Origin of the sequence: Nocardiopsis sp. CA-288880, from assembly GCF_050955985.1 — a bacterium.
In the GTDB taxonomy this organism is placed as follows: domain Bacteria; phylum Actinomycetota; class Actinomycetes; order Streptosporangiales; family Streptosporangiaceae; genus Nocardiopsis; species Nocardiopsis tropica.
In genome coordinates this window covers 7,010,839-7,236,566 of sequence record NZ_CP192105.1, presented here as the reverse complement: position 1 = coordinate 7,236,566, position 225,728 = coordinate 7,010,839, and the positions used below count along the sequence as shown (strand labels likewise).

Sequence of the window (225,728 nt, the reverse complement as noted above, 5' to 3'; positions counted from 1 at the left end):
CCGTCATGGTGGCCCAGGTCCTCAGGTCGGCCGGCCAGGACCTCACCCGCCAGTCGCTCGTCGACGCGATGGAGGCCCAGGAGTGGCAGGGGCCGGGCCTCCTGCCCTTCTCCTCCAGCGGCGGCGACCACGGCGGACACCAGGGCGTGTACGTCGTCCAGTACCGGGCAGGGGGCACCATCGAGATGGTCCAGGGCCCCCGCGTGACCGACCGTGAGGGCGGCGACATCGAGGAGACCGACTTCGAGCGGCTGCCCCCGGAGGAGCTGGACTTCCACGACTGACCGGGGCCGGACCGGTAGGACGGGGCGGCGGCCCGGAGGGAATCCCTCCGGGCCGCCGCCTGCGTGCTCTCCGCCGTCCGGGCCGCGGGGCCCGGCCCGGGTCAGGACCCGTGCGGGCAGGAGTCCCGGTAGTCGGAGAAGTCCGTGCCGAACCCGGTGTCGGGCGCCGGGCACAGGAACTGCTCGTACCGCTCGTCCTCGTCCACGAACCGCTTCAGCCAGGAGATGCTGTACTTCGCGATCGCGGTGTTGGACGTGTTGGGCGCGAAGTGGGAGGCGCCCCGCAGCTCCAGGTAGGCCCTGTCCAGGTTGCCGGGCAGGCTCTCGTAGAACGGGATGGAGTGGGTCCGCACCGAAGCGACGCTGTCGTTCTCGGCGCCGATGACCAGCGTCGGGACCTCCATGTCGGACCAGCTCTTCTGGGTGTGCCAGGGCGTCAGCGGGATCGCCGCACGCAGTTCGGGCCGGTCGTCGGCGACCGCGAGCGTGCCGCCGCCGCCCATGGAGTGGCCCATCACCGCCAGGCGGTCGCCGTCCACGCGGTCGGCCACGTCGCTGTCCTCGACCAGGTAGTCCAGGGCCGCGTCCAGCTGGCGGCCCCGGCTGTCGGGCTGGTCGTAGCGGGTCGTGGTGTCGATCGTGAACACCACGAACCCCTGGGAGGCGATCCGGTGCCCGTACCAGGACATCGAGGACTGCCCGGCGGTGTAGCCCGGGGCGATGACCACGCCGCCGAACGTGCCCTCGCTGGTGTCGGTCGGGTAGTAGATCGTGCCGCCGCCGAAACCGCTCACCAGGGAGGACACGGTGTCGGTGTCGGTGTCGAAGTGGCCCCGGACGGCGGTGACGCTCTGCTCGGTGGGGTCCGGGCCGCGCTCGTACTCGCTGGCGGCCTGGGCGGGGGAGGCGAGACCGCCGGAGAGGCCCGCGACCAGGGCGAGGGCCATCGCCGACCGGGCGGCGAACCGGGCCGTCCGGGAGCGCGGACGGCCGGAGTCCTCCCGGAGTTCGGGGGAGGGGGGATTCATTGTCAGCACGTCGTTTTCCTTTTCTCGTACAGCGGGAATCCGTGGGTCCTGGGGTGGACGCGGACCGGAGAACCATCAGGAAAGGAGATGTGCTCGGACGGGGGTCCGGGCAGCTCACACCGTGCCCTTTGCGAATCCCGATAAGGGGGTCGGGAAATCGAATGGGACCTGGTTCCGGGGAAATGTTTCTCCGTTAATTCACTATGAAGTCGATGGTGTGAACGTGCATCCGTTGGATCACCAGTGCCGGGATAGGGGCAGGTCGGGCTGGGCGGTACCCGGTTCCGGGACGCGCACGGCCGCCGCCGGGGGCGGTTCCCGGTGTTTTGCACGACCGTGTCCCGGGCAGGGCGGTGGGCACCGAGAACCAACGAGGATCGGGGAGTGAGGACAGTGCCTGGTGCGAAGGAACTCCCGGCGACCCTGAAGCGGTCGCCGAAGAAGGCCCAGGACACCTGGATCAAGGCGCACGACTCCGCGGTGGAGGAGTACGGCGAGGGGGAGCGCGCCCACCGGGTGGCGATCGCGGCGCTCAAGCACAAGTTCGAGAAGCAGGGCGACCACTGGGTGCCCAAGCAGCGGTCGGGACCCTCCGACGCACAGGCCGCCAACCCGAAGGCCGGGCGCAACAGGGGCGGCAAGGACCTGCCCACCGCTGGCGGGGTGGACGCCAACGCCACGAAGGACCACCTCTACGGCCGGGCCAAGGAGCTGGGCATCCAGGGCCGCTCGTCCATGACCAAGCCCCAGCTCGTCGAGGCGCTCCGCAAGGAGAGCAACAGGCGGACCTCGGGCTCCGGGAAGAGCGGGTCCTCGAAGTCCCGCCGCTCCTCCTGACACACCGCACCACCCGCACCGCGGGCGGGCGGCCGTGCGCGCCGCGCGCCCGCGGGCCACACCTGGAGGCGAGATGGCCCAGAACGTCGCCGACCACCTGCTGCGCCGCCTGTCCGACTGGGGCGTCACCGAGATCTTCGGTTATCCCGGTGACGGCATCAACGGACTCGTGGCGGAGATGGGGCGCACGGAGGGGGCGCCGCGGTTCGTCCAGAGCCGGCACGAGGAGATGTCCGCCTTCGAGGCGGTGGGCTACGCCAAGTTCGGCGGCAGGTTCGGGGTCTGCCTGGCGACCGGGGGACCGGGGGCGGTCCACCTGCTCAACGGGCTCTACGACGCCAAGCTCGACCACGTGCCCGTCGTGGCGATCGTGGGGCAGACGGCGCGCAGCGCGATCGGCGGCAGCTACCAGCAGGAGGTGGACCTCCACAGCCTGTTCAAGGACGTCGCCGGGGCCTACGTCCAGACGGTGACGGTGCCCGAGCAGCTGCCCAACGTGCTGGACCGCGCGATCCGCACCGCGCTCGCGGAGAGGGCCCCCACGGCCGTCATCGTCCCCGCCGACGTGCAGGAGGCGGACTACTCCCCGCCCGGTCACGAGTTCAAGGAAGTGCCCTCCAGCCGGCCCGACCCGGACGCCGGGCTGGGCACGGTGCTGCCGCCCGAGTCCGAGATGGACCGCGCGGCCGAGGTCATCGAGGCCGGTGAGCGCGTGGCCCTCCTGGTGGGCCAGGGCGCCCGCGGCGCCGTCGACGAGGTCCTGCACCTGGCGGACCTCACCGGGGCGGGGATCGCCAAGGCCCTCCTGGGCAAGGACGTGCTGGACGACACGCTGCCCTTCGTCACGGGGTCCATCGGGCTCCTGGGCACCCGGCCGTCGTGGGAGCTGATGCGCGACTGCGACACCCTGGTCATCATCGGGTCCAACCTGCCCTACACCCAGTTCCTGCCGCCCTTCGGGCGGCGCGCGGTCCAGATCGACATCGATCCGAAGTTCATCGGCATGCGCTACCCGACCGAGGTCAACCTGGTGGGCGACGCCGCCGCCACCCTGCGCGCGCTGAGCGACCGGCTCTCCCCCGACGCCGGGCGCGACCGCGCGCGGAGCCGGTGGCGGGAGACCGTGGAGGACAACGTCGCCCGGTGGTGGCGTGTCCTGGACGGCCAGGCGCGGCTGGAGGCAGACCCGGTCAACCCGATGCTGGTCTTCCACGAACTCTCCCCGCTGCTGCCCGACAACGCCGTGGTGACCGCGGACTCCGGGTCCGCGACCAACTGGTACGCGCGCTTCGTCCGCCTGCGGCACGGTATGCGCGGCTCCCTCTCGGGGACGCTCGCCACCATGGGCTGCGCGGTGCCCTACGCGATCGGGGCCAAGTTCGCCGCCCCGGACCGGCCCGCCGTCGCCCTGGTCGGGGACGGGGCCATGCAGATGAACGGGCTCATGGAACTGCTCACCGCACGCCGGTACCAGCACCTGTGGGAGGACCCCCGCCTGGTGGTCTGCGTGCTCCACAACAACGACCTCAACCAGGTCACCTGGGAGCTGCGGGCCATGGGGGGATCGCCCAGGACGCCCTTCTCCCAGGACCTGCCGGACATGTCCTACGCGGACTTCGCCGAGTCCGTCGGGATGACCGGTATCAGCGTCGACCGGCCGGACCAGGTGGCGCCGGCCTGGCGCCGGGCGCTCGCCGCCGACGGTCCGGTGCTGATCGACGTCCGCTGCGACGGCAACGTCCCGCCCATCCCGCCCGAGGTGGAGTGGGACCAGCTCGTCGACACCGCGAGGGCCCTCGTGTCGGGTGACCCGGACGCGGCGGACGTCGTGCGCCGGGGGCTCGCCGCCAAGGCGCGGGAGTTCCTGCCGGGCCGCGGCTGAACGGGGGCCGCGGCGCGGCCGGGCCGGGGGCCCGGCGCACGGAAGGGGGCGGGGACCGCACGGTCCCCGCCCCCGCGTCCGTCGGGCCCGGGCTCAGCCCGCCTGGATCTCCCCTCCCGTGGGCGCCAGGGTCTCGCCCGAGTAGTACGACGACAGGCGGTCGCTGGCGAAGAACACGTACGACGGGGCGATCTCGTCGGGTTCGGCGGCCCGCCCCATCGGCGCCTGCTCACCGAACCCCTCGGCGCCCTTCTTCCCGAGCGTGGCGGGGATGAGCGGCGTCCAGACGGGGCCGGGAGCGACGCAGTTCACCCGGATGCCGCGGTCGCGGAGCACCTGCGAGAGCGACAGCGACAGGTTCATCACCGCGGACTTGCTCGCCGCGTAGTCGATGAGCGAGTCGTTGCCGCGCAGACCGTTGATCGACCCGGTGATGATGATCGAACCGCCGTCGGGGATGTGCTCCAGCGCCTCGCGGACGGTCCAGAACACCCCCATCACGTTGACGTCGAACGTGCGGCGCAGCTGCTCCGTGGTCAGGTCGGTGAACTGCTCGACCGGCGACTGGGTGGCGGCGTGCTCCACGAGGACGTCGATCCCGCCGAGCTCCTCGACCGCGCGGCCGACCAGGTGGGAGCAGAACGACTCGTCGGCCAGGTCGCCGCGGATCCCCACGGCCTTGCGGCCCTGTTCCTGGACCAGGCCCACGGTGTGCTGGGCTTCGGCGTCCTCACTGAGGTAGCCGAAGACGACGTCGGCCCCCTCCTTGGCGAACGCCACGGCCACGGCACGGCCGATCCCGGAGTCGCCTCCCGTGATCAGGGCGCGCTTGCCCTCCAGCAGACCGCGCCCCTCGTAGTCCCTCATCTCGTCCCTGGGCTGCGGGTCCATCGGCTCGGTACGCCCCGGGTACGGCTGGCTCTGCGCGGGAGGTGGGGTCTCGGACATGGGCTTCTCCTCTCTCTGGCGCCTCGCGTGGGGCTCCCCCTACCCGGCTCCGCGCCCCTCCAACGCGCAACCCGGGCCCCGGTCCGGGCCCCCGCGGACACGTCCGCACGGGACGGTGAACTCCCCTCCAAAAGCGGGGCAACCATGTTTGGAGGTGGAGCGGCTCGGTCACCGTGAGTGGAGAAACCCCTTATGTCAGCACCTGAGGTCTCACCAACGGAGGACTTCCATGGACGACGCACGCACCGAGAAGGACCGTCAGCTCGATTCGGTGAGGACCGATTCCGCGCAACCGCTGACCACGGAGACCGGCGTGCGGGTGGGCGACACGGACAACTCGCTCAGGGCCGGCGCACGCGGCCCCACGCTCCTGGAGGACTTCCACGCCCGCGAGAAGATCACCCACTTCGACCACGAGCGCATCCCCGAACGCGTCGTCCACGCGCGCGGGGCTGGGGCCTACGGCCGCTTCCAGCCCTACGAGGGGCTCTCCGACCTCACCGCGGCCCACTTCCTGAGCGGCCCGGAGGTGACCACACCGGTCTTCGTGCGCTTCTCCACGGTCGCCGGGTCGCGGGGCTCGGCCGACACGGTGCGGGACGTGCGCGGGTTCGCCGTGAAGTTCTACACCGAGCAGGGGAACTACGACCTCGTCGGCAACAACATGCCGGTCTTCTTCATCCAGGACGGCATCAAGTTCCCCGACTTCGTCCACGCGGTCAAGCCCGAACCCCACAACGAGATCCCGCAGGCGCAGTCCGCGCACGACACCCTGTGGGACTTCGTCGGCCTGCAGCCCGAGACCACCCACATGATGATGTGGCTGATGTCGGACCGGGCGATCCCGCGCAGCTACCGGACCATGCAGGGGTTCGGCGTGCACACCTTCCGGTTCGTCAGCGCCGAGGGGAAGGGCACCTTCGTCAAGTTCCACTGGAAGCCGCTGCTCGGCACGCACTCCCTCGTCTGGGACGAGGCGCAGCGCATCCAGGGCAAGGACCCCGACTTCAACCGGCGCGACCTGTGGGAGGCCATCGAGCGCGGCCAGTACCCCGAGTGGGAGCTGGGCGTGCAGCTCGTGGCGGAGGAGGACGAGCACGCCTTCGACTTCGACCTGCTGGACGCCACCAAGATCATCCCGGAGGAGGAGGTGCCGGTCCGGCCCATCGGGAAGATGGTCCTGGACCGCAACCCGGACAACTTCTTCGCCGAGACCGAGCAGGTCGCCTTCCACACGGCCAACGTGGTGCCGGGGATCGACTTCACCAACGACCCGCTGCTCCAGGCCCGCAACTTCTCCTACCTCGACACCCAGCTGCTGCGCCTGGGCGGCTCCAACTTCCAGCAGATCCCCGTCAACCGGCCGGTGGCGCCGGTGAGCAACAACCAGCGCGACGGCTTCGCGCAGCACCGGGTGCACCGGGGGCAGACCTCCTACTACCCGAACTCGCTGGGGGGCGGCTGCCCCGCGCTGGCCGACGAGGGCGTCTACCGCCACTACGCCGAGAAGGTCGAGGGCGGGAAGATCCAGGTGCGGAGCGAGAGCTTCGCCGACCACTACTCCCAGGCGACGCTGTTCTACAACAGCCTCGCCGACTGGGAGCGCGAGCACCTGGTCGCGGGGTTCCGCTTCGAGCTGGGCAAGTGCGAGGAGCTCGCGGTGCGCCAGCGCGTGGTCGCCAACCTCAACCACGTCGACCACGAGCTGTCGGCCCGTGTGGCCGAGGGGATCGGGGTGGAGCCCCCCGAGACGGAGGGGACGCCCAACCACGGCCGCTCCTCACCGGCCGTCAGCATGGCCAACACCGCCTTCGGCTCGCTGACGGGCCGCCAGATCGCGGTACTCGTCGCCGACGGCGTGGACGCCGCCGCCGTCCACGCGTTCCGGGACGGCCTCGTCTCCGAGGGCGCCGTGGTGGAGCTCCTCGCCGCGACGGACGGCGCGGTGCGCGCCGGCGCCGGGGACCCCGTCACCGTGGACCGCGCCTACACGACCGTGTCCTCGGTCCTGTACGACGCGGTCGTGGTGCCGGGCGGGCCCTCCTCCGCCGAGTCCCTGGCGCAGGACGGCGTGGCCGTCCACTTCGTCCTGGAGGCGTACAAGCACCACAAGGCGGTGGCGGCGGTGGGCGAGGGCACGCGTCTCCTCGCGTCCCTGCCGGTCCCGGACGGGACCTTCGCACCCGCCGGGGGCACGCGCACCGAGCTGGGGGTCGTCGTGTCGGAGGCGGCGGGCGACGACTGCGTCGCGGAGTTCGCGCGGCTGGTCGGGGGACACCGGGTCTGGGACCGGCCGACCGCGACGGTGCCGGCCTGACGAGGGGAGGGACGACGACACCATGAAGGTGGGCTTCAAGCTGTTCGCCGAGGGCTTCGGCCCCCGCGAGATCGTGGAGCAGGCGGTCCGCGCGGAACAGGCCGGTTTCGACTTCGTCGAGGTCAGCGACCACTTCCACCCGTGGCTGTACAGCCACGGCCACTCGGGTTTCGTGTGGTCGATGCTGGCCGCCATCGCCGAGCGGACCGAGACCATCGGCCTGGCCACCGGGGTCACCTGCCCGATCCTGCGGGTGCACCCGGCGATCGTCGCGCAGGCCGCCGCCACCACCGCCCTGCTGTCCGGGGGGCGGTTCAGCCTCGGGCTGGGCTCGGGGGAGCGCCTCAACGAGCACGTCGTCGGCCGGGGCTGGCCCAACGTCGCCACGCGCCACCGGATGCTGCGCGAGGCGATCGACATCATCCGCCTGCTCTGGTCCGGCGGCTACCACTCCTACGAGGGGAAGCACCTGGTCCTGGAGGACGCCCGCGTGTTCGACCTCCCCGACGAGCCGCCGCCGATCATCGTGGCGGCCGGGGGCGGGCAGGCCGCCCTGCTCGCCTCGGAGCTCGGCGACGGGCTGTTCTGCACCGAGCCGGACAAGGCGCTCACCCGGGCGTACGGCGAGAGCGGCGGCGTCGGCCCGCGCTACGGCGAGGTGCCGCTGTCCTGGGCCGCCGACGAGGGCGAGGCGCTGGACTCGGCGCGCGAGGTCTTCCGCTTCGGCCTGCTGGGGTGGAAGGTGCAGGCCGAGCTGCCCAACCCGGTGAACTTCGAGGCGGCCACCGCCCTGATCGACCGGGAGGCGATGCGCGACGCGTTCGGCTACGGGCCGGACCCGGAGCGCCACCTGGAGGCCGTGCGCCAGTTCACCGAGGCCGGTTTCGACCACCTGTGCCTGGTCAACGCGGGGCCGGACACGGAGGGGTTCTTCACCTTCTTCGAGGAGGAGCTGGCCGGGCCGATCCGGCGGATGGGCGGTCGGTCCGGCCCGGCGGCGTGAGCCGCGCGGCCGGGATCCGGCGGCCCCGGGGGTGCGGGCCTCCCCGGGGCCGCCGCCGTGCGTCCCGCGTCGGCCCGCTCCGGGGGCGGGGCCGACGCCCCGCGCCCGGAAGGCGCCCGGCCGCGCACGAGGGGCCGGAGGGCGCCGCGCCTACCCGCGCAGGCCCCGCCACCAGAGGAGGAGCCGGTCGAGCAGGTCGCCCTCCTGTCCGTCCTCCTCCCCGGCGGACGACCGCCGGCCGTCCCGGTGCTGGGACGCCGCCTCGTCCCCGGCGGCCGGATCCGGGGCGGAGGGCTCGCCCGGGACGAAGACGACGGGCAGCTCGCGCAGTCCGCGCAGGAACGGCGAGGGCGTCCAGCGCAACTCCTCGGGGTCGACCGCCAGGCGCATGCCCGTCAGCCTCTCGTGCAGGATGGTGACGGCCGTCGCCGCGATCATCTTGGCCATCTCGCGCGCCGGGCAGGCGTGCGCCCCCGCGCCGAACATCAGGTGCGCGCGGCTGCCGCTCGCCACCCCCGTGCCGTCGTCCTCGCCCCGCCGTACCGCGGGGTCGCGGTGGGCGGCGTCGAACCCGATCAGCAGGGCGTCGCCCGCCCGGACCTCGGCGTTGCCGATGCGCATGTCCTGGAGGGCGAAGCGGGCGGGGAGGATCTGGAAGGGCGTGTCCGTCCACATGACGTGGTCCAGCAGTTCCTGGACCGGCAGCCTGGCATCGGTGTACGCCCCGCGGATGCGGTCCTCCGTGAGCAGTGTGCGCAGCGTGTTGCCGATGAGGTGCGTCGTGGGCTGGTGGCTGGCGTTGTTGATGAGGGCCGCCTGGTGGGCGACCTCGTGCCCGCTCAGACCCGAGGGGTGCTCCAGGATCCACGACACCAGGTCCGGTCCGGGGTGCTCGCGCTTGCGGTCGACCAGTCCGGAGAAGTACTGGTGGACGCGGCCGATGGCGTCCTCGCCCCGCTTGGCGTCCTCGTCGAAGATGAGGGCGGTGAGGTCGCCGAGCATGTGCCCGTAGCTGTCGGAGAGCCCGTACAGCCGGTTGATCACCAGCACGGGCAGCGGGTTGGCGTACTGGGCGACGAGATCGGCTCTGCCCTCGGCCACGAAGGCGTCGATCAGCTCCTCGCAGAGCTGCCGGACCATGCGCGAGGTGGCGGCCATGTCCACCCTGGCCAGGGCTTCCACGACGGCTCCGCGGAGCCGCGTGTGCTCGGCCCCGTCGGCGTAGAGGACGTTGGGGCGCCAGGACAGGGCGGGCCGGGCCGAGGCGAGGTCGACGCGGCCCTCGGCCACCTCGCGCCACCGGCGGGTGTCCCGGGAGAACATGTGCGGATTCTGGAGGACGGTGAGGTTCTCGTGGTAGCCGAGGAGGAGCCAGGCCCGTACCCCGGTCTCCAGTTCGACGGGTGCGACGGGGCCGTGCCGTTCGCGCAGCGCGGCCCAGAGCGCGTCGCGCCCGGTGTCGGGCGTGGTTCCGTACAGGCGGGTGATATCGGCCGGGCACCCCCGGGGGGGCATGGAGCCGGGGGCTCCGGGCGGGGCGGTTTCGTCGCCGGGTCGGGTGGTCGTCATCGGGGTCGCGGTACCCGGGGGTCACGGGAGCCGCTTCCCTCCCTTCGAGGAGACGTTGCGTTTCTTTGGTGTCGGGGGAGGGGGAGCGGGGACGGTCTCGGCCGCAGGCGGGAAGGGCGGGCCGTGGCCGGGTTCCGGGACCGCATTCCCCGGAGGATTGGCGACCGGGGGCTGAGATCCTGGTCGTGGCATTCTAGGAGGGTAATAGATCTGTTTTCAACACCCTCGGAAAAATGCGCGGATCAGGACTTTCGGCACCAGGATAAAACGGCCAGAGAGAACAAATGTATTTTATATGCCGTTAATGCGTTTTCGGTGGCACACGGGGGGTTTGTGGCCGTGGGCGGGCCGGTCCGCGGCCCCATCCTTCCACGGGGCCCGGACAGTTCCGGGCGCCCGCCGGGGTACCCGGGAAAGGTCGTCCGAGGGGCTGTCGGAACACCCCGATTTGTCACTGTCGTTCCGTAGTGTTCTCCATGTGAGCGATCGATGGAGTACCGACGACGTATGGGCTCTGGCTCCGGACCCCTCCTCCCAGAAGGCCGCGATCAAGGTGGCCAAGGGCGGGTCCTGGCCGGAGCGCGGAGTGGTCGCCGCCCCCTCCGGCGGCGCCTCCGCCGTGTGGGGCGAGTGCAAGGGCAGCGGTTCCAAGCCCTACCTCGCCGCCGTCCACCTGGACGGCGACGGCGGCCCCGCCTTCAAGTGCAGCTGTCCCAGCCGCAAGATCCCCTGCAAGCACGTCCTGGCCCTGCTCGCGCTGTGGGCCCAGGACGACGTGGCGGTCCGGGCCGAGAAACCCGAATGGGTGGGCTCCTGGCTCAACGGCCGCGCGGCCCGCCGGGCCCGGGCCGAGAACGGGGCCCCCGCGGCGCCCGCCGACCCCGCCAAGGCGGCGCAGACCCTCCAGAAGCGGGAGGAGGCCGTCGGAGCAGGACTGGAGGAACTCCGGACCTGGCTGTACGACCAGGTCGACGCGGGCCTGGCCGAGGTGCCCAAGCAGGGCTACGACCACTGGGACCGCATGGCCAGGCGCCTCACGGACGCCAAGGCGCGCGGAGCCTCCACCCTCGTCTCCCAGCTGCCCTCCGCCGCCAGGGGGGACCACTGGCCCGAGCGCGTGCTCGAACAGCTCGGCCTGCTCCACCTGCTGGTCGTCGGCCACCGGGCCGGGGACGCCCTCGGGGAGCGCACCCGCGGGGCGGTCCGCGCCCGGGTCGGGATCACCACCCGCGCCGAGGACGTCCTCGCGGGCGGCGAGCGGGTCCGCGACACGTGGCGGGTCCTGGGATGGCGCGACGTCGCCACCCCCGAGAACGACATGCGCGCACGCCGGGTGTGGCTGCGGGGAGCCGAGACCGGGCGCACCGCCCTGTCCCTGACCTTCGGCCGCGCCGGGGAGGCGCCCGCCACCGCCTTCCGGGTCGGCACCGAGGTCGCCGCCGAGTTCGCGTTCTACCCCGACGGCCACCGCGTCGTCCCCCTGGGCGACGGTGACACCGGCCCGGCGCCGGAACCCGGGGGCGGCACCGTCGCCGAGGCCCTCGACGCCTTCGCCGCGGTCCTGGCCGAGGACCCCTGGCAGGACGCCTGGCCGGTCGTGCTCGACCGGGCCGCCCCCGCCCTCCCGACCGGTGGCGGCGACCGGTGGCACCTCGCCGACCCGACCGGCGCAGCCCTCCCCCTCGCCTCCCCCGACCCCTGGCGCCTCCTCGCGGTCACCGGCGGCCATCCGGCCACCGTCGCCGCCGAGTGGTCGCCCTCCCACGGGCTCACACCCCTCACCGTGTGGGACCGGAACGGAAAGGCGGTCTCCCTGTGACCGGCACGACCGAACCCCTCGACCCCCTGGCCCCCCTCACCGCCGTCGACTCCTGGGACCGCCTGGTCTCCGCGGCGCTCGTGGGCACCTCCCGCCGGGCCGTGCCCGACACCCCCGACCTGCCCTCCACCCCCGCCGCCGAGGGCGCCGAGACCCTCCTGGACAGGGCCGCCCTGGCCGCCGTCCGCCGCGCCGCCGGGTACACCCCCGCCGAGGCGGCGCCCGTCGCGCCCGACGCCCCCGACGAACGCCCCGAGGTGGGACAGGCCGCCACCCGCCGGCTGGAGGGCATCTTCGCCGGACGCCTCCCCCTCCTGCCCGAGTGGCTCGAACTCGCCGCCGCCCGCGGGAGGCGGGCCGCCCACTCCAGCGTCCCCGCCCTCCTCGACCAGGGGGCGCGCGACAGCCGGCTGCGCCCCGCGCTCGCGGCGGCCGTCGGCGGACGCGGCCACTGGCTGGCCCGGTTCAACCCCGGTTGGGCGTACATGCTGGGCGAGTCCGTCCCGGGCGACCGGTTCGACCTGCACGAGTGGGAGCAGGGGAGCCCCGCCCGGAGGCGACGCGCCCTCGCCGCCCTGCGGGCCACCGACCCCGACGCGGCCCGCGAACTCCTCCGGGGCGTCTGGCCCGACCTGGCCAAGGCCGAGCTCCGCCGCCGGCTCCTGGAGGCACTCGCGACCGGGCTGGGCCCCGCCGACGAGGATTTCCTCGAACACGCCCTGGACGACCGGGGCGCCAACGTGCGCGGCCTCGCCCTGTCACTCCTCACCCGGCTGCCCGACAGCGCCCACGCGCACCGCCTGCGCGGCCACGTCCGCGAGCACGCGTCGGCGGACGGGAACGGCGGGCTGCGGGTGGAGACCGTCCACACCCGGCGCGACGACATCCACCGCGACCTCGCGCTCGCGGCGCCCCAGAAGCAGCCCGAGAGCAAGAACGAGCGGTTCGAACGCCTGTGGGCGCTCGTCACCCACGCCCCGCTGGACGTGTGGCCCGACCTGCTCGGCACCGGCCCCGCCGGGGTCCTGGACGCCGCCACCGACTCCGGCGACGCCGACCTGCGCGACGCCTTCGTCAACGCGGTCGTCGTCCAGGAGGACACCGCGTGGGCGCGGACCGTCCTGGACGCGGCCGGCCCCCGTGTCTCCCGCCGCTCCGACGCCCACGCCCGCAGGGCGTTCCAGCTGGAGAAGCTCCTGGACCTGCTGCCGGTCGAGGAGCGCTGCGCTCACGTGCAGGGCGTCCTCGGCACCGGGGTGGGGCTGGATCGCTGGGGCGAGATGCTGCGCGCGACCCGCGGTCCCTGGACCGCGGCCCTGTCCGAGCAGACCGTCCGGCGCCTGCACCAGCCCGGGCGCGGACGCGACTCCTTCGGCTACCGGGAGGTCTGCGAGGCCGCGGCCGAGCACATGCCCCCCGAACACCTCGCCGGCCTGAGCACCGAACCCCCGTTCGACGACACCGCGGACGCCTACCTCCGGCTTCGGGACACCCTCCGATTCCGGCTCGACATGCACAAGGAGCTCTAGTTGACCACCTCCGCCATCAGCACCGACGCGGCCCAGGCCATCCGCCCGCACGCCGAGCAGACCTACGCCGCCGAACTGGAGGCGCTGGCCAAGGCCGACGACCGCCGGCGCCCCCCGGGCTGGCGCCTGTCCCCGTGGGCGGTCACCCAGTACCTGCTGGGCGCCACCCTGGACGACGGCACCGAGATCACCCCCAAGTACATCGGGGCCCGCCGGGTCGTCGAGGTCGCCGTCGCCACCCTGGCCACCGACCGCGCGCTGCTCCTCCTCGGCGTCCCCGGAACCGCCAAGACGTGGCTGTCCGAGCACCTGGCCGCCGCCGTCTCCGGCGACTCCACGCTCCTGGTCCAGGGCACCGCCGGGACCTCCGAGGAGGCCGTCCGCTACGGCTGGAACTACGCGCGGCTCCTCGCGGAGGGGCCCTCCGAGGCCGCCCTCGTGCCCAGCCCCGTGATGACCGCGATGGCGCGCGGCTCCATCGGGCGCATCGAGGAGCTCACCCGCATGCCCTCCGACGTCCAGGACGGCCTCATCACCGTGCTGTCCGAGAAGGCCCTGCCGGTCGCCGAACTCGGCATGGAGGTGCAGGCCCGGCGCGGGTTCAACATCATCGCCACCGCCAACGACCGCGACCGCGGCGTCAACGACCTGTCGAGCGCGCTGCGCCGCCGGTTCAACACGGTGGTGCTGCCCGTCCCGGACAGCGCGGAGGACGAGATCCGCATCGTGACCCAGCGCGTGGAGCAGCTGGGACGCGCGCTGGAGCTGCCCGAGGTCCCCACCAGCCTCACCGAGATCCAGCGGGTCGTCACGGTCTTCCGCGAACTGCGCTCCGGGGTCACCGAGGACAACGGCACCAAGGTCAAGTCGCCCAGCGGCACCCTGAGCACGGCCGAGGCCATCTCGGTGATCACCAACGGCATCGCCCTGGCCGCGCACTTCGGCGACGGGCGGCTGCGCGCCGCCGACGTCGCCGCGGGCATCCAGGGCGCCGTCGTCCAGGACCGCGTGTCCGACGGCGTGGTGTGGCGCGAGTACCTGGAGACCGTCGCGCGCGGCCGCGACGGCTGGGGCGAGTTCTACCGCGCGTGCCGTGAGGTGGGCGCCTGATGGGCCGACCCCGACTGGACACGAGCGGGCTGCACGTCCTCGGCGTGCGGCACCACGGCCCGGGTTCGGCCCGGGCCGTCCGGGCGGCCCTGGAGGAGATCAAGCCGGACGCCGTGCTGATCGAGGGGCCGCCGGAGGCGGACGCGCTCACCGCCCTCGTCGGTGAGCTGGAGCCGCCGGTGGCGCTGCTGGCCTACGTGGCCGACACCCCCGCGGGGGGCAGGAAGGCCCCGGCCGGGGGCGACGGGGAGGAGGGGGCCGCGGTCGAGGACCGCCGGTCGAGGGACGGGTGGGCGTTCTGGCCGTTCGCGAGCTTCTCCCCCGAGTGGGAGGCCCTGCGCTACGCGGTGGCCAACGACGTCCCGGTGCGCTTCTGCGACCTGCCCGCCGCGCACACCCTCGCCGAGCGGACGGCCGGGGCGGAGGAGCACGGCGCCGGGACGGACGCGGAGGCCGGCGCCGGGGAGCAGGGTGAGGGCGCCGACGGCGCCGGGGTCGAGGAGGCCGTCGGCGAGCCCGAGCGGGTCCGCCTGGACCCGCTCGGCGTCCTCGCCGAGGCCGCGGGCTACGACGACGCCGAACGCTGGTGGGACGACGTCGTCGAGCAGCGCGGCGACGGGGAGCCCTCCCCGTTCCCCGCGATCGCCGACGCCATGGCCGCCGTCCGCGCGGAGTCGGGCCCCGAGGAGCCGCGCAACGCCCGCCGTGAGGCGTACATGCGCCAGACCCTGCGCGCCACCCTCAAACAGGGCCACGAGCGCGTCGCCGTGGTCTGCGGCGCCTGGCACGCCCCCGCCCTGCGCGACCTGGCCGACTACCCGGTCAAGGACGACGCCGCCCTGCTCAAGGGCCTGCCCAAGGCCAAGGTCACCGCGACCTGGGTGCCGTGGACCCACGGCCGACTGGCCTCGGACAGCGGCTACGGCGCGGGCGTGTCCGCGCCCGGCTGGTACCACCACCTGTTCACCGTCGCGGACCGGCCGGTGCACCGCTGGCTCACCGACGCCGCCCGCATGCTGCGCGACGAGGGGCAGGGCGTGTCGTCCTCGCACGTCATCGAGGGCGTGCGCCTCGCCGAGAGCCTCGCCGTGCTGCGGGGCAGACCCCTCGCCGGACTCGACGAGGTGTCCGAGGCGCTCACCGCCGTCCTGTGCGAGGGCGAGCCCACCCGGGCCGCCCTCGTCCACCGGCGGATGGCGATCGGCGAGCGGATGGGCGCGGTGCCCCCGTCCACGCCCATGGTCCCGCTCCAGCGGGACCTGGTCGCCGCCCAGAAGCGGCTGCGGCTCAAGCCGGAGCCCTTCGACCGCGACCTCGACCTCGACCTGCGCAAGGACAACGAGCGCCGGCGCGGCGTGCTGATGCACCGGCTGCGGATGCTCGGCGTGGAATGGGGCGTTCCGCGCACGCCCGACGGCGGGCACAAGGGGACCTTCCGCGAGTCGTGGCGGCTGCGCTGGGAACCGGAGATGGACGTGGCGCTGATCGAGGCCAGCCGGTGGGGGACCACCGTGGCCTCGGCCGCCGCCGCCAGGGCGGTCGACCTCGCCGGGGAGGCGACGCTGCCGGAGCTGACCTCGCTCACCGAGCAGTGCCTGTTCGCGGAGCTGGGCGAGGCCCTGCCCCGGGTCCTGGCCCTGCTCACCGACCGGGCGGCCACCGACAGCGACGTCACCCACCTGATGGGCGCGCTGCCCCCGCTCGCCCGGTCGGCCCGCTACGGCGACGTGCGCGGGACCGAGAGCGGACACCTGCGCACCGTCGCCGAGCAGATCCTGCGCCGCGTCTGCGTCGGGCTGGCCCCCGCCGTGCACGGCCTGGACGACGACGCGGCGGAGCGGTTCGTCAGGCGGATCGACGAGACGCACACGGCGGCGACCCTGCTGGGCGGGGAGGGCGCCGCCGCCTGGACGGCGGCCCTCGTCGCCCTCGCGCGGCGGGACACCCTGCCCGGCCGGATCGCCGGCCGCGTCAACCGGATGCTGTCGGACGCCGGGCTGGTGGACGACGACGAGCTGCGCCGCCGCCTCGGGCTGGCGATGTCACCGGGCGAGGAGCCCGCGACGGCCGCCGCGTGGCTGGAGGGGTTCCTCCGGGGCAGCGGCCTGATCCTGGTGCACGACGACCACCTGCTGGGGCTGATCGACACCTGGCTGCTGGGCCTGCCCGAGGAGCGCTTCACCGTCGTGCTGCCGCTGCTGAGGCGCACCTTCGGGTCCTTCCAGGGGCCGGAGCGGCGGGAGATCGGGGCCGCCGCCGCCCGGATCGGCAGGGCGGCCCCGGCCGCCGGCCCCGCGGCGGTCCGCGCGGACGTGGACGTCGAACGCGCCGCCCCCGCCCTGGCCGCGGCCCTGGCCATCCTCACCACCGGAAGGAGCCACACGTGAGCGTCACGGATGAGCGGGAGCGCCGCTGGAGGCTGGTCCTCGGCCGCGAGGCGCAGTGCGCGGGCGGCCTGAGCGCCGCCGACCAGGGCATGGACGGTGCGCTGGAGGCGCTGTACAACCGGGGCGACGCGGACCGGGGGGCCGGGGACGGCCGGCGCAGCGCCGGCCTCGGCGGCTCGGCGCCCCGGGTCGCACGGTGGCTCGGCGACATCCGGGAGTACTTCCCGACCTCCGTCGTGCAGGTGATGCAGAAGGACGCCATGGACCGGCTGGGCCTGCACCAGCTGCTCCTGGAGCCGGAGATGATGGAGGCCGTCGAACCCGACGTGCACCTGGTGGGCACCCTGCTGTCCCTCAACCGGGTCATGCCCGACGAGGCGCGCGAGTCCGCCCGCGCCGTGGTGCGCCGGGTGGTGGACGACCTGGAGCGCCGGGTCGCGCAGAAGACCCGCTCCGTGGTGCAGGGGGCGATCGACCGGTCGGCGCGCACCCACCGGCCGCGCCGGGTGGCGGACATCGACTGGAACGCCACGATCCGCCGCAACCTCGCCAACTACCTGCCCGAGCACAACACGATCGTGCCGGAGACCCTGGTGGGGTACGGACGCCGCAGCCGGGGCGTGCAGAAGGACGTCGTCCTGGCGATCGACCAGAGCGGGTCGATGGCCTCCTCGGTGGTGTACGCGAGCGTGTTCGGCGCCGTCCTGGCGTCCATGAGCACCCTGCGCACGTCGCTGGTCGTGTTCGACACCGCCGTGGTCGACCTGACCGAACAGCTCACCGACCCGGTGGAGGTGCTCTTCGGCACGCAGCTCGGCGGCGGCACGCACATCAACAAGGCGATCGCGTACTGCCAGGGGCTCATCACCAAGCCCGCGGACTCGATCTTCGTGCTGATCAGCGACCTGTACGAGGGCGGTGTCCGAGCGGAGATGCTGAAGAGGGTGGCCGCCATGCAGGCCGCCGGGGTCCAGGTGGTGGTCCTCCTGGCCCTGTCGGACGAGGGCGCGCCGTTCTACGATCGCGAGAACGCGTCGGCGCTCGCGGAGATGGGCGTCCCCGCGTTCGCCTGCACGCCGGACGTGTTCCCGGAGCTGATGGCGGCCGCGATCCAGGGACAACCCCTCACGTCCTGGGTAGAGAAGCACCAGGACGCCTGATCCGGGCGGGCGGGGCCGTGGCGGTCCCCGCCCGCCTGTCCACCCCTTCGGGGACGGGGCCCGGTGACCCGGTCGTCAGTGTCTGCAGGTCGGAAACCCCGCCGGTCTACGACCCGGTGTCAGCGGTGTCGTCCCTGAAGTCCTGTCTTGCCGGGGAACCCCGCCCGGGGGCGGGCGTCACCACTCCCTGCATGCAGGAGGTCAAGGATCAGACGAGCCGCGGCATCCGGCGTCACCGGGTCCATGTCGTCCACGGCCCCCCGACGGACCACCTCCGCTACGAGATGGAGTGGGGGTACACCTCCACCTCCCGGGCCGGCGAGGAGATCCTCATCCTCGACACCGCCGAACGCGGTCGGCCCGAAGGGCTGCTCGACGAAGACTTCTGGTTCTTCGACGAGACCCATGCGGTCCGCAGGGCCTACCGGGTGACCGGGTGACCGGAGGTAGGGCAGGGCGGCTCCGCCCGGCGTGGTGGGGAGGCGCGAAAACCGGTGGCGGCGCGCGGCAGCGCTCGGCTAGTGTCCGGCCCGTGCCCGAATCGGTTGACGTGGCCGCCTAGCGGCGGCCGACCCCAGAGTCCTCCGCCGCATCAGCGACCACGCCGGTGCGGCCCTCCGTGCTGCCCCGGCTCCGTTCCTGAACGCCCGGAGCCTCCGACTTGTCCACACCACCCGCACGCGGCGGGGTAGTCCTCCTCGCCGTCCTCCTCTCCACCCTCACGTTCCCCCTGGCCATCACCGGCGCCTCGGTGGCGCTGCCCGCCGTCGGCGCCGAGCTCGGCGGCGGCCCGACCGCGCTCCAGTGGGTCGTCAACTCCTACAACGCGTGCTTCGCCGCGTTCCTCGTGGGCGCAGGGTCCGTGGCCGACGCGGTCGGCCGTCGGCGCGTCTACGCCGCGGGGGTCCTCCTCTTCTGCGCGGCCGGCCTGCTGTGCCTGTTCGCGCGGGACGTCGCCGTGCTGAACCTGTTCCGCGCGGTCGGCGGCGTCGGCGCCGCGGCGGCGGTCGCCGGGGGCGGGGCGATGCTCGCCGCGACCTTCGAGGGGCCCGCGCGTGCGCGGGCCTTCGGCCTCCTCGGCACGGTGCTGGGCGCGGGCACCGCCTTCGGTCCCGCCGTCGCCGGGCTGCTGGTGGACACCCTGGGCTGGCGGGCCGCGTTCGCCGCCCCGGCGGTGGTCGCCGGTCTCGCCCTGGCGCTGGTCCCGCTGATGCCCGCCGCGCGCGGCACCGGGAGGCCGGTCGACCGGCCTGGCGCGGTCCTGTTCACCTCGGCGCTGGCGGTCCTGATCGCCGCCCTGGTCGAGGGCCCCGCACGGGGCCTGCCGGTGGTGCTGGCGGGGCTCGCCGTGTCCGCCCTGCTGCTGGCCGCCTTCGTCCTGGTCGAACGGCGCAGCCCCGAACCCCTGGTCGACGTGGCGCTGCTCGGCAACCGGAGGTTCGTCGCGTACGCCCTGGCGGCGGCCGCGTTCATGGCGGTGCTCGTCCCCCTGCTCGTCTACCTGCCCTCGTACCTGATCGCGGTGGTGGGCCTGGGCGCGGCGCAGGCCGGACTGTGGCTGCTGATGCTCACGGGGCCGACGCTGTTCCTTCCTGCGCTGGGGGCGGAGCTGGCCGCCCGGCTGCCCCACACCGCGGTCGTGGTGGGAGCCCTGGTCCTGTGCGGAGCGGGCTCCGCAGGTCTGCTGGTGCTCGGCCCGGACGCCACGCCGTGGACGCTCCTGCTCCCGTTCCTGCTGATCGGGGTGGGTGTGGGTCTCACCAATGGCACCGTCGACGGCATGGCGATGGGGGCGGTGGGCGTCGAGCGGACCGGGGTCGCCGCCGGGGTGTTCAACGCGACCCGCATCACCGTGGAGACGGTCGCCCTCGCCTGCGCGGGAGCCGTCCTCGCGGCGCTCACCGGGGGCCGGCTGGAGGGCGGGGGGTTCACGGACGCGTTCCACGTCGTGGCCCTCGCCCTGGCGGGGGTCGCCGCTCTGGCGGCGGCGGGGGTCCTCGTCCTGGGCGGGCGCGGGGAGAAGGAACAGGAGAGGACCTGCCTCCCCTGACCGGCAGAGGAGCGGGGCCGCCGGACGGGCTCCCCGTCGGGCGGCCCCGCACCGGCGGGCCCGGACCCGGCTACGCGAGGTCCTCCTCGTCGGGCCGCGCCGAGTCGGGGCTGAGCGGGTCGTGCCCCACCGACATCAGGCGGCGCCGCCACTCGGGATCCTCGCGGTGCGGATCGGCCAGTTCCCGCCGGACGAGATCCGCCACCTCGCGCATCAGCTCGACGTCGGCCCCCGTCACGTCGACACGGCGCTTGGACAGCAGGTTCACGACCGCCTCGCCCCGCCGGGACACCGTGTGGCCGGGCTCCGGCCGGAAGCCCTCCTCGCCGGAGGCGTTGGTGAGCAGCCACTCGCGCAGCTCCTCACCGGTCATGTTCACCGCCGAGTGGAAGTCCTCCCACGCGTCGTCCACGGCCGGATCGTGCTCGGTCATCTTCTTCCTCCTCGCTCTCGGACATGTCCTGTCGGATCCGTTCACCGACCCCCGCGCCCCGCCCCGTCCCGCCTCCGGCCGGGACCGTCACCGGCCCCGGCCCCGCTCCCGCGGCTCCGGCCGTGCCGGACGCCCCGCGCCCCGGCCGCCGTGCCGGGCGCACCCCTCACCGCCGGAGCCGGCGGGACGCGTAGACCGCGGCCCCCGCCGCCAGCGCGGCGGCGCCGGCCAGGGCCGCGGGCCGGCGCCTGCGGTTCAGCTCGTCGAGGGGGCTGACGCTGTACGCCTCGTCGTCGAACTCCCCGTGCGCGCCGAAGTCCTGCACGTCGTCCACGGGCTCGAACAGGTTGTCCCGTTCGGGCGCGGGCTCGTCCCGCACCTGGCTGTCCCTGCCGGAGAGGCCCAGCTGGAGGTCGAGCGCCCTCGGGGCGAGACGCTGCGCCAGCACGGTGCCCACGGTCGACGCGCCCACCCAGTACCGGCGGCGCCGGGGGTGCTCGGCGGCCCACACGATCGCGCGCGCCGCCACCTCCGGCTGGTAGACCGGCGGCACGGGCCTGGTCCGCGCCCCCATCCGCGAGCGGACCCACGAGAACTGCGGGGTGTTGACCGCCGGCAGGTGGACCTCCGTCAACCTGATCCGCGACCGGGCGCGCACCAGCTCGGCGCGCACGGAGTCGGTGAACCCGCGCACCGCGTGCTTGGCCCCGCAGTACGCGGCCTGGAAGGGGATGCCCCGGTAGGCCAGGGCCGACCCGACCTGCACGACCACGCCCCGGTTCCGGGGCGCCATCAGCTCCAGCGCGGCCCGCGTGCCGTGGACGTAGCCGTGGTAGCAGACGTCGGTGACCCGGCGGTACTCCTCGGGCTCCACCTCCCCGAAGGGGGCGATGACCGAGGCGAAGGCCGCGTTCACCCACACGTCCACCGGGCCGAGCGCGGCCTCGATCCGGCCCGCCGCCTCGCGCACCGCCGCGGCGTCCGCGACGTCCGTGCGGACGGACAGCGCGGGGACCCCGGCCTCGCGCGCCTCCCGCTCGGCGGCGGCCAGCCCCTTCGCGCCGCGCGCGAGGAGGGCCACCGCGTAGCCCCGCCGGGCGAACTCCCGCGCGGTCGCCCGGCCGACGCCCGCGCTGGCGCCGCTGACGACGGCCACCCGGCGCCCCCCGTTCCCGGTCTCCATACCGACCTCCGTCACGAACTCGGGTCCTTCCCCCTGCGCTACCCGGGGCCGTGGTTCCTTATGTGCACCCCAGGGCGCTGAAGTGTCGTTTCGTCCCGTCCCTCCCAGGGCAGGCGGAGAGGAAGCGCTCGCGGGAGGACCACGGGGGAGGGGCCGATGGGGCAGGGGACGACGGGCATCGGGGACCACGGCTTCCTCTCGGACTGCCACACCGCGGCGCTCACCACACCGGACTGCACGGTCACGTGGCTGTGCGCGCCGAGGTTCGACGGGCCCGCGTTCCTGTCCGGGATCCTCGACCCGGACCGCGGCGGGGAGTGGACCCTGGAGGTCCAGGGGGCGCGCCCGGCGGACCGCGCCTACGTGGACGAGACACTCGTCCTGGAGACCCTGTGGCGGGGCGACGGGGTGGAGGTCGCGGTCCGCGACCTGCTCGCGGTCCGGACCCCCGGTGGGAAGGAGGGCCTGTACCGCGAGGGCGTCCTCGTGAGGCTCGTCGAGTGCAGGTCGGGCACCACCTCCGTGCGCTCCCGGCTGCGCGCCCGTCCCGACTTCGGACGCTCGGAGCCGCGGTGGGAGAGCGCGGGCGGGGGCCTGAGGGAGGCGTCGGGCCCGCTGCTGTCGGGCGCTCCCGGCCCAGGCCTCACCGGGGACGGGGACCCCGAGTTCCTGGTGGAGCTCTCCGAGGGGGACACCGCGGTCTTCGCGCTGGACTACCTCCACGGCGAGCGCCGCGTCGACCTGGGCGAGGGCCGCGCCCTGCTCCGGGGGACGGTGGACGCGTGGCGGGCGTGGTCGGCGCGGACCGACTACGACGGTGCGGGGGCCACCCACGTGCGCCGCAGCGCGCTCACCCTGCGCGGGCTGCTCCACGAGGAGAGCGGAGCCCTGATCGCCGCGCCCACCACCTCCCTGCCCGAGTGGCCGGGAGGGACCAGGAACTGGGACTACCGCTACGTGTGGCACCGCGACGCGGCCCTCGTGGTGCTGGCCTTCCTCCGCCTCGGGCACGAGGCCGAGGCGGGGAGCTACCTGAGCTTCCTGCTGCGGGTGTGCGGCCGCCCGAAGGGCTGGCTCCCGCCCGTGGAGACGGTGGACGAGGAACCGCCCCCCGAGGAGGAGGTCCTGGACCACCTGTCCGGGTACGGCGGAGCGCGGCCGGTCCGGACCGGCAACGCGGCGTACTCGCAGCACCAGCTGGACGTGTACGGGCACATCCTCGACGCGGCCCTCTCCTACGAGGACGCCACCGGGAGCCTGCCGCCGGACGAGCTGGCCCGGCTCGCCACCGTGGTCGAGTCGGCGCGCGAGCTGTGGCGGGAGCCGGACGAGGGCATGTGGGAGGTCAGGTCGGACCCCCGGCACTGGACCAGCTCCAAGGTCTACGCCTGGGTGTGCCTCGACCGGGCGGTCCAGCTCGCGGAGATGACCGGCGGGGAGGACCAGGTGCCGCTGGACGCATGGCGCGAGGAGGCCCGCGCGATCCACCGGGACGTCCTCGACCACGGCTACGACCCGTCCACCGGCTCCTTCGTCCAGTCCTACGGCGCGGCCAACGTGGACGGCTCGCTGCTGCGGATCCCGCTCCTGGGCTTCCTCGACGGCACCGACCCGCGTGTGCTCCGCACCCTGGAGCGCGTGGAGGCCGAACTGGGCGAGGGCGGCGGCCTGATCCGCAGGTACGACCCCGGGGAGACCGGCGACGGGATCGGCGCCCCGGAGGGCGCCTTCCTCCTCTGCTCGTTCGACATGGTGTCCGCGCTCGTCCTCGCCGGGCGGACCGACGAGGCGAGGGAGAGGTTCGAGCGGTTGTGCGGGAGCGGGGGCGAACTGGGACTCCTGGCCGAGGAGATGACCGCGGACGGCACCCAGCTGGGCAACTTCCCCCAGGCCTTCACGCACCTCGCGCTGATCGAGGCCGCCGTCAACGTCGACGGGGCGGCCGACAGGGAGGCGCTGCACGACTGGGCCCGCAACAGGTCCGGCAACGGAGGCGGAACGAGACGAAGGAGGAACAGGGACGATGACTGACGACACCTCCGGCGCGGAGAGCGTCAAGGAGACCGTCCGGCAGGAGGCGGAGGCCTACCGCGGGGGCAGCGACCAGCCGCTCGTCGGCTACGCCGCGGTGGCGTCCGGCTACGCGGCCCTCGTGGCGGCGGGGGCGCTCGTCGCGCGCCGCTCCCGCAGGAGCGGGGCCGCCGCCTCGGTGGGGCCCTGGGACCTGGCGCTGATGGGGCTCACCACCCACAAGCTGTCGCGGCTGCTGGCCAAGGACCCGGTGACCAGCCCGCTGCGGTCGTTCTTCACGCGCTTCCGGGGGGCGTCCGCCCCGGCCGAGCTCGACGAGGAGGTGCGCGGCGAGGGCGGGCGCAAGGCGGTCGGCGAGCTGGTCACCTGCCCCTTCTGCCTGGCCCAGTGGGTGGCCACCGGCTACGCCTTCGGGCTGGTGTTCGCGCCCTCCCTCACCCGGAGCGCGGGGGCGGTGTTCAGCGCCGTGGCGGTGTCCGACTGGCTGCAACTCGCCTACGTGCGCCTCCAGAAGGCGCAGGAGTAGGGCCCGGCCGACTCCCCCGACCGGGCCCGGCCCGCGCGCTCAGGCGCCGCGGCGGCGGTCCTCCGGTCCGGTCCCCCCGGCGCCGGAGCCGTCCCCGCGGGGCTCCCCGCCCGGCCCCCCGTCCCCGTCCGGGCCGTCGGGGCCGGCGATGCCCGCCTCGGGGGGCGCGCCGACGACGAACCCGAAGACGACGTGGTCGATCAGCAGCGCCCACCGCTCGCGCGGCCTGGACCCGTGCGCGTGGGCCAGGCCCAGCACCGGTGCGACGGCCGCCTCGAACAGGCCCCAGACCGCGACGCCGTACACCGGCCCGGTCAGCCGCGAACGGCGCAGCCGGGCGGGCAGGAGGGCGAACGCCGCCCCCGCCGTCGCGCCGTACCCCCAGTGGGCCAGTTCCACGGCGGCCGACCTGCGGTGCTCGGGCACGCTCTCCAGCAGGAGGGGCACGCCCTCCTTGAGGACGGCGTCGGGCGGAGTCCTCTCGATGGCCCCCACACCGACCGCCACCTGCCGCATCCCGCTCATGGCCATCGCGCCCACGACCCCCCGCAGAGCCCCCCGGAACCAGGGGCGGCGGGGAGGAGCACCGGTGTCGTCGACCATTGCTGCCTCCCAGTTCCTCGGTGCCTTCCGGTTCCCACCCCCTAGCCGTTCCACGGCCGTCCACACGTCGGGACGCGAATCCGTCGCACCGGCCGGCGCGCCGGGGCCGACGCGCGCCGTGCGCCCCGTCCGGGTGCTGGACCGGCCCTCCCCGCCGCCGTAGCCTCGACCCACGGGCAAGGCGAGCAGCGAGGAGTCCCGCCACATGGCGACCACAGCGCCGGACCGGCGTCCCGCGTCCCTGGCCGCGATCGAGGCCGACACCGAGGCCATCGGCTTCACGATGTCCTGCGAGGAGGGCGTCGGCCGCCTGCTCCGGGCCCTGGCGGCGTCCAAGCCCGGAGGGCGGTTGCTCGAACTGGGCACCGGCACCGGAGCGGGTACCGCGTGGCTGCTCGCCGGGATGGACCGGGAGTCCGCCCTCGAGACCGTCGACAACGACCCCGCGTGCCTCGGCGTGGCCCGCCGCCACCACACCGTGGACCCGCGCGTGACGGTCTACGAGGCCGACGGCGGCGCGTGGCTGGCCGACCGGGCGGACGACGCCCGCCCCGGCTACGACCTGGTGTTCGCGGACACGTGGCCGGGCAAGTTCACCCACCTGGACGAGGCGCTCTCGCTCGTGGACCGGGGCGGCTTCTACGTCGTCGCCGACCTCGCCCGGCACGCGGAGGGCACGGACTCCGAGGGCCACCGGCTGGAGGTGGAGGGGCTGATCGGCGACCTGGAGTCGCGTTCGGGCTGGGAGCGGATCCCGCTGCTCGGCTGGTCCTGCGGGGTGCTCGTGATGGTCCGCCGCTGAGGCGTGTCCGGCGAGGAACCGGCCCCCGGGCGGGCGGCGCCCCCTACGGTGGGCGGGACACCCGCCCTCTCCTGTCTGGAGCACCGACCTTGAGCCCACGTTTCCAGGAACTCGACCACCGGCCCACCCCGATGGGGGTGATCAGCCTGCGCCGCCGCTGGGACCCCCTCGTGGGCGACGACGTCTACGAGATCAAGCTCGACGACGACTTCCTGATGTCCAGCGCCTTCACCGCCGCGGAGGTGGAGGTGGCCCGCCTCGCCCTGGCCGAACTGCGCGCGGGCCCCGGCGCGGAGCCGCCGGACGGGTACGACGTGGTCGTGGGCGGGCTCGGGCTCGGCCACACCGCCCTCACCGTGCTCGACGACCCCGGTGTGCGCTCGCTCCTGGTGGTGGAGGCGCTGGGCGAGGTGGTCGACTGGCACCGGGAGGGGCTCGTCCCGGCGGGGGCCGTGCTGTCCGCCGACCCCCGCTGCCGGCTGGTGCGCGGCGACTTCCTCGCACGGGCCCTGGACCCGGAGGGGCTGGACCCGGAGGCCCCGGGCAGCCGGTTCCACGCGGTCGTGGTCGACATCGACCACTCGCCCCGACACCTGCTCCACCCGTCCCACGCACCCTTCTACGAGCCGGAGGGGGTGCGCCGCCTCGCCGGGAGCCTGCACCCCGGCGGGGTGTTCGCGCTCTGGTCCAACGACCCGCCGGACGCCGACTACGAAGACGTCCTGCGGCTCGCCTTCGGCGGGGTGCGCAGCGAGGTGGTGACCTTCGCCAGCCCCTACCAGGAGGCGCCCGCGTCGAACACCGTCTACCTGGGGACCGCCCCCGGGGCCTGAGCCGCGAGGACGGGACGCCGTGGGGCCCGCGACGTGTCGGAAGCGCCGGAGGGGGAAGCGACGGGGACAGCGGGGAACGGCCCGCGGCGGTACGGCTCCGCGGGGCCGGGGCACGGGAACGGGTCCCTCCCCGGCGGCGGACGAGGACAGGAGGGGACAGGGTGGCGCAGCGGCATCGGACGGGACCCGGGGGGCGTTGGCGCCGGTGGGTGCGCAGGGTCTTCGAGCGGCGGGGACACGAGCGCGAGACCGCCGTCCTCATCCTCAAGTGCGCCGTGGCCGCGACCCTCGCCCTGGGGGTGGGCACCCTGCTGATGGACACGCAGCAGATCGGGTTCGCGCCGTTCTCCGCCCTCCTGGTCGTGCGCCCCAGCGTCTACGGGTCGGTGCTCCAGTCCGGCCGCTACGTGGCCGCGGTCGTGGCGGGCGCGCTGATCGCGGGCCTGGGCGGCCTCACGGTCGGACCCGAGCTGTGGATCTTCGCCCTGCTCGTCCTGTTCGCCCTCGTCCTGGGCCAGGCCGCCGTCTTCGGCTCGCAGGGCTCCCAGATCCCCGTCGTCGCGGCGTTCGCCCTGGCCGGGGGCACGGCGGCCAGTCCGGGCGACCTCGGCTCGCTCCTGGCCATGGTCATGGTGGGCGCGGGCGCGGCCGTGGTCACGAACACGGTCCTCGCTCCCGCCATCCGCTTCCGCGACGCCGAGAACGCGGTGCTCGACTTCGCCGACGGCCTGCGCCAGCTGTCGGGCGAGATGGCCGAGGGGCTCGGGCGGGGGAACGACGGCCTGGCCGACCTCGACCACTGGGCGCGCGTCGCGGACGGGTTCGACGACACCGCGCGCAACGCGCGGTCCGCGGTCGCCGAGCAGGAGGAGCGGGCGCGCCTCAACCCGCGCAGGCTCCTGGGCGGTCGGGGTCCCCAGGGCGACCCGGACGCGTACCGGGCCTGGATCTCCGCCCTGGGCCGGTCCTCGCGGCACCTCCAGTCGGTCGTGCGCACCCTGAGGTACTCGACCGGCTCCGGGTCGAGGTTCCCCGAACCGGACGACGCCTTCCTGCGGAGGCTCGCGCCGCTCATGGACGGCGCGGCCGACGCGTTCCGGGCGGTCCGCGACGCCGAGGAACCGGAGCGCTCCTCCGTCTCCGCCGACCTGCGCACCTGCCTGGACGCCGGCGCGAGCGGGGTGGAGCGGGCGCGGCAGGAGCTCGGCGAGGACCGGGACCGGGACCGCTGGCCCGTGTACAGCGCACTGCTCACCGACCTCGACCGCCTGTTCGAGGAACTCCGCGAGGGGCACGAGAACAGCGCGCGCGACCGCGGGTGAGGAACCGGGCGTACACGGGCCGTCACGGGGAAGGGAGCGGACATGGTGCACACATCGACCGCGAGACCCGCGTTGCGTACCCTCTCCGCCCTCGGCGCCCTCCTCCTGCTCTCCGCCTGCGGCACCCCCGAGGGCGTGACCACCGGAACCGGTGAGACCGACCCCGGGACGACCGCGTCCGAGCCCGGACAGCCCGAGGACGTCGCCACCGGCCTGGAGGTGCCGTGGGGCGTCGCGTTCCTCCCCGACGGCTCGGCGCTGGTCGCCCAGCGCGACTCCGCCGACGTCGTCCGCGTGGCGGACGACGGCTCCGTCACCGGCGCCGGGACCGTCCCCGGGGTGTCCCCGTCCGGGGAGGGCGGCCTGCTGGGACTGGCCGTCGACCCCGGTTTCCCCGAGGAGCCCTACGTGTACGCCTACTACACGACGGACTCCGACAACCGGATCAGCCGGATGGAGTACGACCCGGACGGAGGCGGTCTGGGAGAGCCGGAGACGGTCCTCGACGGGATCCCCTCGGCGTCCACCCACAACGGCGGCCGGATCGAATTCGGCCCCGACGGCCTCCTCTACGCGGGGACCGGCGATGCCGGGGACCCGCGGAACTCCCAGGACACCGGCTCCCTCGGGGGCAAGGTCCTGCGCCTCACCCCGGACGGGGAGCCCGCCCCGGACAACCCGTTCGGCAACTACACGTACAGCTACGGGCACCGCAACGTGCAGGGCCTGGCCTGGGACGGGGACGGGAGCCTCTACGCCACCGAGTTCGGCCAGAACCGGCTGGACGAGGTCAACCTGATCGAGCCGGGCGACAACTACGGGTGGCCCGAGGTGGAGGGGCCCGGCGGCGGGGACGAGTACGTCGACCCGCTGGTCACGTGGACCACCGCGGAGGCCTCCCCGAGCGGCGCCGCCTTCGTGGGCGGCTCCCTGTGGGTGGCGGGCCTGCGCGGCGAGCGGCTCTGGGAGGTGCCGCTCACCGGTGGCGGCGGAGCGGGCGAGCCGGTCGCCCACCTGGAGGGGGAGTACGGCCGACTGCGCACGGTGGTGGCCGTCCCCGGCGGGGACGGGCTGTGGCTGGGCACCAGCAACCTGGACGGCCGGGGCGAACCGCGCGACGGCGACGACCGGATCCTGCGGCTGCCCCTGGAGTAGGCGGTCCGGGGACGCGCGGCTCCCGCCGGCCCGGGCGGGGAAGCCGCCCCGGCGGCGGGGCCTTCCCCGGACCTCCCGGGGGGAGGATGTCGGACGGGGCCCCACGCTCTCCTGAGGGGCCCCGTCCTCCCGGATGGATCTGTGGCCGGTCCGGGCCCGGTCACCGGGTCCCGGACCGGGCGGCTACCGGAGCTGTTCGACGGCGAACGCGGACACCCACGCCAGCGTCGAGTTCCAGTTGACGGTCAGCTCGTTGGTGGCGTACGAGCCGATGTCGTCGATGTAGCAGAACTGGGGGGCGCACCCCGCCAGGTCGGCCTCGGTCACCGGGTCCCAGGTGGCCGTGTCCGAGTTGGGCCCTCCGGCGAGCGAGCCGGGGGGCGGGGCGGGCAGCGACGGGTCGAGCTGGTGGGCGTACCAGCGGCTGTGCTGGTTGACCGCGTCGTTGGAGCCGTGCCCGGTGACGTAGGACTGGTTGAGGGCGTTGCGGCCCAGCACGTAGTCCATCCCCTCCAGGACCGCGTCCCGGAAGGCCGCGTCCCCGCTGACGTCGTAGGCGGTCGACAGCACCACCAGGTTGTTCAGCACGAGGTTGTTGGAGCCCCAGGCGAAGACCCCGTCCTCGGGCGCGTAGGACAGGCCGTACGGGTGGGACCCGACGTTGTCCAGGTACTGCCCGGCGCCCTCGACCAGCGCGTCCCGGGCCCCGTCGGACAGGTCGTTGGGCACCGAGGCCAGCTGGAGGACCCCCAGCGGCGCCGTGTAGCGCCAGTCGAACCCGCCGGGTCCGAACACCGCGGGGTCGGCGTGCAGGTCGGACGAGGTGACGGCGTCCTCGTACCCGCCGTCGCCCGTGGCCAGGTACAGCTCCGCGGCCGCCCAGTAGAACTCGTCGGAGACGTCGGTGTCGTCGTAGGGGCCGCCGCCCTCGCCGGTCGCGGGGGCGTACTCCTCGGGGTGGGCCGTGGCGGCGGCCCAGGCGGTCTCCGCCGACTCCAGGCAGGAGGCGGCGAACTCCGCGTCGTAGGGCTCGAAGACCCGGGAGCACTGGGCCGCGGTCGCCGCGAGGTTGAGGGTGGCGGCCGTCGACGGCGGGTGCAGGTAACGGGGCTGGGGGTCGTCGGCGGGCAGCATCGGGATCGCCGTCCACGCCGCGTCGTGGACCTTGTGGTGGGCCATGCCGGCCAGGGGTTCTCCCCCGGGCACCTGCATGGCCATCAGGAACTCCATCTCCCAGCGGGCCTCGTCCAGGACGTCGGGGACGCCGTTGTCCCGCTCGGGCAGGCGCAGGGTGGAGTCGCCCGCGCGTTCGGGGTTGCCGGTCGGCGCGTGCAGGGCGCGCTCGTGGACGCTCATCAGCTGGTGGACGGAGATGCCGCCGTTGACCACGTACTTGCCGTGGTCGCCCGCGTCGTACCAGCCGCCGGACACGTCCAGTGTGTAGTCGCAGGGGGTCGCGGGGTGGCAGGGGACCTCGGTGTCGCCCTGGTTGGGCGCGACGCCGACGTGTCCGGCCTCGCGTCCGTAGCCGGGGGCGACCGCGTCCGAGATCCCGATGCCGCTGCGCTGGGGGTAGTAGAAGGACAGGGCGTCCGCGGCCAGGTCCTCGTAGAGGTCGGCGGAGACGGCGAAGGGATGGCTCGTCTCGCCGTCGGCGGTCAGCGTGTACCCCTCACCGGGCTCGGTGAAGCCGCTGAAGTCGACGGTGTGGACGCTCTGGCCGGACGAGGCGTCGGGGCCGTGGGGGACGGTGTCGCCGTCGGCGACGACCGCGCCGTCCGCGTCGGCCAGCGTCCAGGGGAGGGGGTCGGCGGCGTCGGTGACGACGGTGGCGTTCTTGGGGCCCTCGGGCAGGTAGCCGAGCTGGTTGACGCGCACGCGCGGGCCGGTGTCGGGCACGTACACGGGGGGTTCGGCGCCGTCGAGCAGGGACACGTCGTCCAGGCAGAGCGTCCAGGGCTCGGCCGCGCCGCCGACCTGGAAGGCCACCTGGGCGTCGTCGCGGTCCTCGTCCGCCGTGAAGACGAACGCGTGGGCGGCGGCCTCCTCGGTGAGGAACGCGCGTTCGTCGAGTTCGGTGCGCCAGGGGTCGACGGGTTCCTGGACGAGCGCGCGGACGGGTCGCGACCCGTCCCCGGAGGCGGTGAAGGAGAAGGTGTAGGACTCGCCCGCACGCAGGGGGACGCCGTCCTGGCCGATGATCACGTCCCACGGATCGGCGGTTCCGCCGGGGATGTCGGCGCACAGCCGTCCGTCCTCCGTGACCTCGGGCGCGATGGAGGGGCTGCCCCACCATCCGGTGGCGCCGTCGTCGAAGCCTCCGTTGACGATGTGTTCGGTGGGTTCCTCGTCGGCCTGAACGGGGGAGGCCGCGAGGAGGGTCGCCGAGAGCGCCAAGGCGGCGCCGAGGGCCGGTGCAGCGTTTCTTCGTACCGGTCTCACTGTGGGGGTCCTTCCGCCGGGGGTAAGCGGTCGACACGTCTGGGAGCGCTCCCAAATTCATTGTTGTGTCGTGGGTCACTGCTGTCAATGGGGGTAAACGACACCGGAGGGCGCGGTCTCCCCGCCGCGCCGGAGGGAGCCCTCCGGCGCGGCGGGCGACCCGCTGGGACTCAGCCCCCGGCCCCGGACGCCTGCGCCCCCGCCCGCTCCACGCCGGCGGCGGAGCCCCCGGCCCCGGCCGGCCCGCCTTCGCGACCCAGCGCCCACAGGGCCAGGGCCGCGCCCAGCAGAACCAGGACCAGCGCCGCCGCGGCCAGCGCGACGGCCGGCCCCGTCACGGACCGCTTCCGCTCGGGAGGCGGAGGGGGACCGCCGGAACCGGTCAGCGCGCGGGCCAGGCCCGCCGCGTCCGGGCGGTCCTCCGCCAGCGGCACCAGCGCGGCCGAGACCGGGCCGGCCAGGTCCCGGGGCACCCCGAACAGGTCGGGGCGTCCGTTCTCGTGCCGGTGCGCCACCGCGTCCGGGTCGCCGGTGCCGAACGGAGCCCTGCCGGTCGCGGCGAAGGCCACCACCGACCCCCAGGAGAACATGTCGATCGAGGAGGACAGGCGGCCGGTGAAGCACTCCGGGTCGACCCAGCCCGCCGAGTCGGCCGCGGCCACGTGCGCCTCGAAACCGGTCAGTACCGGGCCGTCCGGCCCTAGGACCACGCCGGCCGGGGTCAGGTTCGGGTAGACGGCCCCGGCGGCGTGGACGTCGGCCAGCGCCGCCGCGATGCCGGCGGCGAGTTCGCGGACCTGGCCGCCGGGCATCGGCCCGTGCGTGGCGACCATGTCGCGCACGGTCGGCCCGGGGACGTACGCGGTCGCGAACCACGGGCGCGGGGCGGAGCCGTCGGCGGCGAGCAACGGGGCCACACGGGGTGAGCGCACCCGCTGGACCAGGCCGACGTGGTGGGCGAACCGGGACCGGAAGCCGGGGACGGCCACGTGCTCCTCGCGGACCACGGTGAGCGCGGCCCAGCCGCCGTGCCCGTCCGGGGCGGCGTAGGTGACGCCGGAGCCCCCGGTGTTCATCCGGCCGTGCAGGGGATACGGGCCGACCTGTGCGGGGTCGCCGGCCACGAGCGGGGTCGTCGGGGGAGTCTCGTTCACGGGTCCTCCGGCGGGCCCCGGCTCACGGGCCGTCCGGGTCCGCCTGTCGTCCGGATGCGTTCGGGGACAGTATGGCGCGAACCGGACGAAGGCCGTGACCGGGCCTCCCCGGGACCCCTCCGGTCCCGGGGAGGCCCGGGGGAGTCACTCCCCGGCGGGGAGCAGGCCCCGTGCGACCACGGTGTCGGTCAGGGCGCGGCGGATCTCCTCGGCGTCACCGGCGTGGCCCCGGTGCCCCGTGGCGGCGAGCACCTGGTCGCGGATCGCCGCGACCACGGCGTCCCCGCGCAGCACCTCGGCCAGCGGGGCCGCCTCGACCGCCTCCTTCCACTGGCGCAGCGCGTCCAGCCGGCCGTGGTCGACGGACTCGCGGGTGAGGTGGAACAGGGCGTCGATGTTGCGCTGGTAGGCGTCCGCGTCCAGGAGGTCGACGTCGAGGACCTCGACCGGGTTGTTGCCGCCCTCGCCGTCGGGGCGCAGGTGGTAGACCCGCCAGCGGCGGCCGTTGGTGAGGATCACCCACTCGGCGCCCTCGTCCGCCGCCAGGCGCCGCGACATCTGGATGTTGCGCTGGTCGAGCTCCTGGCCGATCCGCCGCACCTCGACGGGGGCGAACAGCTTGCCCTCCAGCATGATCGCGTAGTCGATCGAGTCGCCGCTCGTGCGGTACTCGGTGGTCATGTCCTGGTACTTGCTGAAATTCAGTCCGACACTGAAGAAGTCGGCGACGAGCATGCGGGTGTCGCCGTCGTTGGCGTCGCGCTCCAGCAGGTCGGCCAGGGGGCCGGAGAGGCGGTCCACCGCCGCGGCGACCCGACCGCGGACCGGGGTCTCCCAGCTCACGGTGGTGGTGAACTCGCCGGTCCTGGTCATGACCTGGGTGTCGTCAGCGTCCATGAACGTCCGTTCCCGTCTGTGGTGAAAGCCCTGTCGCACGGCTTTCTCCGGGACCGGGGGAGCACGCGGACAAGGGGGAGAATCCGGCCCCGATGGTACAGCTCACGGGGCCGTCCGCGGGCCGCGGGTTCGCCTTGCCACCGGCGGAACCGGGGGCCGGAACGCCTTCCGCCGACCCCCTCGCGCCGGGCGCCCGCCGTCGGCCCGCCCGTCCGGCCGCGCGCCGCCGGGCACGCGCCGGGCGCGACCGCGGCCGGGCGCCTCAGAGGCCCCCGGAGACGCGCAGCACCGTGCCCGTCGCATAGGCGGCCTCGGGGGACAGCAGCCACGAGACCGCGGCGGCGATCTCGAAGTCCTGCCCGGGCCGGCCCAGGGGGATGCGCGTGGCGGCGGCCTTGGCCGGGCGGTCGGGGTCGCCCATCGCCGCGTGCATGCCGGTCTCGATCACGCCGGGCGCCACGGCGTTGACGCGGACCCCGTCGGGGCCCAGCTCCTTCGACAGGCCCACGGTGAGGGCGTCCACCGCGGCCTTGGTCGCGGCGTAGTGCACGTACTCGCCGGGGCTGCCGAGCGTGGCGGCCGCGGAGGACACGTTGACGATGGAACCCGAGCCGTGCGCGGCCATGTCCCGGGCGGCCCGGCGGCAGCACAGCAGGTAGCCGAGCAGGTTGACGTCGACCACCCTGCGCAGGACGTCGACCGAGGCGTCCGCGAGCCTGCCCAGCGGGCCGGTGACACCGGCGTTGTTGACCAGGCCGGTGACCCGCCCCAGCGGGGCGGCCGAGTCGAAGAGCCGCTCGACGTCCTCCTCCGAGGAGGTGTCCGCGCGCACGGTGACGCAGCGCGCGCCGGCCTCCCGCACCGCGGCCGCGGTCCGGGCGGCCGCCCCCTCGTCGCTCGCGTAGCCCAGTACCAGGTCGTGGCCGTCGGAGGCCAGCCGGACGCAGGTGGCGGCGCCGATGCCCCGGCTGCCGCCGGTGACGACTGTGAGCGGACGTGACACGGTTACCCCCTGCGCGGACTGCCTCGACGGACCTCCAGTGTCCACCGCGGCGCCCGTGCCCCCGCCGTCGCCCCCGGTCACGGGGGTGGCCGGGGCCGCCCCCCTGTGCGGCGTTCCCGTGGATCCACGCGGCGCGGACCGCGTACCGTCGAGGGCGCAAGGGGCCGCCCCGACCGCGCCGAGGGGCGCGAGGGGCGGCGGACGGGACGCGGCGGGCCGGTCGGCGCCGACGCCGTGGAGAGGACATCCGAGATGCCGGAGAAACCGGGGAAGGCGCGGTTCGCCGCCACGGAGAGCGGCGCGCTGGTGTGCGAGGACGGGCTGGTGCGGCCGCCCTGGGCGGCGGCGGACCCGCTGCTGCGCGACTACTACGACACCGAGTGGGGGATGCCCGTCCGCGACGAGCGCGGCGTCTTCGAGCGGATCAGCCTGGAGGCGTTCCAGGCGGGACTCTCCTGGGCCACCATCCTGCGCAAGAGGCCGGCCTTCCGCACCGCCTTCGACGGCTTCGACCCCGACACCGTGGCCGGGTACGGCGAGGAGGACGTGGCGAGGCTGATGGGGGACGCCTCCATCGTGCGCAACGAGAGGAAGATCCGCGCCACGGTCCGCAACGCGCGGGCCGCGGTCGCCCTGCGCGGCGAGGGAGGGCTGGTCGACCTGGTGTGGTCCTTCCGGCCCGAGCGGACCCCGGCCCCCGCGCGGGTCGAGGACATCCCCACCGAGTCGCCGGAGTCGGCCGCCCTCGCCGGCGCCCTGCGCCGCGCGGGGTTCACCTTCACCGGCCCGACGACCGTGTTCGCCCTCATGGAGGCGATCGGCATGGTCGACACCCACCTGGTGGACAGCCACCGCAGGGGGACCTCGGGGGTCTGGGCGCGTTCCTGATCCGGGCCGCCGCGGGCGGGGCTCACTCCCCGCCGAAGAGCCGGGAGGCCGTGCCCCGGGCCCGGTCGAGCGGCCCGCGGTCGCGCGTGGCGCGGGAGAGCAGGAGCGCCCCCTCCACGAGGGAGAGCGCGGACCAGGCGTCGGCGTCCGCCTCCTCGGCCCCGCGCCCCTCGGCCACCAGGCGCTGCGCGAGCGTGGCCTGCCAGGAGGAGTACACCCTCCTGCACACGGTGTGCACCAGGTCGTTGGTGGCCGAGACGTCCAGGGCGGTGGCGGCCAGGGGGCAGCCCCTGGTGAACGCCGACCCCTCCATCCTGGCGGTGAAGAGGTCGACCACGCCCCGGACGAGGGCTGCCGCGTCGGGAGCCTCCTCGGAGAGCTCCCGGATGCGGGTCCCGATCTCGGCACCGGCGGACTCCAGGGCCGCCGCGACCAGTTCGTCCTTCCCTCCCGGGAAGTGGAAGTAGAGGGAGCCGCGGGGGGCGCCGCTGGCGGCCAGGACCTGCTCCAGACCCGTTCCGGCGTAGCCGTGGGCCTCGAGCAGCTCGCGTGCGCGGTCGACGAGCCGTGTCCGTGTGACCGTTCCCCTGGTGCCCATGACAGTGACGGTAGACCCGGCCCCGGGGCGAGTACAGCGGAACGGTCGGGACACGCGGGCCGTGCGGCCCGGTGCCGCACGGCCCGCGTGCCGTGTCCGCGTCACCTGCCCGCGTCGACCAGGCGCTCGACGAAGGAGCGGTAGTCGCGCAGGGCCAGGCGCAGGGACTCGGTGTCCGAGCCGTCGCCCTCGCTCCACGCGGAGCGGAGCGCGGCCCGGCGCGCCTCGATCCCGGCGATCACGGCGTCGGCGACCTCGGCCGCCAGCGCGTCCGCCTCACGCACGGTTCCCCGCGGATCGTCGACGAACCCGCCCTGCGTCTCCTGCCAGCGCTCCCGCACGTCGCCCGGGTCCATGCCGCGTGGCCCGGACCTCCCCGCCGGGTCCTCCGCTCCGCGCGGGCCGGAGGGCGCGGACCCGGCGGGAGCCGGGGCCCGCGCGTCAGGGGGAGAGGGGGCGGGGTCGGACACCTCGGCGTCGACCGCCACCGCCCGCGCGGCGCCGGGCACCGCGTCCGGGGCAGGGGGCGGGGGCGCGGCCTGGGCAGGCCCCGCCGCCCGTGCCGGGTCCGCGTGGACCCCGCCGCGCCGCCGCTGCTCCGGCACCTCCTCGGCCGGGGGCCGCCGGACCCCGGCGGTCCCGGGCGTCATCCGGCCGCCGGCGTCCTCGCGCTCCTGCGCCCGCGGGGTCCGGCGGACGCCGCTCTGCTTCCCGTCCGCCGGTGCGGCGGTCTCGTCGTGCTCTCTCACCGGTCCACCTCCGTATCGGTCCCGCTCCGCGCCGGACCGGTCACGGTCCTGCCCGGAGCCGCGGTCGGGGTCGTGCCGGGGGACTCGGGCAGCCCGCCCAGCAGGGCCTCCACGAGGCCCCGGAAGGCCACCAGCTCCTCGCGCAGGCCCTCGGTGCCGACCCGGTCGGCCCCGGCCGGGCGTACGGCGCCGCGCACGCGGTGGAACTCGGCCACGGCGGCGGGGTGGTCCACCGACAGGTCTCCCGCGCGCTGCTCGAAGCCCCGGTCCTCGGCCGGGGCGCGGTCGGCGTAGCCGACGTCGGCCATGATCCCCTCGACCAGCCCGCGGGCGTTGCGCACGGCGCTGACGGGGTCGTCCACGAACTCCTGCTGCACCGCGGCCCACGTGCCGGCGTGCGCCTCGCGCTCGCGGTCGGTGAGCCTGCGGAGCCTCATGCCCTGGTGGCGGTCGAGCCGCTCGGACAGCTCGCGTTCCGCGGCCGCCCTGCCGCCGTGGGCCTCCACGGCACGGTAGTACTCCGCGCCGAAGCGCTTCTTGAGCCGGGCGGTGCGCCGGGCGGGGAGGATGGAGGAGCGCGCGGCGAGCGCGACTCCCACGGCGACGATGACGACCGCCGCGATGACGATGATGACAACGGTTCCGGTTTCCACTGGGGGCACCTCCTGTCGTCGGGTCGTCCTGCCCTGCCCTGATGACCACGTCCAAAACGCGGTCACGGGGAGGCTCCGGCCCCGCCGCAGGTGGGAGCGCCGACAGCGCCCGGGACGGTCGGTCGCCGCGGGGCCGTCTCGTCCGAGGAGGGTGTTCCCGCGCCTCCCGGGCACCGTGCGCCACACGCGTGAGCCGGTGCCGCAGAGGACCCGCTGGCACCGTGGCCGCCGCCCCCCGTCGACCCTCGTCGGCCGCGTGCCGCGCGTGGCCGAGGGGGCACCGCACCGCCGCCCGCGACGACCCACGCGGGGGTGCGGGACCGGGACGCGGCGCGGACCGGGCGGCGGTCAGCGGCGGGCGGCCAGGAGTTCGTCCCCGAGCCAGTCCCGGGGACCGCCACGGTCGAGCCGGCGCAGGAAGGACAGGACCCCGGAGACCCCCGTCGCCCAGCCGCCGCCCGGCTCACGGGTGTGGTCGAGGAAGACCGGCGCCTCCGGGGTCCCGGCGGAGCGCACCAGCACCAGCCCGGCGACGTCCACGGCCGCGTCCCGGTACGCCGCCCCGCCCGTGAGCCCGGCGGTGTCGAGAAGGAACTCACCGACCCCCGCCAGCCCGCAGCACTGGCAGGCGACCTGCATCTTCGGGGCGAGGGCGCGGCAGTGCGACGCGGTCGTCTCCGCGAGCCCGGTGTAGCGGGGCTCGCCCCGCACCGCGCCGGCCCGGAGCAGTACCCCGCCGATCCCGGTGAGCCCCTGGCAGAAGGAGGCGGCCATGGGCCGGGCCTCGGGCGCGGAGGCGGCCGAGACCAGCCCCGGGACGAACCCGGCCAGCACCTCCAGGCAGGCCGCGGCCTCCGCGCCCGCGGCCGTGTCGCCGGTGGCGGCCTCCAGGCACAGGAGGAAGTGGGCGACGCCCGCGACGCCGTGCGCGAACCCCAGCCGCGTCGTCACCTCCTCGTGGTCGCGTAGGTCGGGCGGGCAGGCGCGCAGCCCCTCCGCGGGGGCCGAGGCCACGAGCCGCTCCGCGCAGCCTTGCGCCAGGTCGAGCCGGGACCCGTCCCCGCACAGGCGCCACAGCTGGAGCTGGGCCAGGCCGATCCCCGCCAGCCCCGACGAGTAGTCGTTCTCGGGGACCGACTCCGGGGCGGTCCGCGCCAGGGGGCGCACCGCGTCGGCCAGGGTCGGCTCGTCCAGTTCGCGGGCCGCCGCGGCCAGGAAGAGGGCGGTGCCCGCCTCGCCGTCCTGGAGGCCGGGCAGCGACCGGCGCAGCGTGAGGAAACCCGCGGTCCAGTGCGCCAGTGCGCGGGCCAGGCCGCGGGACTCGGCGTCCCCCTGGCGCAGCAGCTCCGTGCCCACGCCCGCCGCGCCCCGGTACAGGTTGGTGGGGCTGGGCCGCCCTCCCGGCGAGCCGCCGCGTCCGGACAGCAGGTCGCGCGCCACGCCGCGGGTCTGCTCCAGGGCGCTCGCCACCAGTGCGGGAAGGGAGTGCGGGGTGACGGTGTAGCGCGGTTCGGCCCGGAGCGGCGGATGGTCCCCGCCCCCGCGGAGCAGGTCGGCCGCCGCCCTGCGCTCGGCGGGGTCGGGGGACATCAGCCCCGGCACCGCGCGGGCGCAGGGCGGGACGCCGTCGCCCAGCGAGGCCAGGAGGGTGCGGGCGCGCCCGTCGTCGGGCACCGCCCGGGTGGAGCGGGCGGCCGGCTCGGTGCCGGTGGCGGCGTACAGCAGGGTGGCCCCCAGCGAGTAGAGGTCGTCCTCCTCGCACGCCGGTTCGCCGCGTTCCTGCGCGGGGGAGGAGTACCCCGGGGTCCAGCCGTGCACCTGGTCGCCGTCGAGGCTGCTGATCTCGAAGTCCACCAGGGAGGGGGCGCCGTCGTCGGCCAGCACGATGTTCTTGGGGGCGAGGTCGCGGACGAGGACGCCGCGGCCGTGGACCGCGTCCAGCAGCCCGAGCAGATCGCGGCCCAGGCGCTCCAGGTCGCGTTCCGGGGTGGTGTACGTGCCGTTCTCGGCCACGTCGGTGCGCAGGTCCCGGGGGCCGACGTCCGTGGTGACGAGGAACTCGTCGGCGCCGTGCCGGAAGTGGTCCACCACGCGGGGGACCCCCGCGACGTCCTCAAGACGGCGCAGCACGGCGGCCTCGCCGCGCAGCCGGTGGCGCGCGTCGCGGGACCCGTCGAGGTCCTCGCCCGTGTACGCGCGACGCTCCTTGACGACCACCCCCGCGCCCGACTCCCGGTCGGAGCCCCGGTAGACGCCGCCCACCGCGGTGTGGGCGATGGCGCCGGGCACCAGGAAGCGGCCGCCGAGCAGGACGGGCTCCCGGTCGGCCCCGCCGGGGGAGGGGGGCTGCCCCGTGAACGGGTCGGGAAGCCAGTCCGGCGGCTGGTAGCGCCCGTCCGCGGCGCCGGGGCGCTCGCGTCCCTCGGCGTCGTGGAGGACCAGCTGGAAGTCGCCGTTGCCGTCGATGCCGTAGACGCCGGCGAACGGCGCGTAGCGGTAGTAGACCGGCGCGTCCGGCCGCAGCCTGCGGTCGCTGGGGATGCCGGGCCCCTCCACCCCGACGAGTTCGGCGGCGAGCTTCTCGGCCAGGTCGGCGAAGTCGTCCGGGCGGGTGTAGACGGTGACGCCCTTGCCGACGGCTCCGGGGCGGTTGTGGTGGGAGTTGAGTTCGCGCATGGCCTCCGTGGTGCGCGCGAACTTGAACCTGCACGGCGTGCGCAGCAGCAGGGGGAGCACACGCTCGACGGTGGCCAGGAGGGTGACCGGCCGGGCGGACACGTGGATCTTCCACCCCTGGGGCGGAAGGTCGAGTCCGGGAAGCGCGACGTCGGTCCAGGGGCCGTAGTCGGAGACCACCCGGCCCGCCTCGACGGCCCTCTCCCGTATGCCGACCGTGCACGTGCGTGTGCCGGTGTGCTCCCGCACCCTGGTCTCCCTCGTGGTCGTCGGTGTCGAAGACGGGGCGGCCGGCTGAGCGGCCGACCGCCCCGCGGCCGGCGCGTCGGGCTCACACGGTGAACCCGGCGCGCGGCGGGGTGAAGGGGGCCCGGTTCCGGGACCGCCGCCCCGCGCTGTCGTCCACCCCGGTCGGCAGCGCTCCCTCATGGCACAGGTGGAGGAGGGCGATCGTCTCCGGACGGCCCCCGTCGGAAGGTCCGGCGCTCGTGCTCACGGCGCCCCGACGGGGTGCGTCACGGTCGTCTCGGGGGGTCGGCGGTACCCGGGCGGGTCCGGACCGGACTAGAGCGAGTAGCCGTCGCAGCGGATGGTGAAGCCGGAGACGCAGGTGTTGCGGCACTCCAGGTTGAGCCGCTCGGAGATGAGCTCGGTCTCGGCCCCGAGGGAGATCAGAGCGGTGGTGTCGAGCGATCCGGCGTCGCGGGGCAGTTCCTGTGCGGACATGAGTCCTCCAGATCTAGCAACTTTTTGTTAATGGCCGACTACCTTGGGTAGTCTTGCCAGGAGTAGTGATCCCCCTCCACCCCCCGCGAAAACGCCGGTGGGGCGGGACGACCCGGCTCGGCCCCCGAGTCGGATGGTTTTGCCCCCATGAGGAGCGAATTGGAACCAGGAACACAGGCCCGAGTTCCGCTCGAAGTGACGTCCTCAAAGGCGCCGGGGGATCGGACCGAATCCTCGCCCCCGGCGGCGATCAGGACAGAGGCACTGGTCAAGACCTACCCGGGGGTGGAAGCGGTCCGGGGACTCGACCTCCTCGTCCACCCCGGGGAGATCTTCGGGTTCCTGGGACCCAACGGGGCGGGCAAGTCCACCACCATCTCGATGCTCTGCGCGCTCACACGGCCCACCAGCGGCGGGCTGTGGGTGGCCGGGCACGACGTCCGCGTCTCCCCCGACGCCGTCCGCAGGTCCATCGGCGTGGTCTTCCAGGGCTCCACCCTGGACGACAAGCTGACGTCGGAGGAGAACCTGGCCATCCACGCCGCCCTCTACGGGGTCCCCCGCCGCCAGGTGCGCGAGCGCGTCGTGGCCATGCTGACCCTGGCCGACCTGCTCGACCGGCGGCGCAGCCTGGTCCGCACGCTCTCCGGCGGGATGAAGCGCCGCCTGGAGATCGCCCGCGGCCTGCTGCACCGCCCCCACGTGCTCTTCCTGGACGAGCCCACGGTCGGCCTCGACCCGCACAGCCGGGCCGAGGTCTGGCGCCACGTCCACCGGATGCGGAGCGAGACGGGGGCCACCGTCCTGCTCACCACCCACCAGCTGTCCGAGGCCGACAACTGCGACCGGATCGCCATCCTGGACCGGGGGCGGGTCGTGGCCCTCGGCACCCCCGCCGAGCTCCGCTCGCGGATCGGCCGCGACCGTATTGTGCTGGTCGCCTCCGACCCCGGGCAGTGCTCGCGGCGGCTGGCCGACTCCCTGGGGCTGAGCCCCTCCGTGGAGGACGGCGCCCTGGTCGTGCGGGTCGAGGACGGGGCGGCCGTGCTCCCGGCGGTCATGGCGGCCCTCGGCGGCTCCGTCACGTCGGTGTCCCTGGTCCGGCCCACCCTGGACGACGTGTTCCTGCACTACACGGGCCGCAGTATCGATTCGGAGCCCGCAGAGGGGGCAGACGCGTGAGCCCCGTGACGGCGGCCCCCCCGAGGGCCGCGCGCCTGGCCTCCGAGGGACGCGCGGCGGCCGCGGTGTGGAAGCGCGAGATGATCACGTTCCAGCGCGAGCGGATGCACCTCGTCGTCAGCCTGCTGCAACCCCTGCTGATCCTCGTCGCCCTGGGCGTGGGGCTGGGGACGGTGGTCCCCGAGGACGGTTCCGGCGTCGGCTACGTGACGTTCCTCTTCCCCGGCGTCCTCGTGATGGCCATCCAGCCGCCGGCGTTCGCCACCGGCGCCTCCATCCTGTGGGACCGGGAGTTCGGCTTCCTGCGGGAGATGCTGGTGGCGCCCGTGCGCCGGGAGTCGCTGCTGCTCGGCAAGGTCCTGGCGGGCACCACCATCGCCACGTGCCACGGCGGGATCCTGCTCCTCTTCGCCGGGCTCGCGGGCGTGCCCTACGACCCGCTCCTCTTCGCCGGGTTCGTCGCGGTGCTGGCGCTGGCGTCGTTCGCCATGACCTGCCTCGGGGCGCTGCTGGCGGTCTGCGTGCCCAGCCCCAAGAGCTTCCAGGCCGCCACGGGCCTGCTCCTGGGACCCCTCGTGTTCCTGTCGGGGGCGTTCTTCCCGCTCAACGGGCTGCCGTCCTGGCTCGTCGCCCTCACCGCCCTCAACCCCCTGACCTACGCGGTCGACGCGGCCAGGCGCGTCCTCGCCGCCCACCTGCCGGCCGGGGCCGCCGACGGGATGTTCCGCGGCCTGGAGCTGTGGGGCGTGCGGCCGCCGGTCTCCGGGGAGCTGATGGCGCTGACCGTCTTCGGCGCGGTGTTCCTGCTCGTCGGGGCGCGCCGCTTCGCCCGCCCCGACTAGTGCGCCGTCCGGGACGGGGTCGCCGCCCCGGCCCGGACGGCGCCCCGGGACCGCTGTCCCGGCGTCAGGGCTTGCGCGCCACCCCGCCGTACTGGTCCATGCCCCGCCGGGTGCCGACCTCGATGGGGCCGGGACGCCACAGGGGGCACGGGACCACACCGGGCTCCAGCAGCTCCAGGCCCTCGAAGCGGGTGGCGATCACCTCCGGGCTGCGCAGGAGGTAGGGGACGTCGCCCTGCTTGTTCCCCACCTCGATGGCCTGGTTGTAGGCCTCGCTGGTGTTGGAGCCGTCGTAGCTCGCCAGGTAGCTCCCGGGCGGCAGGGCGTCCATGAGCCGGCGCACGATCGGCATGATCTCGTCCTCGGGCACGTGGCCCAGGATGCCCATGAGCATGAGCGCGACGGGCTTGTCGAAGTCGAGGGTCTGCGCGGCCTGCTCGAGGATCCTGTCGGGATCGCGCAGGTCGGCGTCGATGTAGTCGGTGGCCCCCTCCGGCGTTCCGACGAGGAGCGCCCGCGCGTGCGCGAGCACGAGGGGGTCGTTGTCCACGTAGACCACGCGGGACTCGGGGGCGACGGCCTGGGCGACCTCGTGGGTGTTGTTGGCGGTGGGCATCCCCGTGCCGATGTCGAGGAACTGGCGGATCCCCGCCTCCCCCGCCAGGTGGGTGACCACGCGGATCAGGAAGTCCCGGCTCGTGCGGGCCAGGTCCCTGATCTCCGGGAAGAACTCGGCCACCGCGTCGCCCGCCTCGCGGTCGACCGGGTAGTTGTCCTTGCCGCCCATCCAGTAGTTCCAGATGCGGGCCGAGTGGGTCCGCGTGGTGTCGATCTGCGGCGGCCGGCCGGAGCTGTCGGGGGTGGACGGGGACGAGTTGTCGGTCATAGGGGTCTCTACCTCGCTGCAAGGGGGTTCACGCCACAGAGCGGGGGATCCGGCGCTGGCGCGCCCGGAACCCCTGTCTCATCAGGGATCTACTCGCGCCAACCATAGACGACGCGGCGCCGCCGACGGGCGCACGGAGGAGCGGGGAAGGCGGAGCCGGGCCTGCGGGGAACGGTCGGTGTCCGGCCCCCGGAGACCGACCGCCGGCGCTCCTGCCGGGCCCGGGCGCGGCGGCCCCGGCACGGGAGCGGCGGGCCCCGCCGCGCCCGCGCCGCCGGAACGGCCGGATCCGCCGCTCCCGGCGGCGGAGCCCGGGCCCTCTACCTGCGGATGCGCTGCCCCGCAGGCGGTTCGAGGGGGTTGGCCGGGCCGTTCCGGAGCAGCGGCCTACGTTGGGGCCATGACGAAATACGCGTGGATGTATCGTCTCGGCCTCACGCCCTGGGAGCGCTACGGCGCCGCGGGCGGGACCCAGCTCGGCTCCCTGCTCGACCGCGAGGCGCGGGAGCGCCCGACCGGTCCCGGGCGGGCGCTGGACATCGGCTGCGGACGTGGGCAGTTCACCCCCGAGCTCGCCCGGCGCGGGTGGGAGGCGGTGGGCGTCGACATCGTCCCGGCGGCGATCGCGGCAGCCCGGCGCAAGGGCCCTGCGGACGTCTCCTACGCCGTGGGCGACGCGACCGCCCTGGAGACGGCCGGCCTGGGCGTGTTCGACCTCTTCCTCGACGTCGGCTGTTTCCAGGGCCTCGACCCGGACCGGCGGGCCGCGGAGGGGCGGGGTGTGACGGCGCTGGCCGCACCGGGGGCCACCCTGCTGCTGCTCGCGTTCGGACCGTCGCGGTACAGCCGGCTCGTCGAGGGCGTCTCGCGGGCGGAGGTCGAGGCGGCGTTCCCGGGGTGGGAGCTCCTCGCCGCCGAGGACGCGGACACCGCCGGCCTGGGGTGGCCGATGGACCGCACCTCCCCGCAGTGGTACCGGTTCCGCCGCACCGACGGGTGACGCGGTTCCCGGGGGCCGACGGCCGCGAGCCGGCGTCCGGTCAGGCGTCCCCCGCCGTGCGGGTGGTGTCGTGCAGCTCGAACATCTGGTGCTCGATGTGGTGGTCGGGTTCGGCCCGTTCGGCGGCCAGGAGTTCGGGCCGCCAGCCGTGGGCGGCCGCGAGGTCCTCCATCGCGTCGCGGTAGCCGATGTCCCCGAACCCCAGGAAGAGCCGGCCCCGGGGCGCGAGGACGGCGCGCGCGCCGGCGAGGTAGGAGCGGCAGCAGTGGTGGCCGATGTCGAAGACCGCGCGGGTCAGGTCGCAGGGGTGCTGGTAGCCCTCGGGCATGGAGACGTAGGGGATGGCCCAGAAGACGAGGTCGTACCCGGTGTCGGGGACGGCGTCGAACACGTCGCCGACCACGACCCGGACCCGGGAGGAGACACCGTGGCGCCGGGCGTTGCGGGCGGTGTTCGCGGCGGCGGCGGGACCGATGTCGACCGCGGTCACCTCGGCGCACCCGGAGAGCGCGGCCAGCACCGAGGTCACGCCCGCGCCGCAGCCGATCTCCAGGAAGCGGCCCCCCTGCGGGAAGGGCAGGTGGCGGGTGTAGAACCCGGTGCTCGAGGTGAGCGCGGGCGAGAACACCCCGGGCAGCAGGTCCCAGGAACGGCCGAGGGTGTCGAAGTTCCTCCGGCCCTCCGCGAGCGCCCGCTCGACCAGGAGCGTGCTCCCGGCGACGACGGCGGACGGGGACGGGGCCGGGGTCCCGCCCGCGGCGCCCCTGTGCCCGGGAGCAGGTGTGGTGCCGCGGGTGTTCGAGTGCTCGACGCGCTCGTGCATGGTTCCGCCTCGTCTCCTGGTCGGGGAACGCCTGCCGCAGGGGCCGCCGCCCGCCGGCCGTCACCCGGACCGGCGCGGTCGGCGGGGAAGGGGGCGTGGGCGGACGCGTGAGCGAGACGGTCCGCGAAGCGCTCCACGAGAGGGCGCCGTGTCACGGTGCCGGATCGTGTGAGCACTCTCCGAAATCAAGGACAGAGTAGACGTCGATTCCGGAGTCGGCCGGGGATGGCGCCTCCCGAACCTCAAGGAGGGCCTCTGAACTGGGAGAACGACTCCGAGTCGGGCTTGTGGAAAACGTGGGTGCGCGGGGCGACCTGGTGGCCGGGTTCGCGGTCCTGCCCGTGGGCGCCGGTGCGGGACCGAGCCGCCTACGTCTCCGACGACGGCATCACCGCCGTGGCCGCCTTCTGCTCGGCCGCGTCCGGGGAAGCCGGGTGATGTGCGAAGTGGTCGCGTCGGCGCTGACGGTAGACACGCTCTCCTGTGGTCACCAGGCCGATGAGGAGCAGGGCGTTGAAAACGAAGGGCACGACGGAACTCCAACTGCCGCCCGGGTACACGCCATAAGCGATCACCGCGAGGAGGAGGAACTGGATCACCAGGCACACCCTCAGCAGGCTGAGGAACCACGGTCTTCGTGGTGGGGAGTTCATGGGGCGCGACGCTCCTGTTCTGTGGTTGTGTTCGGTCGTGCGGACGGCACGTCACGGGGCGGATTCCTCCCCGGCGGGAGAGGCGGCCTGAGGTGCGGGGGCGTCGCGGCGTTCATGCCTGTACGTTCTGACGGCCCTGGTCAGAAGGACCGACCAGAACACGGTCACGGCCAGCGCCATACCGCTGACCCGCCCTTCGGTCAGCCATTCCAGTACCACCCACTGCGCTCCGACCCCGGTGAGGAGAGCGGTGAAGACGACCGGCCGACGGGCCGGAGCAGGAGTGCTCATCCGGTGGAGGCCTCCCGCCCCGTGTTCGCGGGGATGCGTGGATCGACGAGCGCCATCGCCGTGCACAGGGGCTGTTCCCCGGTGTTCGCTGAGGGGCGGCTCCGGACGCGTTCGCGCCGGTCGAGGGTCCAGCGGACGAGGAAGGGGCTCACCAGACCGCCGGCGCCGCTCCCGATGAGGGCCGTGAGCCACGTGGGCCAACTCGTCAGGAGTACGAGCGGCAACGAGACCGCCAACATCAGCGTGAACATGACGGCGACCATGGGGAGAAAGAACCTCTCCGGGTTCGGTGTGGCGCTCATATCGTCTCGAACTCCTTCGTGAGGAGGGCCGGCGCCGACGCCCACCGGTAGGGCAACGGGGGGCGAACGGCCCGCGCGACCCCCGGCCCGTGAGGCGGCCGAACAGGTCGCCGCCGACCACGGGGCGTGCATCCGCCCGGTGTCCCTTCGACGCACGAACACCGCCACCGGTGCCACCGAGGTCATAGACGTTCCGTGCGGGGCCACCCCGGAACCCCGCTGCCAGGCCTGCCCGGGCCGCCGGTGATGGGAAAGACGGTCAGGTGCCCCTTCGGAACCTGAGACGCGTGGCCGGGTTCGCCAAGGTGACTTGCCGCCGAGTCGCCCTGACGGGCGTGTGGCACGTGTGTGGCACGGCCTCGGGGCCCTGCTCCGGGAACGCGAGAGGCCAGGTCACCGGGGATCCGGTCTGACCTGGCCTCTGCTGTGTGGAGCGGATGACGGGAATCGAACCCGCGCTATCAGCTTGGGAAGCTGAAGTTCTGCCATTGAACTACATCCGCGTGTGACCGCCGGAAGTCCGGTTGTCGACGCACGCCATCCTAGCCCAACTCCGCCCCCCATGGGCAACTCGGCGCGGCAACCGCGGTCCGGCCGTCCCGCCTACGGCGCGTTGTCGCAGGCGGTAGGTTCGGACCGTGCTGCTCTCCGATCGCGATATCAAGTCCGAAATCGATGCCGGGCGGGTCCGGATCGACCCCTACGACCCCGGCCTCGTCCAGCCCTCCAGCATCGACGTGCGGCTGGACCGTTTCTTCAGGGTCTTCGAGAACCACAAGTACCCCCACATCGACCCCTCGGTCGAACAGCCCGACCTCACCCGCCTGGTCGAGACCGACGGGGAGGAGGCGTTCATCCTCCACCCGGGCGAGTTCGTGCTGGCGTCCACCTACGAGGTGGTCAGCCTGCCGGTGGACATCGCGAGCCGGCTGGAGGGCAAGAGCTCCCTGGGCCGCCTCGGCCTTCTCACGCACTCCACCGCGGGCTTCATCGACCCGGGATTCTCGGGGCACGTCACCCTCGAGCTGTCGAACGTGGCGACCCTGCCGATCAAGCTGTACCCGGGCATGAAGATCGGCCAGCTCTGCATGTTCCGCCTGTCCTCCCCGGCGGAGCGCCCGTACGGCTCCGCGGGCTACGGCTCCCGGTACCAGGGGCAGCGCGGTCCGACGCCGTCCAGGTCGCACCAGAACTTCGTCCGCACGCCCATCAGCCCGGACGCCTCCTGACCGGCGGCGGCTCTGGAATCGGCCGGACGCTTACGTTACGGTTATGAGTCGACACATACCGTCGCGCGACGCATCTGTCTCGCATATGTGACAAGGGTCACCACGAAAAGCAGAGTGGCATAGATCACATATAGACGTCTTGCGGTGCCGACATCCGGTGTCATAGGTCGGCGGACGGTTTTTATGTCGGTTAAACATGTTATTTGCCGGTTACCAACCGTCTGAACTGTGCGTACGTATCTCTGTAGGGTTTGCACCCGACGTGAACCAGGTAGCGGTACCGCCCCGACCAGGGGGCGCATGGGGGCCCTGCGCAAGCCAGCTACCTGCGGGAACCGCGGGTCGGCAGTGGGGCTGAATATGCCCTGGTGTGCCTCGCGGCCAGGACAGCCCCATAGAGGAGACCGTGCCAGCAGTACGCGCAGACCACTTGTACAAGGTGTTCGGGAAACAGTCCGGAGCCGCCGTCGAGCGGCTCCAGGACGGCAGCCACCGTGACACCATCGCCGACCTCGACGTGACGGCAGCCGTCATCGACGTGTCCTTCGAGGTCGAACCGGGCGAGATCTTCGTCGTCATGGGCCTGTCCGGATCAGGGAAGTCGACCCTGATCCGGATGCTCAACGGCCTCCTGGAACCCACCGCGGGGACGGTCGAGGTCGACGGCGTGGACATCACCGCCCTGAGCAGGAAGGAACTCCTGAACCTCCGGGGCGAGAAGATCAGCATGGTCTTCCAGCACTTCGCGCTCCTGCCCCACCGCACGGTTCTCGAGAACGCCGCCTACGGCCTGGAGCTCCGCGGGATCCCGCGTGCCGAGCGCGGCCGCAAGGCGCTGGAGACCCTCGAACTGGTGGGTCTGGGCGGCTGGGAGGACAAGCTCCCCGAACAGCTCTCCGGAGGCATGCAGCAGCGCGTGGGCCTGGCCAGGGCACTGGCCGCGGACACCGACATCATCCTCATGGACGAGGCGTTCAGCGCCCTCGACCCGCTCATCCGGCGGGACATGCAGACCCAGCTCCTGGAACTCCAGGAGAGCCTGGGCAAGACCATCGTCTTCATCACGCACGACCTCAACGAGGCGATGCGCCTCGGCGACCGGATCTGCGTGCTCCGCGACGGCCGCGTCGCCCAGATCGGCACCGCGCAGGAGATCCTCAGCGAGCCCGCCAACGACTACGTCCAGCGGTTCATCGAGGACGTCGACCGGACCCGCGTGCTCACCGCATCCTCCGTCCTGGACGCCGACGGCCCCGCGGCCGACGCGTCCGCGCCGCAGGTCGCCGCGAGCACGCCGGTGGCCGACCTGTACGCCGACATGACCACCGCCGAACGCCTCCGCGTGGTGGCCGAGGACGGCAGCGTCCTCGGCACGGTGACGCGCAACTCCGTGCTCGCCGCTCTCGCGGCGGGGAAGGAGACACCGTGACACCCGTGGAGTTCCCACCGAGCCTGCCGATCGGCGAGGGCTTCGAGGCGTTCAACAGCTGGCTCAAGTCCAACTTCGGCCTCTTCTTCGACGCGCTCGGCGCGTTCATCCGCTGGGCGGTCGACGCCCTGTCCGGGTTCTTCGTCGAACCGGGTGCGGGCCAGCTCGCGTTCATCGCCGCGGTCGTCGTCGCGGCCCCCCTGCTGAGGACCCGGCGGCTGCCGCTGGTCGTGATCGTCGGCGCCGTCTCGCTGCTCTACGTCCTCCAGGGGCAGTTCGGCTTCGGCGACACCGTCGTGAACCTCCTCGGACGCCCGTTCTTCGGGTGGGCGATGACGCTCTTCGACCAGCAGTACGTGGACGCCTACCTGTGCATCTCGCTGCTGTTCCTGATCGCCGTCACCGTGCTGGGCCTGACAGGCCGGTCGACGAGGGTCCGGACCGCCGTCGTCGCGGGCGGCTGGCTCGTCCTCCTCGTGCTGGGCTGGCTCGTGCTGCCGGCGCTGGTCACGAACCCGGCGTCGCTGCTGATGATCCTGCTGCTCGCCCTGCTCGCGCTCTCGGTGGCCGGATGGCGGATGGGCCTGTTCGCCCTCGTCGCCCTCACCCTGATCGCGTCCGTCGGCCAGTGGACGAACGCCATGGACACCCTGGGCCTCGTGCTCGTGGCCAGCGCCATCGCCGTCGTCGTCGCGATCCCCATCGGCGTCCTCGCGGCCTACAACGACACGGTCAGCAAGATCGCCAAGCCGGTCCTCGACCTGATGCAGACGCTGCCCGCGTTCGTCTACCTGATCCCCGCGATCTTCTTCTTCTCGATCGGCGCCGTCCCGGGCGTGGTCGCGACCATCGTGTTCGCGATGCCCCCCGGCGTCCGCCTGACCGAGCTGGGCATCCGCCAGGTCGACCGCGAGCTGGTGGAGGCGGGCGAGGCGTTCGGCGCGCCGAGCCGCAAGATCCTCACCGGCATCCAGCTGCCGCTGGCCCTCCCGAACATCATGGCGGGCGTCAACCAGGTCATCATGCTCGGCCTGTCGATGGTCGTCATCGCGGGCATGGTCGGCGCGGGCGGCCTGGGGAGCCAGGTGTACCAGGGCATCACGCGCAACGACGGAGCGCTCGGCTTCGAGGCCGGCATCGCCGTGGTCATCCTGGCCATCTTCCTCGACCGCCTCACCGCGGCCGTCACCCGCAAGGGGCCCCGGGCCCGCGCCTCCGCACAGGCGTCCTGAGCCGACCCGGCCCCGCACACGGAATTACCTAGGGAAGGAATCCCACGATGTACACCCCCAAGCGCATGACCGCGCTGTCCGCCGCCGGCATGAGCGCCGCCCTCCTCCTGACCGCCTGCGGTGGCGGCGGGGAGGACCTGACCGGCCCCGCGGAGGGCGAGGGCGGGGACAACAAGGAGATCAACATCGCGCTGATCGCCTGGGAGGAGGGCATCGCCACCACCGCCATGTGGGAGGTGATCCTGGAGGAGCTGGACTACGACGTCACCATCACCGACGTCGACGTCGCCCCCATGTACCAGGGTGCCGCCAACGGCGACGTGGACCTGTTCCTCGACACCTGGCTGCCGATCACGCACTCGGACTACTGGGAGGACTACGGCGACCAGCTGGAGGACCTGGGCGTCTGGTACGACAACGCCGTCCTGACGATCACCGTCCCCACCTACATGGAGGACGTGAACAGCATCGCCGACCTGACCGACCACGCCGAGGAGCTGGGCGGCCAGATCATCGGCATCGACCCGGGCGCCGGCCTGACCCGGGTCACCAAGGAGGAGGCGATGCCGGGCTACGGCCTGGACGAGGACTTCGAGCTCGTCGAGTCCTCCACCGCGGCGATGCTCGCCGAGCTGGACTCGGCCATCGCCGAGGAGGAGCCCATCGTCGTCACCCTGTGGCGTCCGCACCCCGCCTACGCGCAGCACGACCTGAAGGACCTCGAGGACCCCGAGGGCCTCATGGGCGACGCCGAGCAGATCCACGCGGTCGGCCGTGACGGCTTCTCCGAGGAGTACCCGGAGCTCAGCGAGTGGATCGGGAACTGGGAGATGTCCGACGACGAGCTGGCCTCCCTGGAGGTGCTGACCGTCGGCGAGGACGTCGAGGACCCGCAGGCGGGCGCCCGCACCTGGCTGTCGGAGAACCCGGAGTTCCTGGAGCGCACCCTGGGCGAGGCCGCCGAGGGCCTGGAGTTCTAGCCCGCCGGGCCGGCGGCGCGCGGGGCCGCGCGCCGCGCCCGCGGAGGGAAGCGTGAACGGGCCGCCCCCGAGGGGGCGGCCCGTCCGTGTGCCGGGGGTCAGGGGGCGTAGTAGCCGCCCTGGGCGCCGCCGTAGCCCTGGTTGAGCTGGCGGGCCCTCTCCCTCCTGGGGAGCAGGTACGCCGCGAGCAGGCCGCCGAGGAAGCCGAAGAGGTGGGCCTGCCAGGAGACGCCGGGGTACTGGGGGAGGACGCCCCAGATCATCGTCCCGTAGAAGAGGACCACGCAGATCATGATGACGATGTCGACCGTCTTGCGCTCGACGATGCCGCGCAGGACCGTGTAGCCGAAGTAGCCGAACACCAGGCCGCTGGCGCCGACGGTGAGGGAGAAGGGCGAGCTGAACAGCCAGACCCCGACCCCGCTGACGACGATGACGATCAGCGTGGTGAGCAGGAACCGGCCCAGGCCGCTGAACGCCACGAGGGAGCCGAGCACCAGGAACGGCAGCGAGTTGCCGATGAGGTGTTCGAGGTTGCCGTGCATGAAGGGCGCGGTCAGCACGGTCCAGGGCTGGTCGAAGTTCCAGGCGCGCAGGCCGAACCCGCGGTCGAGCGCTCCCCGGAGGACGAAGCTGTCGAGGATCTCGAGGACCCACATGGCCGCGAGCATCCCCGCTACGGTCAGGACGGCGGTGATTCTGGACTGCTTCACGTCATCGAGGGTAGATGACACCGGCTTGCAGCGGTATGTCTGTGGGGCGCGTGGTGGGTAATTGTCTGATGTGTCCAGAGTCGTCCCAGGGGGACCCGGACGGTCAGGACGTCAGGGAGCGCTTGCGCGGCGGAATGCCGGCCACCGCCATGAACGACTCGACCTTGGCGGGGCTGGTCATCCCGGTGAGCGGCAGGTACGTGCGCGCGGCACGGCGGCTCTGGAGCGAGGGGAAGCGCTTGGGGCGCCCGGTGGAGTCGCACAGGCCCAGGGAGCGGATGCGACCCGGCAGGACGTAGTAGGAGCCGATGTCGTGGAAGGGGACGCGCACGATGTAGCGGCCCCGCTGGTAGCGGAACTCGCCGTCGGAGACCTCCAGGACGGGGGCCTTGATCATGTGGCCGTGCGCGGCCAGGCCGGCGCCCCCGAGGGCGAGGAGCAGGCCGAGGGTGATGTGGGCCCAGTGCCCGGGGTCGATCGCGACCACCACGACGCCGAGTACCACCAGCGCGTAACCTGCCCACAGCTCCACGTGTTTACGGCCTACGGGGCAGACCATGCGGACTGTTTCGGACACGGCAGATGCCTCTCTCGCTGGGTGCTGCGGTGGGATGACGGCGGTCGCCGTTCCCGACCCTATCGGCTCCGCGGGCATGCGAACGGTGGTTTCGGACAGCTCCGCCGAGGGGTTAGGTCTCGGGTATGCGTGCTTTGGTGTCACCAGTTCCCTTTGACGCTTTTACCTGATTAACATCATGTCATCCCACGAATCACTCGAAAGTGCCCGGCGATCCACGAGGGCGGCGTTTGTGATGAAAGAAAAGTGAGACTTTCGCCCTTGGTGGGGATTTTGGTGCCTTGTGTCCGTTTTTCTCTCGGTAATCATGCGCGAGCAACTTGTAGTTAAACGACGTTTACTTTATCGTCAACATTGTTGACTCGTGTCAATGTCCAGCAATGCATTTCTGGCTTGTCCGAATCTGGTGTCTGGGCACTGTTGCGTGAGGTCGCCTCTGACCTGCGCCGACTGGTCGTGTTACCGCTGTATTGAGGGTTTGTGTCGACGCCCAAGGTCGATGGGCGCGAACCGGTTGCGGATGGGTCACGAATCTGCCCGTAGGGCTATACAGACATTTCGCTCAATGGTCTTCTGATCGACTAATCGCCTAGGCTCGGCTGGCTGTGTGCGAACCACACAAACCCGCGCGGTCCGGCTCGTATTAGTGATCAAGGGTGTGACTGATGGAGAATCGTAGGAAATTGCTGGCCGCCGCCGCTGTCGGCGTCTCGGCTGCCCTGGTGCTGGGCGCCTGCTCGCCCCCCGAGGACAGCGGCGGTGGCGGTGATGGAAGCTCCGTCACCTGGATCGTCAACCAGGCCGGGGGCGGCTGGAACCACAACGCTCCCGAGGGCGGTTCGGTCTACGTCATCCAGATGCTCCACGGCGTCCTCCCCACGACCGGGTTCTACAACCCGGAGGGCCAGTGGGAGTGGAACTCCGACCTCATCGTCAACACTCCCGAGCTGCTCAGCGAAGACCCCATGGTCTGGGAGTACGAGATCAACCCGGACGCCAACTGGAGCGACGGCGAGCCCATCGACGCCGACGACTTCATCTGGGCCTGGAAGATGAACAGCGGCAAGGAGGAGCTCTGCGCCGAGATCTGCAACTCCCGCGGATCCGACGTCGACGTGCTGATCGAGAGCGTCGAGGGCTCCGAGGACGGCAAGACCGTCACGGTGACCATCGAGGAGGGGACGCAGTTCCCCGAGTGGTTCACCTTCGCCCAGGACGGCCTCTACCCGTCGCACCTCGCCGAGGCCGAGGGCTTCGACCTCGACACCCCCGAGGGCATGCTGGAGTCCTCCCACTGGTTCAACGAGAACCCCGTGACCGTCTCCGGCGGCCCGTACATCTTCGAGGGCACCCCCGAGCTCGACGGGCGGATCGTCAAGACCGTCAACGAGGAGTACTACGGCCCGGCCCCGGAGATCCAGGAGATCATCCAGCAGGTCAACACCGAGGAGGGCAGCTGGGTCCCGGCGCTGACCAACGGCGAGGTCCAGGGCGGCTCCCCGGCCTCCTGGTCCGACGACGTCATCACGCAGCTCGAGGACGCCCCCGACGTCGAGTTCGGCATCGAGTCCGGCGGCAGCTGGGAACACCTCGACGTCAACCTGGACAACGAGGCGCTGTCCGACCGGGCGCTGCGCCAGGGCATCTTCACCGCCATCGACGTCCAGAACATCGCGACCCGCACCTACGGCGAGAAGTTCCCCGAGGTCGAGCCCCGCACGAACCACATCTTCTCCTCCTCGAGCGAGCACCACGAGGACGTCATCACCCCCACCGGGCAGGGCACCGGTGACACCGAGGCCGCCCTGGAGCTCCTGGAGGAGGCCGGCTACGAGCTCAACGGCGAGACCCTCGAACTCGACGGCGAGGCGGTCCCGGCCCTGCGCCTGCGCTACACCGCCGGCCACGTCGCCCGCGAGATCATCGCCGAGCTGATCCAGGCCGACCTGGCCGAGATCGGCGTCACCGCCGAGATCGAGACCACCGACGACCTGGGCGGCACCCTCGCCGAGCAGGACTTCGACCTGATGATCTACGGCTGGAGCACCACCCCGGCCTTCGCCAGCACGCCCTACAACTACTGGCACAGCACGAGCCTGAGCAACCACGGCAAGCTGGACGTCCCCGAGGTCGACGAGCTCACGGAGCAGGCGCAGAACGTGGCCACCTCCGAGGAGGCCGCCGTGTTCGCCAACGAGGCCGCCGCTCTCGTGGCCGAGGAGGCCTACGTCCTGCCGTTCGTGGACACCCCGTCGTTCTACTTCTACGACACCAACTACCTCGGCAACGTCACGGACAACAACACCCAGTCGCGCCGAGCCCAGTGGAACCAGCACGAGTGGACCGCGGTCAACTAGCGCACCTCCCGGCCCGCACCGCTCCGTGCTGAACAGCGGGGAGACGCGCCCGGACCGGTGACCGCCGACGGGACGAGAGTCCCGGCGGCGGCCCGGCCCGGGCGGGCCCCGCCCGCCGTCCCCCGCGGCGGGCGGGGCCGCCTCCCCGTTCCGGGAGCGCTCACCGAAGGACCTTCCCATGCTCGTATACACCGCGCGTCGCCTCGCCGTGGCGATCCCAGTGCTCCTGGCGGCGTCGGTTCTCGTGTTCCTCATGGTCGACCTCAGCGGCGACCCGCTGGCGGACATGCGCCTCGCGCAGCCGCCGCCCAGCGAGGAGGCCATCGCCGCCGCGGAGGCCCGCTACTACCTGGACCGGTCGACCCCGGAACGGTACTGGCTCTGGATGACGGGGATCGGCGGCAACGGAGACATCGGCCTGCTCCAGGGCGAGTTCGGACCCTCGGTCCGGGGCGGCGCCTTCGACATCGGCGAACAGCTCGCCTCCGGCATCTCCGTCACCCTCCGCCTCGTCTCCGCCGCCCTCGTCTTCGCCCTCGGGCTGGCGGTCATCTCCGGCGTCGTCAGCGCCATGCGCCAGTACTCCAAGCTGGACTACACCCTCACCTTCATCGGGTTCCTCGCCCTCGCCATGCCGACGTTCTGGCTGGGCGCGCTGATCCGGGAGGGCGGGCTGGTCTTCAACCAGTCCACGGGCACCTCGTTCTTCTTCACCATCGGGGCGAACTCGGCCCGGGTGGGCAACATGACCAACTGGGAGTACTTCCTCGACTCCGCCGGTCACCTCGTGCTCCCCACCATCACCCTGATGCTGACCAGCTACGCGGCGTGGAGCCGCTACCAGCGCACGTCGATGCTGGAGGTGCTCAACAGCGACTACGTGCGCCTCGCCAGGTCCAAGGGCGTGCGCAACAGCGTGGTCGTCCGGCGGCACGCGCTGCGCACCGCGCTGATCCCCCTGGTCACCGTCGCCACCATCGGCTTCGTCGGCATCATCGAGGGCGTGGTGATCACCGAGACCATCTTCCAGTGGCGCGGTCTCGGGTACTTCTTCATCGAGGCGGTCAGGGCACAGGACGCGTTCGCGCTCATGTCCTGGCTGATGCTCAGCGGCACCCTCGTCGTCGTCGCCAACCTCATCGCCGACATCCTGTACGGCGTTCTCGACCCGAGGATCCGCTATGAGTGACATCGACAGCCGTACGGCGAGCGGGAAGGGCCCCGCCGGGCTCCCCGCCGGAGGCGACGTCAACCGGGGGGAGGAGCTGAGCCAGGTCCGGATGGTCTGGCGCCGGTTCCGCCGGCACCGGGCGGCGATGGTCAGCCTGGTCGTCCTGGGCCTCATCACGGCGTTCGCCTTCGTCGGCCCCTTCGTGTGGCCGTGGGACCACACCGTCAGCCGGGACATCCTCGGCAACCAGCCGCCGAGCCCGCAGCACCCCTTCGGCACCACCAACCAGGGCAACGACGTGTTCGCGCAGACGATGCGCGGCACCCAGCAGTCCCTCAAGGTCGCCCTCACCGTCGCGGTCCTGTCGACCGTGATCGGCTCGGTCTGGGGCGCGGTCGCGGGCTACTACCGCGGCAGGGTCGACGCGATCATGATGCGCGTCGTCGACGTGTTCCTCATCGTGCCGCTCATCGTCGCCGTGGCGGCGATCAACGGCAACGTCCGGGGCGGGACCACCTGGTACGCGGTGGCGCTCATCATGTGCCTGTTCTCCTGGGCCACCATCGCCCGCGTGGTCCGCGGCGTGGTGCTCTCCCTGCGCGAACAGGAGTTCATCGAGGCGGCCAGGGCGGTGGGGGCCAGGGCCTCGCGGATCATCTTCCGCCACCTGCTGCCCAACGCGGCCGGACCGATCATCGTGGCCGCGACCCTGCTGGTGGCGGTGGCGGTCCTCACCGAGGCCGCGCTCTCCTTCATCGGGTTCGGCATCCAGCCGCCGGACATCTCCCTCGGGAAGATGGTGGAGGGATCCAGGACCGCGGCCTTCACCCGGCCCTGGCTGTTCTACCCGCCCGGCATCCTGATCGTCATGATCTGCCTGACGATCAACTTCATCGGTGACGGACTCCGGGACGCACTCGACCCACGACAGACGATGGTGCGGCGATGACCACGACCGAACACATGAGCGACGGCCCCGCCCCGACCGCGGGACACGATGTCGTCCTGGACGTCCGGGACCTCAGCGTCACCTTCTCGTCCGAGGACGGCCCCCTGGACGCCGTGCGCGGCGTCACCTACCAGGTCCGCCGCGGCGAGGCGCTGGGCATCGTCGGGGAGTCCGGCTCGGGCAAGTCGGTGACCTCGATGGCGATCATGGGCCTGCTGCCCAGGACCGCCAGGGTGACGGGATCGGCCAGGGTCCTCGACCAGGAGGTCATCGGGCTCGGCGACGCCGCGATCAGCAGGATCCGCGGCGAGAAGATCGCGATGATCTTCCAGGACCCCCTCACCTCGCTGAACCCGGTGTACACGATCGGCTACCAGATCGCCGAGGCCGTGCTCACCCACCGGGACGTGACCAAGAAGCAGGCGCGGGAGCGCGCCGTCGAACTCCTCGACAAGGTCGGCATCCCCAACCCCGAGCGCCGGGTCGACCAGTACCCGCACGAGCTGTCCGGCGGTATGCGCCAGCGGGTGGTCATCGCCATCGCGATGGCCAACGACCCCGACGTCATCATCGCCGACGAGCCCACGACCGCGCTGGACGTGACGGTCCAGGCCCAGGTGCTGGAGGCGCTGGAGGCGGCCCGCCGGGAGACCGGCGCCGCCCTCGTGCTGATCACCCACGACCTCGGCGTGGTCGCGGGACACGTGGACCGGGTGGCCGTCATGTACGCGGGCCGCCTGGTGGAGACGGGCACGGTCGAGGACGTCTTCTACCGTCCGCGCATGCCCTACGCCCTGGGCCTGCTGGGGTCGGTGCCCCGGCTGGACGGGGGGCGGCACGAACGGCTCACCCCCATCCTGGGGACGCCCCCCTCCCTGCTCAACCTCCCGCGCGGGTGCGCGTTCGCGCCGCGCTGCCCGATGGCGCAGGACATCTGCCAGGAGGAGGCGCCCGCGCTCGCGGAGCCGGCGGACATCGCGGCCCCCGGAGCGGGGGAGGAGGACGACCCCCTGCGCCGGCACCGGTCGGCCTGCCACTTCAGCGAGCGGTTGGCCGGGGTCCGTCCGGAGGACCTCTTCCGGCCCACCTCCGTGGACGCGGAAGCGCCCGCCGAGGTCCTCGCGGCCGAGCTGGCGGGGACCCGGCCGGAGGGGAGCACCGCGGGGAAGGCCCCGGAGGCTGAGCCCGGGACGGGCGCCGACGTGTCAGGCGCGGGGTCCGAGGTCCTGCTGACCGCCACCGACCTCGTCAAGAACTTCCCGATCCGCTCCAAGGGCATCCTCCGGCGCAAGGTCGGGGAGGTCCAGGCGGTCTCCGGCATCTCCCTGGAGCTGCGCGAGCACGAGACCCTCGCGCTCGTCGGCGAGTCGGGCTGCGGCAAGTCCACGACGGCGCGCCTCCTGCTCCAGCTGATCCGCCGGACGTCGGGCGACGTCCGGTACATGGGGCGGCCGCTGCACGACCTGTCGGACTCCCAGATGCGGCCGCTGCGCCGCGACCTCCAGCTGGTCTTCCAGGACCCGTTCGCCTCCCTCGACCCGCGCATGACGGTCTCGGACACGGTCGCGGAGCCGCTGCAGATCCACGGCCGGGCCAAGGGCGCGAGGACCCGGGTCAAGGAGCTCCTGGAGCTGGTGGGCCTCAACCCCGAGCACGGCTCGCGCTACCCGCACGAGTTCTCGGGGGGCCAGCGCCAGCGCATCGGCATCGCCCGTGCCCTGGCGCTCAACCCCAAGGTACTCATCCTGGACGAGCCGGTGTCGGCCCTGGACGTGTCGATCCAGGCGGGCGTGATCAACCTGCTGGAGGACCTCCAGGACGAGCTGGGGCTGTCGTACCTGTTCGTCTCGCACGACCTGTCGGTGGTCAGGCACATCGCCGACCGGGTCGCCGTCATGTACCTCGGCAAGATCGTGGAGACGGGCACGACCGACCAGCTGTTCAGCGCCCCGGCGCACCCGTACACGCAGGCGCTGATCTCGGCCATCCCGCTGCCGGACCCGGTCAAGGAGAGGACCCGGGAGCGGATCGTCGTCACCGGCGACGTGCCCAGTCCGGCCGACCCCCCGTCCGGCTGCCGGTTCCGCACCCGGTGCCCGAAGTTCGCCGGCGAGCTGTCGGAGGCCGAGCGGGTCAGGTGCGTGGAGGAGCCCCCGGACCTGCTGGACCGGGGGACCGGGCACCGGGACGCCTGCCACTACTCCCAGGTGGTCGAGCTGATCTGAGCCGTCCGGGGCGTCGGGCCGGCGGCGGGGCGGGAGCCCCGGCGCCGGCCCGACGGCGTTCCCCCGGGGCGGGGCCCGCCGGAGCCCCGCCCCGCCTCCGGGCATGCGGCGCGTCCCGGACGAAACCGCTCCGCCGCGCGGGGACTCGCGGCGAAACCCTGGATCGGCGGCCGTTCCTGGGCTAGGGTGCGTTGCTTCCGCCCCCTTCGAGGAGACCCATGAAGCAACCCTCCCCCGAACCCCTGCGCCCCCGCCGCACCGGAGGGCGCGGCGGCGCCCGGAGGGCCGCCGCCCTCGTCACGATCCCCCTGCTGCCGATGACGCTCCTGGGAGCGTCCCCCGCGCTCGCCGACGCCTCCGGGGCCCGCCTGACCGAGCTGCGCGAGGACATCGACGCCATCCTGGAGGACCCCGCCCTGGAGGGCGCCGTGTCGGGGGTGGTCGTCGTGGACACCGCGACCGGCGAGGAGCTGTACTCGCGCGACGGCGGCGAGCAGCTGCTGCCCGCCTCCAACATGAAGCTGTTCACCGCGGCCGCCGCCCTGGAGGTCCTGGGCGCCGACCACTCCTTCGGGACCGAGGTCGCGGCCGAGGCCGCTCCCGGGCGCCGGGGAGAGGTGCAGGACCTCTACCTGGTGGGCCGGGGCGACCCGACGCTCTCCGCCGAGGACCTGGACGCCATGGCCGCGGAGGTCGCGGCCTCCGGGGTCCGCACGGTCAAGGGCGACCTGTACGCCGACGACACGTGGTTCGACTCCGAGCGGCTCGTGGACGACTGGTGGCCCGAGGACGAGCCCTACGCCTACTCGGCGCAGATCTCGGCCCTGACGGTCGCCCACGGGGAGCGCTTCGACACCGGCGTGACGGAGGTCTCGGTGTCCCCCGCGGCGGAGGGCGAGCCCGCCGACGTGGACCTCGGCGCAGCCGAGGGCTACGCCGAGCTCGACAACCGGGCCGTCACCGGCGCAGCCGGCAGCGCCAACACCCTCGTCATCGACCGCCCGGTGGGCACGAACACCATCGCGGTCACCGGCTCGCTCCCCGCGGACGCCGCACCCGTGACCGCGCTGCGGACGGTCGACGAGCCCGCCGCGCTCGCGGGCCACCTCTTCGAGGAGGCGCTGGAGAGCAACGGCGTCACGGTGAAGGGCGACGTCGGCCTGGGCGGTGTCCCCGACGGCTGGCAGGACGCCGAGGTGCTCGCCGACCACACGTCGGCCGAGCTCTCCGAGATCCTCGTGCCCTTCATGAAGTTCAGCAACAACGGGCACGCCGAGATGCTGGTCAAGAGCATCGGACAGGAGACCGCCGGCGCGGGCACCTGGGACGCCGGCCTCGCGGGCGTGGAGGGCGCGCTGTCCGGCCTGGGCGTGGACACCGCCGGCCTGGTCCTCAACGACGGCTCCGGCCTGTCGCGGGGCAACCTGGTCACCGCGGACACCGTCGTCGACCTGCTCGGGCGGGCGGGCTCCGCCCCCTGGGCGCAGACCTGGTCCGCCTCGCTGCCGGTCGCGGGCGAGAGCGACCCGTTCGTCGGCGGCACCCTCGCCAACCGGATGCGCGGCACCGCCGCCGAGGGCGTGGTCGAGGCCAAGACCGGGACGATGAGCGGGGTCAGCGCCCTCTCCGGGTACGTGCCCGGACCGGAGGGCGACCTGGCGTTCAGCATCGTGAACAACGGCCACTCCGGACCCGCCCCCCTCGCGGTCCAGGACGCCGTCGCGGCGCGCCTGGCCGAGTACGCGGGCCACCGGGCGCCGGCGGGCGCCGCCCCGCTGCGCGCCCCGGTCCAGGGCAGCGGTGAGCTCGAGTGCTCCTGGGAGCAGGCCTGCTGACCGGAGGGGGCGCCTGCCGTCCGGCGGCGGCCCGAGGGCGCCCTCCGGCGGAGTGATCCGGCACGGCGCCGGTCCGGCAGCGCGCCGGCCGGCGGAAGCGGGACCGGCGGGCCGTACGCGGGCCCGCCGGGGACGAGGGCCACGGGTTCACCCCCGTGGCCCTCGGCCGTTCCCGGCCCCCGGTCCGCTCCCGTGCGCCTACCAGGCCCGGCGCCCGACGAAGGCGAGGAACCGCGTCTGGGCGTCCGCGCCCTCCGGCGGGGCGAGCTCGGGGCCGCAGACGCCGTTGCCGCGCATGCTGTCGCCGAACGCGGCGGTGTTCCCGTGCGCCCACCGCACGTCCTCCGGGTCCAGCCGGTCGTCCAGCCCCGCCGCGCGGGCCAGGTCCCAGCGGTGCACGACCAGGTCGAAGGAGAGGAACCGGTCGACGGAGCGCGCGAACGTCGTCGGTCCGAAGTACCCGTCGTACCCGGCGTCCGCGAGCTCCGGGTCGTCCAGGTCGGCCCGGACCACCGCGCGGGCCGCGTCCCAGGCGGCCGCGGGGTCCGCGTCCACCGAAGGGATGTCGCCCAGGTCCCGGCCGACCAGGCGGAGGAACATGCCCTGGGTGTCCACGACGTGGCGGACCACGTCCCGGGCGGTCCACCCCTCGCAGGGGGACGGGGCCGACCACCGGCCGTCGGGCACCGCGGCCACCGTCGCGGCGAAGGCGTCGGAGAGGCGGGCGTAGCGCCCGGAGATGTCGCTCATGGCAGGTGTCCCCCTGGATCGGTCGAGTTCAGGCCCCATCCTCGTCCCGCGGTCCCGCCGGGGTCTTGAAGAAACGCGACAGGGCCGGGCGGCCCGCACGGCCGGGCCCCTCCGGGGGGAGCGGGGCGGCGCCGGACCACCGTGCGGGTCGCGGGCCGGACGCTCCGGGAACCGTCCGGGCGGGGACCTACCCTGGTGCGTGTGAGACCAGAGCCCGTCGAGCGGGACGCGCGGGGCATCATCGACCCGGGGACGGGGCTGACCCGGTTCCGGCTCGACAGGTACGCGCCCTCCGCGCCGGTCGCCCGCTTCGTGGACCGCTACTGGCTGGCCTCGTGGAACCTGTCCGGGCACGAGCCGTACACCCAGCGGGTCCTTGCCCACCCCGTGGTCAACGTGGTGTTCACCGCGGGAGGGGCCGCGGTGCACGGACCCACCACGAAGGTCACCGTGCGCCGCCTGGAGGGGGAGGGGTGGGCGCTCGGGGTCATGTTCCGCCCGGCCGGGTTCCGACCCCTCCTCGGCCGCCCGATGAGCGGGATCGCCGACGCCTCCCTGCCCGTGTCGGAGGTGTTCGCCGGGGAGGTGTTCCCCGGGGCCCCGCACCCCCTCATGGCCGAGGTGGACCGGATCCTGGCCGGGAGGCTTCCCGCGGGCCGGGACCCGGCGGAGGACACCCGCGACCTCGTCGAGCGGGTGGCCGCGGACCCGGCGGTGGTCGGCGTCTCCGCCCTGGCCGAGCGCGAGGGGCTCGGTGTGCGGCTGCTCCAGCGCAGGTTCGCCGACCACGTCGGGCTCGGGCCCAAGGCGGTGATCCGCAGGTACCGGCTCTACGAGGCGGCGGAGCGGGCGAGGCGGGGGGCCGCCCCCGACTGGGGCGTGCTGGCCGCCGAACTGGGGTTCAGCGACCAGTCGCACCTGACCAGGGAGTTCACCTCGGTCATCGGGGTCCCGCCCGCCCGCTACGCGGCTCTCACGAGGAGCGGAGGGAGAGGAGCCGGGTGAGGACCCGGTGGATGGCGTCCGCGGTCAGCTCCGGGTCGGTGCAGGAGCGCATGAACAGGCCGTCCACGGTCGCGGAGGCGGTCGCGCGGTCGTCCGGATCGGGGAGGTACGGCGCGAGGAAGGAGTCCACCGCGCGGTTCCAGCGGTCGATCTGCGGGCGCAGGGCGGGACGCCGGGACGCGAGCAGGAACAGCTCGTACTCCGCGACGACCGAGGCCCGGTCGCCCCCGGCCCCCGCGCAGGAGATCAGTTCGGCGAACCCCCGCAGCGCCGCGTCCGCCTCGCGGGGGAGGGTTCCCAGGGCCTCCACGTAGGTGTCGTTGACCCTGGTGAGGGCGTCCACGAGCAGGTCGTCGACGGCCGCGTAGTAGTAGGTGACGGTGCTGGGCGGCACCCCCGCCTCCGCGGCGACGCGGCGCTGGCTGACGGCGCCCACGCCCTCGCGCTCCACGACCCGCATCGTGGCGTCGAGGAGCAGCCGGCGGCGCTGCATCCCCTTGAGCCTGCGGCCGTCGGTGGTCCCCTCGTCCGCCGTACCGTCCACGGCGCTCCTCCCCGTCAATGCGCGCCGCCCATCTCCAGTGCCATCACCCCTCCGATGATCAGGGCGATGCCTCCCACCTGGACCCAGGTGAGGGACTCCCCGAGGAAGAGCGCTCCGATCACCGCCACCAGCGCGATGCCCGCGGCCGCCCACACACCGTAGGCCACCCCCAGGTTCATTCCCCGCGCGAGGGCCTGGCTGAGCATGGTGAAGGCCGCGACGTAGCCGACCACGACGACCACCGAGGGGATCAGCCGGCTGAACCCCTCGGAGAGCTTGAGCGAGGTGGTGGCGGTCACCTCGGCGGCGATGGCGCCGACCAGCCAGAACCACGGCATGTCATCCTCCAGGAGAAAGTTGTTCGATTGCTCAGGTTTCGACTGAAGAGAAACCTGAGCGTCCGAACAAGATGTTATCCCCGGGGGCATCCCGGTGTACAGGGCGGTTCGGGGATGGCCGTAATCTCATACATGGAGGGCTTCTGGTACGTACCCCCTGGGTGTATGGTCGGCGGTTCCGGCGTCCCGCCCCGCGCCGGTGGTAACCGCTCTATACCGATGTGCGGGTTTTCAGAACCTTTTCCCCGCTGGTGCGTCTTAGTGGCAGTAGGCACACGGCGTTCGAGGTACGACATGGAGGTCCAGACGTGACGGGCAAGACCCCTGCGGCGGTGACGCGTCGGTTCGGCATCGGGCTGGCGGCGCTCGCGCTCGTCGCCACGGCCTGTACGTCCGGTGAGGCGGAGACGCAGGGCAACAGCCCCGACGCCGAAGGCGCGGACGCGGCCGAGCTGGTGATCACGCCGGAGGACGGCGCCCAGGAGGTCGCGCCCAACTCCCCCGTCACGGTGACCGCCGAGAACGGCGTCATCACCGACGTCGCGGTGGAGCAGGTCGTCATGAGCGAGGCCGCCGCGGACGAGGGCGAGGAGGACCCCGACCTCTACGCCATGACCGGCACCCTCAACGAGGAGGGGACCGAGTGGGTCAGCGACTGGAACCTGCGCCCCGGCTCGGAGATCGTGGTCACGGCCACCGCCGAGAACGACGCCGGTGAGACGACCGAGCTGGTCCAGGAGTTCACCACCCTGGACGCGGTGGCCGGTCAGCGCCTGGAACTGGAGTCCAACTTCCCCAGCTCCGGCGACACCGTCGGGGTCGGCATGCCGATCGTCATCAACTTCGACCTGCCGGTGACCAACAAGGCCCAGGTCGAGAACTCCATGGAGGTCGTCTCCGAGCAGGAGGTCGCGGGCGCCTGGAACTGGGTGAACGACAAGACCGCGCAGTTCCGCCCCGAGGAGTACTGGGACCCCTACCAGCAGGTCAGCGTCGACCTCCGCCTCGCGGGCGTCGAGGCGTCCGAGGGCGTCTACGGGGTGCGCAACCACCGGATCGACTTCGAGGTCGGCCGCGAGCTCATCGCCACCATGCACGTGCCCGACCACGAGATGGTCATCACCGTGGACGGCGAGCAGGAGCGCGTCATCGAGGTGAGCAACGGCAAGGAGAGTCGGCACTTCGACACCACGAGCAGCGGCACCCACGTGCTGATGGAGCGCTACGAGAGCCTGACGATGGACTCCGCGACCGTGGGCATCCCGGCGGACTCCCCGGGCTCCTACAAGGTCGACGTGCAGTACGCGGTCCGCACCTCGCACAGCGGCGAGTTCGTGCACGAGGCGTCCTACAACGGCAACATCGGCTCGGCCAACACCTCCAACGGCTGCACCAACCTGCGCATGGACGACGCGCTGTGGTTCTTCGAGAACACCCTGATGGGCGACGTCCTCGACACCACGGGCACCGACCGTGAGAAGGAGTGGGACAACGGCTGGGGCGTCTGGCAGAAGTCCTGGGACGAGTGGCTGGAGAGCAGCGCCACCGGCGAGGCCCAGATCACCGACGGCTCCGGCACCCCGGGCTCCGTGCACGGCGAGCAGTAGCCGCCGCACGTCCGAGGGGGCGTCGGGAACCACCTGGTTCCCGGCGCCCCCTCGTCGCGTTCCGGGCCGCCCCGGCGCGGGTCAGTCCTCCTGGGACAGCCGGGCGACGAGGGCGTCTATCACCAGCGCGGTCACGGAGGCCATGTCCACGGCCTCCGGGTCCAGGAGCCACTGCACCTGGAGGCCGTCCATGACGGCGATGACCGCGGCGGCGGCGGCTCCGGCCGGGGTGCGCCCGTCGGGGCCGGGGGTGGACGCTGCCTCCCGGTGCTCGGGCCCGAGCCTGTCCAGGACGGCGTCGCCGATCTCGCCGCGCAGCACCGTGTAGCGGTCCCGGAACCACTCCTGGGCGGGGTGCCGGTCGGTGGCGCTCTCCGCCGAGAGGACGGCGTACAGCTGCGTGGTCCCCGGGCGGGCCGCGTTGCGCTCCGCGGTGGTCACCAGGTGGTCGAGCATCCGGCTGCCCCCGGGCGCCGGGTCGGTGTCGTCCCGCAGCTCCAGGACGGCGGTGAGCAGGTCGGTCTTGGAGCCGAAGTGGTGCAGGACCCCGGCCGGGGTGATGTCGAGCATCGCGGCGATGTCGGCGAGCGAGGTGTTGTTGAACCCCCGGGCCGCGAAGACGTCGGCGGCGGTGCGCAGGATCTGCTCCCGCCGGTTCACCCGCTTCCGCGGAGTCGGGGCCTCGGGGCCGCCGGGGGACCGGGTGTCCGGTGCGGGGGTCGTCTCGCTCATTCCTGCTCTCCACTTCGTTGTACCCGGCGGGTACTCCGGGCCCGTGGCCGGGGGCGGGCCCGTCGCCCACGGTATCGAGATTTCGTTTCCTCCCCTTGCTTAATAAACATTAAGTAAGTAAAGTTCCCGCTCAAGAGACGTACATCACAGGGTAGGGCGGCCCCCCGCCGCGTCGCGGCGCGGCGTTCCCCAAGGAAGGGCACAGCGGGGCCCGGGGCTCCGGACCCCCACACCCGCGCCGGACGGCTCTCCACCCGGGCCGCTCCGCCCCCCGACAGCAGGTCTTCCCCGAGGACACAGCATGAGAGCTCCCCTCCCCCACAGCGGCCCGGGACACCTGTCCCGGCGCGGGCTGCTCCGCGCGGGCCTGACCGCCTCGGCGGCCGGCTCCGTCGCGGCGCTGGGCGGATGCGCCGCCACCGTCGGCCCCGCCGAGAGCCGTCCGCCCGTCCCACCCAAGGACCCCGACGAGAACATCACGCTCACCTACTGGACCTGGTGGCCCGCCCTCCAGGCCGTCGCCGACATCTGGAACGCCGACCACCCCGACATCCAGGTCCGGGCCGTCACCATCCCCGGAGGACTCGACGGCGGGTACGCGAAGATGTTCAACTCCCTGGTCGCGGGGAACCAGCCCGACCTCGCCCAGGTGGAGTTCTTCCAGATCCCCTCCTTCCTGCTGGAGAACGGGCTGGAGGACCTCGGCAGGTACGGGGCCCTGGACCACGCCGACCGCTACGACGAGTGGCAGTGGCTCCAGGCGTCCTACGCCGGCGGCCACTACGGGCTCCCGGTGGACTCCGGGCCGATGATGTACTTCTACCGCGCCGACAAGTACGAGGAGTGGGGCGTGGACGGCGCCCCCGCCACCTGGGACGAGTACGCCGAAGCGGCGCGCCGGGTGGCCGCGGCCGAGGACGGCGCCGCCATCGAGTCCTTCCCGGTGGGCGACGCCGACTGGCTCGCCGGCATGTGCATGCAGGCCGGAGCCCGGTGGTTCGGCACCGAGGGCGGCGAGTGGTCGGTCAACTTCCTGGACGACGCCTCGGTGAGGGTCGCCGAGTTCTGGCAGGGGCTGGTCCGCGAGGGCGTCCTCGACCTCACCCGCCCCGTGTGGTCCACCGGCTGGTTCCAGGGGCTCCAGCGGGGCACCGTCGGCACCTGGACCGTCGGCAGCTGGGGCGACGCCATCATCAGGGGGAACGACCCCGACAACCCCGGCCGCTGGAGGGTCGCCGGGATGCCGCAGTGGGGGAGCGGTGCGCGACTGGAGGGGACCTGGGGCGGCTCGTCCTCCGTGGTCCTCAGCGGGGCGCCGCACCCCCACGAGGCGGTGCGGTTCGCGAACTGGCTCAGCACCGACCAGCGCGCGGTCGACGCCATGATCACCGAGTGCGGCATCGGGTGGGCCGCCTCCGAGGAGCTCAACGACGCCTCGGTCCGCAACCAGGGGCCCGACCCCTTCTTCTCCGATCAGAACTACACCGGAGTCGTCGCCGAGACCACCGGGTACATCGCCGCCGACTGGGTGTGGGGACCGACCCTCAGCGCCACCAAGAACCACATCGGCGACGCGTTCCGCTCCGCCGTCGCCGACGGCACGTCCTTCGTCGACGCGCTCGCGACCGCGCAGGAGAACACCGTCGGCGACATCCGCGCCAAGGGCCTGTCCGTCAGGAGCGCGTCATGACCGCGGGCACGCGCCCCGCCCCGGGGGCCGCTCCGACCCCCCGCGCGACCGCGCCGGGACGTCGCGGCCGGCGGCCCGGCGCGGTCGCGCTCGCGCCCTGGGCCTTCCTCGCCCCGTTCCTGGGCCTGTTCGTCCTCTGCTTCCTCCTGCCGATCCTGTACGCCTTCTACCAGAGCTTCCTCCGGGTGCGGCGGTTCGGGCTGTTCGGCGAGGAGGGCCGGGAGACGGTCTTCGCGGGGTTCGACAACTACGCCCGCGCCCTGGGCCAGGACGGGTTCGTCGACTCGATCGGCCGCGTGCTGCTGTTCGGCGTCGTCCAGGTGCCCGTCATGATCGGGCTGGCGCTGCTCCTGGCCCTCCTGCTGGAGTCGGCCTCCGCGACGTGGCCGGCCTTCTTCCGCGCCGCCTTCTTCATGCCCTACGGCGTCCCCGGCGTGGTGGCGTCCCTCCTCTGGGGCTTCCTGTACACCCCGGGCCTCTCCCCGGTCATCGACGTGGCGGGGGCGGTGGGCCTGGAGCTGGACCCGCTCGGGCCCGACACGGTCCTGTGGTCGATCGCGAACATCATCACGTGGCTGTTCGTCGGCTACAACATGCTGATCCTGATCGCGCAGCTCAAGACCATCCCCGAGGAGCTGTACGAGGCGGCGCGCATCGACGGCGCCGGCCCCTTCCAGACCGCCTGGCGGATCCAGATCCCCCTCATCCGTCCCGCCCTGGTGCTGACGACGGTCTTCTCCGTCATCGGGACCCTCCAGCTCTTCGCGGAGCCGCTGATCATCAAGGGCTTCACCGTCAACATCGACTCCGCCTACACGCCCAACATGGCGGCGTTCAACTCCGCCTTCACCGACAACGACTACAACGTGGCGGCCGCGCAGTCGGTCATCGTGGCGCTGGCCGCGTTCGTGCTCTCGTTCGGTTTCCTCCGGCTGGTCGACAGGAAGGACCGGCGGCGATGAGCACGACCGGGAACACCCCCGCGCAGGACGCGCCCGCGACGGCCCGCCGCGCACCCGCCGGGACCGCCACCGGAGCCCCGCTGAGGTCCAAGATCCTGGTCACGGGCATCCTCGCCCTGTTCACGGCGTACTTCGCGGTGCCCGTGCTGTGGGTGTTCGTCGCCTCCACCAAGACCGCCTCGGACCTGTTCGACTCCTTCGGACTGGCCTTCGCCGGCGAGTTCGCGCTGTTCGGGAACATCGCCGGCGTGTTCGGCGCCAACGACGGGATCTTCTGGCGCTGGACGCTCAACAGCCTCCTGTACTCGGTGTTCGGCGCGCTGCTGGCCACCGTCCTGGCGGCTGCGGCCGGGTACGCCCTGGCCAAGTACAGGTTCCGCGGCCGCGAACTGGTCTTCGGGCTCGTGCTCGGCGGGGTCCTGGTCCCGGCCGCGGCCACCGCGCTGCCCCTCTACCTGCTGTTCAGCCAGATCGGGCTCGCCAACACCTACTGGGCGGTCCTGCTGCCCGGCCTGATCTCCCCGTTCGGCCTCTACCTGTGCCGGATCTACGCCGACGCCTCGGTCCCCGACGCGGTCATCGAGTCGGCCCGGCTGGAGGGCGCGGGGGAGGGGCGCATCTTCTTCACCCTCGGCCTGCGGATGATGGCCCCCGCCCTGGTGACGGTGTTCCTGTTCCAGATGGTCGGCATCTGGAACAACTACTTCCTGCCCCTGGTGATGCTGGCCGACGAGGAGCTCTACCCGATCACCCTGGGCCTCGTGACCTGGCAGACCTACCAGAGCCGCGACGTCGGGATGTACACGAACGTCGTCACCGGGTCCATGCTGTCCGTCATCCCCCTGGTCATCGCCATCGTCGTCCTCCAGCGCTTCTGGCGCGGAGGGCTGACCGCGGGCGCCGTCAAGGGCTGACTGTGAGGATGTGTGGTGGCTTCTCCGGCAGGTCTGACCCACGGGCTGACCGACACCGACAGGTTGTCCTTCAGGGGATCCGTCGGCCTGCTCGGGGAAGCCACCGCACGCGACCGCGGACGCGGAGCGGGGCCGGGCGGTACGGGAGCAGCGGGGACAGGGGCTCCCACATCACACCGGCAACGGTTTCGGACAGCCCCTCAGGGCGTGGCCCGGTCCGGACCGGAGCGGGGCGACCGGGCTCGGCCGAGCAGGTCGCGGGCCCGGGCCAGGACCTCCACCTGGCGCTCGAAACGCGGCCCGTCGAACGCGAGGCCGACCCCGGTCGCCCCCGCCTCCGCGTAGGCCGCGAGGCGCTCGGCGACCTGTTCGGGACCACCGACGACGGTCACCTGCTCGACCTGCTCCCGGGGCATCCCGAAGGCCTCCGACAGCATGGCGTACATCGCCTCGCGTTCGGCGGCCGAGGAGGGCGACTCCCCGAGCACGGCGTGCAGGCCGATGTGCACGCCCGGGGAGGGGCGCCCCCCGGCCGCCGCGAGGGCGCGGAGCCGTGCGGAGTCGGCGGCCAGTTGTGCGGTGGTCAGCGCTGACGGCAGCCAGGCGTCCCCGTGGGCGACGATGCGCTCGAACACGGCCGGCGCGCTGCCGCCGCCGACGAACACGGGCGGCGCGGGGGCGCCGGGGGCGAGGGTGACCACGGGTTCCCCCGGCCGGTCGGGGACGACGGTGGGCTCCCCCCGGACGAGCCCCGGGAGGAGGGCCAGCGCCGCGTCGGTCAGCGCGCCCCGGCGGGTGGACGGAGCCCCGACCGCCTCCCAGAAGGGGGATCCGGGGAACCCGCCGATGCCCACGCCCAGGCGGACGCGGTTGCCCGACAGGTGCTGGAGGCTCTGGATCTGCGCGGCGAGCATCGCTGTGGGGCGGGTGGGCAGGGAGAGCACGCCGAAGTCCAGGTGCACGCGTTCGGTGACGGCCGCGGCGGTGGCCAAGGCGGTGATGCTCTCCAGGGCGGGGGTGCCGTCGCCCACGAGGACGTCGGCGACGCTGACGGAGTCCAGACCCGCGGCCTCGACCGCGCGGACCGCGTCGGCGAAGGCGCGGGGGGTGCGTGCGGTGGCCGCGTCGAGGACGGGGAGTCCGACGCCCACCTCGGGGACTGTCATGTGATGCCTTCCGTCGGTGTCCGGGGCACCAGCATCGAACATCAAGCAATGTTGAGGTCAAGGGGGGCGTGCCGAAGGTGTGCCCGGACCCGCTCCCGGATCGGAGGGCGCCCGTCCCGTAGGTCGTCCGCGCAGGCGCAGCCCGCGCGGGTCCGGGGCCGTGCGCACGGCCGGGACCGACCGCGGAGGGGAGAACCGCTCCGGAGGCCCCGGGCCCTCAGACCCCCGCGCCGCAGTCGGTCGCGGCGCCGGAGGGGTCGCAGGCCAGCATGACCAGGCGCAGGGTCTCCGGTCCGCTGACCTCGACGGTGACGGTCCCGGTGCGGTGCGCGGACCGGACCGCCGCCGGGTCGGGCCGCCCGGGCCCGGGAGCCCTGTCCGCCCGGTCCGCGGCGTCGGCCGCGCACGGTTCGGCGCAGCCGAACACCCGCGCGCTCCCGTCCCGGAGCACCTCGACGCGTGAGCCGGCCGGCGCCCCCGGGGCGGCGGCGGGCGTGGCGGCCTCCGCGTCGTCGGGGCACGGGCTCTCGGTGTCGCACACCCGCAGGTAGAGCGTGGAGGGGCCGTGGTCGGGGTCCGTGCGCCAGTAGGCGGCCACGACCCGGCCGCCGACCCGTGCGTGCGACCCGTCAGCGTCGACGTGCGCCTCGCGGCCCGGCTCGGCGGGACCGACGGTGCACCCGGGACCGCAGTCGGCCTCGCGCAGCCCCCCGGGACCGACCTCGAACAGGTGGGCGGTGCCGTCCTCGTCCTCGATCTGCACCGTGGTCCGGTTCTCCGCCGACGCCGTGAGGGCGGCGGAGGGCACCGCCCCGGGGGGCGCCGGCTCCGGACGGAGCAGCCCCGGGACGGCGAGCGGGAGGAGCGCCAGCACGCAGACGAGGGCGGGCACCGCGGCCGGGACGCCGTGGGCGTCGCCGGGGCGGGGACGGGGGAGCGCGGCGCGGACCGGTGCGGTCAGCCGGGCGGTGCTCCGGGCGCGGACGGTCCGCCAGGTCTCGGCCAGGGCCCGTCCCGGGGACAGGTCGGCCAGGACGCGGTGGGGGAGCGCCACCAGGAGGAGGGCCGTCACGGCGATCCCGGCCGCCGTCGCGGCCGCGGCCGGTGCGGACCACACGCCTTCCGACGCGAGTCGGCGCAGACCCCAGAACGGTCCGGCCCAGGACGCGGCCGAAGGAAGGAGGAGTGCCAGGGTCCCCGGGACGCGGCGCAGGGCGCGGGACCAGGCCGCGCGCGCACCGACGTCCTGCCCGAGCACGGCGCCGCCGCCGACGAGCAGCCCCGCGTGCACGGACACCGGGAGGCCGACCACGAGGGCGGCCAGGGTGAGACCGGCGAGGACCACGAGGCCCGCGGACGGCTCCGCCGGAAGGGAGAGCGGCGGCGCGGCCCCTCCGGCCGGGGCCGGCGAGAGGAGTCCGTGGGCCGGGAAGGCCACCGAGGCGACGGCGAGGAGGAGCACGGCCGGGAGGAGGGGGAGCAGGACGGCCGTCAGCAGGGAGCCGCCGGGCGACGGGCGCCGCTCGCGGGGGCGGGCGGAAGGGGAACCGCCCGGGGCACGGTGGGGGAGTGCGGAATCCGCGGTCCGACGGATTCCGCCGGAGCCGGTCTGACCGTCCATCGCCGTCTCCCTCGCTGTGCCCCAACCGAGACTACACAGGCCTTCCGGGGCGTACCGGGCGCTCCGGGGATCGGGGGCGGGGGCGGGCCGCACCGGACCGCGTCGGGCGGGCCGGCCGGCGCGGGGGCGGCGCCGCGGGGCCTCCCCCGGTTCGGGGGAGGCCCGGAATCCTGTCGCGTGCCGCCCCGGCGGCGCGGTCGGGGGCGCCGCCGGGGCGAGCCCGGCACGGAGGCGCCGCGGTGCGGTCCTACCAGGACCGGACGCCGCCGACGGGCGCGGGCAGGCGCTCGTTCAGCCACGTCCACGTGCCGTCGTTCTCGGTGAAGCGGCGCTGGACGCGCTCCACGTCCGTGAGGGGGTTCGCGAACACCTCGGTCCACGCGCCCGCGGTGCGCTCCTCCAGGTAGAGGCTGCGCGCGTCGGTGCGCATGCGCACCGCCTGGAGGGTGTGGGAGGAGCCGTTGCTCAACTGGATGCGGTAGTAGGCCATGGGAAGTCCCTGGGGTCTGGTTCGTCCTGGGAGGAAGAACGGTGCGTCCCCGGAACGTGCGTGCCGCCTCGAACGGCAGGGGGATCGGTTTCCCGGTGCGTGCGGCGGGACGAGAGTGGTCGTCGACCGCGAGGGTGCGCCTGAAGGGTGGCGGCGAGAGTGCCGAGACCCGGAGTGCTCCGGGGAACGGGTGCTGGTGCCGGTGCACCGTGCCTTCCGTGTCCTCGGACTCTACTCCCCCGGGTGGGGGCGGGAGTCGAAAACGGGGTGACGGGCGGTGAAATCCGGGTGATCCGCGGGTGAGCGGCGGAGGTGATTCGGAAACCACTGTGTATATCGGTCTATATTGCTGTGATTCGTGTGATTGACGCGACCAGAGGGAAACAGTAGCGAGCCGAGGCGAACGGTTCACGCTCTGCGGTCGTCCAACGGACAGGACCCTCTCCCCAGGGCGCCCCGCGCAACGCTTCCGACCCGAGGACCGCCATGGCCCACCCGCCCCCGCCGCCGAACCTCACGCCCCTCCAGAGCTCCGACCCCCGTGTGATCCCGCCGTTCGCCGTGCACGGCAGGCTCGGCGCGGGAGGCATGGGCGTGGTCTACGGCGCCGTGGGTCCGGACGGGCGGTGGGCGGCGGTCAAGGTCGTACGCCCCGAGTACGCCGGAGAGCCCGAGTTCCGCTCCAGGTTCGCCAGCGAGGTCGCCCTGATGCACCGGGTGCGGGCCCGCTGCATCGCCCCCGTGCTCGCCCACGACACCCGCGCCGAACTCCCCTGGTACGCCACCCCCTACCTCCCCGGTCCCACCCTGGGCGCGCGGGTGCGGCAGGGCGGGGCGCTCGCGCCGCACCAGGCGAGGGTGGTCGCGGCGGGGATGGCCGAGGCGATCGCCGCCATCCACGCGGCCGGGGTCGTGCACCGGGACCTCAAGCCCGCCAACGTCATCCTCGCCCCCGACGGTCCCAAGGTGCTGGACTTCGGCATCGCCAGGGCGGCCGACGCCACCGCCCTCACGCGGACCGGCGGGCTCGTGGGATCGCCCGCCTGGATGAGCCCGGAGCGCTACCGGGGCACCAGCGGCCCCGAGGCCGACGTGTTCGCGTGGGGCGCGATGGTCGCCTACACGGCCACCGGGCGGCCGCCCTTCGGGGACGGAGGCGCCGAGACCCTGATGTACCGCATCCTGCGCGAGGACCCGGACCTGGAAGGACTCCCGCCGGAGCTGGAGGAGCCGGTCACCCGCGCGCTCGACAAGGACCCCGCGTCCAGGCCGTCGGCCGGGGAACTGCTGCACCGCGTCGCGGCGGCGGACCCGCAGGCCGCGGCGGGGGCGGACGACACCACCATCGTGGACGGGCTGATCCGCGCCCACTGGGCCGGCGGCGCGGTCCGGGGAGCCCCGGCGCCCCGGACCGCGCCGACCGCCTTCGCCCCGCCTCCCCCCGCCGCCGGCCCCGGGGGCGGACCGGCGGGCGGCGGGCCCGGACCCGCCGGAGCGGGAGCCGCCCCGCCACCGCGGAGGCGGTTGCGCCGGGCCCCCGTGGTGATCGCCGCCGGGGCGCTCGCGGTGGCGGCCGTGGGCGGTATCGGCCTGGTCAACGCCCTGGAGGGCGGCGATCCGGACCCGCCCGCCCCCGACCCCGCCCCGTCGGTGGAGACCGCGGAACCGGGCACCCTGACGGGCACGGTGAACGGCGCCGGCTCCACGTTCCTCTCCTCGGCGGTCGAGGCGTGGTCCGCCTCGTACACGGCCGAGCGGCAGCCCGACACGCGGATCTCCTACGAGGCGACCGGCTCAGGGGCGGGCGCCGACGCGTTCGTGCGCGGCGAGGTGGACTTCGGGGCCTCCGAGAACGCGCTCACCGAGAGCCAGGCCGCGGAGGCGGAGGAGGCCAGGGGCTGCCCCGTCGTGCAGTTCCCCGTGCTGGCGGGGGGCGTCGCCCTGGTGTACAACGCCGAGGGCCTCGACGGCCTCTCGCTGGCCCGGACGGAACTGGCGGACATCTACTCCGGCGCCGTGACCTCCTACTCCGACCTCGACGGGGCCGCCGACCTCCAACTCCCGGACCTGGAGATCGTCCCCGTCCGCCACGAGAGCGAGGCCTCCACGGCGCACGTCTTCACCCGCTACCTGGCCGCCGACGGGGGGCCCTGGGGAGCGGACAACTTCGGGGACGACACCCGGTGGGGCCCCGGCGTGGTCGCCGCGTCCGGGGACGAGGGCGTGCACGCCGAGGTGGCGGCCACCCCGGGAGCGCTCGGGTTCGTCAACGCGTCCTACGCCGAGGAGCACGGCCTGGACGTGGTGCCGCTGCGCAGCGACCGGGGCGTCGAGATCGACCTCAGCCCGGCGACGACCAGGGCGGCCACCGAGCAGATCGACCTCGACGGGACGGACTTCTCCCTCGACGCGGTCGGAGGGGACAGCGCCTACCCGATCATGCGGGTGAACCACGTGTTCGCCTACGAGTGCGGCCACCCGGACGGAACCGGTTCCGTCCTGCGCGACTTCTGGGCCTACGCCCTCGGGGACGAGGGCGCGCGGATCGCCGAGGGGACGGGGTACACGCCGCTGGCGGACTCCGTCGGCGCGCGGGTGGTCGCCGACCACGTCTCCCGGATCGCCGAGGGGTGACCCGTCCGGGTCCCGCTCAGGCGTTGATGCCCCCGTCCACGCCGATCACCGTGCCGGTGACGAACCGCCCGCCCGGTCCGGCCAGGTGGGCGACCGTCTCGGCCACCTCCCCGGGACGGCCGAGGCGGCCCCGCGGGTGAGCGGGGCTCAGGCGGCGGCGAGGCGGGCGCGCGCCTCCATGAGCGCGAAGCCCAGCAGGTTGAGGCCCCGCCAGTGCTCGGGCTGCTCGGCGTGGTCGTGCCGGGCGCCGAGCCCGATGCCCCACACGCGGTCGCGCGGGCTGGCCTCCACCAGCACGCGGGAGCCCGTGCCGAGCAGGTAGGCCCCCAGGTCCGGGTTCTGGCCGAACTTGGCGACGCTGCCCTCGACCACGATGCCGAACCGGGCCGCCTCCCACGCCTCCTGGTCGAAGCCGCGGACCTCGCGGCCGATCGCCTTGGCGTCGCGCGGGTGCCCTGCGGAGATGATCCGCGCCTCCGCCTCGGCGTCGCCGAACAGGCGTGCCTTCCCGGCCATCATGTAGTGCTCGGCGGTCGGGTAGGGGACCCCGTCCACCGTGAAGTCGGCGGCCCACCACTGGGAGAGGCAGCTCGCGGAGACGCCCCCGCCGTCCGGGGGCCGGTGCCCCCAGAAGCAGAGGTACCGGGCCCGCCCCGTGGCGTCGATGAGCTCCCGCACGGACCGGGCGTCCGCGGGGTCGTGTGCGTCGGTCATGGGGGAAGCCTGCCAGGGGCCGCCGACGTTCGGCCGGCCTTTTCCCGGCCGGCGCCCGGAGCGGTCCGCGGCCCCGCCGCCTCCGCCGCGGTCTCCTGCTCCCGGGCGGTCCGGGCGCCGAGGCCGTCCACGGGCACGGGGCCGTCCGGACCGGATCCCCTCGTGCCGCACCGGGAACGGGTGCGGCCGGCCCGCTAGTCGAACTGGAAGGAGCGCTTGGCCAGGCCGTGCCAGAAGCCGTCCACGGTGGACCGCGAGCTCCGGTGCCCGTCCAGGCCCGCGCCCAGGGCCACGAACAGCGGCGCGAAGTGGTCGCTGCGCGGATGGGCGATCGCGGCGGCCGGGGCCTTGTGCCCGAAGTCGAGCAGGGAGTCGACGTCGTGGTCGGCCACCGCCCGGTTCACCCAGTCGTCGAACTCCACCGACCAGGAGGGGGCGTCGCCGTGCGCCTGCCGGGACATCTCGCGCAGGTTGTGCGTCGTGAACCCGCTGCCGACGATGAGGACGCCCTCGTCGCGCAGCGGGGCCAGGCGGCGCCCCAGGGCGAGGAGCCGGGCCGGGTCGAGGGTCGGCATGGACACCTGGAGGACCGGGACGTCCGCCTCGGGGTACATCTCCCGGAGGGGCACGTAGGCGCCGTGGTCGAGTCCGCGCTCCGGGTCCTGGTGGAGGGTCCCGACCGGACCAGTGACGAGGTCGCGCACCCTCGCGGCGAGGTCCGGCGCTCCCGGGGCGGGATAGGCGACACCGTAGTAGCGTTGCGGGAAGCCCCAGAAGTCGTAGGTCAGAGGGACTCCGTCCGCCGTCGCGCCGACGGTGAGCGGAGCGTCCTCCCAGTGCGCCGAGACCACGAGGATCGCCTTCGGCCGGGCGAGGCCACCGGACCAGTCGGCTAGCTCCCGGGTCCATCGGGCGTCGTCGGCCAGCGGCGGCGCCCCATGGCTGAGGTACAGGGTCGGCATGCGTGTGGGCCACGGTGCCATGGGGTCCTCCTGTGACTGGGAGATCGGATTTTGACCAGAACACAATTGAACTCTCAAGTATTCCGGGGGGCACGGGCCTGATGGCCGACACGAGGTGGCTCGACGACGGCGAGCAGCGGACCTGGCGGACCTTCCTGGCCGCCGTCCACCTGTTGGAGGGCTCCCTGGACCGTCAGCTCAGAAGGGACTCGGGGCTCCCCCACGCGTACTACCAGGCCCTGGCGATGCTGTCCGAGGCGCCGGGGGGCGCGCTGACGATGACCGAGCTGGCCAGGCTGCTGAGGTCGTCGCCCAGCCGGCTCTCGCACGCCGCCGCCCGGCTGGAGGAGGACGGCCTCATCCACCGGTTCAAGCGGCTGGGGGACAGGCGGACCACGATCGCCGAGCTCACGCCGCGCGGGCTCAAGGTGCTGCGGGAGGCGGCGCCGGGCCACGTGCGCGAGGTGCGCCGGGTCCTGTTCGACTCCCTGACGAGGGAGCAGGTCGACCAGCTCCGCGAGATCTCCGAGGTGATGCTCGGCGAGCTGGACCCCGAGGGGCGGGAGCCGCGGTGCCCGGGGGCCGGAGGGGCCGGCGACCGGGACTGAACCGCGTTCTGTGACCTGCCCTGACCGGGGGTTACGGCGTGGGAGGGAAAAACACGGGAAGACACTCTATGTGTTCGGGCGGATGCGTACTATCATCTGGCTTCCCAGAAAAAGGTTGCGGTCTCAAGTGTTGGACTCGGGCCACGATCTCCTCTGGGATACCCGCTCACAGAACAGGAATCACCCGTGAACGAGAAAACAGTCACCTCCAGAATCAGCGACACCACCACCCTCCTCGCGAGAGCGGTCGTCGGTGTCGTCTTCATCGCCCACGGTTGGCCGAAGGCCGCCGACCTCGAGGGCACCGCCCAGGGGTTCGCCTCCCTGGGAATTCCCTTTCCCCAGTTCTCCGCCCTTCTGGGCGCGGGAATCGAGATGGGCGCCGGGCTGGCGCTCGCCGTCGGGTTCGCCCTGCCCCTCGCCGGACTCCTCCTGGCCTTCATGATGGGAAGCGCCTACTACTTCGCCCACCTCGGAGACGCGTTCATCGGCGGCTACGAGTACCTGGTGGTCCTCGCCGTCACCGCCGTCGCCCTCGGGTTCGCGGGCGGGCGCTACTCCCTGGACCGCGTCATGCCGTGGGGCCGCGCCCCGCGCCGACGGACATCGGAATCACTGCCGGCCTCCTGACCGGGGTGCCCGGTCGCCCGCTGCCGGAGGCGGGCGGCCCGGCCGCCAGAAAATACTTTTAACTTACTTAACACCTTTCACAAAACAGACATTAGTTCGCACAATATCGAGTTTCTGTCCTATCCTCGTGGTGTTTCGGGTTCGATCGGTAGAATAAAAAAAACCAAACAGAATCCATGTTGACAGCGGGGTCGCGTCACCGGGTCCGTCCTCCGTGACCCGACCCCCTGTGCCGAACGGGAGAACCGTGTCCCTCCTGTCCAACCGACCCGACACCCCTGACTGGCAGCTCCGCGTCACCGACCGGGACGGCACCGCCCTCCACGGAGCGGCGGTACTGGTCGCGCCGGAGTACGCCCTCACCTGTGCCCACGTCGTCGTCGAGGCCGTCGGGCCCTCCGCGGGCCCCGGCAGCGAGGTGCGCCTGGACGCGCCGCGCGGACTCCCCGGATGGGAGTCCGTCGGCACCGTCCTCGCCGGCGGGTGGTGGTGGGAGGGGGAGGCGCCCTGGGACGCGGCCGTGCTCCGCCTCGACCGCACCGCCCCGGGGCCGCCCGCCGCGACCGCCCGCCACCGCGTCGGGGACCGGGTACGCGTCCTCGGCTTCCCCAACGCCGAGACCGGACGTTGGGTGACCGGACGGATCACCGGCGACAGCGGCAGCCGTTTCGGCTACACGCAGATCGACGTCGACTCCGCCACGGGCTTCACCGTCCTGCCGGGCTTCAGCGGCAGCGGTGTCCGGGAGGGGGCGGGCGACGGTCTCCTGGGCATCGTCTGCGAGGCGGCCGCCAACGGCAGGGCCGGCTGGATGATCCCCCTCGACCGGGTCCCCCGGGTCTGGGGGGCGGGACCGGACACCGCGACCGCCGTCGCGCGCACCGCGCGCGCCATGACCGACCTGCGCACCCTGCTCTCCCCCGACCTGAGATTCGACCTCTACACGGCCCTCGACCCGAGGCTGCGCCGCAGACTCCGCGCGGACCAGGACCTGACGGTCTTCGCCTCCCAGCTGGTCTCCCTCGCCCACGAGGAGTACCGACTCCTCGGCGCCGTGCTCGACCTCCTCGACGAGAGGGAGGAGGGGAGCGCCGGCATGCTCCGCGTCCGCGAGGCCGCGGGGCCGCTCCTGACGGGGCGGGACGGGTGAGCCGTGCGGCCGGGATAGAGGACCAGCCGCTGGAGGGCCCCGTCCCTCCGCGGGTGGACGAGGCCGACTACGCCCGGCTCGCCAAGGCCCTGTGCTCTGTCACCTGCGTCACGTCCCCCGAGTACCACGAGCTGCTGCTGGGCAAGCTCCCCCGGGTCCGCTCCGGGGTCAACCGGAACGCCGTGCCCGTGGTCTTCACCGACGCCCTGGTCGGCCGCTGCCGCGAGAGCCGGCTGCTCGGCGTCCTCATGCGGTGGATCGGCTACTGGTCCGACGACAGCCGGAGCTGGCGGACGGCGGCCCTGATCGCCGAGCCCCTGGTGAGGGAGGAGGAGTGGGCCCAGGTCAGCCAGGCCATACCCGAGGCCACCCGGCAGCAGGTCGACACCGTCCGGGAGGAGCTGGTCCTGTACGACGCCGCGGACTTCCGGGAGATCGCCGACCGCGTCCGGGGGGCGCGGTCCATCGACCGCACGCCGTCCGACCGGGCGTGGCACACGTTCGTGGCCCTGGCCGAGATCCCCGGCCGGGAGGGGGAGTCCGCGCTGGTCGAGTTCTGCGCGATCCTGGGCGCCCGGGGCGCGCTGCGCTGCGCGGCGCTGCTGGAGGGCTGGGGCGGGGGGAGCGCCCCCGAGGCCCCCGGGGCGCCGCCGGGGCCGGACGCCGGGGAGGACGTGCCGGCCCGCCTCGTCGTCCACGTCGAGAGGGGCGAGGAGCGGGACCGCCACGACCTGCGGTACTGGACGGTGCTCAGGGAGCACGGCGGGGACCGGCCCGACTTCTGCGACTCGGGCACCCGCAAGGGCGTCACCCCGGACAGGATCGCCGACAGCGTCGGCGTCCTGCTCGGCCTCGTGGAGGTGGACCACCGCAGGGAGCACCACCGGGGGAGGATGCGGGTGGAGCTGGTCGCGGAGCTGGACCTGCTGCGGGAGCTGGAGGCCGACCGGTGGCAGGAGGCGGGGGGAGCGGCCGGGGCGCCGCCGCTCGGGGCCCGCGCGGAGGTGGTCTACCGGGCGGCGGAGCTGGAGGACCCCTCGCGGCGCGACTACGACGCGGGGCGGAGGGCACTGGGCCGGCGGTGGGCGGCACTGCTGAGGTGCGGTTCGGGGGTGCACCTGGACACGGCCCACGAGGCGGAGACCAAGGAGCGGCTGAGCGGCCGGACCTACCGGGAACCATTGGAGGATCGGCTCCCGGACGATAGAATAGCCATTCTCTCGGTCCCCTCCCATTTGGACGACTGCCACCAGTCGGTCCGGTCCGCGATCAGGTTCGGAGTTCCGGTTGTGGTGTGGCGTTCCGCCGACAACGGCCGGGGAATCGGTCCGTGGCTCAATCTGGGAAAGACGGGGCGAGAGGTGACGGTGTCATCAGAGAAACTCCAGTCGATCCCCCAGGTGCTCCACAAGTCCCGCTCAGGGGGCGTTTCGCCGGACGATAGCGGGTACATCGAAGAAAGCTTCGAGGTCGCCGTCTTCTACCACGATTCCCTGCCGGTCCTCCCGGACCCCCCTCCGCTGACCGCCAGCAGTATCCGCACCACCCCCCGTTGACCGAGGCTCGAAGGGCTCGCCATGACCGCACACGCCGGACCCGGGCCGACCGACTCCGTACCGGAGTGGTGGGTCTTCCACGGCACTGGTCAGCCGCGCGCGCATCTGGACCTCGCGACGCGGTTACCCCCGCCTCCGCAGTGGCGTACCTACGGCGGGGCGTTGAACTCCGGTTCGACGTCCCCCTTCTACGAACCGTCGGCTCCACCGGGGGAACCCGGTGAGCCGGCGGAGCCGGGGGAGGACGCCGTCGCGACGGCGGAGAGCGCGCGCCACCTCGGCCCGCAGCACCCGCGCCCCGGCACGGTCCCGCTCGGCCCCCACCGCAAGCACCTCCTGGACAAGGTCAACGCGGCGATCCACCTGCGCAGGCCGCTCCTGGTCACGGGGCCGCCCGGGGTGGGCAAGTCCAGCCTGGCCCACCAGATCGCCCGCGAGCTCAACCTGGGCAGGACGCTGCGCTGGGCGGTGACCAGCAGGAGCACCGTCGGGGACGGCCTGTACTCCTACGACCCGCTCACCCAGATCCACGACCTCAACCTGGAGAACGCCCACCGGCGGGCCACCGGGCAGGCCCCGGACCGGCGCTACGCGGGGGACGGCGACGCGCACCTGCGCAGCAGCGCGGAGTCGATCAGCCGCTACCTCGCCCTGGGCCCCCTGGGCACCGCGTTCCTGCCGACGAGGGCGCCCCGCGTCCTGCTGATCGACGACTTCGACCTGGGCGACTTCGACCTCCCCGGAGACCTGCTCGACCTGTTCGAGAACGGCGGCTACCGCATCCCCGAGCTGGCCAGGCTGGCCGGGGTGGCGCCGGCGATCGAGGTGGCCACCGACGACCCCGGACGCACCGTGCCGGTCTCGCACGGAGAGGTGCTCTGCTCCGCCTTCCCCATCACCGTGCTCACCTGCAACAGCGGACGCGACCTCTCCCCCGCCTTCATGCGGCGGTGCATCCCGGTCCGGATGGGCCTCCCGGACGAGCAGGAGCTGCTGGCCGCCGTGGCGGGGCACTTCGGGGGCGACCTGCCCTCCGGGGCGCGCCCGCTGGTGACGGAGTTCCTGGAGAGGAGCGGCAGCGGGCACGAACTCGCCATCGACCAGCTGCTCAACGCCGTGCACCTGGTGGGCGCGCTCGGCCCCGACCAGGCCGGACCCGGGGGGGACCAGGTGCGGGAGCTCTCGGAGCTCCTCTGGCACCGGCTCACGGAAAGCCCGGGATGAGTTCGGGGCGTGGACCGGGGAGCGACCGACCCCGGGTGACAGGCGACGCGGAAGGGTCCACGCGCCGGGGGCCGGGGCTCACCGCGACCGACCTGGCGGACGCGATCCACCTGGCGGCCCTGTGGGACGCGAGCGCCCGCCGGGCCCGGCGGGCGCATCGCCTCGGGGAGGGCCGGGAGGAGCTCGTGGCCGACACGGGCCACGACTTCGGGCCGGCGCCGTCCCCGTGGCCTCCCGGCACGGTCCCGGAGCGGGCCGGTGACCCCGTCGCGGGCCGGCCCCGGGAGCCCGCGCCCGCGCCCGGCGCGGACCGCCCGGCGGCCCCGGACGGGCGCGTGCCGACACCGGACGCCCCTTCCGGGCGAGAGCAGGCCCCCTCCGAGGAGGGGGCCGAGTCGCCCGGGTTCGTCCAACCCGTCCTGGAACGGCGGCAGGAGTTCGTCGCGGCCCTGTCCCCGTTCAACCTCAAGGTGCCCCGGGGCGAGCCCGACCGGGTCGACCCGGAGGGCACCGCGCGCGCGTACGCCCGCGCGCTGCTGGACAGCCTCCACTGGACGGACGGCGAGCGCGAGAGCGCCGGCGTCCCCGTCGTGCCCGCGCTCCGGGCACGCGACGAGAGGGCGGTGGACCTCACCCTCCTCCTCGACGAGGGCGTCACCATGCTCTTCCAGCGCGGTCCGGCGGGCGAGTTCGCCGGGCTCCTCCGGGACAGCGGGGTCTTCCGGACGGTGCGCGCGCTGCACTTCGACTCCGAGCGGGCCGGGCCGCCGGAGCTGAGGGACGCGAACGGGCGGGGCCGCGGCCTCGGCGGACGCCGGGCGACCGGCGCGCACGTCACCCTGATCCTCACCGACGGACTCGGCGGGGCCTGGCGGGACCGGGAATTCCAGGAGTGGGTGGCGGGCGCGGCCGGTGAGGGCGCACTGGCGATCCTGCACCTCCTGAGCCCCCGGCTGTGGAGGCGCGGCGCCATCGCCACCGTCCCCGCGGAGCTGGGCACGTCCTGGCCCGCCGCCGCCGGGGCGCCGAACACCCGGTACGTGCGCGAGCGGACGCTCGCCGACCTGGTCGCGGACGAGGACGAGCCCGCGGCCGGGACGCTGGTCCCGGTGCTCCCGCTGAAGCCGTCCGCGCTCCACGACTGGGCGTCGTTCGTGATGGCCCGCGGCCGCGCGCGGCTGTGGACGCACACCGCCGAGTTCCCCGGGCGGCCGGGACCGGTGCTGGCGCCCGACGCCGGGGCCGACGGGGAGTTCGACCCCGAACGGGAGGTGGGCCGCTTCCAGCGGGCGGCGACCCCCGAGGCGTTCGACCTCGCCGTGGCCCTGGCCGCCGTCCCGCTGGACCCGGGCCTCGTGGAGGCCGTGTGCGAGGACGTGATGGGCCGGGCGTCGCCGTCCGAGCTGACCGAGGTCTTCTTCAGCGGGCTCGTCCGGATGGGGGACGCGGCCGAGCGCGGGGCGGTCCGGTGGGACTTCCGCGACGGGGTCCGCAAGGCCCTCCTCGCCAGGGGAGGGCGGGTGTCCGACATCCGCCGGATGCTGGGCCTGGCGGCGGAGCGCCTGCTGAGGGTGGACCCCTGGTTCGGCGACCTCGCGAGGATGCTCCGCGGCGAGCACGTGGTCTCCCCGACGAACACGGGGGCGTCGCGCTCGTGGGTGCGGTCCATGCTCCCGGCGGTGGAGAGCGCGGCCCTCGTACGCCGCTATTCGGCACCGATCAGGGAATATGCCGAAGCGGCCGGGCGAAACGGATACCGGGATCATTCTGCGCCGGAAACCTGGGCCCCGTCCCCGTCTGGTTTAGGATTGACCAAGGTTCCCGGATCTGCGCAAACGAGCAAGAGCGATAACCGGAAGACACGGAATACCGCACCCTTTTCTGATCGGTCGGGTGAAAAGCCGCTTATGTCTACAAACCCGTCAATTGGGGATAGAATGAACGATTCTGGCGACATTCACAGCGGCCGCGCGGGCAGATCGTCCACCAGCGGTCGGCCGCTGAGTGCTGTCTGGGTGCAGGTTCCCCGTAAGAACAGTGCTTTCACGGGACGCGAGGAGCTGCTCTCCGCGCTGAGGGCACAGCTCCTCACGGGGCAGCGCCAGGTCATCACCGCGCTGAACGGGATGTCCGGGGTGGGCAAGACCGAGCTCGCGAAGGAGTACCTGCACAGGTACGCCTCCGAATACGACCTCATCGTCTGGATCCCCTCCGCCCACGGCAACCAGCTGCGCGAGAGCTTCTCCGTGCTGGCGTCCCGTCTGAGGCTGGACAGCGTCGGCGCCGGCAGCGGGCACGTCGTGGAGGACGTGCTCGCGGCGCTCCACCAGGGCGGGCTCTTCCAGCGCTGGCTTCTCGTCTACGACAACGCGCAGGCCCGGGCCGAACTGGAACAGTATCTTCCTGTCGGGGGCGAGGGGCACGTGATCATCACTTCTCGGGACAACAGCTGGACCGTGGCGGGGGGTGACGCCTTCCTCTCCGTCCGGGAGTTCGAGCGCAAGGAGAGCATCGAACTCCTCAAGCGGCGCGGTCCGGCCACTCTCACCGACGACGAGGCGGACGCCCTGGCGCGCGAGCTGGGCGACCTGCCCCTGGCGCTCAACCAGGCGGCGGTGTGGCTGCACGAGAGCGGCATGGCCACCGAGGAGTACCTGCGCCAGTTCGCGGACAAGAGCGAGGAGATGCTCGCGCTGCTGCGCCCGGACGGGACGTACCCGGTGGCGGTCGCCGCCGCGTGGAACGTGTCCCTGGACCGGCTGGCCATGACCAACCCGGCCGCGCTCCAGCTGCTCCAGCTCTGCTCGTTCATGGCGACGGCGCCCATCCCCCGCACCCTCTTCAACCACGCGCGGGGCATCGAGGGCCCGGCGGAGCTGAGGACGGCCCTGGAGGACCCGGCCAAACTCGGCATGGCCATCCGGGACATCGGGCGCAACAGCCTCGCCCACATCGACCACCAGCGCAACACGATCTCCCTGCACCGGCTCGTGCAGCGGGCGGTCCAGGCGCCCATGGACGAGGCGGAGCGGGAGGAGATGCGCCACTGCGCCCACCAGCTGCTGGGCCGCAGCGACCTCCAGGACGTGACCAACGACTCCAGCCGCTTCACCGACCTGCTGCCGCACGTGTGGGCGTCCGAGGCCTGGGACTGCGCGGACCCGTGGGTCCGCGCCGTGGTGGTCCAGATGTGCCGGATCGCCCTGCTGCGCCAGGAGTTCGAGGACGCCCGCCGCCTGGGAGACACCGCGTGGGCGTGGTGGAAACAGCACCTGGGGGAGGAGCACCCCTCCACCCTCGGGATGGCGGTCCAGGTCGCCGTGGCGATGCGGGGCCAGGGCCACCTGGCGGAGGCCCTCGAGCTGGGGGAGACCACCCTGGCCACGCTGCGCGAGCAGCAGAACCCGGAGGACCCGGAGACCCTGGAGGCGGAGATCGAGCACATCCGCAGCCTGCGGTTCGTCGGCAGGTTCCGGGACTCGCTCGCCGCCGCCGCCGACGCCTACCACCGCCGGGTGCGCCTCTTCGGGGAGGACGATCCCCACACCCTGCTCACCGCCCACTTCCGCGCCTTCAACCTGCTCCTCAGCGGCGACCCGGCGGCTTCGGCCGAGCAGTACCGCGACACCCTGACCCGGCTGGAGATCGTCTTCGGCCCCGACCACGGGCGCACCCTCGGCACCAACAACGGGTACGCGGAGGCCCTGATGGAGCGGGGCCTGTACCGGGAGGCGGAGGCGATCCAGACCAACCAGGTCGAGCGGGCCACCAGCCTGCTCGGCGAGGACGACCCCGGGACCCTGAGCAACGTGCGGACACTGGCCGTCATGCGGCGGCGGATCGGCAGGCACAGGGAGGCGTTCGCCCTCTCGGAGCAGGCCTGGCAGCGCTTCCGGATCAAGCAGGGCGCGGACAGCAACGACACCATGTACGCGGCGCTCGTGCACTCGATGTCCCTGAGCGCGGTCGACCAGCACGACGAGGCACTGGAGCTGGCGCAGACCACCGGTGAGCGCTACGTCAAGCTGCTGGGCGACCAGCACCCCTACGTCGGGGCCGCGAACATCAACCAGGCGATCATCCTGCGCCGCCTCGGCCGGGTCGCCGAGGCGCGCGAGCTGGACGAGGGCGCCCTGGCGCTGTTCCGGGAGCGGATCGGCGGGCACCACCCCAGCGCCCTCTCCTGCCTGGTCAACCTGGCCAACGACCACTTCCTCACCGGGGACGTGGTGGGGGCCCGGGAGCTGGACGAGGAGGCCCTGGCCGCGTGCACCAGGGAACTGGGGGCGAGGCACCCGCTGACCCTCCTGGCCCGGCGCAACCTGCTCGTGGACCGCAGGGCCCAGGGCGAGGACGTCGACCCGGAGTTCATCGAGGTGGAGGACATGTACCGGGAGGCCATGGGCGCCGACCACCCCGCGACGCTGAGCATCCGCAAGAGCGTGCGCGGGGACGCGGACATCTACCTCGCACAGATGTGACCGCGGTGGTCCGGGGCCGGCCCCGGACCACGCCCGCTCAGGCGCGGTCCGCGAGTCGGAGCAGCGCGACCCACTGGTGCGCGGGCAGGGCGAGCTCCGCGTGGTCGCGGTGCGTGGAGTCGCGGATCCCGACCGCGGCGGGCGCGCTCATGACCGCCTCGACGCACGAGTTGGTACCGCCGCCGCTGTAACTCGACGTGCGCCATCGCCCGGGCCCCCGTCCCAAGCCCTTCACGAGAGCTCCTGTCCGGGCTGTCTTTCCTGGTTGTTTCTACGCACGCGGCGGCCTCGATTCTTCCGGTTCCACCATTGGTCGCTCCTGTTTCCCGTGCGGCCCTGTAAGTCCGGTCGGGTCCGACTTCGGCTCTCCCATATATTCTGCTGACTTTCGAACCCACTTGTACATGCCCACTGGGGTACTGATCATGTTGTCCCGATGCAGTCATCCTCGGACTGTTCATAAACTGATGCTTGCGGCATGTTTCCCGTTCGCCCGGGGGAACGCCGCCGGGGGATCTGTGGAGAGGATCGGGGAAGTCCGCTGCTCAGTCCGGGTGCTTCTTTCCCCGGAGTCCCCTGTGTCCCGGCGTCATCGGCGACGTCGAGTGGCAGATGGTAAAGCGTTTTCGGTGGATCCGCCCGAAACGCACCAGCTCTCAGCAGCCCCAAAGTGACCTTGGGAGCGAAAGAGCCGGGACCGCGGTCCGACGATGGCGAAGCCCTTGACCGCTGGAAAGCGGAGGGACGTACCGGGACCTATAGGGAGAACTTCGCGAAGGCGGACCGAAGGGAGGTTTCCGCAGGTAATCCATTGTGGTCGCGGTCGTACCGCGGACGGTTCCCGACTTCTCCGGAGAAGCGACGGCCTTTGCGCTCTTCTAGGCTGTCCCGAGAGCGAGGGAGGGGATCGACGTGGACCAGGGCGAAACGCACAATTCCATCGGCGGTGGCGTCCACGGCGGCGTGGCGGTGAACGCCGGCCGCATCGGGAGCGTCACCGTCCACCACCACGCCGCCGCGCAGCGCCCCGCGAGCCCGCCCGCGGACCCCTGGCCGGAGAGGGCGGTCCGCTCCTCCGTCCGGGACCGTGTCCGGGAGGGGAGCGACCCCGGGCCCTTCCGGAAGCCCTGACCGAGTGCCGTCGTCAGCGGGGGTCCGCAACACTGCCTACCATGCTGGACATGCGCATTCTCGTGGTGGAGGACGACGACCGGGTCGCCCGCGGCCTGGTGACGGCCCTGCGGTCCGCGTCCTTCGACGTCCAGCGGGTCGCCACCGCGGAGCGCGCGCTCACCGCCCCGCCCGCCGACGTCGTCCTGCTCGACCTCGGCCTCCCCGACGCCGACGGCATCGACCTGCTGCGCAAGCTCCGCGAGCGGCCCCAGACCGCCGTCATCGCCGTCACCGCGCGGAGCGAGGAACGCGACCGGGTCCGCGGGCTGCGCGCCGGCGCCGACGACTACGTGGTCAAGCCCTTCGGCGTGGCCGAACTCCTCGCCCGGATCGACGCCGTCCTCCGGCGCACCCGCCCGGCGCGGGCCGAGGCCGCCGAGGCGGAGCCCCCGCTCACGGTCGGCGCGCTCACGGTCGACCCCGACTCCCGCGAGGCCAGCGCCGACGGGCGGACGCTCCGGCTGACCCGCAAGGAGTTCGACCTGCTCTCCCTGCTGGCCTCCCGCTCCCCCTCGGTCGTCGCCCGCGACCAGATCCTCGACCAGGTGTGGGGCGACGCCTGGGAGACCTCCTCCAGGACCCTCGACACCCACATCGCCTCCCTGCGCGCCAAGGTCGGCCGCGCCGTGCGCATCCGCACCGTGCGCGGCGTCGGCTACCTCCTCGACGGGGCCTGACCGTTGCTGCGGCGCCTGCTGGCCCTCCTGCTCCCGGTCGCGTTCGTGATCGTCGCCGCGGTGTTCGTCCCCCTGGGCACGGTCATCGCCCAGCAGCGGACACAGGAGGTGTACGTCGACAGGCTGGGCGACGCGGGGAGGTTCGCCGCCCTGGCCCGCACCGCCCTGGAGACCGACCGGCTCGACCCCCTCGCCCAGGAGATGGCCCACTACGAGGAGCTGTACGCCATCCCGGCCCTCGTGGTCGCGCCCGACGGGCAGATCGTCACCGGCTCCGGGGACCGGCACCGCATGCGCGACGTCCTCGACGGGATCCCCGACCCGGGGGCCGTCGACGCCGCGATGGCCGGCGAGCGCCCCGCGCCGCCGACCACCGCGTGGCCGTGGAACCCCGATCCGCTGGTGGTCGCCGAGCCCATCGGCCGCGACAGCGAGGTCGCGGGCGCCGTGGTGGTGGTCGCCCCGACCCGGGAGCTCGGCTCCGACATCCTCCAGGTCTGGGGCCTGCTCGGCCTGCTCAGCGTCGTGCCGCTGACGGTGCTGGCGACCGCGTCGCTGCCGCTGTCCCGCTGGGTGCTGCGGCCCATCCGCAGGCTGGACGCCGCCACGACCTCGGTCGCCTCGGGCGACCTCGACGTGCACGTGGACGCCGAGCGCGGCCCCCCGGAGCTGCGCCGCCTCACGGAGTCGTTCAACACGATGGTGGACGTCGTGCGCAGGGCCCTGGACCGCCAGCGCGCGTTCGTCTCCGAGGCCTCCCACCAGCTGCGCAACCCCCTGGCCAGCCTGCGGCTGGCCGTGGAGAACCTCGCGCCGCACCTGGAGACCCCCGAGGCCAGGGAGGCCCACGAGATCGCCGTCGACGAGGCGACCGTCATGCACAGGATGCTCAACTCCCTGCTGGCCGCGACCCGCCTGGAGAGCGTCACCGGGACGGAGGCCGTGGAGGTCGCCGAGGTCCTGGAGAGCCGGGTGGAGCGCTGGAGGGCGCTGGGCGAGGCCCGGGGCGTCTCCGTCACCACCCGTGTCCCCGCCGGGGTCCGGGCGTACGCCCCGGCGGGCGGGCTGGGCAGCATCCTCGACGAACTGGTCAGCAACGCCCTGCGCCTGTCGGGCGGCACCCGCGTGGTGGTGGAGGCCGACCGGGGGGACCCGGTGCGCATCAGCGTCCTGGACGACGGCGAGGGCCTGCCGGAGGAGCAGTACACGGCGGCCCTGGACCGGTTCTGGCGCTCGCCGCGGCACCAGAACACCGAGGGCACCGGCCTGGGCCTGGCGATCGCCGCAGACCTGGTACGGGAGGCCGGGGGGCGGCTCACCCTGGGCACGGGCCTGCCCCGAGGGGAGCGCCGCGGGTTCGGCGTGGTGATCACGCTGCCGCCGGTGCGCGGCTCCGGGGACTGACCTGCCCGGCGAGGGCCCTGCGCCGCCTCAGGCGGGCTTGTTGTCCCGGTACCAGCGCTCGGAACCTGGGTGCAGGGGCACGACACCGGTGGAGATGCCCGTGCGCACGTTGATCTGCGCGGCCTCCGGGCGCTGGGCCGCCAGCCGCGCCTGGCCGCGGTAGACGGTGTCGGTGACCCGGTACGCCAGGGCGTCGTCCAGGTCGGCCCGGCACAGGAGCAGGTTGGGGATGGACATGGTCGGGCAGGCCGGGACCCCGGAGTAGGTGGTCGCGGGCAGCGTCGCCGGGAAGTAGGCCTCCGGGTAGGCGTCGGCCATCACGTCGGCCGTGTCCGCCAGGTCGATCAGCCGTACCGCGTGCTTGTCGGCGAGCTCGGCGACGGCCGGGGTCGGCAGCCCGGTCAGCGAGAACATGGCGTCGATCTCCCCCGACGCCAGGGCGTCGGCGGAGGCGGCCTGGTCGAGCCGGACGGTCTCCACGGCCAGGCCGGTCTCCTCCAGGATCTCGGCGACCGTGAACCCGGTGCCGGAGTTGACCGAGCCCACGGACACGCGCAGGCCGTCCAGGTCGGAGAGCTCGCGCACGGGCGAGCCGTCGAGGACGACCAGGTGGACGAAGCTGTCGTAGAGGCGTCCGACGGCGTTGAGCCGGGCGCCCTCGCCGGTGTCGGCCTCGTACGAGAGCACCGCGTCGAGGCTGGCGAAACCGAGGTCGGCCGCGCCCTCGTCCAGGAGGTACAGGTTGTCGAGGGAGGCGCCGGTCTGCACTGTCCTCACCTCCAGCTCCGTCAGGACCTCCTGGAGCAGGACGGCGAACTTCGCGCCGATCTCCCGGAAGACCGCGCCGGGCGGCCCCGTGGCGACGACCAGCTCGGAGAGCCCGTACTCGGGGCCGCGGGAGCAGCCGCCCACGGCCGCGGCGACGGCGGCCCCCGCCGCGCCGAGCAGCACGGTGCGCCGGTTCGGTCCCATCGGATGCATGGATGCAGCTTAGACAGCCCGGGCGGCGTCCGGGGACGGTGCGCCGGTGCGGGACACGGGTGTACCTGCGGGAACGCCGTCCGGTCCGGGGCCCGGGGCCGCGGCCCACCGGTCGGAACGGCTCCCGCGCCCGCCCCGGACGCCGTCGGCCCCGCGCTGACCGCGCCGCCCCGACCGCGGCCCCCGCCCCGCCCCGCACCCCCCGCATACCGGTGCGAAACACACGGAAACACGGGGAAACCCAGGCTTCACGGGGAGGCAGGGCCGCCGAAACACGCCCTTCCTAGCGTCGGGCCCCATGGACACACCGATGTATACAGAGGCGGGGCCCGCCCCGGATGCGCCGCCCGGGGACGGCGTGCGGCCGGCGGGGGATCAGGCGGCCGCCACCGCCACCTCGCGCCGGGACCGCGTCTACGCCCTGTTGCGCGAGGAGGTCCTGAGCGGGCGGATCGCGCCCCGCGTCCGGCTGGGCGAGGTACGGCTCGCCGAGCTCTTCGGCGTCTCCCGCACCCCCGTGCGCGAGGCGCTGGCCCGCCTGCACTCCGACGGCCTGGTGGAGCGGCGCGAGAACGGCTTCTACGCCACCGTCCCCAACCTCGCCGAGCTCCGCGACCTCTACGAGCTCCGGGTCACCCTCGAACTCCGCGGCATCTCCCGCGCGATGGAGGACCCCTCCGTCCGGCACGACCCCGGCGTCCTCCGCGCCGAACTGGAGCGGTGGGAGAAGCTCCGCGCCGACGTCCCCGAGCCCGACCCCTCCTTCGTCCTCCTCGACGAGGAGTTCCACGCCGCCGTCTCCCGCGCCTCCGGCAACCGCGCCCTCACCGACTCCCTCGTCTCCGTCAACCGGCGCATCCGCCGGGTCCGCATGTACGACTTCCTCACCGCCGACCGGATCACCTCCACCGTCACCGAGCACATCCGGATCACCGAACACCTCCTCGCGGGCGAACTCGACTCCGCCTACCGCGCCATGCACGAGCACGTCGGCGCGTCCATGGAGGTCGTCCTGGAGCGCGCCCGCCGCGCGCTGACACAGATGGCGCTCCACTCCGACGCCCTCTGACCCGGCGTCCGCGCGCCCGGACGCGCCCGCCACCGCCGCACAGACCACCGGACCAAGGAGAGCCAGCGTGTTCGACTCCGTGCTCGTCGCCAACCGGGGCGAGATCGCCTGCCGTATCATCCGCTCCGCCCGCGAACTCGGCCTGCGCACCGTCGCGGTGTACTCCGACGCCGACGCGGGCGCCCCGCACACCCGGCTCGCCGACGAGGCCGTGCGGCTCGGGCCGGCCCCGGCCGCCGAGAGCTACCTCGACGCCGGACGCGTCCTGGCGGCGGCCGCGGCGACCGGGGCCGGGGCCGTCCACCCCGGCTACGGCTTCCTGTCGGAGAGCGCCGCGTTCGCCCACGCCGTCGAGGCCGCCGGGCTGGTGTTCGTCGGTCCCGAGCCCCGCCACCTGGAGGAGTTCGGGGACAAGCACACCGCCCGCAAGGCCGCGGCCGCCGCCGGCCTGCCCATGGTCGCCGGCAGCGAGACCCTGCCCGACGTGGAGCAGGCGGCCGCGGCGGCGGAGCGCATCGGCTACCCGGTCATCCTCAAGTCCACCTCGGGCGGCGGCGGGATCGGCCTGCGCCCCTGCGCCGACGAGGAGGCCCTGCGCGCCGCCTTCGACGAGGTCGGCCGGACGGCCGCCACCCACTTCGGCGGCGGCGGCGTGTTCGTGGAGCGGTTCGTGTCCCGCGCCCGCCACGTCGAGGTCCAGGTGTTCGGCGACGGCCGCGGCAACGTCGTCACCCTGGGGGACCGCGACTGCTCCCTCCAGCGCCGCAACCAGAAGGTCGTGGAGGAGGCCCCCGCGCCGGACCTCCCCGACGCCCTGCGCGCCGAGCTCCACCGCACCGCCCGCGAGCTGTGCGCGGGCGTCTCCTACCGCAGCGCCGGGACGGTGGAGTTCGTCTACGACACCGAGCGGGGCGAGGCCTCCTTCCTGGAGGTCAACACCCGGCTCCAGGTCGAGCACCCCGTGACCGAGGAGATCACCGGCGTCGACCTGGTCGCGTGGATGCTGCGCCTGGCCCGGGGGGAGGACGTCCTCGCGGACGTGCCCCCGGAGGGGCCGCCGCGCACCGGGCACGCCGTCGAGGCCCGCGTCTACGCGGAGGACCCCGCCCACGGCTTCCGGCCCAGCTCCGGGCTCGTCACCCGCTTCGAGACCCCTCCCGGGGTGCGGGTGGACGGCTGGATCGAGCCGGGCCAGCGCGTCACCAGCGACTACGACCCCATGCTCGCCAAGGTCGTCGTGCGCGGCGTCGACCGCGCCGACGCCCTCGCCCGGCTCGGCCGCGCCCTCGCGGAGGTGCGCGTCGACGGGCTCCAGACCAACCTGGGCCTGCTGCGCGCCCTGGCCGGGCACCCCGGCGTCCGCGCGGTCGCGCACACCACGGCCACCTGTGCGGAGGTCGGCGACCCGGAGCCCCGCATCGAGGTGGAGCGGGCCGGAACCCTCACCACCGTCCAGGACTTCCCCGGCCGCACGGGCTACTGGCAGGTCGGCGTCCCGCCCTCGGGGGCCATGGACGACCTGTCGCTGCGGCTGGGCAACCGCGCCCTGGGCAACCCGGAGGGGGCGCCCGGCCTGGAGTGCACCATCGAGGGCCCCACCCTGCGGTTCTCCGCCCCGGCCACCGTGTGCGTCACCGGGGCGCCCGCCGACGTCACCCTGGACGGGGCGCCGGTCGCCCGGTGGGAGCCGGTGGAGGTCCCCGCCGGCGGCGTGCTCGCGGTGGGCCCCGCACGCGGCCCCGGCATGCGCACGTACGTGCTGTTCAGAGGGGGGCTGGACGTGCCCGAGTACCTGGGCAGCGCGTCCACGTTCACCGCGGGGGAGTACGGCGGCCACAGCGGCCGCGCCCTGCTGCCGGGCGACGTCCTGCGCCCCGCGCCCGTCCCGGCGGGAGCGCCGGAGGCCCGTCCGGTCCCGGAGGCCGACCGTCCCGGCTTCGGGGTCCGGAGGGGAGGGAACGCGCACTGGGACGTGGAGGTGTCCGAGGGGCCGCACGCCGCCCCCGAGTTCCTGACCCGCGAGGGCCTGGACGCCTTCTACGCCACCGACTGGAAGGTGCACCCCCAGTCCGCCCGCAACGGCGTCCGGCTCTCCGGCCCCAAGCAGTCCTGGGCCCGACCGGACGGCGGCCAGGCGGGCCTGCACCCCTCCAACGTCCACGACACCGCCTACTCCGTCGGCGCCGTCAACCTCTCCGGCGACACCCCCGTGCTCCTCGGTCCCGACGGGCCCAGCCTGGGCGGGTTCGTCTGCCCGGTCACGGTGGTCTCCGGCTCCCGCTGGAAGGTCGGACAGCTCCGCCCCGGCGACACCGTCCGGTTCCACCCGGTCACCGAGGCCGCGGCCGAGCGGCTGCACTTCGAGCCCGCCGCCGCCCCGCTCCTGCGTGCCACCGGCTCCGACGGCGACGACGGCGTCCTCGCCCGCGTCCCGGAGGGCGACGGCCGACCCGGGGTCACCTACCGGCGCGGCGGCCACGACAACGTCCTGGTCGAGTACGGGCCCATGGAGCTCGACCTGGGCCTGCGCCTGCGCGTCCACGCCCTCATGGCCGCCCTGGACCTGGCCGCGCCCGCCGGGATCGTGGACGTCACGCCCGGGGTGCGCTCCCTGCACCTGCACACCGACCCGGCGGTGCTCCCGCTGCGCACCCTCCTCGGCCTCCTCAGGGAGATCGAGGACGGGCTGCCGCCCACCTCCCGGCTGAGGGTGCCCAGCCGGACCCTGCGCCTGCCCCTGTCCTTCGACGACCCGTCCGTCCACGAGGCCGTCGCCCGCTACCGCACGGGGGTGCGCGACGACGCCCCCTGGAACCCCGACAACATCGAGTTCATCCGGCGCGTCAACGGCCTCGACTCGGTCGACCAGGTCCGCGACATCGTCTTCGACGCCTCCTACCTGGTCCTGGGGCTGGGCGACGTGTACCTGGGCGCGCCGGCCGCCACCCCGCTCGACCCCAGGCACCGGCTCGTCACCACCAAGTACAGCCCCGCGCGCACGTGGACCCCCGAGGCGGGGGTCGGCATCGGCGGCGCCTACCTGTGCGTGTACGGCATGGAGAGCCCGGGCGGCTACCAGCTCATCGGCCGCACCGTCCCCATCTGGTCGGGTCTGCGCCAGTACGGGCCGTTCGAGCCGGGGACGCCCTGGCTCCTGCGCTTCTTCGACCGGATCAGCTGGTACCCGGTCGGCCACGAGGAGCTCCTCGACGTCCGCGCCGACCTGCTCGCCGGGCGCCACGCGCTCGACATCGGCGAGGGCGAGTTCGTCCTCGCCGACCACGAGCGGTTCCTCGACGAGAACGCCGGGTCCATCCGGGCGTTCGAGCGCCGCCAGGCGGCGGCGTTCGAGGCCGAGCGCCGGGCCTGGGAGGCCGCGGGGGAGTTCGAGGACCGGCCCGAACCCGACCCCGTCGCCCCCGCCGTGCCCGACCTGCCGCCCGGCGCGGTCCTGGTCGAGGCGCCCCTGGCCGCCTCCGTCTGGAAGGTCGACGCCGCCCCGGGCGACACGGTGGAGGAGGGCCAGCCCCTGGTCCGCCTCGAAGCCATGAAGCTGGAGGTCGTGGTCCGCGCGCCCCGCGCGGGAAGGATCTCGGACATCCTCGTCACACCGGGCCAGCACCTCGACCCGGGGAGCGCCCTGGCCGTCATCACGCAAGGAGAGCCCGCCTGATGCCCCACCCCACCGACCGCGTCCGCTCCGCCTACCGGCGGATCGCCGGGGCCGACCGGCCCGAGGTATGGATCACCCTGCGCCCCGAGCGGGAGACGGCCGCCGAGGCCGAGGCGCTGGAGGGGCGCCTCGCGTCGGGCGAGGACCTGCCGCTGGCGGGGACGCTCCTCGCGGTCAAGGACAACATCGACGTGGCCGGCCTGCCCACCACCGCCGGCCACCCCGGCTACGCCTACACGCCGGAGGCGAGCGCGCCGGCCGTGCGCAGGCTCGTGGACGCCGGCGCGATCGTGCTCGGCAAGACCAACCTCGACCAGTTCGCCACCGGGCTGGTCGGCACGCGCAGCCCCTACGGCGCGGTCCGCAACGCCTTCGACCCCGAACGGGTCTCCGGCGGATCCAGCTCCGGGTCCGCCGTGGCCGTGGCACTCGGGATCGCCGACATCGCCCTGGGCACCGACACGGCCGGCTCGGGGCGCGTGCCCGCCGCCCTGCACGGCCTGGTCGGCCTCAAGCCCACGCTCGGCCTGGTGCCGTCGACGGGGGTGGTCCCGGCCGCGCGCCCCTACGACTGCGTCACCGTGTTCTCCCGCGGCCTGGCCCCGGCGCGAGCGGCCCTGGCCGTGATGGCCGGGCCCGACGCCGGGGACCCCTTCAGCCGGGACTGGCCCGCCGACGTGCGGCTCGCCCCGCGCGGGGCCGGGCGGGTGGCGGTGCCGACGGCCGAGGGGCTCGCCCCGCTCGGAGAGGCGGAGCGCGCCGCCTTCCGCGCCGCCGCGGACGTCCTGGGCGCGGCCGGGACGGAGGTCGTGGAGGTGGACGTGTCGCCGCTGCTGGAGGCCGCCCGCCTGCTCTACGAGGGCGCGCTCGTCGCGGAGCGCCACGCCGCCGTCGGCGGGTTCCTGGCCGGGCACCCCGAGGGCGCCGACCCCACCGTCGCCGGGATCATCCTGGCCGCGGGGGACGTCCCCGCCCACGCCCTCGCCGCCGACCAGCACCGGCTGGCCGCTTACCGGGCGACCGCCCGTGCGCTCCTGGCCGGCTTCGACGCCCTGCTCCTCCCCACCACGGTCGGCCACCCCACGCTCGCGGAGGTCGCCGCGGACCCGGTCGGCGCGAACTCGCGCCTGGGCACCTACACGAACTTCGTGAACCTGCTCGACATGGCGGCGGTGGCGGTCCCGGCGGGGACCGCCGACGGGCGCCCGTTCGGGGTCAGCCTCGTCACCCGGGCGTTCGAGGACCAGGTGGCCCTGGACCTGGCGGCCGACATCACCGGGGAGGAGCGGGGAGGGGCCCTTCCGGGCCCCGGGGCGGAACTGGCGGTGTTCGGCGCCCACCTGCGCGGGCAGCCGCTCCACCACCAGCTCACGGACGCGGGCGCGCGGTTCGTCGCGGAGGACGCGACCAGCGCCGACTACAGGATGGTCGCCCTGCCCACCTCGCCCCCCAAGCCCGGTCTGCTCCGCGTGGCGGAGGGAGGGGCGTCGGTGCGCTGCGAGGTCTGGCGGATCTCCCCGGCGGGCCTCGGGGCGTTCCTGGCCGGGCTTCCCGCTCCCATGTCCCTGGGCTCCGTCACGCTGGCCGACGGGCGTGCGGTGGTCGGCTTCGGGTGCGACCCGGCGGCGGCCGAGGGGGCGGAGGACATCAGCCGCCACGGGGGCTGGCTCGCCTACCTGGAGACCCTGGAGGGCTGAACCCCTCGGACGCGGGACGCCCGCGGGCCTCCCCGGCCCGGACGGGGCCGACGCCGGGTGACCGGGGGAGGCCGCCGGGCGCCGCACCCGGGACGGGCGCGCCACCGCCCGGCGGCCGCGTGCCCGGCACGCCCCCGGACACGGGAGCGGCCCCCCTCCGCGCACGGAAGGGGGCCGCTCCTCGTTCAGCCGGTCCGGTGTCCCGGGGACGCCGGGACGCCGGATCAGCGGCGCGGGCGCCGCCTGCCCCGCGACGGGGGCCTGTTGGACCGGGAGGCCTCCTGGCGGGGCTCCGCCGGGAGCGTCACCGGCACGCCCGAGGGCGTGCGGGCGCCGGTCACCCGGGCCAGCTCCGGGTCCTGCGAGCTGACCTGCGCGGTCGTCGCCTCGATCTGCGCCCGGCTCATCAGCCGCGCCATCTCGCGGCGCTGGCTGGGCAGGACGAGCGTGACCACGTTGCCGGACTCGCCCGCGCGGGCGGTACGGCCGCCGCGGTGCAGGTAGTCCTTGTGGTCGGTCGGCGGGTCGATGTTGACGACCAGGTCCAGGCCGTCGATGTGGATGCCCCGGGCCGCCACGTTGGTCGCGATCAGCGCGGTCACCGTGCCCTCCTTGAACTGCTTGAGGGTCCGGGTGCGCTGCGGCTGCGACCGGCCGCCGTGCAGGGCCGCCGCACGCACGCCGTTGGCGAGCAGGTGCTTGGCCATCTTGTCCACGGCGTGCTTGGTGTCGAGGAACATGATCACCTGGCCGTCGCGGGCGGCGATGTGCGTCGCCGTGGCCTGCTTGTCGGTGTTGGACACGTGCAGGACGTGGTGCTCCATGGTGGTGACCGCGCCCGCGGTCGGGTCCACCGAGTGGACGACCGGGTCGTTCAGGAAGCGGCGGACCAGCGTGTCGACGTTGCGGTCCAGCGTCGCGGAGAACAGCATCCGCTGCCCGCCGGCCGGCACCTGCTGGAGGATCGCGGTGACCTGGGGCATGAACCCCATGTCGGTCATCTGGTCGGCCTCGTCCAGGACGGCGACGTCCACCTGGTCCAGGGCGCAGTCGCCCCGCTCGACCAGGTCGCGCAGGCGGCCGGGGGTGGCCACGACCAGTTCCACGCCCTGGCGCAGGGCCCGGGCCTGGCGGGAGATCGGCATCCCGCCCACGACGGTGGTCAGGTTGAGCTTGAGCGAGCGCGCGTAGGGCGCCAGCGAGTCGGCCACCTGCTGGGCCAGTTCCCGGGTGGGGGCCAGGACCAGGGCCAGCGGGCGGTGGGGCTGTGCGGTCCGCCCGTCCAGGCGGGCCAGCAGGGCGAGCCCGAAGGCCAGCGTCTTGCCGGAGCCGGTCTGGCTGCGGCCCAGGACGTCGCGCCCGACCAGGGAGTTGGGCAGGGTCGCGGCCTGGATGGCCGACGGGGTCGTCAGGCCCTGGCGGGCCAGGGTCGACTTCAGCGGCGCGGGCATGTCCAGTTCCTGGAACGTGGCCACGGGGTCGAGCGCCGGGGTGGTGGAGACGGGGAGGGCGAACTCACCGGCCGGACGGCCGGAGGGGGCCCTGCCGCCGCCCGGGGGGCGGCCGGAGGACCGGCGGGGCCGGGAGCGTCCGAAGGCGCCGCCGTTGCCGCCGCCTGCTGAGGAGCGCCGTTGTCCGTTCACGCGGGACGGATGGTTCATACGAGCCTTTCGTCGACGGCGCGTGCCGGTCGAGGAAGCCTCTGGGGGCTTCGACGTGGAGCATCGGTGGTGCGCCGGAGGATTCTGCGATTTCCACGGCCCACGCGGAGAACACGCGGTGGGGTGGGGTGGTGCGGCCGGTGCCTGTCGGAAGTCGACGGCCAGAAAACCGGTCCAGAAAAACATGAAAAAGGGACAGAGGCCCTGCACCCGGAGGGCGGGCCTCTGTCACGGCCGAAGCGCGGGGCTCCGTCAGATCAGGACGATGTTCTCGGCCTGCAGACCCTTGGGGCCCTGGGTGGCGTCGAACTGCACGGCCTGGCCTTCCTGGAGCTCGCGGAAGCCGGTGGCCTGGATGTTGCTGTAGTGGGCGAAGACGTCGGGGCCGCCGCCGTCCTGCTCGATGAAGCCGAAGCCCTTGTCACCGTTGAACCACTTGACGGTACCGGTAGCCATGTTTTCTCCTTCGTTCTGGGCAAGGAAAACCGCGATCTGACGGTTTCCCCGTCACCGTGATGACCACCCGAATAACGAACCCTGGAGAAGACCCAGCCTGACGGCCGAACAACGCAAAATCCAACGGGAATCACAACTGCAACTTCCCTGAATCTAGCACACCGAGCTTTCGGTGTCGCGAGAATTGTCGTGTGTGTCAAGGCACGGTGGATCCTGGTATCGACCGCCGGGCCGCGGGCGTTGGACGGTGTCCGCGTGCCGCGGGCGGGAGGGGCGCCGGTCCCGGGCGGTGCCCTCGGGACCGGCCGCCCGGGCTCACTCCCCGGCCGTCTCCGTGGGGGCCGTGCTGCCCTGGAGCCGCCTGTAGTGCCGCGACCGGGCGCCCAGGACGATCGCGGCCAGCACGGTCGCGACCAGGGACGCGAGGAGCACGCCCGTCTTCGCGTGCGCCAGGTGCTCCGGGGAGTCCGCGAACGACAGCTCGGTGATCAGCAGGGACACGGTGAACCCGATGCCCGCCAGCTGGGACATGCCGACGATGTCGATCCACTTCAGGCTCGGGTTGAGCTCGGCCCGGGTGAGCTTCGTGGTCAGCCAGGAGCCGCCCGCGATACCGACGACCTTGCCCACGACGAGGCCGGCGATGATGCCCATCGCGGCGGTGTCGGTGAGGACCTCCCCGACGCCGTCGAACACCACGCCCGCGGAGAAGAACGCGAAGATCGGCAGGGCCAGCCCGGCGGACCAGGGGCGCAGCACGTGCTCCACGCCGTGGCTGGGGTCGTGCGCCTCCCCGGGCAGCTTCGTGGTCCGCATCAGCAGGCCCATCGCCACACCGGCGATCGTGGCGTGCACACCGCTCTCGTGCACCAGGCCCCAGACGACGAGGGCAAGGGGGACGTAGACGATCCAGTTGGGCAGCGCGGAGGCGTTGAGCTTCGCGGCCAGGCCCTTGCCGCGCTGGAGGTACCAGAACAGCACCAGGCCCGCGGCGGCGGCGAGCAGCGCGAGGAAGTTGATGCCGGAGGTGTAGAACACCGCGATGACGATGACCGCGCCGAGGTCGTCCACGATCGCCAGGGTCAGCAGGAACGTGCGCAGGGCCGGCGGGAGGCCGCGGCCGACGACCGCGAGGATGGCGACCGCGAAGGCGATGTCGGTCGCCATCGGGATGCCCCATCCCTGGACGGTGTCCGGGGAGGTGGCGTTGATCGCCGCGTAGACGGCGGCCGGCACGACCATGCCGCAGACCGCGGCGACGATGGGCAGCATCGCCCTCCGCGGGTTGCGCAGCTCGCCGTGCACGAACTCCTGCTTGAGCTCGTTGCCGACAACGAAGAAGAACACGGCCAGCAGGCCGTCGGCCGCCCAGGTCTCCAGGGACAGGTCGAGGTGCAGCGACTCGGGGCCGAAGGTGATCGCGCGCAGGTTCTCGTAGGCCCCGCCGAAGGGCGAGTTGATCCACACGAGGGCGAGGACAGCCGCGCCGATCAGGAGGAAACCGCCGACGGTGTCGCTGCGCAGGGTGTCCGCGAAGCGGGAGAGCGGTCCTCCGGCTGGAATGGACTGGTTCGGGTCGAGGCTCATGGGCAGCTTTCCGGGACATGGGTCGGGGACTGCCGACCAGTCTTCCCGGCACACCTAGGCGCCGTCGCGCCGCGCCCATGCTCGCCGAAGATGGGACGAATGTCCACTCCAGAGGCCTGTGTCCGTTCCTGGGGGCGCGCCGGGACGCGTCGAGTACAGTGCTTCGGAGGTGTGCCGGGAAGACTGGTCGGCGGTTGCTGTCGCCTATCCGGAAACAACAGGTGTCCGATGTCCGAGTCCAGCCCTCACGGCGCCCACATCTACCGATCCCCCGCCGGCGCCCGCGCGATCCGCGCCTGGTGCGAGCAGCGGATCTCGGGTTGGCCCTCCCTCCGGCCGCTGCCCGAGCTCGCCACCGCCCTGGGCCCGACACGGGCCTTTCAGGCGCCGGGGGGCGACGCGACCCCCGTGCTGGTCCTCAGCGGGACCAACTTCAACTCGGCGACGTCCGTGGACACCGCGAGGATCATCGCCCGCGACCGCCCGGTCACCCTCGTCGACCTGCCCGGCCAGCCGGGCCTCAGCGTCGGGGTCCGGCCGAGGTCGGACCGCGCGGCGGCCTACGGCGCGTGGTTCGACGAGGTGCTGCCCCTGCTGACCGCGCGGCCGGTCACCGTGCTCACGCACTCGCTCGGCTCCGCCGTGGCCCTGGCGGCGAAGCCCTCCCCGCTGGTCCACGCCGTGGTGATGGTCGGGCCCGCGGGCCTGACCTCGGCGGCGAAGACGTCCGAGCTGATGCGCGCCACCCTGCCGTGGATGATCGGTCCGCGGGACGACAAGAGCACCCGCCTGCTCAACTTCATGAGCGGTCCGTCCTACGCCGCGACGGGCACGCACCCCTTCGCCCCGTGGATGACGCTGGTCGGACGCCACTGCCGCACCAGCCTGGCCCCGGGGCCGCTGCCGCTGGAGTGCCTGCGCCCCTGGGAGAACACCCCGGTCGTGGTGGCCACCGGGTCCGACGACGCCTTCTACTCCCCGGCGCGCCTGCACGGACCGGCCCGGCGCTTCCTGGACGCCGACGTGGTCGTCATGGAGGGCGCGGGCCACCTCGCCATGAACGAGCAGCCCGAGCGGGTCGCGGAGCTGCTGCGGTCGGTGGACTGACGGCGCGACCGGGCGCCCCGGCCCGACACGGCGGAGGGGCGGCTCCGCGCCGTGCGCGGAACCGCCCCTCCGCCGGTGCGGGACCGGATCAGGCCGACTCGCCGGCGCGCTCCAGCTCGGCCTTGGAGGCGCGGTGGGCCAGGGACACGGCGACGATGGAGATCAGGGCCGTGAACACCAGGTAGACGGCGATCGGCACCCACGAGTCGTCGAACCGGGACAGGAGCCAGGTCGCGATCAGCGGGGCCGTGCCGCCCGCGAGGGCCGCGCCGATCTGGTAGCCCAGGGTGACGCCCGTGTACCGGACCCGGGTGGAGAAGATCTCCGAGCTCAGGGTGCCGATGGTCGCGGTCACCGGCGCCCAGAACACGCCCAGGCCGATCACGGTGGCCAGGACCAGCATGGCCACGCTGCCGGTGCCCAGCATGAGGAAGTACGGGACGGCGAACAGCGCCAGGAGGACCGCGCCGACCAGGTAGACCTTCTGGCGGCCGAAGGTGTCCGAGAGGCGGCCCGACAGCGGGATGCACACCGTCGCGACGATCGCGCCGACGGTCACGGCGTTGAGCGCGGACGTGTTGTCGAAGGACAGGGTGCCCGTGGCGTAGCTGACGACGAACGTGCCGAAGATGTAGAACGGCGCGGTCTCCACGACCTTGGCGCCGACGGCGACCAGCACGGCGCGCCAGTGGAAGCGGAAGGTCTCCACGACGGGCAGCTTGGCGACGTTCCCCTCCTCCTTGGCCTTCCGGAAGGACGGGGTCTCGTCGATGCCGGAGCGGATCCACAGGCCCAGGAGCACCAGCAGGACGCTGCCGACGAACGGCACCCGCCACCCCCACGCCTCGAACTGGGCGTCGGGCAGCAGGGACATGAGGGTGAGGGCGAGGCTGGCCAGCAGCATGCCCAGGGTGATGCCCATCTGCGGGACGCTGCCGAAGAAGCCGCGGCGCTCCTTGGGCGCGTACTCGTAGGCGAGCAGCAGGGCGCCGCCCCACTCGCCGCCGATGCCCATGCCCTGGACGACCCTCAGCACGATGAGGAGGACCGGGGCGAGGACGCCGATGCTGTCGTAGGTGGGCAGCAGGCCGATGCCCATCGTCGCGCCGCCCATGAGGGAGAGCGTGATGATCAGGGTCTTCTTGCGGCCGATCCGGTCGCCGATGTGCGAGAAGACCACGCCGCCCAGCGGACGGATGAAGAACGTCAGCGAGAAGGTCAGGTACGACAGCATCAGCGAGACGAGCGGGTCGTCCGAGGGGAAGAACAGCTTGTCGAAGATCAGGGCCGCTGCGGTGCCGTAGAGGAAGAAGTCGAACCACTCGATCGTGCTGCCTGTGAGGCTCGCGATGAGGACCTTGGCCCTCGGCGGCCGCGCCTGTGTGGTGTCCGCGCTCATGTCCAGAGCTCCTGCCAGGGTCGGGGATTTCGCGGGCCGACGAGGGGAGGGTCCGCGAGTATGGCCGGGAGCCTAGGTCCGGGTGGCGTGCGCCACCGTTGTCAGAACGGACGACATGGGCGGGTCGGCGGTGTCGGTTCCGACAATCCGGTCCCCGGGGAGCGCCGGAGGGCGGCTCCCGTGACCGGGCGGAGACCGCGCGGGAGCCGTACCGCGATCCGCCGCGCCGCGTTCAGGCCCTGAGCGTGATCGCCGCGAGGAGCCGCTGGTCGGCGTCGTCCAGGTCGAGTCCGGTCAGGGAGCAGATCCGCCGGACCCGGTGCCGGAGCGTGTTGGGGTGGACGTGCAGCCTCCCGGCCGCCGCCGTCACGTCGCCGAAGGCGTCCAGGTACGCGGACAGCGAGCGGCGCTGCTCCCCGTCCAGCGCGTCGAGCCGGTCGTCGCGCAGGCGGGGCATGTCGGCGAGGGTGTCGAACAGGTCGCGCAGCACCACGGAGGAGCGGACCTCCTCGAACGCGGTCACGCGCCGGTCGGGGCGGTCCGCGACCACGTCGAGGGTCCGGCTGGCGACCTTCTTCAGGGAGGGCACCGCGCGCATCCTCGGGGCGGTCCCCGCCACGGCGGCCTGCACCGGCGTGCCCAGGTTGTCCCGCAGGACCGACACCAGCTCGCCGGCCCACGCGGCCGGGCTCCGTCCGGTGGTCGCGGGGAGCAGGACGTACAGCAGCCCGCAGGCGGGGACGACCAGCGCGTCCCTGCGGTAGGCGGCCGCGTACACGGAGGTGATCTCCGCGGCCTGGTCCAGCCGCCAGGGGAGGTCGGCCTCCGGGCCGCGCAGGGCGAGGGCGACCACCGCGACCGGGGTGGAGGGGTCGGCCCCCAGGTGGCGGGCGAGCGCGTCGGTGTCGAAGGCGCCGGTCAGCAGGCCCACGGACAGCTCCTCGGTGTCCCGCCCCGTGCTGCGCGCCCCGCTGTTGGCGCGCATGACGTGCACCGCGGCCAGCCGTGCCGCGCCGTGCAGCACCTGGACGCTGGCGGGTGCGAGCGGGCGGTCGCCGACCTGGACCCATATGGTGCCGAGCGCGCGCTCCCCGGCCCGTATGCCCACGACGAGGCGCCGGGCTGCGCCGAGGTCGGGGCGCTCGGCGACCTCGACGACCTCTCCCGCCCAGATGCGCTCGTTGACGCCCCACTCGCGCATGTGCGCCAGGAACGACTCGGGGCAGCCCCGGCCGAGGATGGTCTGCCTGCGCAGCTCGTCCGCGCCCTCGTCGGACGCGGAGTAGGCGAGGACCTGTCCCCCGGCGTCCTCGACGCTGACGAGGCCCCCGGTCAGCGTCGCGACCGTCTGCGCGAGCGAGAACAGGTCGCCGTGGCGGGTCTCGGTCTCATCGGCCTCCAGGACGGACCGGGCCAGGGCGGCGAACTCCTCGGGGCCGACGGAGGGCTCCACGGAGAGAACGGGCAGGCCGAGGTCCCGGAGGCCGGCGGCGTCGTCCCCGAGTGCGGCCACGGCGCTCGCGCCCCGGAGGCCGGCCCGCGCGGCGGGGGCGGACCCGCCGGCGGGGACGACGACCAGGGACGCGGCGGGCACGGGGACGCCCTCGCCCGCCACGACGACCGTCCGCACGAGCGCGCCGAGCCCCCGGGGAGCGGCGACGAGCCCGTGGACGGCCCCGTCGAGTGCCTCCATCAGCGCTTTGACGGTCAGGCCGGTCTTGCTCACGTTCCACTCCGGGGGTCGATCCGCACTGGTCGGAACCATTGTGCGCCTTCGACCGGTATGCCCGCCGACGGGCGGTCAGGGGCGGTCGGGGCCCAGGACCTGGTCGACGGTGTGCGCGCCCACCGCGGCCATCCGAGCGCTCACTCTCCGGAGAGGCATGTGTGCCAAGGGTGCCATGTGTACCCTTGGTTCCATGAGTGAGATGCAGGTGGAGTCCATCCGCCAGGTGCGCGACCACATCGCCGACGTCGTCGACCGCGCGGACAGGGAGGACTCGCCCACCGTGATCACCAGACGGGGGCGCGAGGTGGCCGCGGTCGTCCCCATCGACATGTTCCGCCGCTACCAGCAGTTGGAGGAGCAGGAGATCATGCGCATGGTCGACGAGCGCATGGCCAACCCCGCCCCCGGCATCCCCATGGAACAGGTGATGGCGGAGATCCTGGAGAGGCCCGAGTGAACTATCGGACCGTCTTCCGACCCGAGGCGCGGGCCGAACTCCGGAAACTGCCCCGCAACGTCGCGATGAGCGTGTTCCGCAAGCTCACCGAACTGGAGACCGACCCGCTGGGATTCGGCAGCACCGCCCTGGTCGGGGATCCCGACGTCCGTCGCCTCCGCGTGGGCGACTACCGCGTGGTCTGCACGGTGGAGAGGGGCGAACTGATCGTCTGGGTGGTCCACGTGGGGCACCGCTCCGGCGTCTACGACTGAGCCGGACCGCTGTTCCGACGGGCGGTCAGGGGCGGTCGGGGCCCAGGACCTGGTCGACGGTGTGCGCGCCCACCGCGGCCAGGAGCGGATCCTCGTTCGTGGGATCGGCCAGGAGCGAGCCGAAGGAGACCGCCCAGGCGCGGGCGCGGTCCCAGGTGGCGGGGTCCACGGGGGAGAGGCGCTCGCGCTCGGCGCGGAACTCCGCGCGCCCGGGGGCGTCGAACATCATCCACGCCGCGGCCAGGTCCGTGGCGGGGTCGCCGGAGGCCAGGTCGCCGAAGTCCAGGACCGCGGCCAGGCCCGGAGCGCCGTCGGCGGGCGCGAGGACGTTGGCGGGGTGCAGGTCGCCGTGGATCCACACGGGCGGGCCCTCCCGGGCCGGGGTCGAGGAGAGCCGCTCCCACAGGCGCAGGAGCTCGTCCGCGCGGGGGACCCGTCCTCCTGTCAGCCGTTCGCGGACCCGCGCGTCGCGGGAGGCCAGGGGGACGCCGCGGACCGGGTTGGCCGGTGCGTCCGCGGGGGCCGGGACGTGCATCCGGGCCGTGAAGGCGGCCAGCGGCCCGGCGAGGCGCCCCCGTTCGGCGGGGGGCAGGGAGGCGGCGACGCGGCCCTCGAACCACGGGACGACCGACCAGGGCCACGGGTACCCGCGACCGGGCCGCCCCAGCCGGACGGGCGCGGGGACGGGGAAGCCGACGCGCGCGGCGACCGTGCCGAGCCAGCGCTGCTCGTTGGCGGCCAGGGCCGCAGCGCTCCCGCGCCGCGGGAGCCGCACGGCCAGGTCGTCCCCCAGGCGGAGAACCACGTTGTCCCAGCCGTGGGAGCAGGGGGTCAGGGCCAGGCCGGCCAGGTCCGGGTGCTGGTCCCGGAGCAGGCCGGCGACGAGACCGGCGGTGACGGCGACCTCGGCGGGGGGAGTGCGCATGGACCCATCATCCACCGGCCCCGGCGGGGCGGACACCCGGTGGGGGCACCGCGGCGCGGAGGATGGTAAGCACTTCCGCCGCAGGACGCAGGGGTGCACGCACCCCGAAAAGTCAGCGTGGCCGTGCCATGGTCCGAGACGTCCGCTGCGCCTAGTGTTATGCGGAACACATGAGTGATTCGTTCACCTTTGCAGGGGAGAGAGCATGCTCGACGCCGAGGCGACGACCCTAGGCCGACGTCGGGGCAGTGACTTCGCCCAGTTGTCCCGCCGTGTCCAGGAAGCCGGGCTGATGGAGCGGACGCCGGTGTACTTCGCCGTCCGGCTCTCCCTGATCGGACTGTCCTTCGCCGGCGTGTGGGCGGCCTTCTTCCTCCTCGGCGACTCCTGGTGGCAGATGCTCACCGCCGTCGCCATGGCCGCCGTCTTCGGACAGGTCGGACTGGTCTCCCACGAGCTGGCCCACCTCCAGATCTTCCGCGGGCGCCGCGTCAGCGAGGCGTTCGGCAGGGTCGTGGGCAACCTCGGCATCGGACTCGGCTACGGGTGGTGGCAGGACAAGCACACCCGGCACCACGCCAACCCCAACCACGAGGAGCTCGACCCCGACGTCCAGCCGGACATCTTCGTGTGGTCCGAGGACCAGGCCCGCGCCGCCAGGGGCGTGCCCGCCTTCCTCGGCCGCCGGCAGGCGTTCCTGTTCTACCCGCTCCTGCTCCTGGAGGGCCTCAACCTGCACGTGGGCAGCGTGCGCGCCCTGTTCCGGCCGAGCACCAAGCAGCGGGTCCTGGAGGGCGTGCTCCTCGCGGGGCACTTCGCGCTCTACCTCGGCGCGGTGTTCACCGTCCTCCAGCCCCTCCAGGCCCTCGCGTTCATCGCGGTCCAGCAGGGGCTGTTCGGGGTCTACCTCGGCTGCATCTTCGCCCCCAACCACAAGGGCATGCCCACGCTGAAGAAGGGCGAGAAGCTCGACTTCCTCCGCAAGCAGGTGCTGACCTCGCGGAACGTGCGGGGCGGCTGGTTCACCGACCTCGCCCTCGGGGGTCTCAACTACCAGATCGAGCACCACCTGTTCCCGAACATGCCCAGCCCGAACCTGCGCCGGGCCCAGCCGGTGGTGCGCGACTACTGCGCGGAGGTCGGCATCCCGTACCACGAGACCGGTTTCGTGCGCTCGCACGTCGAGGCGCTCACCCACATGCACAGGGCCGGGGCCCCGCTGCGCGCCGCCGCGCGGGCCTGACCGCTCAGGGGCGCCGTCCCCGCTCCCCGCGCTCCCGCGTCCGGGCCGACTCGGTCCGGGCGCGCTCGGTCTCGGGCAGCGGGACCGCCCGCAGGACCTCCCCGGCCTCGTAGAAGTCGGCGGACGGCATCGCGCGCAGGGCGCTCAGGATCTCCTCGTCGCCGCCCTCGTCCAGGGCGCGGGCGACGATCCGGTCCTTGTCCGCCGGGAACTCCACCCGGTCCAGGATCTGCCGCAGCCCGCTGATACCGCGTTTGACGCCCATGTCGGTCCCCCCGGAGAGCGAGAGGGTCCGCCCGCGCCGCGCCCCGGAGGGGGCGGGGCGCGGGCGGACCCGCTGGTGCACGTACTGGTGACTACCCGGTGGCGGAGCGCCCCAACCCCGGGGCCCGGGGGCCGCGGCCGGCCGGGGAGCCGGGACGGCGCCCCTCCCGGGGCACCGCGTGTCCCCGCGTGTCCCCGCGGACCGGAGCGGGGCCCGGGAGGCGCCGCTCAGCCCTGACGGAGCCGGGGCATGACCTGCTCCCCGAACGCGGCCAGGTCGGCGTGGTAGTCCGGGAAGATGAGCATGAGGCCGTCCAGTTCGGCGTACTCGACCATCTCGCGGATCCGGCCGGTCACCGTCTCCGGCGACCCGGTCACGAACGGGGTCTGGAACGCCTCGTCCTCCGGGCGCTCGGAGGTCAGCGACAGGGCCCTGTCCAGGGGCAGGCCCCAGGAGAGCTTCATGTTGACGATCGCGTCCACGTCCGCGCCCCGGCCGTACTCCAGCCGGCGCTCCTCGGCCGCGGCGTCGGTCTCGTCCATGATGACGGTGAGCATCGAGTAGGTCCGGATGCTCCGGCCCCGCTTGTCGGCCCGCGCCTTCACGTCGAGGCTGGCCTCGCGCAGGCCGGGCAGGTCCTGCGCGGTCAGGAAGGAGCCGTCGCAGTGCCGGGCCTGGAAGTCGAGCCCCGTGTCGGAGCGCCCGGCGCTGATGAGCGTGGGCGCGGGGTCGGGGTGCGGCCTGGAGCGGCAGTCGTCGAGCTGGAAGAACTCGCCGTCGTGGGTGACGGAGTCCTCCGTCCACAGGCGTCTGAGGACGGTGGCCCACTCCTCCGTGTACCGGTACCGGTCGGCGTGGCCGAGGTCGTCCCGCCACAGGCCCATCTGCGCGAACTCGTCGGCGTAGGACCCCACGACGATGTTCATCCCGGCCCGCCCCCCGCTCACCTGCTGGAGGGTGGTGTACATCTTCGCGGCCAGGGCCGGGTGGAACAGGTTCGTGTGGACGGTCGCCCACACCTTGACGCGCTCGGTCGCCTCGGCGAGCCCCGACATCATCGTCATGGACTCCAGGGTGCGCCCCCAGTGGTCGGTGGCCCCGTCGTAACCGCGCCACTTGCCCATGGACATGACGAAGTCGAGTCCGTGGGCCTCGGCGAGGATCGCGGCCTTCTTGTTGTACTCGTACGTGGCCTGCGGATGCGGTGCCGTCTCCGACACGATCCAGCCTCCGTTACCGATGGGCAGGAAGATCCCGTACTCGGTGTCGGCGGTCGGGGCGCCGCCTGGTGCTGCCATCCTGTGGGCTCCTAGTTCTCTGGCGGCGCGTCGTCGCGCCGCCGCTTCGGGTTCTGCGTGTGCCGTCCGCGCGGCCGGCGCCGCCCGCCCGGGGGCGGGCGGCGCCGGCGGCTCGCCGCGTGCGGCGGGTCCTGCCCGTGCGCGCTACTCGGCGGGCCAGGAGACCTCGGTGGCGACGTGCACGGCCTCCAGGTAGCGCGGGTCGAACAGGGGCTCCAGGTCGGGCAGCTCGTCCAGCTGGCCGTTGTCCACCAGGGTCTCCCCCTCGGCCTCGGTCAGGTTCAGGTCGATGTACCCGGGAGGGGCGTCGTCGGGCGTGGACGAGGTGACCAGCTCGTGCTCGGCGTTCCACACCCGCAGGTTGTGGTCGACGTCGTACCCGGACTCGGCCAGCTCGGCGGCGTACCCGACGCACTCCTCGCCGTTCTCCTGGCAGTACGAGAACGCCTGGGCGATCGCGCGCAGGTAGTCCTCGACCACGGTCGGGTTCTCCTGGGCCCACTCGGGGTGCGTGGCCATCACGCCGAACGAGCCGACGACCCCGTAGTCCTCGGGGAGCCACTCGTTGTACTCCTCGTCCATGTCGGCGAGGAGGAACGGCTCGTTGGACCGGAACCCGGTGAGGGCCTGCACCTGGTCGCGGGGCAGGACGCTGGGGTCGTAGCCGACCTCCACGATCTCGATGGCGTCCATGTCGACGCCGTCGGCGACGAGCATGGCCTCCAGCGGGGCGGGCAGCATGCCCTTGTGCCCCAGGGTGGTGCCCTCCAGGTCGCCGAGCTCCTGGATGCCGGTCCCCGTCAGCAGGGTGGCGATGGGGACGTGCCCGTACGTGGAGATGCCGATGACGTCGTGGCCGGCGTCGTTGGCCTGGAGGACCTCGGCCTCGTTGCCCAGCGACGTGAAGTGCGCCGTGCCGGCCGAGACCAGCTGGGAGTTGCCGATCGTGTCGCCGGTGCCGGGCTGGATCTCGACGTCGAGGCAGACGGCGTCGAAGAAGCCGAGGGCGTCGGCGGCGACGGCCTCCAGGATGCTCACGGAGGCCTGGTACTGGTAGCCGGTGATGTAGGTGACGGGTCCCGCGGCGCGGTTGGTCTCGCACCGCTCCTCGTCGATCACGGTGGCCACGTCCGCCGGCTCCTCGGTCGCCTCCTCGCCCGCGCAGGCGGTGGTGAGGAGGAGGGCCGAGGTGAGGGCCGCGGCGGCCGCGGGGCGTGCGAGCCGGATCCGGGGCCGGGGGAGGGAGGCGGGGGGGAGTGCCACGAGGGCTCCTTCGGGTGTGTGCGTCACTGCTGCGACTCGTGCCAGAACAGCAGTCGTCGTTCGAGGACGGTGATGAGTGCGAGCATCAGCACGCCCATGGCGGCCAGACAGGCGATGGCCGCGTAGACGTACTCCAGGCGGGCGGTCGCGGCCGAGGTGCGGATCATCGTGCCGAGTCCGCTGGAGGACCCGGCGGCGACGAACTCCGCGACCACGGCGCCCACGATGGAAAGGGGGAACACCACCCGCAGCGCTGCGAGGGCGTAGGGGAGGCTGCTGGGGACGCGCAGCCGGAGCAGCACCTCCAGGCGGGAGGCGTGCAGGGTCGAGAACACGTGCAGGACGGGCACGGGCACCGACCGCAGCCCGGTCGTCATGTTGATGAGCACCGGGAAGAAGGTGATGATCGCGGTGACGATCACCTTGGGCGCCATGCCGAACCCGAACGCGACCACCAGGGCGGGGGCGAGCGCGACGACGGGGGTCACGTTCAGCACGACGGCCAGCGGCATGATCGCGCGCCGCACCACCGGCACCTCGGACATGACGAGGGACAGGACGAACGCCGTCCCCGCTCCGAAGGAGACGCCGAGGAGGGCGATCTGGAGCGTGGACCACGCGTTGCCGAGGAACAGGCCGGGGTCCTCCACCAGGACCGTGCCCACCTCCGGGAGCGGGGGGAGCAGGTAGGGCTGGTCCTCGGCGACCGCCGTCCAGGCGAGGCCGCAGAGCAGCACGGCCACGGTGGCGGGCATCCACAGCCCGATGCCGAACAGGCGGCGGCGTACGCGCGGGGCCGCCCCTCGCGGGCCCTCCTCGCGGTCGGGACGGGGACGGGCGGGGGTCTGGGTGGCCATGGCCGTTCCTCCTCTCGGGGCGGTGCTCACAGGGGGATGAGGTCGTCGGGGGCGGCTCCGGCCTCCCAGGCGGTCTGGAGGGAGGCGCGCACCCTGTCCTCCAGGACGTGCAGGCGGGGCCCGGTCACGACGCCCCGGTCGCGGGGGCGCGGCAGGTCGACGTCCAGCACCTCGTGGACGCGTCCCGGACGGGCGGACATCACCACGACCGTGTCGGAGAGGGTGACCGCCTCGCGGACCGAGTGGGTGACGAACAGGACCGTCGTGGACATGCGCTCCCACAGCCCGAGGAGCTGGAGCTGGAGCGCCTCACGGGTGAACTCGTCCAGGGCGGAGAAGGGCTCGTCCATCAGCAGCAGGTCGGGGCGGATGCCGAAGGCGCGGGCGATGGCGACGCGCTGCCTCATGCCGCCGGAGAGCTCGTGGGGGTACTTGCGGGCGGCGTCCTCCAGGCCCACCATGCGGAGCAGCAGGTCGGGGTCCTCGCTGCCCCGGCCGGCCCGGCGGTTGACGCGTGAGGGCAGGGACACGTTGCGCCGCACGTTCTGCCAGGGGAGCAGGGCCGGGGACTGGGGGACGAGGCCGACGGCCTTGGCGGCGGCCATGCGCTGCGGAGTCGACCCGAACACGGAGACGGTCCCGGCGTCGTGCCGCTCCAGCCCGGCCACCACGCGCAGCAGGGTGGACTTCCCGCATCCGCTGGGGCCGATGAGGCTGACGAAGCGGCCCCGGGGGATCTCCAGGTCGACGTCGTGGAGCGCCGGCCGGAGCGGGTCGGCGCCCTCGTAGGCCTTGGTGAGCCCGCGCACCTCGATCCTGTCGCCGGTCACGCCGCGCACCCGTGCCGCGGCGTCCGCTCCCCGAGAGGGAATCGGGGGAGGGGTCCGGTCCCCGCGGGGAGCCGGAGGCGCGGAACCGCTGCGGGCGCCCGCGAGGCGGCGCCGTGCGCGGAAGGGTCGGTGGGCGGCGGTGTCATTCCTGCTCCTCGATATGCGTGATCGGATGATCGCACACGGTGTCGCTCCGGTGAATGGGTGTTTCCGGGGCAAAGGGAGGAGCGCCGGTCGGGGGTGCCCGAAAAGGGCTGCGGAGGAGCGGGAACGGCTGTGCGGTACGCGGGGAAAGCGGGGAAAAGGGGACCCGGGCGCCCGGTGGGAATCGGGGACGCGTGCGCCGGCGGCGCGTCGTCGGCGCGGGAAAGGGTCGCGCGCGCATGTGGCGCGCGGCGGCGCGCGGGCGCGCACGCGAGGCGCGCATGCGCGACGGGCGGGACATCCATGAACACCCTCCGGGGATGACTGCCTCCGGGCAGGGCGAACCAGGGACCGGAGACGTTCGTTGGAGAGCGGGTGGGAGCATGGAATGCGGCGGCCCGCGGGGTTTGACGCGTGGAACGTTAGGGTTAATCGATTAACGCGTTATGAAGTGTTCATCACGTACTGATATCGAGTGTGCGGATCCTGTGATGCTCGTCCACCAGGGCGACGGTGATCCTGTAGGAGGCGAACGCGGCGGGGAGCCAGGCCCCCCGCCCGAACAGCCGGGCGAGCGGTTCGCCGATGACCAGGAGGACGTGCGCGTCCGGGAAGTGGTGGTCGCGCAGCCACACGAGCTTGAAGGCGTCGGCGATGACCTTGTTGCGCTGGGTCGACTTGACCGGGCCCTGGAGCGGGGTGAACTGCACCAGGAGGCTCGGGCGGCCCCCGTCGGCGCAGTCGACGCCGATCCTCGTGCCGTCGGGCAGCGTGAACTCGCGGGGGGTGAGTTCGATGCCCAGGTGCGCCGACAGGGCCTCGGCCAGGCCGGGGTCGCCCTGGCGGGCCGGTCGGGTCGAGACCAACGACGACGGACTTCTCGCTGAATACGCCATGGTAGGAAGACTTTAGTGCACAGAAGCCCCATAGTCATCGCGGCGGCGTCGTTCCAGGCAGGTAATCCACGTGCTTCGGAGGGTCCTACCTGGGGCTTTATGGAAGGGATTCGTGTCGCGTCTCACAGGCGTATTATCTCTTCCGGGGAAGGCTCCGCAGGGGGCTCCGGGCAAGGTTTCCCGCAGATTCGCAGGTCGGACGGCACGGGCCGAAATCAGCGGCTTCGGGTGTGCTCGGATGTCAGGGAAAAGGGCTCTGCTATTGCCGTTTCCCATGGTCTTCGGAAAAGGCCAGTTCAGGGCGTGTGCCGGCCCGCGGGAGGAAATGTGGGATCACCGGTTGTCCTCGAAACGAGACCGGGGAATCCCGCTCCGGGCATCGCCGGCCCCTCCGTCAGGGGCCGCGGGGCCCTCGGGACGGCGGTCCGCGCGGAGGGGCCCGGGCCCCCTGGAGGCCCCGGGCGCACCGGGTCGCCGGTACGCCCGGGGACCCGGCCCGCGGGGCCCGGCGGGTCAGGCGACCTGGGCCGCCGCCGCGCGCTCGGCGGTGTCGAGCAGCGCCTGCCGCTCCCCGGGGCCGATGAACCTGCCCGCGGCCACGACGGCGTGGATGCGCGTGGTGTTGCGGATGTCGGCCAGGGGGTCGGCGTCCAGCACCACGAGGTCGGCGGCCCTGCCCGCCCGGACGGTGCCCGACCACTGTTCGCGGCCCAGGAAACGGGCCGCCTCCAGGGTCGCGATCCGCAGGACCCGCGCGGGGCTCAGCCCTGACCTCACCAGCAGTTCCAGCTCGTCGTGCAGGCCGAACCCGGGGAGGACGCCCGGGGTGAGCGGGTCGGTGCCCGCGAGCAGGCGCACCCCGGCCGCGTCCATCGCGACGACGGTCTCCCGGCGCCGCTCGAACAGGTCGCGGCGCAGGGCCCCCTCGGCGGCGCTGCGTCCGCGCGTGTAGACCTGTGCCAGGACGTACTCCCACATCTCGCGCATGTACGGCGGCAGGTACCGCAGGCGGGGGTCGTCCAGTCCGGCCCGCTCCGGCAGGTCCACCTTCTCGTGCATCACCAGCGTGGGGCACAGGGCCACGTCGTTGGCGGCCAGCCGTCCGAACACCGAGGCCGCCGCCGCGGAGTCGTAGGAGTTGACGGACTCCCACTCCACCTCGTTGATCTGCCGGAACCAGCTGGAGTAGTAGGTGTCGGGTTCGAGGGAGATCCGCGCCATCGACGCCTCCATCCCCGCCGCGTCCCGGGAGAGCGCGGGCCACAGGCCGTGGACGTGCTCGAAGGAGCGCTGGCCCAGTTCGACCTGTTCCACGAAGGGCACCAGGTCCGAGCGGTGGCCGGCGACGGGGATGTCCTGGCGCCGGGCCTCCTCCATCAGGGCGAGGTAGGACTCGCGGTCCAGCCGGGAGTAGACCTTCACGAAGTCCGCCCCGGCGTCGCGGGTCTCGCCGACGGCGCGGCGGGCGTCCTGGGCGCCCTTGACGACGGTGGGCGCCGCGGGGCCCGGGATGTCCTCCCACAGGGAGGGGGAGCCGTCCACCAGGTTGCCGCCGACGACCCAGCGGGGTCCCGACATGGTTCCGGCCGCGATGCGCCGCCGCCAGTCGTGGACCCGGGGGCCGCCCCACATCTCGCGCACGGTGGTGACGCCGTTCGCGAGGTAGAGCGCGGGGATGATCCGCTCGTCCTCGATGTCGCTGTGGACGTGCATGTCCGCCAGGCCCGGGATGAGGTACTTGCCGGTGAGGTCGACCACCGACGCGGTCTCCGGTACGGGGACCTCCGCGGTGCGTCCGACCGCGGTGATGACGCCGTCCTCGACGAGGACGGTGCGGTCCGGGGCGGCCGGGCCGCCGGTGGAGTCGATCACGGTCACATGGGTGTACGCCTGCACGGGTCTTCTCCTCATGGGTTGGGCTCGCGCCACATCGGGTGGACGGTGGGTCCGTCGGGAAGGGTGACCGGGTCGCCGAGCGGGGCGAACCCGTGCCGGGCGTAGAGGGCCGCGCTCCGCTCGGTGCTGGCCTCCAGGTAGGCGGGGAGGCCGGCGCCGTCGAGGCGGTGGCCCAACAGGGCCGAGCCCAGTCCCCGGCCCCGTGCGCGGGGCAGCACGCAGATCGTCGAGAGGTACAGGTGGGGGACGGCCGGGTGCCGGTCCTCCATGGTCCGCGCGAGCAGGGCGATCCGCGGCACGTGGGGCGCGTACGCCGCGGGGAGCGCCCGGAGGTCCTCCTCGCCCGGGGGCCGGGCGGGGCCCGGGCGGTGGGACCAGAGGGCGAGGGCGCTCCCGGTCCCGTCGACCAGCACCCGGTCGGTCGCGAGCGCGGTGGCGACGAACTCGCGCATCAGGGCGGGGAGGAGTGCGCGGCGTTCCCCGGCGTCGGGGATCATCCAGGCCGTCACGGGGTCGGAGCCCATCGCCTCGGCGGCGACGGCGGCCGCCCGCTCCTCGTCGGAGGGAGGGAGTTCGCGGATCTCGATCATGGAGCGATCATACGTATGTATATGACGTTTGTACAATACGCTTGTATATAAAGAGGTTAGAGTGGGTGCATGGGACACAAGGAGCAGTTGCTGGAAGGCGCCAAGCAGTGCCTGTACACGAAGGGCTACGCCCGCACGACCTCGCGCGACATCGTGGCCGCCTCGGGGGCGAACCTGGCGTCGATCGGCTACCACTACGGGTCCAAGGAGGTCCTGCTGACCACCGCGATGATCGCCGTCGTGGGGGAGTGGTCGGACCGCGTGCTCGCGGTGCTCTCCGCCGCCGACGGCGGTTCCGCGCCGGTCGACAGGTTCGAGGAGACGATGAACCGGCTCGTGCGCTCCCTGGACGACGTCCGCACGATGGTGGCCGCGAACTTCGAGGTGCTGGCCCAGCTCGACCGCATGCCCGAACTCCGCGACCAGCTCGCCGGGGCCCACCGGCTCGCACGCCGGGGGCTGGCCGCCGTCGTGCTCGGCGTTCCGGTGGAACAGGTGACGGACGAGCAGGAGGGCACGGTCGGCTCGCTCATGCTGACGCTGATGCCCGGCGTGATGGCGCAGAGCCTGGTCTCACCCGGCGAGACGCCGGACGGGACGCGGCTCGCCGCCGCGATCCGGGCGCTGCTGTCGCAGGCGCCCGGATCGGCGGGAGACGCGGGAGGCGACACGGCACCGGGCCGCGCCTGAACCCGGCCCGCGTCCCTCCGTTCCCGGGGGCCGGGCCCCGGCCCGGCCCCCGGCGGGTCACCGGCCGCCGAAGAACTCCGCCAGCACGGGCGCGAGTCGCTTCGGCGCCGTCATCACCGAGCCGTGGTTCAGACCCGGCAGCACGCGGTGCTCGGCGGTGCCGAGCACCCCCGCCAGCCCCTCCGCGGCCCTGTGGAACCCGGCCGGGCTCCTGCCGCCCGTCAGCACCAGCGTTCGCGCGCCGGTCGACCACGCGTCCGCGTCCAGCGGCTCCCCCCGCTGGGTGTCGCCCATGACCGCGATGTCGTAGGGCAGGGTGTGCGCCATCGCCGTCAGGTTCGCCCACTCCCTGGGCATCAGTCGCATCAGCCCCACCATGAACCCGGGCATGCCCTGCGCCCCGGTCATGAACTCCCGCACCGCGTCCGAGCGCCGTCCCTCGGAGAGCAGGGCGTCGATGCGCGACGGGAAGCCCGGCGGGGGGCCGAAGCCGCCCGGTTCCACCGAGAACGGCGGCTCGTAGAGGGCGAGCCGGCCGACACCCGCCCCGGCGACGGCGGCACGGATCGCGAGAACCGCCCCGGACGAGCTGCCGAACACCGACGCCGAGCCGCCGACGTGCGCGATCAGCGCCGCGATGTCCTCGATCTCGCGCTCCACGGCGTAGGCCTTCGCGTCGCCGCTCGCGCCCCGGCCGCGCCGGTCGTAGTTGACCACGGTGAACCGCCGGGCGAGCAGGCGGGCGAGCCCGCGGGTGTCCCCGCGGTCGGCCAGGGCCGAGGAGACCAGGACCACCGGGCTCCCCTCGCCGAGGCGCTCGAAGGCGATCCGCGTCCCGTCCGCCGAGACGACCGCGGAGTCCGCCGCGTTTGCGTTCCTGCTGTTCGAGCCCATGTGTCCTGCTCCTATCCCGGTGCTGCGCCGTCGTGTCCGACCGTGTGACGGCGGTCCGCCGGAAAAGGAATCGGCACGGCGGCGGCCGGTCCGGGGCCGCGGGCACGGGCGCTCCTCCGGGCGCGGGAGCTCCTCCGGGCGCGGCCCGCGGGCGGCGCCCCCGGACGCCGGGGCCGCCCGGGTGTGTCGGCCGGAGCCGTGTCCACGCCGGGAAAAAGGTGAGAAGAGCAGCTTTTCGTTCGCCTCGCTGCCATTCCTCGCCGATTTCCCCCGGTTCTCGACGGTGGCGGTTCCGTGAAAAGACAGGCCTTTTGTTCGCGGTTGTCACCAGTGCCCGACATGGGTACCGTGCGCCTTCTGTGTCGAAGGGATGCCCAGGTGGAGGGCGTCCCGCGTGTCGCACACGGATACCCGCCGTCGCTCTCCCCCGGAGGTCATGTGTTCTCCCCTGTCGCAGGTCGCAGTACCGCCCGTGCCGTTTCCCCCGCAGCACCCGCATTTCCCGGAAAGCTCTCGCGGCGCGGAATGCTCGGGCTCTCCGGGGCGGCGGGGGTCGCCGTCGCGGCCGCCGGAGCGCTCGGGACGGGCCCGGCGTCCGCGGCCGAGCGCACCTGGAGGGTCACCGGTGAGGACGTGGCCCCGCTCGCGCACTTCGACGACGTGATGAAGGACTACATGCAGGCGCGCGGTATCAGTGCGGGGTCGCTCGCCGTGGCGCGGAACGGGAAGTTGTCCCTGGCGCGCGGCTACACGTGGGGCGACGACAGCGTCGCGACCACGGGGGAGACCGACGTCTTCCGCATCGCGAGCCTGAGCAAGCCGATCGCCGCGACGGCCGCCGTGCGGCTCGCGCAGGAGGGCCGGCTCGACCTGGACGCGCCCCTGGCCGACCTGGTCGACCTGTCGCCCCTGCCCGGCGGGACGGCCGACCCGCGCCTGGGCGGGGTGACGGTCCGGCGGGCGCTGCAGCACCTGGGCGGATGGGACAGGGACCTCTCCGGAGACCCCCTGTGGAGCACCGTCGCCATCTCCCGGGACATGGGGGTGGACCTGCCGCTGGGGGAGGAGGAGGTCGTCTCCTACGTCAGCGGGGCCGCCCTCGACCACGACCCCGGCACGACCTACGCGTACAGCAACTACGGATACCTGCTCGTCTCCCGCGCGATCGCCGGGGTGGTGGGGACCTCCTTCGAGGACTACGTCGTCTCCGACGTCCTGGGCGCGGTGGACATCGCCCGGATGAGGGCGGGCCGGTCTCTTTCCCGGGACCAGGCCGGCGAGGTCCGGTACGAATCCCGGCACACGTCCACGTCGGCCGTCGACATGTCGGGCGCCCAGGTCCCCTACCCGTACGGCGGGTTCAACCTGGAGATCCAGCTCGGCAACGGGGGCTGGGTCGCCTCCGCGGCCGACCTCGCGCGGTTCTGCACCGTCTACGACACCCCGGACGAGGCGGGGGTGCTCACGCCGGAGTCCGTCGACACGGTGTTCGCCGCGCCCGAGACCGGGGGCGGGGCGACCCACTACGGCCTCGGGTGGTCCGTGCGCCCGACCTCCGGAGGTGAGAACACCTGGCACACCGGGAGCATGCCGGGGACCTACACGTTCTTGGCGCGCAGCAACGGCTACACGGTCGTGGCGCTCTTCAACCGGCGCAAGGAGGGCGACGACCTCGACTGGGGCGTGATCGACCCGAACCTGTGGGACGCGATCGGCGAGGTCGGCGCCTGGCCGACGGAGGACCTCACCCCGGTCTACTTCTGAGGCCGCCCGGTCGCCCGACCGGACACCGCCGCGACAGCGCCCGCCGGATCCCGGCGGGCGCTGTCGCGTCCGGGGGCGGTCCGTGGGCGCGCACCGCGGATCCCGGTGCGGGTCCGGGCGGTGCCCGGCCCCGGCCTTGATAACCGTATGGGTATACGATTATGGTCGTACGGCCATACGGTTAACAAGCCACCCGTGGAGACCCCCATGAACCGCCGTCCCGCCCGCTCCGCCCCGCGATGGGCCGCCGCCCTCTGCGCGGCACTGCTCCTCGCCCCGGTCGGCTCCCCCGCCGCGGACGCCGCCGCACGGGAACCCGCCGACCCCTACGCCGCGATCGACGACTACGTGCAGAGGCGCATGGAGGCGACCGGCACGCCCGGACTCTCCTACGCGGTGGTCGGACCCGACGGGCCCCTCCACCGGGCGGCGTGGGGAACCGACGGCGACGGGGCCCCCGTCACGGCCGGGACGCCGTTCCTGTGGGGGTCCGTGGCCAAGCCGGTCACCGCGACCGCCGTCCTCGCGCTGGCCGAGGACGGCGAACTCGGACTGGACGACCCGGTCGCCGACCACCTGCCGGAATTCCGGTTCGGAGGGGCGCACGCCCCGCGGACCACCGTCCGCCACCTGCTCGCCCAGACCTCGGGCCTGCCGCCCTCGTCGGCCTTCGCGGTCTCCGACTGCCGGGGGGACTGCCCTCGGCCCGCCGACCGCCTCCCGGCGCTGGACCGGGTCCGGCCCCTCGCGCCCCCCGGCGGCGAGTACGCCTACACCAGCGCCAACTACCTGGTCCTCGCCGCCGTGGTCGAGTCCGTCACCGGCGTCCCCTTCCCCGACCACGTCCGCGACGCCGTGCTCGAACCGGCGGGTGCGGACGGTGCGATCACCGACCCCGCCTCGGCCCGCGACCGCGCCCTGGCCCCGGGGCACCTCCCGCTCTGGGGGGTCACCGCGCCGGTCGCGGCCGGACTCGACCCCCACGGGGCGGCGTACGGCTACCTCGGCGGCGACCTCGACGACCTCGCGGCGATCGCCTCCCTGTACCTCCGGGGCGGAGGGGGCGTCCTGTCGGCGGACTCCTTCGGGGAGATGAGCCGCGAGCAGACCACGGACGACGGGGAGGGGACGGGCTACGGCCTGGGGTGGCGCGTCGGCGGACTCGACGCCCCGCTGGACGGGGCCGTGTGGCACAGCGGGGCCGCGCCCGGCTACTCGGCCGTGCTGCTCCTGCTCCCCGAGCGCGGCCTCGCCCTCGTCATGCAGCAGAACTCCCACGGGCTCCTGCACGACGCGGCGAGCACGGACGTCCTGTTCGGGGCCTCCGCCATGCTCGCGGGCGCCCCGGAGCCGGAAGGCGGCCCGTCCCGCACCGCCTACCTGCTCACCGTCGCCGCCACCACCGGTCTGGCCGTGTGGCTGACGGCGACGGCCGCCGGGGCGTGTGCGGCACTGCGCCGACCGCGCACCCCGGCCGCTCCGCCCACCGGGACGGCCACCGCGTTCCGGATCCTTCCCGGGCTGCTCCCCGTCGGGGCCGGGGCCGTCCTCCTCGCGGTGGCGGGGGTCGACGGGGCCCTCGCGTGGGCGCCCGACGTCGCCCTCTCCCTCGCCGTCGCCGCGGCGGCCGGCGTCGCCTCGGCCGTGCTCCGCACATGGGCCGACGTCCGCGCGCGGCGGGCCGGGGCCGTCCCCGTGCGGGCGTCGCGGCCCTGAGGCAGAAGAAGGGGCGTCACCGCTCTCCCGCCGAGAGACCGGTGACGCCCCCGCGTGCCCGTCGTGGCCTTCCCCGACCACGATTAGAACGCATGTACGAATCTATCAGCTGTCGATGCCGAGTGCGAGGCCCGCCGCGCGGAGCCGCCGCCCCGGCGAGTCCGGGCCGGGCGCCGTGTCGGCCGAGGCGTGCGCCGAGCCCGTGAGCCGCTGAGAGCCGTCCGCGGTTCCCCGGCGCTCTGGGTCGGGGGAACCGGGCTCCGGGCCCGCTCCCGGAGCGCCCGGAGGACGGCTTCCGGGCCCGTCCGCGGCGGAGGGACCCGCGTGGCGGCACGGTGATCAGGCGCGTTGCGCGCGGGGTCCCATCGGCAGCACGAAGGGCCTACCGCTGGGGTAGAGTTGCCTCTGGCGACGGGCGGCAGCATGCCCGGGAGTCGCCGAGGGCCTCTAGCTCAATTGGCAGAGCAACGGACTTTTAATCCGTGGGTTCAGGGTTCGAGCCCCTGGGGGCCTACCCCTCCCCACCTGGGCGTTCCTTTTCTGCGAGGAACGCCCTTCGTCGTTCCCGGGGGCTTGGGAGCCCGTAGGGAGCCCGCTCCTGTGTCCCCGCCCCGCATGCCCGCTCCACCCTCCTGCTCCGCCCCGTGGCCGTCTGCTGTGCGGCGCGGAGGGCTACCCGTCGTCCTGGGGCGTGTAGAGCATGATCCAGTGGTCCCGCTCGGGGTCGTGCAGCACCTCGATGTCGAAGCGGGCCCACCCCCGGGTCGGGTGGTGCATCCGCTTGACCGCCGACCTGGAAGCGCCGACCTCCCCCTCCTCCCAGTGGTCGCGGAAGCTCTGGCTGGTCGCGGTGAGCTCGGAGAGCAGGGACCGCAGGTAGGCGTCGTCGGGGTACCGGCTCAGCGCGATCCGGAACTCGGCGGCCGCGGCCCGCAGGAAGCGCTCCGAGCCCTCGTCTCCGAGCAGGCGCGCCAGGGTGTCGGTCGTGAAGGCCCGGTAGGCGATGTTGCGATCGAACGGGCCGTCGCCGAACGCGGTCCCGAGCAGCTCCTGCGCGGCCTTGTTGCGGGCCAGCAGGTCCAGGCGCCCGTCGTGCACGGTGACCGGCATCGTCTCGTCCAGGCCCCGCAGCAGGCGCAGCAGCCCGGGGCGGATGACCGAGGCGGGGGAGGCCGGCTCGGGCGGGGGCTCACCGCCCAGCCGGAAGAGGTGGGCGCGTTCGGCGTCCGAGAGACCGAACGCCTGGGCCAGCGAGGCGAGGATCTCGCGCGAGGGGCGGGGCGCCCTGCCCTGCTCCAGGCGTGTGTAGTACTCCACCGAGATCCCCGCCAGGTCGGAGACCTCCTGGCGGCGGAGCCCCGGAACCCGTCGGCGGGAGGTCCGCACGCCGATCCGAGGGTCCGCGGGGCTCATCGCGGCCCTGCGCCGCCTCAGGTACGCCCCGAACTCGGTTCGATCGCTGCTCGGCATGCCCCCTATTGTCCCCGCCCTGTGCCGACGGGCGAGCCTGGTCCTGCCGGTACCACCCTCGGCTCGGCCTTCCTGCCCCGCCCGGCCCCCCGGATCATCGGGAGCGCACCCGGTTCACCGGGACCGCCCCGCACGGGCGGCGGACCGCCCGAGGCCGAGGAGAGGGCAATGACCAGTACAGCGTGGACCTTCACGATCCCCCGGAACCGCGTCCAGGAGTTCCGAGACCTCCTCGCCGACCTGAACAGGGACCACCTGCCCGGCCTGGGCACCCGGGCCCGCGAGGTCGGCTACCACCGGGAGCGGATGTGGCTCCAGCCCGGCGAGGACGGCGGCGCGGAGTTCATCGTCTACCTCGAATTCGACGAAGGCGTCGACCTGGCCGCCTTCTCCGAGCGGCTCCTGGCCTACGAGTCCGAGTTCACGCGGTGGTGGACGCCCCGCTTCGCCTCCTTCGGAATCCCCACCTCGTTCGGTGAGCCCCTGCTGTCCTGGGACGCCTGAACCGGATCTCCGCACCCACCCGCACAACGATCGGAAACCTCATGGACGACCAGAGAACGACTTCCGCCACACACACCGGGCTCGCCGTGGCCCAGGAGTTCATCCGCGCCGTCGAGGCCAAGGACATCGACGCCGTGGCCCGGACCCTGGCAGGCGAGGCACGGCAGCTGTTCATGCACGCCCGGGGCGCCACGGCCCCCCAGGGCGTCGCCGACATCGTCGGGGGCCGCAAGCGGGGCGTCTGCGTCGCCGACGTCAAGGGCAGGAGCGAGGTCCTCGCGTACACGGGCGCCCTGTTCGACAAGTTCTCCCCGCTGCGCTGGCGCGACCACAGATGGATCGTCTCGCCCGACGGCGAGCTCTTCTTCCACGGCGTCGGCGACATGGTCGTGGCGCGCACGGGCCGGCCCTACCGCAACACCTATGTGACGCGGTTCGATGTCGAGGACGGCCGGATCGTCCTCATGGCCGAGTACGGGAACGCGCTGATGTACGCCGGGCTGGGCGTGCGCCCGAACGGGGCCGAGTTCCGCTCCCTGCTGCGCGCGGTCGGCCGCATGCTCTCGCCGCGGCTCTCCGCCCGCTCGGGCCGATGAGCCTCCCGCCCCGCCCGGTCACCCGGACCTGCCCGGGCGGGGACTCACCCGGCGGCGGCCGCCGACCGGTCGGCGGGCGACGGCGGCGCCTCGACGACGAAGAACAGGAAGCCGATCTGCGTGGACAGGGCGTGGAAGTCGTCGGGGAACAGCTCGCGGGCGGCCGGGTCGGGCTGCGGCTCGCTGATGACGGAGAGGCGGAAGCCGGCGGCGGTGAAGGCGTCGGTCATCGCGTGCAGCGGTCGGCGCCAGAACTTCAGCGCGACGGACCGCCCGCCGAACGAGAACTCGTCGGAATAGCTCGTGGTCGCCGAATAGTCGGGCCGGGGGTCCTGGATCGCGTAGTCCGCGAACGGGTGCTGCACCGAGGCGATCAGCCGGCCGCCCGGCCTGAGCACGCGCCGCATCTCGGCCAGCGTCGGCCCCCAGTCCTCGAGGTAGTGCAGTACCAGCGACGCGACCACGTCGTCGAACGCGCCGTCGTCGAACGGCAGGGGGTCGCCCAGGTCCGCCACGCGCAGGTCCACGCCGTCCCCGAGCCGCCGCCTGGCCAGCGCCAGCATCCCGGCGCTGGCGTCGACGCCGGTGACGACGGCGCCGCGGTCGCGCAGGGCGGCCGACAGGGGGCCCGCGCCGCAGCCGGCGTCCAGGATCCGGCGGCCGGCCACGTCTCCGGCGAGGGCCACCATCGCGGGCCGCTCGTAGTAGGCGTTCTGGAGGTTGTTCTCGTTCTCCGCCGCGTACGCCTCGGCGAAGCCGTCGTAGTCGTTCGCCCGGCCCGGAACATCGGGCCGGACGGGGCTCTCGGGGGTGCCGGTTCCTCGGTCCATGGCCGGAGCCTAGTGGTCCCCCGACCCGTCGGACAGGTCCCGTCCGCGGTCCGGCCGGGACCGGACACGGCCGCCGGGGGCGGGGCGCGGTCCCGCCGTCCCGGGCGCGTCGCCGCGCGCGGGACGGGCACTGTTGGTGTACTCGGACAGCCGGAAGACCGGCCGAGGACCGACGACCAAGGAGCGGCATGGCGTTCTCTGAGAAGCAGCAGGCGGTTCTGCGCAAGCCCGCGTTCGGGCACGTGGCCACACTCGGCCCCGAGGGGCAGCCCCAGTCGAGCCCGGTGTGGATCGACTGGGACGGCGAGTTCCTGAGGTTCAGCCAGACCACCACCCGGCAGAAGCTGCACAACCTCCGGCGCGACGGGCGGATCGCGGTGTCGGCCACCGACCCCGACGACCCCTACATGTACGTGGAGGTCCGCGGCGAGGTGGAGCGGATCGAGGAGGACACGGACAAGGCCTTCATCAACGAGATGTCCCAGAAGTACATGGGCACCCCGTACCCCTGGGACGACCCCTCCGAGAAACGTGTCATTGTCTACGTCCGGCCCGAACGCTTCGTGGGCCGGTAGGGCCGGTCGGCAGGACACGGGCGCGGCCCCGCTCCGGCGGGGGCGCGCGCTCCCCGACGCGTGCGGCGTCCGCGCCGCCAGGAGCACACTCGTTGAGAAATATTGCACGGTACGCAAGGGTTGGCCGTGTACGGGGAGGACCACCGTGGGACTTCGGGAACGGAAGAAGCAGGCGACCCGCCGCGCACTCCAGGAGGCGGGGATACGCCTCACCCTGGAACGCGGGCTGGAGAACGTGACGGTCGAGGAGATCGCCCTGGAGGCCGACGTCTCGACACGCACCTTCTTCAACTACTTCGCCACCAAGGAGGAGGCCCTCCTCGGCGACGTCCCCGCGACCCCCGACGAGCAGGTGCGGCAGGCGTTCGTCGACGGCGGCCCCACGGGGGACTTCGTCGAGGACCTCATCACCGTCCTGATCACGTTCCTGGTCAGCACCGAGGACCTCGCCACCCAGCGCGCGGACATGCTCCTGCGCAAGAAGCTCACCGAACGCGAGCCCCAGCTCGTGCGCGGGCTGCTCGCCCGCTTCCACAACGTGGAGGTGGAACTGGCCGGGGCCATCGCCGAGCGCACCGGCGCCGGCCCCGACGACGACCGGCCGCAGCTCCTCGCGGCGGCCGGCATGGCGGTGATGCGCCACACCATGAAGCGCCTCCACTACTCGGAGAGCGAGGAGCCCGCGGACGTCCGCGCCAAGATTCGCGAGGCGCTCCGCCACCTCGGCGAGGCCTTCGCGCCTCCGGCGCGCGAGGACTGAACTGCGGGGCGAGCCGTCCCTCCCAGGTCTCCCGAAGGCGAACGGAACCCTCTATGACCACCCCCGGACCCACCCGGCTGCGCTGGATCCTCCTGACGATCATCCTGACGATGCTGCTGGGCTCGCTCGACCAGACCATCGTCGCCACCGCCCTGCCCACGATCGTCGGCGAGCTCGACGGCCTGGAACGCCTCTCCTGGGTCGTCACCGCCTACATGCTCGCGGCCACGGTCGGCATGCCCGTCTACGGCAAGGCCGGGGACGTCTTCGGCCGCCGCCACGTGTACGTCTTCGCGATCGCGGTGTTCCTGCTGGGGTCTGTCCTGTCCGGCCTGGCCCAGGACATGACCCAGCTCATCGTCTTCCGCGCCGTGCAGGGCATCGGCGGGGGCGGGCTGATCATCAGCGCCCAGGCGATCATCGCCGACGTGGTCCCGCCCCGCGAGCGCGGCAAGTACATGGGGGTCATGGGCGCGGTGTTCGGCGTGTCCGCCATCGCGGGACCGCTGCTCGGCGGGTTCTTCACCGACCAGCTCGACTGGCGCTGGATCTTCTACATCAACCTGCCGCTCGGGGCGGTGGCGCTGGTCACGGCGCTGGCGGTGGTCCACCTGCCGCGGCCGACCGGCCCCCGGCCCCGCCTGGACCACGCGGGCACGGCACTGCTCGCGGCCACGAGCGTCTGCCTGGTGCTGGCGACGAGCTGGGCCGGGCACGCCTACGCCTGGCTCAGCCCGCAGATCATCGGCCTGGGCGCGGGCGCCCTCGTCTCGGGCCTGCTGTTCGTCCTCGTGGAACGGCGCGCGGCCGACCCCGTCATCCCGCTGCGCCTCTTCCGGGACCGGGATTTCGTCCTGACGGCGCTGGTGGGGATCACCGTCGGCATCGCCATGTTCTCGACGGTCGCCTACATGCCCACGTTCCTCCAGATGGTCGGCGGGGCGTCGGCCACCGAGTCCGGCCTGCTCATGCTCCCGATGGTGGCCGGGATGCTCACCAGCACCATCACCACCGGACGACTCATCTCCAGGACAGGCCGGTACAAGCACTGGCCGGTCATCGGCACCGCCCTGATCACGGTGGGCCTGGTCCTGCTGTCCCGCATGACCGCCGACACCCCCTACGCCTTCAACGGGACGGCGATGCTGGTCCTGGGGCTGGGCGTGGGCATGGTGATGCAGAACCTCGTGCTGATCGTCCAGAACACCGCCCCCCGCCGCGACCTGGGGGCCGCGACGTCGGCGAACAACTACTTCCGCCAGATCGGCGCCTCCTTCGGCATCGCCGTGTTCGGCTCGATCTTCGTGTCCCGCCTCGACCGGCGGATGGAGGGCGCGCCCGGCGGCGGCGTGGAGTTCGCGGGCGGGGAGGCCGGGATCAGCTCCATGACCCCCCAGCTGCTCCAGGGCCTTCCGGCGCCGCAGCGCGAGTTCGTCGTCGACGCTTTCGCGGGGGCGCTGCCGCCGATCTTCCTCTACGCGGTGCCCGTGGCCCTGGCCGGCTTCGTGCTCTCCTGGTTCATCTCGGAGAAGCCCCTGGGCACCAGCCTCCCCGGCCACGCCCCCGCGGAGTCGGGCGGGCGCGGGGCGGACGCCGGGGCCGGGGACGGCGGGGACACGGGCGCCGGGGAGCCCGGCACGCCCGGCCGGTCGGAGGGAACCGCCGAGGAGCTGTCCACCGGGAGGGAATGACCCCCGGGGAACGCCCGGGTCCTTCCCAGGGGCGACCGTGCCGCCCCCGGGGGCCGCGGTACGGGTCGGCCCGGCCCCGTTCGGGCCGAATGTGCCCCACGCCTCAGGAACGCCGTGGGACTCCGTCCCGTCGAACCCTTCACGGGGGTGTCCGGACGCCCCCGGCCGCCCCTCCAGGGGGGTCGGGGGGATGTCAGGGGAGGGCCAGGGCTGTCCCCGATGGGAATCGTCGTGGGGAGCGGGCATGGTGGATACATGAACGAGAACTACCAGAGCAAGCGGTTCCGGCGCAGCGGGACCGACCGCTACCTCGCAGGCGTCTGCGGCGGTATCGCCGAGTTCCTCAAGGTCGACTCGAACCTCGTCCGGCTGGTCCTCGTGGTACTGACCTTCTTCGGGTTCAGCGGTGTCTTCGTGTACATCCTGGCCTGGCTGGTCATGCCGGCCGCGAACGAGCAGCGCTCCATGCTGGAGCAGATCATCCGCAACTTCCAAGGAAAGCCGAGCGAGAACTGATGTGGACCCTCAGGGCACACCCGGGCTGGGAACGACGAGAGCTCCGCACCCCACGGGAGGAACGCGAGGCCGAGGAGGCCCGCGAACCCTCCGTGGAGAGCTGCGGAGAGCGCTAGGGCGCGTCCGGCCGGCGCCGGTCCCGCAGGGAGGGACGGGCGGCACCCGCCGGAGGACGCCCTAGGGCCGCTCGGTGGCGTCCATCCGCGCGATGGTCTCCCCCGAGAGCCGTGACCAGGGGATCGCCAGGAGCACGGCGAAGCCCACCCCGAGCACGCCGGCCGAGACGATGACGACGCCGGTGCCGAAGAACTCGGCGAAGAACCCGGCGATCAGGATGCCGACGCCCTGCGCGGCCTGGAGCCCGGACGCGACCAGCCCGAAGGCCAGTCCCCGGCCCTCCTTGGGCACGCACAGCACGAACGCCGCGTTGGCCACGAACTGGTAGGACCCCGCGACGCCGCACAGGGCGAGAGCGGTCACCATCAGCCACAGCGGCGGGTCGAACAGCCAGAGCAGCAGCGGTACCGACGTGAGGACGGCCAGGGGGCCGAGCAGGCGCATCCGGGTCGGCGGCGGGACCAGGCGGGTGAGGACGAACCCGCCGAGGAACGCGCCGATCGACGAGCCCGCCATGATGAACCCCGCGGCGGCGGCCCCCGCCCCGATCTCGGCGGCCATGGGGTTGGCCAGCCCGTAGGGGATCATGTAGAGGCCGGCGAGCCACGCGAGCAGCGCCAGTGTGCGCAGCCGCGGGTCGCCGAAGACGAGCTTGGCCCCGTCGCGCGTCATGGCCGCGAACCCGGGCCGCTCCTCCTTCTCCCCCCGGGGCGCCGGGCGGGCCTTCACCCCGATCAGCACGACCGTCGCGGACAGGACGAAGAGGATCCCGGTCGACATCACGGTGATGTTGGGTCCGACGTGCGCCACGATCACACCGCCGGCGACGAGCCCGGCGAGCATGCCGATCTGCGAGGTCAGTTGGATGATCGCGGTGCTCGCGACGTAGCGCTCGCCCTGGATGATCTCCGCCAGCATGGCCGCGCGGGCCGCCGCGAACGGGATCGACGGCAGCACCGAGCAGAACAGCAGGAGCCAGATCGCCCAGATCGGCATGCCGGGGATGCCGATGAGGACGATGACCGCGGCGCGGGCGAGGTCGCAGATGACCATCACCCTGCGCCTCGGGAAGAGGTCGGCGAGCCCCGCGATCAGGGGGCTGATGATCGGCGGCAGGAAGGTGAGGGCCAGGGTGACGCCGGCGGCGAGCGCGGAGCCCGTCACCTGGAAGACGAGGATGCTGGTCGCGATGTTCAGCAGGTTGGAGCCGATCATCGAGAGTGCGTGGGCGAGCCAGACGGCGCGGAACTCGCCGATCGCCATGACGTCGCGGTAGCTGCTCCGCCAGTCGTCCTTGCCCGGGCCGGCGGGGGTCGCGTTGTCGGGGGCGCTCGAAGACTCGTGGTCTCCGTTGTCAGGTGTGTTGTCGAGGCGCGGTTTGGCCACCCGGCACTCCCTTACTGTTACAGGGTTGAAATCACGCTGTGTCGTGTCTCAATAACCAACCGTTCCGGAAGGCGGGCTTCCTCGCAAGCCACTTGGGTAAATTCGTGTCTGATTCGTTGCTGCGGGTAATGGACGACGGGTGGATTCGGCAATCTCCCGGCCAAGTCGTGTACGGAACGTTTTTGCTGGTGACAATGTGTACACAGGCGATCCCCGTGGCGGTCCGGCGTGTCGGGCGCGGGCGACTCGTTCCCGGATGTGTACGCAGAGCATTGAAAATGGAACCCCGTACCGAAAAAAGCGGCCTGAGTTTCGGATTCCGGCGGCCCCGCTCAGCCCCACCCCAGTTCGGTCAGCCTGGCGTCGTCGATCCCGAAGTGGTGGGCGATCTCGTGCACCACTGTGACCAGGACTTCCTCCACCACCTGCTCGGGGGTCTCGCAGATCGCGCAGATGTTGCGACGGTAGATGAAGATCTGGTCCGGGAGCACGCCGAAGTAGGTGTCGCCGCGCTCGGTCAGCGGGATGCCCTCGTACAGGCCGAGCAGGCCGTCGGGGGACTCGTCCTCCACGCTGATCACCACGTTGTCCATCAACCGGGACAACTCGGTCGGGATCTCGTCCAGGGCGTCGGCGACCAGCTCCTCGAAGGCCCTGCGTGTCAGTTCCACCACGCCTGCCATTGTGCTGCCTGCCGATGGGGGAGGGAAGCGGCCCCCGAGCGGCATAACACTCTGGAAAGGGAGGAAATATTGGGATCGACCCCCGTCAGCGGCATGATGGTGGTGTGTTGTCTTGGGAAGCGATCCGCGGTCACGACTTCCGTGGGGCCCTCGCGCGGCTCCGCGTCGCCCTCGACCGGGTGCGCGCCGGGCGCGCGTGGCGGTGGGGGTGCGTCGTCGCCGCCGGGCTCGTCGGGGGGTGGCTCGGCCTTGCGCTGGGCGGACAGGTGGTCACCCCCATCGGCCCGGCCGACGTCACCCTGGGTCTGACCCCCCAGTGGCGCGGCGAGACCGTCGTCGACGTGGCCCCGCTGGGCCAGCTGGCCTTCGACACGCACAGCGCGCCCCTGAAGCTGGAGGCGACGATCTCCGACATCCGGCTGTCGGCCGCCCAGGAGATGTTCGCCGACCCGGAGGCCATCAACCGGATGGCCGCGGGCATCGGATCGGACCTGCGCGACGGCGTGGTCGCGCTGCTGGTCCGCGCGGTCCTCGCGGCGACCCTGGGCGCGGCCCTGATGGGCCTCCTGCTCTTCAGGAGCGCCGGGCGCGCCGCGGGCAGCGCGGCCGCGTCCCTCGCCGTCCTCGTGGCCTCGGGCGCCGCCGCCGCGGGCACCTTCAACCCCAGCGCCATCGCCGAGCCCCGCTACACCGGCCTCATCGCGGGGGCCCCGCAGGTGGTCGGCAGCGCAGAGGAGGTGGTGGGCCGCTTCAGCCAGTACCAGGAGCAGCTCGCGGGCCTGGTCGGCAACGTCGCGATGCTCTACGAGGCCACCTCGACCCTCCCCGTGTACGAGGAGGACGAGACGGTGATCCGGGTGCTGCACGTGTCCGACATCCAGCTCAACCCCGCGTCGTGGAGCATCATCCGCACCCTCCGGGAGCAGTACGGGGTGGACATGGTGGTCGACTCCGGGGACATCACCGACCGGGGCAGCGCCACCGAGGACGTGTTCGCCGACGAGATCGGCAAGCTCGACGTGCCGTACGTGTGGGTGCGCGGACAGCACGACTCCATGGGCACGCAGCGCGCGGTGGAGGCCCAGTCGAACAGCGTGGTCCTCGACGGCGCCGTCGAGGAGGTGGGCGGGCTCACCTTCTACGGCTCGGGGGACCCCCGGTTCTCCCCCGACGCGACCCGTCTCAACCCCGACGCCGCCGGGGTGGCCGCGCAGGGCGAGGAGGAGGCCGGCGAGGTCATCGGCTCCCGCGAGGACGTGGACGTGGTCCTCATGCACACGCGCACGCAGGCCGAGGCGTTCGACGGGGTGGCGCCCCTCGTGCTGACCGGCGGCGACCACCTGAGATCCACCGAGCTGACCGACCTCGGCACGAGGTTCCTCGTCCAGGGCTCCACCGGGGGCGCGGGACTGCGTGGCCTTGATCACGGTCCGGACCGGCCGACCCCCTACCAGGCGTCGGTGCTGTACTTCGACGCCGAGAGCGGACGCCTCCAGGCGCGCGACGACATCGACCTGGGCGGCATCGGCCTCACGTCGGCGCAGGTCGAACGGCACATCGAGGGCGAACCGGACCGCCCGGTCGGGGACCCCCCGCAGGCGCCGGAGACGGAGGGCGACGGGGACGGCCGCACACCGTAGCACCCGGGCCCGGATCGGCGTTCCCGCAGGTGGCGGACGTCTGGCCCGGGTGGGGGAATCGCTTTGGTGTTGGTGGGAATCTCCCCTATGCTTGACCTGTCACAGGGGCCCCCATCGTCTAGCGGCCTAGGACGCCGCCCTTTCAAGGCGGTAGCGCGGGTTCGAATCCCGTTGGGGGTACGACGCGGTTCGAGCACTGCCGGACGTCTGGCAGAATAAGAACCGCAACAACGCGCCGGGGCACGTACCGGGCGCGACAACAGAACAAGGTCCTGTGGAGCAGTTAGGAGTGCTCGCCACCCTGTCAAGGTGGAGGCCGCGGGTTCAAATCCCGTCAGGACCGCCGTCGCCGAGCGATCGGCGAGTGCGGCTAGGTAGCTCAGTTGGTACGAGCGTCCGCCTGAAAAGCGGAAGGTCGGCGGTTCGACCCCGCCCCTAGCCACTTCCAGCAGACATGCGAAAAGGCCCCGTCACCTGCGTATACAGGTGACGGGGCCTTTTGGTGTGTCGGTGCCCTCCCTGATCCGCCCCACCGCCGGTCGTCGGCGGGCCGTGTCGCTCGCCACACGGGGCGGACCCCGGAGCGAGCAGGCGCAGGTCACAGGGTCCCGGAACCGCGCTCCCCTGCCGGCCGGTGACCGTTCCCCCTCCACCGCTGTTGACCGTGCCCCGACGGCATGGTCTGCAATGGCAGGCACCGGCACGGGAGGCACCAGCATGGCAGGCACCGGCACGGGAGGCACCGTGCCGGAGCGAGGAAGACGAGGAACCCGCACCATGACGGCCACCCGGCCCGACACCCGGTCTCGGAGCGGGCCCTGGCGCCGGCCCGCGGCCGGACACGCGGGCTGACGGATCCGTCCCCGGCGGCCCGCCGCCGTGGGGGCCGGGCCCGGCAGTGGGCCGGCCGTCGGCGCAGGCCGCCGACCGGCACGGGCCGGGTCCCGGCAGGGGCCGTGCGCGGGGCGCGCCTGTGGCGCCGGGGAAAGCGGTCGCGGCGTCCGACCGGATACGGCACAGTGCGTCCATGGACGACGGGCGGGGACTGGACACGGACGGCGCGATCGCGCGCGAGGGCTCGCTCGCGCGGGTCGGGCCGGCCTTCGCGCCCGTGGTGGAGGCCGCCCGCGCCCGGATCGCCGGTGCGTTCGGCGACGCGCTGCACAGCGCCTACCTCTACGGAAGCGTCCCCCGGGGCACCGCGGTCCCCGGGACCTCCGACCTCGACCTGCAACTGGTGTTCCGCGACGCCGTGACCGGGGCGCAGCGGGAGGCGGCCGGGGAGATGGAGGTCGACCTCGACGCCGCCTTCGGCGAGGTCGACGGGGTGGGCGTTCTGCTGGGGTCGGTCCGCGACGCGCTCAGCGAGCTCGAACGGCACGACTTCGGCTTCTTCGTCGCCTGCCTGTGCACGCCCCTGCTCGGCGAGGACCTCGCGGACCGGCTGCCGCGCTACCGCCCCACGTCCCTGCTGGCGCGCGAGACCAACGGGGACCTGCACCTGGTGCTGCCCCGCTGGCGGGAGCGCGCCGGACGGGCGGAGACCGCGGCCGAGCGGGCGGGGCTCGGACGCGGCGTCGGCCGCCGCCTGGTCCGCACCGGCTTCACCCTGGTCATGCCCCTCTGGGGCGGCTGGACCAGCGACCTCGACGAGTCCGCGGAGATCTTCGGCCGCTACCGTCCCGACCGCCTCGGGCAGATGCGGGCCGCGGTCGCGGAGGGCCGTGCCCCCACGGGCGACCCGGAGGTGCTGGAGGAGCTGATCGAGGACCTGGGCCCCTGGCTCGCGGCCGAGTACCGGGCGGTCCACGGGGAGAAGGCGCCCCGCCCCTGAGCGGCGGGCGGCGACCGCGACCCGGAGCGTTTCCCGCGCCTCCCGGGGCCCGCCCCCGAGCGGCGGGTGCCGACCCGTCCCGCCCCCCGGGAGGGCGCCACGGCGGAGGAGGCCCGGCGCGCGAGCGCCCGCGGCGGGGAGAGCGCCGAACGCGGCGTCCCGCGGTCCGGGGGCGGGGTCGCGCGGGTCCCCGGCCCCCGGGTGACACGTGACACGGCCCCCGCGCACGTCATCGGGTAGTGTCCGGACCCGTGAGCCATGTGACCGCGGCGGACGGAACCCGCATCTGGTACGACACCCTCGGTGAGGGCGACCCCCTCCTGCTCCTCAACGGGCAGTCCCTCGACCACGGGATGTGGGAGGGCGTCCGCGCCGGGCTGGCGGCCGGGCACCGGGTCGTCCGGGTGGACTTCCGGGGCACCGGCGGCAGCGACGCGCCCCTGGGCGAGCCCTACACCTTGGAGCTGTTCGCCGAGGACGCCCTGGCCGTCCTGGACGCCCTGGAGATCCCGAGGGCGCACGTCTACGGGTTCTCCATGGGCGGCAAGGTCGCCCAGGTGTTCGCGTCCGCGGCGCCGGACCGCGTCGGCGCGCTCGTCCTGGGCTCCACCGGCCCGGGCGGGGCCAACGAGGTGGAGCGCCCGGCTTCGGCCACCCTGGCACTGCGCCGGGCCAACACCGCGGCCGGGCGGGACGCGATCGCCGAGCTGTTCTACTCGCCCGCGTGGGCGTCCGCCCGTCCCGACGCCGTCACCGGCATCCTCCCGCACGGCCCCCTGCGCGCCCAGCGCCTGCACTTCGGCGCGAGCACCGGCTACGACGGCTGGGACCTGCTGCCGGGCATCCATGCGCCGACCCTCGTCGTGCACGGCGAGGACGACGAGCTGACCCCGGTCGGCAACGCCGCCCTCCTGGCCGGGCGGATCCCCGGCGCGCGCCTGCTGGTGCTGCCGGGGATGCGCCACGGCTACCTGCACGAGGACGGGCCGAAGGCCACCCGCGAGGTCCTCGACTTCCTGGCGGGCCACCCCCTCTAGCCGGAACGCCCGCCGCGCCACGGCTGTGCCCCCCGCCGCCGGACGCTCCCGTCCGCCGGCCGGCAGGGACCCGTGCCGCGGTGTCCGCCGCCGGTCCCGCCGGTCCCGCGGGTCCGACCCGGGCCCCGCCCCGCCTTCCCCGCACCACCCCCCACCTCCCCCGCCCCCACCCGACCCCACCCCAGGAGGACCATCCATGCCGGACGACGCCGGGAAGCCCTCGGAGACGGAACAGCTGAGGAGGCGCCTGACCCGGTTGGAGATCAGGGCGCGGGAGTCCTCCGCCGCGGAGTCCAGGGCGCGGACGGCCGCGGCGGGATCCGCGGCCGGGGCCGTCGCCCTGTTCCTCTCGCTGTCCCTGCCCTGGGCCCGGGAGGAGGTCCCGTACGCGTACGACATCAGCGACGAGGGCGTCCCCAACATGTACGGGGTGCGCGCGTCCGCCACGGGATGGGACGTGCTGGCGGCGTCCTTCGAGGACGAGCGCCTGCTCCTCGCCGCGGCCTTCACGGTCCTCCTCGTGCTCCTGGCGGTCGCGGTGTGCGCGATCGTGACCTGGTCGAGGGTCCTCTTCGTGACGGTTCAGGTCCTCGCGGCGGCGGCCCCGCTGCTGTTCCTGTTCTCCTGGCCCCGGAACAGCGGCGATCTGGCCGCTGGTCCGGGGCTGGCGGCGGCGGTGTTCGCCTGCGCGGTACTCGTGCTGTCCGCGCGCCTGGCCGCGCACAAGGACTCGCGGTCCCCGGACCGCTGAGGGCCGTCGGGCCGTCCCGGGGCTCCCCGCCGACTCTGCTGCGGGGCCGGGGGGAACCGGTCCCGCCGGTCGCCCCCGCCGCCGCGGTCCCGCCGAGGGTCAGGCGAGGGCCGACCGCAGGGAGCGGACCGGGTCCGCCGCGGCGTGCTCCATCGCGAAGACCCCGGCGGCGGGGCCGCGCCCGCCCGGTGGCGGCGCGGCGCCCGGCGGTTGTCGGGGGCGCGGACGCCGGTCCCGCGGCCCGACGCGAGGGGTTCCGGCGGTACGGGCGGGCCGTCCGTCAGACGGGCGGGGGGAAGTCGGTGCGGAGCCGGTCCAGGACGCGCCGGTCGCGCTTGGTCGGGCGTCCGGCCCCCCGGTCCCGGCGGATGACCGGCAGGTTCGCCTCGGGCGGGGCCTCGGGGGTGTTGTCGGCGTAGCAGCGGACGGCGACCGGGGCGCTGACGCGCTTCTCGATGACGTGGCCGACCTCCACGATCCGCGTGGTCCCGTGCAGGCGGACCCGCACCTCGTCGCCGGGCTTGACCGGGGAGGCCGGCTTGGCCGGGCGGTCGTTGACGCGCACGTGCCCGCCCCGGCAGGCCTGCGCCGCGTCGGCGCGGGTCTTGACCAGGCGTACGGCCCACAGCCAGCGGTCGACCCGGGTGCTGTCCGGTCCTGGCGGCAGGGGGGCCGGTGACTCGTTCACGCCGGGTCCTCTCGGGGTCGTCGGGGTGGTGGAAGGGATGCCTGCCACTCTAGGCGGGCGCCGGTACGAAGTACTCCGAAACCGCGCTAGAGTTGTACCAGCAACGAGGTCCTGTGGAGCAGTTAGGAGTGCTCGCCACCCTGTCAAGGTGGAGGCCGCGGGTTCAAATCCCGTCAGGACCGCATGAGAAGGCCCGGTGTCCCAGGACGCCGGGCCTTCGGCGTTCCCGGGGCCCCGGGCGGCGTCGGGCGGTCCGGTCCTCCGGGGGCCGCGCCCGGCCCCGGGGAGCGGCCGGGGCGCGCCGCCCGCCGTGTTCCGCCGTGCTCGGAGAACATGGGGAGGCGCACGCCGGGTCGCGCACGGCGCCGTGCCCGGTCCTCGGGGCCGGCCGCGCCGCCGGGGCGGCGGTTCCGTCCGCCGCGCGCGGGTTGAGCGCGGTGGAGGCCGGGGAGACCGGTGCGGGGCCTCCCGCGGGCGACCGCGGCCGGGGCGCCGACGAAGCAGGACACGGAAGGGCAGGGGCACTGTGAGCTACCGGTACGCCGTCGAGCGGACCGACCACTCGGCTCTGGCGAGCGGGCAGGTGCTGCGGTCCGCGCCCGGTTTCCCGGGCTTCCCGGTGCGGCTGGCGAGCGAGCTGTTCCAGCGGGCGATGGTGCACACCAAGGAGGAGCGCGTGCGCCTCTGGGACCCCTGCTGCGGCAGCGGCTACCTGGTCACGGTCCTGGGCTTCCTGCACCGCGAACGGCTCACGCGCGTCCGCGCGGGCGACGTGGACCCGGACGCCGTCGCCCTGGCGGCCCGCAACCTCCGGCTGCTCTCCGCCGAGGGGCTGGCCGAGCGCGAGGACGAGCTCCGGCGCTCCGCCCGCGACTTCGGCCGCCCGGAGTTCGTCGAGCGCGCCGAGGCCACCCGCGACCTCGCCGCGGGGCTGTCCGCCATGGGCGGCGACCTGCTCCACGAGGCGGTCGTCGAGGACGTGTTCTCCCTGCGGGAGCCGGTGGGGGCCGACCTGGTGGTGACCGACGTGCCCTACGGCGAGATGACCTCCTGGGCGGGGGCCGTCCCGGAGGACGGGGGCCCCGGGGCCGCCGGGCACGGGGGCGGTACCGGGCAGGCGCCGTCCGACCGTCGCGAGGGCGGCGGAGCCGCCGGGGGAGGGGCGCCGCTGCGGGCGATGCTGGCCTCCCTGGGGCGGGTGCTGCCCGAGCACGCCGTCGTGGTGGTGACCGCGCGGACGAGGCGGGTCGCCCTGCCGGAGGGCGTCAGGGCCCTGGAGCGCGTGAAGGTGGGCAACCGCGCCGCCGCCCTCGTCCGCGCCCGGGACATCGCCCCCTGACGGCCGTGGCGGGCCCCGTCCGCCCGCCGCCCCTCCGGGCCCCGTCCGTGCGCCTCCGGTGGGTCCTTTGACCGCTGCCCCTCCGGGAGGCGTCGCGGCGTGTCCGCCTGACCCCGGGCCGGACCGGCCCCGGGTCCGTGACCGTCCGCGCGGACCGAGCGCCGGGGCTCCGGCCCGGGGTCAGGCGGACACGCCGCGGAAGGCCCGCGAGGTGTACAGGGCCACCGCCAGCGAGACCGCCGCCAGCAGCACGAAGCCCAGCGTGTAGGCGCCCGTCGCCTGGTAGACGACCCCCATCAGCAGCGGCGGGAAGTAGCCGCCCAGACCCCCGGCCGCGCCCACGAGCCCGGTCACGGTACCGACCCTGGACGGGTCGACCAGCTTCGCGACCAGAGCGAACACGGCGCCCGTGCCCAGGCCCAGCGACAGCGCGATCAGCACGAAGGCCGCACCCGCCGGGAACTCCGCGGGCGGGTGCAGGGCCAGCACGACCGCGAACACGCACGTGCCGAGGAACGACGCAAGGCACACCCGCACAGGGCCGAGCCGGTCCGACAGGATGCCGCCGACCGGCCGGGCGATCACGGCGGCGACCGCGAAACCGGCGGTGCGCACCCCGGCATCGGTCTGCGCGTAGTCGTACGCCATCGTCAGCAGGGTCGGCAGATAGGTGGAGAAGGCCACGAACCCGCCGAAGGCGACCGCGTACAGCAGGGACGCCTGCCACGTCGCCTTGAGCCTGAGCGCGTCGCGCATCCCCGGCAGGGCCGGCTCAGTGCGGGGCGTCCACGCGGGGGAGTTCCGGCTGAACACCCACATCACCGCGCCCATGGCCGCCAGGGCCGCGCACATCAGCAGGTGGGTGGTGAGCACCCCCGTCGCCTCGACGAGCAGGGGGGTGAGGAACGACGACAGGGCGGTGCCGCCCATGCCCGCCCCGAACACGCCCGTGGCGAAACCGCGCCGCCCGGCCCTGTACCAGGCGTTCACGAACGGGATCCCGACGGCGAACGACGTGCCCGCGATGCCCAGGAAGAAGCCCCAGACCAGCAGCATCGCGTAGGACCCCGACGACACGCCCACGAGGAAGGTCGGCACGATGCTCACGAAGCAGATGACCGTGAACATCAGCCGCCCGCCGTAGCGGTCGGTCAGCGAGCCGACCGGGATGCGGCCCAGGGAGCCCACGAGCACCGGGAACGCCACGAGGAGCGAGGTCTGCGAGGGCGACAGGTCCAGCTCCTGCGTGTAGGTCCGCGACAGCGGTCCGACGAGGTTCCAGGCCCAGAAGGTCAGCGCGAACGCCGCCGTGGCCAGGGCGAGGTTGGCGCCCGCCGTTCCCGAGCGGGTGTCCCGCTCCCCGACTTCCGCTCCCATGGCGGTCCCCCACGTCCTGTCGATCCGGCCGGCGGTGTCCCTTTCGGAGGTGATTGTCACCCCTTCCGGTGTGGGATACGTGACTTCCGCGCCGAAGGAGGCATATTCATTAACGGAATGTGATGGGCACCGGAGACCGGAACCGCGTGGAAATGCAATTCTCGGCAATACGCTGTTAAACGAGGTGGCTCCCGTATGGCGGAAAAGGGCAAAGGCGGAGGCGCGGGGGAGGCCCTTCTCCGGTTGGGCGGCCACTTGAGCCGGGCGGAGCAGCTGGACGGCGTCCGGGCGCAGGTCAGGCACGGCGGCCGGGAAGGCGACGTCTTCTACAGGGACCGCTGGAGCCACGACAGGGTCGTGCGTTCCACCCACGGCGTGAACTGCACCGGTTCGTGTTCCTGGGACGTGTACGTGAAGGACGGGATCATCACCTGGGAGACGCAGGCCACGGATTATCCCTCCGTCGGCCCGGACCGTCCCGAATACGAGCCGCGGGGCTGCCCCCGCGGCGCGGCCTTCTCCTGGTACACCTATTCTCCGACCCGCGTCCGCTACCCGTACGCGCGCGGCGTCCTCGTGGAGATGTACCGGGAGGCGCGCGGACGCCTGGGCGACCCCGTGGCGGCCTGGGAGGAGATCACCGCCGACCCGGTCAGGCGCCGCCGCTACCAGCGGGCGCGCGGCAAGGGCGGCCTGGTGCGCGTCACGTGGGACGAGGCGCTGGAGATCGCCGCCGCCTCCCACGTGTCCACCATCAAGAGGTACGGTCCGGACCGCGTGGCCGGGTTCTCCCCGATCCCCGCGATGTCGATGGTCTCGCACGGGGTGGGCGCCCGCTTCGTGAACCTCCTCGGCGGCTCCATGCTGTCGTTCTACGACTGGTACGCCGACCTGCCGGTGGCCTCGCCCCAGGTGTTCGGCGACCAGACCGACGTCCCCGAGTCCGGCGACTGGTGGGACGCCGCCTACCTGGTGCTGTGGGGCTCCAACGTCCCGGTCACCCGCACCCCCGACGCGCACTGGATGGCCGAGGCCCGCTACCGGGGCCAGAAGGTCGTCGTGGTCTCCCCCGACTACAGCGACGCCACCAAGTTCGCGGACGAGTGGCTGGCCCCCCACCCGGGCACCGACGGGGCACTGGCCATGGCCATGGGCCACGTCATCCTCAAGGAGCGGTTCGTCGACCGGACCACGCCCCGGTTCGAGGACTACGTCCGCCGGTACACCGACCTGCCGTTCGTGGTCTCGCTGGACAGCCGCGACGGCCGCCTGGTGCCCGGCAAGTTCCTCACCGCCGCCGACCTCGGTCCCGGCGGAGGGGAGAACGCCGACTGGAAGCCGGTGATCTGGGCGGAGGGGGAGGACGCGCCGGCCGCTCCCCACGGCACCGTCGGCGACCGGTGGGGCGAGGAGGGCCTGGGCAGGTGGAACCTCGACCTGGAGGGCCGCACGCCCGCCCTCAGCTTCTACGAGGTGGGCGGCGAGGCGGCCGAGATCGCCCTGACCCGCTTCGACACCCCCACCGGCGCCGCCGGGGTCGCCACCCGGGGCGTCCCGGTCCGCAGGGTGGGCGACCGCCTCGTCACCACGGTCTTCGACCTGCTCCTCGCCCAGTACGGGGTCTACCGCGACGGCCTGCCCGGCGTCTGGCCGACCGGCTACGACGACCCGGGCGAGTGCTGCACCCCCGCCTGGCAGGAGGCGGTCACGGGGGTGCCGGCCGACCGGGCGGCCCGCATCGCCCGCGAGTTCGCTGACACCGCCGAGGCCTCCGGCGGCCGGGCCATGATCATCCTCGGCGCGGGCACGAACCAGTGGTTCCACGGGGAGAACGCCTACCGCGCCTTCCTGTCCCTGCTCCTGCTCACCGGCTGCCAGGGGGTCAACGGCGGCGGCTGGGCGCACTACGTGGGCCAGGAGAAGTGCCGCACCGCCACCGGCTGGGCGGCCTACGCCTCCGGCATGGACTGGTCGAGGCCGCCGCGCTTCATGGCCGGGACGGCGTACTGGTACATCCACACCGACCAGTGGCGCTACGACACGTACCGCGCCGACGCCCTGGCCTCGCCGCTGGGGCCGGGGCGCGTGCGCGGCATGCACACCGCCGACCTGGTGGCCTCCTCGGCACGGATGGGCTGGATGCCGTCCTACCCCACGTTCAACCGCAACCCGGTCGACCTGGGCCGTGAGGCCGACGAGCTCGGCCAGGACCCCGGCGAGTACGTCGCCGGCCAGCTGGCCGACGGCACCCTGCGCTTCGCCGCGGAGGACCCGGACGACCCGGCCAACTGGCCCAGGACGCTCACCGTCTGGCGGTCCAACCTGTTCGGCTCCTCCGCCAAGGGCAACGAGTACTTCCTCAAGCACCTGCTCGGCACGCACTCCAACCTCCGGGCGCGGCCCGCCGGCCCGGACGACCGGCCGCGCGACGTCAGCTGGCGCGAGGAGGCCCCGGAGGGCAAGCTCGACCTGCTGCTGTCGATGGACTTCCGCATGACCAGCACGACGCTGCTGTCCGACATCGTCCTGCCCGCCGCCACCTGGTACGAGAAGCACGACCTGTCCACCACGGACATGCACCCGTTCGTGCACGCGTTCAACCCGGCGATCGACCCGCCGTGGGAGACCCGCACGGACTTCGACGCCTTCCACGCGCTGGCGCGGGCCTTCAGCGCCCTGGCCGCCGACCACCTGGGCGAGGTCACCGACCTGGTGGCGGTGCCCCACCAGCACGACACCCCCGGAGAGCTGGCCCAGCCGCACGGGGTCCCGGTGGACTGGAAGGCGGACGGTGAGCGGCCGGTCCCCGGCCGGACCATGCCCGCCGTCGTGGCCGTGCGCCGCGACTACTCGGCGGTCGCGCAGAAGATGGCGGCCCTGGGACCCCTGACCGAGTCGGCGGGGCTCCCGGTCAAGGGCGTCTCCTTCACCCCCGACAAGGAGGTGGAGTGGCTGCGCGAACGCAACGGCGCCGTCCGCGGGGGCGTCGCCGACGGGCGGCCCTCCCTCGACACCGACGTCAAGGCCTGCGAGGCGATCCTCGCCCTGTCGGGCACCAGCAACGGCCGACTGGCGGCCCAGGGCTTCGAGCGGCTGGCGGCCCGCACCGGCACCGACATGGGCGAGCTGGCAGCCCACTCCGCCGAGCGCCGCGTGGTCTTCGACGACGCCCGCCGGGGCCCCACCCCGGTGGGCACCAGCCCCGAGTGGTCGGGCAAGGAGGCGGCCGACCGCCGCTACTCGCCGTTCACGATCAACGTCGAGCACGACAAGCCCTGGCACACCCTGACCGGGCGCCAGCACTTCTACCTGGACCACGACTGGATGCACGAGTTCGGCGAGGCGCTCCCGGTGTACCGCCCGCCGCTCGACATCAGCCGCCTGTTCGGCGAGCCCCGCATCGGCCCGAACGGGCGGCGCGAGGTCACCGTCCGCTACCTGACCCCGCACTCGAAGTGGTCCATCCACTCCGAGTACCAGGACAACCTGCTCATGCAGACCCTGTCGCGGGGCGGCCCGACCATCTGGATGAGCGTGGAGGACGCGGCGGTCATCGAGGCCGCCGACAACGACTGGGTGGAGGCGGTCAACCGCAACGGCGTGGTCGCCGCCCGCCTGGTGGTCTCGCACCGGATGCCCGTCGGCACCGTGTACATGCACCACGCCCAGGAGCGCACCATCGACGTCCCGAAGACGGAGACGACGGGGAGGCGCGGCGGCATCCACAACTCGCTCACCCGCCTGCTGGTCAAGCCGACGCACCTCATCGGCGGCTACGCCCAGCTGTCCTACGCGTTCAACTACCTCGGCCCCACCGGAAACCAGCGCGACGAGATCACCGTCGTGCGCAAGCGGACCACGGAGGTGCGGTACTGATGGCACGCCGGAAGGACACGAACCGCGGGCAGGGGACGGCGGCCGACGGCGCCCGGGGGGAGCGGGCCGTCGGCCGGGTCATGGCCCAGGTCGCCATGGTCATGAACCTCGACAAGTGCATCGGCTGCCACACCTGCTCGGTCACGTGCAAGCAGGCGTGGACCAACCGCAGCGGGGTCGAGTACGCCTGGTTCAACAACGTCGAGACCCGCCCCGGCCAGGGCTACCCGCGCACCTACCAGGACCAGGACAGGTGGAAGGGCGGCTGGGTGCGCAAGGCCGGGGGCCGCCTGGTGCCGCGCGCCGGGGGGCGCATCAAGCGGCTCGCGACGATCTTCGCGAATCCCGTGATGCCGTCGATCCAGGACTACTACGAGCCGTGGACGTACGACTACGACACCCTCCTCAACGCGCCCCTGGGGGACGACTTCCCGGTGGCCTCGCCCCGCTCCGCGCTCACCGGCGAGCCGATGCAGGTCACCTGGAGCGCCAACTGGGACGACGACCTCGGGGGCGGGCCGGAGCTGGCCCGGCACGACCCGATCGTGCGCAAGCTCGGCGACAGGGTGAAGTTCTCCTTCGAGGAGACCTTCATGTTCTACCTGCCGCGCATCTGCGAGCACTGCCTCAACCCGACGTGCGTGGCGTCCTGCCCGAGCGGGGCCCTGTACAAGCGGGCCGAGGACGGCATCGTGCTCGTCGACCAGGACCGCTGCCGGGGCTGGCGCATGTGCGTCACCGGCTGCCCGTACAAGAAGATCTACTTCAACCACAAGACCGGCAAGGCCGAGAAGTGCACGTTCTGCTATCCGCGCGTGGAGGTGGGCATGCCCACCATCTGCTCGGAGACGTGCGTGGGCAGGCTCCGCTACCTCGGCGTCATCCTCTACGACGCGGAGCGGGTGGGCGACGCGGCGGCCGTCGAGGACGAGAAGGAGCTGTACCGCGCTCAGCTGGACGTGTTCCTCGACCCCGCGGACCCGGCCGTGCGCGCCGCCGCGCGCAGGGACGGCATCCCCGACCGCTGGGTGGAGTCCGCCGCCCGCTCACCGGTGTACGCGCTGGCCAAGCGCTTCCGGGTGGCGCTGCCGCTGCACCCGGAGTACCGGACGATGCCGATGGTCTGGTACGTCCCGCCGCTGTCGCCCGTGGTGGACTCCCTCACCTCCACCGGGCACGACGGGGAGGACTCCGGCAACCTGTTCGGCGCCATCGACACCCTGCGCATCCCGGTCGAGTACCTGGCCGAGCTGTTCACGGCGGGGGACACCGAGCCCGTCGACCTGGTCCTGCGCCGCCTCGCCGCCATGCGCTCCTACATGCGCCGGATCAACCTCGGGCAGGAGCGCGACGAGGACATCGCCGGGGCCGTCGGCATGACCGGCGCCGAGATCGAGGACATGTACCGGCTCCTCGCCCTCGCCAAGTACGACGACCGCTACGTCGTCCCCACCGCCTACGGGGTGGACGAGGCCGACCGAGGGGTCATCGAGGAGGTCGGGTGCGGCCTCGACTTCGAGGGAGGGCCCGGGATGGGCGGCATGGGGGCCGTCCCGTTCGGCGAGGCGTCCGGCCGTCCGGACGCCGCGTCCGTGGAGACCTTCCACGCCCTGCGGGACCGCCAGACCGGCGGGGCCGCGCAGGGGGAGGGGCGGGTCCCCACGGAGGGGCGCGTCAACCTCCTCAACTGGGACGGCAACGGCCGTCCCGACGGACTCTTCCCGCCCCGGCCGGGCGGGGACGGCAACGGCACCGACGGCGGTGGCGGGGGCGGGGCCTCCGCGCCGCGTGAGGGGGGTCAGTCATGAGCACCACCACCGACGGGGCGGACGGGCACACGGGCGGCGCGGCCGGGGAGGACCGGGCCGCGTCCGTCGCGGGGGCGGGCGCCCCCGAGGTCCCGGCGCAGCGGGGGCCGGGCTGGCTCGGCGCGGGCCGGTCCGCCCGGCGCTCCCACCGGATCGCGGTCACCCACCAGGCCGCGTCCGTCCTCCTGGCCTATCCGGACCAGGCCTTCTTCGAGCGCCTGCCGCTGGTCGCGCGCGCGGTCGCGGAGCTGCCCAGGGGCACCGTGCGCACCGAGCTCCAGGAGTTCTGCGAACACGCAGCCAGCACACCCGAGCTGGAACTGTGCCGGCACTACGTCGACGTGTTCGACCTGCGCCGGCGCCGGGCCCTGCACATGACCTACTACACCGACGGCGACACCCGGCGGCGCGGGCACGCGCTCGCCGAGATCAAGCGGGTCTACGCCGAGTCGGGGTGGTCGGTGACCGCGGGGGAGCTGCCCGACCACCTGGCGGTCGTCCTGGAGTTCGCGGCCAGGGGGGACGCCGCCCGGGGCGGGGCGCTGCTGCTGCGCTTCCGCCCGGGCCTGGACCTGCTGTGGGAGGCGCTGCGCGCCCACGGGACCCCGTACGCGCGGGTCGTCGACGCCGTCCGCATGACCCTGCCGCCGCAGCGGCGGGACGACCGGGAGGCGGTGCGGCGGCTCGCCGCCGAGGGGCCTCCGGCGGAGGACGTGGGCCTGGAGCCGTACGGTGTCCGGGCCCCGCTGCCGGTGACCGACGTCTCCGGCCGGGGCACCGGGGGGACTGCGGGCGGTGTGCCGCCGGCGCCGGGCGTGCCCGCGCCGCGGGCGCCGGGGTCCGCCTGCGGCTGCGGCGACGGGGGCCGGGCGTGAACGGCTTCGGGCCGCTCGACCTGGCCCTGTGGGGCATCCTGCCCTACATGGTGCTCGTGACCGTGGTGGGCGGGCTGGTCTGGCGGCACCGGTACGACCGGTTCGGCTGGACCACCCGCTCGTCCGAGCTGTACGAGTCCCGGCTGCTGCGCATCGGCAGCCCGCTGTTCCACGCAGGCCTGCTCTTCGTCGTCCTCGGCCACGTGGTGGGGCTCCTGGTGCCCGAGGGGTGGACCCGGGCGCTCGGGGTGTCCGACGCCCTCTACCACGTCACCGCGCTGAGCCTGGGCCTGGTCGCGGGGGTGTGCACGCTCGGCGGGATCACCCTGCTGATCTGGCGGCGGCGCACCACGGGCCCGGTCTTCAGCGCCACCACCCGCAACGACAAGCTCATGTACCTCGTGCTGGTCCTGGCCGTCCTCACGGGGCTGGGCATGACCACGTACTTCGCCGGGGTCGAGCTGGCGGGCGGGCACACCCAGGACTACCGGCGGACGGTGTCCCCGTGGTTCCGCTCGATCTGGATCCTGCGGCCGGACGTCGCGGCGATGGCCGCCGCCGAGGCCCCGTACAAGCTGCACGCGCTGACGGGCCTGGCGCTGTTCGCGCTGCTGCCGTTCACGCGGCTGGTGCACGCGTTCAGCGCGCCGGTCGGCTACCTGTTCCGCCCCTACGTCGTCTACCGCACGCGGGACCGGCACACGGCAGGCGCCGGCCGGTCCGAGCGGTCCACACGCCGGGGCTGGTGAGCCCCGCACGGCCGGGGACCGGTCCCGGTCCGCAGGCCCGGCCGTGTACGCCACGCACCAAGGAGAGAAGGAGAGAGTCCGTGGAGCTGTTCCCAGCCATCCCGCTCGACTCGTGGTACGACACCAAGCAGACACTGCACCGCTTCGAGCAGGTCGTCGGCAAGATCCGACTGCAGCACAGCCCGCGCCGCAACCACTGGTGGAACGTCCCCTTCCACGTCACGGGGCGCGGCATCACCACCCGCCCCATGGGGCTCGTGGACGGCAACCCCGTCTTCACCGTCGACTTCGACTTCGTCGGGCACCGGCTGGTCGCGGCGAACCTGGACGGGCGGACCGCGTCCTTCCCGCTCCAGGGGCACAGCGTGGCGTCGTTCTACCTCGGGCTCCAGTCGGCGCTGGACAGCCTCGGCGTGGACGGCAGCATCCCGCACGCGACCCCGTTCGACCTGCCCGACACAGGGAGGCCGTTCACGGAGGACCGCGAGCACGCCGCCTACGTGCCCGAGCACGCCACCCGCTACTGGCAGGTGCTGAGCCAGGTCGCCCTGATCCTGGAGGAGTTCGCCGCCGGCTTCTCGGGCAAGACCAGCCCGGTGCACCACTTCTGGCACACGTTCGACATCGCCGTCACGCGCTTCTCCCCGCACCCCGTCCCCCAGCCCCGGGAGGCCGGGCAGCTGGTGCGCGAGGCGTACTCGCGGGAGGCGGTGAGCTTCGGCTTCTGGTTCGGCGACGACCACATCCCGGAGCCCTGCTTCTACTCCTACACGGCGCCCGAACCGGACGGGCTCACGGACCGCAGGCTCGACCCCCCCTCCGCGGAGTGGGTGAGCAGCGGCCACGGGCACCTGGCGCTGCTGCGCTACGCCGACGCGCGCAAGTCGCCGGACCCGCGCGCCACCGTCCTGGAGTTCCTGGAGAGCGCCTACCGGGCGGGCGCCGGGCTCGCCGGCTGGGACCTGGACGCGCTGGCCTGCCCGCGGGGGATCACCGACCCGTACCTCGCCGGCCGCTGAGCCCCGCCCCGCGTCCGGGGGCGGGGCCCGGGGTGTGCGTGGTGGGCAGGTGTGGGAACGTGGCCCCCGGGCCCACCCATCACGCGCACACTGCGTGCGCGGACGCAGGAGGCGGGAGAGTGTCATGGACCTGACGGTCGTCGACGTGCCGGAGCGCTCGCGCTACGAGGTCAGCGCGGACGGGGAGGTGGTGGGCTTCTCCGCCTACCACCTGATCGACGAGGGCGTGTACGCCCTGCCCCACGTGGAGGTCGACCCGGCCTTCGAGGGCAGGGGCGTGGCCAGCGCGCTCATGCGGGAGTCCCTGGACGACATCCGCGAGCGCGGTCTGAAGGTCGTGCCGATCTGCCCGTTCGCGCGGGCCTACATCGGGAAGAACCGGGGCTACGCGGACCTCGTCCACGAGGGCTGACGCGGGGCACGGGCAGTAACGGAATCATCACCATCGCGCGGGTGTGCGCTGCCGGCGGTGATTCGGTGCACTTCACGGGTAGGTGGGAGCGGTTGTCCCTTTCGGAGTGAAGGAGCCCCGTCCCCCGTGATATCCGCAGACGCAGCACAACCCCTCGACGCGCGCCTCACCGACGCCGTCGCCGCCTTCAACGACGAGTTCTTCTGGTCCTGGATCCTGATCCCGCTGCTGGTGGCGGTCAGCCTGTACATCACGGTCAGGACCGGGGCCGTCCAGATCCGGCTGCTCCCCGAGATGTTCCGGGTCCTGCGGAGCAGACCCGAGATCGCCCCCGACGGCAAGAGGGCCGTCTCCTCGCTCCAGGCGTTCATGATCTCGGCCGCGGCCCGCATCGGCACGGGCAACATCATCGGGGTGTCCATCGCGATCTCCCTGGGCGGCCCCGGCGCCGTCTTCTGGATGTGGGCGATGGCGGTCGTGGTGTGCGCCGCGAGTTTCGTGGAGTCCACGGTCGCCCAGCTCTACAAGGTCCGCGACCCGGCGGGATACCGGGGCGGGCCCGCCTACTACATCGAGCGGGGGCTGGGCCAGAAGTGGGCGGGCGTCCTCTTCGCCCTCACGCTCATCGTGACGTTCCCGCTGGTCTTCAACGCGGTGCAGAGCAACACGATCACCAACACCATCGCGAACTCCGCGGAGGACCTGGGCAGCGGCACCGGCCTGTGGATGTCCGCGCTCATCGGCGTGCTGCTCGTCGTCCTCACCGCGCTGGTGATCTTCGGCGGGGTCCGGAGGATCGCCAACACCGCCCAGGCGCTCATCCCGTTCTTCGCCGCGCTGTACGTGCTGCTCGGCCTCGTCGTCATGGCGCTCAACTGGGAGGCCGTCCCGGGCATGATCGCCCTCATCTTCCAGCACGCCTTCGGGGTGCGGGAGTTCGCCGCGGCGGGCCTGGGCGTCGTGATCATCCAGGGCGTGCGCCGGGGCATGTTCTCCAACGAGGCGGGCCTGGGATCGGCCCCCGTCGCGGCGGCCAGCGCCGCGGTCTCCCACCCGGTCAAGCAGGGGCTGGTCCAGACGCTCGGGGTCTACCTGGACACCCTCGTCGTCTGCTCGGTCACGGCGTTCATCATCCTGCTCGGCAACCCGGGCACCGGTGACGGGCAGCTGGAGGGCGACCTCACCCAGTTCGCCCTCCAGGCGGCGCTCGGTCCGTGGGCGCTGCACCTGATGACGCTGATCATCTTCCTGGTCGCGTTCACCTCGGTGCTCGGCAACTACTACTACGGCGAGTCCAACCTGGAGTACCTGACCACGAACGAGAGGGTCCTGTTCGGCTACAAGCTGGTCTTCCTGACGGCGACCTTCCTGGGGGCGCTCGGCTCGATCGACCTCATCTGGACGCTGGCGGACACGACCATGGGCCTGATGGCGCTGGTCAACCTCCTGGCGCTCGTGCCGCTGACGGCGGTCGCCGCACGCCTGCTCAAGGACTACGTCGGACAGCGGCGCGAGGGGATCGACCCGGTCTTCACCCGCGACCGGATGCCGGACGTGCGCGGGGTGGAGTGCTGGGGGCCCGAGGACGCGCTGCGGCCGGACGAGTCCGAGCGCTCGCCGGCGTGAGCCGGCGGCCGGGGGGCGGGACGGGGGCGGGCCCGTCCTCCCGGCCACGCACATGGGGGCGTTTCTCCACGAATAACCAGAAAGTGTTCGATGGGGGGCATCTGTGTTCTTTCGGTCACGGCGAATAATCGCTAGTGTGCTGGATCACAGTTGTGGCGGCCAGTGTGTCTCGTCGAGGGAGTCCGATGTCCATCGTCTCAATCGAGCCCGCCACCGCCGAGCGGTGGGATGACCTGGAGAACCTTTTCGGACCGACCGGGGCGTACGGGCACTGCTGGTGCACGTTCTTCCGCCGGCGGGCCAAGGACCACACGGCGAGCACATCCTGTGAGCGCTCCATGCGCGGCGTGGACAACAAGGAGGAACTGCGCCGCCTGACCCTGGACGGCAAGGTGCCCGGCCTCCTCGCCTACGACGAGGACGGGCCGTGCGGCTGGGTGTCCGTGGCTCCGCGCGACGACTTCATCCGGCTGGCCCGGTCGCGCTCCCTGCGCCCCGCCGACCCCACGGAGCAGGGGGTCTGGGCGCTGGTCTGCTTCTGGCTGCCGCCCCGTCGGCGCCGGCGGGGCCTGGGCAGCCGCCTGCTGGACGGTGCGGTCGAGTACGCCCGCGCCGGCGGCGCGCGCGTCCTGGAGGCCTACCCGGTGGACACGGTGGGCGGCCGGGCCCCCAGCGCCGAGGTCTACACGGGGACCGTGGAGATGTTCCAGCGGGCCGGTTTCACGCTGAGCGGCCACCACCTCAGCGAGCGCGTGGTCGCCCGGTTGGAGCTGAAGACCGAGTAGCCCCCGCCCCTTCCCGGCCCCTCCGGCCGGGAACGGGGGGAGGGTATCCGGGCATGTGTCCCGGAGTACGCGTTTCCTCCGCTCCTGTGGGGCGGAGGACCCGGGGCCCCCGCGCGACGCGCGGGGGCCCCGTTCCGTTCTCGTGGAGATCGCACCTCGTGGGATTACCCCCCGGGGGTACAGTGGGGACGAGGGGGCTTCCGGTGCGGGGGTGCCCCCGCACCGGACGGTGCGGGTTCCGTGTCGCCCGGGTGGGGGTGGTGTGATGACAGGGGTTTGACAATCACATACCCCCTGGGGGTATATTGAGCCCTGTTGGAGCGGTCCGCCACGGAGACCGACACACCACACACGCCACAGGAGGCGAAATGGCTGCCACCACCACCGCTGTTTACACGGTCGAGGGCATGACCTGCGGGCACTGCGTCAACTCCGTCACCGAGGAGGTCGGCGGGGTCAGCGGCGTCACCGGCGTCAAGGTCGACCTCGACGACAAGAAGGTGACCGTCACCAGTGACGGCCCGGTCGACGACGCGTCGGTCCGCGCCGCCATCGACGAGGCGGGTTACGAGGTGCGTGACTGACATGAACGTGACCGCGAAGCTCGGGCTCTACGCCCTGGGTCTCGTGGCCGTGTTCGCCGCGGCGTTCGGGGTCGGCGGCCTGGCCGGCCCCGTTCTGCCGCAGGAGGCTCCGGGGCACGCGCGCAGCGCGGAGACCGGGGAGGAGTCCTCCACGGGCGGACGGGACCACACGGAGGACGCGTCGTACGGGCACGACGAGGAGCGCAGGGAGTCGGGGAGGGACCATGGGTAGCGGGGGAACCACGGCGAAGCCGGCGGGGGCCGCGGCGGTCGAACTGGCCATCGGCGGCATGACCTGCGCCGCGTGCGCGAACCGGGTCGAGAAGCGGCTCAACAGGCTGGAGGGCGTCACCGCCACCGTCAACTTCGCCACCGAGAAGGCCCGGGTGTCCTTCGAGGGGGCGCCCACGCCCGTGGAGGACCTGGTCGCGCAGGTGGAGAAGGCGGGCTACACCGCCACCGTCCCCCGGCCCGACCCCGGCCCCTCCGCGGCGGAGCCGGCCGACCCCACCGCGGTCCTGTGGAACCGGGCCATGGTCTCCCTCGTGCTCTCGGTGCCCGTCATCGCCATGGCGATGGTCCCCGCGCTCCAGTTCACGTACTGGCAGTGGGCCTCCCTCGCCCTGGCGGCGCCCGTCGTCGTCTGGGGCGCGCTGCCCTTCCACGTGGCCGCGTGGAAGAACCTCAGGCTCGCCACCGCCACCATGGACACGCTGGTCTCCCTCGGCGTCTCCGCCGCGTTCCTGTGGTCGCTGTACGCCCTCTTCCTCGGCACCGCCGGGACACCGGGCATGACCCACCCGTTCGAGCTCACCATCGCGCGGACCGACGGCTCCGCCAACATCTACCTGGAGGTCGCCGCCGGGGTCACGACCTTCATCCTCCTCGGCAAGTACTTCGAGGCGCGCTCCAAGCGGCGCGCCGGGGCCGCACTGCGCTCTCTCCTCGAACTCGGCGCCAAGGAGGTCACCGTCCTGCGGGGCGAGGGGCCCTCCGCCCGCGAGGAGCTGGTGCCCGTGGCGGAGCTCTCGGTCGGCGACCGGTTCCTGGTCCGCCCCGGGGAGAAGATCGCCACCGACGGCACGGTCGAGGAGGGCACCTCCGCCGTCGACATGAGCATGCTCACCGGCGAGTCCGTCCCCGTGGAGGTCTCCCCGGGCAGCACCGTCGTCGGCGCGACCGTCAACGCCGGGGGCCGCCTCGTCGTGCGGGCCTCCCGGGTCGGCTCCGACACCCAGCTCGCGCAGATGGCGCGGCTGGTGGAGGACGCCCAGAACGGCAAGGCGGCCGTCCAGCGCCTCGCCGACCGGGTCTCGGGGGTGTTCGTCCCCGTCGCCATCATGATCGCGGTCGCCGCGCTCGGCTTCTGGCTCGGCACGGGCGAACCCGCGAGCGCCGCCTTCACCGCGGCCGTCGCGGTCCTGATCATCGCCTGCCCCTGCGCCCTGGGCCTGGCCACGCCCATGGCACTGATGGTGGGCACCGGCCGCGGCGCCCAGCTCGGGATCCTCATCAAGGGCCCGGAGGTCCTGGAGAACACCCGCCGCGTGGACACCGTCGTCCTGGACAAGACCGGCACCGTCACCACGGGGCGGATGGCGCTGACCGGCGTGGCCGTCGCGGACGGCGAGGACGAGGAGGAGGTCCTGCGCCTGGCCGGGGCCCTGGAGAACGCCTCGGAGCACCCCGTCGCGAGGGCCGTCGCCGCCGGCGCGGCCTCCCGGGTGGGCCCGCTGTCCGCCCCCGAGGACTTCGCCAACATCGAGGGACTGGGCGTGCAGGGGGTCGTGGACGGCCGCGCCGTCCTCGTCGGACGCCCCGCGCTCCTGGAGGAGTGGTCCCAGGAGCTGCCCGCGGAGCTGACCCTGGCGCTGGAGGAGGCCAGGGGGGAGGGGCGCACGGCCGTCGCCGTCGGCTGGGACGGCCGCGCCCGCGGCGTGCTCGTGGTGGCCGACACCGTCAAGCCCACCAGCGCCGAGGCGGTCCGCCAGTTCCGCGAGCTCGGACTGACGCCGATCCTGCTGACCGGGGACCACGAGGCGGTGGCCCGCTCCGTGGCCGCGGAGGTCGGCATCGAGGAGGTCTTCTCCGAGGTGATGCCGAAGGACAAGGTCGACGTGGTCACGCGCCTCCAGGCCGAGGGACGCACCGTGGCCATGGTCGGCGACGGGGTCAACGACGCCGCCGCGCTCGCCCAGGCCGACCTGGGGCTGTCCATGGGCACCGGCACCGACGTGGCCATCGAGGCCAGCGACCTGACCCTGGTGCGCGGCGACCTGAGGGCGGCGGCGGACGCGGTCCGGCTCTCGCGCCGCACGCTCACCACCATCAAGGGCAACTTGTTCTGGGCCTTCGCCTACAACGCGGCGGCGCTGCCGCTGGCCGCGGCCGGGCTGCTCAACCCGATGCTCGCGGGAGCGGCGATGGCCGTGTCCAGCGTGTTCGTGGTGACCAACAGCCAGCGGCTGCGCAGGTTCCGGCCCCTGTCGGACCACATGGGGACCGCCGCCGACCGCACCTGAGGAGGGATGGCCGGGACGCCCCGTCCGGAGCACCGGCTCCGGGCGGGGCGCCGCCGTGTGCGCCGGGGCGGCCCGCGCGGACCGCCCCTTCCCCCTGTCTCCGCGCGAACGCGGAGACAGGGGGAAGGGGCGGAGGGAATGACATCCGTATAACGGCAGATGACCGCCGATGTCCGCTGTCGCACGGGGAGTCCGGCTCTCGCGCCTCCCGGGACGGGCCGCTAGGGTGTGCGCCCAGTGGCACCGGCCGCGGGCCCTCCCACGCGCGGCCGCGGCGGTCCCGCCGTGCCCGACGGCCAGGAGGAGGCGCAGGACGGACCCCGGCCCGTAGCCGACCGACACCCCCGAGGTACCCGTGTCTTCTGGTTGTCCCCACGCCGCGCTGTACCGGAGCGAGCCGCACCCCGACCCCTACGCCGTCTACGCCGGCATGCGGGCCGAGCACGGCCCCGTGGTCCCGGTCGAGCTCGAACCGGGTGTGCGCGGATGGCTCGTGACGGACTACTCCACCCTCATCTCCTGGTCGCGGGACACCACCGCCTTCACCCACGACTCCCGGCTGTGGCGGGACTTCACCGAGGGCAGGGTCGACCCGGACTCCCCGCTCCTGCCCATGATGGCCCCGCGGTCCAACGCCCTGTTCGTGGACGGGACGGAGCACCAGCGCTACCGCAGGGCGATCACCGACAGCCTCGGCGCCGTCGGCGCGGAGCGCCTCGGCCGGATCACCGCCGGGTACGCCGACCGGCTCATCGACGGGTTCTGTGAGCGGGGCCGCGCGGACGTGCTCAACGAGTACGCCCGCATGCTGCCCCTCCTCGTCATGAACGACCTCTTCGGGTTCCAGGGGGACCAGGGTCTGCGCTTCGCCACCGCCATGCGCAACCTGTGGACGGGCGTGGACACCGAGAAGTCCAACGCCGAGGCCGAACGCGCGCTGTCCGAGGCGGTGTCCGACAAGCACCGCGCGCCCGGCGACGACCTCACCTCCAGGCTGATCCGGCACCGGGCCGGGCTCAGCGACGAGGAGGTGATCACGCAGCTCCTCCTCGTCGTCGCCGCGGCCAACGAGCCGACCGCCGACCTCATCGGCGCGGCGGTCCGCGCGGTCCTGGCCGACCCCGCGGTCCGCGGGGACGACGCCGTCTCCCTCTCGGACGCCGCCCTCGGCGACCTCGTCGACCGCGTCCTGTGGGCGGACCCCCCGATCACCAACTACCCGGCCGTCTACCCCCGCGTCGACATCCCCCTCGGCGGGGGGCGGGTCATCGAGGCGGGGACGCCGGTCCTCCTGGGCTTCGCCGCGGCGAACCACTTCTTCCTGAGGGAGAACGCCGAGCTGATGGAGGAGACCCCCAACAGGGCCCACCTCGCCTGGGGCGCCGGCCCGCACCGCTGCCCCGCCCGCGACGAGGCCACGAGCATCGCGATCATCGCCACGCGCACGCTCCTCACCCGGCTCCCCGGGCTCCGCGCGGCCGTCCCGGCCGAGGACCTGCGCTGGCGCCTGACCGGGCTGTCGTGGATCCCCGTCGAACTCCCCGTCCTCTTCACCCCGCAGCAGCCCCCGGCCCCCGCGCCCGTGGAAGGAACCCCTTGGAGCCCGTCGCACTCGCCCCCGGAAACCTCCGCGCACAAGCGGCCCGCCTCCGGGAGATCGGCCCTGTCGTCCCTGTCGAGCTTCCTGGAGAGGTTGCTGCGTGGGTCGTGACCACGCACGCCGGGGTCGCCGAGGCCCTGGCCGACCCGCGGATCCGGAAGGACAAGAGGCACTGGAGGGCGTTCAACGCCGGTGAGGTCCCGGCGGACTGGCCCCTGGTCTCCTGGATCATCGCCGAGAACATGCTGACCAGCGACGGCGAACAGCACACCCGCCTGCGCAAGCTGGTCTCCCAGGCGTTCACCCCGCGCCGGGTCGACCGCATGCGCGGGAGCGTGGTCGCGGTCATCGAGTCCCTGCTGGACGGGGTGGAGGCCGCGGCCGGGCGCAGCGGGGACGGCGTGGTCGACCTCAGGGCGCTGGTGGCGCAGCCTCTGCCCCTGACGGTCATCGGCGACCTGTTCGGGCTGTCCGAGGAGACCGGGCCGGAGCTCCACCGCCTGGTCGGCGCGTTCTTCGACCAGAGCGTCACGCCGGAGGGGGCGATGGCCGCCTTCGTGGAGATGTGGGGCGTGCTCACCGAGCTGGTCGCCGCCAAGCGCGCCGAGCCCGCGGACGACCTGACCTCCGCCCTGATCGCCGCCCGCGACGAGGACGACAGGCTCAGCGAGGACGAGCTGGTCTGGACCCTGGTGCTGATCATCAGCGCGGGCTACGAGACCACGATGAACCTCGCCGTCAACGCCGTCCGCGCCCTGGCGGACCACCGCGACCAGCTCGGCATGGTCCTGTCGGGCGAGGTGGCATGGGCCAGGGCGACGGAGGAGGTGCTGCGCTGGGACGGCCCGGGAGGGTTCGTGCCCATGCGCTACACGGCCGAGGAGGTCGAGCTGGCGGGGGTGCGGATCCCGGCGGGCGAGCCGCTGCTGCTGGGCTACGGGTCCGCGGGACGCGACCGGGCGCGGTACGGGGCGACCGCGGACGAGTTCGACATCACCCGCGAGGACGCCTCGCACCTGGCGTTCTCGCGCGGACGGCACTTCTGCCTGGGCGCGAACCTGGCCCGCCTGGAGGTGAACGAGCTGCTGCCCCGCCTGTTCGGGCGCTTTCCGGGGCTCGAGGTGGCGGAGGGCGCCGACGGGCCGGCCCCGCTGCCCTCGATCATCGTCTCCGGGGTCGCGACCCTCCCGGTGCGCCTCCGCTGAACGGTTTCCGGGTGTGACACTCCCGGTGATTCGGTCCCGCCGGATGGGCGCCCTCAGGTGTTTCCGGCGGGATCGTCGCATTTCAGGGAGGTTCCACGGGCGCTCGGCCGACGGGGGACACCGACATGCCGCCCCGGGGAAGAGCGGCAGGAGTCGCCCCGGGCTCCTAGAATCGTGGCGACCCCCGACCCTCCCCTCCGCGTCCCGGAACCCTCACACACCGCCTTCCCCCCACAGAGGAATCGCGCCTTGACGAACAGTTCGGAAGCCGACCCCGGCCGTGTCCTGGCCAACCGGTACCGCCTGGACGAGGTCATCGGAGCCGGCGGCATGGGGCGCGTCTGGCGGGGCACCGACACCCTCCTCGACCGCCCCGTCGCGGTCAAGGAACTGACCACGCCCCCCAACCTCCCCGCGCACGAGGTCGACGTGCTGCGCACCCGGATGCTCCGGGAGGCGCGCAGCGCGGCGCAGCTCAGCCACCCCTCGATCATCACCGTGTTCGACGTGGCGGAGGAGGACGGCCGCCCGTGGATCGTGATGGAACTCGTCCTGGGCCCCTCCCTGGGCGACCTCATCCGCTCCGACGGGGCCCTCTCGGCGAAGAGGGTCGCCGACATCGGCGAGCAGATGGCGGCCGGGCTGGCCGAGGCGCACGCGCGGGGCATCGTGCACCGCGATATCAAGCCGGGCAACGTGCTCATCGCCGGGAACGACCGCGCGGTCCTGACCGACTTCGGCATCGCCCACCTGGACGGCTCCACCCACCTCACCAGCACCGGCCTGCTGATCGGGTCGCCGAGCTACCTGGCGCCGGAGATCGCGCACGGGCACTCCGCCACCCCGGCCTCGGACATGTGGGCCCTGGGCATCACCCTCTACCAGGCCTCCGAGGGCACGCTCCCGTTCGACCGGCCGACCCCCATGGCGACGCTGACCGCCATCGTCACCCAGGACCTGCCCGAGCCGGTCAACGCGGGCCCGCTGCGCCCGGTCCTGGAGTCGCTGTGCGAGAAGCGGCCGGAGGACCGGCCGTCCGTGAGCGAGGTCCGCACGTGGCTCCGCGAGATCCGCGACGCCTCCGACACCCCCGCCACGGCGGTGGCGCCGGCCCCGGCCGCGACGGGGCACACGGAGGAGCCGGTCGCGGCCGAGGCGCGCGCCGAGCCCGCCGCGCCCGTCCCCGCGCCGCCCGCCCCCCGCCCCTCCGGCGGCGGCTCAGGTCGGCGGCGGCCCCTCCTGCTCCTCGCCCTCGTGCTCGTCCTGCTGGTCGGGGGCGCGACCACCGGCGTCCTGGTGGCCGTGAACCGGACCGGCGACCCCGGCGCCGGACTCGTCGGCGACTCCGAGCAGGCCGCCGTCGAACCGTCCGCGGAGGGCGGGGACGGGGCGTCGGAGGAGGCCGAGCCCTCCGCGGAACCCGGTTCCGAGCAGGAGTCCGCGTCCGCGTCCGAGGACGCGGACACGGAGGAGGAGCAGGACGAGGAGGACGACAGGTGGGACCACCTCGTCCGCCACGAGGACGAGAACGGTTTCGCCGTGGACGTCCCCGAGGACTGGGAGATCGACCGGTCGGGGGTCCAGGTCTACTTCCGCAACCCCGACGGCGGTTACCTGCTCGTGGAGTACACGGACAGCCCCAACCCCGACGCCGGTGACGACTGGCGCGCCGCCGAGCCCGGCGTGCGCGGCAACTTCCCCGGCTACGAACTCGTCGGCATCGAGGACGTCGACGCCGACTGGGCCGACGACTACGTCAGCGCGGCCGACTGGGAGTTCACCTACGACGGCAGGGGCGGCCGGATGCACGGCATCAACCGGGGCTTCCACACCGAGGACAGGGGCTACGCCCTGTTCCTCGTGGCCAGCAACGAGCACCCCGACCTCAACCGGGAGATGCTGGACCACATGGCGCAGACCTTCGACCCGGACGCCTGACCCGGCCGGGTCAGGCGTGCAGGGCGGGCCGGTAGACGAGTTCCTGGACGCGGCCGTCCAGCGTCCGGTGGTCGACCAGGTCGAGGTCGAAGTCGGCCGCGCCCCGGAAGAGCGGGGCCGTTCCGGTGCGGCCGGTGATCACGGGGAAGATCGTCACCTGGACGAGGTCGACCAGGCCCGCGGCCATCAGGGAGCGGTTCACCGACAGGCTGCCGTGTGAGCGCAGCGGGACCGCGGACTCCTCCTTGAGCCGGGCGACGGCGTCGACGGCGCCGCCGCGGGCGACGGTCGCGTCGCCCGGCCAGTCGAGGGGTTCCTCCAGGGTGGTCGAGACCACCGTCAGGGGCAGGTTCCTCATCCGGGCGACCCAGGGGTCGCCCGCGTCGGGGTCCGGCCCCAGCATCTGCGCGAACTCCCGGTAGGTGGTCGCTCCGAGGACCATCCGCTGCTCCGCGTCGTACAGGGCGAGGCGGTGGCCGAGGAGCTCCGGGCCCTGCTTGCCCCAGTAGCCTCCCCAGTCGCCGTCCCCGCCGTAGGAGCCGAAGCCGTCGAGGCTGGTGAAGACGTCGAAGGTGTAGGTGGCGGTCATGGCGTTCTCCTCGGACGAGGGTGATCGGGTGTACACGGATACGGACCCGGCGGCGCGGCGGAACTCATCGCCTCCGGGCTCCCCGGACCGGCCGGCCCCGCGCGTCCCGGCCCCGCGGGCCGCTCAGAACACCGAGCAGCCGGTGACGTCGGTGAAGGCCTCCAGCGCGAGGGCCGCCGTCACCGAGTTGCCCTTGGCGTCCAGTCCGGGCCCCCAGGCCGCCACCGTGCACCGTCCCGGGACGACCGCGAGGATGCCGCCCCCCACACCGCTCTTGCAGGGGATCCCGACGCGGTAGGCGAACTCCCCCGCGGCGTCGTACGTGCCGCAGGTCAGCATCACCGCCAGGATCCGGCGGGTGTCGGAGACGCCCAGCAGCTCCGAGCCGTCCGCCCGCGTGCCGCGCCGGGCCAGGAACAGGCCGGCCCTGGCCAGCTCCTCGCAGCTGACGGTGATGGAGCACTGCCGGAAGTAGTGGTCCAGCACCTCCGGCACCGGGTTCCGGATGTTGCCGAAGCTCGCCATGAGGTAGGCCAGCGCGCGGTTGCGGTCGCCGCTCCTGGACTCGGACTCCGCGACCAGGTTGTCCGTGTGCAGGTCGGGGTCGCCGGTCTCCTCGCACAGCAGCTCCCGCAGCGCCCCGACCGCGTCCCCGGTGTCGGACAGGAGCTGGTCGGTGACGATGAGCGCCCCCGGGTTGATCATGGGGTTACGCGGAACGCCGTTCTCGAACTCCAGCTGGTGGAGGGAGTTGAAGGCGTTGCCGGACGGCTCCCGGTGCACCCGCTTCCACACGTCGGACCCCGAGTGGCCGCGCATCACCAGGGCCAGGGTGAACACCTTGGTGATGCTCTGCATGGAGAAGCGGGTGCGCGCCTGTTCGCCGGTGCTGTACATGCCGCCGTCCACGGTGGCGATCGAGAACCCGAACTCGTCCGGGTCCACGTCGGCCAGCTCGGGGATGTAGTCGGCGACCCGTCCCTCGCCGATGTGGCTCCGGACCCGTTCCATGACGGCGTCGAGCACGCCGGGGTAGTAGTCGCTGTCGTCCATCCGAACCTCCCTTCCCGCGGAGCGGTCCTTCCGGGGAGTCCCCGTTACGGCCCTGCCCGACGGGGGGACGGCGTAATCCGCGCCCCGGGGAGGCGGGGCGCGGACCGCCGCGGCGGGGGCTCAGCCGCCGCCGTCGAGGAGCTGCGCGTCGTGGACCAGGAGCGCGACCTGCACACGGTTGTTCAGCCCCAGCTTGGTCAGGATGCTCGACACGTGCGTCTTGACCGTCGGCACGCTGAGGAACAGGCGCGAGGCGATGTCGGCGTTGGACCGGCCCTCGCCGACCGCCACCGCGACCTCCAGCTCACGGCCGTTCAGCGCCGCCAGCCGTTCGCGCGCCCGGCCCGCCCGGGCCCCGTGGTCGCCCGCGCCCACCCGGTCGACCAGGCGGCGCGTCACGGCGGGGGAGAGCACCGACATGCCCCGCGAGACCTGCCGCACCGACTCCACGATCTCCGCCGGAGGGGTGTCCTTGAGCAGGAACCCGGCCGCGCCCGCCCGCAGCGCGCGCAGCACGTGCTCGTCCGCGTCGAACGTGGTCAGCACCAGCACCTCGGGCGGGTCCTCCAGGGAGCGCAGCCGCTCCGTCGCGGTCAGGCCGTCCACCGTCGGCATGCGGATGTCCATCAGGACCACGTCGGGGGAGTACCGCTCGACCAGTCCGAGGACCGACCCGCCGTCCTCGGCCTCGGCCAGCACCCGGATGTCGGGCGCGCCGCCCATCATCATCACCAGGCCGACCCGGACGAGCGCGTCGTCGTCGACGATCACGACCCCGATCTCCCTGGCTCCCCGCTCTGTTCGACTCATACGGGCCACGGTAGCCAGGCCGACAGGCGCCAGCCACCACCGGCGGCCGGCCCGTGCTCCAGGCGCCCCGACGCGAGGGAGACCCGCTCCGCCAGGCCGACCAGGCCCTGGCCCGAACCCCCGCCGGCGGTCGGGGGAGGCGGCTCGGGGGAGGGGCCGTTGAGCACCTCCACCACGAGGCCCTCGCCGGGGGCGCCCCTCACCCGCACCCGGGTGTCGGCGCCGGGGGAGTGCTTGCGCACGTTCGTCAGGCCCTCCTGGACGATCCTGTAGGCGGTGCGGCCGGTCCGCTCCGGGACCGTCCCGGTGTACTCCTCGGCGAACTCCACGCGGGCGCCGACCTCGTCGGCCTCCTCGACGAGCTGCTGGAGGTCGGCCATGGTCGGCTGGGGGAGCTCCCCGACGGGCGCGCGCAGGACGCCGATCACCTCCCGCAGGTCCTGGAGGGCCTGGTGGGCGCTCTCCCGGATCACCTTCGCCGAGCGCGCGACCTCCTCGGACGGGGCGTCGGGCCGGTACTCCAGGGCCCCGGCGTGCACGCTGAGCAGCGACAGCCGGTGCCCGAGCACGTCGTGGATCTCCCGGGCCATCGCCTCCCTGACCTGGTGCTGGGCGTGCTCGGCGCGCAGCTGGGCCTCGGTCTCCGCGTGCACGGCCCGGTCGCGCAGCGACTCCACGAGCTCGCGCCGGTGGTGGACGGTCAGCCCCCAGCCGATGACGGCCCCCTGGATGGCCACGCTCAGCAGCACGGTGACCAGGATCGGCAGGTGCGGGTCCGGCCACAGGACCGCCTGCAGGTAGGCGGTGGCCGCGCCCACCCCGAACACGGCCAGGCTCGTGCGCGGCGACCGGTGCACGGCCAGGGAGAACAGGGCGATGAGCATCGCGCCCATGGCCAGGGGGAAGACCACGGAGACCAGCACCAGGACGACGGCGAGCTGGACCGGCCAGCGGCGGCGCCACCAGAGGGACAGGCAGGCCAGGAAGGCGGCCAGGCGGCCCGCGCCCTCGAACCAGGTGGACGGCGGTCCCGGGGGCACCAGCTCCGGGCCGAACTCGACGCCGGGGGGAGAGGTCCCGGGCAGTTCGAGGGAGGTCGTCACCGCGTAGGCGAGGGCGAGCAGGAACATGGACAGGTCCACGATCCAGTCACGCGCACTGCACCGCTGCGCACCGGTCACCGTGGAAGCGTTCATCGCTGCGAAGTCTACGTTCGGCGACCGGCCCCGGGCAGGCGCGCGGCGGCACGCCCTACCGATGGCGGCCAGGTCCATACTTTGGTCGTCGGGGCAGGTGGCGGGGGCGCGGCCGGTCGGTCGGCGCGGACCCGGCGCGCGGGCGCCCACGGCCCGGAACCGCACCGCGGGCGGGGGCCGGCCCGGCCCGCCCGCGGGCCACGGTCGGCCCGGGTCCGCGCCCGGGATCGCGGTCCCGTTGGCGGTTCGTGTCCGGTCGGCCGCGCGCCGTCGGTACGGTGGTTCCAATGAGCACACTGGTCACCGGAGCCACCGGCATGGTGGGCCGTCGCGTCCTCACCGAGCTGACGCGGCGCGGGCTGCCCGCGACGGGGGCGTCCCGTTCCTCTCAGACGCGCCTGGACTGGACCGACACCTCCAACTGGGACGACGTCCTCAAGGGCGTGAGCAGTATCTTCGTGGTGACGCCGGTCGGCAGCGCCCTGGGGAACCGGGTCGCCGGGTTCCTGGAGAAGGCGGCCGACGCCGGGGTCGGGAGGGCGGTGGTCATGTCCGCCATGGGCACCGAGCACGCGCCCTCCGACTCGGACCAGCGCGCCGCCGAGCTGCGGGCCAAGGACCTGTTCCACACGTGGACGGTCCTGCGGCCCAACTGGCTGTTCCAGGACTTCACGGAGGGCACGTTCGCGAGTCTGGCGCGGTCCCGCAACGGCCGCCTCGAACTCCCCGTCAAGCGCCGGACCGAGGTCAGCTTCGTGGACGCCCGCGACGTCGCGGACACCGCCGTCGCCGCCCTGCTGGGCGACCACCGGGGCCGGGAGTACACGCTGACGGGCCCGCAGGCCCTCACCTTCCGCGAGGTGGTCAAGCGGACGAAGGGCACCGAGAGCCCCGTGTGGCGGTTCAAGACCGTGGACGAGGCGGGCTTCTACTTCCGCGCCACCAACCGGGGCTGGGGCGAGAGGTACATCGACACGCTCAACGAGCGCTTCGCCGCCGCCGTCTCGGGCCGGGCCGCCGAGGTCACCGAGGGGGTGCGCGCGGCCCTGAACCGCGACCCCATCCCGCTGGCCCGCTTCATGCGGGAGTCCGTCCTCTGACCCCCTCCGGGACCCCGTAGGGCCCTCTGCGGGAGCCCGGGCCAGGACGGGGCGCGGGCGGAACGGCGCGCCCCCGGCGACGCGCGACCGACGACCGGTCCCGGCGCGGGCGACCCGGCGGAGCGCGGACGGAGCAGACCCCCTGGCACGTGGTGCCCGGGGGTCTGCCGCTGTCACCTCACGACCGGGCCGTGAAGGCGCGAACCGGGGCCGACGGCCTACTTCTTGAGGAGCTGGCGGGCCATCACCATGCGCTGGATCTGGTTGGTGCCCTCGTAGATCTGGGTGATCTTGGCGTCGCGCATCATGCGCTCCAGCGGGAAGTCCTTGACGTAGCCCGCGCCGCCGAGCAGCTGCACCGCGTCGGTGGTGATCTCCATGGCGGCGTCGGAGGCGTAGCACTTGGCGGCGGCGCCGTAGAAGGCCAGGTCGTCGTCGCCGCGCTCGGACTTGGCGGCGGCCACGTAGACCATCTGCCGGGCGGTCTCCAGCTTCATCGCCATGTCGGCAAGCATGAACTGGATGCCCTGGAAGTCCGCGATCGCCTTGCCGAACTGCTTGCGCTCCTTGACGTAGGCCACGGCGTGGTCCAGGGCGCCCTGGGCGATGCCGACGGCCTGCGCGCCGATGGTGACGCGGGTGTGGTCCAGGGTGCGCAGGGCGATCTTGAGGCCCTCGCCCGGGGCGCCGACGATGCGGTCGCCGGGGATGCGCACGCTGTCGAAGAACAGCTCGCGGGTGGGGGAGCCCTTGATGCCGAGCTTGCGCTCGGGCTCGCCCAGGGTGAAGCCCTCGTCGTCGGCGTGGACGACGAACGCCGAGATGTTGCGGCCGCGGGCGCCCTCGGGGTCGGTCACGGCGAGGACCGTGTAGTACTCGCTGACGCCGGCGTTGGTGATCCAGGACTTCTGGCCGTTGAGGATCCAGTCGTCGCCGTCGGCCACGGCCTGGCTGCGCATGCTCGCGGTGTCGGAGCCGGCCTCGCGCTCGGACAGCCCGTAGGAGAACATCGCCTCGCCACTGGCCACCTTGGGCAGGTACCGCTGCTTGACGTCCTCGGAGGCGCCCAGGATCAGCGGCATGGTGCCGAGTTTGTTGACGGCGGGGATGAGGGAGGAGGAGGCGCACACGCGGGCGACCTCCTCGATGACGATGCAGGTGGCCAGGGCGTCGGCGCCGACGCCGTCGTACTGCTCGGCGATGTGCGGTGCGTGGAAGTCGGTGGCCACCAGGGCCTCCAGGGCGTCCTGCGGGAAGGCGCTCTTCTCGTCGACCTCGGCCGCGTGGGGCGCGATCTTGTCCTCGGAGACGGAGCGCACGGCCGCGCGCAGCTCCTCGTGCTCCTCGGTGGTCTTGAACAGGTCGAAGTCACTCATCCGATTCCCTTTCCCGGCACCGCGTGCCTTTCTGTGGCATCCAGTGCCAGAATAGGGGGTGGGAAGGGCGAAGTACACAGTCGGATAGCTTCTTGGCAGCTTCCGTACGTCGAAGGGGTGCGCCATGGCGCGGGAACGGTCGGGTGGGCGCGTGGCCACCCGCGAGGTGGTGCTGGCCTCCGTGCGGTTGTTCACCGAGAACGGGTTCGACGCCACCACGATGGACGGGATCGCCGCCGCCACCGGGGTGAGCCGCCGCAGCCTGTTCCGGCGCTTCGGGTCGAAGGAGGACATCCTCTTCGCCGAGCACGACGAGCTGTTCTCGACCGTGGTCCGCTACCTGGAGGCCTCCCCCGACGACCCGCTGAGCTCGGTGTTCGCCGCCGCGCGCCTGGTGCTCCAGGGGTACCTGGGGGACCCGGAGATCACCGTGCCGCGCTATCGGCTGGTGCGCGCGCACCCGCGCCTGCGGGACCGCGAGGTCGCGATGACCGCCCGCTACCAGGCGGCGTTCAGCCGCTTCCTGGCCGACCGGGAGGGCGGGGGCGGCGGCGGGGAGCGGTCCCTGGCCGCCGGGGTGGCCGCCGCCTCGCTCATCTCGGCGCACAACCACGTCCTCCGCTCGTGGCTGCGCAGCCCGGAGCAGGACCGGCGCGAGGTGTGGGCGAGCTTCGACGCCGCCATGGAGTTCGTCCGCCGGGCCGCCGAACCGATGCTGCGCGCCGAGGAGGGCTCCGAGCGGGAGCGCGTGCTGGTCGCCGTCTACCCCGGCGGCATCGGCCGGGACGAGCTGATCCGCCGTGTCACCGCCGCCGTGGAGGGGGCCGGGGGCGCCTGAGGCCCCGCGTCCCCGCCGCCGGCCTCCCGGCGGGACGGTGCCGTCCCGGAGGGCGGGGGCCCCGCTCCTCCGCGTGCCGCGGGGCCCGGCCGCCCCTGGACCGCGGCGCGCGCCCGGGGCACACTGACGGGATGGCGCGGTACTTCAGGATCCACGCGGACCACATCGGCCGCCTCGGGACGGGGGTCGGCCTCTTCGTCGCGGTCGACCACCTGCGCCGGGCCGGGCGGCTGTCGGAGGCCGAGGAGGACCTCTACTTCGACATCGACGACTGGTTCCGGGAGGCGCTGCCGACCCCTCCGTTCTACGCCGACGGGAACACGGTCGGCGCGGTGACCTGGTTCAAGCCGGAGGGGTGCGCGCACTTCGCCGGACGTCTCGACGCCCTCCGGGGCCTGCTCCGCGCCCACGGCGTGGAGCACCGCAGGAGCGAGTCCGACGACCCCGGCCGGATCGTCTACGAGGACGCCCACCAGGTAGGGGCCGTCCCCCGCACGCGGCGGGCGCCCACGCCCCTCCCCCTCGGGACGGTCCTCGGACCCACCACCGCCGGATCGAAGCGCCACCTCGGCAGGCGCGCCGCGCGCGGGCCCGGGGACTGAACCGCGTCGGCGGCGGGGCGCGGCGGCCGGGTTCCTGTCACCCGCACGCCCCGGCGAGCGTAGGCTGGACAGGGCCCACGGGCCGGTCGGACGACAGCACACGAGGCGGGGCGGACAGCGGGAATGAGTGTGGACACGGCGGGCGTGACCAAGCAGGAGTCAGAGGTCGCCCACGAGGCGGGGCGCCGGAGGACCTTCGCGGTCATCTCCCACCCCGACGCCGGAAAGTCGACCCTCACCGAGGCCCTGGCCCTGCACGCGGCGGCCATCTCCTCCGCCGGCGCCGTCCACGGCAAGGGCGACCGCAAGGGCGTCACCTCCGACTGGATGGACATGGAGCAGGACCGGGGGATCTCCATCACCTCGGCGGCGCTGCGCATCGACTACGACGGCCGCGTCCTCAACCTGCTCGACACCCCGGGCCACGCCGACTTCTCCGAGGACACCTACCGCGTCCTGTCCGCCGTGGACTGCGCGATCATGCTGCTGGACTCGGCCAAGGGCCTGGAGCCGCAGACCCTCAAGCTCTTCGACGTGTGCCGGGCGCGCAAGATGCCCGTGATCACGTTCGTCAACAAGTGGGACCGCCCCGGCCGCGAGCCGCTGGAGCTGCTGGACGAGATCGAGCAGCGCATCGGGCTGCGCCCCACCCCGATGAACTGGCCGGTGGGCATCGCGGGGGACTTCCGCGGCCTCGTCGACCGGACCAGCGGCGTCTACACGAAGATGACCCGCACGCCCGGCGGCGCCACCAAGGCCGTCGAGGAGGTCCTGGAGCCCGAGCGGGCGGCCGAGGTCGAGCTGGACGCCTGGGTGCAGGCGCAGGAGGAGATCGAGCTCCTGGAGGCGCTCGGCGCCGACTTCGACCCCGAGTCGTTCATGGCGGGGGAGTCCTCCCCGGTGCTGTTCGGCGCGGCCCTGTCCAACTTCGGCGTCGGCCAGCTGCTGGACACGGTGGTCGAGCTGGCCCCGGCCCCCTCGGCCAAGCTCGACGCCAAGGACCGGCCGCGCAGGGTGGAGCAGCCCTTCTCCGGCCAGGTCTTCAAGATGCAGGCCAACATGGACAAGAACCACCGGGACCGCATGGCGTTCCTGCGGGTGAGCTCGGGCCGGTTCGACCGCGGCATGGTCCTCACCCACGCCTCCACCGGCCGCCCCTTCGCGACCAAGTACACGCAGGCGGTGTTCGGCTCGGACCGCTCCACCATCGACACCGCCTACCCCGGTGACGTGATCGCCCTGGTCAACGCCCAGGCGCTGGCGGTCGGCGACACCCTGTACGACGGGCCCAAGGTCGACTTCCCGCCGATCCCGAGCTTCGCCCCCGAGCACTTCGTGGTGGCGCGCGCGGTCGACGCGGGCAAGTACAAGCAGTTCCAGCGGGGTATCGCCCAGCTCGACGCCGAGGGCGTGGTGCAGGTCCTGACCTCCGACGTGCGCGGCGAGCAGGCGCCCGTGCTGGCGGCGGTCGGCCCGCTCCAGTTCGACGTGGTCAAGCACCGCATGGACCAGGAGTTCCGCAGCCCGGTGGAGGCGTCGCCGCTGGACTACTCGGTGGCGCGCCGCACCGACGAGGAGTCGGCCCCCGTGCTGCACGCCCTGTCGGGGGCGGAGGTGCTCAGGCGCCGCTCCGACGGAGAACTCCTGGTGCTGGTGCACAACAAGTGGCGTCTGAGGGTCATCGAGCGGGACCACCCCTCGCTGCTCATGGAGCCCCTGCTGGCGGGCGGCGTCGACGAGGGCGAGTGACGTCCTCCGCCGGCGTCCGGGATCGGAGCCGGCGGCCGGGAGCGGGACCGGCCTCGTCCCGCGTGCCGCGCGTCCGTCCCCCGAGTGTGCCGGGAGGGGCGCACGGGACCGCCCCGGGTGGGGGCGCGGGCCGCGGGCGGCGCCACGCGCGGAGAGCGCTCCGCCACTGCCGGGGCCCGTGTGAACTCTCGTGCCGCACGCACACCACGAGCCCATCGTGGCTCCGCTCCGCCGTGCCCAGAGGTGCCCGCGGGACCGCTGTTGTGCAGGCAGAGGTCAAGATCACCAAGCAGGGGGTACCCCGTGTCAACCCCCTTGATCAGGGCGAAGGTACCCTGAGAGAAGGCCGCTAGGGCGCGTTCGAACACCTGGCCGCACTGAGCTTCGTTCGGATATGTCCACTTCTGTGAAGAGGGCGCCGAGGGGCCGGTCCGGGCGGGTGGCGGGGTGCTCAGGGGACCACCACAGGAGGCGGTGACGACGCCGGGAGAACCCCCGGTGCCGTCTGCGACGTCTCAGGGCGATCACGGAGTAATCGACAATCGGCAAAGTTTGTAAATCTTCACCGTGCGGTAATTCTTCTCACGTCTGGGTATGTGTTGCATGTCACCTGTTCGTGAATCGGTGAAACTTATATGATTTTGCTTAACAGTCGTTTAACAAAACAGAACAATAACGAGTGAATCAAGAACGTGGCGGCAGACCGCCCCGCGTCTGACGCACCTCACGTATCCCCCGCTGGGAAAGGTTGACCTCGGGCATGAGCGAAGACGACAAAGACCGCACGGTGGAGCTCCACTACGAGGGCGGCGTGCTGAAGCTGCCGGTGTTCACCGGTACCGAGGGTGAACGCACCATCGAGCTGAAGACCCTGCTGGGGTCGACCGGAATGACGACCCTGGACCCCGGGTTCGGCAACACCGCTTCGTGTAGCTCGAAGATCACCTATATCGACGGGGCCGCCGGCATCCTGCGCTACCGCGGGTACCCGATCGAGGACCTCGCCGTGGGCGCGACCTTCCTGGAGGTCGCCTACCTGGTCATCTACGGCGAGCTCCCCGAGCCCGGCCAGCTGAAGGAGTTCTCCGACGGCCTGCGCGACAACGCCGACATCCCGGCCGAGATGGGCGCGTTCATCGACGCGATGCCCCGCAACGGCCACCCGATGGCGCTCATGGCCAGTGCCGTCAACACCCTCGCCGCGTACTACGACGACAGCGTGGACCCGGGCGACGACGCCCAGGTGGAGCTCGCCACGATCCGGCTGCTGGCCAAGCTGCCGACGATCGCGGCCCGCATCTACCGCAACTCCATCGGCGAGACGCCGATCTCCCCGGACGACTCGCTCGACTACGTCGACAACTTCATCCGGATGACCTTCGGGGACAAGGCCCCCACCGGCGAGCTCGGCGACCTGTTCAACAAGGCCGTCGGCATGCTGCTCGTCCTGCACGCGGACCACGAGCTGAACTGCTCCACCGCCACCGTGCGCGTGGTCGGCTCCTCGCAGGCCGACATCTACGCCAGCGTCGCCTCCGGCATCAACGCCCTGTCCGGCCCGTCCCACGGCGGCGCCAACCAGGCCGTGCTGGAGATGCTGGAGGAGATCCGCGACTCGGGCATCTCCATCGAGGACTTCCTGGAGAAGGTCAAGGCGCGCGAGATGCGCCTCATGGGCTTCGGGCACCGGGTCTACAAGAACTTCGACCCCCGCAGCAAGGAGATCAAGGTTCTGGCGAGCCAGATCCTCGACCGGGACGAGAACCCGGACGAGCTGTTCTCCCTGGCGCTCAAGCTGGAGGCCGCGGCGCTCGCCGACTCCTACTTCACGGAGCGCAAGCTCTACCCGAACGTCGACTTCTACACCGGCGTCATCTACCGCACCATGGGTTTCCCCACCAACATGTTCACCGTGTTGTTCGCGATCGGCCGTCTGCCCGGCTGGGTCGCCCACTACCGCGAGCAGCTGCACGACCCGGCCTTCCGGATCGCGCGCCCGCGCCAGCACTACGTCGGCTCCGCCGAGCGACGCCTCCCGGGCCAGGGCTAGGCCCCGCCCGAGGCGCACCACGGTGCCCGCCCACGCCGCCGGCGAGGGCGGGCACCGTCGTCTCCGTTCACCCGCGTACCGGCCGCGCCGGGGCGGCGACACTGTCCCTACCGGTACATAGGCCGCCCTTTCCCCGCATTTTGCGTACAGTCTGTCATCCATGTGCGACCTTGAGGGAAGTTGCAGGGTGTGGCCCGCACGGGCCGTGCCGGTGAAGGGGAGGCGACGATGGTCCGGTACGCGTTGACCGGTGACCTGCTCGGTGAGCTGAGCCGGCACTGGTGGGTTGTGGTCCTCCGCGGCGTCGCCGCGGTGCTCTTCGGACTGATCGCCCTCGTGTGGCCCGGGGTCACCCTGGTCGCCCTGGCGATCGTGTTCGGTGTCTACGCGCTGGTCGACGGCGCGGCCCTGGGCTACGCGGCGTACCGCGCCGCGCCGGGCAGCAGGGGCTCCCTCGCCGCCCAGGCGGCCGTCAGCGTCCTGCTGGGCCTGATCGCCCTGATCTGGCCGGTCGCCTTCGGCATGGCGGTCGTGCTCGTGATCGGTGCGTGGGCCGTCATCACCGGTGTGGCCGAGATCGTCACCGCCATCCGCCTGCGCGCGCACATCAGCTCGGAGTGGCTGCTGATCTTCGTCGGCGCGCTCTCCGTCGTGTTCGGCCTCCTCCTGTGGTTCTGGCCGCTGGAGGGCGCGCAGGCCATCGTGTTCGTGGTCGGCGTCTACGCCGTCATCTTCGGGGTCGTGATGGCTGTCGCCGGGTTCCGGCTCCGCGGGGCGCACGCCGCCGTCCGGGACGGCGACGGCGACGGCGCTCCCCTCGCCCGGGACGAGCCCCGCCCCGCCGAGGAGGGCTCCGGGCTGACCGCGTTCGACGACGGCTACGCGGGCGGCTACGCCGACGGCTACCGCGGGGACGAGAGGACCGGGCCGGACGACGACGGCCCGGAGGGGACCGACGGCGAGGGCGCCTCCAGGCGCCCCGGCGGAGGACGCCACCGCGCGCCCCGGGAGCGGCCGGAGGACCCGCAGTGAGGCGCCTCAGCCCTCGCTGACCGCGAGCGATCCGAGGTGGTCGACCTGGCTTCCGGGGACGACCACCTCGGCCTTCCTCCTCTGCCAGGCCAGGAAGTGCGCGGTCCCGCGATGCGCGAGCAGGGCCTCCCGGTCGGCGAACACCTCGTACACCCGGAAGACGTCCGGGTCGGCGCCGTCCTGCACCACGTCGAAGCGCAGGCAGCCGGGCTCCTCGCGCACCGCCGCCGACGCGTTGAGGGAGATCCCGGCGAGGAAGTCCTCCCGGCGGCCGGGGAGGACCCGCAGGGAGATGACGAGCGCGACCGGCGCGAGGCCGGGGACCGAGGCGGGCACGGGACCTCCGGAAGGGGTGCGGGAGCGGTGCCGGGGACCCGATCCTACGGCCGGAGGGGCCCGGGAAAACGGCTTGTGGCCGCCAGAACGCCACGGATAGCATCACGCCATGCACATGCTTCAGATGTACGGCTAGAGGCCCGCGTCGAGCGACGCCGCCGCGCACCGCCCCGGTCCCGGGGCCCGGTGCCCCACAGCCCTACCCGACATCTGCACACGGAGACACTGCGATGACCCGTCGCGCCCACATCGCCATGGTCGGCGTTCCCGCCGTCAGCCACGTCCTGCCCAGCCTGGAGATCATCCGGGAGCTGGCGGCCCGCGGCCACCGCGTCACCTACGCCAACGACCCCCTGATGGCCGACCTGATCACCGGCGCAGGCGCCGAACTCGTCCCCTGCGCCACGACCCTGCCCGTCGCCGACGCCGACTGGCCGGAGGACCCGATCCGGGCGATGGACGTCTTCCTGGAGGACGGGATGGCCCAGCTCCCCGTCGTCCGGGCCGCCTACGAGGACGACCGCCCCGACCTCTTCCTGTACGACATCGCCGGGTACCCCGCCCGCGTGCTCGGCGAGAACTGGGGCATCCCCAGCGTGCAGCTCTCGCCCACCTACGTGGCGTGGGCCGACCACGGGGACACCGTCATGGAGACGCTGCGCGCCCTGCCCGGGGCGGCCGAGCACTTCGCCAGGTTCGACGCCTGGCTGGCGGAGAACGGCGTCACCGGGCTGGACCACGCCTCGTTCGCCGGGCGCCCGGACCGCGCGCTGGCGCTGATCCCGCGCGAGATGCAGCCGTACGCGGACACCGTCGCCGACACGGTCACCTTCGTCGGCCCCTGCCTGGGCGCGCGGACGGACCAGGGCGGGTGGACGCGCCCGGCGGGCGCGGAGAAGGTGCTGCTGGTGTCCCTGGGGTCGGCGTTCACCGACCTGCCCGGGTTCTACCGCGAGTGCCTGAAGGCCTTCGGCGACCTGCCGGGCTGGCACGTCGTCCTCCAGATCGGCAAGTTCGTCGACCCCGCGGAGCTGGGGGAGATCCCGGCCAACGTGGAGACGCACCCCTGGGTGCCGCAGCTGGACATCCTGCGCCGGGCCGACGCGTTCGTCACCCACGCGGGCATGGGGGGCTCCAACGAGGGCCTGTACTGCGGGGTGCCGATGATCGCGGTCCCGCAGGCCACCGACCAGTTCGACAACGCCGACCGGCTGGTGGAACTCGGCGTCGCCCGGAGGATCGACACGGCGGACGCCGACGCGGCCGCGCTCCGCGCGGCCCTGCTGGAACTGGCCTCCGACCCGGAGGTCGCCCGGAGGCTGGCCGGCATCAGCGCCAGGCTCCAGGAGAGCGGCACCGCGTACGCGGCCGACCTGGTCGAGGCGGAGCTCCCGGCCCGCTAGGCCGTGGTCCGGGGACACCCGCCCTGCTGCGCGTCGCCCCGGCACGCCCCTCGCGGCGTTCTCATCAGTCGACAGGACCCCACCCTGACTCCTTCTTCGGCCTTGCGATGAACGCACCGGATGCGCCGCTCGCGACGGACAGCATCCACGGACCACGCCCTGGGCCGTGGTCCGGGGGTCGTTCCGGGCCCGCGTCCGCCGGACCGCCCCTCGCCGCGCCGAAGGCGCCCGGACGGCCGGCCCCGGGCCTTCCGGAGGGCCGGAGGCCGCTCCTCCGGAAGGCACCGCGGACCGGAGGGGCGCGAACCGCATCCGGCCCTCCGGGGCCGCCCGACAACCCAGGGAGAACCATGGACCACCTCGTCGTCGTCACCGGAGGCCCCGGCTCCGGGAAGACCGCGCTGATCGAGCACCTGGCCGCGCTCGGCCACGCGCGCACGGCCGAGGCCGGGCGGGCGATCATCCGCGACCAGAGGGAGATCGACGGCCCCGGCCTGGCCTGGCGCGACGACGACCTGTTCGCCGAGCTGATGCTGTCCTGGGAGATGCGCTCGCACCGCGAGGCCTCCGCGTGGGAGGGCCCGGTCTTCTGCGACCGGGGCGTTCCCGACCTGGTCGGCTACTTCCTGCTGCGCGGGCTCCCGGTGCCCGCGCACGTCGACCGGGCGGCCCGGCGGTTCCGCTACCACCGCCGGGTGTTCGTCGCCCCGCCGTGGCCGGAGATCTTCACCGGCGACGCCGAGCGCCACCAGTCCCCTGAGGAGGCCGAGCGCACCCATCGGGCGATGGTCGAGGCCTACCCCGCGTACGGCTACGAGCTGGTGGAGCTGCCGCGCGTCCCGGTCGCGGAGCGGGCGCGGTTCGTGCTGGACGTCCTGGGCACGGAGCCCCGCGTCCCGGGGGCGCGGGCCGGGCGCGGCTGAGCCCCCGGGCCCGGCGACAGCGGTGGCACCGGCGTGGGAGGGTGTCTGTCATGTCACGGTGGTCTGGTTCACAAAGGGTGAGGAACTGGCCGTTCATGGCCGTAAAGCGGGCACTCTCTTGTGGTTCGCGGACCTCCCCGCCAGACTCGTGTCAGGTAAAGGAACATCGACCGTTCCCGCTCGGGCACACGCGGGCCGGGGCGCACTGACGGGAGTGGTACGGAAGGTGGCGAGTGCGTCGGGGGCCGGTATACCGCCCATGAGCTGGGAGGGCATCGACCACGACCTCAACCGCGTGCGCGGGGAGGCCGACCGGATCACCCTCAACCTCGCGGACCTGGACGCCCACGTCGGACACCGGCTCCTGAAGGGCGCGGCCCTCGAGGGCCGGACCCGGCAGCGCTGGGAGCACGCCGACACGCATGTCCACACCCTGTGGACGGTCTACGACGCCTTCCGCCTCGTGGTGGACGAGGCCACCCGGTTGCGCGCGGACGGCGGGGGACCCGGGGCGCAGGCCGCGCTGACCGCCCTGCTCAACGGGCCCTCGGTGGTGCTCCCCGCACGGCACGCGCCCCTCGGCGAGCGGGGACTGCTCCACGCCGACGAGGAGGCGGTGACCCTCGCCGACGCCGTCGCCCGCATGTCCGCCGCCTACGAGGAGGCCACCGGGGTCATCTCGGAGGTCGGGGCCGCCTGGGACGCGCTCCACCCGAGGCTCGGCGAACTCGACGCGATGTGGCAGGAGATCGGCACCCTCTCCGACATGGTCGAGCTCGGCGAGGACGAGTACGAGGCCCTCCGGGCCGACCTCGCCGCCGTGGGCGCCACGGTCCGCACCGACCCCCTCTCACTGGTCGAGGACGGGCGCGTCGACACCTCCGCCCTCGACCGCCTGCGCCAGGCCCTGGAGCGCGTGCGCGGCGAACTCCGCGACGCCCTGCGCATGCGCGACTCCTACACCGAGAGCGTCGAGCGGCTCGGCTCCGCCATCGACGGCGTCGAGGAGGCCGTCGCACGCGCCCGCGGGCTCCGCGCCCGGGTCGTCGCCAAGGTCTCCTCGCCCGCCGCCGTCGAGGTCCCGGACCCGGTGCCGGGACTGCGGGCGGGCATCGGCGAGATGGACTCCCTGCGCGCCCGGGGGCGCTGGCGCGAACTCGGCACGCGGCTGGGAGAACTCCAGCGCGCCGTCCACGAGGCCGCCGACGACGCGCGCGACCGCGAGGAGGACCTCGCCGGGCTCCTGGAGCGCCGCGCCGAGCTGCGCGGGCGCCTGGACGCCTTCCGCGCCCGCGCGGCGCGGCTGGGGCTCGCCGAGGACGAGCGCCTGGCCGGACTCCACGCCCGGGCCCACGCGGAACTGTGGTCGGCCCCCTGCGACCTGCGTGCCGCTACGGTCTCCCTGTCGTCCTACCTCCGGGCGCTCCACGAACTCGGCGGAACCGAAACGCCCGGGGACAGAACCACACCGGGCACGGGCGCGTCAGACGGCGAGAGCGATGGTGGTGTGAGCAGATGACCAAGTGCACGGCCCCCGGCTGCCACGGCCGGATCGAGGACGGCTTCTGTGGTGTGTGCGGCCTGGCCCCGGTGGAGGAGCGACCCACCGGGACGACCGCGCCCCCGGCATCCGGCGCACCCTCCCCGGGAGGGGCTCCGCGGCCCTCGGACGCCCCCGGGGCGTTCGGCGCGCCCCGAGCCGGGGCCGGGCCCGCGTTCGGCGGTCCGCCTCCGCCGGGCTCCGGTCCGCAGCGGTCCTTCGCGCCCCCCGGCGGGACCGGGCCGAGGGCCGGGTCCGGAGCCGGGGACCAGGGGCCCGGGAAGGGCCGGCGGCAGGGTTCCGGCCCCCGGCCGTCGCCCGTGGTGACCCCGCCGGGCGAGGTCCCCGACCAGTGGCCCTCCTCCACCCCCTCCTCCGGCGGCGACCCCGCCCCCTCCCACCCGCTCTCCGGCAACGTCAAGCTCTCCGGGCGGTCCGGTCCCGGCAGCATCTCCGGCACGGTCGGCCCGGGGCCCGACGGCCCGGGCACCGGGCGCTTCGGCCGCCGGGGCTCCTCCCGGGGCATGCTCGGCATGGGCATGGTCATGGTGCCCCCGGTGCCCTACCGGGACCCCTCCGAGGCCGTCATGCGCAACCCGGTCGTCTCGGAGAAGAACCGCTTCTGCGGCAACTGCGGCGAGAAGGTCGGCCGCAGCAGGGGCGAGCAGCCGGGCCGCACCGAGGGCTTCTGCCGCAAGTGCGGCACCCAGTTCTCGTTCACCCCCAAGCTCTCCCCCGGGGACAGGGTCGGCGGTCAGTACGAGGTGCTCGGCTGCCTCGCCCACGGCGGCCTCGGCTGGATCTACCTGGCCCGCGACCGCAACGTCAACGACCGGTGGGTCGTCCTCAAGGGCCTGCTCAACTCCGGTGACGCCGAGGCGCACAAGGCGGCCGCCGCGGAACGGGCGTTCCTGTCCGAGGTCGAGCACCCCAACATCGTCAAGATCATCAACTTCTCGCAGCACCCCGACCCGCGTACCGGGATCCCCGGCGGGCACATCGTCATGGAGTACGTCGGGGGCAAGTCCCTGCGCGAACTGCTCATAGAGCGCCGCGAGGACGACTCCGACGCCGTGCTCCCCGTCGACCAGGTCATCGCCTACGGCCTGGAGGCCCTGCGGGCCCTCGGCTACCTGCACTCCAGGGGCCTGCTGTACTGCGACTTCAAGCCCGACAACGTCATCCAGAGCGAGGAGCAGATCAAGCTCATCGACCTCGGCGGCGTCCGGCGCATGGACGACACCGTCAGCCCCGTGTACACGACCCCCGGCTACCGCGTGACCGAGGACGAGCTGCGCGGCCCCGGCCCCACCGTCAGCGCCGACCTGTACTCGGTGGGCCGCGCGCTGGCCGTGCTCAGCTTCCGCTTCAGCTTCATGCGCGAGTACCCGCACAGCATCCCCCCGCGCGAGACCGTGCCGCTGCTCCAGCGCTTCGAGTCGTACGACCGGCTCCTGCGCCGCTCCGTCCACAGCGAGCTCGAACTCCGCTTCCACGACGCGAGCGACATGGCCGACCAGCTCACCGGCGTCCTGCGCGAGGTCCTGTCCGAACTGGAGGGGGCCCCGCACCCGGCGCCCTCCACCCTGTTCGGCGGCGAGAACTTCGGCACCCGCAGCGGCGTCGGCGCGCACGACGCCGACCGCATGCTCGCGCCGCCCGCCCCCACCGACGCGGCCGCCCTGCTGCCCGCGCCCCTCGTCGACCGGGGCGACCCGGCGTCCCAGCACCTGCGGGGGTTCCGGGCCCTTCCCCCGGAGGAGCTCGTCCCCGCCCTGCGCGCGATGCCCGCGCCCACGCCCGAGACCCTGCTGATGCTGGCCCGCGCGCTCATCACGCTCGGCCGGCAGGGCGAGGCGGTGGACGCCCTCCAGAAGTTCAGCGAGGCCGTCCCCGGGGACTGGCGCACCATGTGGTACCTGGCGGTCGCCGAACTGAGCACCGCCCGGTTCCGCGATGCCCGCGACCACTTCGACGAGCTGTACGACCACCTCCCGGGGGAGGCCGCGCCCAAGCTCGGCCTGGCGCTCGCCTGCGAGCGGACCGGTGAGCTCGACACCGCGGCCCACCAGTACCGGACGGTCTGGAACACCGACCACTCCTTCGTCAGCGCCGCGTTCGGCCTGGCCCGCGTCCGCCTCGCCCAGGGCGACCGGGACGCCGCCGTCGCCGTCCTCGACAGGGTCCCGGAGATGTCCAGCCTCCACGTCCACGCCCAGACCGCGCTGATCGCCGTGCTCTCCGCCCGGCACCCCGGGACGGGCGCCGCCGACTTCGTCGAGGCCGGACGGCGCCTGGAGCGCGTCGGCCTGGACAGCGAGTCCGCCGACCGGCTGGCCGCGCGCGTCCTGGAGTCCGCCCTGGGATGGCTCGACGGAGGTGGCGCCGCACCCGGCGGCGGAAGCCTGCTCGACGGCCCGTTCACCGAGGAGGGGGTGCGGACCAACCTGGAGCGGCGCTACCGTGCGCTCGCCCAGCGGTCCACCGCCGCCTCGGAGCGGTACGAGCTGATCGACAAGGCCAACTCCCTGCGTCCCGTGACGCTGCTGTGAGGATCGAGGGAACGGCGATGACAACGGTGCGGACCTGCCCTGCCTGCTCGGACAGGGCGGCGGCGGGAGACGTCTTCTGCGAGGGGTGCGGCCGCCCCCTCCCGGAGCGGGAGGGGGGCGCCCCCGCGGAGCGCTCCGACAACGTGCCCACGGCCCCCCAGCAGAGCATGTCCGGCGCCACACGGGGGCCGGTCGGCGGCGGTGGCCCGGGGGGCGGCTCCCGCCCCGGACTCGTCCCGGCCGACGGTGGGCCGACGGCTCCGCAGGTGAGCCTGAACGGCGCCACCCGAGGCCCCGGGACCGGTACCGCGACCCCGGCCGCGCCCGCCGCCGGGGGAGGCCGTCCGAGGGGCGGCGGACCCGAGGCGGACCCGGGACGGCACGGGGCCGACTCGTTCACCACCCAGCCGATACGGCGGGACTCCCTGAGACCCCTGTCCGCCCCCGCGCCGTCCGCCGCCGCCGCGGCGCCGCCCCCGGCCGCACCGCCCGTCCCGGCGCCCGACTGGCCGCCGCCCGCCGTGGGCAGCAGCCCCGTCCAGCCCACCAACCCCGAGATGTGCGCGTGGTGCCCCGGCCGGGTCGGCGACGGCTACTGCGAGAAGTGCGGGTTCCTCCAGCCCACCGGGCGCGACCACGTCGAGGTGCGCACGGACGCGGCCGCGGGCGTCAGCGACCGCGGGCTCCGCCACCGGCGCAACGAGGACGCCATGGCCATCCGCGTCGTCGCCGCGGACGACCCCCGCGCGCCGGGCACGGTCTGCGCCGTGGTCTGCGACGGCGTGTCCAGCTCGCCCCGGTCCGACGAGGCCTCCCGGGTCACCGCGGAGACGGGGGCGACGGTCCTCGCGGAGCAGATCCGCCGGGGCGCCGATCCCCGCGAGGCCACCGCCGCGGCGATGACCAGGGCGGCCGAGGCCGTCGCGGGGATCGCCGAGTCGCTCGACTCCGCCCCCGCGTGCACGTTCGTGTCCGCGGTCGTCGACCCCGCCGCCGGGACGGTCACCGTCGGCTGGGTCGGGGACAGCCGCGCCTACTGGCTCTCCGGAGGGCCCAGGTCCAGCGCGTCGGCGCTGCTCACCCGGGACGACTCCTGGAGCGAGGCCATGGTGCAGATGGGGGCGCTCTCCCGCGAGGAGGCCATGAGGTCGGCCAACGCGCACGCCCTCATCGCGTGGATGGGCGCCGACTCCGGCGAGATCGACGCGCACATCTCCACCGTCACCCCGACCGGGCCCGGCACCGTCCTCCTGTGCAGCGACGGCCTGTGGAACTACTACCCCGAGGCGCAGTCGCTGACCGACGCGGTGCCGGGAGCGGGGGCCAGGCCCCACGAGGCCGCCCGCACCTACATCAGCCTCGCTCTGAGGGCCGGCGGCAAGGACAACATCACCGCGGTCCTCATCCCCGTACCCACCGAGCAAGGGGGTCCACGTGCCGAACAGGACTGACCGGTCCGCCGAACCGGAGTTCCGGATCGACGTCGACCAGAACAGGTTCCTGCCCATCGGCGGGCGCGAGGTGCACGCCGTCGTCAGCGTCACCTCCCGCAGCCCCGTCCTGGTGGGGTCCTCGGTGCGCGCCTCCGAGGTGATCATCGTCGACACCTCCGGTTCGATGTACGGGGAGAAGCTCCACGAGGCCAAGCGCGCCGCCCGCGCGGCCGTGGAGACGCTGCGCGAGGGGGTCAGATTCGCCCTGATCAGCGGCGGCAGCAAGGCACGCATGGCCTTTCCCGAGGGCGAGCGGCGGTTCGTCGAGGTGGACGCCGTCACCAGGGCCGAGGCCCTGGACGCCATCGGCGGGCTGCGCGCCGACGGCGGCACCCGGATGGGCGCCTGGCTGTCCCTCGCCGCGGAGCTGTTCGCCACCGTGGACGACGGCATCAAGCACGCCATCCTGCTCACCGACGGTCGGAACAACGAGGTCGCCGAGGAGTTCGAGCGGGTCCTGCGGCAGGTCGGCGGCCGGTTCGTGTGCGACTGCCGGGGCGTGGGCACCGACTGGAGGGTCGACGACCTGCGCCGTATCGACTCCGCGCTGCTCGGCGGCGGCCCCGGCCTCGTCGCCGACCCCGCCGACCTGGCCGCCGACTTCCGCGCCATGGCCCAGGCGTCCATGGGCAAGGCCGTCGCGGACGTCGTCCTGCGGCTGTGGACCCCGCAGAACTCCGTGGTGCGCTACGTCAAGCAGGTGTCGCCCACGGTGCAGGAGCTCACCCACCGGGCAGTGGCGCGCGCGCCCCAGGCGGGCGACTACCCCACGGGGTCGTGGGGCACCGAGAACCGCGACTACCACGTGTGCGTGGAGGTGCCCGCGGGCGACCCCGGACGGCAGCTGCGCGCCGGGTGGGTGCGTGTGGTCCTCCCCGGGACCGGGGGCGCGGAGGACCAGGTCCTCGCCTCCGGCAACATCCTCGCGGAGTGGACGGCGGACGAGGCCACGGCCACCCGGATCAACCCGCGGGTGGCGCACTACACCGGCCAGGTCGAACTGGCCCAGGCCATCCAGGAGGGGCTCGCGGCCCGTCGCGACGGGGACGAGAACACCGCCACCACGCGGTTGGGCCGTGCCGTCGCACTCGCGGAGCAGACGGGTGACGCGGAGACAGCGAGGCTCCTCGGAAAGGTGGTCGACGTCCTCGACCCGGTCACCGGCGCCGTCCGTCTCAAGCCCGGCGTCGACAAGGTCGACGAGATGACCCTGGACACCAACTCGACCCGGACCGTGCGGACCCGGCCCGGGGACGGGACCGGAACCCACGGCGCCCCCGGCCCCGGGTAGGAGGGACCCATGCCGAGTTGCCCCTCCGGGCACCACTCGACGGCGACTGACTTCTGCGACACCTGCGGGCTGCGCCTCCAGGCGCACTCCCCCTCGCCGCCGCCCCAGCAGTACCGGCCCCCGCCGCCGGAGGCCCCCGCGGGCCGTCCGGATCCGCCGCGCGCCCCCGCGCCGCGGCGGCCGCCCGCCGCGCCCAGGGGCGGCCCCTGCCCCGAGTGCTCGACCTCCCGTACCGGGCGCTTCTGCGAGGAGTGCGGCTACGACTTCGCCTCGCAGTCCGGCAGCCACACACGCGGGGGCTCCGAACAGGACGGCGCCCCGGCCGCCCCGCGCTGGCGGGTCATCGTCGTGGCCGACCCCGCCTACTACCAGTACATGGTCGACCGGGGCATGCTCGACCCCGCCCAGATCGCCTTCCCCCCGGTGAACAAGCAGCGCCGGGTGAGCCTGAAGGGCGACCGGGTCCACATCGGCCGTCGCAGCGCGTCCAGGGGCTTCACGCCCGAGATCGACCTGGGCGGGCCGAAGGGCGACCCGGCGATCTCCCACATCCACGCCATCCTGGTCGCCCAGCCCGACGGGACCTGGTCGATCGTCGACCCCGGGTCCACGAACGGGACCATGATCAACGGGACCGCCAACATGATCCCCCGCAAGGTGGAGGTGCCCCTGTATGACAGTGACCGGATCTACGTCGGAGCATGGACCGTCATCATCGTCCAGAAGGGGTGAACCCCGTTGATGCCCCCCGACTCCGACCAGGAGCTGGGCCGTGACCGCCCCGGCTCTCCGCCGGCCCCCTCCGGGGCGTCCCCCGCGCGCGGCGCCCGGGACGCCGGAGCGGTGGTCGGCCCGCCCGCCCCGCCCGGGGGCGCCGACACGCGGACCGGCGGTTACGCGCGTGACCGCGTGGCCGGCGCACGCCGCTGGCTCCGCACCACCCCGGCCCGTGTGTGGCTGCTGACGGTGGTGTGCCTGGTGTCCGTCGCGGGGCTGTTCGGCTCGGCGACCCTCACCCTCGACCAGGCGCGCGAGGGCCTGGACGTGGTCGGCCACGAGGCCGGGCCGCAGGCCAGGACGACCACCACGCTCTACCTCGCCCTGGCCGACATGGACGTCCAGCTGGCCGACGTCCTGCTCATGGGCACCGAACACGGCCTGGGCTCGGGCCGTGCGGAGGCGATGCGGCAGTACGAGGAGAGCCGGAGCGATGCCAACGAGGCGCTGCTCCAGGCCGCCTCGCTCATGGAGGACGAGGTGCGGGGGGAGGGCGCCGGCGGAGGCGGTGAGCGGAGCCGGAGCGTCCAGGAGCTGGACCTCCAGGCCGTCCTCGACGGGATGGGCGAATACGAGCAGCTCGCCGCCCAGGCCCTGCTCCACAACGACGAGGCGCAGGCCCCACCGGGAGAGGTGGACCAGACGGCGCTGGTGTCGTACCGACAGGCCACCCGCCTGATGCACACGGAGCTCCTGCCCAAGGCGTTCAACGTGAGCCTGGACGCGTCGGCGATCATCCGCGCCCACCACGTGGAGAGCGAGTCCTCCGTCGAGCTCGGCCGGGTCTGGGTGGGGGTCGCCGGAGGGGTGGCGCTCGTGGCGATGCTCGGCCTCCAGCTGTACATGCGGGCCCGCTTCCGCCGTCGGCTCAACGCCCCCGTGGCCGTCGCGACCGCCGGGACGGTGCTGCTCACCGTCGGCGTGGTCCTCTCGCTCGTCAACAGCGGCGAACACCAGAGCGCCGCCAAGGAGCGGGGTCTGGACGCGGAGATGGCGCTGGCTCGCGCCGGGGCGATCTCCACCGTCATGCAGGCCGACCAGAGCCGCTACCTGGTCGACCCGGCCCAGGCCGACAACTACCAGCAGGTGTATCTGGACAGGGCGCAGCAGGTGCTGTTCAGCCCGGCCGACGACCTGGACGGCTACTACGAGGCGATCGACCGGGTGGTCGGTGCGTCGGGGGCCGACGGGAACGCCCCCGACGCGCTCGGCTACCTGGGGCAGAGTGCCTACGAGGCGCTTCTGACGGGCAGTGAGGGCAAGTTCGCCGACGTGCTCGACGCCTACCGCGACTTCCAGAGCGGTGACCGCGCGCTGCGCGCCGCCGCGGAGGAGGGTCCCGGCTCCGCCGTCGCCGCCCGGATGGAGGTCGCCCACGCGGAGGACGGCACCTTCCGCGCCTATGAGGACGCCCTCGACGCCCTGGCCATGGAGCACAGGGCCGAGTTCAACGAGGGCATCGAGCGCGGCGACGACGCCCTGGCCCCGTGGGCGTGGCTGCTGCCCGCCGGAACGCTCGCCCTGTTCGCCCTCGTCCTGCTCGGGGTGCGCCCCCGGCTGGCCGAGTACCGCTGACCCCCGAGAGACGAGGAACAGGCCGATGATGTTTCGACACCGCCGCACCGTTGCCGCGGCCGTCCTTGCCGTCGTGACGGTGGCGGGGACGGCCGCCTGCACGGCGGAGCTGGGGGAGGAGGGGTCGCTCGTGGACGCCACCTCCCTGACCGTGGCGGTCAAGGCGGATCAGCCCGGCCTGGGACTGGAGGTCGGGGAGGGCCGGTTCGAGGGCCTCGACGTCGACGTGGCGCTGTACATCGCCGAGGAGCTGGGCATCGCCCGGGAGAACGTCGATTTCGTGGGCGTCACGTCCGAGCAGCGGGAGAGGGTGCTGGACGTCGACGAGCCGCTGGAGATCTCGGGTCGCCGGGTGGACATGGTCGTGGCGACCTACTCCATCACCCCGGTCCGCAAGACCGAGGTCACGTTCGCCGGCCCCTACTACGTGGCCAAGCAGGACGTGCTCGTGCGCTCGGACGCCACGGACATCGAGGGCGTCCGGGACCTGGACGGGCGCGTCGTGTGCCGGAGCGACGGGTCCAACTCCAACAGCCGCATCGAGGGCCTCGGCATCTCCGTCGAGGTCAAGCCGGCGTCCAGTTACAGCGCGTGCATCGACCTGCTGAGGGAGGGCGACGTGGACGCGGTGTCCACGGACAACCTGATCCTCGCCGGGTTCCAGGCGCAGAGCCCCGGCGAATTCCGGCTCGTCGGCAACCCCTTCACCGACGAGAAGTACGGTGTCGGCCTGCGATACGGGGACGTGGCGGCGTGCGAGGCCGTGAACAGGGCCATCAGCAAGATGTACCAGGACGGGGTGGCCGGCGACATGCTGCGCAGGTGGTTCGACGGAACCGGTCTGGAGACACCGGACGGGGACGGCCCGGAGAGGCGGTACAGCGTCCCCCAGTTCGAGGGCTGTGCCTGACGGCCCGCCGGGTCCCGCGGTCCGGTGCACGGGGGGACCCGCCTCCCCCGGGACACGCCTCGTCGGCGGTCGTGCCGGAAGGGACCCGGGAGGGGCGCCTCCGGAGCCGGGCCGGGGGCCGCGGCCCGGCTCCGGAGGCGTGCTCGTGAGCATCCGGACGAAGTGGCCCGGACCGGATTTATGGCAGATACTGACCCCTGTGCCGGGCAAGGGGGACAGAAGGGGAGTTGTCCGTTGACCATCGTCGAGTTCCTGAACGCGCGTCTGGACGAGGACGAACGCGCGTCGAAGGCCGTTCCCGTGGGAGCGCGCGGCCGGGACCGGGCCCTGGCGGAGGTCGCGGCCAAGCGCAACATCGTCCGCGGGTACGCCGACGCGCACCGTGCGAGCATGCGCAGCCTCACCCCCGGCCCCCAGGCGGACACCGGTGGCGGCGACCCCTGGTCCGAGCTGCTGGCCTGGCGGCTGGCGGTCAAGTACCTCGCCGCGGTCTACCGGACCCACCCCGAGTACGACCGGACCTGGGAGGGCTGACCCCCTGATCGTCCGGCCGCCGGGTCGCGAGCCGTCGGAGCGCCGGGCCGCTGGTCGTCGGGCCGCGGGCCGTTCCGTCTCCGCGACCCACGGCCCCGGTGTCCACGGGCCCGTGCGTGGGGGACGTCCCGGGGACGAGGGCACGGCGGAGGGGCGGAGCGCGTCAGGCCACGGGGGCCGCGGGCAGGGCGAGGAGCCGGTCGACCGTCTCGGCCAGGTCGCGGCCGGAGGCGTCCGGCGGGGCGAACAGCGAGGGGAAACGGCCCTCCAGGTGTCCGGACCAGCCCGTCACCAGCCCCGCCCGGCGGGCGCCGGCCACGTCCCAGCCGTGGCCGCTGACCAGGCCCACCCGCTCCGGGGGGAGGTCCAGGGCCCGCGCGGCGGCCAGGTAGGCGCCGGGAGCGGGCTTCCAGTCGCTCGTCGGACGCGCGGCGACGACGTGGTCCACCAGGTCCAGCAGGTCCGCCCGCTCCAGCAGGGCGCGGTGCAGCCCGGCGTCGCCGTTGCCCAGGGTGGCCACCCCGAGACCGGCGCCGCGCGCGGCGGCGAGGGCCGCGGCGGCCTCGGGACGGGGGTCCAGCCAGGCCAGCCCCTCGATGATCGCGTCCTCCGCCGCCGGCGCGATCTGGTGGCCGGTGATGTCCCGGAGGGCGCCCCGGACGACGTCCTCGAAGGAGCGGCCGTCCCCGGACCCCGGCCCGCCGTCCGTCAGCGCCAGGGCGAACGAGTCGCGCAGCAGGTGGTCCGACCAGCGGGTCATGAGCACCCGGGGGATCCCGGCCTCCCGAAAGCGCCATTCCAGGGGGCCGAGGGGGAAGAGGGTGTCGAGGACGTCGACGACGAGGGCGGCGGGACGGAGCAACCGCCCGTCAGGGCTTGCGGCCATGGGACTCAGCTCCAGGGGAAGAGGGGGCACCCATCCCGGTCCTACCCAGGGAGCGCCGCCTTCAGCACCTCCGGCCGGGGACCGGGTTCTTCCGGGACCCGGGTGCGCCGGGCCGCCGTGGCCCGGCCCGCCCGGGACCCGGGACCGGCCTCCCGGCCGCTCCGGCTTCCCGCCGGGCGGCCGGGCGCTCAGAGGGCGTCGAGCCGGGGGATCTGCTCCACGGCCCACGGGCTCAGCAGCCACGGCGTGCGCCCGGCGACCGCCACCAGGTCCGCCCACTCCACCCACGCGTACTCGGCGACCTCCTCCGGGTTGGGGGAGGGCTCCCCCTCGGCCCGGGCCCAGAACACCGGGCAGAACTCGTTCTCGACGATCCCCTCGGCGGACACGGCCCGGTAGCGGAAGTCCGGCAGCGCGGACCGCACCCCGCCCACGGCCAGCCCCAGCTCCTGCCCCGCGCGGCGGCGCACGGCCTCCTCGAACCCCTCCTCCGGCGCGGGATGGCCGCAGCAGCTGTTGGTCCACACACCGGGCCAGGTGGTCTTGCCGAGGGCCCGCCGTGTGAGCAGCACCCTGTCGTCCGCGTCCAGGACGTAGCACGAGAACGCCAGGTGCAGCGGGGTGTCCCCGGTGTGCACGGTGGCCTTGTCGGCCACCCCTACCCGCTGGTACTCCTCGTCGAGCAGCACCACGAGCTCGCGATCGGTGCGAGCCGCGTCCGAGGCGGCTCTCGGCTGGATCACGGATATCCCCTTACCCATGGGCCTCATATGTCCCATGCGTCGTCTGTGTCCACTCCATGGTCACCTGTCCCCTCGACTGGATTGTGCCCCGCGTGGTGTGCGAGTGCGCATAAGGTTCCTGATGGCCCCGAGTCGGGCGCCACCGGGTCCGCGAGCGCGGGCCCCAGGACGGCAGCGGAGCGGTGACGGAGACGATGACGGAGACGAGGACGGGACCGGCGAACGGCGTCGGACGGGCGGACGCGCCCGGAAACGGCTCCGCCGACGGGGCGGCGCGGGTACCCGGGGGCGCGGACGCCGCGGGGGCGGAGCCGGGGATCTCCCCCGAGCGGATGGCCGTGTGCCTGGACGTCCTCGCCCGCGCCGGCGAGCTGCCCAGCGACCACCCGGACTCGGCCCTCCTGCAACGGGCCACCGCCAAGCTGTTCAAGGCCGTCAAGGAGCGCCGCCGCAAGGAGCGGCAGACCGCCCAGAAGGCCCACGACGAGGCCGTGTTCGCGGCCACCGCCACCGCCGCGCCGGACCGGATCGACGACGAGACCAACGGCCGCGCCCTCACCAGCGGCGCCGGGGGCGCCCTCGCGGGGGTGCTGCGCAAGGCCCGGCCCTGCTACATCTGCAAACAGAAGTACCGCGAGGTCGACGCCTTCTACCACCAGCTGTGCCCGACGTGCGCCGCGTTCAACAAGGAGCGCCGTGCGGCCCGCACCGACCTGTCCGGCCGGCGCGCGCTGCTCACCGGCGGGCGCGCGAAGATCGGCATGTACATCGCCCTCCGGCTGCTGAGGGACGGCGCGCACACCACCATCACGACGCGGTTCCCCAACGACGCGGTGCGCCGCTTCGCGGCCATGCCGGACAGCGGCGAGTGGCTGCACCGGCTCCGGGTGGTGGGCATCGACCTGCGCGACCCCGCCCAGGTGGTGCGCCTGGCCGACTCGGTCGCGGAGCAGGGGCCGCTGGACGTCCTCATCAACAACGCCGCCCAGACGGTGCGGCGCTCGCCGGGCTCGTACGGGCCGCTGATCGAGGCGGAGGCGCAGCCGCTCACGGGAGCGGGCCTGCCCGAGCCGCTGGTGCTGGGCGGCGTCCGGCCGCGCGCGCTGGAGGCGGTGGAGGGAGCGGACGACGGGGGAGCCGCGGTGGCGCCGCACGCGCTCACGCCGCAGATGCTCACGTCGCTCGCGCTGACCACGGGGTCGGCCTCGCTGGAGCGGGTGCGCGCCGGTACGGCGATCGACGCGGGCGGCCTGGTCCCGGACCTCGCGGCGGAGAACAGCTGGACGCGGCGGGTCGGCGCGATCGACCCCGTGGAGATGCTCGAAGTGCAGCTGTGCAACGTGAGCGCGCCGTTCATGCTGGTGGACCGGTTGCGGCCGGCCCTGGCGGCGACCTCCGCCCGGCGCTCCTACATCGTCAACGTCTCCGCGATGGAGGGGGTGTTCGGCCGCGGCTACAAGGGCCCGGGCCACCCCCACACGAACATGGCCAAGGCCGCGCTCAACATGCTCACCCGGACCAGCGCCGAGGAGATGCTGGCGTCCGACGGCATCCTCATGACCAGCGTGGATACCGGCTGGATCACCGACGAACGGCCGCACCCGGACAAGGAGCGGATGGCCGAGGCGGGGTTCCACGCGCCGCTCGACCTGGAGGACGGGGCCGCGCGCGTGTACGACCCCATCGTCCGGGGCGAGCTGGGCGAGGACCTGCACGGGTGCTTCCTCAAGGACTACGCGCCCGGGAACTGGTAGGCCGGGAACCGGCAGGCCGGGCGGTCGCACGGCGGACGCGGGCGCCGTCCGGCCCCCGCCCCGGGCGGGGCGGGGGCCGGGTCGGCCGTCCACAGGTGCGCGGTCGCCCCTACCGGTGGGCGTCCGCCTGCGGTTCGCTTGATACAGGGGGCCCGGAGGGCCCGTCCGCACCGTGCTGCCCCGGAGCCGATACGGGACCGCGACGGCGACCGGCGCCGGTACGGCCCCGGCACGGCCCCGGACCGGCGACCGGCACCGGAACGCGACGGCGACCGGCACGGGCCCCGGGCTGCCCGTCCCGGCGCCCCCGGGGCTGCCCGTCCCGCCGTACCCCGGGCTGCCCGTCCCGGCGCCGGTCCGGGACCGCCGGTCGCCGGGCCGGACGCACGGGCCCGGCCTCGGTACTCCTAGGGCTCCAGGACGAGCCGGACCGGGGAGCCGATCCGCTTCTCCAGGCGCTCCACCGCCTCCGGCGCCTCCTCCAGGCCGAAGGTCCCGCTGATCGATCCGGCGAAGTCCAGGCGGCCCGCCCCCACCAGCTCCACCAGTTCGACGACGTGCTCCGGCTCGGAGCCGTAGTGGCCGAGGACCTGCTGCCTGAGGTAGCTGAACCGGGTGCCGTCCCTGATCTCCAGCGGCTTGTCGGTCAGGCCGACCAGGACCAGGCGGCCGTGCTCGCCGAGCAGCCGGAGCGCCTGTTCGCGCACGACCGGGACGCCCGCGAAGTCGAAGGCGGCGTCGAGGCCCCGCCCGCCGGTCAGCTCGCGGACCTTCGCCGCGAAGTCGGGCGCGGCCGAGTCCAGGGCGGCGTCGGCCCCGAACGCCAGGGCGCGCTCCCGGGCCCGGGGGTCGGGGTCGGCGGCGATGACCGGGGCGGCGCCCACCAGCCGCAGCAGTTTCACGGCGTGCGCGCCCAGCCCGCCCGCGCCCCACACGCCGACCGACTCCGCCGGGCCGACGCCGGCCGTGGCGGTGACCGCCGCCCACGGCGTGGACACCGCGTCGGGGATGATCGCCGCCTGGTCGAACGGGAGGGAGTCGGGGATCGGGACGAGGGTCTCCTCGTCGGCGAGCGCGTACTCGGCCCAGCCGCCGTCGTAGTCCACCCCCCGCGTGAGGGTCCTTCCGGCGCGGTCGCGCTGGCCCGCCTGGAGCGCCACCCGGTCGCCGACCCCGGCGGTCAGGACGTCGGGGCCCAGTTCCTCGACCTCGCCGGACACCTCGTGCCCCAGGGTGACCTCGTCTCCCTCCAGGTACTGCGGCCGGAGGATGCCCTCGACCAGGTGGACGTCGGACAGGCACACGCCCGCCGCCCTCACCCGGACCAGGACCTGCCCCCGGCCGGGGACGGGCCGCGGAACGTCCTTGACCTCCAGGGTCCGGGTCCTCACGTTGAGCCGGGCGGCTCGCATCGTGGCCATGGGCAAACCTCGCAGTCGGTGCGGTCGGGTGCTTCCCCCGATCATCATCGGGGCCCGCCGCACCGGGGCGAAGGCGACACCGGGGCACGGGTCAGAATTGGGTCAAAGCACCGATGGGGTCACGGATGGGGCGTGACCGTGCGTCGCCGCCGGGACGCGGAGGGCGCGTGGCCGCCCGCCACCCGCCGCCACCCGTCGCCACCCGCTGCCACCGCCCGCCGTAGCGGTGTCCGGGCCGGCGGGCCCCGCACGCCGGAGGGCGGGCGGTGGTCCGGTCGCCGCCGCGCCGCCCGCGGTCCGTGCCCGCCGTGGCCCGCGACGCCCGGCCCAGGCGGCCTGGCCCAGGCGGCCTGGCCCAGGCGGCCTGGCCCAGGCGGCCCGGCCCCGTCCCGCTGAGCCGGGCCCCGGGACGGCGGAAGCGGTCCCGGCACGCCCGTCAGCTGACGTGCCCGCCGCGGTACGCCCAGGCGGCGACCTCCACCCGGTTCCGCGCCCCGAGCTTGTTCTGGACGCTCGCCAGGTGCGTCTTCACGGTGCTCACCGTGACGAACAGCTCCGCGGCGACCTCGGTGTTGGTCAGCCCCCGCGCCACCGAGCGCACGATGTCCAGCTCCCGCGGGGTCAGCCCGCCGTCGTCGGGGGAGGAGCGGGGGGCCGTCGCGGAGAAGTGGCGCAGCAGGCGCACCGTGATCTGCGGGGAGACCATGGCGTCGCCCCGGGCGGCGGCGCGCACCGCCTCGATCAGCAGGGCCGGGCCCGCGTCCTTCAGCAGGAACCCGACCGCCCCTCCGCCCAGCGCCGCGTGCACGTACTCGTCCAGGTCGAACGTGGTCACCACGACCACCCGGAGCGGGTCCTCCACCCCCGGACCCGCCAGACGCCGGGTCGCCTCCAGACCGTCCACGCCCGGCATCCGGATGTCCATGAGCGTCACGTCCGGGCGCAGCTCCCGCGCCTTCCGGACCGCCTCCAGGCCGTCCCCGGCCTCGCCCACCACCGTGATGTCGTCCTCGGCGTCCAGCATGTAACGGAACCCCGTCCGCACCATGCTCTGGTCGTCCGCGAGCAGCACGCGGATCGTCATGAGTCCCCTTCCAGAGGCAGCCACGCCCGTACTTCCCATCCGTGCCCCCCGCCGCGCGGACCCGCGGACAGCTCCCCGCCGAGGATCCGGGCACGTTCGGCCATCCCCATCAGGCCGAACCCGCCGCCGACGCCGCTCCCCGCCTCGCGGCCGTCGTCGAGCACCTCCACCGCCACCCCGTCCGGCCCGGCGCGGACCACCGCGTCCACCAGGGCCGCCCCGCGGGCGTACCGCAGCGCGTTGGTGACGGACTCCTGGACGATCCGCAGGACCGCCGTGCCGACGGTCGGCGGAAGGCCGTCCACGTCCCCCTCGCACCGTACCGACACGCGGGGGAGGCCGTCGGAGGCGGCGGCCTCCAGGCGGGCGAGCCCGCCGGAGAGGTCGGGGGAGAGGGGGACGTCGTCCGGTTCGCGCAGGCGGGTCACCATACCCCGCATGGACTCCAGGGCGCGCGCGCCCGCGGCCTCGATCTCGGGCAGCCCGTCCCGCACCGCCCCGGGGTCGCGTTCGGCGATGTACCGCAGGGCCTGCGCCTGCACGACGATGCCGGTCACCTCGTGCGCGACCACGTCGTGCAGGTCGCGGGCGACGGCCAGGCGCTCATGGGCGCGCGCCCGCTCCGCGTGGGACCGCCGCTGGAACGCCCTCCACCGCAGGTACAGGCCGGGGACCAGGCCGGCCGTCACCATCATCAGGGACGGCGAGACGACCTCGTAGTTGTTGGGCTCGCGCAGCTGGTCGGTGAGGCCCGCCGCGAACACGCACAGCGCGACCGCGACGATCTGCCAGGGACGGCAGCGCAGCGCCGCCAGCGACAGCAGGACCAGGAGGGACAGCACCTCCGAGAGCGCGAAGGCGTACCCGAACATGCCCTTCGGCAGGGGGAGCAGCACGGCCGAGGCGGCGGCCACCACGAGCGCGGCGGCGACCCCGCAGGCGGTGGTCAACCCGCGGCCCGCGCGGGGGTGCAGGGCGACCAGGGCGAGCACGGTCGCGACCGCGCCCGCGACGACCGGCACGTAGTCCATGGGTGAGCGCGGCGGCCCCGGCCAGTCCGGAAGGGTCTGCTGACGGACCGTGCCGATCAGGCCGTACCCCCAGGCCAGGGCCAGTGCCCCCGCCACGGCCCACGGCACGAGCCGGACGGCCGTGCCCTCCAGTCCAGACAGGCGGCCGTGGAGGGGTGAGGGGATGTCGTTCGACGCCATGCGCCCAGGCTAGACGCCGCGGCCCCGGGAGCCCTCGGCCGAAAGGAGGAGGGGGCCGGGGGCGCCGTTCGGCTGTTCGGTCGATGTGCGAGGGAGGGGCCCGGGGCGAGTCTGGAGGTCCGCACACGAGGGGAGCAGACGTGACCGACGTACAGCCGGGCGCCGCCGCGGGGCCGGGGACGTATCCGCAGCAGGGCCGGGGACCGGGGGACGCGCCGCAGCCGGTGCAGGCGCCCGTGCCCGGGTACGCGGAGGGGGCCGCGCCCGCGCCGGGACCGGGGCCGGGGGAGCGCGGCGGCCCGGACGGACCGGCGGGGGACGCGCCGCCGGGGGCTCCCCGGCGCGTGGCCTTCCTCGACGTCGCCCGCGCGCTCGCGATGATCGGCGTGGTGCTGATGAACGCGCCCTTCGTCGTGTTCTCGGCGGAGATGGCGGGGGAGCTCGACCGCTCCACCCTGACCTCCCTCGTGGACACCGGGCTGAGCCTGCTGACGGCGGGCAAGGCGCGGGCGATGCTGATGGTCCTGATCGGGGTCGGGGCGGTGCTGGCCTGGCACTCCGCGGTCCGGCGCGGCGGGCGCCCGGCGGCCGTGATGGCGCGCCGCTACGCCGTGCTGGGCCTGCTGTTCGGGGTGCCGCACCTGCTGGTGTTCGACGGCGACATCCTCACCCACTACGCCCTGACGGCGCTCGTGCTGGTCCCCCTGATGCCGCTGCTGACCGGCGGCTCCCGCGTGCGCCCCCTCGCGGCGGCCCTGGTGCTCTTCGCGGCGGCGCCGTTCGCCGAACTCCTCCTCCACTCCCTGCTGCCCTCGCACAGCTGGACGACGCTGGTCGTCCAGGTGCCGCAGACCCTGGGGCTCTTCTGCGTGGGCGCGTGGCTGGCCCGGCGCCCCGAACTCGCGCCGGGCGCCGATGCCGTCCCGTCGCGCCTGCCGGTGGCCATGCTGTGGACCGGGCTGGCCCTCGAAGTGCTCGGATACGGCGCCATGCTCGCCGCCGACGTGTTCTTCCCGATGGAGATGGGCGCCGACGGCGTCCCGGTGCTCGGGGACGACGGCATGCCCGTGGAGCCGCCGGGGTCGTCGCTGCTGGTGTCGCTCGCGTCCACGCTGATGGGCGGGGGCGGCGCGCTGTTCTACCTGGGCCTGGTGTGGTGGCTCGTGCGCCGGGGCCGGACGTCGGCCCGCGTGCTGGGCGCCCTCGCCCCGCTCGGCCGGATGACCCTCACGGTGTACCTGGCCAGCACGGCGGTGTTCCTGGCGGTGATGGGGCCGCTGGAGGGCGAGATCCCGCTGCTGGCGCAGTACGGCGTGGCGGTGGCGTTCTTCGTCGCGGCGGCGGCCTTCGCGCGGGTGTGGAGCGGCTGGCTGCGGCTCGGCCCCCTGGAGTGGGTGTGGCGCAGCCTGACCTACCTGCGGCCGATGCCGATGCGCCGCTCCGGTGCCGTGCGGGTGCGGCGTCCCGAACCCCGCTCCGGTGCCGTGCCGACCCCCGTGCCGGCTCCGGGGCAGCACGGTGCGGGCGGACCCTCTGGGCCCCCTGTATCAAGCGAACCGCAGGCGGACGCCCACCGGTAGGGGCGACCGCGCACCTGTGGACGGCCGACCCGGCCCCCGCCCCGCCCGGGGCGGGGGCCGGACGGCGTCCGGGGCCGCGGGGGCAGGGGACCGCCGCGCGGCCGGGACCGCCGGGGTCAGCCGCCCGCCACGGACGGGAGCACCCGCACGTTCGCGCCGTCGGGGACCGGCGCCGCCAGACCTCCCGCGCCCCGGCACTCGTCGCCGTCCACGAACACGTTGACGTACCGGCGCAACTCCCCGCGCTCGTCGCGGATGCGCCGGTCCAGGCCCGGGTGGAGGGCGGTGAGCGCGTCCAGGACCCCGCCCAGCGGGGCGCCGTCCGCGACCTCGACCGGGACGTGGGCGGCGCCGTCGGCGTCGGCCCGGAGCAGTCCCGGCAGGTGCACCGTCACACGCATGTCAGACCTCCGCCGCGCGGACGCACAGGACGTCGGGCAGGTGCGCCGCCACCTGTTCCCAGCTGTCCCCGTCGTCGGTGGAGGCGTAGACGTCGCCGGAGCGGGTGCCGAAGTAGAAGCCCGGCACGTCGGCGCCGTCGGTGCAGGCGCCGTCGCGCAGCACGATCCCGAAGTAGGGGTCCTGCGGCAGCCCCCGGACCGCCGGGCGCCAGCTCCCGCCCCCGTCGTCGGTCCTGTACACCGACAGCCGGTCGCCCGGCGTCAGGTGCACCTCCTGGCTGACCACCGGGAAGTTGAACGCGCTGAGCGGGCGGTGCGGGTGGGCGACCAGGGCGAACCCGAAGTCGGTGGGCAGCCCCTCCTCCACCGCCGTCCACCCCTCGCCGGCGGGGTCGGCGCTGCGGTACACGCCGTGGTGGTTCTGGGCGTACATCGACCCGTCCGGGGCGACGGCCACCTTGTGCACGCACTGGCCGAACTCGGGCTCCTCCTCGGGCAGGAAGACCGCCGAGATGCCCCGGTTGGCCGGGTTCCAGCTCGCACCCCCGTCGCGTGTCTGGTAGACACCTCCGGTGGACATGGCCACCGTGATCGCGTCGGGTGAGCGGTCGCCCGCGCCGAGCACGCCGGGCAGGACCGTGTGGATGGCCGCGCCGCCCGCGCCCGGGAACCACTCGGCCCGGTGCGGGTGGTCCCACAGCGCCCGCACCAGCTCGAAGCTCAGCCCGCCGTCGGTGGAACGGAAGAGCGCGTGCGGCTCGACCCCCGCGTACACGGTGCCGGGGTCGTCGCCGAAGGCGAACTGCCAGGCGCGGACGAAGGACGCGTCGGTGTCCTCCGGGAAGGCGATGGGCGCGGACGCGGGCTCGTGCCAGGTGCGGCCGAGGTCGTCGCTGTACCAGACGCTGGGGCCGAAGTGCGAGCTCTCCGCCCCGGCCAGGAGGCGGCCGGTGTGCGGGTCGACGCCGACCGCGTACACCGCGCTCATGCTGGCGTAGTCCGCGGTGTCGATCCGGTGGGGGCCCTCCACCTCCCAGCGCCGACGATCCTCGCTCCGGGCCGTGAAGAGGCCCTTGCGTGTGCCGATGAGCAGCAGATATGCCATGACCAACTCCAGGAACCGATCGAGGGCTCCACTGTGGCACAAGGGTGTGACAATCCGTGAGGAGGCGTGGCCGTGGCGGGTTCCGGACAGGGCAGGGAGTCAATGGTTAGGAACCTGAACGATTTACCGCCGGTGTTTAATGAGTTCCGACCGGAAATGGTTCGCCCCTCGGCGGCATAACCGCCCTGAGAGGGGAACCACTTTCCTGGCGGTGTTCCGTCCCCAGTGGAAGGCGGGTGTCAGACCGAGACTCCTCTGCAATAAAATTCCGGGCCAACCGGTGCACCTGTGCGGATCCGGCCTGTGCCCGCACGGTTGCCTTCCTCGTGAACAACAGGCCAGACGACTTCCCGCTCCCCGGTTCTCACTGTGCGTTTCAGGACTACCGTCCCAATGGTCCCGCGTACCAGGGAGAACCAGGTTCCCACTCGATAGGGTCGCCTCATGCAACACCCCCCGGACACGCTCCACGCCCGCAAACGGCGTAAGGCCCGAGCCATGATCGTGTCAGCCGCCTTCCAACTCTTCGCCGAACACGGATTCGACAACGTCACGGTCGCCTCGATCGCGGAGCGCGCGGAGGTGGGTCGCACCACCTTCTTCCGGTACTTCGGCGACAAGCAGCAGGTGCTGTTCGCCGACGACGACGCCGAGGTCGACCGCATGTGCGCCTACGTGCGGGAGAAGGCCACGCAGCCGATCGGCGACGACCTGCACACCGCGGTGGGCCTGCTCCGGGAGGCCAACGCGGCCACCCGGCCGCACGCCGCGCTGTCCCCCGCCCACTCCGCGGTCCTGGTGCGGCTGCTCGCGGAGAGCACCGAACTGCGCTCCCGCTACCTCCTCACCCAGCACCAGCGGGCCTCCCGGCTGGCCGGGGCCCTGGTGGAGGCGGGCACGCCCGAGAACATCGCCGTGCTCGCCGCCCACACCGCCATGGCCTGCGAGCTGACCGCCATGCGCCTCTCCGAGACCCCGGAGGCGTTCGGTCCCCGTCTGGACGAGGCCCACCTGCTGCTGCGCGACATCGGAAGGCAGGCGGCCTCCTGAAACGGGGGCTGCCCCTCCGCAGAGCGGGCCCCGGGCCGGCGGTCACCCGCCGTGCCCGTGCCCGTGCACGGGACGGGTGAGCCGTCCGCCGAGCACCGCCGCGACGGCCGGGCCCACCGTCCCGACCGGCGCGTAGGCGGCGCGTAGCGCGTCCTCCTGCCCCGGGACGCCACGAGCGCCGCCACGAGCAGTCCGCCCGCCGCCATGCCCACGGCCCCGGCCCTCCCGGCCGACCGTGCGCATGGCGGCGTCGTTCTTCCCGGTCGCGCCGGGATCCGGGCCCGGCGCGGCTGTGCGCCGTGGCCGGAAGGTTCGCCGCCGGGGCCGGGTCCACGGCCGCGGACCGGGCCCTCCCACCGCGCGGGGGCCGCGGTTGCCCCACCGGGTACGGCACCGGGAGGATCGTCCTCGACCTGCGGGTGCACCGAATCCTGGAAGGGACCAACGAGACCATGAACCCGATCATCGCCCGCGGCCCGACGGGGGCCGCCTGATGTCCGCCGCCGGAGCCGCCGGGGACACGGTCCTGGCGCGGGTGGAGGGCCGCCTCGGCCGCCTCACGCTCAACCGCCCCCGCGCCATCAATGCCCTCGACCACGCCATGGTGGACACCCTCCGGGGCGCCCTCACCGCCTGGGAGGACGACGACGCGGTCTCCGCCGTCCTGCTCGACGGCGCCGGTGAGCGCGGCCTGTGCGCGGGCGGCGACGTCCGTGCCATCCGGGCCAGCGCCCTCGACGGGGACCTGCGCGCCGCGGCCTTCTGGCGTGATGAATACCTGCTCAACGCGCACATCGCCCGCTACGCCAAGCCCTACGCCGCGTTCATGGACGGCGTGGTGATGGGCGGCGGCGTGGGGGTGTCCGCGCACGGGTCCGTCCGGATCGTCACCGAGCGCACGGTCCTCGGGATGCCCGAGACCACGATCGGTTTCGTGCCCGACGTGGGCGGCACGTACCTGCTGTCACGGGCGCCGGGGGAGACCGGCACCCACCTGGCGCTCACCGCCGGTTCGGTGGGCGCGGGCGACGCCCTGTACCTGGGCCTGGCGGACCACTTCGTGCCCTCCGGCCGGCTGCCGGAGCTGGCCGTCGCGCTCGCGGACGCGGCCTCCGCCGAGGAGGTCGCCGAGGCGGTGGGCCGGTTCGCCGAGGCCCCGCCCGACTCCGACCTGCGCGGCCGGAGGCACTGGATCGACTCCTGCTACGCGGCCGACACCGCGGAGGAGGTCGTGGAGCGGCTGCGCGCCCACGGCGACCCGGAGGCGGCGCGGGCCGCCGCGACCGTCCTCGCCAAGTCGCCCACCGCCGTGAAGGCGACCCTGGCCGCGCTCCGCCGCGCCCGGGAACTGCCGGGGCTGGAGGCGGTCCTGGAACAGGAGTACCGGGTCTCCTGCGCGTCCCTGGCCTCGCCCGACGTGGCGGAGGGCATCCGCGCGCAGGTGGTCGACAAGGACCGCTCGCCCAAGTGGGTGCCGGACACCCTGGAGGCCGTCTCCGACGAGGACGTCGCCCGCCACTTCGTCCCCGCGCCGGACGGCCCGCTCGGCCTGGTCTAACCCGGGGCGGGGCGAACCCGGGCCGTCCCGCTCTCCTGGCCGGGAGAGCGGGACGGTCGAGTTTTTCGGGGTTAGAGGCGTCGGCCCTCGCACCGGCACGACGGCCAGGGCTGGGAGCAGTCCCGGCAGAACTCCTTCGGCGGGTCCGAGGTGTCCGACCGGCCGAAGGGCTCCAGCAGCGGTCCTCCGAACTGCTGGGACAGGACCGGGTGCGGCCAGGGGCACCAGGACACGGTGACGGCGGTGTCCCGTCTGAGCGGGACCACGCACACGCAGGCGGGCCAGGGCTGCAGGCAGTTCGGGCAGATCTTGTCCATGGCGCTTTCCAGGGCTGGTGGAACCGGATACGCGGAGCGGCTCGCCAGGGAGGGCGTCACCCGTTCCCGTGGAGTGTGCCGATGAGGTCGGCGATGTGCTCGGCCTCGGCCGTCGCGCCGGTTTCGAGGGCGAGGGCGTGGACCTTCTCCAGGGCGCGGACGACCTCGCCGCCGGCCGGTTCGGCGTTGAGCACGTCGGTGATCTGACCCTTGGGGTAGCGGCGGTGGCCGCCCAGGGTGCGGAGGGAGGTGAGGCGGCCGTCCTTCTCCCAGCGTGTGACGGTCTTGGGGTCCACGCGGAACAGGCGGGCGACCTCGCCGGGCGTGAGGAGTTCCTCGGCGGTGTCCATGAGGGGCTGTACGGGGGTCATCGGTCGTTTCTCCAGCTCGAAGCGTATGCGTAGGCGGATGTTGCGGCGAAGGCGAGGGCGGTCGCGGAAACGGGACGGGCGGGTGCGGACCGGGGCCGCCGGGCTCTCGCCCGGCGGCCCCGTGCCCTGCGTCCGGCTCGGGTCCCCGGGGCGCTACCCGTCCTCGCGGTCCCGGGTGCTCTCTTCGCGGCTGCTGTCGCCGTTGCCCCAGCGCACACCGTCCATGGTGGCGGGGACCCTGTGACCGGAGGTCCGTAGGGCGTTCTCCCAGCGCAGTTCCATGGCGATCAGCTCGCCCTGGCGGTCGTAGGCGGCCTGCTCCTCGGGGGTGAGCGGGGCGTCGTCGGCGCAGATACGGGCGGGGCCTCGTCGGGGCGGTCGCCGTCGGTTCACGGGGCGCCTCCCGTGTCGGTGGCGTCGAGGACGCGGGGCGCGGAAGGCGCGGAAGGCGTTGAGGGCGTTGAGGATACGGAAGGCGCGGAGGGCGCGGAGGGCGCGGAGCGGGCGCGGGGCCGGTCGGGCGGCCGGGAGTGCTTCTGAAGGCTCGCCTCCAGCTGGGCCGGGGTGGGTTCGACCTCGGTGCGCCAGTGGACGTCGTCACGGTGGGCGGTGGCGATCCACATGCGGCCGGTCCAGATGATGCGGTGGGTGCGGCCCCAGGTTTCGTGGAGGCGGGCGAGGACCGTGCCCGGGGGTTCCCAGGTGCGGGCCTGGTGGTCCATGTGGTCGCCCTCGTGGCCGGCTTCGATGACGCAGCAGCGCGGGATGCCGTTCCGGTCGAGGGAGGTCTCGGCGCAGTGCGGGGGCATCATGCCGCCCTCACCTCCAGTCGGTGGAGGCCGTCCAGGACCGCGTTCAGGATGTCGTGCGGCGTCGGGGCGCAGGGCACGAAGCGGGCGGGGGCGTAGGCCCGGACCCGGGCCGCCCGCCGTGGTCGTCGGCGGCGCATGGCCTCCGAGGCGATGTAGCGGGCGGCCACCAGGGCCGAGGGGTTCAGGTAGCGCACAGGATGCACACCTCCTGGTCGGAGCCGGGTGGGAGGCCCGGCGGGATCTTCAGGTGGCACCATCGTGGCGCTCCGCAACTGGATTTGCAATACCCATCTACAGAGTGCTGTAAGAATTCTATATGTGAACTCCGTCTGATGATGGGTAGTGCGTAGAATGTCTGATTCTCATCCTCCGGTCGTAGGATCGAATGCCCAGATGCGTGATCCAAGGAGGTCAAGAGACGTGGCCAGCCCGACCCTGCGTCGACGGCGACTGTCCAGGCTGCTCCGTGAGCTACGCGAAGATCGCGGGTGGACCGCAGGCGCTGTCGCCAAGGAAGCGAAGGCCAAGTCCGGGAAGACGCGCGGTTGGTCGGCGAGCAAGCTCACTCGCTTGGAGGGTGCCGAGTGGAAGCGCGTCCAAGCTGACGACGTGCTGATCTTGCTCGACATCTACGGCATCACCGCTGAGGAGGAGCGCGCGGCCTACGTCGCCCTGGCCCGGGAAGCGAACCAACAGGGTTGGTGGGCCTCATTCGGGGACGCGCTCGGAAGTGGCCAGTTCGTGGGGCTGGAGTCGGAGGCATCTGCCATCCGCAGCTACGAGTCGATGACGATCCCCGGCTTGCTCCAGACGCCGGAGTACGCCCGAGCCGTCATCAGCGGCTCCGGCCAGGTGACCGACGAAGACGAACTGACGCAGCGTGTGGATGCCCGGATGTTCCGGAAGACGGTCTTCACCCGGTCCGCTCCGGTGACGTTCTGGGCGGTGCTCGATGAGCTCGCGCTCCTGCGCATCACTCCCGCGCTGGCCGGCCAGCTGGACTACCTGTTGGAGATGGGTGCCCGTTCGAACGTTGGCATCCAGGTCCTGCCGATCTCCCGGGGACCGCACGCTGCGATGAACGGCAACTTCGTCATTATGGAGTTCCCGCCGCCGGACCTGCCGGTCGTCTACCTTGAAGCCATGTCCGAGGAGATCTACTTGGAGAAGTCTGAGGAGATCACCCGGTACCAGCACGTGTATGACTACGTGCAGGCTGAGGCCCTCTCGGTCTCCGACTCGCGGCAGCTCATACGTGACCGACTCGCATCCCTATGAAGAAGGCGCTCATGCCTGAGACATCCCACATGAAGTTCCGCAAGTCCTCCTACTCCGGCGCCACCACCCAGAACTGCGTGGAGGTCGCCGATCTCCCGGGCGCCGCGGCTGTCCGCGACACCCAGAACCGCGATCTCGGCCACCTCACGTTCGGCGCTGCCGAGTGGGAGGCGCTCCTGCGCACCGCGACCCGCGCGTAGCCCGTGAACGAGCAAGGCCCCCGGTCGCGTGGACCGGGGGCCTTGTCGTGCTTACCTGAAGCATCCCACGAGCACTCTACCCCGGCGCGCTGACACCGGGAAGGGACCAAGGCCCCGGTGCTCGGCGGCCGACACGGTCGGTCCGTCACGAATGGAAATCGCCCTTTCGCTCATTACAACAGGAGGGCTAAAGTCCGCCGTGGAGCCCCCGACCCGAGGATGCGCCATGGACGCACGGACGCTGCACGACATCGCCGCCATGCCCGACCCGCTTGAGAGAGCCCGCGCAGCGTCAGCAGCCATGACCAGCTTGCAAGGCCAAAGCGTGGAGCTGTCTCGGATACGGCGCGCAGCGATCATCGAAGCCCAACAGTCCGGCCTCCATCAGGAAGACATCGCACGGCACCTCGGGGTGTCGCCCGGCCGTGTGAGTCAGATGAAGAAGGCCGCCGCAGAAGAGTCCGAGCACAAAGCGCCGACCGGACCCCTCGACCCGCGTCCGCGCGTGCTGGTCGAACGCGCACTGCCGACTCCGCCTGCCACCCGCGGGTCCAAGTCCCTGTACCTGACCGAAGCCCAGCAGCAGGGGCTCAAACCGGAGCGGAAGATGCTGTTCGTCGGTCAGGAGCCCGCGAACGAACACGTGGCGCTCGGTCTGCGCGTCGAACCCGGTGAAAACGTGATCGCCAGACGCAAGATGTTCTGGGCCAACGAGATTCCCGTGCGGATCTCGACTTCGTACTTCCGTGTGGACGTCGGCGAGAACACGCGCCTCGACGGTGAGGGCTTTGTCCTGCCGACACTTCAGGCTGCTATCGAGGACATGGGCCACCGGTTCGGGAACGCCACCGAAACTCTGACCGCGCGCCCGGCCACACTGTACGAGGCCGACCTCCTGGACATCCCGGGTGAGTGGGTGGTTCAGGTGCTCCGGGTCAGCTACTGGACCGAGGACGTTCCCATCCATGCCTTGGAGACGATCTGTGCTGCCTCCCGCCACTCGTTCCCGATCGGGCAGGTGACCGGTTCCGACCAGTTCTGACGCCCGCACGAGCAACGGCCCCGGCAGAAGCCGGGGCCGTCCCACGGCCTGACGGCGGGTGAGGAACCTGGCCCTGCTCCAAGGGCTGTAGAAGGACGTGCCCCCGGTCGCCTGGTGACAGGAAGGGCGCCACTAGGTGTCTAGTTTCCAGGGTCCTCCCGCCGTACTCTTCCGGGCAGGAGCTACCGACTCGCATCCCTATGAAGAAGGCGCTCATGTCTGAGACCTCCCACACCATGACGTTCCGTAAGAGCAGCTACAGCGGTGGCCAGACGCAGGACTGCGTGGAGGTCGCGGACCTTCCGGTCGGCGCGGCCGTCCGCGATACCCAGAACCGCAACCTGGGCCACCTCACGTTCGGCACCGCCGAGTGGGCTGCACTCCTGAGCACTACGACTCGCGATTAGCCGAGAGGGCACCATTGATGACCACCAGCACTCCCCACCTGAACTTCCGCAAGTCGAGCTACAGCAACCCGCAGAACTGTGTGGAGGTCGCTGATCTCTCGGGCGCTGCGGCCGTCCGGGACACCCAGTACCGCGAGTTGGGTCATCTTACGTTCGGCGCTGCCGAGTGGGCTGCACTCCTGAGCACCGCGATCCACGATTAGTCGAGAGGGCACCGTTGATGGCCGCCAGCGTTTCCCGCCTGAACTTCCGCAAGTCGAGCTACAGCAACCCCTCGAACTGCGTGGAGTTCGCTGACGCAGGAGAGGGGACCGCCGCCGTGCGAGACTCCCAGAACCCTGCGGATGGGCACTTCCTCCTGCCCGGCCGTGAGTGGGGAGCGCTTCTCAGCGTCGTCCGCCACGAGTGAGTTCCCACGGGGTAGGGCCCGTTCACCGGGCCACCCGGTTGCCCGGAGCGTCCAGCCACACCCGGTGGCCGCTCGCGTCCACCGTGAGCCCGAACCGCTCCACCCCCGGACGGCCCTGCTCCGCCCACCACCGCCACGCCGCCTCGACCTCGTCCCACAGCCGCCGGGGCCCCGACTGCCACACCTCACCCGGTGCGCCCGGCTCCCACCGCACGGCCGCCCACGACCGGTCGTCGAGCCCGTAGAACCAGGCGATGCCCCCGCCGTCCTGGGCCCGGAGGCTGTGCGCGCAGGCGGGCACCATCAGCCCGAGCAGGAGTTCCGGTCCGCCGAACCCCCCACCTCCCAGCTCCTCGGCGGCCAGCTCCGTGGCGGACCCGACCGCCTCTCCGGGCCACTCCCGGACGTACTCGTCGTGGCGCGGCCACACCAGGCGCTGGGACCTCGCCTTCATGAACTGGACGGGGCCGGTGAACCGGCCGGCCGCCGAGGCGCCGTCCTCGGAGACGACCAGGCGGGCCACGGCGTCCTGCGGGCTGTAGTCGGTACCCCACGGGGCCAGGACGATGCCGCCCGGCCTGGTCTGCTCCACCCACGCGTACGGCACCTGCCGAAGCCCGCACGTGACCACGACCCTGTCGTAGGGCGCCCCGCCGGGATGGCCGAGAAGACCGTCCCCGACGATGACGTGCGGGTGCAGGCCGACCGCGTCCAGGCGGCGGCGGGCCTGCTCGGCCAGGACCGGGTCGACCTCGACGGAGGTGACCGCGTCGCCGCCCAGGCGGGCCGCGAGCAGGGCGGACGACCACCCGGTTCCGGTGCCCACCTCCAGGACCCGCATGCCAGGACGGACGTCCAGGTCGCGGAGCATGGAGGCCACGACGGACGGCATGGACGAGGAGGAGGTCGACACCTCGCCGGGAACGCCGGTGTCCGCCGTGGCGTCGTCCCACTGGGTGGTGAGCGCGGTGTCGGAGTCCGCCCACCGGTACCAGGTGTCGGGGTCCGCGCGCCGGTCCACGGCGGTTCCACCGGTCTCGCCGGTTGCGCCGTGGGGCCAGAACCGGTCGGGCAGGAACGCGGCCCGGTCCACGGCGTCGAACGCCTCCGCCCACCCGGGCGACATGGATCCGGTCTCCAACAGGAACGCCCGGAGCCGGTCGCGCTCCGGGCGCCTGTGCGCGGTCCCGGTCACTTACCGTGCCGTCCGGGCGGGGGGCCGCTGTCGGGGCTGGGCGGAGGAGGTGGCGGCAGCGGCCGGATCGGCTGCGGGGGGCCTTCGTGCTTGCCCATGGCGGTGCTCCTTGCCTTGAGGACAGGTCACGCTGACGGTAACCCACGGTGACCGCCCTGTCCGGGGATCGGCCGGTCCCGGACAGCACGGTTGCGCAGCTCAGAGCAGGGGTACCGCCGTTTTCGTCGCACCGGCCGCGGTTCCCGCCCGGTGCGGCCGGCACGCCCACCGTTCGGGTCGGGGCCGGTCGGGGGAGTGACCGCGGCCGGGCGCGAGGCCCGGCCGCGGTTCCCCGCTTCGGGGCGCGGGGCGTCAGTCCGAGCCGAGGGCCCGGCCGAAGGCCTGGCCGTCCTCGGGCAGCACCTGGCCCCCGTCCACCACGAGGGACTGGCCGGTGATGAAGGAGGCCCCGGCGCTCGCCAGGAACACGCAGGCCGCGGCGATGTCCTCGACCTCGCCGACGCGTCCGACCGGGATGGCCGCGCGCATGCGTTCGAGGTAGTCCGGGCCCATGTCGTCCAGGCCCTCGGTGCGCACGTTGCCGGGGAGCACGGCGTTGACGGTGATGCCGCGGGGCGCCAGCTCCAGGGCGGCGCTGCGCATGAACCCCAGCTGGGCGGCCTTGGTGGCCCCGTAGTGGGACCAGCCCGCGTACCCGGTCAGCGGCCCGGTGATGGAGGACGTGATCACCACCCGCCCCCGGCCGGAAGCCGTCAGGGCCTCCACCGCGGCCTGCACCATCAGCACGGTGCCCTTGACGTTGGTGTCGAGGACCCGGTCGAGTTCGTCCTCGCCCATCGCCACCAGCGGCGAGGAGGGGAAGATCCCGGCGTTGGCGCAGAGCACGTCCAGCCCGCCGCTGCTCGCCACGACCTCCTCCACCACGCGGGCGCAGTCGACGGCCCTGGCCACGTCCCCGACCACCCACCGCGCCCCCGGGACGCCCTCGGCGGCCTCACGGGTCCTGGCCTCGTCGCGGCCCATGATCACCACCCGGTCCCCGGCCTCCGCGAACCCCTTGGCGATGCCGAGTCCGATGCCCTTGGTACCGCCGGTCACCAGAACTGTTCTGCTCACAGCCGTCTCCCGCCATCCCGTTGGTCACTACCCTCCCGGTGCTCTCGGACGGTGCCGTCCCGCCCGCCCCGTCCCGTGCTTCCCGGGCGGGCCACCGGGCCCGTCCACGATCCCCCCTCCGGTCGGCGCGGCGGCGGTCGGCCCCCGGGTATTCATCTGTTTCGACCACGGCCCCCACGGCGTGGAACCCTGGATGCTCGACACCACCACGTGGCCGGGAGACACCGACCACTACGTCGACGCGCTGCTGTGGCTCGTCGGCGAACTGCTCACCGACCCGAAGCACTTCTTCAGAAGCTTCACCGTCAAGGAACTCGGACGCATCATGACCGACCGACCAGCCGACCTCGACCAGCGGCCACGTGCCCACGAGATGGGCATCTACAAGCGCTACTTCGACCTGATCAGGGCCGGGACCAAGACCACGGAGATCCGGGTCGACGACTCCTCCCGTAAGCGGCTGAAGGTCGGAGACCTGCTGCGGTTCCGGTGCCGCGATGAAGAGGTCCTGACGCGCATCACCCGCCTGGCCCGGTACACCGACTTCGAGGAGATGTTCGACCACGAGCCGGTCTCCTCGGTCAACCCGACCGCCACCCGCGAGGACCAGCTCCGCAACATTCGGGAGATCTACCCCCCGGAGCGCGAGGCCCTGGGCGTGGTCGCCATCGGTATCGAACTGGAGGAGCACGTCCACTGAGGGTGGGTCCGCATACCGCCGCAAGGGAGCGGGAACGGGGCCGTGTCCGGTCGGCGCAAGGGTGACGCCCCCGTGCCCGGCGGCACGGGGGCGTCACCGGTCCCGGCCCACCGCGCCGCCGCGACCCGGCCCCGCGCCCCACACGCGGAACGGGTCCCGGCGACGGCCGGTGGACCGGGCGTCGGAAGGGCTCGCCCCCGGGCCGGGCACGGGGCCGCCGCGGGCGGCTTCCCGGATCCGATCCCGGCCTGGGAGCCGCCCGCGTGCGCGGGCGGTGCGAGCCGCGGCGTCAGAACGCCGTGAGGGTGATCTCGAAAGCGGAGGGCCCGTGGTCCTGGATGTAGGACGCGAAGTCCTCCACGTCGTCGAAGGCGAACCCGTAGGCCTTGCCGTCCACGGTGTTCGCGTGGAAGACGGCGGCGTAGTGGTTGGCGATCTCCGACTGGTAGAAGCCGGTCGGGTCGTCGGTCGGCTGCTGCGCGGCGGTCAGCAGGGTCGCCCTGTTGAACGCCGCGCCCAGGATGGCGGCGACGGGCCCGGTGATCCCGTCGTTGGGGGCGGCCAGGTTGCCGTCGCAGAAGAGGACGTCCCTGGTCGAGGGCCGGGAGATCGGCGCGACGCCCCCGTCGAAGACCAGCTGCTCGCCCTGCACGCGGCCGGTGAAGGTCCCGGCGTTCGTGGTGACCGTCAGGTCGGTGGACGTGTAGTGCGACCAGACCTGGTCGATGTAGGGGTCGAAGTAGTCCGAGGGGAACAGCCCCTGGTCGAGGGCGTGTCCGGGGGCGATCACCCGCAGGTCGTCGTAGACCAGCGACGAGAAGACCGGGTCCGCCGAGAGCGTCTCGAACACGGCCGCCCGCCCGCCCGGCTTGAACGTGCCGGTGGTCTGGTCGGCGTCGCCGGTCAGCCGGATGCCGATGGGCACGCTGAACTGGTCGACCATGCTGGTGTTGCAGAACATCCCGGCGTCGTTGTGGGTGAACTCGACCGAGTCGTGCAGCACGTCGAAGCCGTGGTCGCTCTCCACCCAGCCGGCGGGGAGCTGGAGCGCGGGAGTTCCGTCTCCCCCGATGACGATGCGGATGCCGAGCTTGCCGCCGAGCGCGAGGTAGATGCGCCCCGACATGTAGGGGAGCGTCATGCCGGCGAGGGCGTCGAGCGGGATCGAGTAGTCGGTGTACCCGTTGTCGGTGTTGTCGCCCTCGCTGACGGGGTGGGGCGTCCCGGAGGCGTCGACCCACACGTGCTGGTTCGTGGTCAGGTCGGTGCCCACGACGTAGACGAGCACCTCTCCGTCGGCGAACCGGCCGGTGTTGTTGACGATGCTGACCGGGAGCGCTCCCGGATTGGCCAGGGCGGAGGAGTCCGACCTGAGCGACGCCTGGGTCGGGCCCGGCGCGCAGCCGCCGAGGAGGGGGACCCCCACGGCCAGGGTGGCGCCCCCGAGGAAAAGCCTGCGGTCGATCATGAGGTCTCCTTGGTAGCGGGTCAGAGACTGGAAACTAAGTGATCATTTAGTCACGCTTGCGTCAACAGGGGTAACGGTGCGTGCTTCTGGTGCGGGGGAGTTTTCCGAGGCGGGAGGCCATGTATGTGATGCAGGTCACACTTCATGGCGAGGGGGTGGAGTGCTCGGAACCCCCTGTGGCGGCGCGTCGCGGGCGCGGCCGACCGCCCGCGGGGAGGGGCCGTACCCTCGGGAGGGAACCGTCGGGCGCACCCCGGAGTCGTATCCCCGGCAACGCCCGCGGAACGTCCGTGATCCCGACGACAAGGAACCTCCCCGTGTATCCCCCTGCTCCCAGACCTCCCATGCCGACCGCCCTCAAGGCGGTCAGGGTCATCCTGATCATCCGGGCGGTCATCGCCGTCCTCCTCTACGGGGCGGCCTTCCTCGGCCTCCTCGTCCTCATGACGCTGCCCGCCGCCGAGGTCGAGGCCGAGGCGGGCATGCCCATGGCGGCCCTCGCGGCGGTCCTGGTCGTCGGCCTCCTCATCACCGCCTTCGAGGTCTACGTCATCGTGGAGATGGGCAAGGGCGGACCGCGGGCCCGCAACCTCCTGCGCGTCGTGATCGGCCTCGCGCTGGCCAACGCGCTCCTCAGCATCCTGACCGGCTCCAACCCCGCACTCGGGCTGTTCCTGGCGATCTCCGTGCTGTGCCTGATCGAGATCCAGTCCTCGAAGGAGTGGTTCCGGGCCACCGACCCGAACGCCCCCGTCGGCCACCCGCCGGTCCAGGGCGGATACCCCGGCCAGGGCGGATACCCGGGGCAGCCCGGCCACCCCGGCCACCCCGGCCAGGGGGGTTATTCGGGCCACCCGCAGCCCGGATACCCGCAGCCCGGCCACCCCGGCCAGGGTGGATACCCCGGCCACCCCGGATACCCCGGGCAGCCGAACCAGCCCGGCCCGGGCGGCCACTAGCCGTTCCGGCGTCCCGGGGAGCCCGCCGTCCGCGCGACGGACTCCCCGGGCGGGACCGCCCGGCCGGGCCCCGCCGATCGCCGTGTCGGCCGTGCCCACCGCATCCGTTCAGACCGTGAAGTCGAAGACGCCGCCGTCGAAGGCGTTGTAGGCGGGGTAGTCGAGCAGTTCGTAGAGGCGCCTGCGGGTCTGCATCCGGTCCACCAGGCCCGCCTGCGTGCCCTCGTCGCGCAGGGTCCGCAGTCCGTCCTCGACCGCGCCCATCGCCAGGCGGAGCGTGGTGACCGGGTAGACCACCATGTTCATCCCGAGGGACTCCAGCTGTTCGGCGGTCAGCAGCTCGCTCTTGCCGAACTCGGTCATGTTGGCGAGCAGCGGCACGTCCACCGCCGCGCGGAACGCCTCGAAGTCGGCGGGGCCGCGCATCGCCTCCGGGAAGACCATGTCGGCGCCCGCGTCCACGTAGGCCCGCGCGCGCTCGATCGCGGCGTCCAGACCCTCGACCGCGGCGGCGTCGGTGCGCGCGCAGACCACGAACCCGTCGTCGCGGCGGGCGCCGACCGCCGCCCGGATCCGGCGGACCATCTCGTCGGCGCCGACGACCGCCTTGCCGTCCAGGTGGCCGCAGCGCTTGGGGTTCACCTGGTCCTCCAGATGGCACCCGGCGAGCCCCGCGTCCTCCAGGGCCTGGACGGTGCGGGCGGCGTTCATGGGTTCCCCGAAGCCCGTGTCCGCGTCGATGAGCGTGGGAAGGTCGGTCACCCGGGCGATCTGGCCGCCCCGTGTCGCGACCTCGGACAGCGTGGTCAGGCCGATGTCGGGCAGGGCCAGGTCGGCGGCCACGACCGCGCCCGACACGTACGCGCCGTCGAAGCCGAGCTCCTGGATGAGCACCGCCGTGAGCGGGTTGACCGCGCCGGGCACGCGCATCAGGCGTCCCGAGGCCAGGGCCTCGCGCAGGGCGCGCCGCTTCTCGTGCGGGGCGGTACGGGCGTGCAGCATCAGAGGATTCCCTTCGGTCCGTGGAGGGCGCCGGGCACGGTCGCCCGGTCCTCCCCGAAGCACAGCAGACGGCCCTTTGCGGAGGTGGGCCGGGGCGGCGCCTCGGGGGCGGCCACGGCGGGCGGCTCCGTTCCCCGGTTGCCGCCTCTCCGTGAGGCGGCCACGCTAGCCTGGGGAGAGTTTCGGCCCCCGGCACCCGGGGACGGGCCGCAGAGGTGCGTGCCAGTCCCCGTGGGGCAACCTGCGGCGGATCGCTGCCCAGGGCCCTGCTCGCGTCCGGGATCGAGGGTGGGATGGGTTCGGAGACCGCTCGTGGAACCGTCGGCCACGACGACTTCGCCACGACCCGCAGGCCGGAGGGTACGTGGCGCACGCGGTGGGCGCCGGGGTGGCCTCGCAGGGCGAGACCGCGGAGGAGGCGCTGGCCGCTCTCACCGAGGCGCTGGAGCTCTACTTCGAGGACGACGGACCGACCGGGTGACCGCCGAGGAGCTGCGCGGCCTGCTGTGATCCGGGCCCGTGGTGGGACCGGCTGAGAGGTCGTGACGCCACCGCCGGCACCGTCACGCCCTACCCGGTGGCGGTCCCCCCGTCGCACGCGGCGAGGTCGGAGGACAGGGTCCGCGCGGACGCGTCGTAGCAGAGCCCGGTCGGCGGGACCCCGGCCACGTCCGGGACGTAGCCCGGGCTCGCGAGGACGAGCAGGCCCTCGTCGGGCGCCCCGTCGAAGGTGACCGCGAACGCGCTTCCCGCCCCGACCTCCCCGTCGGCCTCCACCCCGGACGGCGCCAAGGGCTCCTCCCCGGCGGTGACGGCGAGCATCGACGGGACGTCGTCGCCGAGCTCGACCTCCATGAGGTCGACGGTGAACGCGAACCGGACGCCGCCGGGGGTCGCGTCGACCGAGTCCACGGACACGCTGAACGCGCTCTCGAACGAGTCGGGCGAGGCCGCGAAGGCCGGCCGGTCTCCGGGGGCGGCCTCGGCGGGGTTCACCACCAGGTCGCCGCCGGTCCGGGACTCGGTCCACCACTCGACGTTGTGACCGCCCGTCCGGACGTCCGACCGCGTCCAGCCGGCGTGGGCCTCCGCGTCGGCCCCGGCCGCGTCCTGCGCGGGCCCGTCCGCGGCCCCGCCCGGCCCGGCCCCGGGAACGAGGACGCGGGCCGCCACCGCCCCCGCCGCCACGGCCAGTACGAGGAGCAGGGCGGCGCCCGCGGCGAGGAGCGCGCGGGGGCGCCGGGGCCGGGGCGCGGCGGGGAGGACCGCCCGGATCTCGCGCCAGGAGCGGTCCAGGGCCCTGTCGACGGACGCCGCCACCTCGTCCGAGGGCAGGTCGGAGGGGGTCCCCGTCAGGGACGACACCAGTTGGGCCGCGGTGGGCCTGCGCCCCGGCTCCTTGTCCAGGGCCGCCGCCACGAGCGGGAGCAGCCGGGCCGGGACCGCGGACAGGTCGGGCTCCTCCCTGAGCACCCGGTACACGAGCGCGTCCGCCGGCCCCGTCCCGAACGGCGGACGCCCGGACGCGGCGTGGGCGACCAGCGCGCCCCACGCGAACACGTCGGCGGCGGGGGAGGGCGGCGCTCCGCGCAGCAGCTCGGGCGCGATCCACCCGGGCGTGCCGAAGAGCCCCCCGGTCCTGGTCAGCACGGTCTCGTCCAGGGCCCGCGAGATGCCGAAGTCCAGCACCTTCGGCCCCTCGGGGGAGAGCATGACGTTGCCGGGCTTGAGGTCGCGGTGGACGATCCCGGCGGCGTGGACGGCGCGCAGCGCCTCGGCGGTCCCGAGCGCCAACCCGTCGAGCGGGGGGCCGGTGAGCGGCCCGTGGCTCCGCACGTGGTCGGACAGGGTCCGGCCGGGCACGAACTCCGTGGCCAGCCACGGGTTCCCGCCGTCGACGCCGGCCGCGACGAAGGCGGGCACGGCGCGGCTGCGCACGCGTCGGAGCAGGCGGACCTCGCGCGTGAAGCGCTCCCTCAGGGCGGGGTCCTCCGCCAGGTCGGCCCGGATGACCTTGACGGCGGCGTAACCGCCCCGCCCGGCCGTGCCCGCGTAGACGGTGCCCATGCCCCCGCTGCCGATCCGGCCCACGACGCGGAAGGCGCCCACGGCGGCCGGGTCGCCGGGGCGGACGGGTGCGAAGCTCACAGGCCCTCCTCACCCACCACCGAGTCGAAGGTGGGGCAGGGGACGCCGTCGAACGACCCGTCCATGGTGCTCGTCGAGATCTGGGTCCAGGCGGTCCCGCACATGTAGGCGCCCTGGCTCCGCTCCGCCGCGTACTCCCCGCTCGGGGCCGCCCCCGGGTCGGGGCGGTAGGCGACCAGGACGGAGCTGGGCGCGTCGGGCACGTCGAACGAGAACTCGGCGGTGGGGTCGGACGGCGTCAGCTCCGCGAGCGTCCGGCCCTCCACGCGGTAGGCCTCCCTGCCGTCGTCGGGGTCCTCGGGCACGGACTCCAGGCCGGGGCCGACCTCGTAGAGGGTGATGTCGTCGGAGCGGAGCGTGTAGCCGCCGCCGTCGGGCAGGTAGGTGATGTCCCCGCTGACGGTGAGGCCGTCCGACTCCTCCATGGCGGCGGTGTCGAGGTAGGTGACGTAGATGTTCATGGTCGCGATGGCGTGGTCCTCGCGGGCGAACCCCTCGGGCGGCTCGTACGTCCACCCGGCGAAGCCGTCGGCGGCCCCCATGCCCCCGGAGGGGTCCGCGAGGACCATCATCACGTTGTCGCCGGGGACGGTCACCGCCAGCTCCCCGGAGGAGGAGGCCGGGGCGGCGCCGCCCTCACCGTCGTCCTCCGCGGACTGGCCCGCCCGGCCGAAGCGGTCCCCCGCGTACCAGGAGCCCGCGACGACCAGCACGAGCGCGGCGAGCGCGGCGCCGACCGCCGTCCACGGGCGGCCCCCGCGACCGGGGCGCCCCGGCGGACGGCCCGCTCCCCGGGCGGGGGGCGCGGAGGGGCGGGTCGGGGGAGGGACCACCGCGGCCGTGACCGGCGGCGCCTCCCATCCGTCCGCGATCACCACGGTGACCAGGGCGGTCGTCTCCTCGTGGCCGGCGCCGGCGTCGAGGCGCGGACCGAGGAGGCCCGCCAGGAGCGCGGGGACGGTGAGGCGTCGGCCGGGGTCGCGGGCGAGCGCGCCCCGTACCGGGCCGAGCAGGTTCTCCGGCACGCCGTCGAGGTCGGGCTCGCCCTCCAGGACGCGCAGGGCGGCGGACTCGGCGGAGCCCGCCCCGAACGGGGCCCGGCCGGTGGCGGCGAATGCCACCAGGCCGCCCCACGCGAACACGTCGGCGGCCGGGCCGGGCGGCGCTCCGCGCAGCAGTTCCGGGGCGACCCACCCCGGGGTGCCGAACAGGCCGCCGGTGCGCGTGATCGCGGTCTCGTCCAGGGCGCGGGCGATGCCGAAGTCCAGCACCTTGGGCCCGTCCCCGGAGAGGACGACGTTGCCGGGCTTGAGGTCGCGGTGGACGATCCCGGCGGCGTGGACGGCGCGCAGCGCCTCCGCGACACCGGTGGCGAAGGCGTGCAGCGGGGCGCCGGACAGCGGCCCGTGCTCGTCCACGTGCCGCCGCAGGGTCGGGCCCGGAACGTACTCGGTGGCGAGCCACGGCTGCCCGGCCCGGGTGTCGCTCGCCACGAACCGCGGCACGCAGGGGCTGACCACCCGTCGGACCAGCGATGCCTCCCGGTGGAACCGGGCCCGGAAGTCGCGGTCGGCGGCCAGGTCGGCGTGGACCAGTTTGACGGCGACCAGTCGCCCGGAGGGGTCGGCGGCGGCGTAGACCGCGCCCATGCCCCCGCTGCCCAGGCGGCCGACGGTGCGGTAGCTCCCGACCGTCCGGGGGTCGCCCGGGAGGAGGGGCGGGAACGTGGGGCGGTGGGAGGTCACGGGACTCCGATGGGACCGGCGAAGGGGTGGGCGGGGGTCAGAATGCTACCCCCGGCCCAGGGGGAGCCGGGATCGGAGGGGGAGCGCCGCCCTGCCCAGGGCGGCCCGGCGGTGCTCGGCCACGAAGTCGTGGGGGTACCCCAGCCCGGTCCCGGAGACCTCGTCCAGGCGGTGCGCGGCCTCCTCCGGCAGGTCGAGGGCCAACGCGCGGACGTTCTCGGCGACCTGCGCGGCCGTGGCCGCCCCCGTGATCGGGTGCACGTTAGGCGACCTGGACCGGAGCCAGGCCAGGGCCACCTGCGCGGGGGTCGCGCCCAGCTCCGCCGCCACCTCGGCGACCGCGCCGGTGATCCGCTCCCGGGCCCCGTCCGCGCCGGTCGGGGCGGGGCCGCCGCGGGCGCCGCCCGCGAGCGCGCCGCCCGCGAGGGGCGACCACGCGGCCACGCTCATGCCGAGGTGGTCGGCGGCGGGGAGGATCTCGCGCTCGACGTCCCGGTTGAGCAGGCTGTAGTTCACCTGCACCGCCGAGAACGGCGTCCAGTCGCGCCACTCCGCGAGGGTGTTCGCGCGGACGGCCACCCACGCGGGGGCGTTGGAGATCCCGACGTAGAGCACCTTCCCAGCGCGCACCGCGTCGTCCAGGGCGCGCACGGTCTCCTCGATCGGCGTGTGACGGTCCCAGAGGTGGACCCAGTACAGGTCGACGTGGTCGGTGCGCAGCCGCCGGAGGCTGGTCTCCAGGGAGCGGACGAGGTTCTTGCGGTGGTTCCCCGCGGCGTTGGGGTCGGTCTCGTCCCGGGAGAGCGTGTACTTCGTGGACAGCACGAACCGGTCCCGGCGCCCCTCCAGGATCTCGCCCAGGGCCTCCTCGCTCCGGCCCCCCGCGTAGTTCACGGCGGTGTCGAGTACGTTGCCGCCCGCGTCGGCGTAGGCGTCCACGGCCGCGGCGAGCCCGGCGCCGTCGCCGGGGAGCATCGCGCCCAGGAACATCTCGCTGACGCGGAGTCCGGTACTGCCCAGGAGTTCGTAGCGCACGGGGTCGCCTCTCGTCGTGGAACGGGGTCGTCGGTCCGGCCGGCGGGAGGGGCGGTGCCCGCCCCGCCGGCTCGGAAGCCCAAAGTACAACGGCCAGTTTACTTATTGCAATGCACGTTGTACTTTACTTTTCGACGGTCCACCGGACGAGGAGCCCTCCATGACCCGCATCGCCCTGATCATCGGCAGCACGCGCAGCCCCCGCCGATCCGACTACGTCGCCACCTGGGTGGAGGAGGTCGCCCGGCGCCGTCTCGACGGCCGCGGCGTCGTCCTGGACCTGGTGGACGTCGCCGACTTCGGCCTCCCGGTCCTCGACGAGACCCACCCGGCGGCCTACGGGCTGCCCTACGAGCACGAGCACACCCGGCGGTGGTCGCGCGCGATCGACGCCTACGACGGCTTCGTGTTCCTGACCGCGGAGCACAACCGGGGCATCCCGGCCTCCCTCAAGAACGCGATCGACTACCTGTACGCCGAATGGGCCGACAAGGCGGCCGGTTTCGTCTCGTTCGGCGCGAGCGGCGGCGCGCACGCCGTCGCGCACCTGCGCGGCGTCCTCTCCGAACTGAAGGTCCACGCCGTGCGCGCCCAGGTCCAGCTCGGCAGCTTCACCGACTTCGCGGTGGACGCCCCCTCGGACCCCTCCGACCTCGGCAGGATGGCCGTGCGCGAGCACCAGGAGGGCGCCCTGGCCGGGATGCTCGACGAGGTGGTGGAGCTGGCCGGGGCCCTGCGCCGCATGAGGGAGGAGCGGACGGCACCCCTGACACCTGTCACGGCCACCTCCTGACGGACGGCCTACGCCCTCCCCTCCGATCCGGGACAGCCTGGAGGCAGACACCGGAGGAGAGCGATGATCAGCGTTCGCGGACTGACCAAGAGGTACGGGGAGAACCTGGCGGTGGACGGCCTGACCTTCACCGTGGCCCCCGGCCGGGTGACGGGCTTCCTCGGCCCCAACGGGGCCGGGAAGAGCACGACCCTGCGGATGATCCTGGGCCTGGACACCCCCACCTCGGGGGAGGCCCGGATCGGGGGGACCGCGTACCGGCGGCTCGCCGCGCCCGCGCGGGAGGTCGGGGCCCTGCTCGACCCCGCCGCCGTCGACCCCGGGCGCACGGGGGCGAACCACCTGCTGTGGCTCGCCCGCGCGGGCGGCATCGGCCGCGCGCGGGTGGACGAGGTGCTCGGCCTCGTCGGACTGGAGGAGGTCGGCGGGCGCAGGATCCGCCACTACTCGCTCGGCATGCGCCAGCGGCTCGGCATCGCCGCGGCCCTGCTCGGGGACCCGGGCGTGCTCCTGCTGGACGAGCCCCTCAACGGGCTGGACCCCGAGGGGATCGTCTGGGCGCGCCGCCTGCTCAAGGGGTTCGCCGAGGAGGGGCGCACCGTCCTCCTGTCCAGCCACCTGATGAACGAGATGGAGGCCACCGCCGACCACGTGCTGGTCATCGGCGGCGGAAGGCTCGTCGCGGACGTCGGCCTCGCCGAGCTGGTCGCCACCGGCGCGGGCACACGGGTCGAGGCCGTCTCGCCGCGCGCGGACGACCTGGCCGCCCTGCTGCGCCGCGAGGGCGCGACGGTGGCCGGGGGACGGGACGGACGGATCGCCGTGACCGGGGCCGACGCCGCCCGGGTCGGCGACCTGGCCGCCCGGCACGGGATCCCCGTGCACGAGCTGGTGCCGGTCCGGGCCCGGCTGGAGGACGCGTTCATGGCCCTCACCAGGGGCCGGGGCCGACACGGGGGCCGGACCGGGGAGCCCGGGGCCGCAGGCGCGGACACCCGGAAGCCGCAAGGAAGGGGAACGGTCCGATGACCGCCGTGGACCACCGTCGACCCACCGCCCGGGACACCGTCGCGGCGGAGTGGACCAAGCTGGCGGGCCTGGCCCGCAACCGCCGGACGGCGGCGGGAGCCGTCGCGCTCGCGCTCCTGGTCGCCGCCCTGTTCTGCCTGACCTTCGGCGCCACGACCGGCGTCCCGCTGGCCGAACAGCCCGTCTTCGACGTGCTGACCGCGGGACTGCTCGGCGTCGACGCCGCCGCCCTGGTGCTGGCGGTGCTCGCCGCCTCGGCCACGGGGGGCGAGTACGCGACGGGGATGATCCGGACCACGCTCACGGCCACGCCCTCCCGGGGGCGCGTGCTCGTCGCCCGGGCCCTGGTCGCGGCAGCCGCCTCCTGGGCGGTGTCGCTCGCGGCGGCGTTCGGCGCGGCCCTGGTCAGCCTGCTGGTCCTGGGGCTCTCCGGGCTCCCGGCCTGGGACGCGACCGACCCGGCCGTGTGGCGGGTCGTGCTCGGCGCCTCGCTGATGGGCCCGTTCTACGCGCTGGCGGCGGTGGCCCTCGCCGACCTCACCCGGTCCACCGGGGGCGGCGTGGCGGGGGTGGCGGCCCTGCTGGTCGCGCCCACCGTCGCGGGCTGGCTGCCGGGAGGGCAGGCGGTCGTGCCGTTCCTGCCGGGTGAGGCCGTCCACGTGCTCGCGGGGATCACGGGACCGGGCCAGGGCCACGCGAGCCCGTGGTCCGCGCTGCTGGTCCTGGCGGTGTGGGCCGTCGCGCTCCTCCTGCCCGCCCTCGGCGCGAACCGGCGCGGGGACACCTGAGGGCTCAGAGCCAGCCGTTGCGCTCGGCGACCCGGGCCGCCTCCGCGCGCGTCCGGGTCCCCGTCTTGCCGATCGCCGACGACAGGTGGTTGCGCAGCGTTCCCCGGCTCATCCCGAGGGAGCGGGCGAGCGCCGCCACGTCGTCGCCCCCGCCCGCCACGGCCGCCAGGACCTCGCGCTCGCGCGGGGTCAGCGGGCTCGTTCCGTGCGCGAGGGACTCCACCGCCAGGGCGGGGTCCACCACCCGCAGCCCCCGGTGGACCCGGCGGACCGCGTCCACCAGGTCCTCGGGGGAGGCGTCCTTGACCACGAACCCGGTCGCCCCCGCCGTGAGGGCCCGGGCCAGGTAGCCGGGGCGGCCGAACGTCGTGCACATGAGCACGCGGCAGCCGGGCAGGTCCGCCACCAGCTCGGCGCAGACGCCGATCCCGTCCCCGTCCGGCATCTGCACGTCCAGCACGGCCACGTCGGGCCGGACGCGGCGCGCCTCGGCGAGCGCCGTCGCGCCGGACCCCGCCCGGGCCACGACCTCGATGTCGGCCTCCAGGTCGAGCACGGTGGCGAGGGCCCCGCGCACGAGGGCCTGGTCGTCCGCGACCAGCACCCTGATCGTCCCGCTCATCCCCGCTCCCCGCCGCCGCCGTCGGCGTCATGCGCCGTGTCCGGTTCCGTGTCGTCCCCCGGCGGGCCGCCGGTCGCGCCCGCGTCCCCGGACCGGGCGGCCTCCCCGGGCCCGCTCCCGTCCCTGTCCCCGGCGCCGCCGCCGGGCGGTACTCCCAGCGGCCCCGTGCCCGTGTCCCCGGACGGGCCGCCGTCCGCCGCCCCGGACCGCGCACCGGGCGCACCGTCCGTCCGGTGGTCCCCCTCTCCGGCGCCGCCCGCGCCCGCCGGGAGTTCGGCCCGGACGGTGAGCCCGCCCCCGGGCCGCGGCTCCACGGTCAGGGCGCCGCCCGCCCCGGTGACGCGGTCCTCCAGCCCGCGCAGGCCGCCGCCGGGCACGACCCCGCCGGGCCGGGCGCGGCCGTCGTCGCCGACCTCGATCCAGCCCGGTCCCAGGGCGACGCGCACCCGGGTGGCCCCGGAGTGGCGCACCACGTTGGTGACCGCCTCCCGCAGCACGAACCCCAGGACCTCGTCGGCCGCGTCGGCGCCGCCCGAGGCGCCGGTCCCGTCGCGGCGGAGGGCGGCCGGTCCCGCCGGGCCGCCGGACCCGGAGCCCGCGGGGTCCGCGCCCGGCGACAGTTCGAGGGCGACGTCGGCCGCGCGCAGCACCGACTCGGCGCGCAGGAGCTCGGCCGACAGGGTGACCCGGCGCGATCCGGAGACGGCGGCGCGCACCTCGGCCAGCGACCGCCGGCCCAGGTCCTCCAGGTCCCGCAGCTCCGCGGCCGCCCGGTCGGCGTCACCCGTGGACTCGAGGATCCGGCGCCCCACGCCGGCCTTGAGCACGATGGTCGTGAGGCTGTGGCCGAGCAGGTCGTGCAGGTCGCGGGCGAAGCGCTCGCGCTCCCGGAGGACGGCGAGCTGCGCGGCCTGGTCGCGGGCGCGGCGGAGCTCGGCGTTGGCCTCCACCAGCCGCACGGCCAGGGCCGTGGCGACGGTGACGGTGGTGATGATGACGAGGTTGCCGAACTGCTCGCCCACCTGTCCGGTGGCCAGGGCCACCGCGGTCACGCCGACCACGGCGAGGACGGTGGCCCACAGCGTGGGGCGCAGGGGCAATATCGCGGCGGTGACGGCGAGCCCGAAGACGAGGACCCACGAGTGCGGCAGCCCGAGGACCGCGAACAGCGCGCAGCCCAGCAGGAGCAGGGCGGCGCAGGCCAGGTGGCGTGCGAGGCTCCCCAGGCGCGGGGCCAGGGGGACGGCCGCGGCGCACCCGGCGACGTAGGCCGCCGCGAGGACGGCGGCGAGCGTGCGCAGGGCGGGGGAGCCGGCCCCGTCGAGGGCGCGGAGCCACTCGGGCAGGATCACCGCGTTGAACAGCAGTGTCAGGCCGACCGACAGCACCAGGGTCCGGCCGGGGCCGGACTCCTCCGACACCGTTTCCGCAGCCTCGCCCATGCGTCGCATCCTATGGGGCGTGGCCCTTCGCGGGTGCGCGGGCGTGCCGGGGCACCGCTGCGGCGGGACCCTACCCCTCCGCGGGCGCGTGGCCGTGCAGGAAGGTCCGCACGCCCTCGGCCGCGAACCGCGCGGCCTCCTCGCGGCCGCGCGGCCGCGAGTGGCCCGACGGGTCCGGGAGGCTCACGAGCACGCTGAACTGGAGGGCGGCCAGCTCCGGGTCGTCCACCCGCAGCAGGCCCCGGGCGGCCAGGTCCTCCAGGCGCCGGGCGAGCGCCGCGCGGACCCGCACGGGACCGTTCCGGTACCACTCCTCCAGGGTCTGCTCCGGGATCTCCGGGACGCTCCTGCTCTGGCGGAACAGCGCGAAGTGCGCCTCGTGCTCGGGGCGGTCCGAGGACCAGTCCACGGCGAGGTCGGTGAGGTCGGTCCGCAGGTCGGTGACCTTGCGCAGGTGGCGGTCGATCAGTGCGATGTGGTGCTCGGAGACGGCCTCGGTACTGGCGGACACCACCGCCGCGTACAGCTCGGTCTTGTCCCGGAAGTGGTTGTAGATGGTGCGGGTCGAGACGCCCGCCTCCTTGGCGATGACGTCGACGCTCGCGCGGGGGTAGCCGCACCGGGCGAACACGCGCAGGGCGCCGTCGAGGATCATGGCGTGCTTGTCGGCGCGGCCCCCCCGGGGTGCGGGCCTGGCCTCGGCGGTGCTCACGGGTGCGCCTCCCACAGCAAAGTACAACGATGGTTTTACATTGTTGCACGGTGCGGGGCCGCGGGGCGCGTGGGCCGCCCCTCCCCGCCGGAGCCCGTCGCCGGTCCTGCCGGGTCGCCGGTCGCGTCCTCCGGCCCCGCTCCCGCCGGGGTCCGTCCGTGCGGGCGCTCGGGACCGGGCGCGTGCGTCCGGGGGCGGCGCGGCGGACGGCCGCGGCCCGGCCGGGGAGGCCGGGAGCGGAGCGGGAACGGGGGCGGCCCCGCCTCCGGAGAGGAGGGGCCGCCCCCGTGTCGGCCCGTCCGCCCTCCCAGTAGGGCGGACGGGCCGCGGGACGGTCGCCCGCTTTCCCGGGGGCGGCCGCCCGGTCGATGGGGCCCCGGCGTCAGCCCGCCACGAAGGCCCGGTACGGTTCCGCGCCCAGCAGGGTGACCCCGATGACCGCGCCGCGCGGAGAGGTGAACGTGCGCCGCTCGCCCCGGCGGGCGCCCAGCAGGGACGCCCCCAGCGGCGACTCCGGCGAGTACACCGTCATCCGGTCCGCGACGGACGCGTCCCGCAGGCCCAGCAGGAACTCCTCGGTCCCGTCCTCGCCGTCGTAGCGGATGGTGAGCACCTTGCCCGGCGCCGCGATCCCGTCGTCGGGGGCGGCCTCGTCCACCACGGCCTCGCTGAGCAGGCGCTCGATGGTGTGGACGCGGGCCTGCCGCACCGCAGGGTCGTGGATGTAGCGGGGCGCGGGGACTGTGCTCCCCGCGCCCCCGTCCGCCCCGGCGGTGTCCGGGTCGTCGTCGGGGAGGCCGCGCAGCACTCGCAGCTCCTCCTGGAGGCGTTCGTAGCCCTCCCTGGTCATCCATCGGTCGGTGGTCCTGGTCATGGAACGTTCCTTGTCTTCACGGGCCCACGCCACGGCTCGGTCCGTGGGTGGAGAAACACAGCGAGGGCCGGCGAGGGGGGTGCTGCCGCTCATTACCGAGTGTGTCCACGGCGGAGGGGCACGGGGTTATCCTGGGCCGACATTCCCGTGACCTGGTTTTGTCGAGATCCGACAACATCATGGTGGGAGGGGGAGCGGGAGATGATCAACCTCGACCGGCTCGTCAACGTGCTGGGCGGGTACGGCGCCAGGCTGGTGGGCGCCGAGGGCCTGCGCCGCAGGGAGCTGCGCAGCGTCGCCATGCACGATCCCACCGACGACGCCCCGCCCCTGGGCGACGCGTTCCTCGCGGTCGGGGTGGACTCGGCGGCCGAGGCGGTCCGCCTCGCGGAGCAGGCGCGCGCCACCGTCGTCCTCCTCCGCTCCGCCGCGGACCCCGCGGACGACGTGCGCGAACACCTCCGGGCGCACGGGCTGGCCCTCCTCGTCGTCGACCCCGCGGTGTCCTGGAGCCAGATCTCCGGCGTCGTCTACGGCCTGGTGCTGGAGGGCCGCGAGACCGAGGCGGGACGCGGGCCGAGCGACCTGTTCACCCTCGCGGACACGGTCGCGGCCGAGGTCGGCGGACCGGTCACGATCGAGGACCGCTCCTCCCGCGTCGTCGCCTACTCCGCCTCCCAGGGGGACACCGACCGGGTGCGCCGGGCCACCGTGATCGACCGGAGGGCCCCGGAGGAGGTCCGGGCACGCCTCGACGCCGACGGGGTGTTCGCCGGACTGGCGGCCTCCGCCGAGCCCCGCTTCGTCCCCGGGGTGCCCGAACTCGGGCTGGGCGGGCGCACGGCCGCGCCGATCCGCGTGGGGCGCGAACTCCTGGGCTCCCTGTGGGTGGTGTGCGACGCCCCGCTGGACGCCGGGCGCTCCCGCGCCCTGCGCGAGGGCGCGCACACCGTGGGACTGCACATGCTGCGCGCGAGGGTGAGCAGCGACCTGGAACGCCAGGTGGAGTCGGAGTCGGTGATCGACCTGCTGGAGGGGTCGGCGGACCCGGCGCAGACGGCCGGGCGCCTCGGCCTGCTCGCCACGGGCCTGCGGGTGATCGCGTTCCAGGCGAGGGCCAGGACCGAGCCGGAGGCGGCGATCCTGCACCTGTTCGAGCTGGTCACCACGGGTTTCGGGTGGTCGCGTCCCGGTCGCAGCACCCTGCTCGGGACGACCGTCTACACGGTGCTGCCGTGCGGGGACGACCCCTCACCGGCGGTGGAGTGGGTCCGGTCGACGGTGCGCGGGCTGCCGGACCAGCTGGGCGTGGCCGCCGGCGTGGGCGGCGCCGCCGACCCCTCCGGGCTCCCGGCCAGCAGGCAGGAGGCGGACGAGTGCCTGACCCTGCACGGCCGCGGGGTGCGCACGGCGCCCCCGGGGCGGAGCGGGGCGCGCGGGGCGCCGGCCGCGGGGCCGGGGTCGCCGGGAACCGCCGGGCCGGTGGTCTACGACGACGTCTGGCACGCGGTACTGCTGCGCCGCCTGCGGCTGGTGGCCGAGGCCGGCAGGCTGCCCACCCGCAACCCCGTCGCGGAACTGGTGCGCCACGACGCCGCGCACGGGACGGACTACGCGGGAACGCTGCGGGCGTGGCTGTACGCGCACGGCGACCTGGGACGGGCCGCGGAGGCGCTGGACCTGCACCCGAACACGGTGCGGTACCGGCTGCGCCGCATGGGCGGGATCGCGGACCTGCCGCTGGACGACCCGGAGGCGCGGGTGGCGATGACCATCGCGCTCGCCGCCCTGGTCGAGGAGCCCTCCGCTCCCCCGGCCGGGCGCGGCCCCGGGCCCGCCTGAGGCCGGCCGGGCCGGCCCGCCCCGCCGCCCGGGCACGGGGCGCCGGACGGGGGCGCCGGGCGGGGGCGCGCCTCCGCCCGTTCTCGCGGAACCACTTGTCAGGAGGGGCGGGCGCGGCTTCAATCGGGGTGTCGGGGCGGTCCGCCGGCACGGTCCGCCGTCGTCTCGACGAAGGGGAGCGCCGTGATGTCCGGGACGTGGAACGCGTGGTCGTGGGACACCGACCCCGAGGCCGTGCGCCGCGACGTGGCCGCCGCGCACGAGCGCTTCACCGACTCCGGCCGGGTCAGCGGCCCCGTCCGGGCGGTCGTCGGCGAGTCCTGGAGGCGCAGCGTCCTGCACGGCGTCGACCCCGACACCACCGTGCCCCGGATCGAGCTCGCCGGGCACGCCCTGCGGGACCACCGCGACGCCCACCCGCTGGCCGCCGCCATGCCGCTGCTGCGCCGGCTCCTGGTCGACACCGCGCCCGGTCCGCAGATCGTCGCGGTCGGCGACGCCGCGGGACGCCTGCTGTGGGTGGAGGGCGACCGCCGGCTGCGCGACAGCGCGGAGGACATGTGCTTCGTGGAGGGCGCCAACTGGCACGAGCGGTCCGCGGGGACCAACGCGCCCGGCACCGCCCTCGCCCTCGACCACGAGGTCCAGGTGTTCGCGAGCGAGCACTTCTCCAGGGGCGTGCAGCGCTGGAGCTGCTCGGCCGCGCCCCTCCACGACCCCTGCACCGGGGAGGTCCTGGGCGTCCTCGACATCACGGGCGAGGACCACCTCGCCTCCCCGCAGGCCCTCGCCCTGGTGCGGACGGCCGCCGCCGCGGTGGAGATGGAGCTGCGGGCCCTGCGCCTCGGAGCGCGCCCTCCCCGCCCCCGGGCCGCGCCCGGGGACCGCGGCGCGCACCGCGCCCCGGGGGTGCGGGAGGACGGCGGCGCACACCCCGCGCAGCCCCCGGGACGGGGCCCGTCGGCGGGCCCCGCGCTGCGGGTCCTGGGCCGTGCCGGGGCCCTGATCGCCCTCGACGGCCGGGAGGCGGAGCTGAGCGTCCGCCACTCCGAGATCCTCCTCCTGCTCGCCCGCAGTCCGCGCGGCCTCACCGGTGAGGCGCTCGGGGCGCGGCTGAACGAACACGACGCCTCCCCGGTCACCGTCCGCGCGGAGATGTCGCGGCTGCGCCGACTTCTCGGCCCCGGCCTGCTCGCGTCACGCCCCTACCGCCTGCTCCGCCCGCCGTCCACCGACATCGACGAGGTCCGGCGCCACCTGGCGGAGGGCTCCTACCGGAGGGCGCTGGAGGTCTACGCGGGGCCGGTCCTGCCCCGGTCGGAGGCGCCGGGGGTGGCGGAGATCCGCGACGCCCTCCAGGCGGAGGTGTGCGAGGTGCTCGGGGCCAACGCCCCGCCGGGCGTGCTCCTGGCCTGGTCGGAGGACCCCGAGTGGCGCGACGACCCCCGGGTGCTCACCGCGGCGCTGCGCTCCCTCGACCCCGGGTCCCCACGCCACGCCGCCCTCCGGGGAAGGCTGCGCTGGCTCGGCGGCTGAACCCGCCCCGCTCCCGCCCCTCCCGCCCCGCCCCGCTCCTGCCCCGCGCCCACCTCCTCCCGCCCCTCCCGCCCCGCCCCGCTCCTGCCCCGCCCCGCTCCTGCCCCGCCCCGCTCCTGCCCCGCCCCGCTCCTGCCCCGCGCCCACCTCCTCCCGCCCCCTCCCGCAACGTGGTCGCAACGTCGCCGTGGCTAGCGTCACCGGCCCCAGACCCCTCGGAAGCGGGCGCCGGCCGCACCACCGGCGCCCCACCGAAGAAGGAGGCCACCATGGCGGTCTACGCTCCCCCCGGACAGCCGGGGAGCATCGTCGAGTACGCGCCGCGCTACGACAACTGGATCGGCGGCGACTGGGTCGCGCCCGTGCGGGGCCGCTACTTCGAGAACCCCACGCCCGTCACCGGGCAGACCTTCACGGAGGTCGCGCGCAGCGGCGCGGAGGACGTCGAGCTCGCCCTCGACGCCGCCCACGGTGCCGCCCACGCCTGGGGCCGCACCTCTCCGGCCGAGCGGGCCCTCGTCCTCCACCGCGTCGCGGACCGGATCGAGGACAACCTGGAGAAGCTGGCCGTCGCGGAGTCCTGGGAGAACGGCAAGCCCGTCCGCGAGTGCCTGGCCGCCGACCTCCCGCTGGCGGTGGACCACTTCCGCTACTTCGCCGGGGCGATCCGCGCGCAGGAGGGGCACAGCTCCCAGATCGACGGCGACACCGTCGCGTACCACTTCCAGGAGCCCCTGGGCGTGGTCGCGCAGATCATCCCGTGGAACTTCCCCCTGCTCATGGCCACCTGGAAGCTGGCGCCCGCGCTCGCCGCGGGCAACGCCGTGGTCCTCAAGCCCGCCGAGCAGACCCCGGCGTCCGTCATGCTCCTGGTCCAGCTGGTCGCCGACCTGCTGCCGCCCGGCGTGCTCAACGTCGTCAACGGCTTCGGCGTGGAGGCGGGGAAGCCGCTGGCCTCCAGTCCCCGGGTGCGCAAGGTCGCCTTCACCGGTGAGACCACCACCGGGCGCCTGATCATGCAGTACGCGTCGGAGAACCTCGTCCCGGTCACCCTGGAGCTGGGCGGGAAGAGCCCCAACCTCTTCTTCGCCGACGTCGCCGCGGCCGAGGACGCGTTCTACGACAAGGCGCTGGAGGGCTTCGCGATGTTCGCCCTCAACCAGGGCGAGGTGTGCACCTGCCCCTCCCGCGCGCTCGTGCAGGACTCCTTCTACGACAGGTTCATGGGCGACGCCCTGGAGCGGGTCGGCCGGATCGTGCAGGGCGACCCGCTCGACACCGGCACCATGCTCGGCGCGCAGGCCAGCAACGATCAGCTGGAGAAGATCCTCTCCTACGTCGACATCGGCCGGCGGGAGGGCGCCGAGGTGCTCGCCGGGGGCGAGCGGGTCGACCTCGGCGGCGACCTCTCCGGCGGCTACTACATGGCCCCGACCGTGTTCGCGGGGCAGAACGGCATGCGCGTCTTCCAGGAGGAGATCTTCGGCCCGGTGGTGTCCGTCGCCCGCTTCGACGGCTACGACGACGCCGTCAGGACCGCCAACGACACCCTGTACGGGCTGGGGGCGGGGGTGTGGACGCGCGACGGCAACACCGCCTACCGCGCGGGCCGCGACATCCAGGCCGGCCGCGTGTGGGTGAACAACTACCACGCCTACCCCGCGCACGCCGCGTTCGGCGGCTACAAGCAGTCGGGCATCGGGCGCGAGAACCACAAGATGATGCTCGACCACTACCAGCAGACGAAGAACCTGCTGGTCAGCTACTCGGACCAGGCGGCGGGGCTCTTCTGATGGGCGCCCCCGGCAGCGGCGGGGAGGTGGAGCGGGTCGCCGTCACCGAGGAGGCCGCGGCCCTGCTCCGCGAGCTGCGCGACGAACACGGGCCGCTCATGTTCCACCAGTCCGGCGGGTGCTGCGACGGCAGTTCGCCGATGTGCTACCCGGCGGGGGAGTTCCGCACGGGCGACTCGGACGTCCACCTGGGCGACCTGGACGCGGGCACGCCCGAACCGGTGCCGGTGTGGATGTCCCGCTCGCAGTTCGCGGTGTGGAGCCACACCCACCTGACCATCGACGTCGTCCCGGGGCGGGGCGCGGGCTTCTCCCTGGAGGCGCCGACCGGCCGCCGGTTCCTCGTCCGGTCGAGGCTGATGACCGACGGCGGGGACGAACGCCCCGCACGGTGACCCGTGCGCGCGGACCCCGGTCCGCGCGCACGCGCGGCCGCCCGCTGGGGCGCGGTGGGCGGCGGCACGCGGAACGGCCGGGGGAGGACCTCCTCCCCCGGCCGTTCCCTCTCCGGCGCGGACCGGGTCCCCCGGCCGCCCCGGCTCAGGCCCGCGTCTCGGGGACACCCCCGCCGCCGTCGGTCCGGCGCTTGGCGGCCAGCCGGTCGGCCAGCTCGTCCCGGACGATCAGGTCCTCGCGGACGCGCCCCGTCCGGTAGGCCACCCGGGCGGCGATGTGGCCGGCCACGGGGACCGTCACCACCTGGAACAGCCCCACCAGGATCAGCGTCCCGATGTTGAACACGTTGGTCTCCTCCGGGATCAGCCGGATGCCGATCCCGACCAGGACCAGGAGGAGCCCCAGCACCTGCGGCTTCGCCGCGGTGTGCATGCGGGAGAGCAGGTCGGGGAAGCGGATCAGGCCCACCCCGGCGACGAGGGAGAGCAGCGCCCCGGCCAGCAGGCACAGGATCGCGATCCAGTCCAGGACGGCGACGACCTGGTCGCTCATGACGAACCCCCTTCCTCAGGGGCAGGGGCCGGGGGCTCGGTCGGCGTGGCCACGTGCTCCTCCGGGCGGCGGGCGACGAACTTGGCGATGCTGATCGAGCCGATGAAGCCCAGGAGCGACAGCACCAGCAGGGTCGGCAGGACCGTCGGGTCGCGGTGGAAGGCCGCGTAGGCGCCGATGCCGG

Annotated in this window: 203 protein-coding genes, 6 tRNA genes and 1 pseudogene (2 of these 210 only partly in view); 123 read left to right on the top strand and 87 right to left on the bottom strand. The window is 73.7% G+C overall.

What is annotated here, in order from left to right; all coding sequences use genetic code 11:
• A protein-coding gene (locus ACQPYD_RS31250) for an ABC transporter substrate-binding protein (protein WP_433698957.1) crosses the window boundary here: on the top strand, window positions 1–284 show its 3' portion. The gene continues 1,036 nt to the left of window position 1, outside the view; 284 of the gene's 1,320 nt are visible here — the last part of the coding sequence; the start codon falls outside the window, past its left edge; it ends in the stop codon at window positions 282–284.
• Between the two features lie 101 nt (window positions 285–385).
• Here the strand turns inward: ACQPYD_RS31250 and ACQPYD_RS31245 are convergent, their stop codons facing one another.
• Window positions 386–1,312 (bottom strand): alpha/beta hydrolase family protein, encoded by a 927-nt coding sequence (locus ACQPYD_RS31245; RefSeq protein WP_433702186.1) that lies wholly within the window; start codon window positions 1,310–1,312, stop codon window positions 386–388.
• A gap of 393 nt (window positions 1,313–1,705) precedes the next feature.
• On the opposite strand from ACQPYD_RS31245, the gene ACQPYD_RS31240 reads away from it, so the two are divergent.
• Together ACQPYD_RS31240 and ACQPYD_RS31235 are read left to right on the top strand one after the other, a co-directional pair.
• On the top strand, window positions 1,706–2,149 hold the full coding sequence (locus ACQPYD_RS31240; protein ID WP_267950563.1) for a ChaB family protein: 444 nt from the start codon (window positions 1,706–1,708) through the stop codon (window positions 2,147–2,149).
• Between the two features lie 73 nt (window positions 2,150–2,222).
• Window positions 2,223–4,031, top strand: a complete 1,809-nt coding sequence (locus ACQPYD_RS31235) for a thiamine pyrophosphate-requiring protein (RefSeq protein ID WP_433698956.1) — start codon at window positions 2,223–2,225, stop codon at window positions 4,029–4,031.
• Window positions 4,032–4,124: 93 nt separating this feature from the next.
• Here ACQPYD_RS31235 and ACQPYD_RS31230 read toward each other — a convergent pair whose 3' ends face one another.
• Complete coding sequence (locus ACQPYD_RS31230; RefSeq protein WP_433698955.1) at window positions 4,125–4,979, bottom strand: SDR family oxidoreductase; 855 nt, start codon at window positions 4,977–4,979, stop codon at window positions 4,125–4,127.
• Between the two features lie 229 nt (window positions 4,980–5,208).
• Between ACQPYD_RS31230 and ACQPYD_RS31225 the strand changes: the two genes are divergently transcribed.
• Complete coding sequence (locus ACQPYD_RS31225; protein ID WP_433698954.1) at window positions 5,209–7,296, top strand: catalase; 2,088 nt, start codon at window positions 5,209–5,211, stop codon at window positions 7,294–7,296.
• 22 nt (window positions 7,297–7,318) lie between these two features.
• Entirely contained in the window at window positions 7,319–8,299 is a 981-nt protein-coding gene (locus tag ACQPYD_RS31220) for a TIGR03557 family F420-dependent LLM class oxidoreductase (protein WP_433698953.1), read from the top strand.
• 150 nt (window positions 8,300–8,449) lie between these two features.
• Here ACQPYD_RS31220 and ACQPYD_RS31215 read toward each other — a convergent pair whose 3' ends face one another.
• Window positions 8,450–9,868, bottom strand: coding sequence for a cytochrome P450 (locus ACQPYD_RS31215; protein ID WP_433698952.1), 1,419 nt, complete (start codon window positions 9,866–9,868; stop codon window positions 8,450–8,452).
• 553 nt (window positions 9,869–10,421) lie between these two features.
• Between ACQPYD_RS31215 and ACQPYD_RS31210 the strand changes: the two genes are divergently transcribed.
• From ACQPYD_RS31210 to ACQPYD_RS31180, 7 genes are all read left to right on the top strand, one after another.
• Window positions 10,422–11,687, top strand: a complete 1,266-nt coding sequence (locus ACQPYD_RS31210) for an SWIM zinc finger family protein (protein ID WP_433702185.1) — start codon at window positions 10,422–10,424, stop codon at window positions 11,685–11,687.
• The gene (locus tag ACQPYD_RS31205; protein ID WP_433698951.1) at window positions 11,684–13,216 is read left to right on the top strand and encodes a DUF5691 domain-containing protein; all 1,533 of its coding nucleotides are present in this window, start codon (window positions 11,684–11,686) and stop codon (window positions 13,214–13,216) included. The genes ACQPYD_RS31210 and ACQPYD_RS31205 overlap by 4 nt, the downstream gene beginning before the upstream one ends.
• The gene (locus ACQPYD_RS31200; RefSeq protein WP_433698950.1) at window positions 13,217–14,326 is read left to right on the top strand and encodes an ATP-binding protein; all 1,110 of its coding nucleotides are present in this window, start codon (window positions 13,217–13,219) and stop codon (window positions 14,324–14,326) included. It abuts the gene before it with no gap.
• Window positions 14,326–16,713: a DUF5682 family protein gene (locus tag ACQPYD_RS31195; RefSeq protein ID WP_433698949.1), complete on the top strand. Its 2,388-nt coding sequence runs from the start codon at window positions 14,326–14,328 to the stop codon at window positions 16,711–16,713. Before ACQPYD_RS31200 ends, ACQPYD_RS31195 begins: the two co-directional genes overlap by 1 nt.
• On the top strand, window positions 16,710–17,873 hold the full coding sequence (locus ACQPYD_RS31190; protein ID WP_267947118.1) for a VWA domain-containing protein: 1,164 nt from the start codon (window positions 16,710–16,712) through the stop codon (window positions 17,871–17,873). The genes ACQPYD_RS31195 and ACQPYD_RS31190 overlap by 4 nt, the downstream gene beginning before the upstream one ends.
• Window positions 17,874–17,890: 17 nt before the next feature.
• On the top strand, window positions 17,891–18,313 hold the full coding sequence (locus tag ACQPYD_RS31185; RefSeq protein ID WP_433698948.1) for a DUF6879 family protein: 423 nt from the start codon (window positions 17,891–17,893) through the stop codon (window positions 18,311–18,313).
• 221 nt (window positions 18,314–18,534) lie between these two features.
• Entirely contained in the window at window positions 18,535–19,923 is a 1,389-nt protein-coding gene (locus ACQPYD_RS31180; protein ID WP_433698947.1) for an MFS transporter, read from the top strand.
• A 70-nt stretch (window positions 19,924–19,993) separates the two neighbouring features.
• Here the strand turns inward: ACQPYD_RS31180 and ACQPYD_RS31175 are convergent, their stop codons facing one another.
• Both ACQPYD_RS31175 and ACQPYD_RS31170 read right to left on the bottom strand, forming a co-directional pair.
• Entirely contained in the window at window positions 19,994–20,356 is a 363-nt protein-coding gene (locus tag ACQPYD_RS31175) for a DUF3140 domain-containing protein (protein ID WP_433698946.1), read from the bottom strand.
• 166 nt (window positions 20,357–20,522) lie between these two features.
• Window positions 20,523–21,539 (bottom strand): SDR family oxidoreductase, encoded by a 1,017-nt coding sequence (locus ACQPYD_RS31170; RefSeq protein WP_433702184.1) that lies wholly within the window; start codon window positions 21,537–21,539, stop codon window positions 20,523–20,525.
• 156 nt (window positions 21,540–21,695) lie between these two features.
• Here ACQPYD_RS31170 and ACQPYD_RS31165 point away from each other — a divergent pair, with 156 nt between their 5' ends.
• Together ACQPYD_RS31165 and ACQPYD_RS31160 are read left to right on the top strand one after the other, a co-directional pair.
• Window positions 21,696–23,570, top strand: a complete 1,875-nt coding sequence (locus ACQPYD_RS31165; RefSeq protein ID WP_433698945.1) for a glycoside hydrolase family 15 protein — start codon at window positions 21,696–21,698, stop codon at window positions 23,568–23,570.
• The gene (locus ACQPYD_RS31160) at window positions 23,563–24,096 is read left to right on the top strand and encodes a DUF1360 domain-containing protein (protein ID WP_433698944.1); all 534 of its coding nucleotides are present in this window, start codon (window positions 23,563–23,565) and stop codon (window positions 24,094–24,096) included. Before ACQPYD_RS31165 ends, ACQPYD_RS31160 begins: the two co-directional genes overlap by 8 nt.
• A gap of 39 nt (window positions 24,097–24,135) precedes the next feature.
• Here the strand turns inward: ACQPYD_RS31160 and ACQPYD_RS31155 are convergent, their stop codons facing one another.
• Entirely contained in the window at window positions 24,136–24,699 is a 564-nt protein-coding gene (locus ACQPYD_RS31155) for a hypothetical protein (RefSeq protein WP_433698943.1), read from the bottom strand.
• A gap of 205 nt (window positions 24,700–24,904) precedes the next feature.
• Here ACQPYD_RS31155 and ACQPYD_RS31150 point away from each other — a divergent pair, with 205 nt between their 5' ends.
• The 4 genes from ACQPYD_RS31150 (at window position 24,905) to ACQPYD_RS31135 (ending at window position 28,811) form a co-directional block, all read left to right on the top strand.
• Entirely contained in the window at window positions 24,905–25,501 is a 597-nt protein-coding gene (locus tag ACQPYD_RS31150) for an O-methyltransferase (protein WP_433698942.1), read from the top strand.
• A gap of 89 nt (window positions 25,502–25,590) precedes the next feature.
• Window positions 25,591–26,334: a spermidine synthase gene (locus ACQPYD_RS31145; RefSeq protein WP_433698941.1), complete on the top strand. Its 744-nt coding sequence runs from the start codon at window positions 25,591–25,593 to the stop codon at window positions 26,332–26,334.
• A gap of 209 nt (window positions 26,335–26,543) precedes the next feature.
• A complete protein-coding gene (locus ACQPYD_RS31140; protein ID WP_433698940.1) occupies window positions 26,544–27,656 on the top strand; it encodes an FUSC family protein in 1,113 nt (370 codons plus the stop codon).
• 42 nt (window positions 27,657–27,698) lie between these two features.
• On the top strand, window positions 27,699–28,811 hold the full coding sequence (locus ACQPYD_RS31135; protein ID WP_433698939.1) for a PQQ-dependent sugar dehydrogenase: 1,113 nt from the start codon (window positions 27,699–27,701) through the stop codon (window positions 28,809–28,811).
• A gap of 183 nt (window positions 28,812–28,994) precedes the next feature.
• Here the strand turns inward: ACQPYD_RS31135 and ACQPYD_RS31130 are convergent, their stop codons facing one another.
• From ACQPYD_RS31130 to ACQPYD_RS31115, 4 genes are all read right to left on the bottom strand, one after another.
• The gene (locus tag ACQPYD_RS31130) at window positions 28,995–31,253 is read right to left on the bottom strand and encodes a glycoside hydrolase family 9 protein (RefSeq protein WP_433698938.1); all 2,259 of its coding nucleotides are present in this window, start codon (window positions 31,251–31,253) and stop codon (window positions 28,995–28,997) included.
• A 170-nt stretch (window positions 31,254–31,423) separates the two neighbouring features.
• A complete protein-coding gene (locus ACQPYD_RS31125; RefSeq protein WP_433698937.1) occupies window positions 31,424–32,407 on the bottom strand; it encodes a hypothetical protein in 984 nt (327 codons plus the stop codon).
• Between the two features lie 144 nt (window positions 32,408–32,551).
• Complete coding sequence (locus ACQPYD_RS31120; protein WP_433698936.1) at window positions 32,552–33,304, bottom strand: hypothetical protein; 753 nt, start codon at window positions 33,302–33,304, stop codon at window positions 32,552–32,554.
• A gap of 262 nt (window positions 33,305–33,566) precedes the next feature.
• Window positions 33,567–34,307, bottom strand: coding sequence for an SDR family NAD(P)-dependent oxidoreductase (locus ACQPYD_RS31115; protein WP_433698935.1), 741 nt, complete (start codon window positions 34,305–34,307; stop codon window positions 33,567–33,569).
• Between the two features lie 252 nt (window positions 34,308–34,559).
• Between ACQPYD_RS31115 and ACQPYD_RS31110 the strand changes: the two genes are divergently transcribed.
• The gene (locus ACQPYD_RS31110) at window positions 34,560–35,195 is read left to right on the top strand and encodes a DNA-3-methyladenine glycosylase I (protein ID WP_433698934.1); all 636 of its coding nucleotides are present in this window, start codon (window positions 34,560–34,562) and stop codon (window positions 35,193–35,195) included.
• Window positions 35,196–35,217: 22 nt separating this feature from the next.
• Here ACQPYD_RS31110 and ACQPYD_RS31105 read toward each other — a convergent pair whose 3' ends face one another.
• The 5 genes from ACQPYD_RS31105 to ACQPYD_RS31085 form a co-directional block, all read right to left on the bottom strand.
• Window positions 35,218–35,793, bottom strand: coding sequence for a TetR/AcrR family transcriptional regulator (locus tag ACQPYD_RS31105; RefSeq protein WP_433698933.1), 576 nt, complete (start codon window positions 35,791–35,793; stop codon window positions 35,218–35,220).
• A gap of 101 nt (window positions 35,794–35,894) precedes the next feature.
• Entirely contained in the window at window positions 35,895–36,542 is a 648-nt protein-coding gene (locus ACQPYD_RS31100) for a hypothetical protein (RefSeq protein ID WP_433698932.1), read from the bottom strand.
• On the bottom strand, window positions 36,539–37,195 hold the full coding sequence (locus ACQPYD_RS31095; RefSeq protein ID WP_433698931.1) for a hypothetical protein: 657 nt from the start codon (window positions 37,193–37,195) through the stop codon (window positions 36,539–36,541). Before ACQPYD_RS31095 ends, ACQPYD_RS31100 begins: the two co-directional genes overlap by 4 nt.
• 348 nt (window positions 37,196–37,543) lie before the next feature.
• Window positions 37,544–40,120 (bottom strand): class IV lanthionine synthetase LanL, encoded by a 2,577-nt coding sequence (gene lanL, locus ACQPYD_RS31090; protein WP_433698930.1) that lies wholly within the window; start codon window positions 40,118–40,120, stop codon window positions 37,544–37,546.
• Window positions 40,121–40,435: 315 nt separating this feature from the next.
• The gene (locus tag ACQPYD_RS31085; protein ID WP_267947077.1) at window positions 40,436–40,597 is read right to left on the bottom strand and encodes a cinnamycin family lantibiotic; all 162 of its coding nucleotides are present in this window, start codon (window positions 40,595–40,597) and stop codon (window positions 40,436–40,438) included.
• A 195-nt stretch (window positions 40,598–40,792) separates the two neighbouring features.
• Here ACQPYD_RS31085 and ACQPYD_RS31080 point away from each other — a divergent pair, with 195 nt between their 5' ends.
• On the top strand, window positions 40,793–41,779 hold the full coding sequence (locus ACQPYD_RS31080; RefSeq protein ID WP_433698929.1) for an ATP-binding cassette domain-containing protein: 987 nt from the start codon (window positions 40,793–40,795) through the stop codon (window positions 41,777–41,779).
• Window positions 41,776–42,621: an ABC transporter permease gene (locus ACQPYD_RS31075; RefSeq protein ID WP_433698928.1), complete on the top strand. Its 846-nt coding sequence runs from the start codon at window positions 41,776–41,778 to the stop codon at window positions 42,619–42,621. The genes ACQPYD_RS31080 and ACQPYD_RS31075 overlap by 4 nt, the downstream gene beginning before the upstream one ends.
• A 64-nt stretch (window positions 42,622–42,685) precedes the next feature.
• Here ACQPYD_RS31075 and ACQPYD_RS31070 read toward each other — a convergent pair whose 3' ends face one another.
• On the bottom strand, window positions 42,686–43,507 hold the full coding sequence (locus ACQPYD_RS31070; protein WP_433698926.1) for an SAM-dependent methyltransferase: 822 nt from the start codon (window positions 43,505–43,507) through the stop codon (window positions 42,686–42,688).
• A gap of 400 nt (window positions 43,508–43,907) precedes the next feature.
• Here ACQPYD_RS31070 and ACQPYD_RS31065 point away from each other — a divergent pair, with 400 nt between their 5' ends.
• Window positions 43,908–44,507, top strand: coding sequence for a class I SAM-dependent methyltransferase (locus tag ACQPYD_RS31065; protein ID WP_433698923.1), 600 nt, complete (start codon window positions 43,908–43,910; stop codon window positions 44,505–44,507).
• Between the two features lie 40 nt (window positions 44,508–44,547).
• Here ACQPYD_RS31065 and ACQPYD_RS31060 read toward each other — a convergent pair whose 3' ends face one another.
• The 5 genes from ACQPYD_RS31060 to ACQPYD_RS31040 form a co-directional block, all read right to left on the bottom strand.
• Window positions 44,548–45,330, bottom strand: coding sequence for a methyltransferase (locus ACQPYD_RS31060; protein ID WP_433698921.1), 783 nt, complete (start codon window positions 45,328–45,330; stop codon window positions 44,548–44,550).
• Between the two features lie 368 nt (window positions 45,331–45,698).
• A complete protein-coding gene (locus tag ACQPYD_RS31055) occupies window positions 45,699–45,983 on the bottom strand; it encodes a hypothetical protein (protein ID WP_433698920.1) in 285 nt (94 codons plus the stop codon).
• 51 nt (window positions 45,984–46,034) lie between these two features.
• Window positions 46,035–46,274, bottom strand: coding sequence for a hypothetical protein (locus tag ACQPYD_RS31050; protein ID WP_433698918.1), 240 nt, complete (start codon window positions 46,272–46,274; stop codon window positions 46,035–46,037).
• Window positions 46,271–46,576 carry a hypothetical protein gene (locus ACQPYD_RS31045; protein ID WP_433698916.1) on the bottom strand — a complete coding sequence of 102 codons (306 nt, stop codon included), beginning with the start codon at window positions 46,574–46,576 and terminating at the stop codon, window positions 46,271–46,273. Before ACQPYD_RS31045 ends, ACQPYD_RS31050 begins: the two co-directional genes overlap by 4 nt.
• A 429-nt stretch (window positions 46,577–47,005) precedes the next feature.
• A tRNA-Gly gene (locus ACQPYD_RS31040) sits at window positions 47,006–47,079 on the bottom strand.
• 135 nt (window positions 47,080–47,214) lie between these two features.
• Between ACQPYD_RS31040 and dcd the strand changes: the two genes are divergently transcribed.
• The 4 genes from dcd to ACQPYD_RS31020 all read left to right on the top strand — a co-directional run bounded on the left by dcd (window position 47,215) and on the right by ACQPYD_RS31020 (window position 51,446).
• Window positions 47,215–47,805 carry a dCTP deaminase gene (gene dcd, locus ACQPYD_RS31035; protein ID WP_267947068.1) on the top strand — a complete coding sequence of 197 codons (591 nt, stop codon included), beginning with the start codon at window positions 47,215–47,217 and terminating at the stop codon, window positions 47,803–47,805.
• 430 nt (window positions 47,806–48,235) lie between these two features.
• A complete protein-coding gene (locus tag ACQPYD_RS31030) occupies window positions 48,236–49,234 on the top strand; it encodes a quaternary amine ABC transporter ATP-binding protein (protein ID WP_433702183.1) in 999 nt (332 codons plus the stop codon).
• Window positions 49,231–50,466 carry an ABC transporter permease gene (locus ACQPYD_RS31025; RefSeq protein ID WP_433698914.1) on the top strand — a complete coding sequence of 412 codons (1,236 nt, stop codon included), beginning with the start codon at window positions 49,231–49,233 and terminating at the stop codon, window positions 50,464–50,466. The genes ACQPYD_RS31030 and ACQPYD_RS31025 overlap by 4 nt, the downstream gene beginning before the upstream one ends.
• A gap of 47 nt (window positions 50,467–50,513) precedes the next feature.
• Entirely contained in the window at window positions 50,514–51,446 is a 933-nt protein-coding gene (locus ACQPYD_RS31020) for a glycine betaine ABC transporter substrate-binding protein (RefSeq protein WP_433698912.1), read from the top strand.
• 98 nt (window positions 51,447–51,544) lie between these two features.
• Here the strand turns inward: ACQPYD_RS31020 and ACQPYD_RS31015 are convergent, their stop codons facing one another.
• Both ACQPYD_RS31015 and ACQPYD_RS31010 read right to left on the bottom strand, forming a co-directional pair.
• Window positions 51,545–52,159, bottom strand: a complete 615-nt coding sequence (locus ACQPYD_RS31015) for a rhomboid family intramembrane serine protease (protein WP_330160585.1) — start codon at window positions 52,157–52,159, stop codon at window positions 51,545–51,547.
• Window positions 52,160–52,262: 103 nt separating this feature from the next.
• On the bottom strand, window positions 52,263–52,718 hold the full coding sequence (locus tag ACQPYD_RS31010; RefSeq protein ID WP_330160586.1) for a hypothetical protein: 456 nt from the start codon (window positions 52,716–52,718) through the stop codon (window positions 52,263–52,265).
• Window positions 52,719–53,401: 683 nt separating this feature from the next.
• Here ACQPYD_RS31010 and ACQPYD_RS31005 point away from each other — a divergent pair.
• The 5 genes from ACQPYD_RS31005 to dacB all read left to right on the top strand — a co-directional run bounded on the left by ACQPYD_RS31005 (window position 53,402) and on the right by dacB (window position 61,273).
• A complete protein-coding gene (locus ACQPYD_RS31005) occupies window positions 53,402–55,093 on the top strand; it encodes an ABC transporter family substrate-binding protein (protein WP_433698909.1) in 1,692 nt (563 codons plus the stop codon).
• A gap of 178 nt (window positions 55,094–55,271) precedes the next feature.
• The gene (locus ACQPYD_RS31000) at window positions 55,272–56,282 is read left to right on the top strand and encodes an ABC transporter permease (RefSeq protein ID WP_267947062.1); all 1,011 of its coding nucleotides are present in this window, start codon (window positions 55,272–55,274) and stop codon (window positions 56,280–56,282) included.
• Between the two features lie 91 nt (window positions 56,283–56,373).
• On the top strand, window positions 56,374–57,213 hold the full coding sequence (locus tag ACQPYD_RS30995) for an ABC transporter permease (protein WP_433702182.1): 840 nt from the start codon (window positions 56,374–56,376) through the stop codon (window positions 57,211–57,213).
• Window positions 57,210–59,438 (top strand): ABC transporter ATP-binding protein, encoded by a 2,229-nt coding sequence (locus ACQPYD_RS30990; RefSeq protein ID WP_433698907.1) that lies wholly within the window; start codon window positions 57,210–57,212, stop codon window positions 59,436–59,438. The genes ACQPYD_RS30995 and ACQPYD_RS30990 overlap by 4 nt, the downstream gene beginning before the upstream one ends.
• 218 nt (window positions 59,439–59,656) lie before the next feature.
• On the top strand, window positions 59,657–61,273 hold the full coding sequence (gene dacB, locus ACQPYD_RS30985; RefSeq protein WP_433698906.1) for a D-alanyl-D-alanine carboxypeptidase/D-alanyl-D-alanine endopeptidase: 1,617 nt from the start codon (window positions 59,657–59,659) through the stop codon (window positions 61,271–61,273).
• 198 nt (window positions 61,274–61,471) lie between these two features.
• Here the strand turns inward: dacB and ACQPYD_RS30980 are convergent, their stop codons facing one another.
• The gene (locus ACQPYD_RS30980) at window positions 61,472–62,023 is read right to left on the bottom strand and encodes a TIGR03086 family metal-binding protein (protein WP_433698904.1); all 552 of its coding nucleotides are present in this window, start codon (window positions 62,021–62,023) and stop codon (window positions 61,472–61,474) included.
• A 201-nt stretch (window positions 62,024–62,224) separates the two neighbouring features.
• Here ACQPYD_RS30980 and ACQPYD_RS30975 point away from each other — a divergent pair, with 201 nt between their 5' ends.
• On the top strand, window positions 62,225–63,028 hold the full coding sequence (locus tag ACQPYD_RS30975) for a DUF6597 domain-containing transcriptional factor (RefSeq protein WP_433698902.1): 804 nt from the start codon (window positions 62,225–62,227) through the stop codon (window positions 63,026–63,028).
• Here the strand turns inward: ACQPYD_RS30975 and ACQPYD_RS30970 are convergent.
• Window positions 62,997–63,521, bottom strand: coding sequence for a TetR/AcrR family transcriptional regulator (locus ACQPYD_RS30970; protein WP_433702181.1), 525 nt, complete (start codon window positions 63,519–63,521; stop codon window positions 62,997–62,999). The genes ACQPYD_RS30975 and ACQPYD_RS30970 overlap by 32 nt on opposite strands.
• A 65-nt stretch (window positions 63,522–63,586) precedes the next feature.
• Window positions 63,587–63,910: a DMT family transporter gene (locus ACQPYD_RS30965; RefSeq protein ID WP_433698900.1), complete on the bottom strand. Its 324-nt coding sequence runs from the start codon at window positions 63,908–63,910 to the stop codon at window positions 63,587–63,589.
• A 308-nt stretch (window positions 63,911–64,218) separates the two neighbouring features.
• Between ACQPYD_RS30965 and ACQPYD_RS30960 the strand changes: the two genes are divergently transcribed.
• Window positions 64,219–65,517 (top strand): Ig-like domain-containing protein, encoded by a 1,299-nt coding sequence (locus tag ACQPYD_RS30960; RefSeq protein ID WP_433698899.1) that lies wholly within the window; start codon window positions 64,219–64,221, stop codon window positions 65,515–65,517.
• Window positions 65,518–65,598: 81 nt separating this feature from the next.
• On the opposite strand, the gene ACQPYD_RS30955 is transcribed toward ACQPYD_RS30960, so the two are convergent.
• Complete coding sequence (locus ACQPYD_RS30955) at window positions 65,599–66,249, bottom strand: TetR/AcrR family transcriptional regulator (protein WP_433698897.1); 651 nt, start codon at window positions 66,247–66,249, stop codon at window positions 65,599–65,601.
• Window positions 66,250–66,550: 301 nt separating this feature from the next.
• On the opposite strand from ACQPYD_RS30955, the gene ACQPYD_RS30950 reads away from it, so the two are divergent.
• Genes ACQPYD_RS30950 through ACQPYD_RS30940 form a run of 3 tightly spaced genes read left to right on the top strand, consistent with a single transcriptional unit; the run spans window position 66,551 to window position 69,815 of the window.
• The gene (locus ACQPYD_RS30950; RefSeq protein ID WP_433698895.1) at window positions 66,551–67,939 is read left to right on the top strand and encodes an ABC transporter substrate-binding protein; all 1,389 of its coding nucleotides are present in this window, start codon (window positions 66,551–66,553) and stop codon (window positions 67,937–67,939) included.
• A complete protein-coding gene (locus ACQPYD_RS30945; protein ID WP_433698893.1) occupies window positions 67,936–68,901 on the top strand; it encodes a carbohydrate ABC transporter permease in 966 nt (321 codons plus the stop codon). The genes ACQPYD_RS30950 and ACQPYD_RS30945 overlap by 4 nt, the downstream gene beginning before the upstream one ends.
• A complete protein-coding gene (locus tag ACQPYD_RS30940) occupies window positions 68,898–69,815 on the top strand; it encodes a carbohydrate ABC transporter permease (protein ID WP_433698891.1) in 918 nt (305 codons plus the stop codon). The genes ACQPYD_RS30945 and ACQPYD_RS30940 overlap by 4 nt, the downstream gene beginning before the upstream one ends.
• 200 nt (window positions 69,816–70,015) lie before the next feature.
• Here the strand turns inward: ACQPYD_RS30940 and ACQPYD_RS30935 are convergent, their stop codons facing one another.
• The 3 genes from ACQPYD_RS30935 to ACQPYD_RS30925 all read right to left on the bottom strand — a co-directional run bounded on the left by ACQPYD_RS30935 (window position 70,016) and on the right by ACQPYD_RS30925 (window position 73,092).
• Window positions 70,016–70,981, bottom strand: coding sequence for an LLM class flavin-dependent oxidoreductase (locus ACQPYD_RS30935; protein WP_433698889.1), 966 nt, complete (start codon window positions 70,979–70,981; stop codon window positions 70,016–70,018).
• 217 nt (window positions 70,982–71,198) lie between these two features.
• On the bottom strand, window positions 71,199–72,602 hold the full coding sequence (locus tag ACQPYD_RS30930) for a hypothetical protein (RefSeq protein ID WP_433698888.1): 1,404 nt from the start codon (window positions 72,600–72,602) through the stop codon (window positions 71,199–71,201).
• 247 nt (window positions 72,603–72,849) lie between these two features.
• On the bottom strand, window positions 72,850–73,092 hold the full coding sequence (locus tag ACQPYD_RS30925) for a hypothetical protein (RefSeq protein ID WP_330162601.1): 243 nt from the start codon (window positions 73,090–73,092) through the stop codon (window positions 72,850–72,852).
• Window positions 73,093–73,578: 486 nt separating this feature from the next.
• On the opposite strand from ACQPYD_RS30925, the gene ACQPYD_RS30920 reads away from it, so the two are divergent.
• Entirely contained in the window at window positions 73,579–75,726 is a 2,148-nt protein-coding gene (locus tag ACQPYD_RS30920) for a protein kinase domain-containing protein (protein WP_433698886.1), read from the top strand.
• 16 nt (window positions 75,727–75,742) lie between these two features.
• On the opposite strand, the gene ACQPYD_RS30915 is transcribed toward ACQPYD_RS30920, so the two are convergent.
• The 3 genes from ACQPYD_RS30915 to ACQPYD_RS30905 form a co-directional block, all read right to left on the bottom strand.
• A complete protein-coding gene (locus ACQPYD_RS30915; protein ID WP_433698885.1) occupies window positions 75,743–75,832 on the bottom strand; it encodes a hypothetical protein in 90 nt (29 codons plus the stop codon).
• A gap of 41 nt (window positions 75,833–75,873) precedes the next feature.
• Complete coding sequence (locus tag ACQPYD_RS30910) at window positions 75,874–76,440, bottom strand: NADAR family protein (protein WP_433698883.1); 567 nt, start codon at window positions 76,438–76,440, stop codon at window positions 75,874–75,876.
• A gap of 194 nt (window positions 76,441–76,634) precedes the next feature.
• Window positions 76,635–77,423: a dioxygenase family protein gene (locus tag ACQPYD_RS30905; protein ID WP_433698881.1), complete on the bottom strand. Its 789-nt coding sequence runs from the start codon at window positions 77,421–77,423 to the stop codon at window positions 76,635–76,637.
• Window positions 77,424–77,503: 80 nt separating this feature from the next.
• On the opposite strand from ACQPYD_RS30905, the gene ACQPYD_RS30900 reads away from it, so the two are divergent.
• The 6 genes from ACQPYD_RS30900 (at window position 77,504) to fxsT (ending at window position 87,051) form a co-directional block, all read left to right on the top strand.
• Window positions 77,504–78,010 carry a MarR family winged helix-turn-helix transcriptional regulator gene (locus ACQPYD_RS30900; RefSeq protein ID WP_433698880.1) on the top strand — a complete coding sequence of 169 codons (507 nt, stop codon included), beginning with the start codon at window positions 77,504–77,506 and terminating at the stop codon, window positions 78,008–78,010.
• Between the two features lie 186 nt (window positions 78,011–78,196).
• Complete coding sequence (locus tag ACQPYD_RS30895; RefSeq protein ID WP_433698878.1) at window positions 78,197–78,640, top strand: DoxX family protein; 444 nt, start codon at window positions 78,197–78,199, stop codon at window positions 78,638–78,640.
• Between the two features lie 247 nt (window positions 78,641–78,887).
• Complete coding sequence (locus tag ACQPYD_RS30890) at window positions 78,888–79,790, top strand: trypsin-like serine peptidase (RefSeq protein ID WP_433698876.1); 903 nt, start codon at window positions 78,888–78,890, stop codon at window positions 79,788–79,790.
• The gene (locus ACQPYD_RS30885) at window positions 79,787–81,346 is read left to right on the top strand and encodes a hypothetical protein (RefSeq protein ID WP_433698875.1); all 1,560 of its coding nucleotides are present in this window, start codon (window positions 79,787–79,789) and stop codon (window positions 81,344–81,346) included. The genes ACQPYD_RS30890 and ACQPYD_RS30885 overlap by 4 nt, the downstream gene beginning before the upstream one ends.
• A 21-nt stretch (window positions 81,347–81,367) precedes the next feature.
• Window positions 81,368–82,570 carry an AAA family ATPase gene (locus ACQPYD_RS30880; RefSeq protein WP_433698874.1) on the top strand — a complete coding sequence of 401 codons (1,203 nt, stop codon included), beginning with the start codon at window positions 81,368–81,370 and terminating at the stop codon, window positions 82,568–82,570.
• Window positions 82,571–82,605: 35 nt separating this feature from the next.
• The gene (gene fxsT, locus ACQPYD_RS30875) at window positions 82,606–87,051 is read left to right on the top strand and encodes an FxSxx-COOH system tetratricopeptide repeat protein (RefSeq protein WP_433698872.1); all 4,446 of its coding nucleotides are present in this window, start codon (window positions 82,606–82,608) and stop codon (window positions 87,049–87,051) included.
• A gap of 37 nt (window positions 87,052–87,088) precedes the next feature.
• Here the strand turns inward: fxsT and ACQPYD_RS30870 are convergent, their stop codons facing one another.
• On the bottom strand, window positions 87,089–87,286 hold the full coding sequence (locus tag ACQPYD_RS30870) for a DUF397 domain-containing protein (protein WP_267947044.1): 198 nt from the start codon (window positions 87,284–87,286) through the stop codon (window positions 87,089–87,091).
• 677 nt (window positions 87,287–87,963) lie between these two features.
• Between ACQPYD_RS30870 and ACQPYD_RS30865 the strand changes: the two genes are divergently transcribed.
• The 3 genes from ACQPYD_RS30865 to ACQPYD_RS30855 are packed head-to-tail and all read left to right on the top strand — an operon-like array spanning window position 87,964 to window position 90,305.
• Window positions 87,964–88,182: a hypothetical protein gene (locus tag ACQPYD_RS30865; protein ID WP_433698871.1), complete on the top strand. Its 219-nt coding sequence runs from the start codon at window positions 87,964–87,966 to the stop codon at window positions 88,180–88,182.
• 41 nt (window positions 88,183–88,223) lie between these two features.
• Window positions 88,224–88,901 (top strand): response regulator transcription factor, encoded by a 678-nt coding sequence (locus ACQPYD_RS30860; RefSeq protein ID WP_433698870.1) that lies wholly within the window; start codon window positions 88,224–88,226, stop codon window positions 88,899–88,901.
• A gap of 3 nt (window positions 88,902–88,904) precedes the next feature.
• Complete coding sequence (locus ACQPYD_RS30855; protein WP_433698869.1) at window positions 88,905–90,305, top strand: HAMP domain-containing sensor histidine kinase; 1,401 nt, start codon at window positions 88,905–88,907, stop codon at window positions 90,303–90,305.
• Between the two features lie 27 nt (window positions 90,306–90,332).
• Here the strand turns inward: ACQPYD_RS30855 and ACQPYD_RS30850 are convergent, their stop codons facing one another.
• The gene (locus ACQPYD_RS30850) at window positions 90,333–91,286 is read right to left on the bottom strand and encodes a TAXI family TRAP transporter solute-binding subunit (RefSeq protein ID WP_433698868.1); all 954 of its coding nucleotides are present in this window, start codon (window positions 91,284–91,286) and stop codon (window positions 90,333–90,335) included.
• Between the two features lie 298 nt (window positions 91,287–91,584).
• On the opposite strand from ACQPYD_RS30850, the gene ACQPYD_RS30845 reads away from it, so the two are divergent.
• The 3 genes from ACQPYD_RS30845 to atzF all read left to right on the top strand — a co-directional run bounded on the left by ACQPYD_RS30845 (window position 91,585) and on the right by atzF (window position 97,725).
• Window positions 91,585–92,355, top strand: coding sequence for a GntR family transcriptional regulator (locus ACQPYD_RS30845; RefSeq protein WP_433698866.1), 771 nt, complete (start codon window positions 91,585–91,587; stop codon window positions 92,353–92,355).
• A 67-nt stretch (window positions 92,356–92,422) separates the two neighbouring features.
• Window positions 92,423–96,028, top strand: coding sequence for an urea carboxylase (gene uca / locus ACQPYD_RS30840; protein WP_433698864.1), 3,606 nt, complete (start codon window positions 92,423–92,425; stop codon window positions 96,026–96,028).
• Window positions 96,028–97,725: an allophanate hydrolase gene (gene atzF, locus ACQPYD_RS30835; RefSeq protein ID WP_433698862.1), complete on the top strand. Its 1,698-nt coding sequence runs from the start codon at window positions 96,028–96,030 to the stop codon at window positions 97,723–97,725. Before uca ends, atzF begins: the two co-directional genes overlap by 1 nt.
• 224 nt (window positions 97,726–97,949) lie before the next feature.
• Here atzF and ACQPYD_RS30830 read toward each other — a convergent pair whose 3' ends face one another.
• The 3 genes from ACQPYD_RS30830 to nhaA form a co-directional block, all read right to left on the bottom strand.
• Window positions 97,950–99,386, bottom strand: a complete 1,437-nt coding sequence (locus ACQPYD_RS30830; protein ID WP_433698861.1) for a DEAD/DEAH box helicase — start codon at window positions 99,384–99,386, stop codon at window positions 97,950–97,952.
• 252 nt (window positions 99,387–99,638) lie between these two features.
• On the bottom strand, window positions 99,639–99,842 hold the full coding sequence (locus ACQPYD_RS30825) for a cold-shock protein (RefSeq protein ID WP_330160347.1): 204 nt from the start codon (window positions 99,840–99,842) through the stop codon (window positions 99,639–99,641).
• Between the two features lie 315 nt (window positions 99,843–100,157).
• Window positions 100,158–101,429, bottom strand: a complete 1,272-nt coding sequence (gene nhaA, locus ACQPYD_RS30820) for a Na+/H+ antiporter NhaA (RefSeq protein ID WP_433698860.1) — start codon at window positions 101,427–101,429, stop codon at window positions 100,158–100,160.
• A 228-nt stretch (window positions 101,430–101,657) separates the two neighbouring features.
• Here nhaA and ACQPYD_RS30815 point away from each other — a divergent pair, with 228 nt between their 5' ends.
• Window positions 101,658–102,536, top strand: a complete 879-nt coding sequence (locus tag ACQPYD_RS30815; RefSeq protein ID WP_433698859.1) for an alpha/beta fold hydrolase — start codon at window positions 101,658–101,660, stop codon at window positions 102,534–102,536.
• A gap of 88 nt (window positions 102,537–102,624) precedes the next feature.
• Here the strand turns inward: ACQPYD_RS30815 and ACQPYD_RS30810 are convergent, their stop codons facing one another.
• The gene (locus ACQPYD_RS30810) at window positions 102,625–103,935 is read right to left on the bottom strand and encodes an MFS transporter (protein WP_433698857.1); all 1,311 of its coding nucleotides are present in this window, start codon (window positions 103,933–103,935) and stop codon (window positions 102,625–102,627) included.
• Window positions 103,936–104,167: 232 nt separating this feature from the next.
• Entirely contained in the window at window positions 104,168–105,661 is a 1,494-nt protein-coding gene (locus ACQPYD_RS30805; protein ID WP_433698856.1) for a PucR family transcriptional regulator, read from the bottom strand.
• 193 nt (window positions 105,662–105,854) lie between these two features.
• Between ACQPYD_RS30805 and ACQPYD_RS30800 the strand changes: the two genes are divergently transcribed.
• Together ACQPYD_RS30800 and ACQPYD_RS30795 are read left to right on the top strand one after the other, a co-directional pair.
• Window positions 105,855–106,121: a type II toxin-antitoxin system Phd/YefM family antitoxin gene (locus ACQPYD_RS30800; protein WP_330160344.1), complete on the top strand. Its 267-nt coding sequence runs from the start codon at window positions 105,855–105,857 to the stop codon at window positions 106,119–106,121.
• Window positions 106,118–106,375 carry a type II toxin-antitoxin system RelE family toxin gene (locus tag ACQPYD_RS30795; protein WP_433698855.1) on the top strand — a complete coding sequence of 86 codons (258 nt, stop codon included), beginning with the start codon at window positions 106,118–106,120 and terminating at the stop codon, window positions 106,373–106,375. The genes ACQPYD_RS30800 and ACQPYD_RS30795 overlap by 4 nt, the downstream gene beginning before the upstream one ends.
• Window positions 106,376–106,400: 25 nt before the next feature.
• Here the strand turns inward: ACQPYD_RS30795 and ACQPYD_RS30790 are convergent, their stop codons facing one another.
• On the bottom strand, window positions 106,401–107,300 hold the full coding sequence (locus ACQPYD_RS30790; RefSeq protein WP_433698854.1) for an aminoglycoside phosphotransferase family protein: 900 nt from the start codon (window positions 107,298–107,300) through the stop codon (window positions 106,401–106,403).
• 292 nt (window positions 107,301–107,592) lie between these two features.
• Here ACQPYD_RS30790 and ACQPYD_RS30785 point away from each other — a divergent pair, with 292 nt between their 5' ends.
• Complete coding sequence (locus ACQPYD_RS30785; RefSeq protein ID WP_433702180.1) at window positions 107,593–108,543, top strand: fatty acid desaturase family protein; 951 nt, start codon at window positions 107,593–107,595, stop codon at window positions 108,541–108,543.
• A gap of 4 nt (window positions 108,544–108,547) precedes the next feature.
• On the opposite strand, the gene ACQPYD_RS30780 is transcribed toward ACQPYD_RS30785, so the two are convergent.
• The 8 genes from ACQPYD_RS30780 to ACQPYD_RS30745 all read right to left on the bottom strand — a co-directional run bounded on the left by ACQPYD_RS30780 (window position 108,548) and on the right by ACQPYD_RS30745 (window position 116,582).
• Window positions 108,548–108,889 (bottom strand): DUF2795 domain-containing protein, encoded by a 342-nt coding sequence (locus ACQPYD_RS30780; RefSeq protein ID WP_433698853.1) that lies wholly within the window; start codon window positions 108,887–108,889, stop codon window positions 108,548–108,550.
• 146 nt (window positions 108,890–109,035) lie between these two features.
• Entirely contained in the window at window positions 109,036–110,106 is a 1,071-nt protein-coding gene (locus tag ACQPYD_RS30775) for an LLM class flavin-dependent oxidoreductase (protein ID WP_433698852.1), read from the bottom strand.
• A gap of 144 nt (window positions 110,107–110,250) precedes the next feature.
• Window positions 110,251–111,369, bottom strand: a complete 1,119-nt coding sequence (locus tag ACQPYD_RS30770) for an ABC transporter substrate-binding protein (protein ID WP_433698851.1) — start codon at window positions 111,367–111,369, stop codon at window positions 110,251–110,253.
• A gap of 23 nt (window positions 111,370–111,392) precedes the next feature.
• Window positions 111,393–112,226, bottom strand: a complete 834-nt coding sequence (locus tag ACQPYD_RS30765) for an ABC transporter permease (RefSeq protein ID WP_433698850.1) — start codon at window positions 112,224–112,226, stop codon at window positions 111,393–111,395.
• Window positions 112,227–112,252: 26 nt separating this feature from the next.
• Entirely contained in the window at window positions 112,253–113,056 is an 804-nt protein-coding gene (locus ACQPYD_RS30760; RefSeq protein WP_433698849.1) for an ABC transporter ATP-binding protein, read from the bottom strand.
• Between the two features lie 602 nt (window positions 113,057–113,658).
• Entirely contained in the window at window positions 113,659–114,066 is a 408-nt protein-coding gene (locus ACQPYD_RS30755; RefSeq protein WP_267947023.1) for a hypothetical protein, read from the bottom strand.
• A 543-nt stretch (window positions 114,067–114,609) separates the two neighbouring features.
• On the bottom strand, window positions 114,610–115,992 hold the full coding sequence (locus tag ACQPYD_RS30750; protein WP_433698848.1) for an amidohydrolase family protein: 1,383 nt from the start codon (window positions 115,990–115,992) through the stop codon (window positions 114,610–114,612).
• Window positions 115,993–116,003: 11 nt separating this feature from the next.
• The gene (locus ACQPYD_RS30745) at window positions 116,004–116,582 is read right to left on the bottom strand and encodes a GNAT family N-acetyltransferase (protein WP_433698847.1); all 579 of its coding nucleotides are present in this window, start codon (window positions 116,580–116,582) and stop codon (window positions 116,004–116,006) included.
• Window positions 116,583–116,651: 69 nt separating this feature from the next.
• Between ACQPYD_RS30745 and ACQPYD_RS30740 the strand changes: the two genes are divergently transcribed.
• Window positions 116,652–117,272 (top strand): TetR/AcrR family transcriptional regulator, encoded by a 621-nt coding sequence (locus ACQPYD_RS30740; protein ID WP_433698846.1) that lies wholly within the window; start codon window positions 116,652–116,654, stop codon window positions 117,270–117,272.
• A gap of 57 nt (window positions 117,273–117,329) precedes the next feature.
• Here the strand turns inward: ACQPYD_RS30740 and ACQPYD_RS30735 are convergent, their stop codons facing one another.
• Complete coding sequence (locus ACQPYD_RS30735) at window positions 117,330–118,166, bottom strand: alpha/beta fold hydrolase (RefSeq protein WP_433698845.1); 837 nt, start codon at window positions 118,164–118,166, stop codon at window positions 117,330–117,332.
• Between the two features lie 525 nt (window positions 118,167–118,691).
• Here ACQPYD_RS30735 and ACQPYD_RS30730 point away from each other — a divergent pair.
• The 3 genes from ACQPYD_RS30730 to ACQPYD_RS30720 all read left to right on the top strand — a co-directional run bounded on the left by ACQPYD_RS30730 (window position 118,692) and on the right by ACQPYD_RS30720 (window position 122,160).
• Window positions 118,692–119,930, top strand: coding sequence for a serine hydrolase domain-containing protein (locus ACQPYD_RS30730; RefSeq protein WP_433698843.1), 1,239 nt, complete (start codon window positions 118,692–118,694; stop codon window positions 119,928–119,930).
• A 207-nt stretch (window positions 119,931–120,137) separates the two neighbouring features.
• Window positions 120,138–121,646, top strand: coding sequence for a serine hydrolase domain-containing protein (locus ACQPYD_RS30725; protein ID WP_433698842.1), 1,509 nt, complete (start codon window positions 120,138–120,140; stop codon window positions 121,644–121,646).
• A 441-nt stretch (window positions 121,647–122,087) separates the two neighbouring features.
• Window positions 122,088–122,160 (top strand) — tRNA-Lys (locus ACQPYD_RS30720).
• Between the two features lie 158 nt (window positions 122,161–122,318).
• On the opposite strand, the gene ACQPYD_RS30715 is transcribed toward ACQPYD_RS30720, so the two are convergent.
• Window positions 122,319–123,116 (bottom strand): helix-turn-helix transcriptional regulator, encoded by a 798-nt coding sequence (locus ACQPYD_RS30715; RefSeq protein ID WP_433698841.1) that lies wholly within the window; start codon window positions 123,114–123,116, stop codon window positions 122,319–122,321.
• Between the two features lie 168 nt (window positions 123,117–123,284).
• On the opposite strand from ACQPYD_RS30715, the gene ACQPYD_RS30710 reads away from it, so the two are divergent.
• On the top strand, window positions 123,285–123,620 hold the full coding sequence (locus ACQPYD_RS30710) for a hypothetical protein (protein WP_433698840.1): 336 nt from the start codon (window positions 123,285–123,287) through the stop codon (window positions 123,618–123,620).
• A 41-nt stretch (window positions 123,621–123,661) separates the two neighbouring features.
• Complete coding sequence (locus ACQPYD_RS30705) at window positions 123,662–124,216, top strand: nuclear transport factor 2 family protein (protein WP_433698839.1); 555 nt, start codon at window positions 123,662–123,664, stop codon at window positions 124,214–124,216.
• 44 nt (window positions 124,217–124,260) lie between these two features.
• On the opposite strand, the gene ACQPYD_RS30700 is transcribed toward ACQPYD_RS30705, so the two are convergent.
• On the bottom strand, window positions 124,261–125,046 hold the full coding sequence (locus tag ACQPYD_RS30700; protein ID WP_433698838.1) for a class I SAM-dependent methyltransferase: 786 nt from the start codon (window positions 125,044–125,046) through the stop codon (window positions 124,261–124,263).
• Between the two features lie 188 nt (window positions 125,047–125,234).
• Between ACQPYD_RS30700 and ACQPYD_RS30695 the strand changes: the two genes are divergently transcribed.
• From ACQPYD_RS30695 to ACQPYD_RS30680, 4 genes are all read left to right on the top strand, one after another.
• Window positions 125,235–125,621, top strand: a complete 387-nt coding sequence (locus tag ACQPYD_RS30695; RefSeq protein ID WP_355010632.1) for a PPOX class F420-dependent oxidoreductase — start codon at window positions 125,235–125,237, stop codon at window positions 125,619–125,621.
• 145 nt (window positions 125,622–125,766) lie between these two features.
• Complete coding sequence (locus ACQPYD_RS30690) at window positions 125,767–126,381, top strand: TetR/AcrR family transcriptional regulator (RefSeq protein ID WP_267947008.1); 615 nt, start codon at window positions 125,767–125,769, stop codon at window positions 126,379–126,381.
• A gap of 53 nt (window positions 126,382–126,434) precedes the next feature.
• Window positions 126,435–128,072 (top strand): MDR family MFS transporter, encoded by a 1,638-nt coding sequence (locus ACQPYD_RS30685; protein WP_433698836.1) that lies wholly within the window; start codon window positions 126,435–126,437, stop codon window positions 128,070–128,072.
• A 255-nt stretch (window positions 128,073–128,327) separates the two neighbouring features.
• Window positions 128,328–128,588, top strand: a complete 261-nt coding sequence (locus ACQPYD_RS30680) for a PspC domain-containing protein (RefSeq protein ID WP_267947006.1) — start codon at window positions 128,328–128,330, stop codon at window positions 128,586–128,588.
• A gap of 177 nt (window positions 128,589–128,765) precedes the next feature.
• Here ACQPYD_RS30680 and ACQPYD_RS30675 read toward each other — a convergent pair whose 3' ends face one another.
• Window positions 128,766–130,091 carry an MFS transporter gene (locus ACQPYD_RS30675; protein ID WP_433698835.1) on the bottom strand — a complete coding sequence of 442 codons (1,326 nt, stop codon included), beginning with the start codon at window positions 130,089–130,091 and terminating at the stop codon, window positions 128,766–128,768.
• A gap of 332 nt (window positions 130,092–130,423) precedes the next feature.
• Entirely contained in the window at window positions 130,424–130,774 is a 351-nt protein-coding gene (locus tag ACQPYD_RS30670) for a metallopeptidase family protein (protein WP_267947004.1), read from the bottom strand.
• Between the two features lie 107 nt (window positions 130,775–130,881).
• Here ACQPYD_RS30670 and ACQPYD_RS30665 point away from each other — a divergent pair, with 107 nt between their 5' ends.
• From ACQPYD_RS30665 to ACQPYD_RS30635, 7 genes are all read left to right on the top strand, one after another.
• On the top strand, window positions 130,882–132,414 hold the full coding sequence (locus ACQPYD_RS30665) for a metallophosphoesterase family protein (protein ID WP_433702179.1): 1,533 nt from the start codon (window positions 130,882–130,884) through the stop codon (window positions 132,412–132,414).
• Window positions 132,415–132,521: 107 nt separating this feature from the next.
• Window positions 132,522–132,594: transfer RNA gene (locus ACQPYD_RS30660), tRNA-Glu, on the top strand.
• An 88-nt stretch (window positions 132,595–132,682) separates the two neighbouring features.
• A tRNA-Asp gene (locus ACQPYD_RS30655) sits at window positions 132,683–132,757 on the top strand.
• A gap of 25 nt (window positions 132,758–132,782) precedes the next feature.
• Window positions 132,783–132,856 (top strand) — tRNA-Phe (locus ACQPYD_RS30650).
• A 585-nt stretch (window positions 132,857–133,441) separates the two neighbouring features.
• Window positions 133,442–134,248, top strand: a complete 807-nt coding sequence (locus ACQPYD_RS30645) for a nucleotidyltransferase domain-containing protein (protein WP_433698834.1) — start codon at window positions 133,442–133,444, stop codon at window positions 134,246–134,248.
• 239 nt (window positions 134,249–134,487) lie between these two features.
• Window positions 134,488–135,285 carry an alpha/beta fold hydrolase gene (locus tag ACQPYD_RS30640; protein WP_433698833.1) on the top strand — a complete coding sequence of 266 codons (798 nt, stop codon included), beginning with the start codon at window positions 134,488–134,490 and terminating at the stop codon, window positions 135,283–135,285.
• 196 nt (window positions 135,286–135,481) lie between these two features.
• Window positions 135,482–136,036 (top strand): hypothetical protein, encoded by a 555-nt coding sequence (locus tag ACQPYD_RS30635; protein WP_433698832.1) that lies wholly within the window; start codon window positions 135,482–135,484, stop codon window positions 136,034–136,036.
• A 280-nt stretch (window positions 136,037–136,316) separates the two neighbouring features.
• Here the strand turns inward: ACQPYD_RS30635 and ACQPYD_RS30630 are convergent, their stop codons facing one another.
• Window positions 136,317–136,724 (bottom strand): RNA-binding S4 domain-containing protein, encoded by a 408-nt coding sequence (locus tag ACQPYD_RS30630; RefSeq protein WP_267946997.1) that lies wholly within the window; start codon window positions 136,722–136,724, stop codon window positions 136,317–136,319.
• Window positions 136,725–136,831: 107 nt separating this feature from the next.
• Here ACQPYD_RS30630 and ACQPYD_RS30625 point away from each other — a divergent pair.
• A tRNA-Asp gene (locus ACQPYD_RS30625) sits at window positions 136,832–136,906 on the top strand.
• A gap of 344 nt (window positions 136,907–137,250) precedes the next feature.
• On the top strand, window positions 137,251–138,063 hold the full coding sequence (locus tag ACQPYD_RS30620; protein WP_433698831.1) for an rRNA methyltransferase: 813 nt from the start codon (window positions 137,251–137,253) through the stop codon (window positions 138,061–138,063).
• Between the two features lie 180 nt (window positions 138,064–138,243).
• On the opposite strand, the gene ACQPYD_RS30615 is transcribed toward ACQPYD_RS30620, so the two are convergent.
• Window positions 138,244–139,440, bottom strand: a complete 1,197-nt coding sequence (locus ACQPYD_RS30615; protein ID WP_433698830.1) for an MFS transporter — start codon at window positions 139,438–139,440, stop codon at window positions 138,244–138,246.
• Between the two features lie 195 nt (window positions 139,441–139,635).
• Between ACQPYD_RS30615 and ACQPYD_RS30610 the strand changes: the two genes are divergently transcribed.
• From ACQPYD_RS30610 to ACQPYD_RS30545, 14 genes are all read left to right on the top strand, one after another.
• Complete coding sequence (locus tag ACQPYD_RS30610; RefSeq protein WP_433698829.1) at window positions 139,636–143,316, top strand: nitrate reductase subunit alpha; 3,681 nt, start codon at window positions 139,636–139,638, stop codon at window positions 143,314–143,316.
• Complete coding sequence (gene narH / locus ACQPYD_RS30605) at window positions 143,316–145,124, top strand: nitrate reductase subunit beta (RefSeq protein ID WP_433698828.1); 1,809 nt, start codon at window positions 143,316–143,318, stop codon at window positions 145,122–145,124. The genes ACQPYD_RS30610 and narH overlap by 1 nt, the downstream gene beginning before the upstream one ends.
• Entirely contained in the window at window positions 145,121–145,999 is an 879-nt protein-coding gene (narJ, locus tag ACQPYD_RS30600) for a nitrate reductase molybdenum cofactor assembly chaperone (RefSeq protein ID WP_433698827.1), read from the top strand. The genes narH and narJ overlap by 4 nt, the downstream gene beginning before the upstream one ends.
• A complete protein-coding gene (narI, locus tag ACQPYD_RS30595) occupies window positions 145,996–146,748 on the top strand; it encodes a respiratory nitrate reductase subunit gamma (protein WP_433698826.1) in 753 nt (250 codons plus the stop codon). The genes narJ and narI overlap by 4 nt, the downstream gene beginning before the upstream one ends.
• An 80-nt stretch (window positions 146,749–146,828) precedes the next feature.
• Complete coding sequence (locus tag ACQPYD_RS30590; RefSeq protein ID WP_433698825.1) at window positions 146,829–147,767, top strand: DUF5996 family protein; 939 nt, start codon at window positions 146,829–146,831, stop codon at window positions 147,765–147,767.
• Window positions 147,768–147,891: 124 nt separating this feature from the next.
• Window positions 147,892–148,179, top strand: a complete 288-nt coding sequence (locus tag ACQPYD_RS30585; protein WP_330156365.1) for a GNAT family N-acetyltransferase — start codon at window positions 147,892–147,894, stop codon at window positions 148,177–148,179.
• Window positions 148,180–148,305: 126 nt separating this feature from the next.
• Entirely contained in the window at window positions 148,306–149,805 is a 1,500-nt protein-coding gene (locus tag ACQPYD_RS30580) for an alanine/glycine:cation symporter family protein (protein WP_433698823.1), read from the top strand.
• A 185-nt stretch (window positions 149,806–149,990) separates the two neighbouring features.
• On the top strand, window positions 149,991–150,590 hold the full coding sequence (locus ACQPYD_RS30575) for a GNAT family N-acetyltransferase (RefSeq protein WP_433698822.1): 600 nt from the start codon (window positions 149,991–149,993) through the stop codon (window positions 150,588–150,590).
• Window positions 150,591–150,958: 368 nt separating this feature from the next.
• On the top strand, window positions 150,959–151,174 hold the full coding sequence (locus tag ACQPYD_RS30570) for a heavy-metal-associated domain-containing protein (protein ID WP_267946987.1): 216 nt from the start codon (window positions 150,959–150,961) through the stop codon (window positions 151,172–151,174).
• 1 nt (window position 151,175) lies between these two features.
• Window positions 151,176–151,406: a hypothetical protein gene (locus tag ACQPYD_RS30565; protein ID WP_433698820.1), complete on the top strand. Its 231-nt coding sequence runs from the start codon at window positions 151,176–151,178 to the stop codon at window positions 151,404–151,406.
• The gene (locus ACQPYD_RS30560; protein ID WP_433698819.1) at window positions 151,399–153,696 is read left to right on the top strand and encodes a heavy metal translocating P-type ATPase; all 2,298 of its coding nucleotides are present in this window, start codon (window positions 151,399–151,401) and stop codon (window positions 153,694–153,696) included. The genes ACQPYD_RS30565 and ACQPYD_RS30560 overlap by 8 nt, the downstream gene beginning before the upstream one ends.
• Window positions 153,697–154,126: 430 nt before the next feature.
• Window positions 154,127–155,407: a cytochrome P450 gene (locus ACQPYD_RS30555; protein WP_433702178.1), complete on the top strand. Its 1,281-nt coding sequence runs from the start codon at window positions 154,127–154,129 to the stop codon at window positions 155,405–155,407.
• Window positions 155,404–156,501, top strand: coding sequence for a cytochrome P450 family protein (locus ACQPYD_RS30550; protein ID WP_433698818.1), 1,098 nt, complete (start codon window positions 155,404–155,406; stop codon window positions 156,499–156,501). Before ACQPYD_RS30555 ends, ACQPYD_RS30550 begins: the two co-directional genes overlap by 4 nt.
• A 249-nt stretch (window positions 156,502–156,750) precedes the next feature.
• The gene (locus tag ACQPYD_RS30545) at window positions 156,751–158,439 is read left to right on the top strand and encodes a serine/threonine-protein kinase (protein ID WP_433698817.1); all 1,689 of its coding nucleotides are present in this window, start codon (window positions 156,751–156,753) and stop codon (window positions 158,437–158,439) included.
• A 10-nt stretch (window positions 158,440–158,449) separates the two neighbouring features.
• On the opposite strand, the gene ACQPYD_RS30540 is transcribed toward ACQPYD_RS30545, so the two are convergent.
• The 4 genes from ACQPYD_RS30540 to ACQPYD_RS30525 all read right to left on the bottom strand — a co-directional run bounded on the left by ACQPYD_RS30540 (window position 158,450) and on the right by ACQPYD_RS30525 (window position 162,087).
• A complete protein-coding gene (locus ACQPYD_RS30540; protein ID WP_433698816.1) occupies window positions 158,450–159,028 on the bottom strand; it encodes a dihydrofolate reductase family protein in 579 nt (192 codons plus the stop codon).
• Between the two features lie 123 nt (window positions 159,029–159,151).
• Complete coding sequence (locus ACQPYD_RS30535; RefSeq protein WP_433698815.1) at window positions 159,152–160,081, bottom strand: glutaminase; 930 nt, start codon at window positions 160,079–160,081, stop codon at window positions 159,152–159,154.
• A 120-nt stretch (window positions 160,082–160,201) separates the two neighbouring features.
• Complete coding sequence (locus ACQPYD_RS30530; protein WP_267946980.1) at window positions 160,202–160,891, bottom strand: response regulator transcription factor; 690 nt, start codon at window positions 160,889–160,891, stop codon at window positions 160,202–160,204.
• Window positions 160,888–162,087, bottom strand: coding sequence for a sensor histidine kinase (locus ACQPYD_RS30525; RefSeq protein ID WP_433698814.1), 1,200 nt, complete (start codon window positions 162,085–162,087; stop codon window positions 160,888–160,890). The genes ACQPYD_RS30530 and ACQPYD_RS30525 overlap by 4 nt, the downstream gene beginning before the upstream one ends.
• A 287-nt stretch (window positions 162,088–162,374) precedes the next feature.
• Between ACQPYD_RS30525 and ACQPYD_RS30520 the strand changes: the two genes are divergently transcribed.
• Window positions 162,375–163,187, top strand: a complete 813-nt coding sequence (locus ACQPYD_RS30520; protein WP_433698813.1) for an NAD(P)H-binding protein — start codon at window positions 162,375–162,377, stop codon at window positions 163,185–163,187.
• Between the two features lie 218 nt (window positions 163,188–163,405).
• Here ACQPYD_RS30520 and ACQPYD_RS30515 read toward each other — a convergent pair whose 3' ends face one another.
• On the bottom strand, window positions 163,406–164,563 hold the full coding sequence (locus ACQPYD_RS30515; protein WP_433698812.1) for an acyl-CoA dehydrogenase family protein: 1,158 nt from the start codon (window positions 164,561–164,563) through the stop codon (window positions 163,406–163,408).
• Window positions 164,564–164,687: 124 nt separating this feature from the next.
• On the opposite strand from ACQPYD_RS30515, the gene ACQPYD_RS30510 reads away from it, so the two are divergent.
• From ACQPYD_RS30510 to ACQPYD_RS30490, 5 genes are all read left to right on the top strand, one after another.
• A complete protein-coding gene (locus ACQPYD_RS30510; protein WP_433698811.1) occupies window positions 164,688–165,401 on the top strand; it encodes a TetR/AcrR family transcriptional regulator in 714 nt (237 codons plus the stop codon).
• A gap of 131 nt (window positions 165,402–165,532) precedes the next feature.
• Window positions 165,533–166,003, top strand: coding sequence for a hypothetical protein (locus tag ACQPYD_RS30505; protein ID WP_433698810.1), 471 nt, complete (start codon window positions 165,533–165,535; stop codon window positions 166,001–166,003).
• A 123-nt stretch (window positions 166,004–166,126) separates the two neighbouring features.
• Window positions 166,127–167,752 carry a peptide chain release factor 3 gene (locus tag ACQPYD_RS30500; RefSeq protein WP_267946974.1) on the top strand — a complete coding sequence of 542 codons (1,626 nt, stop codon included), beginning with the start codon at window positions 166,127–166,129 and terminating at the stop codon, window positions 167,750–167,752.
• Between the two features lie 760 nt (window positions 167,753–168,512).
• Window positions 168,513–169,802, top strand: a complete 1,290-nt coding sequence (locus ACQPYD_RS30495) for a citrate synthase (RefSeq protein ID WP_267946973.1) — start codon at window positions 168,513–168,515, stop codon at window positions 169,800–169,802.
• A gap of 228 nt (window positions 169,803–170,030) precedes the next feature.
• A complete protein-coding gene (locus ACQPYD_RS30490) occupies window positions 170,031–170,834 on the top strand; it encodes a DUF308 domain-containing protein (RefSeq protein WP_433698809.1) in 804 nt (267 codons plus the stop codon).
• A 6-nt stretch (window positions 170,835–170,840) separates the two neighbouring features.
• Here ACQPYD_RS30490 and ACQPYD_RS30485 read toward each other — a convergent pair whose 3' ends face one another.
• Window positions 170,841–171,170 carry a putative quinol monooxygenase gene (locus ACQPYD_RS30485; protein ID WP_433698807.1) on the bottom strand — a complete coding sequence of 110 codons (330 nt, stop codon included), beginning with the start codon at window positions 171,168–171,170 and terminating at the stop codon, window positions 170,841–170,843.
• A gap of 230 nt (window positions 171,171–171,400) precedes the next feature.
• Here ACQPYD_RS30485 and ACQPYD_RS30480 point away from each other — a divergent pair, with 230 nt between their 5' ends.
• The 10 genes from ACQPYD_RS30480 (at window position 171,401) to ACQPYD_RS30435 (ending at window position 184,168) form a co-directional block, all read left to right on the top strand.
• Window positions 171,401–172,573, top strand: a complete 1,173-nt coding sequence (locus tag ACQPYD_RS30480) for a macrolide family glycosyltransferase (protein WP_433698806.1) — start codon at window positions 171,401–171,403, stop codon at window positions 172,571–172,573.
• 350 nt (window positions 172,574–172,923) lie between these two features.
• Window positions 172,924–173,496, top strand: coding sequence for an AAA family ATPase (locus tag ACQPYD_RS30475; RefSeq protein WP_433698805.1), 573 nt, complete (start codon window positions 172,924–172,926; stop codon window positions 173,494–173,496).
• A 259-nt stretch (window positions 173,497–173,755) separates the two neighbouring features.
• Window positions 173,756–175,015: a hypothetical protein gene (locus ACQPYD_RS30470; protein ID WP_433698803.1), complete on the top strand. Its 1,260-nt coding sequence runs from the start codon at window positions 173,756–173,758 to the stop codon at window positions 175,013–175,015.
• Complete coding sequence (locus tag ACQPYD_RS30465; protein ID WP_433698802.1) at window positions 175,012–177,588, top strand: tetratricopeptide repeat protein; 2,577 nt, start codon at window positions 175,012–175,014, stop codon at window positions 177,586–177,588. The genes ACQPYD_RS30470 and ACQPYD_RS30465 overlap by 4 nt, the downstream gene beginning before the upstream one ends.
• 17 nt (window positions 177,589–177,605) lie before the next feature.
• Window positions 177,606–179,039: a PP2C family protein-serine/threonine phosphatase gene (locus ACQPYD_RS30460; RefSeq protein WP_433698801.1), complete on the top strand. Its 1,434-nt coding sequence runs from the start codon at window positions 177,606–177,608 to the stop codon at window positions 179,037–179,039.
• Window positions 179,023–180,372: a vWA domain-containing protein gene (locus ACQPYD_RS30455; RefSeq protein WP_433698800.1), complete on the top strand. Its 1,350-nt coding sequence runs from the start codon at window positions 179,023–179,025 to the stop codon at window positions 180,370–180,372. The genes ACQPYD_RS30460 and ACQPYD_RS30455 overlap by 17 nt, the downstream gene beginning before the upstream one ends.
• A gap of 9 nt (window positions 180,373–180,381) precedes the next feature.
• On the top strand, window positions 180,382–181,104 hold the full coding sequence (locus ACQPYD_RS30450; protein WP_433698799.1) for an FHA domain-containing protein: 723 nt from the start codon (window positions 180,382–180,384) through the stop codon (window positions 181,102–181,104).
• Between the two features lie 9 nt (window positions 181,105–181,113).
• Window positions 181,114–182,724 (top strand): hypothetical protein, encoded by a 1,611-nt coding sequence (locus ACQPYD_RS30445; protein WP_433698797.1) that lies wholly within the window; start codon window positions 181,114–181,116, stop codon window positions 182,722–182,724.
• Window positions 182,725–182,749: 25 nt separating this feature from the next.
• Window positions 182,750–183,634, top strand: a complete 885-nt coding sequence (locus tag ACQPYD_RS30440) for a glutamate ABC transporter substrate-binding protein (RefSeq protein WP_433698796.1) — start codon at window positions 182,750–182,752, stop codon at window positions 183,632–183,634.
• 234 nt (window positions 183,635–183,868) lie between these two features.
• Window positions 183,869–184,168 carry a DUF6221 family protein gene (locus ACQPYD_RS30435; protein ID WP_433698795.1) on the top strand — a complete coding sequence of 100 codons (300 nt, stop codon included), beginning with the start codon at window positions 183,869–183,871 and terminating at the stop codon, window positions 184,166–184,168.
• A 163-nt stretch (window positions 184,169–184,331) separates the two neighbouring features.
• Here the strand turns inward: ACQPYD_RS30435 and ACQPYD_RS30430 are convergent, their stop codons facing one another.
• The gene (locus ACQPYD_RS30430) at window positions 184,332–185,054 is read right to left on the bottom strand and encodes an HAD family hydrolase (protein ID WP_433698794.1); all 723 of its coding nucleotides are present in this window, start codon (window positions 185,052–185,054) and stop codon (window positions 184,332–184,334) included.
• Window positions 185,055–185,242: 188 nt separating this feature from the next.
• Entirely contained in the window at window positions 185,243–185,815 is a 573-nt protein-coding gene (idi, locus tag ACQPYD_RS30425) for an isopentenyl-diphosphate Delta-isomerase (RefSeq protein ID WP_433698793.1), read from the bottom strand.
• Between the two features lie 314 nt (window positions 185,816–186,129).
• Between idi and ACQPYD_RS30420 the strand changes: the two genes are divergently transcribed.
• Entirely contained in the window at window positions 186,130–187,551 is a 1,422-nt protein-coding gene (locus ACQPYD_RS30420) for an SDR family NAD(P)-dependent oxidoreductase (protein ID WP_433702177.1), read from the top strand.
• 407 nt (window positions 187,552–187,958) lie between these two features.
• Here the strand turns inward: ACQPYD_RS30420 and ACQPYD_RS30415 are convergent, their stop codons facing one another.
• The 3 genes from ACQPYD_RS30415 to ACQPYD_RS30405 form a co-directional block, all read right to left on the bottom strand.
• On the bottom strand, window positions 187,959–188,972 hold the full coding sequence (locus tag ACQPYD_RS30415) for a zinc-binding dehydrogenase (protein ID WP_433698792.1): 1,014 nt from the start codon (window positions 188,970–188,972) through the stop codon (window positions 187,959–187,961).
• Window positions 188,973–189,408: 436 nt separating this feature from the next.
• A complete protein-coding gene (locus ACQPYD_RS30410) occupies window positions 189,409–190,056 on the bottom strand; it encodes a response regulator (RefSeq protein WP_433698791.1) in 648 nt (215 codons plus the stop codon).
• Window positions 190,053–191,267 (bottom strand): sensor histidine kinase, encoded by a 1,215-nt coding sequence (locus tag ACQPYD_RS30405; RefSeq protein WP_433698789.1) that lies wholly within the window; start codon window positions 191,265–191,267, stop codon window positions 190,053–190,055. The genes ACQPYD_RS30410 and ACQPYD_RS30405 overlap by 4 nt, the downstream gene beginning before the upstream one ends.
• A 140-nt stretch (window positions 191,268–191,407) precedes the next feature.
• Between ACQPYD_RS30405 and ACQPYD_RS30400 the strand changes: the two genes are divergently transcribed.
• Window positions 191,408–192,847, top strand: coding sequence for a DUF418 domain-containing protein (locus ACQPYD_RS30400; RefSeq protein WP_433698788.1), 1,440 nt, complete (start codon window positions 191,408–191,410; stop codon window positions 192,845–192,847).
• A 116-nt stretch (window positions 192,848–192,963) separates the two neighbouring features.
• Here the strand turns inward: ACQPYD_RS30400 and ACQPYD_RS30395 are convergent, their stop codons facing one another.
• Both ACQPYD_RS30395 and ACQPYD_RS30390 read right to left on the bottom strand, forming a co-directional pair.
• The gene (locus ACQPYD_RS30395) at window positions 192,964–193,248 is read right to left on the bottom strand and encodes a ubiquitin-like small modifier protein 1 (RefSeq protein ID WP_433698787.1); all 285 of its coding nucleotides are present in this window, start codon (window positions 193,246–193,248) and stop codon (window positions 192,964–192,966) included.
• 1 nt (window position 193,249) lies between these two features.
• Window positions 193,250–194,353 carry a WD40/YVTN/BNR-like repeat-containing protein gene (locus ACQPYD_RS30390; RefSeq protein ID WP_433698786.1) on the bottom strand — a complete coding sequence of 368 codons (1,104 nt, stop codon included), beginning with the start codon at window positions 194,351–194,353 and terminating at the stop codon, window positions 193,250–193,252.
• A 444-nt stretch (window positions 194,354–194,797) separates the two neighbouring features.
• Here ACQPYD_RS30390 and ACQPYD_RS30385 point away from each other — a divergent pair, with 444 nt between their 5' ends.
• The 3 genes from ACQPYD_RS30385 to ACQPYD_RS30375 all read left to right on the top strand — a co-directional run bounded on the left by ACQPYD_RS30385 (window position 194,798) and on the right by ACQPYD_RS30375 (window position 196,961).
• Complete coding sequence (locus ACQPYD_RS30385) at window positions 194,798–195,403, top strand: TetR family transcriptional regulator (protein ID WP_433698785.1); 606 nt, start codon at window positions 194,798–194,800, stop codon at window positions 195,401–195,403.
• A 299-nt stretch (window positions 195,404–195,702) separates the two neighbouring features.
• A complete protein-coding gene (locus ACQPYD_RS30380; RefSeq protein WP_433698784.1) occupies window positions 195,703–195,897 on the top strand; it encodes an acyl-CoA dehydrogenase family protein in 195 nt (64 codons plus the stop codon).
• A complete protein-coding gene (locus ACQPYD_RS30375) occupies window positions 195,897–196,961 on the top strand; it encodes an enoyl-CoA hydratase/isomerase family protein (protein WP_433698783.1) in 1,065 nt (354 codons plus the stop codon). The genes ACQPYD_RS30380 and ACQPYD_RS30375 overlap by 1 nt, the downstream gene beginning before the upstream one ends.
• 71 nt (window positions 196,962–197,032) lie before the next feature.
• Here the strand turns inward: ACQPYD_RS30375 and ACQPYD_RS30370 are convergent, their stop codons facing one another.
• The 5 genes and pseudogenes from ACQPYD_RS30370 to ACQPYD_RS30350 all read right to left on the bottom strand — a co-directional run bounded on the left by ACQPYD_RS30370 (window position 197,033) and on the right by ACQPYD_RS30350 (window position 198,655).
• Window positions 197,033–197,278, bottom strand: coding sequence for a hypothetical protein (locus ACQPYD_RS30370; protein WP_433698782.1), 246 nt, complete (start codon window positions 197,276–197,278; stop codon window positions 197,033–197,035).
• A 176-nt stretch (window positions 197,279–197,454) separates the two neighbouring features.
• Window positions 197,455–197,628, bottom strand: a pseudogene (locus ACQPYD_RS30365) (BldC family transcriptional regulator); the annotation flags it as partial.
• Between the two features lie 174 nt (window positions 197,629–197,802).
• Window positions 197,803–198,042, bottom strand: coding sequence for a hypothetical protein (locus tag ACQPYD_RS30360; RefSeq protein WP_433698781.1), 240 nt, complete (start codon window positions 198,040–198,042; stop codon window positions 197,803–197,805).
• Entirely contained in the window at window positions 198,039–198,461 is a 423-nt protein-coding gene (locus ACQPYD_RS30355; RefSeq protein ID WP_433698780.1) for a hypothetical protein, read from the bottom strand. Before ACQPYD_RS30355 ends, ACQPYD_RS30360 begins: the two co-directional genes overlap by 4 nt.
• Window positions 198,458–198,655, bottom strand: coding sequence for a hypothetical protein (locus ACQPYD_RS30350; RefSeq protein WP_330156407.1), 198 nt, complete (start codon window positions 198,653–198,655; stop codon window positions 198,458–198,460). Before ACQPYD_RS30350 ends, ACQPYD_RS30355 begins: the two co-directional genes overlap by 4 nt.
• Window positions 198,656–198,881: 226 nt before the next feature.
• Between ACQPYD_RS30350 and ACQPYD_RS30345 the strand changes: the two genes are divergently transcribed.
• The 6 genes from ACQPYD_RS30345 (at window position 198,882) to ACQPYD_RS30320 (ending at window position 201,797) form a co-directional block, all read left to right on the top strand.
• Complete coding sequence (locus ACQPYD_RS30345; protein WP_433698779.1) at window positions 198,882–199,739, top strand: helix-turn-helix domain-containing protein; 858 nt, start codon at window positions 198,882–198,884, stop codon at window positions 199,737–199,739.
• Between the two features lie 11 nt (window positions 199,740–199,750).
• Window positions 199,751–199,939, top strand: a complete 189-nt coding sequence (locus ACQPYD_RS30340) for a DUF397 domain-containing protein (RefSeq protein WP_433698778.1) — start codon at window positions 199,751–199,753, stop codon at window positions 199,937–199,939.
• A gap of 226 nt (window positions 199,940–200,165) precedes the next feature.
• Window positions 200,166–200,981: a UTRA domain-containing protein gene (locus tag ACQPYD_RS30335; RefSeq protein ID WP_433698777.1), complete on the top strand. Its 816-nt coding sequence runs from the start codon at window positions 200,166–200,168 to the stop codon at window positions 200,979–200,981.
• A 215-nt stretch (window positions 200,982–201,196) separates the two neighbouring features.
• A complete protein-coding gene (locus tag ACQPYD_RS30330) occupies window positions 201,197–201,388 on the top strand; it encodes a DUF397 domain-containing protein (RefSeq protein WP_433698776.1) in 192 nt (63 codons plus the stop codon).
• Between the two features lie 17 nt (window positions 201,389–201,405).
• Complete coding sequence (locus ACQPYD_RS30325) at window positions 201,406–201,591, top strand: DUF397 domain-containing protein (RefSeq protein ID WP_433698775.1); 186 nt, start codon at window positions 201,406–201,408, stop codon at window positions 201,589–201,591.
• A 17-nt stretch (window positions 201,592–201,608) separates the two neighbouring features.
• Window positions 201,609–201,797: a DUF397 domain-containing protein gene (locus tag ACQPYD_RS30320; protein ID WP_433698774.1), complete on the top strand. Its 189-nt coding sequence runs from the start codon at window positions 201,609–201,611 to the stop codon at window positions 201,795–201,797.
• A gap of 22 nt (window positions 201,798–201,819) precedes the next feature.
• Here ACQPYD_RS30320 and ACQPYD_RS30315 read toward each other — a convergent pair whose 3' ends face one another.
• Window positions 201,820–202,923: a methyltransferase domain-containing protein gene (locus ACQPYD_RS30315; protein WP_433698773.1), complete on the bottom strand. Its 1,104-nt coding sequence runs from the start codon at window positions 202,921–202,923 to the stop codon at window positions 201,820–201,822.
• A gap of 420 nt (window positions 202,924–203,343) precedes the next feature.
• Window positions 203,344–204,108, bottom strand: coding sequence for a 3-oxoacyl-ACP reductase FabG (gene fabG, locus ACQPYD_RS30310; RefSeq protein ID WP_433698772.1), 765 nt, complete (start codon window positions 204,106–204,108; stop codon window positions 203,344–203,346).
• A 193-nt stretch (window positions 204,109–204,301) separates the two neighbouring features.
• On the opposite strand from fabG, the gene ACQPYD_RS30305 reads away from it, so the two are divergent.
• Entirely contained in the window at window positions 204,302–204,808 is a 507-nt protein-coding gene (locus ACQPYD_RS30305) for an ASCH domain-containing protein (RefSeq protein WP_433698771.1), read from the top strand.
• Between the two features lie 289 nt (window positions 204,809–205,097).
• Here the strand turns inward: ACQPYD_RS30305 and ACQPYD_RS30300 are convergent, their stop codons facing one another.
• On the bottom strand, window positions 205,098–206,276 hold the full coding sequence (locus ACQPYD_RS30300) for a beta-1,3-glucanase family protein (protein WP_433698770.1): 1,179 nt from the start codon (window positions 206,274–206,276) through the stop codon (window positions 205,098–205,100).
• 344 nt (window positions 206,277–206,620) lie between these two features.
• On the opposite strand from ACQPYD_RS30300, the gene ACQPYD_RS30295 reads away from it, so the two are divergent.
• Complete coding sequence (locus ACQPYD_RS30295; protein ID WP_433698769.1) at window positions 206,621–207,235, top strand: hypothetical protein; 615 nt, start codon at window positions 206,621–206,623, stop codon at window positions 207,233–207,235.
• 108 nt (window positions 207,236–207,343) lie between these two features.
• On the opposite strand, the gene prpB is transcribed toward ACQPYD_RS30295, so the two are convergent.
• Window positions 207,344–208,237, bottom strand: a complete 894-nt coding sequence (prpB, locus tag ACQPYD_RS30290) for a methylisocitrate lyase (protein ID WP_433698768.1) — start codon at window positions 208,235–208,237, stop codon at window positions 207,344–207,346.
• Between the two features lie 364 nt (window positions 208,238–208,601).
• On the opposite strand from prpB, the gene ACQPYD_RS30285 reads away from it, so the two are divergent.
• On the top strand, window positions 208,602–208,718 hold the full coding sequence (locus tag ACQPYD_RS30285; protein ID WP_433698767.1) for a type II toxin-antitoxin system HicB family antitoxin: 117 nt from the start codon (window positions 208,602–208,604) through the stop codon (window positions 208,716–208,718).
• An 89-nt stretch (window positions 208,719–208,807) separates the two neighbouring features.
• Here the strand turns inward: ACQPYD_RS30285 and ACQPYD_RS30280 are convergent, their stop codons facing one another.
• The 3 genes from ACQPYD_RS30280 to ACQPYD_RS30270 are packed head-to-tail and all read right to left on the bottom strand — an operon-like array spanning window position 208,808 to window position 213,165.
• Window positions 208,808–210,385 carry a protein kinase domain-containing protein gene (locus ACQPYD_RS30280; protein WP_433698766.1) on the bottom strand — a complete coding sequence of 526 codons (1,578 nt, stop codon included), beginning with the start codon at window positions 210,383–210,385 and terminating at the stop codon, window positions 208,808–208,810.
• On the bottom strand, window positions 210,382–212,130 hold the full coding sequence (locus tag ACQPYD_RS30275) for a protein kinase domain-containing protein (protein ID WP_433698765.1): 1,749 nt from the start codon (window positions 212,128–212,130) through the stop codon (window positions 210,382–210,384). Before ACQPYD_RS30275 ends, ACQPYD_RS30280 begins: the two co-directional genes overlap by 4 nt.
• 45 nt (window positions 212,131–212,175) lie before the next feature.
• Window positions 212,176–213,165, bottom strand: coding sequence for an aldo/keto reductase (locus ACQPYD_RS30270; protein WP_433698764.1), 990 nt, complete (start codon window positions 213,163–213,165; stop codon window positions 212,176–212,178).
• Between the two features lie 160 nt (window positions 213,166–213,325).
• Between ACQPYD_RS30270 and ACQPYD_RS30265 the strand changes: the two genes are divergently transcribed.
• The 3 genes from ACQPYD_RS30265 to ACQPYD_RS30255 all read left to right on the top strand — a co-directional run bounded on the left by ACQPYD_RS30265 (window position 213,326) and on the right by ACQPYD_RS30255 (window position 215,775).
• Window positions 213,326–213,958, top strand: a complete 633-nt coding sequence (locus tag ACQPYD_RS30265; protein WP_433698763.1) for an NADPH-dependent FMN reductase — start codon at window positions 213,326–213,328, stop codon at window positions 213,956–213,958.
• A 63-nt stretch (window positions 213,959–214,021) separates the two neighbouring features.
• Entirely contained in the window at window positions 214,022–214,987 is a 966-nt protein-coding gene (locus tag ACQPYD_RS30260; RefSeq protein ID WP_433698762.1) for an ABC transporter ATP-binding protein, read from the top strand.
• On the top strand, window positions 214,984–215,775 hold the full coding sequence (locus ACQPYD_RS30255; protein ID WP_433698761.1) for an ABC transporter: 792 nt from the start codon (window positions 214,984–214,986) through the stop codon (window positions 215,773–215,775). The genes ACQPYD_RS30260 and ACQPYD_RS30255 overlap by 4 nt, the downstream gene beginning before the upstream one ends.
• A 4-nt stretch (window positions 215,776–215,779) precedes the next feature.
• On the opposite strand, the gene ACQPYD_RS30250 is transcribed toward ACQPYD_RS30255, so the two are convergent.
• The 4 genes from ACQPYD_RS30250 to ACQPYD_RS30235 all read right to left on the bottom strand — a co-directional run bounded on the left by ACQPYD_RS30250 (window position 215,780) and on the right by ACQPYD_RS30235 (window position 219,425).
• Window positions 215,780–216,397 carry a response regulator gene (locus ACQPYD_RS30250; protein ID WP_433698760.1) on the bottom strand — a complete coding sequence of 206 codons (618 nt, stop codon included), beginning with the start codon at window positions 216,395–216,397 and terminating at the stop codon, window positions 215,780–215,782.
• The gene (locus tag ACQPYD_RS30245) at window positions 216,394–217,839 is read right to left on the bottom strand and encodes a sensor histidine kinase (protein ID WP_433698759.1); all 1,446 of its coding nucleotides are present in this window, start codon (window positions 217,837–217,839) and stop codon (window positions 216,394–216,396) included. The genes ACQPYD_RS30250 and ACQPYD_RS30245 overlap by 4 nt, the downstream gene beginning before the upstream one ends.
• Before the next feature lie 70 nt (window positions 217,840–217,909).
• Window positions 217,910–218,551 (bottom strand): TetR/AcrR family transcriptional regulator, encoded by a 642-nt coding sequence (locus tag ACQPYD_RS30240; RefSeq protein ID WP_433698757.1) that lies wholly within the window; start codon window positions 218,549–218,551, stop codon window positions 217,910–217,912.
• Between the two features lie 382 nt (window positions 218,552–218,933).
• Entirely contained in the window at window positions 218,934–219,425 is a 492-nt protein-coding gene (locus tag ACQPYD_RS30235; RefSeq protein ID WP_433698756.1) for a GreA/GreB family elongation factor, read from the bottom strand.
• Window positions 219,426–219,626: 201 nt separating this feature from the next.
• Here ACQPYD_RS30235 and ACQPYD_RS30230 point away from each other — a divergent pair, with 201 nt between their 5' ends.
• The 4 genes from ACQPYD_RS30230 to ACQPYD_RS30215 all read left to right on the top strand — a co-directional run bounded on the left by ACQPYD_RS30230 (window position 219,627) and on the right by ACQPYD_RS30215 (window position 224,991).
• Window positions 219,627–221,267, top strand: a complete 1,641-nt coding sequence (locus ACQPYD_RS30230; RefSeq protein ID WP_433698755.1) for a helix-turn-helix domain-containing protein — start codon at window positions 219,627–219,629, stop codon at window positions 221,265–221,267.
• Window positions 221,268–221,453: 186 nt separating this feature from the next.
• Window positions 221,454–222,803 (top strand): GAF domain-containing protein, encoded by a 1,350-nt coding sequence (locus ACQPYD_RS30225; RefSeq protein WP_433698754.1) that lies wholly within the window; start codon window positions 221,454–221,456, stop codon window positions 222,801–222,803.
• Window positions 222,804–223,072: 269 nt separating this feature from the next.
• Window positions 223,073–224,596: an acetaldehyde dehydrogenase ExaC gene (gene exaC, locus ACQPYD_RS30220; RefSeq protein ID WP_433698753.1), complete on the top strand. Its 1,524-nt coding sequence runs from the start codon at window positions 223,073–223,075 to the stop codon at window positions 224,594–224,596.
• Window positions 224,596–224,991 (top strand): DUF779 domain-containing protein, encoded by a 396-nt coding sequence (locus tag ACQPYD_RS30215; RefSeq protein WP_433698752.1) that lies wholly within the window; start codon window positions 224,596–224,598, stop codon window positions 224,989–224,991. The genes exaC and ACQPYD_RS30215 overlap by 1 nt, the downstream gene beginning before the upstream one ends.
• 145 nt (window positions 224,992–225,136) lie before the next feature.
• Here the strand turns inward: ACQPYD_RS30215 and mnhG are convergent, their stop codons facing one another.
• Together mnhG and ACQPYD_RS30205 are read right to left on the bottom strand one after the other, a co-directional pair.
• Complete coding sequence (gene mnhG, locus ACQPYD_RS30210; protein WP_433698751.1) at window positions 225,137–225,544, bottom strand: monovalent cation/H(+) antiporter subunit G; 408 nt, start codon at window positions 225,542–225,544, stop codon at window positions 225,137–225,139.
• On the bottom strand, window positions 225,541–225,728 hold the 3' portion of the coding sequence (locus ACQPYD_RS30205; RefSeq protein WP_344182378.1) for a monovalent cation/H+ antiporter complex subunit F. Its footprint extends 133 nt past the window's final position; the window shows 188 of its 321 coding nt (coding positions 134–321); the start codon falls outside the window, past its right edge — the gene reads right to left on this strand; the stop codon is at window positions 225,541–225,543. The genes mnhG and ACQPYD_RS30205 overlap by 4 nt, the downstream gene beginning before the upstream one ends.

Coding starts and splice junctions, on each gene's coding strand:
- ACQPYD_RS30560 (WP_433698819.1), top strand. CDS start 151,399: ATGGGTAGCGGGGGAACCACGGCGAAGCCGGCGGGGGCCGCGGCGGTC.
- ACQPYD_RS30405 (WP_433698789.1), bottom strand. CDS start 191,267: ATGGCGTCGAACGACATCCCCTCACCCCTCCACGGCCGCCTGTCTGGA.
- ACQPYD_RS30965 (WP_433698900.1), bottom strand. CDS start 63,910: ATGCCGTGGTTCTGGCTGGTCGGCGCCATCGCCGCCGAGGTGACCGCC.
- exaC (WP_433698753.1), top strand. CDS start 223,073: ATGGCGGTCTACGCTCCCCCCGGACAGCCGGGGAGCATCGTCGAGTAC.
- ACQPYD_RS30510 (WP_433698811.1), top strand. CDS start 164,688: ATGGCGCGGGAACGGTCGGGTGGGCGCGTGGCCACCCGCGAGGTGGTG.
- ACQPYD_RS30230 (WP_433698755.1), top strand. CDS start 219,627: ATGATCAACCTCGACCGGCTCGTCAACGTGCTGGGCGGGTACGGCGCC.
- ACQPYD_RS30565 (WP_433698820.1), top strand. CDS start 151,176: ATGAACGTGACCGCGAAGCTCGGGCTCTACGCCCTGGGTCTCGTGGCC.
- ACQPYD_RS31055 (WP_433698920.1), bottom strand. CDS start 45,983: ATGAACTCCCCACCACGAAGACCGTGGTTCCTCAGCCTGCTGAGGGTG.
- ACQPYD_RS30685 (WP_433698836.1), top strand. CDS start 126,435: ATGACCACCCCCGGACCCACCCGGCTGCGCTGGATCCTCCTGACGATC.
- ACQPYD_RS30710 (WP_433698840.1), top strand. CDS start 123,285: ATGACCAGTACAGCGTGGACCTTCACGATCCCCCGGAACCGCGTCCAG.
- ACQPYD_RS30955 (WP_433698897.1), bottom strand. CDS start 66,249: ATGAGCGAGACGACCCCCGCACCGGACACCCGGTCCCCCGGCGGCCCC.
- ACQPYD_RS30610 (WP_433698829.1), top strand. CDS start 139,636: ATGGCGGAAAAGGGCAAAGGCGGAGGCGCGGGGGAGGCCCTTCTCCGG.
- narH (WP_433698828.1), top strand. CDS start 143,316: ATGGCACGCCGGAAGGACACGAACCGCGGGCAGGGGACGGCGGCCGAC.
- ACQPYD_RS30940 (WP_433698891.1), top strand. CDS start 68,898: ATGAGCACGACCGGGAACACCCCCGCGCAGGACGCGCCCGCGACGGCC.
- ACQPYD_RS31045 (WP_433698916.1), bottom strand. CDS start 46,576: ATGAGCGCCACACCGAACCCGGAGAGGTTCTTTCTCCCCATGGTCGCC.
- ACQPYD_RS30325 (WP_433698775.1), top strand. CDS start 201,406: ATGACCACCAGCACTCCCCACCTGAACTTCCGCAAGTCGAGCTACAGC.
- ACQPYD_RS30730 (WP_433698843.1), top strand. CDS start 118,692: ATGCTCGGGCTCTCCGGGGCGGCGGGGGTCGCCGTCGCGGCCGCCGGA.
- prpB (WP_433698768.1), bottom strand. CDS start 208,237: ATGCTGCACGCCCGTACCGCCCCGCACGAGAAGCGGCGCGCCCTGCGC.
- ACQPYD_RS30415 (WP_433698792.1), bottom strand. CDS start 188,972: ATGGCCACGATGCGAGCCGCCCGGCTCAACGTGAGGACCCGGACCCTG.
- ACQPYD_RS30935 (WP_433698889.1), bottom strand. CDS start 70,981: ATGACAGTCCCCGAGGTGGGCGTCGGACTCCCCGTCCTCGACGCGGCC.
- ACQPYD_RS30790 (WP_433698854.1), bottom strand. CDS start 107,300: ATGCGCACTCCCCCCGCCGAGGTCGCCGTCACCGCCGGTCTCGTCGCC.
- ACQPYD_RS30465 (WP_433698802.1), top strand. CDS start 175,012: ATGACCAAGTGCACGGCCCCCGGCTGCCACGGCCGGATCGAGGACGGC.
- ACQPYD_RS30860 (WP_433698870.1), top strand. CDS start 88,224: ATGCTGGACATGCGCATTCTCGTGGTGGAGGACGACGACCGGGTCGCC.
- mnhG (WP_433698751.1), bottom strand. CDS start 225,544: ATGAGCGACCAGGTCGTCGCCGTCCTGGACTGGATCGCGATCCTGTGC.
- ACQPYD_RS30700 (WP_433698838.1), bottom strand. CDS start 125,046: ATGGACCGAGGAACCGGCACCCCCGAGAGCCCCGTCCGGCCCGATGTT.
- ACQPYD_RS30670 (WP_267947004.1), bottom strand. CDS start 130,774: ATGGCAGGCGTGGTGGAACTGACACGCAGGGCCTTCGAGGAGCTGGTC.
- ACQPYD_RS30460 (WP_433698801.1), top strand. CDS start 177,606: ATGACAACGGTGCGGACCTGCCCTGCCTGCTCGGACAGGGCGGCGGCG.
- ACQPYD_RS30265 (WP_433698763.1), top strand. CDS start 213,326: ATGACCCGCATCGCCCTGATCATCGGCAGCACGCGCAGCCCCCGCCGA.
- ACQPYD_RS31225 (WP_433698954.1), top strand. CDS start 5,209: ATGGACGACGCACGCACCGAGAAGGACCGTCAGCTCGATTCGGTGAGG.
- ACQPYD_RS31050 (WP_433698918.1), bottom strand. CDS start 46,274: ATGAGCACTCCTGCTCCGGCCCGTCGGCCGGTCGTCTTCACCGCTCTC.
- ACQPYD_RS30815 (WP_433698859.1), top strand. CDS start 101,658: ATGTCCGAGTCCAGCCCTCACGGCGCCCACATCTACCGATCCCCCGCC.
- ACQPYD_RS30255 (WP_433698761.1), top strand. CDS start 214,984: ATGACCGCCGTGGACCACCGTCGACCCACCGCCCGGGACACCGTCGCG.
- ACQPYD_RS30300 (WP_433698770.1), bottom strand. CDS start 206,276: ATGATCGACCGCAGGCTTTTCCTCGGGGGCGCCACCCTGGCCGTGGGG.
- ACQPYD_RS30470 (WP_433698803.1), top strand. CDS start 173,756: ATGAGCTGGGAGGGCATCGACCACGACCTCAACCGCGTGCGCGGGGAG.
- ACQPYD_RS30800 (WP_330160344.1), top strand. CDS start 105,855: ATGAGTGAGATGCAGGTGGAGTCCATCCGCCAGGTGCGCGACCACATC.
- ACQPYD_RS30215 (WP_433698752.1), top strand. CDS start 224,596: ATGGGCGCCCCCGGCAGCGGCGGGGAGGTGGAGCGGGTCGCCGTCACC.
- ACQPYD_RS30555 (WP_433702178.1), top strand. CDS start 154,127: ATGCGGGCCGAGCACGGCCCCGTGGTCCCGGTCGAGCTCGAACCGGGT.
- ACQPYD_RS31010 (WP_330160586.1), bottom strand. CDS start 52,718: ATGGTCTGCCCCGTAGGCCGTAAACACGTGGAGCTGTGGGCAGGTTAC.
- ACQPYD_RS31150 (WP_433698942.1), top strand. CDS start 24,905: ATGGCGACCACAGCGCCGGACCGGCGTCCCGCGTCCCTGGCCGCGATC.
- nhaA (WP_433698860.1), bottom strand. CDS start 101,429: ATGAGCCTCGACCCGAACCAGTCCATTCCAGCCGGAGGACCGCTCTCC.
- ACQPYD_RS30980 (WP_433698904.1), bottom strand. CDS start 62,023: ATGAGCGACATCTCCGGGCGCTACGCCCGCCTCTCCGACGCCTTCGCC.
- ACQPYD_RS30260 (WP_433698762.1), top strand. CDS start 214,022: ATGATCAGCGTTCGCGGACTGACCAAGAGGTACGGGGAGAACCTGGCG.
- ACQPYD_RS30845 (WP_433698866.1), top strand. CDS start 91,585: ATGGACACACCGATGTATACAGAGGCGGGGCCCGCCCCGGATGCGCCG.
- narJ (WP_433698827.1), top strand. CDS start 145,121: ATGAGCACCACCACCGACGGGGCGGACGGGCACACGGGCGGCGCGGCC.
- ACQPYD_RS30500 (WP_267946974.1), top strand. CDS start 166,127: ATGAGTGTGGACACGGCGGGCGTGACCAAGCAGGAGTCAGAGGTCGCC.
- ACQPYD_RS31110 (WP_433698934.1), top strand. CDS start 34,560: ATGCCGGAGAAACCGGGGAAGGCGCGGTTCGCCGCCACGGAGAGCGGC.
- ACQPYD_RS30335 (WP_433698777.1), top strand. CDS start 200,166: ATGGACGCACGGACGCTGCACGACATCGCCGCCATGCCCGACCCGCTT.
- ACQPYD_RS30315 (WP_433698773.1), bottom strand. CDS start 202,923: ATGTCGCCCGGGTGGGCGGAGGCGTTCGACGCCGTGGACCGGGCCGCG.
- ACQPYD_RS30775 (WP_433698852.1), bottom strand. CDS start 110,106: ATGGCAGCACCAGGCGGCGCCCCGACCGCCGACACCGAGTACGGGATC.
- ACQPYD_RS30245 (WP_433698759.1), bottom strand. CDS start 217,839: ATGGGCGAGGCTGCGGAAACGGTGTCGGAGGAGTCCGGCCCCGGCCGG.
- ACQPYD_RS30505 (WP_433698810.1), top strand. CDS start 165,533: ATGGCGCGGTACTTCAGGATCCACGCGGACCACATCGGCCGCCTCGGG.
- ACQPYD_RS31235 (WP_433698956.1), top strand. CDS start 2,223: ATGGCCCAGAACGTCGCCGACCACCTGCTGCGCCGCCTGTCCGACTGG.
- ACQPYD_RS30990 (WP_433698907.1), top strand. CDS start 57,210: ATGACCACGACCGAACACATGAGCGACGGCCCCGCCCCGACCGCGGGA.
- ACQPYD_RS30585 (WP_330156365.1), top strand. CDS start 147,892: ATGGACCTGACGGTCGTCGACGTGCCGGAGCGCTCGCGCTACGAGGTC.
- ACQPYD_RS31155 (WP_433698943.1), bottom strand. CDS start 24,699: ATGGTCGACGACACCGGTGCTCCTCCCCGCCGCCCCTGGTTCCGGGGG.
- ACQPYD_RS31135 (WP_433698939.1), top strand. CDS start 27,699: ATGGTGCACACATCGACCGCGAGACCCGCGTTGCGTACCCTCTCCGCC.
- ACQPYD_RS30570 (WP_267946987.1), top strand. CDS start 150,959: ATGGCTGCCACCACCACCGCTGTTTACACGGTCGAGGGCATGACCTGC.
- ACQPYD_RS30925 (WP_330162601.1), bottom strand. CDS start 73,092: ATGGCCTACTACCGCATCCAGTTGAGCAACGGCTCCTCCCACACCCTC.
- ACQPYD_RS30250 (WP_433698760.1), bottom strand. CDS start 216,397: ATGAGCGGGACGATCAGGGTGCTGGTCGCGGACGACCAGGCCCTCGTG.
- ACQPYD_RS30575 (WP_433698822.1), top strand. CDS start 149,991: ATGTCCATCGTCTCAATCGAGCCCGCCACCGCCGAGCGGTGGGATGAC.
- ACQPYD_RS30225 (WP_433698754.1), top strand. CDS start 221,454: ATGTCCGGGACGTGGAACGCGTGGTCGTGGGACACCGACCCCGAGGCC.
- ACQPYD_RS30905 (WP_433698881.1), bottom strand. CDS start 77,423: ATGGCACCGTGGCCCACACGCATGCCGACCCTGTACCTCAGCCATGGG.
- ACQPYD_RS31165 (WP_433698945.1), top strand. CDS start 21,696: ATGGGGCAGGGGACGACGGGCATCGGGGACCACGGCTTCCTCTCGGAC.
- ACQPYD_RS31245 (WP_433702186.1), bottom strand. CDS start 1,312: ATGAATCCCCCCTCCCCCGAACTCCGGGAGGACTCCGGCCGTCCGCGC.
- ACQPYD_RS31230 (WP_433698955.1), bottom strand. CDS start 4,979: ATGTCCGAGACCCCACCTCCCGCGCAGAGCCAGCCGTACCCGGGGCGT.
- ACQPYD_RS30950 (WP_433698895.1), top strand. CDS start 66,551: ATGAGAGCTCCCCTCCCCCACAGCGGCCCGGGACACCTGTCCCGGCGC.
- ACQPYD_RS30930 (WP_433698888.1), bottom strand. CDS start 72,602: ATGGACGGTCAGACCGGCTCCGGCGGAATCCGTCGGACCGCGGATTCC.
- atzF (WP_433698862.1), top strand. CDS start 96,028: ATGCCCCACCCCACCGACCGCGTCCGCTCCGCCTACCGGCGGATCGCC.
- ACQPYD_RS31160 (WP_433698944.1), top strand. CDS start 23,563: ATGACTGACGACACCTCCGGCGCGGAGAGCGTCAAGGAGACCGTCCGG.
- ACQPYD_RS30745 (WP_433698847.1), bottom strand. CDS start 116,582: ATGATCGAGATCCGCGAACTCCCTCCCTCCGACGAGGAGCGGGCGGCC.
- ACQPYD_RS30535 (WP_433698815.1), bottom strand. CDS start 160,081: ATGGACGACAGCGACTACTACCCCGGCGTGCTCGACGCCGTCATGGAA.
- ACQPYD_RS30410 (WP_433698791.1), bottom strand. CDS start 190,056: ATGACGATCCGCGTGCTGCTCGCGGACGACCAGAGCATGGTGCGGACG.
- ACQPYD_RS31005 (WP_433698909.1), top strand. CDS start 53,402: ATGGAGAATCGTAGGAAATTGCTGGCCGCCGCCGCTGTCGGCGTCTCG.
- ACQPYD_RS30695 (WP_355010632.1), top strand. CDS start 125,235: ATGGCGTTCTCTGAGAAGCAGCAGGCGGTTCTGCGCAAGCCCGCGTTC.
- ACQPYD_RS30395 (WP_433698787.1), bottom strand. CDS start 193,248: ATGCGTGTGACGGTGCACCTGCCGGGACTGCTCCGGGCCGACGCCGAC.
- ACQPYD_RS30635 (WP_433698832.1), top strand. CDS start 135,482: ATGCCGGACGACGCCGGGAAGCCCTCGGAGACGGAACAGCTGAGGAGG.
- dacB (WP_433698906.1), top strand. CDS start 59,657: ATGAAGCAACCCTCCCCCGAACCCCTGCGCCCCCGCCGCACCGGAGGG.
- ACQPYD_RS30765 (WP_433698850.1), bottom strand. CDS start 112,226: ATGGCCACCCAGACCCCCGCCCGTCCCCGTCCCGACCGCGAGGAGGGC.
- ACQPYD_RS30525 (WP_433698814.1), bottom strand. CDS start 162,087: ATGAACGCTTCCACGGTGACCGGTGCGCAGCGGTGCAGTGCGCGTGAC.
- ACQPYD_RS30945 (WP_433698893.1), top strand. CDS start 67,936: ATGACCGCGGGCACGCGCCCCGCCCCGGGGGCCGCTCCGACCCCCCGC.
- ACQPYD_RS30995 (WP_433702182.1), top strand. CDS start 56,374: ATGGTCTGGCGCCGGTTCCGCCGGCACCGGGCGGCGATGGTCAGCCTG.
- idi (WP_433698793.1), bottom strand. CDS start 185,815: ATGGGTAAGGGGATATCCGTGATCCAGCCGAGAGCCGCCTCGGACGCG.
- ACQPYD_RS30970 (WP_433702181.1), bottom strand. CDS start 63,521: ATGCAGCGCCGCCGGCTGCTCCTCGACGCCACGATGCGGGTCGTGGAG.
- ACQPYD_RS31060 (WP_433698921.1), bottom strand. CDS start 45,330: ATGCACGAGCGCGTCGAGCACTCGAACACCCGCGGCACCACACCTGCT.
- ACQPYD_RS30735 (WP_433698845.1), bottom strand. CDS start 118,166: ATGGGCTCGAACAGCAGGAACGCAAACGCGGCGGACTCCGCGGTCGTC.
- ACQPYD_RS30715 (WP_433698841.1), bottom strand. CDS start 123,116: ATGCCGAGCAGCGATCGAACCGAGTTCGGGGCGTACCTGAGGCGGCGC.
- ACQPYD_RS31220 (WP_433698953.1), top strand. CDS start 7,319: ATGAAGGTGGGCTTCAAGCTGTTCGCCGAGGGCTTCGGCCCCCGCGAG.
- ACQPYD_RS31070 (WP_433698926.1), bottom strand. CDS start 43,507: ATGACCGACAACTCGTCCCCGTCCACCCCCGACAGCTCCGGCCGGCCG.
- ACQPYD_RS30880 (WP_433698874.1), top strand. CDS start 81,368: ATGACCGCACACGCCGGACCCGGGCCGACCGACTCCGTACCGGAGTGG.
- ACQPYD_RS30830 (WP_433698861.1), bottom strand. CDS start 99,386: ATGAACCATCCGTCCCGCGTGAACGGACAACGGCGCTCCTCAGCAGGC.
- ACQPYD_RS30330 (WP_433698776.1), top strand. CDS start 201,197: ATGTCTGAGACCTCCCACACCATGACGTTCCGTAAGAGCAGCTACAGC.
- ACQPYD_RS30475 (WP_433698805.1), top strand. CDS start 172,924: ATGGACCACCTCGTCGTCGTCACCGGAGGCCCCGGCTCCGGGAAGACC.
- ACQPYD_RS30320 (WP_433698774.1), top strand. CDS start 201,609: ATGGCCGCCAGCGTTTCCCGCCTGAACTTCCGCAAGTCGAGCTACAGC.
- ACQPYD_RS30305 (WP_433698771.1), top strand. CDS start 204,302: ATGCTCGACACCACCACGTGGCCGGGAGACACCGACCACTACGTCGAC.
- ACQPYD_RS30450 (WP_433698799.1), top strand. CDS start 180,382: ATGCCGAGTTGCCCCTCCGGGCACCACTCGACGGCGACTGACTTCTGC.
- ACQPYD_RS30480 (WP_433698806.1), top strand. CDS start 171,401: ATGACCCGTCGCGCCCACATCGCCATGGTCGGCGTTCCCGCCGTCAGC.
- ACQPYD_RS30785 (WP_433702180.1), top strand. CDS start 107,593: ATGGAGCGGACGCCGGTGTACTTCGCCGTCCGGCTCTCCCTGATCGGA.
- ACQPYD_RS30615 (WP_433698830.1), bottom strand. CDS start 139,440: ATGGGAGCGGAAGTCGGGGAGCGGGACACCCGCTCGGGAACGGCGGGC.
- ACQPYD_RS31065 (WP_433698923.1), top strand. CDS start 43,908: ATGACGAAATACGCGTGGATGTATCGTCTCGGCCTCACGCCCTGGGAG.
- ACQPYD_RS30370 (WP_433698782.1), bottom strand. CDS start 197,278: ATGGACAAGATCTGCCCGAACTGCCTGCAGCCCTGGCCCGCCTGCGTG.
- ACQPYD_RS31170 (WP_433702184.1), bottom strand. CDS start 21,539: ATGGAGACCGGGAACGGGGGGCGCCGGGTGGCCGTCGTCAGCGGCGCC.
- ACQPYD_RS30705 (WP_433698839.1), top strand. CDS start 123,662: ATGGACGACCAGAGAACGACTTCCGCCACACACACCGGGCTCGCCGTG.
- ACQPYD_RS31215 (WP_433698952.1), bottom strand. CDS start 9,868: ATGACGACCACCCGACCCGGCGACGAAACCGCCCCGCCCGGAGCCCCC.
- ACQPYD_RS31085 (WP_267947077.1), bottom strand. CDS start 40,597: ATGTCCGCACAGGAACTGCCCCGCGACGCCGGATCGCTCGACACCACC.
- ACQPYD_RS31175 (WP_433698946.1), bottom strand. CDS start 20,356: ATGACCGAGCACGATCCGGCCGTGGACGACGCGTGGGAGGACTTCCAC.
- ACQPYD_RS30515 (WP_433698812.1), bottom strand. CDS start 164,563: ATGAGTGACTTCGACCTGTTCAAGACCACCGAGGAGCACGAGGAGCTG.
- ACQPYD_RS30900 (WP_433698880.1), top strand. CDS start 77,504: ATGGCCGACACGAGGTGGCTCGACGACGGCGAGCAGCGGACCTGGCGG.
- ACQPYD_RS31105 (WP_433698933.1), bottom strand. CDS start 35,793: ATGGGCACCAGGGGAACGGTCACACGGACACGGCTCGTCGACCGCGCA.
- ACQPYD_RS30355 (WP_433698780.1), bottom strand. CDS start 198,461: ATGATGCCCCCGCACTGCGCCGAGACCTCCCTCGACCGGAACGGCATC.
- ACQPYD_RS30385 (WP_433698785.1), top strand. CDS start 194,798: ATGCAACACCCCCCGGACACGCTCCACGCCCGCAAACGGCGTAAGGCC.
- ACQPYD_RS30340 (WP_433698778.1), top strand. CDS start 199,751: ATGCCTGAGACATCCCACATGAAGTTCCGCAAGTCCTCCTACTCCGGC.
- ACQPYD_RS30825 (WP_330160347.1), bottom strand. CDS start 99,842: ATGGCTACCGGTACCGTCAAGTGGTTCAACGGTGACAAGGGCTTCGGC.
- ACQPYD_RS30440 (WP_433698796.1), top strand. CDS start 182,750: ATGATGTTTCGACACCGCCGCACCGTTGCCGCGGCCGTCCTTGCCGTC.
- ACQPYD_RS30430 (WP_433698794.1), bottom strand. CDS start 185,054: ATGGCCGCAAGCCCTGACGGGCGGTTGCTCCGTCCCGCCGCCCTCGTC.
- ACQPYD_RS30910 (WP_433698883.1), bottom strand. CDS start 76,440: ATGACCGACGCACACGACCCCGCGGACGCCCGGTCCGTGCGGGAGCTC.
- ACQPYD_RS31120 (WP_433698936.1), bottom strand. CDS start 33,304: ATGGACGCTGACGACACCCAGGTCATGACCAGGACCGGCGAGTTCACC.
- ACQPYD_RS30420 (WP_433702177.1), top strand. CDS start 186,130: ATGGCCGTGTGCCTGGACGTCCTCGCCCGCGCCGGCGAGCTGCCCAGC.
- ACQPYD_RS30645 (WP_433698834.1), top strand. CDS start 133,442: ATGGACGACGGGCGGGGACTGGACACGGACGGCGCGATCGCGCGCGAG.
- ACQPYD_RS30495 (WP_267946973.1), top strand. CDS start 168,513: ATGAGCGAAGACGACAAAGACCGCACGGTGGAGCTCCACTACGAGGGC.
- ACQPYD_RS30850 (WP_433698868.1), bottom strand. CDS start 91,286: ATGCATCCGATGGGACCGAACCGGCGCACCGTGCTGCTCGGCGCGGCG.
- ACQPYD_RS30235 (WP_433698756.1), bottom strand. CDS start 219,425: ATGACCAGGACCACCGACCGATGGATGACCAGGGAGGGCTACGAACGC.
- ACQPYD_RS30740 (WP_433698846.1), top strand. CDS start 116,652: ATGGGACACAAGGAGCAGTTGCTGGAAGGCGCCAAGCAGTGCCTGTAC.
- ACQPYD_RS30390 (WP_433698786.1), bottom strand. CDS start 194,353: ATGGCATATCTGCTGCTCATCGGCACACGCAAGGGCCTCTTCACGGCC.
- ACQPYD_RS31000 (WP_267947062.1), top strand. CDS start 55,272: ATGCTCGTATACACCGCGCGTCGCCTCGCCGTGGCGATCCCAGTGCTC.
- ACQPYD_RS30680 (WP_267947006.1), top strand. CDS start 128,328: ATGAACGAGAACTACCAGAGCAAGCGGTTCCGGCGCAGCGGGACCGAC.
- ACQPYD_RS30920 (WP_433698886.1), top strand. CDS start 73,579: ATGGCCCACCCGCCCCCGCCGCCGAACCTCACGCCCCTCCAGAGCTCC.
- ACQPYD_RS30540 (WP_433698816.1), bottom strand. CDS start 159,028: ATGACCGCCACCTACACCTTCGACGTCTTCACCAGCCTCGACGGCTTC.
- ACQPYD_RS30810 (WP_433698857.1), bottom strand. CDS start 103,935: ATGAGCGCGGACACCACACAGGCGCGGCCGCCGAGGGCCAAGGTCCTC.
- ACQPYD_RS31020 (WP_433698912.1), top strand. CDS start 50,514: ATGTACACCCCCAAGCGCATGACCGCGCTGTCCGCCGCCGGCATGAGC.
- ACQPYD_RS30295 (WP_433698769.1), top strand. CDS start 206,621: ATGCCGACCGCCCTCAAGGCGGTCAGGGTCATCCTGATCATCCGGGCG.
- ACQPYD_RS30375 (WP_433698783.1), top strand. CDS start 195,897: ATGTCCGCCGCCGGAGCCGCCGGGGACACGGTCCTGGCGCGGGTGGAG.
- ACQPYD_RS30445 (WP_433698797.1), top strand. CDS start 181,114: ATGCCCCCCGACTCCGACCAGGAGCTGGGCCGTGACCGCCCCGGCTCT.
- ACQPYD_RS31195 (WP_433698949.1), top strand. CDS start 14,326: ATGGGCCGACCCCGACTGGACACGAGCGGGCTGCACGTCCTCGGCGTG.
- ACQPYD_RS30490 (WP_433698809.1), top strand. CDS start 170,031: ATGGTCCGGTACGCGTTGACCGGTGACCTGCTCGGTGAGCTGAGCCGG.
- ACQPYD_RS30530 (WP_267946980.1), bottom strand. CDS start 160,891: ATGAGTCGAACAGAGCGGGGAGCCAGGGAGATCGGGGTCGTGATCGTC.
- ACQPYD_RS30725 (WP_433698842.1), top strand. CDS start 120,138: ATGAACCGCCGTCCCGCCCGCTCCGCCCCGCGATGGGCCGCCGCCCTC.
- ACQPYD_RS30520 (WP_433698813.1), top strand. CDS start 162,375: ATGAGCACACTGGTCACCGGAGCCACCGGCATGGTGGGCCGTCGCGTC.